The sequence below is a fragment of the Spirosoma fluviale genome, from assembly GCF_900230225.1.
Classification (GTDB): domain Bacteria; phylum Bacteroidota; class Bacteroidia; order Cytophagales; family Spirosomataceae; genus Spirosoma; species Spirosoma fluviale.
On the sequence record NZ_OCNH01000002.1, the window covers coordinates 422,858 to 653,543 of the forward strand.

Annotated in this window: 180 protein-coding genes (2 of these 180 cut by a window edge); 62 read left to right on the forward strand and 118 right to left on the reverse strand. The window is 51.9% G+C overall.

Annotated elements, in window-relative coordinates:
- The 5 genes from uxuA to CRO74_RS12575 form a co-directional block, all read left to right on the forward strand.
- Window positions 1–41, forward strand: the 3' portion of a protein-coding gene (gene uxuA, locus CRO74_RS12555) for a mannonate dehydratase (protein WP_097126401.1). The gene continues 1,159 nt to the left of window position 1, outside the view; only the last 41 of its 1,200 coding nucleotides appear in the window; its start codon lies beyond the left edge, outside the window; its stop codon occupies window positions 39–41.
- Window positions 42–207: 166 nt separating this feature from the next.
- Window positions 208–2,331, forward strand: a complete 2,124-nt coding sequence (locus tag CRO74_RS12560) for an alpha-glucuronidase family glycosyl hydrolase (protein ID WP_097126402.1) — start codon at window positions 208–210, stop codon at window positions 2,329–2,331.
- A complete protein-coding gene (locus CRO74_RS12565; RefSeq protein WP_097126403.1) occupies window positions 2,331–3,131 on the forward strand; it encodes an SDR family NAD(P)-dependent oxidoreductase in 801 nt (266 codons plus the stop codon). The genes CRO74_RS12560 and CRO74_RS12565 overlap by 1 nt, the downstream gene beginning before the upstream one ends.
- Before the next feature lie 117 nt (window positions 3,132–3,248).
- Window positions 3,249–3,770, forward strand: a complete 522-nt coding sequence (locus tag CRO74_RS12570) for a GNAT family N-acetyltransferase (protein WP_097126404.1) — start codon at window positions 3,249–3,251, stop codon at window positions 3,768–3,770.
- A gap of 93 nt (window positions 3,771–3,863) precedes the next feature.
- On the forward strand, window positions 3,864–5,105 hold the full coding sequence (locus tag CRO74_RS12575) for an alkaline phosphatase family protein (protein ID WP_097126405.1): 1,242 nt from the start codon (window positions 3,864–3,866) through the stop codon (window positions 5,103–5,105).
- 89 nt (window positions 5,106–5,194) lie between these two features.
- On the opposite strand, the gene CRO74_RS12580 is transcribed toward CRO74_RS12575, so the two are convergent.
- Both CRO74_RS12580 and CRO74_RS12585 read right to left on the reverse strand, forming a co-directional pair.
- Window positions 5,195–5,641, reverse strand: coding sequence for a DUF2147 domain-containing protein (locus CRO74_RS12580; protein WP_097126406.1), 447 nt, complete (start codon window positions 5,639–5,641; stop codon window positions 5,195–5,197).
- 189 nt (window positions 5,642–5,830) lie between these two features.
- Window positions 5,831–6,277, reverse strand: coding sequence for a hypothetical protein (locus CRO74_RS12585; RefSeq protein ID WP_097126407.1), 447 nt, complete (start codon window positions 6,275–6,277; stop codon window positions 5,831–5,833).
- Between the two features lie 128 nt (window positions 6,278–6,405).
- Between CRO74_RS12585 and CRO74_RS12590 the strand changes: the two genes are divergently transcribed.
- From CRO74_RS12590 to treZ, 4 genes are all read left to right on the forward strand, one after another.
- Window positions 6,406–6,702 (forward strand): SCP2 sterol-binding domain-containing protein, encoded by a 297-nt coding sequence (locus tag CRO74_RS12590; RefSeq protein WP_097126408.1) that lies wholly within the window; start codon window positions 6,406–6,408, stop codon window positions 6,700–6,702.
- A gap of 157 nt (window positions 6,703–6,859) precedes the next feature.
- Window positions 6,860–8,290, forward strand: a complete 1,431-nt coding sequence (locus CRO74_RS12595) for a Gfo/Idh/MocA family protein (RefSeq protein ID WP_097126409.1) — start codon at window positions 6,860–6,862, stop codon at window positions 8,288–8,290.
- A gap of 99 nt (window positions 8,291–8,389) precedes the next feature.
- Entirely contained in the window at window positions 8,390–10,363 is a 1,974-nt protein-coding gene (locus CRO74_RS12600; RefSeq protein ID WP_097126410.1) for a sensor histidine kinase, read from the forward strand.
- A gap of 115 nt (window positions 10,364–10,478) precedes the next feature.
- Complete coding sequence (treZ, locus tag CRO74_RS12605; RefSeq protein WP_097126411.1) at window positions 10,479–12,341, forward strand: malto-oligosyltrehalose trehalohydrolase; 1,863 nt, start codon at window positions 10,479–10,481, stop codon at window positions 12,339–12,341.
- Between the two features lie 20 nt (window positions 12,342–12,361).
- Here treZ and CRO74_RS12610 read toward each other — a convergent pair whose 3' ends face one another.
- Together CRO74_RS12610 and CRO74_RS12615 are read right to left on the reverse strand one after the other, a co-directional pair.
- A complete protein-coding gene (locus tag CRO74_RS12610) occupies window positions 12,362–13,018 on the reverse strand; it encodes a class I SAM-dependent methyltransferase (RefSeq protein ID WP_097126412.1) in 657 nt (218 codons plus the stop codon).
- Window positions 13,019–13,164: 146 nt separating this feature from the next.
- Window positions 13,165–13,926 carry a DUF8737 domain-containing protein gene (locus CRO74_RS12615; RefSeq protein ID WP_097126413.1) on the reverse strand — a complete coding sequence of 254 codons (762 nt, stop codon included), beginning with the start codon at window positions 13,924–13,926 and terminating at the stop codon, window positions 13,165–13,167.
- Between the two features lie 288 nt (window positions 13,927–14,214).
- Here CRO74_RS12615 and CRO74_RS12620 point away from each other — a divergent pair, with 288 nt between their 5' ends.
- From CRO74_RS12620 to CRO74_RS12635, 4 genes are all read left to right on the forward strand, one after another.
- Window positions 14,215–17,640, forward strand: a complete 3,426-nt coding sequence (locus tag CRO74_RS12620) for a DUF7133 domain-containing protein (RefSeq protein ID WP_097126414.1) — start codon at window positions 14,215–14,217, stop codon at window positions 17,638–17,640.
- Window positions 17,641–17,813: 173 nt separating this feature from the next.
- The gene (locus tag CRO74_RS12625; protein ID WP_097126415.1) at window positions 17,814–20,255 is read left to right on the forward strand and encodes a glycoside hydrolase family 20 protein; all 2,442 of its coding nucleotides are present in this window, start codon (window positions 17,814–17,816) and stop codon (window positions 20,253–20,255) included.
- Window positions 20,256–20,391: 136 nt separating this feature from the next.
- Complete coding sequence (locus CRO74_RS12630; protein ID WP_097126416.1) at window positions 20,392–21,879, forward strand: APC family permease; 1,488 nt, start codon at window positions 20,392–20,394, stop codon at window positions 21,877–21,879.
- Window positions 21,880–22,047: 168 nt separating this feature from the next.
- Window positions 22,048–22,329 (forward strand): hypothetical protein, encoded by a 282-nt coding sequence (locus CRO74_RS12635; protein WP_097126417.1) that lies wholly within the window; start codon window positions 22,048–22,050, stop codon window positions 22,327–22,329.
- Window positions 22,330–23,005: 676 nt separating this feature from the next.
- Here CRO74_RS12635 and CRO74_RS31955 read toward each other — a convergent pair.
- From CRO74_RS31955 to CRO74_RS12655, 5 genes are all read right to left on the reverse strand, one after another.
- Window positions 23,006–23,335, reverse strand: a complete 330-nt coding sequence (locus CRO74_RS31955) for a transposase (protein WP_245877834.1) — start codon at window positions 23,333–23,335, stop codon at window positions 23,006–23,008.
- A complete protein-coding gene (locus CRO74_RS31960) occupies window positions 23,256–23,546 on the reverse strand; it encodes a transposase (RefSeq protein WP_245877870.1) in 291 nt (96 codons plus the stop codon). The genes CRO74_RS31955 and CRO74_RS31960 overlap by 80 nt, the downstream gene beginning before the upstream one ends.
- Window positions 23,501–24,082 carry a helix-turn-helix domain-containing protein gene (locus CRO74_RS31965; RefSeq protein WP_245877835.1) on the reverse strand — a complete coding sequence of 194 codons (582 nt, stop codon included), beginning with the start codon at window positions 24,080–24,082 and terminating at the stop codon, window positions 23,501–23,503. The genes CRO74_RS31960 and CRO74_RS31965 overlap by 46 nt, the downstream gene beginning before the upstream one ends.
- Window positions 24,083–24,203: 121 nt before the next feature.
- The gene (locus tag CRO74_RS12650; protein WP_097126418.1) at window positions 24,204–25,115 is read right to left on the reverse strand and encodes a hypothetical protein; all 912 of its coding nucleotides are present in this window, start codon (window positions 25,113–25,115) and stop codon (window positions 24,204–24,206) included.
- 3 nt (window positions 25,116–25,118) lie between these two features.
- Window positions 25,119–26,564, reverse strand: coding sequence for an MBOAT family O-acyltransferase (locus tag CRO74_RS12655; RefSeq protein WP_097126419.1), 1,446 nt, complete (start codon window positions 26,562–26,564; stop codon window positions 25,119–25,121).
- 736 nt (window positions 26,565–27,300) lie between these two features.
- Between CRO74_RS12655 and CRO74_RS12660 the strand changes: the two genes are divergently transcribed.
- Entirely contained in the window at window positions 27,301–28,641 is a 1,341-nt protein-coding gene (locus CRO74_RS12660) for a peptidoglycan DD-metalloendopeptidase family protein (RefSeq protein ID WP_097126420.1), read from the forward strand.
- A 389-nt stretch (window positions 28,642–29,030) separates the two neighbouring features.
- Here CRO74_RS12660 and CRO74_RS12665 read toward each other — a convergent pair whose 3' ends face one another.
- The 4 genes from CRO74_RS12665 to CRO74_RS12680 all read right to left on the reverse strand — a co-directional run bounded on the left by CRO74_RS12665 (window position 29,031) and on the right by CRO74_RS12680 (window position 32,291).
- A complete protein-coding gene (locus tag CRO74_RS12665) occupies window positions 29,031–29,486 on the reverse strand; it encodes a ferritin-like domain-containing protein (RefSeq protein ID WP_097126421.1) in 456 nt (151 codons plus the stop codon).
- Between the two features lie 132 nt (window positions 29,487–29,618).
- Window positions 29,619–30,527: a helix-turn-helix domain-containing protein gene (locus CRO74_RS12670; protein ID WP_097126422.1), complete on the reverse strand. Its 909-nt coding sequence runs from the start codon at window positions 30,525–30,527 to the stop codon at window positions 29,619–29,621.
- A gap of 37 nt (window positions 30,528–30,564) precedes the next feature.
- Window positions 30,565–31,998 carry a hypothetical protein gene (locus tag CRO74_RS12675; protein WP_097126423.1) on the reverse strand — a complete coding sequence of 478 codons (1,434 nt, stop codon included), beginning with the start codon at window positions 31,996–31,998 and terminating at the stop codon, window positions 30,565–30,567.
- 98 nt (window positions 31,999–32,096) lie between these two features.
- Complete coding sequence (locus CRO74_RS12680) at window positions 32,097–32,291, reverse strand: hypothetical protein (RefSeq protein ID WP_097126424.1); 195 nt, start codon at window positions 32,289–32,291, stop codon at window positions 32,097–32,099.
- Between the two features lie 14 nt (window positions 32,292–32,305).
- Here CRO74_RS12680 and carB point away from each other — a divergent pair, with 14 nt between their 5' ends.
- The 3 genes from carB to CRO74_RS12695 all read left to right on the forward strand — a co-directional run bounded on the left by carB (window position 32,306) and on the right by CRO74_RS12695 (window position 36,237).
- Complete coding sequence (gene carB, locus CRO74_RS12685; protein WP_097126425.1) at window positions 32,306–35,182, forward strand: carbamoyl-phosphate synthase large subunit; 2,877 nt, start codon at window positions 32,306–32,308, stop codon at window positions 35,180–35,182.
- Window positions 35,183–35,517: 335 nt separating this feature from the next.
- Window positions 35,518–35,733 carry an antitoxin gene (locus tag CRO74_RS12690; RefSeq protein ID WP_097126426.1) on the forward strand — a complete coding sequence of 72 codons (216 nt, stop codon included), beginning with the start codon at window positions 35,518–35,520 and terminating at the stop codon, window positions 35,731–35,733.
- A 78-nt stretch (window positions 35,734–35,811) separates the two neighbouring features.
- Entirely contained in the window at window positions 35,812–36,237 is a 426-nt protein-coding gene (locus CRO74_RS12695) for a putative toxin-antitoxin system toxin component, PIN family (protein WP_097126427.1), read from the forward strand.
- Window positions 36,238–36,373: 136 nt separating this feature from the next.
- Here the strand turns inward: CRO74_RS12695 and CRO74_RS12700 are convergent, their stop codons facing one another.
- The 10 genes from CRO74_RS12700 to CRO74_RS12750 all read right to left on the reverse strand — a co-directional run bounded on the left by CRO74_RS12700 (window position 36,374) and on the right by CRO74_RS12750 (window position 53,099).
- Entirely contained in the window at window positions 36,374–37,336 is a 963-nt protein-coding gene (locus CRO74_RS12700; protein WP_097126428.1) for a phytanoyl-CoA dioxygenase family protein, read from the reverse strand.
- Between the two features lie 460 nt (window positions 37,337–37,796).
- Complete coding sequence (locus tag CRO74_RS12705) at window positions 37,797–38,381, reverse strand: RNA polymerase sigma-70 factor (RefSeq protein ID WP_097127092.1); 585 nt, start codon at window positions 38,379–38,381, stop codon at window positions 37,797–37,799.
- 538 nt (window positions 38,382–38,919) lie between these two features.
- A complete protein-coding gene (locus CRO74_RS12715) occupies window positions 38,920–39,465 on the reverse strand; it encodes an SDR family NAD(P)-dependent oxidoreductase (protein WP_245877836.1) in 546 nt (181 codons plus the stop codon).
- Window positions 39,466–39,627: 162 nt separating this feature from the next.
- Window positions 39,628–43,107, reverse strand: coding sequence for a PVC-type heme-binding CxxCH protein (locus CRO74_RS12720; RefSeq protein ID WP_179830185.1), 3,480 nt, complete (start codon window positions 43,105–43,107; stop codon window positions 39,628–39,630).
- 8 nt (window positions 43,108–43,115) lie between these two features.
- A complete protein-coding gene (locus tag CRO74_RS12725; protein ID WP_097126430.1) occupies window positions 43,116–44,357 on the reverse strand; it encodes a GDSL-type esterase/lipase family protein in 1,242 nt (413 codons plus the stop codon).
- A 151-nt stretch (window positions 44,358–44,508) separates the two neighbouring features.
- Window positions 44,509–46,062, reverse strand: coding sequence for a carboxylesterase family protein (locus CRO74_RS12730; RefSeq protein WP_097126431.1), 1,554 nt, complete (start codon window positions 46,060–46,062; stop codon window positions 44,509–44,511).
- A gap of 101 nt (window positions 46,063–46,163) precedes the next feature.
- Window positions 46,164–47,813 (reverse strand): RagB/SusD family nutrient uptake outer membrane protein, encoded by a 1,650-nt coding sequence (locus CRO74_RS12735; protein ID WP_097126432.1) that lies wholly within the window; start codon window positions 47,811–47,813, stop codon window positions 46,164–46,166.
- 24 nt (window positions 47,814–47,837) lie between these two features.
- Window positions 47,838–51,080, reverse strand: coding sequence for a SusC/RagA family TonB-linked outer membrane protein (locus CRO74_RS12740; RefSeq protein ID WP_179830186.1), 3,243 nt, complete (start codon window positions 51,078–51,080; stop codon window positions 47,838–47,840).
- 163 nt (window positions 51,081–51,243) lie between these two features.
- Window positions 51,244–52,362, reverse strand: a complete 1,119-nt coding sequence (locus tag CRO74_RS12745; protein ID WP_097126434.1) for a FecR family protein — start codon at window positions 52,360–52,362, stop codon at window positions 51,244–51,246.
- On the reverse strand, window positions 52,359–53,099 hold the full coding sequence (locus CRO74_RS12750) for an RNA polymerase sigma factor (protein WP_245877837.1): 741 nt from the start codon (window positions 53,097–53,099) through the stop codon (window positions 52,359–52,361). Before CRO74_RS12750 ends, CRO74_RS12745 begins: the two co-directional genes overlap by 4 nt.
- Before the next feature lie 158 nt (window positions 53,100–53,257).
- On the opposite strand from CRO74_RS12750, the gene CRO74_RS12755 reads away from it, so the two are divergent.
- Window positions 53,258–54,394, forward strand: a complete 1,137-nt coding sequence (locus CRO74_RS12755) for a TlpA disulfide reductase family protein (protein WP_097126436.1) — start codon at window positions 53,258–53,260, stop codon at window positions 54,392–54,394.
- Window positions 54,395–54,482: 88 nt separating this feature from the next.
- Window positions 54,483–55,550 carry a PLP-dependent cysteine synthase family protein gene (locus CRO74_RS12760; RefSeq protein WP_097126437.1) on the forward strand — a complete coding sequence of 356 codons (1,068 nt, stop codon included), beginning with the start codon at window positions 54,483–54,485 and terminating at the stop codon, window positions 55,548–55,550.
- A gap of 174 nt (window positions 55,551–55,724) precedes the next feature.
- Here the strand turns inward: CRO74_RS12760 and CRO74_RS12765 are convergent, their stop codons facing one another.
- The 3 genes from CRO74_RS12765 to CRO74_RS12775 all read right to left on the reverse strand — a co-directional run bounded on the left by CRO74_RS12765 (window position 55,725) and on the right by CRO74_RS12775 (window position 60,330).
- The gene (locus tag CRO74_RS12765) at window positions 55,725–56,123 is read right to left on the reverse strand and encodes a T9SS type A sorting domain-containing protein (RefSeq protein ID WP_097126438.1); all 399 of its coding nucleotides are present in this window, start codon (window positions 56,121–56,123) and stop codon (window positions 55,725–55,727) included.
- A 292-nt stretch (window positions 56,124–56,415) separates the two neighbouring features.
- Window positions 56,416–58,428 (reverse strand): c-type cytochrome, encoded by a 2,013-nt coding sequence (locus CRO74_RS12770; protein WP_097126439.1) that lies wholly within the window; start codon window positions 58,426–58,428, stop codon window positions 56,416–56,418.
- A gap of 15 nt (window positions 58,429–58,443) precedes the next feature.
- Window positions 58,444–60,330: a 3-keto-alpha-glucoside-1,2-lyase-like domain-containing protein gene (locus tag CRO74_RS12775; RefSeq protein WP_097127093.1), complete on the reverse strand. Its 1,887-nt coding sequence runs from the start codon at window positions 60,328–60,330 to the stop codon at window positions 58,444–58,446.
- A gap of 123 nt (window positions 60,331–60,453) precedes the next feature.
- On the opposite strand from CRO74_RS12775, the gene CRO74_RS12780 reads away from it, so the two are divergent.
- Together CRO74_RS12780 and CRO74_RS12785 are read left to right on the forward strand one after the other, a co-directional pair.
- Window positions 60,454–61,260 (forward strand): 3-keto-disaccharide hydrolase, encoded by an 807-nt coding sequence (locus CRO74_RS12780; RefSeq protein ID WP_097126440.1) that lies wholly within the window; start codon window positions 60,454–60,456, stop codon window positions 61,258–61,260.
- A gap of 191 nt (window positions 61,261–61,451) precedes the next feature.
- Entirely contained in the window at window positions 61,452–61,958 is a 507-nt protein-coding gene (locus CRO74_RS12785; RefSeq protein WP_097126441.1) for a SixA phosphatase family protein, read from the forward strand.
- A gap of 48 nt (window positions 61,959–62,006) precedes the next feature.
- Here the strand turns inward: CRO74_RS12785 and CRO74_RS12790 are convergent, their stop codons facing one another.
- The 3 genes from CRO74_RS12790 to CRO74_RS12800 all read right to left on the reverse strand — a co-directional run bounded on the left by CRO74_RS12790 (window position 62,007) and on the right by CRO74_RS12800 (window position 64,420).
- Entirely contained in the window at window positions 62,007–62,414 is a 408-nt protein-coding gene (locus tag CRO74_RS12790) for a Dabb family protein (protein WP_097126442.1), read from the reverse strand.
- A gap of 196 nt (window positions 62,415–62,610) precedes the next feature.
- Window positions 62,611–63,828, reverse strand: coding sequence for an NADP-dependent isocitrate dehydrogenase (locus CRO74_RS12795; protein WP_097126443.1), 1,218 nt, complete (start codon window positions 63,826–63,828; stop codon window positions 62,611–62,613).
- A gap of 175 nt (window positions 63,829–64,003) precedes the next feature.
- Window positions 64,004–64,420 carry a hypothetical protein gene (locus CRO74_RS12800; RefSeq protein ID WP_097126444.1) on the reverse strand — a complete coding sequence of 139 codons (417 nt, stop codon included), beginning with the start codon at window positions 64,418–64,420 and terminating at the stop codon, window positions 64,004–64,006.
- Window positions 64,421–64,741: 321 nt separating this feature from the next.
- On the opposite strand from CRO74_RS12800, the gene CRO74_RS12805 reads away from it, so the two are divergent.
- The gene (locus CRO74_RS12805; RefSeq protein WP_097126445.1) at window positions 64,742–66,442 is read left to right on the forward strand and encodes an amidohydrolase; all 1,701 of its coding nucleotides are present in this window, start codon (window positions 64,742–64,744) and stop codon (window positions 66,440–66,442) included.
- Window positions 66,443–66,698: 256 nt separating this feature from the next.
- Here the strand turns inward: CRO74_RS12805 and CRO74_RS12810 are convergent, their stop codons facing one another.
- Both CRO74_RS12810 and CRO74_RS12815 read right to left on the reverse strand, forming a co-directional pair.
- Entirely contained in the window at window positions 66,699–67,541 is an 843-nt protein-coding gene (locus CRO74_RS12810) for an endonuclease/exonuclease/phosphatase family protein (RefSeq protein ID WP_097126446.1), read from the reverse strand.
- A gap of 193 nt (window positions 67,542–67,734) precedes the next feature.
- Entirely contained in the window at window positions 67,735–67,986 is a 252-nt protein-coding gene (locus CRO74_RS12815) for a hypothetical protein (RefSeq protein WP_144035908.1), read from the reverse strand.
- Window positions 67,987–68,451: 465 nt separating this feature from the next.
- Between CRO74_RS12815 and ffh the strand changes: the two genes are divergently transcribed.
- Window positions 68,452–69,771, forward strand: coding sequence for a signal recognition particle protein (gene ffh / locus CRO74_RS12820; protein ID WP_097126448.1), 1,320 nt, complete (start codon window positions 68,452–68,454; stop codon window positions 69,769–69,771).
- A gap of 90 nt (window positions 69,772–69,861) precedes the next feature.
- Here ffh and CRO74_RS12825 read toward each other — a convergent pair whose 3' ends face one another.
- The 24 genes from CRO74_RS12825 to CRO74_RS12945 form a co-directional block, all read right to left on the reverse strand.
- Entirely contained in the window at window positions 69,862–70,566 is a 705-nt protein-coding gene (locus tag CRO74_RS12825) for a DNA alkylation repair protein (RefSeq protein ID WP_097126449.1), read from the reverse strand.
- Window positions 70,567–70,638: 72 nt separating this feature from the next.
- The gene (gene ftsZ, locus CRO74_RS12830) at window positions 70,639–72,075 is read right to left on the reverse strand and encodes a cell division protein FtsZ (protein WP_097126450.1); all 1,437 of its coding nucleotides are present in this window, start codon (window positions 72,073–72,075) and stop codon (window positions 70,639–70,641) included.
- 82 nt (window positions 72,076–72,157) lie between these two features.
- The gene (gene ftsA, locus CRO74_RS12835) at window positions 72,158–73,555 is read right to left on the reverse strand and encodes a cell division protein FtsA (protein WP_179830187.1); all 1,398 of its coding nucleotides are present in this window, start codon (window positions 73,553–73,555) and stop codon (window positions 72,158–72,160) included.
- On the reverse strand, window positions 73,552–74,325 hold the full coding sequence (locus CRO74_RS12840) for a cell division protein FtsQ/DivIB (RefSeq protein ID WP_097126451.1): 774 nt from the start codon (window positions 74,323–74,325) through the stop codon (window positions 73,552–73,554). Before CRO74_RS12840 ends, ftsA begins: the two co-directional genes overlap by 4 nt.
- A 37-nt stretch (window positions 74,326–74,362) precedes the next feature.
- Window positions 74,363–75,748, reverse strand: a complete 1,386-nt coding sequence (murC, locus tag CRO74_RS12845; RefSeq protein ID WP_097126452.1) for a UDP-N-acetylmuramate--L-alanine ligase — start codon at window positions 75,746–75,748, stop codon at window positions 74,363–74,365.
- Between the two features lie 32 nt (window positions 75,749–75,780).
- Window positions 75,781–76,875 carry an undecaprenyldiphospho-muramoylpentapeptide beta-N-acetylglucosaminyltransferase gene (gene murG, locus CRO74_RS12850; RefSeq protein ID WP_097126453.1) on the reverse strand — a complete coding sequence of 365 codons (1,095 nt, stop codon included), beginning with the start codon at window positions 76,873–76,875 and terminating at the stop codon, window positions 75,781–75,783.
- Between the two features lie 28 nt (window positions 76,876–76,903).
- A complete protein-coding gene (locus CRO74_RS12855; protein ID WP_097126454.1) occupies window positions 76,904–78,025 on the reverse strand; it encodes an FtsW/RodA/SpoVE family cell cycle protein in 1,122 nt (373 codons plus the stop codon).
- Window positions 78,026–78,108: 83 nt separating this feature from the next.
- Window positions 78,109–79,458 (reverse strand): UDP-N-acetylmuramoyl-L-alanine--D-glutamate ligase, encoded by a 1,350-nt coding sequence (murD, locus tag CRO74_RS12860; RefSeq protein WP_097126455.1) that lies wholly within the window; start codon window positions 79,456–79,458, stop codon window positions 78,109–78,111.
- Between the two features lie 90 nt (window positions 79,459–79,548).
- Entirely contained in the window at window positions 79,549–79,881 is a 333-nt protein-coding gene (gene mscL, locus CRO74_RS12865; protein ID WP_097126456.1) for a large-conductance mechanosensitive channel protein MscL, read from the reverse strand.
- Between the two features lie 72 nt (window positions 79,882–79,953).
- The gene (locus tag CRO74_RS12870; RefSeq protein ID WP_097126457.1) at window positions 79,954–80,910 is read right to left on the reverse strand and encodes a DUF3078 domain-containing protein; all 957 of its coding nucleotides are present in this window, start codon (window positions 80,908–80,910) and stop codon (window positions 79,954–79,956) included.
- Window positions 80,911–81,024: 114 nt separating this feature from the next.
- On the reverse strand, window positions 81,025–81,852 hold the full coding sequence (locus tag CRO74_RS12875; protein ID WP_097126458.1) for a mechanosensitive ion channel family protein: 828 nt from the start codon (window positions 81,850–81,852) through the stop codon (window positions 81,025–81,027).
- Window positions 81,849–82,055, reverse strand: a complete 207-nt coding sequence (locus CRO74_RS12880) for a hypothetical protein (RefSeq protein WP_097126459.1) — start codon at window positions 82,053–82,055, stop codon at window positions 81,849–81,851. Before CRO74_RS12880 ends, CRO74_RS12875 begins: the two co-directional genes overlap by 4 nt.
- Before the next feature lie 6 nt (window positions 82,056–82,061).
- Window positions 82,062–82,670 (reverse strand): RNA polymerase sigma factor, encoded by a 609-nt coding sequence (locus CRO74_RS12885; protein ID WP_097126460.1) that lies wholly within the window; start codon window positions 82,668–82,670, stop codon window positions 82,062–82,064.
- 194 nt (window positions 82,671–82,864) lie between these two features.
- Window positions 82,865–83,698 (reverse strand): translation elongation factor Ts, encoded by an 834-nt coding sequence (gene tsf, locus CRO74_RS12895; protein ID WP_097126462.1) that lies wholly within the window; start codon window positions 83,696–83,698, stop codon window positions 82,865–82,867.
- A 206-nt stretch (window positions 83,699–83,904) separates the two neighbouring features.
- Window positions 83,905–84,738: a 30S ribosomal protein S2 gene (gene rpsB / locus CRO74_RS12900; protein WP_097126463.1), complete on the reverse strand. Its 834-nt coding sequence runs from the start codon at window positions 84,736–84,738 to the stop codon at window positions 83,905–83,907.
- A 163-nt stretch (window positions 84,739–84,901) separates the two neighbouring features.
- A complete protein-coding gene (gene rpsI, locus CRO74_RS12905) occupies window positions 84,902–85,288 on the reverse strand; it encodes a 30S ribosomal protein S9 (protein WP_012929223.1) in 387 nt (128 codons plus the stop codon).
- A gap of 6 nt (window positions 85,289–85,294) precedes the next feature.
- A complete protein-coding gene (rplM, locus tag CRO74_RS12910; protein ID WP_097126464.1) occupies window positions 85,295–85,738 on the reverse strand; it encodes a 50S ribosomal protein L13 in 444 nt (147 codons plus the stop codon).
- Between the two features lie 126 nt (window positions 85,739–85,864).
- A complete protein-coding gene (gene mraY, locus CRO74_RS12915; protein WP_097126465.1) occupies window positions 85,865–87,073 on the reverse strand; it encodes a phospho-N-acetylmuramoyl-pentapeptide-transferase in 1,209 nt (402 codons plus the stop codon).
- Window positions 87,074–87,187: 114 nt separating this feature from the next.
- Window positions 87,188–88,657 carry a UDP-N-acetylmuramoyl-L-alanyl-D-glutamate--2,6-diaminopimelate ligase gene (locus CRO74_RS12920; RefSeq protein ID WP_097126466.1) on the reverse strand — a complete coding sequence of 490 codons (1,470 nt, stop codon included), beginning with the start codon at window positions 88,655–88,657 and terminating at the stop codon, window positions 87,188–87,190.
- Between the two features lie 92 nt (window positions 88,658–88,749).
- A complete protein-coding gene (locus CRO74_RS12925) occupies window positions 88,750–89,346 on the reverse strand; it encodes a hypothetical protein (protein WP_097126467.1) in 597 nt (198 codons plus the stop codon).
- 57 nt (window positions 89,347–89,403) lie between these two features.
- Window positions 89,404–91,533, reverse strand: a complete 2,130-nt coding sequence (locus CRO74_RS12930) for a PASTA domain-containing penicillin-binding protein (protein ID WP_097126468.1) — start codon at window positions 91,531–91,533, stop codon at window positions 89,404–89,406.
- Complete coding sequence (locus CRO74_RS12935; protein WP_097126469.1) at window positions 91,523–91,921, reverse strand: FtsL-like putative cell division protein; 399 nt, start codon at window positions 91,919–91,921, stop codon at window positions 91,523–91,525. The genes CRO74_RS12930 and CRO74_RS12935 overlap by 11 nt, the downstream gene beginning before the upstream one ends.
- Window positions 91,922–92,014: 93 nt before the next feature.
- Complete coding sequence (locus CRO74_RS12940; protein ID WP_097127095.1) at window positions 92,015–93,508, reverse strand: M20/M25/M40 family metallo-hydrolase; 1,494 nt, start codon at window positions 93,506–93,508, stop codon at window positions 92,015–92,017.
- A 202-nt stretch (window positions 93,509–93,710) separates the two neighbouring features.
- The gene (locus CRO74_RS12945; RefSeq protein ID WP_097126470.1) at window positions 93,711–94,388 is read right to left on the reverse strand and encodes a DUF3431 domain-containing protein; all 678 of its coding nucleotides are present in this window, start codon (window positions 94,386–94,388) and stop codon (window positions 93,711–93,713) included.
- A 156-nt stretch (window positions 94,389–94,544) separates the two neighbouring features.
- On the opposite strand from CRO74_RS12945, the gene CRO74_RS12950 reads away from it, so the two are divergent.
- Both CRO74_RS12950 and CRO74_RS12955 read left to right on the forward strand, forming a co-directional pair.
- The gene (locus tag CRO74_RS12950; RefSeq protein ID WP_097126471.1) at window positions 94,545–96,704 is read left to right on the forward strand and encodes a S9 family peptidase; all 2,160 of its coding nucleotides are present in this window, start codon (window positions 94,545–94,547) and stop codon (window positions 96,702–96,704) included.
- Window positions 96,705–96,797: 93 nt separating this feature from the next.
- On the forward strand, window positions 96,798–98,318 hold the full coding sequence (locus tag CRO74_RS12955) for an FG-GAP repeat domain-containing protein (protein WP_097126472.1): 1,521 nt from the start codon (window positions 96,798–96,800) through the stop codon (window positions 98,316–98,318).
- Between the two features lie 100 nt (window positions 98,319–98,418).
- Here CRO74_RS12955 and CRO74_RS12960 read toward each other — a convergent pair whose 3' ends face one another.
- The 13 genes from CRO74_RS12960 to CRO74_RS13020 form a co-directional block, all read right to left on the reverse strand.
- The gene (locus tag CRO74_RS12960) at window positions 98,419–99,702 is read right to left on the reverse strand and encodes a Gfo/Idh/MocA family protein (protein ID WP_097126473.1); all 1,284 of its coding nucleotides are present in this window, start codon (window positions 99,700–99,702) and stop codon (window positions 98,419–98,421) included.
- Between the two features lie 127 nt (window positions 99,703–99,829).
- Window positions 99,830–100,312 (reverse strand): hypothetical protein, encoded by a 483-nt coding sequence (locus tag CRO74_RS12965; protein ID WP_097126474.1) that lies wholly within the window; start codon window positions 100,310–100,312, stop codon window positions 99,830–99,832.
- A 78-nt stretch (window positions 100,313–100,390) separates the two neighbouring features.
- Complete coding sequence (locus tag CRO74_RS12970) at window positions 100,391–101,092, reverse strand: CPBP family glutamic-type intramembrane protease (RefSeq protein ID WP_097126475.1); 702 nt, start codon at window positions 101,090–101,092, stop codon at window positions 100,391–100,393.
- Window positions 101,086–101,619, reverse strand: coding sequence for a hypothetical protein (locus CRO74_RS12975; RefSeq protein WP_097126476.1), 534 nt, complete (start codon window positions 101,617–101,619; stop codon window positions 101,086–101,088). The genes CRO74_RS12970 and CRO74_RS12975 overlap by 7 nt, the downstream gene beginning before the upstream one ends.
- A 159-nt stretch (window positions 101,620–101,778) precedes the next feature.
- On the reverse strand, window positions 101,779–103,308 hold the full coding sequence (locus CRO74_RS12980) for a carboxypeptidase regulatory-like domain-containing protein (RefSeq protein ID WP_097126477.1): 1,530 nt from the start codon (window positions 103,306–103,308) through the stop codon (window positions 101,779–101,781).
- A 3-nt stretch (window positions 103,309–103,311) separates the two neighbouring features.
- On the reverse strand, window positions 103,312–104,745 hold the full coding sequence (locus CRO74_RS12985) for a CsgG/HfaB family protein (RefSeq protein ID WP_097126478.1): 1,434 nt from the start codon (window positions 104,743–104,745) through the stop codon (window positions 103,312–103,314).
- A gap of 47 nt (window positions 104,746–104,792) precedes the next feature.
- A complete protein-coding gene (locus CRO74_RS12990) occupies window positions 104,793–105,218 on the reverse strand; it encodes a curli assembly protein CsgF (RefSeq protein ID WP_245877838.1) in 426 nt (141 codons plus the stop codon).
- A gap of 6 nt (window positions 105,219–105,224) precedes the next feature.
- The gene (locus tag CRO74_RS12995) at window positions 105,225–105,746 is read right to left on the reverse strand and encodes a CsgE family curli-type amyloid fiber assembly protein (RefSeq protein WP_097127096.1); all 522 of its coding nucleotides are present in this window, start codon (window positions 105,744–105,746) and stop codon (window positions 105,225–105,227) included.
- Window positions 105,747–105,763: 17 nt separating this feature from the next.
- Window positions 105,764–106,294, reverse strand: coding sequence for a hypothetical protein (locus CRO74_RS13000; protein WP_097126480.1), 531 nt, complete (start codon window positions 106,292–106,294; stop codon window positions 105,764–105,766).
- 126 nt (window positions 106,295–106,420) lie between these two features.
- Window positions 106,421–107,635 (reverse strand): hypothetical protein, encoded by a 1,215-nt coding sequence (locus CRO74_RS13005; protein ID WP_179830188.1) that lies wholly within the window; start codon window positions 107,633–107,635, stop codon window positions 106,421–106,423.
- A gap of 349 nt (window positions 107,636–107,984) precedes the next feature.
- Entirely contained in the window at window positions 107,985–109,217 is a 1,233-nt protein-coding gene (locus tag CRO74_RS13010) for a hypothetical protein (protein WP_097126482.1), read from the reverse strand.
- Between the two features lie 307 nt (window positions 109,218–109,524).
- The gene (locus tag CRO74_RS13015; protein WP_179830189.1) at window positions 109,525–110,757 is read right to left on the reverse strand and encodes a hypothetical protein; all 1,233 of its coding nucleotides are present in this window, start codon (window positions 110,755–110,757) and stop codon (window positions 109,525–109,527) included.
- A 50-nt stretch (window positions 110,758–110,807) separates the two neighbouring features.
- Entirely contained in the window at window positions 110,808–111,203 is a 396-nt protein-coding gene (locus CRO74_RS13020) for a hypothetical protein (protein ID WP_144035909.1), read from the reverse strand.
- Window positions 111,204–111,683: 480 nt separating this feature from the next.
- On the opposite strand from CRO74_RS13020, the gene CRO74_RS13025 reads away from it, so the two are divergent.
- The gene (locus tag CRO74_RS13025) at window positions 111,684–113,651 is read left to right on the forward strand and encodes a glycoside hydrolase family 127 protein (RefSeq protein ID WP_097126485.1); all 1,968 of its coding nucleotides are present in this window, start codon (window positions 111,684–111,686) and stop codon (window positions 113,649–113,651) included.
- Between the two features lie 104 nt (window positions 113,652–113,755).
- On the opposite strand, the gene CRO74_RS13030 is transcribed toward CRO74_RS13025, so the two are convergent.
- The gene (locus CRO74_RS13030; RefSeq protein WP_097126486.1) at window positions 113,756–114,748 is read right to left on the reverse strand and encodes an aldo/keto reductase; all 993 of its coding nucleotides are present in this window, start codon (window positions 114,746–114,748) and stop codon (window positions 113,756–113,758) included.
- A 326-nt stretch (window positions 114,749–115,074) separates the two neighbouring features.
- Window positions 115,075–116,421 (reverse strand): Gfo/Idh/MocA family protein, encoded by a 1,347-nt coding sequence (locus CRO74_RS13035; protein ID WP_097126487.1) that lies wholly within the window; start codon window positions 116,419–116,421, stop codon window positions 115,075–115,077.
- A gap of 139 nt (window positions 116,422–116,560) precedes the next feature.
- Between CRO74_RS13035 and CRO74_RS13040 the strand changes: the two genes are divergently transcribed.
- The 6 genes from CRO74_RS13040 (at window position 116,561) to CRO74_RS31560 (ending at window position 121,894) form a co-directional block, all read left to right on the forward strand.
- The gene (locus CRO74_RS13040; protein WP_097126488.1) at window positions 116,561–118,747 is read left to right on the forward strand and encodes a CehA/McbA family metallohydrolase domain-containing protein; all 2,187 of its coding nucleotides are present in this window, start codon (window positions 116,561–116,563) and stop codon (window positions 118,745–118,747) included.
- A complete protein-coding gene (locus CRO74_RS13045; protein ID WP_097126489.1) occupies window positions 118,744–119,928 on the forward strand; it encodes an alginate lyase family protein in 1,185 nt (394 codons plus the stop codon). Before CRO74_RS13040 ends, CRO74_RS13045 begins: the two co-directional genes overlap by 4 nt.
- Before the next feature lie 15 nt (window positions 119,929–119,943).
- A complete protein-coding gene (locus tag CRO74_RS13050) occupies window positions 119,944–120,429 on the forward strand; it encodes a GNAT family N-acetyltransferase (RefSeq protein ID WP_097126490.1) in 486 nt (161 codons plus the stop codon).
- Window positions 120,430–120,556: 127 nt separating this feature from the next.
- On the forward strand, window positions 120,557–121,144 hold the full coding sequence (locus CRO74_RS31290; protein ID WP_144035910.1) for a PorT family protein: 588 nt from the start codon (window positions 120,557–120,559) through the stop codon (window positions 121,142–121,144).
- 18 nt (window positions 121,145–121,162) lie between these two features.
- Entirely contained in the window at window positions 121,163–121,555 is a 393-nt protein-coding gene (locus tag CRO74_RS13060; RefSeq protein WP_097126492.1) for a hypothetical protein, read from the forward strand.
- 189 nt (window positions 121,556–121,744) lie between these two features.
- On the forward strand, window positions 121,745–121,894 hold the full coding sequence (locus CRO74_RS31560) for a hypothetical protein (RefSeq protein ID WP_179830190.1): 150 nt from the start codon (window positions 121,745–121,747) through the stop codon (window positions 121,892–121,894).
- A gap of 80 nt (window positions 121,895–121,974) precedes the next feature.
- On the opposite strand, the gene CRO74_RS13065 is transcribed toward CRO74_RS31560, so the two are convergent.
- On the reverse strand, window positions 121,975–122,466 hold the full coding sequence (locus tag CRO74_RS13065; RefSeq protein WP_097126493.1) for a hypothetical protein: 492 nt from the start codon (window positions 122,464–122,466) through the stop codon (window positions 121,975–121,977).
- Window positions 122,467–122,792: 326 nt separating this feature from the next.
- On the opposite strand from CRO74_RS13065, the gene CRO74_RS13070 reads away from it, so the two are divergent.
- The gene (locus tag CRO74_RS13070; protein WP_144035911.1) at window positions 122,793–123,401 is read left to right on the forward strand and encodes a hypothetical protein; all 609 of its coding nucleotides are present in this window, start codon (window positions 122,793–122,795) and stop codon (window positions 123,399–123,401) included.
- A gap of 107 nt (window positions 123,402–123,508) precedes the next feature.
- On the opposite strand, the gene CRO74_RS13075 is transcribed toward CRO74_RS13070, so the two are convergent.
- From CRO74_RS13075 to CRO74_RS13110, 8 genes are all read right to left on the reverse strand, one after another.
- On the reverse strand, window positions 123,509–123,802 hold the full coding sequence (locus CRO74_RS13075; protein WP_097126495.1) for a hypothetical protein: 294 nt from the start codon (window positions 123,800–123,802) through the stop codon (window positions 123,509–123,511).
- A 114-nt stretch (window positions 123,803–123,916) separates the two neighbouring features.
- Entirely contained in the window at window positions 123,917–125,929 is a 2,013-nt protein-coding gene (locus CRO74_RS13080; RefSeq protein ID WP_097126496.1) for an alpha/beta hydrolase domain-containing protein, read from the reverse strand.
- A gap of 84 nt (window positions 125,930–126,013) precedes the next feature.
- Window positions 126,014–126,970: a D-2-hydroxyacid dehydrogenase gene (locus tag CRO74_RS13085; RefSeq protein ID WP_097126497.1), complete on the reverse strand. Its 957-nt coding sequence runs from the start codon at window positions 126,968–126,970 to the stop codon at window positions 126,014–126,016.
- 241 nt (window positions 126,971–127,211) lie between these two features.
- On the reverse strand, window positions 127,212–128,981 hold the full coding sequence (locus tag CRO74_RS13090) for an L-lactate permease (protein ID WP_097126498.1): 1,770 nt from the start codon (window positions 128,979–128,981) through the stop codon (window positions 127,212–127,214).
- Window positions 128,982–129,156: 175 nt separating this feature from the next.
- Window positions 129,157–131,322, reverse strand: a complete 2,166-nt coding sequence (locus CRO74_RS13095) for an alpha-amylase family protein (protein WP_097126499.1) — start codon at window positions 131,320–131,322, stop codon at window positions 129,157–129,159.
- A gap of 152 nt (window positions 131,323–131,474) precedes the next feature.
- Window positions 131,475–132,446, reverse strand: coding sequence for an NAD(P)/FAD-dependent oxidoreductase (locus CRO74_RS13100; protein WP_097126500.1), 972 nt, complete (start codon window positions 132,444–132,446; stop codon window positions 131,475–131,477).
- 193 nt (window positions 132,447–132,639) lie between these two features.
- A complete protein-coding gene (locus tag CRO74_RS13105) occupies window positions 132,640–134,349 on the reverse strand; it encodes a GMC oxidoreductase (RefSeq protein WP_097126501.1) in 1,710 nt (569 codons plus the stop codon).
- Window positions 134,350–134,378: 29 nt separating this feature from the next.
- Window positions 134,379–134,936 (reverse strand): gluconate 2-dehydrogenase subunit 3 family protein, encoded by a 558-nt coding sequence (locus CRO74_RS13110; protein ID WP_097126502.1) that lies wholly within the window; start codon window positions 134,934–134,936, stop codon window positions 134,379–134,381.
- Between the two features lie 495 nt (window positions 134,937–135,431).
- On the opposite strand from CRO74_RS13110, the gene dndC reads away from it, so the two are divergent.
- The 6 genes from dndC to CRO74_RS13140 all read left to right on the forward strand — a co-directional run bounded on the left by dndC (window position 135,432) and on the right by CRO74_RS13140 (window position 142,524).
- Window positions 135,432–136,772: a DNA phosphorothioation system sulfurtransferase DndC gene (dndC, locus tag CRO74_RS13115; RefSeq protein ID WP_097126503.1), complete on the forward strand. Its 1,341-nt coding sequence runs from the start codon at window positions 135,432–135,434 to the stop codon at window positions 136,770–136,772.
- On the forward strand, window positions 136,765–137,748 hold the full coding sequence (locus CRO74_RS13120; RefSeq protein ID WP_097126504.1) for an HNH endonuclease: 984 nt from the start codon (window positions 136,765–136,767) through the stop codon (window positions 137,746–137,748). The genes dndC and CRO74_RS13120 overlap by 8 nt, the downstream gene beginning before the upstream one ends.
- A gap of 8 nt (window positions 137,749–137,756) precedes the next feature.
- Complete coding sequence (locus CRO74_RS13125) at window positions 137,757–138,974, forward strand: AAA family ATPase (RefSeq protein ID WP_097126505.1); 1,218 nt, start codon at window positions 137,757–137,759, stop codon at window positions 138,972–138,974.
- A complete protein-coding gene (locus CRO74_RS13130; RefSeq protein ID WP_097126506.1) occupies window positions 138,964–140,553 on the forward strand; it encodes a DndE family protein in 1,590 nt (529 codons plus the stop codon). The genes CRO74_RS13125 and CRO74_RS13130 overlap by 11 nt, the downstream gene beginning before the upstream one ends.
- Before the next feature lie 70 nt (window positions 140,554–140,623).
- Window positions 140,624–141,199, forward strand: a complete 576-nt coding sequence (locus CRO74_RS13135; RefSeq protein WP_097126507.1) for a hypothetical protein — start codon at window positions 140,624–140,626, stop codon at window positions 141,197–141,199.
- Window positions 141,200–141,201: 2 nt separating this feature from the next.
- Window positions 141,202–142,524 carry a DGQHR domain-containing protein gene (locus CRO74_RS13140; protein ID WP_097126508.1) on the forward strand — a complete coding sequence of 441 codons (1,323 nt, stop codon included), beginning with the start codon at window positions 141,202–141,204 and terminating at the stop codon, window positions 142,522–142,524.
- 669 nt (window positions 142,525–143,193) lie between these two features.
- Here the strand turns inward: CRO74_RS13140 and tnpA are convergent.
- The 3 genes from tnpA to CRO74_RS13155 all read right to left on the reverse strand — a co-directional run bounded on the left by tnpA (window position 143,194) and on the right by CRO74_RS13155 (window position 145,395).
- Entirely contained in the window at window positions 143,194–143,655 is a 462-nt protein-coding gene (gene tnpA, locus CRO74_RS13145) for an IS200/IS605 family transposase (RefSeq protein WP_097126509.1), read from the reverse strand.
- A gap of 224 nt (window positions 143,656–143,879) precedes the next feature.
- A complete protein-coding gene (locus CRO74_RS13150) occupies window positions 143,880–144,143 on the reverse strand; it encodes a DUF2442 domain-containing protein (protein ID WP_097126510.1) in 264 nt (87 codons plus the stop codon).
- 19 nt (window positions 144,144–144,162) lie between these two features.
- Window positions 144,163–145,395 carry a cysteine desulfurase family protein gene (locus CRO74_RS13155; RefSeq protein ID WP_097126511.1) on the reverse strand — a complete coding sequence of 411 codons (1,233 nt, stop codon included), beginning with the start codon at window positions 145,393–145,395 and terminating at the stop codon, window positions 144,163–144,165.
- A 195-nt stretch (window positions 145,396–145,590) separates the two neighbouring features.
- Between CRO74_RS13155 and CRO74_RS13160 the strand changes: the two genes are divergently transcribed.
- A complete protein-coding gene (locus CRO74_RS13160; protein WP_097126512.1) occupies window positions 145,591–146,814 on the forward strand; it encodes a S8 family serine peptidase in 1,224 nt (407 codons plus the stop codon).
- Window positions 146,815–146,888: 74 nt separating this feature from the next.
- Here CRO74_RS13160 and CRO74_RS13165 read toward each other — a convergent pair whose 3' ends face one another.
- Complete coding sequence (locus CRO74_RS13165; RefSeq protein ID WP_144035912.1) at window positions 146,889–148,067, reverse strand: hypothetical protein; 1,179 nt, start codon at window positions 148,065–148,067, stop codon at window positions 146,889–146,891.
- Between the two features lie 579 nt (window positions 148,068–148,646).
- Between CRO74_RS13165 and CRO74_RS13170 the strand changes: the two genes are divergently transcribed.
- A complete protein-coding gene (locus CRO74_RS13170; RefSeq protein WP_097126514.1) occupies window positions 148,647–149,591 on the forward strand; it encodes a polysaccharide deacetylase family protein in 945 nt (314 codons plus the stop codon).
- A 185-nt stretch (window positions 149,592–149,776) separates the two neighbouring features.
- A complete protein-coding gene (locus CRO74_RS13175; RefSeq protein WP_097126515.1) occupies window positions 149,777–150,634 on the forward strand; it encodes a polysaccharide deacetylase family protein in 858 nt (285 codons plus the stop codon).
- Window positions 150,635–150,729: 95 nt separating this feature from the next.
- Here CRO74_RS13175 and CRO74_RS13180 read toward each other — a convergent pair whose 3' ends face one another.
- From CRO74_RS13180 to CRO74_RS13190, 3 genes are all read right to left on the reverse strand, one after another.
- A complete protein-coding gene (locus CRO74_RS13180; RefSeq protein WP_097126516.1) occupies window positions 150,730–151,569 on the reverse strand; it encodes a ThuA domain-containing protein in 840 nt (279 codons plus the stop codon).
- Between the two features lie 110 nt (window positions 151,570–151,679).
- The gene (locus tag CRO74_RS13185; RefSeq protein WP_097126517.1) at window positions 151,680–152,705 is read right to left on the reverse strand and encodes a sugar phosphate isomerase/epimerase family protein; all 1,026 of its coding nucleotides are present in this window, start codon (window positions 152,703–152,705) and stop codon (window positions 151,680–151,682) included.
- An 18-nt stretch (window positions 152,706–152,723) separates the two neighbouring features.
- Window positions 152,724–155,504: a PQQ-dependent sugar dehydrogenase gene (locus tag CRO74_RS13190; protein ID WP_245877839.1), complete on the reverse strand. Its 2,781-nt coding sequence runs from the start codon at window positions 155,502–155,504 to the stop codon at window positions 152,724–152,726.
- An 87-nt stretch (window positions 155,505–155,591) separates the two neighbouring features.
- Here CRO74_RS13190 and CRO74_RS13195 point away from each other — a divergent pair, with 87 nt between their 5' ends.
- Together CRO74_RS13195 and CRO74_RS13200 are read left to right on the forward strand one after the other, a co-directional pair.
- Window positions 155,592–156,365 (forward strand): NUDIX hydrolase, encoded by a 774-nt coding sequence (locus CRO74_RS13195; protein WP_097126519.1) that lies wholly within the window; start codon window positions 155,592–155,594, stop codon window positions 156,363–156,365.
- 238 nt (window positions 156,366–156,603) lie between these two features.
- Window positions 156,604–157,560: an ABC transporter substrate-binding protein gene (locus CRO74_RS13200; RefSeq protein ID WP_097126520.1), complete on the forward strand. Its 957-nt coding sequence runs from the start codon at window positions 156,604–156,606 to the stop codon at window positions 157,558–157,560.
- A gap of 21 nt (window positions 157,561–157,581) precedes the next feature.
- Here CRO74_RS13200 and moaA read toward each other — a convergent pair whose 3' ends face one another.
- Window positions 157,582–158,562, reverse strand: coding sequence for a GTP 3',8-cyclase MoaA (gene moaA / locus CRO74_RS13205; RefSeq protein ID WP_097126521.1), 981 nt, complete (start codon window positions 158,560–158,562; stop codon window positions 157,582–157,584).
- A 195-nt stretch (window positions 158,563–158,757) separates the two neighbouring features.
- Here moaA and CRO74_RS13210 point away from each other — a divergent pair, with 195 nt between their 5' ends.
- The 15 genes from CRO74_RS13210 to CRO74_RS13280 all read left to right on the forward strand — a co-directional run bounded on the left by CRO74_RS13210 (window position 158,758) and on the right by CRO74_RS13280 (window position 178,240).
- Entirely contained in the window at window positions 158,758–159,540 is a 783-nt protein-coding gene (locus CRO74_RS13210) for a DUF2490 domain-containing protein (protein ID WP_097126522.1), read from the forward strand.
- A 220-nt stretch (window positions 159,541–159,760) separates the two neighbouring features.
- A complete protein-coding gene (locus CRO74_RS13215) occupies window positions 159,761–160,300 on the forward strand; it encodes a hypothetical protein (RefSeq protein WP_097126523.1) in 540 nt (179 codons plus the stop codon).
- 328 nt (window positions 160,301–160,628) lie between these two features.
- The gene (locus tag CRO74_RS13220) at window positions 160,629–161,744 is read left to right on the forward strand and encodes a hypothetical protein (protein ID WP_097126524.1); all 1,116 of its coding nucleotides are present in this window, start codon (window positions 160,629–160,631) and stop codon (window positions 161,742–161,744) included.
- 118 nt (window positions 161,745–161,862) lie between these two features.
- Window positions 161,863–164,082: a TonB-dependent receptor family protein gene (locus tag CRO74_RS13225; protein WP_097126525.1), complete on the forward strand. Its 2,220-nt coding sequence runs from the start codon at window positions 161,863–161,865 to the stop codon at window positions 164,080–164,082.
- A gap of 120 nt (window positions 164,083–164,202) precedes the next feature.
- Window positions 164,203–165,099, forward strand: coding sequence for a hypothetical protein (locus CRO74_RS13230; protein WP_097126526.1), 897 nt, complete (start codon window positions 164,203–164,205; stop codon window positions 165,097–165,099).
- A gap of 27 nt (window positions 165,100–165,126) precedes the next feature.
- On the forward strand, window positions 165,127–166,674 hold the full coding sequence (locus tag CRO74_RS13235) for a vanadium-dependent haloperoxidase (RefSeq protein ID WP_097126527.1): 1,548 nt from the start codon (window positions 165,127–165,129) through the stop codon (window positions 166,672–166,674).
- A gap of 181 nt (window positions 166,675–166,855) precedes the next feature.
- Entirely contained in the window at window positions 166,856–167,395 is a 540-nt protein-coding gene (locus CRO74_RS13240) for an ester cyclase (RefSeq protein WP_097126528.1), read from the forward strand.
- 8 nt (window positions 167,396–167,403) lie between these two features.
- Entirely contained in the window at window positions 167,404–167,964 is a 561-nt protein-coding gene (locus tag CRO74_RS13245; RefSeq protein WP_097126529.1) for a carboxymuconolactone decarboxylase family protein, read from the forward strand.
- Between the two features lie 164 nt (window positions 167,965–168,128).
- Entirely contained in the window at window positions 168,129–170,921 is a 2,793-nt protein-coding gene (locus CRO74_RS13250) for a TonB-dependent receptor (RefSeq protein ID WP_097126530.1), read from the forward strand.
- Between the two features lie 33 nt (window positions 170,922–170,954).
- Window positions 170,955–172,175, forward strand: a complete 1,221-nt coding sequence (locus tag CRO74_RS13255; protein ID WP_097126531.1) for an MFS transporter — start codon at window positions 170,955–170,957, stop codon at window positions 172,173–172,175.
- A gap of 50 nt (window positions 172,176–172,225) precedes the next feature.
- Complete coding sequence (locus CRO74_RS13260) at window positions 172,226–172,804, forward strand: carboxymuconolactone decarboxylase family protein (protein WP_097126532.1); 579 nt, start codon at window positions 172,226–172,228, stop codon at window positions 172,802–172,804.
- A 108-nt stretch (window positions 172,805–172,912) separates the two neighbouring features.
- Entirely contained in the window at window positions 172,913–173,500 is a 588-nt protein-coding gene (locus CRO74_RS13265; protein WP_097126533.1) for a carboxymuconolactone decarboxylase family protein, read from the forward strand.
- A gap of 8 nt (window positions 173,501–173,508) precedes the next feature.
- Window positions 173,509–174,738 (forward strand): DUF3179 domain-containing (seleno)protein, encoded by a 1,230-nt coding sequence (locus tag CRO74_RS13270; RefSeq protein WP_097126534.1) that lies wholly within the window; start codon window positions 173,509–173,511, stop codon window positions 174,736–174,738.
- A gap of 209 nt (window positions 174,739–174,947) precedes the next feature.
- A complete protein-coding gene (locus CRO74_RS13275) occupies window positions 174,948–176,120 on the forward strand; it encodes a glycosyltransferase family 87 protein (RefSeq protein ID WP_097126535.1) in 1,173 nt (390 codons plus the stop codon).
- Window positions 176,121–176,200: 80 nt separating this feature from the next.
- Entirely contained in the window at window positions 176,201–178,240 is a 2,040-nt protein-coding gene (locus tag CRO74_RS13280) for an alpha-1,4-glucan--maltose-1-phosphate maltosyltransferase (RefSeq protein ID WP_097126536.1), read from the forward strand.
- 201 nt (window positions 178,241–178,441) lie between these two features.
- Here CRO74_RS13280 and CRO74_RS13285 read toward each other — a convergent pair whose 3' ends face one another.
- The 5 genes from CRO74_RS13285 to CRO74_RS13305 all read right to left on the reverse strand — a co-directional run bounded on the left by CRO74_RS13285 (window position 178,442) and on the right by CRO74_RS13305 (window position 183,553).
- Window positions 178,442–179,311, reverse strand: a complete 870-nt coding sequence (locus CRO74_RS13285; protein WP_097126537.1) for a transglutaminase family protein — start codon at window positions 179,309–179,311, stop codon at window positions 178,442–178,444.
- 29 nt (window positions 179,312–179,340) lie between these two features.
- Window positions 179,341–180,246, reverse strand: coding sequence for an SAM-dependent methyltransferase (locus tag CRO74_RS13290; protein ID WP_097126538.1), 906 nt, complete (start codon window positions 180,244–180,246; stop codon window positions 179,341–179,343).
- A gap of 54 nt (window positions 180,247–180,300) precedes the next feature.
- A complete protein-coding gene (locus CRO74_RS13295; protein WP_097126539.1) occupies window positions 180,301–181,446 on the reverse strand; it encodes a fatty acid desaturase family protein in 1,146 nt (381 codons plus the stop codon).
- Window positions 181,447–181,453: 7 nt separating this feature from the next.
- Entirely contained in the window at window positions 181,454–181,786 is a 333-nt protein-coding gene (locus CRO74_RS13300) for a winged helix-turn-helix transcriptional regulator (RefSeq protein WP_097126540.1), read from the reverse strand.
- A 525-nt stretch (window positions 181,787–182,311) separates the two neighbouring features.
- Complete coding sequence (locus CRO74_RS13305) at window positions 182,312–183,553, reverse strand: ABC transporter permease (RefSeq protein WP_097127097.1); 1,242 nt, start codon at window positions 183,551–183,553, stop codon at window positions 182,312–182,314.
- Window positions 183,554–183,769: 216 nt separating this feature from the next.
- Between CRO74_RS13305 and ggt the strand changes: the two genes are divergently transcribed.
- Window positions 183,770–185,578 (forward strand): gamma-glutamyltransferase, encoded by a 1,809-nt coding sequence (gene ggt, locus CRO74_RS13310; protein ID WP_097126541.1) that lies wholly within the window; start codon window positions 183,770–183,772, stop codon window positions 185,576–185,578.
- 107 nt (window positions 185,579–185,685) lie between these two features.
- On the opposite strand, the gene CRO74_RS13315 is transcribed toward ggt, so the two are convergent.
- The 16 genes from CRO74_RS13315 to CRO74_RS13385 all read right to left on the reverse strand — a co-directional run bounded on the left by CRO74_RS13315 (window position 185,686) and on the right by CRO74_RS13385 (window position 207,213).
- Window positions 185,686–186,366, reverse strand: a complete 681-nt coding sequence (locus tag CRO74_RS13315) for a 3-keto-disaccharide hydrolase (RefSeq protein ID WP_097126542.1) — start codon at window positions 186,364–186,366, stop codon at window positions 185,686–185,688.
- Window positions 186,367–186,487: 121 nt separating this feature from the next.
- Window positions 186,488–187,495 carry a hypothetical protein gene (locus CRO74_RS13320; protein WP_097126543.1) on the reverse strand — a complete coding sequence of 336 codons (1,008 nt, stop codon included), beginning with the start codon at window positions 187,493–187,495 and terminating at the stop codon, window positions 186,488–186,490.
- A 153-nt stretch (window positions 187,496–187,648) separates the two neighbouring features.
- A complete protein-coding gene (locus tag CRO74_RS13325; protein ID WP_097126544.1) occupies window positions 187,649–190,753 on the reverse strand; it encodes an FAD-binding and (Fe-S)-binding domain-containing protein in 3,105 nt (1,034 codons plus the stop codon).
- Between the two features lie 348 nt (window positions 190,754–191,101).
- Window positions 191,102–191,365, reverse strand: coding sequence for a hypothetical protein (locus CRO74_RS13330; RefSeq protein WP_097126545.1), 264 nt, complete (start codon window positions 191,363–191,365; stop codon window positions 191,102–191,104).
- Between the two features lie 47 nt (window positions 191,366–191,412).
- A complete protein-coding gene (locus CRO74_RS13335; RefSeq protein ID WP_097126546.1) occupies window positions 191,413–191,763 on the reverse strand; it encodes a hypothetical protein in 351 nt (116 codons plus the stop codon).
- 72 nt (window positions 191,764–191,835) lie between these two features.
- Window positions 191,836–192,891, reverse strand: coding sequence for a DUF4097 family beta strand repeat-containing protein (locus tag CRO74_RS13340; protein WP_097126547.1), 1,056 nt, complete (start codon window positions 192,889–192,891; stop codon window positions 191,836–191,838).
- A 70-nt stretch (window positions 192,892–192,961) separates the two neighbouring features.
- Window positions 192,962–194,335 carry a hypothetical protein gene (locus CRO74_RS13345; RefSeq protein WP_144035914.1) on the reverse strand — a complete coding sequence of 458 codons (1,374 nt, stop codon included), beginning with the start codon at window positions 194,333–194,335 and terminating at the stop codon, window positions 192,962–192,964.
- 114 nt (window positions 194,336–194,449) lie between these two features.
- A complete protein-coding gene (locus CRO74_RS31565; protein ID WP_179830192.1) occupies window positions 194,450–194,611 on the reverse strand; it encodes a hypothetical protein in 162 nt (53 codons plus the stop codon).
- A gap of 23 nt (window positions 194,612–194,634) precedes the next feature.
- On the reverse strand, window positions 194,635–195,093 hold the full coding sequence (locus CRO74_RS13350) for a hypothetical protein (RefSeq protein ID WP_097126549.1): 459 nt from the start codon (window positions 195,091–195,093) through the stop codon (window positions 194,635–194,637).
- Window positions 195,093–199,259 carry a glycohydrolase toxin TNT-related protein gene (locus CRO74_RS13355; RefSeq protein WP_097126550.1) on the reverse strand — a complete coding sequence of 1,389 codons (4,167 nt, stop codon included), beginning with the start codon at window positions 199,257–199,259 and terminating at the stop codon, window positions 195,093–195,095. Before CRO74_RS13355 ends, CRO74_RS13350 begins: the two co-directional genes overlap by 1 nt.
- Window positions 199,260–199,395: 136 nt before the next feature.
- Entirely contained in the window at window positions 199,396–200,481 is a 1,086-nt protein-coding gene (locus CRO74_RS13360; protein WP_097126551.1) for an OmpA family protein, read from the reverse strand.
- 80 nt (window positions 200,482–200,561) lie between these two features.
- Window positions 200,562–202,967 carry an ABC transporter permease gene (locus CRO74_RS13365; protein WP_097126552.1) on the reverse strand — a complete coding sequence of 802 codons (2,406 nt, stop codon included), beginning with the start codon at window positions 202,965–202,967 and terminating at the stop codon, window positions 200,562–200,564.
- A 162-nt stretch (window positions 202,968–203,129) separates the two neighbouring features.
- Window positions 203,130–203,429, reverse strand: a complete 300-nt coding sequence (locus tag CRO74_RS13370) for a hypothetical protein (RefSeq protein ID WP_097126553.1) — start codon at window positions 203,427–203,429, stop codon at window positions 203,130–203,132.
- A 27-nt stretch (window positions 203,430–203,456) separates the two neighbouring features.
- Window positions 203,457–205,832, reverse strand: a complete 2,376-nt coding sequence (locus CRO74_RS13375) for an ABC transporter permease (RefSeq protein ID WP_097126554.1) — start codon at window positions 205,830–205,832, stop codon at window positions 203,457–203,459.
- A 314-nt stretch (window positions 205,833–206,146) separates the two neighbouring features.
- Entirely contained in the window at window positions 206,147–206,722 is a 576-nt protein-coding gene (locus CRO74_RS13380; protein WP_097126555.1) for a hypothetical protein, read from the reverse strand.
- An 80-nt stretch (window positions 206,723–206,802) separates the two neighbouring features.
- Window positions 206,803–207,213, reverse strand: coding sequence for an ABC transporter permease (locus CRO74_RS13385; RefSeq protein WP_179830193.1), 411 nt, complete (start codon window positions 207,211–207,213; stop codon window positions 206,803–206,805).
- 387 nt (window positions 207,214–207,600) lie between these two features.
- Between CRO74_RS13385 and CRO74_RS13390 the strand changes: the two genes are divergently transcribed.
- Window positions 207,601–208,413, forward strand: a complete 813-nt coding sequence (locus CRO74_RS13390; protein ID WP_097127098.1) for a class I SAM-dependent methyltransferase — start codon at window positions 207,601–207,603, stop codon at window positions 208,411–208,413.
- Window positions 208,414–208,467: 54 nt separating this feature from the next.
- Here the strand turns inward: CRO74_RS13390 and CRO74_RS13395 are convergent, their stop codons facing one another.
- On the reverse strand, window positions 208,468–210,903 hold the full coding sequence (locus tag CRO74_RS13395; RefSeq protein WP_097126556.1) for an ABC transporter permease: 2,436 nt from the start codon (window positions 210,901–210,903) through the stop codon (window positions 208,468–208,470).
- 59 nt (window positions 210,904–210,962) lie between these two features.
- Here CRO74_RS13395 and CRO74_RS13400 point away from each other — a divergent pair, with 59 nt between their 5' ends.
- Window positions 210,963–211,406, forward strand: a complete 444-nt coding sequence (locus CRO74_RS13400) for a hypothetical protein (protein ID WP_097126557.1) — start codon at window positions 210,963–210,965, stop codon at window positions 211,404–211,406.
- Between the two features lie 54 nt (window positions 211,407–211,460).
- Here CRO74_RS13400 and CRO74_RS13405 read toward each other — a convergent pair whose 3' ends face one another.
- The 9 genes from CRO74_RS13405 to CRO74_RS13445 form a co-directional block, all read right to left on the reverse strand.
- Window positions 211,461–213,887: an ABC transporter permease gene (locus CRO74_RS13405; RefSeq protein ID WP_097126558.1), complete on the reverse strand. Its 2,427-nt coding sequence runs from the start codon at window positions 213,885–213,887 to the stop codon at window positions 211,461–211,463.
- 108 nt (window positions 213,888–213,995) lie between these two features.
- The gene (locus CRO74_RS13410; RefSeq protein ID WP_097126559.1) at window positions 213,996–216,395 is read right to left on the reverse strand and encodes an ABC transporter permease; all 2,400 of its coding nucleotides are present in this window, start codon (window positions 216,393–216,395) and stop codon (window positions 213,996–213,998) included.
- 230 nt (window positions 216,396–216,625) lie between these two features.
- Window positions 216,626–219,247 (reverse strand): ABC transporter permease, encoded by a 2,622-nt coding sequence (locus tag CRO74_RS13415; protein WP_218840216.1) that lies wholly within the window; start codon window positions 219,245–219,247, stop codon window positions 216,626–216,628.
- Complete coding sequence (locus tag CRO74_RS13420) at window positions 219,244–219,582, reverse strand: PadR family transcriptional regulator (protein WP_097126560.1); 339 nt, start codon at window positions 219,580–219,582, stop codon at window positions 219,244–219,246. The genes CRO74_RS13415 and CRO74_RS13420 overlap by 4 nt, the downstream gene beginning before the upstream one ends.
- Window positions 219,583–219,789: 207 nt before the next feature.
- Window positions 219,790–222,240 carry an ABC transporter permease gene (locus CRO74_RS13425; RefSeq protein ID WP_097126561.1) on the reverse strand — a complete coding sequence of 817 codons (2,451 nt, stop codon included), beginning with the start codon at window positions 222,238–222,240 and terminating at the stop codon, window positions 219,790–219,792.
- A 167-nt stretch (window positions 222,241–222,407) separates the two neighbouring features.
- Window positions 222,408–224,786, reverse strand: coding sequence for an ABC transporter permease (locus CRO74_RS13430; protein WP_097126562.1), 2,379 nt, complete (start codon window positions 224,784–224,786; stop codon window positions 222,408–222,410).
- Window positions 224,787–224,888: 102 nt separating this feature from the next.
- Window positions 224,889–227,309 carry an ABC transporter permease gene (locus CRO74_RS13435; RefSeq protein WP_097127100.1) on the reverse strand — a complete coding sequence of 807 codons (2,421 nt, stop codon included), beginning with the start codon at window positions 227,307–227,309 and terminating at the stop codon, window positions 224,889–224,891.
- Window positions 227,310–227,416: 107 nt separating this feature from the next.
- Window positions 227,417–229,855, reverse strand: a complete 2,439-nt coding sequence (locus CRO74_RS13440) for an ABC transporter permease (protein WP_097126563.1) — start codon at window positions 229,853–229,855, stop codon at window positions 227,417–227,419.
- A gap of 96 nt (window positions 229,856–229,951) precedes the next feature.
- A protein-coding gene (locus CRO74_RS13445; RefSeq protein ID WP_097126564.1) for an ABC transporter permease crosses the window boundary here: on the reverse strand, window positions 229,952–230,686 show its final stretch. 1,671 nt of this gene lie beyond the right edge of the window; only the last 735 of its 2,406 coding nucleotides appear in the window; the start codon falls outside the window, past its right edge; its stop codon occupies window positions 229,952–229,954.

The following is a 230,686-nucleotide window of genomic DNA, read 5'->3' on the forward strand; positions in this document are numbered from 1 at the left end:
AGTTGAGGGGGCTGGAAATGGGTATTGAACGGAGTTTATGAAGGATTTTGCCACAGAGAGCCACGGAGAAGGCACAGAGATACACAGAGGCTGATGCTGGCGCGGGCATTTGCCCGTGCCTTTTATGAAGTCAGTATTCACTGACGCAAGCGAATGCTTGCTCTATAAACAGGCACGGGTTCAAACCCGCGCCAGAAAACTGAAAAAATGAAACGAATACTAGTTTGCTTATTACTGATCAGCCACCTGGCCTTCCCCGACGATGGCTACCGCCTTTGGCTGAAATACGATCTGATTAAAGACGCGCCGAAACGGGAAGCGTATGCCCGGTCGGCGCAGTTTATTGCCCTGAATGGCACCAGTCCGATTCTAAAATCAGCCGCCGACGAACTCCAGATGGGCTTGCAGGGCTTACTCGGCAGAACGGTGCCCATCATTGCCAATGCCGGAAGCCGGACGGGGGGCATTGTGCTGTCGGTGGCGAGTGCGCCCAATGTCGGGGCACAGTCACTTGCTGCGGATGGATACCAGATCGTCGCCCGTAAGGCGGGCAATATTACTATTTTCGGTAAGAACGATTCGGGCGTATTGTACGGCGCATTTGCCTTACTCCGGCAACTGCAAACCGGGCAGCAGGTAGAGAACCTATCGCTGACCAGCAACCCGAAAATCCAGTATCGGATGCTGAACCACTGGGATAATACCAACGGCACCATTGAGCGGGGCTATGCCGGTGAGTCGCTCTGGAAATGGTACGAACTACCCAACACCGTCGACCCGCGCTACCGCGATTATGCCCGTGCCAATGCCTCGCTGGGAATCAACGGAACGGTTGTTAATAACGTCAATGCCAGTGCCCGTTTCATGACGGCCGAGTACATTGAAAAAGTGGCGGCTCTGGCCAACGTGTTTCGGCCCTATGGCATCCGAATTTATCTGTCGATCTATTTCCCAGCTCCCAAAACCATTGGTGGCCTGAAAACCGCCGACCCGCTCGACCCCGAGGTGCGGAAATGGTGGGCCGATAAAACCAAAGAGATTTACAAGGTCATCCCCGATTTCGGCGGCTTTTTGGTTAAAGCCAACTCCGAAGGTGAACCCGGTCCGCAGGATTACGGTCGTACCCATGCCGACGGTGCCAACATGCTGGCCGATGCCCTCAGACCCTATGACGGAATCGTGATGTGGCGGGCATTCGTCTACAAAGCCGACCCTAAAGCGGATCGCTTTAAAGCCGCTCACGAAGAGTTTACGCCCCTGGACGGTAAATTCGACAAGAAGGTAATTGTACAGGTAAAGAACGGCCCTATTGATTTTCAGCCGCGCGAACCGTTCTCGCCCCTGTTCGGAAACATGCCCAAAACGCCCTTGTCCGTGGAGTTTCAGATCACGCAGGAATACCTTGGCTTTGCTACCCACTGGGTGTACGAAGCCCCGCTTTTCAAGGAGTGTCTGGATACCGATACGTATGTAAAAGGCAAAGGCTCACCGTCCGGTGGAGCAACGGTGGCTAAGGTGATTGACGGCAGCGTACATCAGTACGCCATGACGGCCATTGCGGGTGTCGCTAACACGGGCTCTGACCGCAACTGGACCGGCAACCCGATGGCACAAGCCAATTGGTACGCCTATGGTCGGCTGGCGTGGGATCACTCCCTGTCGTCGGAAGGTATTGCGGATGAATGGGTGAAGATGACGCTCACCCACGAGCCGAAAGCCGTGAAAACCATTACCGACTTGATGCTCAAGTCGCGGGAAATTTACGTCGATTACAACACACCCTTGGGCCTGTCGCGTCCGTGGTCGGGCGTTCACTTCGCCCCCGAGCCATGGCAGGAGAAAAGCGTTCGTCCCGACTGGACCGCCATTTATTATCACCGGGCGGATTCCATCGGGTTGGGCTTCGACCGGACCGCCACGGGCAGCAATGCGCTGGCGCAGTACCGGCCCGAAGTGCAGCAGCAATGGAGTAACCCCGAAACCTGTCCGCTGCCGTATCTGCTCTGGTTTCATCATGTACCCTGGACAAAGAAACTGAGCACGGGCCGTACGCTCTGGGATGAACTCTGTACCCGTTTTTATACCGGTGCCGACTCGGTCGTGTGGATGCAGAAACAATGGGCGCAGGTGAAACCCGCCGTTGACCCCGCTATCTTTGCCGATGTAACAGGTCGATTGATAACCCAACGGAAGGAGGCCATCTGGTGGCGCGATTCGTGGGTGTTGTATCTGCAGACCTATTCGAAACAACCCATTCCGGCTTCACTCCCCAAACCCGAACGGACGCTGGAGGATGTCAAAGCCTTATCCGAAATTTATAAATTACGCTAGTGGAACAAGAACAACGTACGCAGACCAACAGCCAATCGGCTACTTTATCCCCTTTTTCGCTCGATGGTAAACTCGCCCTGATTACGGGTGGCGGCAGTGGTATCGGCTTCGATATTGCCCGCTGCATGGTGCAGGCCGGTGGCACCGTTGTCATTACTGGTCGGCGGGAGCAGCCGTTGCAGGAAGCTGTTGCTACCCTGGGCGACCGGGCGCATTATATGGTCAATGACGTGACCGACCGGCCCTTGCTGGATGATCTTGTCGAACGCATCGAAGCTATATACGGCCCCATTGATACGCTGGTCAACAACGCCGGTATCAATATGAAAAAACCAGCGCTGGAAGTCACCGACGAAGATTTTGACCGGATTGTTCATACAAACCTGAACTCCGTTTTCAGCCTCACGCGAGCCTGTGCGAAGCGTATGATGGCGCGTCAGAGCGGGTCGATCATCATGATTTCGTCCATGGCCGCTTACTATGGTATCGACCGGGTGGCGGCTTATGCCGCGTCTAAATCGGGCGTGGAAGGCATGGTAAAAGTTCTGGCGTCGGAGTTTTCGGGTAATGGCGTTCGGGTCAATGCCATTGCGCCTGGCTTCATCGAAACGGCCATGAGCAAAACCGCGATGGGGGGCGACCCCGACCGTTTCGCCCGCGCCATGCGCCGGACCCCGATGGGCAAGTTCGGCCAGCCCGAAGACATTGGCTGGGCCGCCGTTTTCCTCGCGTCCGAAGCGGCCAAGTATATTACGGGTGCCTCGCTGCCCGTCGATGGTGGTAATTCGATTGGGTTTTGACCCGGGCTGCGGACCCCTGCCCCCTGCCCCCGGATTGCATCCGGGGTTAATCATAGTCAAGTCCTTCGGACTTGTTGGAGTCAATGTAGAGAGTTAGTGTGGTTAACGATTACGGCTATGTTTATTGACTGTGGTGTGTGCATCATTCGTTCCTGGCAGCGTGGAGATGAAGAAACCCTGCCGCTATATGCTAATGACAGAGACATCTGGCTTAACCTGCGGGACCGCTTTCCGTATCCTTATACGAAAGAAGATGCTAAACAGTGGGTTGAGTTTATGATAAACGCTCGCCCGGAAACCGGCTTTGCTATAACGGTTGACGGTGAAGCCGTAGGGACAATTGGTTTTCTGCTTCACGACGATATTGAACGCTGTTCCGCCGAGGTAGGGTATTGGTTAGGTCGCCAGTACTGGGGGCGAGGCATCATTACCGCTGCTTTAAAAGCCATCACCCGCTATGCCTTTAGCGAGTTTGAACTCACCCGACTGTATGCCGTTCCTTTTGTGCGGAACCCGGCGTCGATGAAAGTGCTTGAAAATGCGGGCTACCAGCGCGAAGGAATCATGCAACGCAGCGCGATCAAAGATGGTCAGGTGCTGGATCAGGCTTTGTATGCGTATACGGTAGATAAGGAATAAGGACGGCGCTGTTGTTAAATTGTAAAGTTTCGGCGGGTTGTTTCACTAACCCTTCGGTTGCACTTACTTTGGGGTATATTCTGCCTTCATTGTATGAAACTGATGTTGAAATACCTATTAGCGTTGGGTTGTGGCTTGTGGCTGTCTGCTGTGTGTCAGGCGCAGAGCAAAGCCCGAAAAGCCCTGTTCGTTATTGTCGATGGGATTCCGTCAGATGTGATCGAAAAGCAGCCCACGCCTAATCTGGACGCCATTGCTAAGGTTGGCGGCTATGCACGAGCGTATGTAGGCGGGCAAAAGGGCACGTATTCGCAAACGCCGACGATCTCGGCGGTGGGGTATAATAGCCTGCTTACCAGCACCTGGGTCAACAAGCACAACGTCTGGGATAACGGCATCAAAGCCCCAAACTACCAGTACTGGAGCATCTTCCGCTTCTTCGAAAGCCAGTATCCGCAGAAGAAGACGGCTATTTTTTCCACCTGGCTCGACAACCGGACTAAGCTTGTTGGCGAGAACCTGCCGCAAACCGGAAACCTCCGGCTTGATTATTCCTTCGATGGGTTCGAACTCGACACGCTCCATTTTCGGCACGATAAACAGTCGGAATACATTCACCAGATCGACGAGAAAGTGGTTGACGAAGCCAGCCGCTACATCCGCGATGAAAGTCCCGATCTGTCGTGGGTTTATCTGGAATATACCGACGATATGGGGCACAAATACGGGGATAGCGAGCAGTTCTACAAAGCCGTCAGTATCATGGATGATCAGATGGGCCGACTCTGGAAAGCCATTCAGTACCGCCAGAAAACATTTGGCGAAGACTGGCAACTCTTTATCACCACCGACCACGGGCGCAGTGCCGACACGGGCAAAAATCACGGTGGGCAGTCGGATCGGGAGCGGGCTACCTGGATCGTTACAAACGCCAAAGGCCTGAACGTTCAGTTTAAGAAGAACACACCCGCTATTGTGGACATTATGCCGACCATGGCCCGTCATCTGCAACTCACGATTCCGAAAGAACAGGCTTTTGAACTGGACGGTGTTCCCCTCACCGGGAAACTGTCTGTGACGGAGCCGACGGCCAAAAAAGAAGGCGGTACCATTACGCTGACGTGGAAAGCCGTTGAACTGGAAGAAACCCTGAAAGTCTGGCTCGCCACAACGAATCATTTCGAAGAAGGCAAACGGGATAATTACCTGCTGATGGCCGAAGTACCAGCCAAAGCCGAAACGACCACCATTGATGTGTCGGCACTACCCAAAGGGTTTTATAAGATCGTACTGGAAGGGCGGTATAACACTCTGTCGAGGTGGATTGTGAAGTAGCACCGACCGTGTAGCGCCGACCGTCCCGGTCGGGTGTGAATATGATATTTTGTCTGCTACACATCCGACCGGGACGGTTGGCGCTACACTTACTTCACCCGCGTCCAGATCTTTGATTTCCCCAAGAAGCTGAGACCCATTACGTAGCCGCGCAGGTCAATGGAATTGGGGTCTTTGAGGGTTACTTCGCAGTTGTACGTTTTGCCATCTTCGGGGTTGTAAATCTCCCCATCGCCCCAAACGTTGTTGCCTTTGTAAGTCAGATTTGTGACTAAGACCATGTGCATGAGCGGGCGGCTTCGCAGTTTCTCGTCGGGATTTGCCTTGTCGACTTTAGGTTTGCCGGTGCCCGGTTCAGTAGGTTCGAGCATCCATACGAGTTTGCCGAAATATTTGTTGCCTTGTCTATAAATCTGAACCTGATTCCGCTTCTTCGAACTGAGCCACCGACCAACCAGCGCATCCGGGTCATCAGCAAACGACGGAAGTGAGAGGCAGACGAGCAGGAAGAGTAAAGTCAGGCGTGATGCATTCATACGTGAAGGTTTTGCTACATAAACGCAGGAGAACGTGTTTTGTCGATTCAACTACGATTAAATTTATAGTAAGCAGGCTATTTCCAAGGTAAAGCAGCGTGTTTGTTATTCTTTGATAGGATTAATGGACCATTGTTTAATCCGAGTTGAAAAATAATGTAGTGCCGAGCGTCGGCCCGGCGACCCAACTCACTTCATCTCTTTAATCGAGAGCCAATAGAGCCCGGCGAAGATTATGCTGAAAAAAGCACCGAAGGAGGTGTTCAACGCCCCAACGCCCGCCAGTGCAATGGGCAGTACCAGACCAACGACAATCCCGGCTACATAAATCCAGAAGCCGAGTTTACGCAACCGAAACATCAGGATAGCCCCAATGAGCGTCAGCAGGGAGTATGCAAACTGAGCAATGGCGAGCGACTTGATCTCGTCCGGGTCGCCGGGGGCGGGGGCGTCCGAGGAGCGGTCTTCAAAATATTGTTTGGGCCCTTCTTTCTTTCCCGGGTCTGGCTTGGATTCGACGTATTTTGTTTCGGCTACGGCATCGGCTTGTACAAACGAGACAGTCGAATCGATCAGTCCCCAGCCGCAGCTAAGGAAGGTGAGAATGCACAGGAGGGTTAACAGTTGGGAACGCATGGGTAGGGGAGAATACGGTACCGTAATGGATACCACTTTAGGTTGGTGAAAAAGACGAGGTGCTCCCGCGCTGTAAAAAACCTTATTTTCGCGGCTGAGTTTCCTAATGACAACAAAATCCAAATCAGATGACTCTGCAAGAACTAACCGAGCAAATTCGGTCCAAAGTTACACATGCCGACAACATTAACGCTACGGTTAAGATTGTCACTGATCAGGGTCCCATCTTTATCGATGCGACTAAGTCACCCGCTACGGTGTCTAATGAAGACAAGCCCGCCGATTGCGATTTGCAGGTAAGCATCGACAACCTCGTTAAAATGGGTACTGGTGATCTTAATCCCATGATGGCGGTAATGTCCGGTAAACTCAAAATAAAAGGTGACATGGGCATTGCCATGAAAATGGGCCAGGTGATGGGGTAAGTTAAATGATGAATGAGTGAGTGATTCAATGAGTGAATAAACGTGGTTAATGGTGCAGTAAATCAGTAGTACAGGTAGCATGAAGACTTACTACAATTTATGACACTATTCCCTTGATTATTCACTCATTCGCTCATTCATAATTCACTCATTGACTATGCCTTCTCGTCGTAAGTTTCTGGAAAACAGTGCACTGGCTGCGGCTGGTTTTTATATAGTGCCCCGGCATGTGCTGGGTGGAAAAGCATCGGATGGTGCCCGGATCATTGCGCCTTCCGACAAACTCAATATTGCCGCCGTAGGCTGTGGCGGTAAGGCCGATGTTAACGTTCGGTTAGCGTACAACAGCGGCTCCGATAATTTTGTGGCCCTCTGCGATGTCGACGACCGGCAGGCAAAGAAATTCCGTGGTCAGTTTCCCAACGCACCTTACTTTCAGGATTACCGGGAGATGTTCGATAAGGCAGGTAAAACCTTCGACGCCGTTATTGTGAGCACTCCCGACCATATGCACGCGCCCATCGCTATGGCCGCTATGCAGATGGGTAAACACGTGTACGTCGAGAAACCGCTGACGCATGACATTTACGAAGCCCGGATGCTGACCCAGGCGGCTGCGAAATATAAAGTCGTGACCCAGATGGGCAATCAGGGGAGTTCGGGCGATGCCACGCGCATCATCGAGACGGCTATCCAGAAAAACATCATCGGCCACGTTCATACCGTGTATTGCTGGACCAACCGCCCGGTCTGGCCGCAGGGCGTTAAGTCGCCGAAGGAGCGAGGGGAGTCGCAGCCGGTGCCCTCGGAGGTAAACTGGCCGCTCTGGCTGGGTACTGCCCCCATGCGGCCGTATCACGAAGCCTACATGCCCACCCGCTGGCGGGGTTATTGGGATTTTGGCACGGGAGCCCTCGGCGATATGGGCTGCCACTTCATGGACGTTCCTTTCCGCGCCCTCAAGCTTAAATACCCTACGTCCGTTGAGTGTAGCGTGGGTTCGGTTTATGCCGACTTCTTCGAAGAAGCATTTTACGACGACAGTTGTCCGCTCTCGTCGGCCATTCACCTCACGTTCCCATCCAACGATAAGAAAATAAAAGAGATCAAGTTTTCGTGGTTCGATGGCGGTATTCGGCCCCAGCTGCCCGAAGGCGTAGACTACAATGATGTATTTCGGGACATCGACGGCGGGATGCTGTTTATCGGCACCAAAGGCATGCTGACGGGCGGTCTGTTCGGCAATGACCCTAAATTATTACCAGCGGATAAATTTAGCGGGAAAGAGCTGCCTGCTCCCGAAAAGCCGTTGGTCGAAGGCAAAACGGAAGGCCACCAGCAGCAATGGGTGAAAGCCTGCAAGCAGGGCTATGGTGCGTATACATCCTCATCGTTCGACCAGTCCGGCCCCCTCACCGAAACGGTGTTGATGGGTAATCTGGCCACGCGCTCTTACCTGGCCCGCGAAGACGGGAAGTTTACGGGCCGCAAAAAACTCTTCTGGGACGGCGACAATATGAAAATCACCAACTACGATTACGCCAACCAGTTTGTGAAACGGCAGTATAATGGGGGGTATACATTGTAGGTGTTTAGTACCAGACAGCATCCTGCTGTCTGGTACTAAACCCTAACTGCTTGCTTATTAGCTAGTCTCCATTTACATTAGTGGTGACTTCATTCGCTAATGATACGATTGCGCCCACTTGTCCTTTTACTTTTCATTGGTTCGTTACTGGTGCTGAGGGTATCGGCGCAATCGCTGGGCAATCAGCCTGTGGTGGTGCTGCCGCCCGATCGCGATAGCCAGTCGTTAGAGGGCAACATGGCGTTTTTGGAGGACTCGTCGCGTAACAGAACGATTGATGATGTTATTCGGCTGGGGAATACCCCCGCCTTTCAACCGATCACCTCTCCTGTACCTAATTTTGGGATCATCACGGGTTTAAAAACCGCGACTCCCCACTGGCTTCGATTTCGGTTAAAAAATTCGGATGCCAGGCCGCAGTCATGGCTGGCTGAAATAGATTTCTGGTGCTTCGACGAACTTCAGCTATTTGTGGTCGATGCGCAAAACAGGGTTTTGTCAACCTCGCCGACCATTGGCTGGAAAACGCCCGCTCCCCAGCGCATAAAGAACAATCGCCATTTCTGGTTTCCCTTTACAGCACCTGTCGGTCAGGTCATAACCGTGTATTTGCGGGTGGTTAAACACCGGGGCACCCAGATCGTTCCAGTCGAACTCGTTCGCGCTTCGGCCTATGAATCGGTGGTGCAGGAAAGTTACCTGTTTTGGGGCGGGGTGCTGTTTACGCTGCTGTTCATGGCCGTGATGAGCCTGATTTTTTTCCTGACCACCCTCGATCACATCTATTCACGCTATGTTTTCTGCCTCCTGGGTCTTGTCGGTTTTTTCGTCATCAACGATGGGTTTTTGAACCAGTTTGGCTTTGCGGCCCAGTTCTGGATGCCCCGGCAAAACGTTTACTTTTTGTTCCCGCTGGTGTTGTTCTATTCGCAGCTAACCTTTGTCCGGCGGTTTCTTAGTTTATGGCGTACGCCTTCACATCACTGGCATGCCATTGGTACGGGGGTTCTCTGGAGCGGTTTTTTATGCCTTGTTGCCCTAACGGCCGAGTGGTTTACGCCCCTCACACCCACAATGGAGCTGGTGCTGATCCGGCTGTTTGCGGCACTTTACTGGTTACCGTTGCCGGTTATTATCGCCTATATTATCGTCAGCATCCGACGCCGATACCATGTGCAGGAAGCCTGGCTGTATCTGGTGGGTATCCTGCCTTTCTATACCCTTAACCTTGGGCTGGTTTTTGCTAATTTTGGGCTTCTGCCAACGTACAGGCCCGTATCCTGTTTTGCCTATTATGCACCGGCGGCTTTGTTTGAAGTGCTGGCGTTGATGGTCGGTTTGGCCTATCGCTATAAAATTGACCGCGATAAAACGGAACGGCTCATAAAGGAGCATACGGTCAATCAACAGCGAATGTATGAAGCCGACGTGCAGACACTGGCTCTTCAAAATAGCCTGCTGGTTGAAAAAGAGCGAATAGCCCGCGACCTGCACGATAATGTAGGTGCGCACCTGGCCTTCGTTGTGACTAACCTGACGCACATCAGCGCTCAGGCGGAGAAGAAACCCATTACGGACGGACAGCGTCTGGCGAGTCAGCTTCGTACGATCGTGACCCACACCCGCGAGGCCGTCAAACTCCTGCGCGAAACCATCTGGGCGATTCATCAGGAAAGTTTTACGGTCGAGGAGTTTGCCGAGCGACTCAATCAATACATCAATCGGTACGTGCACGAAACCGACGGTCTCCACGTCGATGTGCAGGTGTCTGGCTCACAGTCGTATAAGCTGAGTTCATCGCAGGTGCTCAATCTGTTCCGGATTGTGCAGGAAGCGCTCAACAATGTGATCAAACATGCCCAGGCTACCCAGGCCATCGTCCAGTTGTTTGTTGAGGACGATGGGCATATAAACTTACGCATCCACGACAACGGCCAGGGCTTTAGCTGGACCGACGAAGCGTTGGCTCCACATCACTACGGCCTGCGAAATATGGAAACGCGCGCTCAGGAGCTAGGCGGTACGTTCCGGATTTTTGAAGAGGAAGGAACAACCGTAGAAGTGGCGGTATAGTCGTGTTTTTTCAGCGCCTATCGCGCCATGATTTGTCATTCAGCCTGTTTTTGCCAACACATACCGGAGTTAGCGGGTTGTTTACGTAACCGCTTACTAAAAAGTAACTCAACGTATGAATCAGGCATTACTCAACCACCGACTGCTGGGCGTTACCTTCGGTCCCGATGGTGCCACCGTTCGTGTCTGGGCTCCCTTTGCGCAAAATGTCGTGCTTCGCCGATGCAACCGGCCGCTCGACATTCCGCTTCAAAACGATGGCGCTTACTGGTATACGACAACGGCCCAACTGCAACCCGGCGATACCTACAAGCTCATTCTCAACGACAGCTTCGAACGGCCCGACCCCGCTTCGCTGGCTCAGCCCGAAGGGGTTCATGGGCCGTCGGGCGCGGTAGATACCCGAACGTTTGTCTGGACCGATGCCGACTGGCCTAACTTCCCACTCGACGATTACCTGATCTATGAGCTTCACACGGGCACGTTCTCGCCCGAAGGCACGTTTGCGGGTATCGAAAACCGGCTGGATTATCTGGTTGAACTGGGCATCAACGCCATTGAAATTATGCCCGTTGCGCAGTTTCCCGGCTCCCGAAACTGGGGGTACGACGGGGTGCTGCCTTTTGCTGTACAAAACTCCTATGGCGGGGCCGAGGGCTTGCAGAAACTGGTCGATGCCTGCCACAAACGGGGGCTGGCTGTGGTGCTCGATGTGGTGTATAACCACATTGGACCGGAAGGAAATTACCTCGAAGATTTTGGGCCGTATTTTACGTCCAAACACCTCACGCCCTGGGGTAACGCCATCAACTTCGACGATGATTACAGCGATAGCGTTCGGCGGTATTTTATTGAAAACGTGCTGATGTGGTTCCGCGATTTTCACATTGACGCCCTTCGGCTGGATGCCGTTCATGCTATCTGCGATGCAGGCGAGACGCATATCCTGCGCGAAATCAAACAGTATGTCGACGTCCTGATGGCACAAACTGGTCGGCAGCACTACCTCATTGTTGAGCTGGACCAAAACGAAACGCAGTTTATTCAGCCGCTGGCCGTCAATGGGTATGGTATGGACGCCCAGTGGAACGATGAATTCCACCACGCCCTGCGCGTAACGGCCGGTGGCGAACGCAACGGCTACTACGCCGACTACGATGGCATTCATCACCTGGCCAAATCTTACAAGGATGCCTACGTGTACGACGGCACGTACATGCCCCGACGCGCCCGGATTGTAGGAAAGTCGACGGCGGGTCATGCAGGGCGGCAGTTTGTGGTGTTTTCGCAGAATCACGACCAGATTGGTAACCGGATGCTGGGCGAGCGACCCAGCCAGTTGGTCAGTCTGGAAATGCAGAAACTCATGGCTGGGGCCGTCATGAGTAGTCCGTATCTGCCTATGCTGTTCATGGGTGAGGAGTGGGGCGAGCTGAATCCCTTTCTGTATTTCGTAAGCCATTCGGACCCCAATCTGGTAGAGGCTGTTCGGCAGGGGCGCAAGAAAGAATTCGCTGATTTTCAGTCGGATTTCGAAGCGCCCGACCCGCAGGACGAGCGTACCTTCGAGCGGTCTAAACTTCAGTGGGGACGACTCACGCAGGAGCCACACCGAACCCTCTTTCGGTATTACCAGACGTTGCTGGCCTTGCGAAAATCATCGTCGTTACGTCACCCGGATCGTGAATCGGTAGCCGTTGTCGTGGACGAAGTTCGCCAGACGCTAACCCTCTTTCGCCAGCATAAAAAGGAAGAAGGCAGCACTTCGGATACATCGGAAACGGTCGTTTGCCTGATGAATTTCTCCAAAGAGGGTACATCGCTGACGGTGCCGGCCCATGAGGGGCAGTGGCGCAAGCTGCTCGACTCCGCCGACCCCCAATGGCACGGCCCGATGGTGGCTCCGGTTCATGTGGCGGGCAATGCGGCTGTTGTTCTTCAGCCCGAGTCTATTCTGATTTATACAAATTGTGAGTAAGTGGAATTTCAGTGGTGGCTTCAGTATTTGCGGGCCACCACTCGGCTTTGGACATACTGAGGCACGCGTAAAAAGCCATACAGTCGGCAACTAAGGTCAAATACTGCCCGGCCGAGTTTGGCAAATAGCTTATAGAAGGGAGGCCATCGGTGAATTAATGCTTTTGCTGTAATTACTTCAAATCCAGATTGTTGGAATAGATTTCCTAAACACATGGGACTCCATGTGTAGAGGTGATGATCTGGGTTTTTGGGGTTATATGGATTGAAGGCTCCTTCGGACGGAACGATAAACACAATTAGCCCACCGGGGCGAAGCTTTTCTTTGAGCAACATAACCTCATCTAGGGGGCGTGATGTATGCTCAAGAGCATGGCTGGAAATGATTACGTCGGCCCAATTGTCAGCAATATCATTGGTAGATAGAACCGTTTTAATGCCGTTGTTAGTGGCAACCCGGCGCGCCTGTTCATTTATTTCAATCCCGATTTTCTCTTTGCAGTGTATCTGTTTTAGAAGATACCCTCCTCCGCAACCGAAGTCGATCACCTTGTCAGAGGGTTTTATATACGGCTGGAAGAATGGGCTGTTTGCCCAACCACCGAACTCTCCCATTTCACGTTGGTAGTCAAAGTAAACTTTATCGTACAGCGTAACTGCGGCTATTTCATCATTCATGCTAGTGTTGGCTCTTTCAGAGCTGGAGATAGAGTGTAGCTACGTTCATAATATGCTCTAAATCATGACTGGCTGGAGCACTGGTAACTTTCTGGACTTTGACTGTTTTTTTTTGCGGAAGTAACCCGGCTGTCAACTTTGCTTCTTTATTCTGCCCGAGTCTTGTCTGATTTATACGAATTGTGCGTAGGCTGATTCACGCTTAACAACTGAAAAATAGCTACTCCGTGGCTAAAGAGTACCGAGGGAACAATGAAGCCGGGCAACCAGATGTAAGGCAGTTTCAGCACACCTACGTTGGGTTGCTCGAAGGCGAGTTGCTGAAACGGCAGGGGTGCCGACAATACGGCTAGGATGACGATGTTCAGCACCAGCCCCAGGGCCACTACATTCCAGACGAGCAGCCAGCGCGGAGCTATCTGCCGTTTTCGGAAGGTATAATACGCAACAATGGGTGCCGTCAGTCCCGAAAGTATGTCATAGTTACCTCCTTCGAACGTCATTAACTGTGGTACTTGATGATACAAATAAAGGCCGTACAACGTCAGTTCGACCGGGATGCGGACGATGTGCAAATAGGTCAGATTGGACAGAGGTAACCGGCTGAGCCAGCTCCGGCTTTTCGCCGTGCTGAACAAGCCGATAATGACCAGTAAAGGCGGGCCAATGGCTACAATGAAATGAGGAGGTGTTGTGTCGAGCCGCTGGAAAAAATTGGTAAATGCCAGTAGGCCCAAACCTGCCAGCCATACGCTGATAAGACCGACAAGAGACGAGACCGCCTGTGTGGGCAAAGTCCGCCGAACCGCCAGGATTAGCATGACGAACGTCGCCAGGGTCGTAGCGGCAAAAAAGAGATCAAGCCAGACGGGCGTGGGCGTGTAGAGGTAGCGTAAATCGTACTGCATAATCGTGTGTATAGATGGGTGTCCTGGTCTGTAGCGTTGAAAATACACCAGCCAAAACATATTCGATAAAATAAAGTAGCGTTTGGTCGAAAATGGCTTTCAACTATTGGCTGGAACACTGAATTTTACTATCATTCTACCCCACCCCAACCCCTCCCCTTGAAAAAAGGTGAGGGGCTAAAAAAGAGTAGCCCGTTACTGAGCCCCTCACCTTTTTTCAAGGGGAGGGGTTGGGGTGGGGTAATTTCTCACGAATCAGCCTTACATGTATTATACTCCTGATTTATAATGAAAAAAAGCAACGTTAGCCCGACCGGTAAAAAGCTCCTCTGGCTCGGGGCGCTGGTCCCCACACTTTGTTTGCTGGGCTACCAGGTTGAAAAAGACCCGATCGATCGCCGGATCAAGCGGATGGACCCGGCCAAAGCGGCTCAATTAGCCAAATCCATCGAAGCCACCGTAACTCCCGAACTGGCCCAGGGCCTTAGCCTGAGCTTATGGGGCGTCGATTCGCTGGTGGCCGATCCCATCGGTATCGACATTGACGACAACGGACGGCTATTTTACAACCGAACCAACCGGCAGAAAAACTCCGAGTTCGATATTCGGGGGCACCAGGACTGGGAAATTGAATCCAACCGCCTGCAAACTGTTGAGGACAAACGGGCCTTTCTGCACCGGGTATTATCGCCCGAAAACAGCAAGAAAAACGAATGGCTGAAAGATGTTAACGGCGATGGGTCCCACGACTGGCGCGACATGACGGTGGAGAAAGAAAACATCTTCCGGATTGAAGATACAGATGGCGATGGCGTGGCCGATATGACACAACTGGTCGTCGATGATTTCCACGACGAAGTGACCGACGTTGCCGGGGGCGTAATGGCCCATGGCAATGACTTATACGTGGCTGTGGCTCCCGATCTGTGGCGGATGCAGGACAAAGACGGTGACGGTATTGCCGAAACAAAAACCTCGATCTCGCACGGCTATGGCGTTCACGTGGGCTTTAGCGGTCACGGTATGTCGGGTATCGAGATGGGACCCGATGGAAAAATATACTGGCAGATTGGCGACATTGGCTTCAATGGCAAAGGGCCGGACGGCAAGAAATGGGAGCACCCGAACAGTGGCGTGGTGGTGCGTTCCAATCCCGATGGCAGCGACTTTGAAGTGTTCGCTCATGGCGTTCGGAACATCCACGAGTTTGTTTTCGATGAGTACGGCAACCTAATCAGCGAAGATAACGACGGCGACCATCCCGGCGAAAAAGAGCGTCTGGTCTACATCGTGAACGGGTCTGATACGGGCTGGCGCAGCAACTGGCAGTACGGTAAATACCGCGACCCCAGAAACAATACCTACAAAGTGTGGATGGACGAGCAGATGTATAAACCCCGCTTCGAAGGGCAGGCAGCTTACATTACGCCAACCATCACCAACTACGTAAGCGGCCCCGCCGGTATGAAATACAACCCCGGCACGGCGCTGAGTCCGGCTTACAGAAACATGTTCTTCGTCGCCGAATTCGTTGGCAACCCGGCTAAATCGGGTATTCATGCGTTCAAGCTGAAGCCAAAAGGTGCTTCGTTTGAACTGGGCGAAGAGAAGCGGGTGCTGGGCAACGTGCTGGCTACCGGCATCGACTTCGGTCCCGACGGTGCTCTGTACGTTGCCGACTGGATCAACGGCTGGGATACCAAAGATTACGGCCGCATCTGGAAACTGGACGATAAAGCCGGTGCCGGTTCCGCCGAGCGGAAGCTAACGAAAACGTTGCTGGCCGAAAAATTCGCGGGTCGTTCGGAAGCGTCATTGGGCGAACTGCTGAAGAACCTAGATATGCGTGTTCGGCAGAAAGCCCAGTTCGAACTGGTGAAACGCGGTGCCAAAGGTGTCGAGATATTGACCGCATCGACCAAACAAATGGGCAATCAACTGGCGCGTGTGCATGGCATTTGGGGCATTAGCCAACTGGCCCGTCAGGATAAACAGTATGGTCAGTTGCTGATGCCGCTGCTTCAGGACAGCGACGCCGAAATTCGGGCGCAGGCCGCTAAATGGCTGGGCGATGTTCGCTACAAAGAAGCCGGTGCGGCCCTGATTCCGCTACTAAAAGACAGCAACAGCCGGGCGCGGTTCTTTGCCGCCGAAGCTCTGGGGCGTATCGCCTACGAACCGGCCATTCAGCCCATCATCAAACTGCTGGAGGCCAACAACGACGAAGACGCCTACATCCGCCACGCGGGTAGCCTCGCGCTGGCCCGAATCGGAAAGGCCGAACCGGTTATTGCGCTGGCAAGCAGTCCATCGCGGGCCGTACGCATTGCTGCGGTGGTGGCGCTGCGCCGGATGGCAAATCCGGGCATTGCCAGCTTCCTGGCTGATAAAGACGAGTTTATCGTAACCGAAGCCGCTCGGGGTATTAACGACGACCTGTCTATTCCGGCCGCTTTGCCCGCGCTGGGTAAAGTGCTGCAAACGACGAGTTTTACCAACGAACCCCTCATTCGCCGGGTCATCAATGCCAACCTGCGGGTAGGTACGCCAGAGGCTATGCAAACGCTGATGACGTATGCACAGAAAGAAGGTAGCCCGGTAGCCATGCGGGCCGAAGCAATGGACGCGCTCAGCACCTGGGCCTCGCCATCGGTGCTGGATCGGGTCGATGGTCGGTACCGGGGCGTAGTTAATCGCGACGCGGCCGCTTTGAAAGCCAAAACGGGCGATGCTTTTATCAAGCTGGTGTCAAGCGCTGACCAAACCCTGCGGCTCAGCGCGATCAAATCCATTGAGCGAATGGGCCTGAAAGAAGCCGGTACGGCCTTGTTTAGCCGGTTGACGGAGGATAAAGACGCGGCCATCCGCATTGCCGCTTTGCGGGCACTGGCTTCGTTAAATGACGCCCAACAAAGCAAAGCCATTGAGGTGGCGATGGCCGATAAGGAGAAAAGTGTGCGGGTGGCAGGTCTGGACTTGTTGAGCAAAACCAACATGGACAAAGACCGGATGGTAACGCTCCTCTCCGACGTGATCGCCAACCGGACGACCGAAGAAAAACAAGCGGCTCTGCTCACACTGGGTAAGTTGCCGATCAAAAATTCGCAGAAAGCATTCGATCCGTTGCTGACCAAACTACAGGCTGGGGCGCTACCCGCTGAACTGCAACTGGAGTTGGGTGAGGCCATTGAGAGTAGCAAATCGCCCCAGTTGGCGGCCCGCTACAAAGCGATCAACGACAAAATGTCGCCCGATGCGCTGGCCGCTTCGTTCAAGGGTAGTTTGATGGGGGGCGAGCCGGATTTAGGCCGTCGGATTTTCTTCCGTCATCAGACGGCGCAGTGTATCCGGTGTCATTCCTACGATGATCTGGGTGGAAACGCCGGTCCGCGCCTGAACGGTGTTGCCAGTCGACTTACCCGCGAGCAGTTGCTGGAAGCCCTCATTAACCCAAGTGCCCGACTGGCACCCGGTTTTGGAACCGTCACGCTGAAGCTTAAGAACGGCAAAACCGTCAGCGGTATCCTCCAGGGCGAAACTAATACCGACGTGTCGGTAAAGGTGGGCGACCAGCCGGACGTTGCCATTAAGAAAGATCAGATTGCCAAGCGCACCAACTCGCCGTCGAGTATGCCCGAAATGAAATACCTGCTCACGAAACGCGAAATCCGAGACGTGGTGAGCTTTCTGGCAACGCTGAAGGAGAACAACTAATCCGTATACGTGGCATTAGGGTTGAACACAAAGGCACGGAGGATATGGAGATCAATAGCTCTGTGTTCTCCGTGCTTTTGTGTTCAACCCTATTTTTTGAAAATACCCGCAAACGTTATACGGTTTTAAACGATTTAGCTGTTGACGTATAAACGTAACTTTCCGCTCAACGTATGGCCTTTCGCTTTGTTCTTCTTGCCGCTTTTAGTCTCTGTGTTCACGCAACTTTTGCTCAGGTAACGGATCGTTTTGCCATTATTCCCAAACCCGCTCAGCTTGAAGCGGGTACCGGTCAATTTACTCTTGACAACGCCACAACGATTACCGTACCCGCCGGGCAACCCGACCTGAAAGCCATTGCCGATACGCTCGCGAATAAGCTGAATCGTACTTCCGGGCTGGGTATCCTCGTTCAGACGGCCCCCGGTTCAACGACAACCGGAAAGACAATTCAATTCCTGCCCACGACCGATGCGACACTGGGCAACGAAGGTTACCGCATCAATGTAACCGAAAAACGAGTAACGCTCGAATCAGGTACGCCACGCGGCTTTTTCTACGCTGTTCAGACACTATACCAACTTCTTCCGCCTTCGGTGATGGGCATTGGGCATTGGGCGCGGGGCATAGGGAAAGACAAAAGCGCCCCATCTCCTTTGCCCCCTGCCCCATCCCCTCTGCCCTCTGCCCTAACCCTGCCCGTTTGCCGGATTCAGGATCGGCCGCGCTACCCGTATCGCGGGATGAATCTGGATGTGAGTCGGCATTTCTTTTCGGTGGAGTACATCAAAAGATACCTCGACTTGATGGCCCTCCATAAATTCAATAACTTTCACTGGCACCTGACCGACGATCAGGGGTGGCGAATTGAGATCAAAAAATACCCCAAACTGACGGAGGTTGGTGCCCAACGGCGCGAAACCATTGTTGGACACTACGACGACGCCGACCCGCAGGTGTTCGATGGAAAACCCTATGGCGGTTATTACACCCAGGACGACATTCGGGAAGTGGTGCGCTATGCGGCTACCAAATACATTAACATCGTGCCCGAAATTGAACTGCCTGGCCATGCACTGGCCGCACTGGCATCGTATCCCGAACTGGGCTGCTCGCCAATCGGGCTCGATGGACGACCGTATCAGGTAGCCACCAAATGGGGCGTATTTGAGGATGTGTTCTGCCCGACGGAGAAGACGTTCTCGTTTCTCGAAGACGTGCTGACGGAAGTGATGAGCCTGTTTCCGGGTAAATACATTCACATCGGCGGGGACGAGTGCCCGAAGGCCGCCTGGCGAAAAAGCGCGTTTTGTCAGCAGTTGATTCGGCAGAAAGGGCTGAAAAACGAGTTTGGGTTACAGCGGTATTTCGTGAACCGGATTGATAAGTTCGTCACATCGAAGGGCCGACGAATCATTGGCTGGGACGAGATTCTGGAAGGTAACGGAACATCGCTCCGGCTGTCGCCCAACGCGACCGTCATGAGCTGGCGCGGAACGAAATACGGTCTCGAAGCGGCTCGCAAGCAGCACGACGTGATCATGACGCCCGGTCAGTTCTGTTATCTCGACCATTTTCAGGGCGATCCGGCGACCCAGCCAACGGGCTTTGGCGGGTCGTTGCCGCTGTCGATGGTGTATTCGTACAACCCGACGCCCACGAGTTTGTCACCCGCCGAAGCGTCGCATATTCTGGGCGTTCAGGGCAACCTCTGGACCGAGTACATCGACACCCCCGATCAGGTCGAGTACATGCTCTGGCCCCGCGCTGCCGCCCTGGCCGAAATAGCCTGGAGCCCGTTGGAGCAGAAAAAATACGAAGACTTCACCCGCCGACTGATAACCCACTTCGACCGGCTCACGGCGCTGAACGTCAACTTCGCCCGGACGTTTTTCGATGCCAAACCATTGGCCAGACCAACCAGCGATGGAAAGGTCGTCGTAATGGTATCGCCGAGTAAGGAGTCGATGGTTGTTACGGCCACTGTCGTTCGGTACACGCTGGATGGCAGCCTTCCATCGGGCGAATCGCCCCGGTATGCGCAGCCGCTGGTCCTCGATAAATCGGCTACGGTTCGGGTGGCAACGTTTTCGGGTACCCGGCCGCTGAGCCAGTTGGCGAACGTACAGGCTGAGTACATTGTGTCGAAGGCAACGGGTAAATCGTACACGCTTTTGTATGCCCCAACCACCGGCCGCCCCGACCGAAACTTCAGCCTCACCGATGGCACCACCGGCAGCATGGGCGGTTACGAAGTGGCGGGTGTGGTTTCGTTTGTCAGTGATTTTGGTGCTGTGCTCGACCTCGGACAGTCGCAGTCGGTGAATAGCGTTCGGGTGGGGTTCCTGAAATACACCGCCCGGAATATCTGTCTGCCAAAAGAGGTTGAGATTGCCGTTTCTGAAGACGGGACGACGTTTACACCGGTGCTGACGGCGAAAACGAACGCGGCTGAAAACGGGAAACGGGGCATTGCCCGGCTTCCGTTCGACTTTGCGCCAACGACGACTCGCTATGTTCGAATCATTGCCCGGAATGTTAGGCAGGTTCCGGCGGGGCTTCGCAATCCCGGCAAAACAGCGCAACTGGCCGTGGACGAGATTGAGGTATTCTGACCGTGTAAATCGACCGTCTGCTACTGGTCGTTCAGATGAAAACACGCCTGTAAATCAGCTTTAGCCGACGATTATTAAGCTAAATGGTTGTTTTTCCGACAAAACGCTTGCTTCTTGTAGCTATATCTTACGTTTCATGTCAGAAAACCTACCCAACTCCCTTTCCCCGGCCGATGTGTCCAACGAGCCGACAGAATTTAAACGCTCGCTAAGCCTGCTCGACTCCACGCTGATCGTTTCCGGTTCCATGATTGGTTCCGGCGTTTTCATCGTTACCGCCGATATGGCCCGCAACCTGGGGTCGTCGGGCTGGTTGCTGATGCTCTGGGTGCTGACGGGCGTACTGACCGTGGCGGCTGCGCTGAGCTACGGCGAACTCGCGGGCATGATGCCCAAAGCGGGGGGGCAGTACATTTACATTCAACGGGCCTACGGCCACCTGACGGGATTCGTCTATGGCTGGACGGTCTTCACCGTTATCCAGACGGGCACCATCGCGGCCGTTGCCGTTGCCTTTACCAAATATACGGCGGTCTTCATCCCGGCCCTCGGCCCCGACAACGTCCTGCTCGCCCTCGGGCCGATAAAGGTCACGCTGGGGTCACTCTTTGCTATCTCAAGTTTAGTGCTGCTCACCTGGCTCAATAGCCGGGGCGTACAGAGTGGTAAACTCATTCAGAATGTGTTCACCTCGGCCAAGCTAATCGCGCTACTAGGGCTGATCATCGTGGGTATCACCATCGGCCTGAGTACGGGCCTGCTGTCGACCAACCTGACCAATGCCTGGGCGGCCAGTACGGTTACGACCACGGGCGAGGTGTTGCCGCTGGCGGGTATTGCGCTGGTGCTGGCCTTCGGTACGTCGATGATCGGATCGCTGTTTTCCGCCGATGCGTGGAATAACGTCACCTTCATTGCGGGCGAAATCAAGAATCCCCGCCGGAACATCCCGCTGGCGCTTTTCTTCGGAACGCTCATCGTCACGACGATCTACTTTCTGGCCAACGTCTCGTACTTATCGCTGCTGCCGCTGAAAGGCCTACCAACGGCTACGGATATTATGGGGCGTGGTATTCAGTTTGCCGATGCCGACCGGGTGGCCACTGCCGCCGTCGAAACGGTATTCGGGAATGTGGCCGTGACCATTATGGCGATTCTGATCATGGTATCGACGTTTGGCTGTAACAATGGCCTGATTCTGGCCGGGGCGCGTTTGTATTACGCCATGGCCAAAGACGGTCTGTTCATCAAACAGGCATCGCACCTGAACAAAAATGCGGTGCCGGGCCGGGCGTTGTGGCTGCAATGCATCTGGGCCTCGCTGCTGTGCCTGTCGGGTAAATACGGCGACCTGCTCGATTACTGCACCTTTGCCTCGCTGCTGTTCTACATTGTTACCATCACGGGGCTGTTCCGACTGCGCCGGACGGAACCGGATGCAGAGCGGCCTTACCGGGCCTTCGGGTATCCGCTCGTACCGGCCCTGTACATCGTTGCGGGCCTGACCATCTGCGGGATTCTGCTGTACACCAAAACCTTCAATACCGGCATGGGCCTGCTCATTGCTGGTCTGGGCATCCCGGTTTATTTCTTCACCACGCGTAACCAAAGCGCGGAAGCTTAATGCATTGGTTACGTTAGGTTGCGGTTTACAGAGCCGAACAAATCGGTCATGCGTAGATAAGCATGACCGGTAAAACCACGTAGCAAACCAGCAAACGGCGAAGGGGTAGGGGATGTGGGCTCGCAAGAGAACCAGAACAGGATAAAATAGAGAAGCGTTATATTAGCGTTGAATCAAGCTCTGACAAACAGTACAAAGATCACGGATGGAAAGGGCATACAGGAAGTTGATATGACACATACAATCACTATAGAAACTACAAATCCAACTGATTTTGAGCTGATAAAGGGGCTCGCTCAAAGGCTTGGACTTCCTATAGTTGAAAAACATGAAGACACCGGCACTAGCCATGCTGCTCAGGAGTTCATGGAGTTGCAAAAGAAATACCCGCCCAGGAAAATTTCTAAAGAGGTAGACCTTAACGCTATCATTGACGAAGTTAATCTGTAGAAAATTGTGCTTTCCAAGTATGGTTCAACGTTTGGGGAGCGTCATAGGAAGTCCACCTGCCAGATACTGCGGTTATTGAACAGGCTGCTAGCCGAATGCGAAGACCGCTGATCAAGCGATTCAGAACTTGGAGAAGACGGCGCAGCGGATTCCGCGTCGTGTACAGGTCACAGGTGACATCTACGGGTTTACTATCTGGAATGCCGCTTTAATATCTAGAGTCGTTTTGATATTGGTAGTTTTTGGTGTCTGGTCACTGTGTGATTATTACCGGGAGCAGGTCCAAGAAACCGTTATTTATAAGCAAGCTCAAGCGGTGATTCGGGAACATGATAATTACTATAACCAAATTCAGAATTACAAACGTAACAACCCCAAATACACTCGACCATTCCCAGCCTATGACGACACAAAGGGTTTTGGGATCAGTTCAATAAATGATAGAATAACGATAAGCTCAAGAGTTGTATTACAAGAGCCGATATGAACGAAGCTAACAAAGGAGTTCTCCGCCTATTTTTCTAGTGAAAAGTCTTTTGTCTCTAATCACAAAGCCAGTATTTTTCCTACGAACAAATAGAATTTGGTCTATAGCCTGTATTTGTAAAATACCCAAGTGTTCTAAGAGTTAGAATACTTGGGTATTTAATTAATTATACAATTATTGATACGTGCATTAGTCTGTAATAAAGGCAATCTCCTTTTTGCTAAAGAAGGCCTGCACTAGCTTTGGATTGCTTTCTAAACGTTTGACTTGATTAAGAACCGCTACGGTTAGCTCTTCTAGGTTCGTAAAAACTTGGTTCTTTAAACAACGTTTCAACTGGCTCCAGACTAGCTCGACGGGGTTGAGTTGGGGGCTGTATGCCGGTAAACGTTCCAGATGAATCCGTCCTGGACGCTCTTTCAAAAAGGCTTTTACCACCTCACTGCGATGGATGGCTGCTCCATCCGCACAGGCGGCCCTGCCAGATAATAAGCATGTTCCGTTTGCGATAACGACCACACAACTTGGTAAGAAACCACACGATGGCCTCACTAGTAAAGGAATGGTCTTGCCCCGCTACATAAATCTGGCCGTTAGGAGCAATGGCGGCAATCAAGCTCAAGTGAGTACGCCCCGCTTGCTCAATGAGTACTGGTGTCTGTCCACAAGGCGCCCAAGTGTGGGCTAATAAGGGTAATAAATAACACGCCGACTCATCGACATATAAAATAACCCGACCTTCATCTTTGGCTTTTTTTGAGTTCGGGTATGCGCTCTTCTCGCCATTGAGTCATAGCCTGAGGGTCCTGCTGGCGGGCTTTCCGCTGTGGCTTCTGTCGATCGCTCCGGCGCCCCGGTCCAGCCGACCTTTTTTAGAATACGACCTATTTGAGAAGGATCATAACTAACGCCAAAGAGCCTTTTAACCACCTCATTGACCCGGGGGCGTGTCCAGACGGTCCCACTAAAACCATGATGTTCAGCACCTTTATGGAGTTCACTTACTAGTTGGTTGAGCTGTTCAACCGATAAACGGGTTGGTGCTCCTGTTCGTTTACCTTCCTGTAGGGCTGTCACTCCTTGCTGGCGGTATTTCTTTAAGGTTCGGCTTACCCAGGGTTGGGTTAAGCCAAACGCCTGAGCAATTGCTAACTGCTGCCAACCGGCCTGACTAAGTTCAACGCAGCGTCGTCTTAGCGCTTCGTAATCGGATTGCTTGTAGGTCGCCATACTAGAAAAAGCATCCCACATGACAGACTTACTCACACGTCAATAATTAAAAGTTACACATTTGGCATAAATCAATTAACCGGTAGATAATGGATTGCGAAAAATTAAGCATGGCAATTATTATCCCCCATTTTATTTTTTATCCTGTTGGTCTTTTTTATCTAAGAAGTATACTGCCATTACTCATCTCAATAAGTTTCCTATTAAATAATTCTACTCCTTTTTGATTAAGATGATGACCGTCATAAAAGTGTAAAGAGTCATCCAGAAATATTATATTGTTAAAGTTATAGTATGGTAGTCGAGTTGAACGCATCAGGTTGTCGAATTCGAGATTATTTTTATATGAGTTATATAAGTCCCGCGTAATGGGCGCCTGTACTAAGACAACGGACACTCCTTTATTTTGTATGTAAGCTAAGGTTTCGGTAAAATATTTTACCTGTTCCTTTTTAATCAACCATCGCTGAGAATTATACGTTTTGTGGTGAAAATAGGACATTTTTCGCTCAACAAATCCCCCTTTAATATAGGTGTTTACACCTCTATAAGGCTTCTGAACGGAATTAAGGTGGAAAGCTTGCCTGAGCCAACTGTTAAAAAGAGTATTATATGCTTTAAGGTTAAAAAGCCCAGCTACCATAAATACGATTGATGGAGTAATCGTATCATTAGCAGTCAATTCCATTGCAGATTCGACACCATCTAAAGAAAATATTAGTGGATTTACTTCGAAGATAACTTTCTTAGGATTCAGTTGTGTTAAATACCTATTTACTAAAATCTGAGTTTGCATAGGAGTCTGGGCACTAGATCCTAGGTTAATACTGGATATACCAGCTGACTTAAATATTCTTGGATCGAAACTACGATAAGTATGTGATGATCCTAAGAACAGCAAATCTATACCTTGGGTTAATTTAGCCTCTTTTAATGTAAAATAGAAATGGCTATTTCCACTCTGGTGCACATTCCGTTTTAAGAATGAAGGAAAAGCTAGTAAACCAACTGCATAAAAAGCAAGCGCAAACAAGACGAACAGAGTCAACTCAGTGAGAAAGGCCTTCATCAGTTAGAATTGGAAATAAATAAAAGGAGATTCTGTAGTTTTCATGAACATCCCTATGAAAAAAATTATACTAGAATAAATCAGCCACCTCACAGGTTTGTATTGAAAAACGCCTACCTTTTCGATTGCATATTTATTCTCACGTCCTATCCATTCGATTGCCATAAAAATCAGAATATTTGCTAAAAGATACTTATCCAAAGTACCTTTATTGGGAAGTTTAAAAATAGACGAGGAGAAAATGCCTGATATGTAGGTAAAGGCCTTTGACAGGCTCTCGGACCGAAAGAAGATCCAAGCAAAGCTAACCAAGCCAAACGTAAATAGGATTTGAGAAAATTCCCAAACTGTTGGCATCCACCTACCCGCAGCCACAATACTTAAATTCCTCCGGTTAGTGTTAAAGATGATGGATGGAACAATAAACAAGGCATGTAAAAGCCCCCAAATGATAAATGTCCAGTTAGCTCCGTGCCAAAAACCGCTAACTAGAAAAATAATAAACGTATTACGGATTCGCGTCCAAGTACCCCCCTTACTACCACCAAGTGGTATATATAAATAATCTTTAAACCAAGAGGACAGCGAAATATGCCAACGTCGCCAGAATTCGGCAACGTCTCTGGAAAAATAGGGAAACTTAAAATTCTGCAACAACTCGAAGCCAAATAGTCGCGCAACACCCAAAGCAATATCAGAATAGCCTGAAAAGTCCCCGTATATCTGAAAGGAAAAGAGAACCGCCCCTAATATCAAGCTACTGCTTGTGTATTCTGAAGAATTATCAAAGATCTTGTTAACCGCCATAGCACACCCATCTGCAATGACAACTTTTTTAAAGAGCCCCCACAGGATCTGTCGCAAACCGTCAGCCGCCTTGTTGGCATCAAACTTACGAGGGACTTGCACTTGAGGCAGCAGATGTGTAGCCCGTTCAATGGGTCCGGCTACTAGTAGAGGAAAGAAACTAACGAATAAACTGTAGTCAACGTAATTAGTTGTGGGCCTAACTCGGCCATAATAGATATCAATGACGTAAGAAAGCCCATGAAATGTATAAAAGGAAATACCAATCGGTAGAATAATTGTGAGAGGTATGTATGAGTAACCGAGGCCAAACTGGTGTAACAGATTAGCAAAGGATTCAATAAAAAAATTATAGTATTTAAAGTAACCTAAAAAGCCTAAGTTAATCCCGATACTTGTAAATAACCAAATCTTCCGGTGCTTTTTTGAGTCTGACTGAAAAATCCTTAAACCAGTGTAATAATCTAAGAACGTAGAGAAAATCAGTAGGAACAAGAACCGCCAATCCCAAAAACTGTAAAATAGATAACTAACGAGAATTAAGAATAGGTTTTGTTGTTTTAACTTTTTGTTAAAAACAAACCAATATAGTAAAAAAACAGTAGGAAGAAAAAGAGCAAACTCTAACGAATTAAAAAGCATACATGTATGTATTATATATAATAAATAGTCGATATATGAAAAACGTTGACTTATTTAATGAGGTAAAGGTTCAAAGATCATTCGTTTCTTAAAAAACAACTTATAAAGTCGTTTTTTAAGAAACGAATGATCTGTTAGGCATATATGGACAAATAGGAGCGAACTTTCAATGGCATTCTGCAAAGAACCCGTACATCATCATTGACTAAGATAAAAGTGGGTATATGGCTGACTATCATCCTATCGAATTGATGGGTAATAAATTTCGAGTACAAATTCGACTATTTACGTATAGCATGGGAAGAATAAGCTTATAGTGAAAGAAAAAGACCTCTAAACAAATAAATGAAGTGAGATGGACAAGTATTAAAATGAGCAAAAAACAAGAAGCGAATAGCTTTTTTGACCTAATTTAGATGAGTTCGGAAAGAGAGTATCAAAACTGGAAAAGTACAATGCCTGGCTACATTTTAAAATGTAGCCAGGCATTGTACTTTTCCAGTTTTGATATACAGTGATTGTTATCTTGTGTGATTATAGTTAGAAAGCGGTCACTACTAAAGAGTGCTCGCTTTCTTTGAATAATATAACGGATCGTCACTATGCTGCTTTTACGGAAATTTCTGACATAGTAGTAAGGATGCAGAAAGGCGCTGCTGAAAGTTTGATCAGGGTCGGTTGTCTATCACGGCTGAAACATCACCGCGAAATAGTCGTTTAATTCAGTAGGATAACTATGAAATTAAACGACTTACTCCGTTCGCTTCAGGTTGGGTTTCTGGTTGGGGCCGTCAGCGCCTGTACCGGAATTGGCCCAACGGCCAGTATTTTCCGCCCAACGTCGCCCCACGACCAGTACGGGCAGTCACTTAAACAGGCCAAACTCGATCAGACGGCCCTCGGCACCGACTGGCTCTCAGCAGGAGAACGTGCCCTTCAGGACTCGCTCAAAATCACGATTCCGTACCGCGAAAGTGGCTATTTCTCCGCCAACAAAGCCTTTGCGGTGGGCTACCGGCTCGATGCTCAGCGGGGCGACCGGCTACTGGTAAAGGTCGAAACGCAGGGCCAGAAAGAAGCGCAGGTATTCATTGATGTATTCGCGCTGGAAGACCGGGTCAAAACCAGTCTGGTGGCGGCCTCTAAAGCCGATACCAACGTGCTCGCCTGGGAACCCCGCCGAACACAAACGTACCTCATTCGTATTCAACCCGAACTATTGCGGACGGGTAGTTACACGATCTCCATCACCCGTGAGCCCGTCCTGAGCTTTCCCGTGAAAGGGCGCGACAGCCGTCAGATCAGCAGTTTCTTCGGCGTGGCGCGGGACGGAGGGCGTCGGCGGCACGAAGGCGTCGATATTTTTGCGCCCAGAGGTACACCCGCACTGGCTTCGGTCGATGGCGTTATTTCGGGTGTTGGCACCAGTCCATTGGGCGGCAACGTGGCCTTTCTGACGGATAACGACCGAAACATCCGCCTGTATTACGCTCACCTCGACCGCTGGAACGTCACCAACGGCCAGCGGGTGTCCATTGGCGATACGGTTGGGTTTGTTGGCAATACCGGCAACGCCCGTACCACGGGGCCGCACCTGCATTTTGGTATTTATGGTTTTACGGATGGAGCCACCGATCCCCTGCCGTTCATTCGGCTTGGGCGCGGTCCGGCAAAGCAATCGTTGCTGTCGGCTAACCGGCTGGGCGACTCCGTGCGGGTATCAGCGGCCCGGTCTGTCGTTCGGCTGTCGCCCGGTAGTGAGGGGGTTGCGCTTCGCGAAGTGCTCAAATCAACGGCGCTGACGATCATTGGCGGTACAGAATCCTGGCTCCGGGTCGAGTTGCCGGATGGCCTGACGGGCTATGTGGCGAGCAGCGCTACCGAAGCCGAAAAGCGCCCGCTCCGGCGTTTGGTATTGCCCGCGTCGAGGCCACTTCTTGACGCTGCCAATGCACAGGCCGCCACCATCACCACCTTACCGACGGGTGCCGCCGTTGAGGTGCTGGCCACGGCCAACGCCTTTCAACTGGTGCGTAGTCCGGATGGGCAAACGGGCTGGGTGATGGTGGGGCCGTGAGGTTTTTACCACCCCCAACCCCCTCCTTGAAAAAAGGAGGGGGCTAAAAAAAGCACCCTTCGGCAGAGCCTCCGTTACGGCCCCCCGTTGGGCATAGTCACAGACTATGCTCTGGCGTTATCCGGTCTCTGACCGGCGTTTCATTCCTTGCCAGCCCACCGGTCAGAGACCGGATAACACTCGGACCTAGTCTGTGACTATGCCCAACGGCTCAGCCTGAAATTCGCGGTAATGACGGGGCCGTAACGGGGTACCCTTTTTAGCCCCTCCCCTTTTTTTAGGGGAGGGGTTGGGGTGGGGTCAGCCGCTGCTGTGGGGTAGAATGTTGCAAAACAAACAAGAGCCCGTCCAATTTCTTGAACGGGCTCTTGCCATAGGTAGTTAACTCCTTAGGCCGCTTGCTTCAAACCCTGTACCTTGGTCAGCGCTTCTTGCAGTTGGGTAAGCTGCTTTTGCAGGTCTTCTTTGATATAAGCCGGAATGTGATCTTTCTCGATAGCGTCTTTGTATGACTCGACAGCCGCGCTCTCGCCAAACTCCACCGAACTCAATACCGTTTCTTTATCTTTTCCCGTGATGGCGGCTTTAATGTCGATCCAGGCACGGTGAATTTTGCTTGATATATCGGTAGAGGTTGCGTCAGATACTGCCGTTCCGTCGATACGAACGATGTGTTCAGCCAGTTGGCTGCGGAAATTCTGGCTCTGGATAACGTAGTGCCGGAACAGGTCGTCTAACTGCGCGTCCTGTGTGTCTTCAATCGCTTTTTCGTACCCCTGAATGCGGTCATTATTGATTTTGACCAACTCATTGAGATCGTCAACAATTTCTTTATTCGTAATCATAACAGTCGTTTTCTATAGTTGTGAACTTCATCTACAACTACAACCGCGACTGATTGTTTATACGGTAATACCGCTTTCATGGAAAGATAATCAGCGGACGCCGTATCGGACAAATGGACTACACACCAGTATTCACGTTGTTCCATCACCAGCTCCGTTCCCCACGAGCGACTGCCGAAATTCGGCGGGTGTCTGGCCGGTTTGTTTTTTGAAAAAGCGAACGAAATACGACGGGTCGTTGAATCCCAGTTGAAAGCCTATTTCCTTAACCGATTGAGCCGTGTGGGTCAGTAACCGCTGCGTCTCGATCAGCAATCGTTCCTGCCAGAGTTGGCTGGCTGTTTTACCAACCACGAGCCGACAGATGTGATTGAGGTAGTTGGGCGTCAGGTTCATCTGGTCGGCGTAGGCGCTTACTTCCCGAACCGTCAAAAACTGCTTTTCGAGCAGCTCTTCGTACTGCCGAACGCGGTCGTACAAATGGGTGTCCGGGCCGATCTGCTGTTCGTGATAGAGTCGGCTGGCGGTTTCCAGCACGATATGGACGAATGACAGAAACACGTCCGACCGATTGAGCTGATGGTCTTCGTATTCCTGATATGCATACGCCAGCAGATCGGCGAACAACGCCGGTTGCGGAATAGCCGACAGTAGCGGCTGGTGCTGGTGCGAATGAAAAAAAGGATACTGGTAGAGCCGGTTGCCAAACCGCCCTTTGAAAAAGTTAGCGTCGAAAAATAAATTGAATCCCTGCGTATCGGCCGACAGCGACCAGCTATGCACTTGCCCCGGTGTTAGAAAATAAAGCTGATTGGGTTCAATAGCGTACGTTTTGAAGTCGATGGTGTGCGTGCCGCTGCCCCGGCTGATCCACATAGCCAGATAAAAGGTGTGCGTGTGTGACTTATCGATTCCCCGGAACTCCTGCACCAGCTGCTCCAGCCGGATCATGTAAAATGGCTTGTCGGGTTCATGTCGGGGAAATGACTGAAGTTGATAAACCGGGACGGACGAATCGGACGCGGGTTGTTTATTTTTCATAGATCCCGGTTGCCCGGCAGGTTCACCGATTTTCGCCTTATAGTTGTTTGGTGGATGTAACACTGCGGATACGCACCCTGGCCCCCTGCTCCCGGTTACTCTGGCTGGCGGAGTTGGTCAGCGATATTTGCGAAATAACCCCTTTCCAGCCCGGAAGCTGGCTTGTGTTGATTTCATACGTTCGAAACTGCCCATCGCCCACAATCGGGAAATCGGTGTACCGATCCTGAAAGGGCATAAAGTCATATTCATCCGGCTTACGCCAGGAGAGCCGCGCTGTTGAGCCCTGCGTTTGGAAAGCTGCCTGAATATAAATTTTAGAGACATTCTCCGCGTACCAGAACGTTAGGGGTGCGCAAATTCGGAAATCTTCCGGGTTGGTCTCGTTGCGGGACCACTTCACGTTCAACTCATTCTGAATCGGCCAGCCTTTATCCGTTGTATTCACATAATACCACCCCTGCCGGTCTTTTACAAAGGTATAATCCGGACCCGAAGGCGGGCGGGGCTGGCTGTACACATACTGCCGGATATCGGTCAGCGTACCCACAATAAGCGTGTATTCGAAGTCATAAACGCCGTTATGATCGACTACCAGAAAATCTTCGCTATTGATGTAACCCGCCGACACATCGAACTCACCGCCAACGTGCGGAATACCAAACCCGGCCGTTCTGAACCGCACCTCGCGGGCTTTGAACAGACCGACCCCCCGGCCTTTTTCGTTGAGCAGTGCCGCCCAGTGTTCAGTGCCGTAGCGGTTGATCACGTTCCGATCCGTGAATTCGGAGACGGCATCGTTGGTGAAGGGTTTCAGGCCCGTGTAACAAAACATGCGGTCGTAAGGGCCATTCAGGTAAACGCAGGGCGTTTCCTGGGTGCGGGCGTCATACTGCGTAGTATCGGCCCGGCTGACCGTTACCCGGCAGCGCACATTCACCCGGTTTTCTTTAATGTCGTACCAATGCTCAAATGTACATTCGGCGGGTTCGTTGAATAACGGCCAGATATGCGGTATCGTCTTGACATAGATCAGGTTATCCGTCTGCTGGTAGCTAACGATACGGGCCGGGTGGAGGAAGTAATCACCCGCCTGTACGGGGTTCCAGCCGAGCAATTTCCAGGCTTCCACGGGGTCTTTGCCGTTCTGGCTGTATGGATACGGACCGGCATAAATGGCCGTCTGTATCTGGCGACCCAAATCGGGGTTGTTGACCATGTTTTCGCTGCTGCCCGCTTCGGCCAGGTACGTAATGGCCCCACCCATGTTAAGGTCGATGCCAAACCTGATTTTATCATTAGTCAGAAAAAGCCGTTTCTGGGCTGATGGTTGTTGCTGACCCGGCAAACCGCCCGGCGGGGGAGTGGCTACCGGCGGGGCATACGGTGCAGTGGACGGGTAATCACGAACACAGGTAACGGCCAGGCAACTGATCAGTACATAAAGAAACAGAACGTAAGGTCGTACCATAAGTAGTGAAGTGAGAAAGTCGAGTTACCAAAATTAAAATACGACTCCCCCTTTTGCAACAATGGCTATCCAGTGGTACCACCGAGTCAGGTTATGGATTACTTTTTCGTTAAAAGCGTAAAAAAATGCTGAATAGTCTGTTCCTTTCCCCGGTATGCGCTACTTTTGCAGGATTTTTGGGTATCCGCCAGCGGTCCACCAACAATCGTTGTCTTGTTCACTAAAGAATAAAAAGCCAGTGTTCCTGTAGGATCGCCCGAGTACCGGGTAACCGGAATGTCGACGTGGTCCATTCTCCCACTGAAAAATGCCAAAAAATTCCAACATTCGTTCCGTTCTGATCATTGGCTCAGGTCCCATTGTGATCGGCCAGGCTTGTGAATTTGATTACGCCGGTTCGCAGGCTGCCCGTTCCATCCGCGACGAAGGCATCGAAGTATCGCTGATCAACTCCAATCCGGCCACGATCATGACCGATCCGATCAACGCCGATTACGTGTACCTGCTGCCGCTGGAGAAAAAGTCCATTGTCGACATCCTGAAAAAACACCAGGAGATGGGCAAACCCATTGATGCGGTATTACCAACAATGGGTGGACAAACGGCATTGAACCTGGCCATCGACTGCGATAAGGCGGGCATCTGGAAAAAATACGATGTTCAGATTATCGGGGTTGACATCAAAGCCATTGAAACGACCGAAGACCGGGAGAAATTCCGGTTGCTGATGCTGCAACTGGGCGCGGGTGTTTGCAAAGGCCGTACGGCCCGTTCCTTCCTCGAAGGGAAAGAAATTGCGCAGGAAATTGGCTTCCCGCTCGTGATCCGGCCATCGTTTACGCTCGGCGGAACGGGGGGCGGCTTCGTCAATCGTCCCGAAGATTTCGATAAGGCACTCACCGCCGGTTTGCACGCATCGCCCGTTCATGAGGTGCTGGTCGAACAAAGCGTGATGGGCTGGAAAGAATATGAGCTGGAGCTGCTGCGCGATAACAACGGCAACTTTATTATCATCTGCTCCATCGAGAACTTCGACCCGATGGGTATTCATACCGGCGACAGTATTACGGTGGCCCCGGCCATGACCCTGCCCGACACACTGTACCAGAAAATGCGCGATCTGGCTATTACGGTTATGAGCGGCATCGGGCAGTTTGCCGGCGGCTGTAACATCCAGTTCTCGGTCAATCCGCAAACGGACGATATCATCGTTATTGAAGTAAACCCACGGGTGAGCCGGTCGTCGGCGCTGGCGTCTAAAGCAACGGGGTATCCGATTGCGAAGATTGCCGCCAAAATGGCCATCGGCTACAACCTCGATGAGCTGATGAACCCCATCACGGGAACGACATCGGCCTTTTTCGAGCCCGCCATCGACTACGTGATCGTGAAGGTGCCACGCTGGAACTTCGATAAGTTTCCGGGTGCCGACCGCTCGCTGGGCCTGCAAATGAAATCCGTTGGCGAAGCGATGGGCATTGGCCGGAACTTCCAGGAAGCCTTGCAAAAAGCCTGTCAGTCGCTCGAAATCCGGCGCAACGGGCTTGGTGCCGACGGCCACGAACTCACCGACCGCAACGCCCTGACCGAAAGTCTGCAACATCCAAGCTGGAACCGGCTCTTCCATATCTACGATGCCTTTAAGGCGGGTATGTCGTTCCGGACCATCCAGCAACTGACCAAAATTGACCCCTGGTTCCTACACCAGATCGAGGAGTTGATCGAGCTGGAGCGCGAAATCCAGCAGTACGATCTGGACGATATCCCGCCCGAACTGCTGCGCATCGCCAAGCAGAAAGGGTATGCCGACCGTCAGCTGGCGCACCTGTTGCAGGTGAAAGAAAGTAAAATCTATCAATACCGCCAGGCGCACAACATTCGCCGGGTATATAAATGCGTGGACACCTGCGCGGCCGAGTTCGAGGCCAAAACGCCGTACTATTACTCGACGTTTAACAACCAGGTGCCCATCACGACGGATCATGCCGAACCGGTTTCCGACCTGCCCGGTAACGAATCAATCCGGAGCAATCGTAAAAAAATCGTTGTGCTGGGTTCCGGTCCCAACCGTATTGGGCAGGGCATCGAATTCGACTACTCCTGCGTACACGGCGTATTGGCGGCCAAAGAGGCCGGTTACGAAACCATCATGATTAACTGTAATCCTGAAACCGTTTCGACCGACCCCGATATTGCCGATAAACTATATTTCGAACCCGTCTTCTGGGAGCACGTTCACGCCATCATCATGCACGAGCAGCCGGAGGGCGTAATTGTGCAGCTGGGTGGTCAGACGGCCCTTAAAATGGCCGAGAAACTGACGCGCTACGGCATTAAAATCATTGGTACCAGTTGGGAGGCCCTCGACCTAGCCGAAGACCGGGGTCAGTTTTCGAGTCTGCTGCGCGACCTTGAGATTCCTTACCCGAAATTTGGAACGGTACGGGAAGCGGAAGGGGCGCTGGAACTCTCCCGCGAGTTAGGTTTCCCGCTGCTGGTTCGCCCAAGCTACGTGCTGGGTGGTCAGAACATGAAGATCGTGATCAATGAGAACGAACTGGAGCAGCATGTCATGAAGATCCTTCAGGATATTCCGGACAACAACATCCTGCTCGATCACTTTCTCGAAAACGCCATCGAAGCCGAAGCCGACGCCATCTGCGATGGAGAAGATGTGTACATCATCGGGATCATGGAGCACATCGAACCGGCGGGTATCCACTCCGGTGATTCGTATGCCGTGCTGCCTACGTTCGACCTGAGCGAGAACGTAATCCGGCAGATTGAAGAGCACACGAAGAAGATTGCTATTGCGCTCAGGACGGTCGGACTGATCAACATTCAGTTTGCCATCAAGAACGAGGTGGTCTACATTATTGAAGCCAACCCTCGCGCCAGCCGCACGGTGCCGTTCATCTGCAAAGCCTACCAGGAGCCGTACGTGAACTATGCCACCAAGGTGATGCTGGGTGATAAAAAGGTAAAAGATTTCGATTTCAAACCCGTTAAAAAGGGTTACGCCATCAAGATTCCCGTGTTCTCGTTCAGCAAGTTCCCGAACGTAAACAAGGAACTCGGCCCCGAAATGAAATCCACGGGAGAAGGTATCTATTTCATCGACGACCTAACGGACGATTACTTCCAGAAGGTCTACTCCGAGCGGAACCTGTACCTGAGCCGGTAGAAGGGTCGTTTAAGGTGTTCTCGTTCAGCAAGTTCCCGAACGTAAACAAGGAACTCGGTCGCAACGGCGCACCGCCCGAAATGTAATCCACGGGAGAAGGTATCTACTGGTGCGCTAGCCCGGTTCATCGACGACCTAACGGACGATTACTTTCAGAAGGTCTACTCCGAGCGGAATCTGTACCTGAGCCGGTAGGGGATAAAACCTATTTATAGGAATATTAATTGAGCCATATCTACGCAGATGTGGCTCAACTGCTTCAGAGACTTCCGGTTTTGTTGTGATTCGCGTTTATAAAACGGATATTTACGATGTACTCTTAGAGCGGATAAGTTATGACAGTTGTATCTGTTGAGTTAGATGATAAATTGGCTGGTGAGTTGAAGCAGATATCTGAGTCACTACAGACCAGTGAAGTTGACCTAATAAAAAAAGCGGTTGATAATTTTCTGCGTCAGCAGCGAATGGATCGGATTCGGGCAGAAATAAAGCCCTATGCTGAAGCGGCTGGCTTTTTAACGGAAGAAGATATTTATAGAGAAATCTCGTAATCTTCAATTAGTTTATGCGTTTCCTGAATTTATTAATGAAGTACAGAAAGGTGAAGGTTGCCCTAGCTGCTTGAAATTATGGCGACTAGTTTACGATCTTCTACTAAAGTACTATTCGATACAAACGTTCTTCTTTCCGCTTTTATATTCAAGAAGACTCCCGCCGAGGTATACCAATATTGTGCTGAGCGATATACGCTGTACACATCCGAATGGCTCCTGAATGAGTTAGCAGAAATACTAAAAAGAGAAAAATTCAAACTGCCATTATCGTTGCAGGTCGCTATTCTACAGCAGGTCAGAATAGACGCACAACTTGTTAATCCAACTAACAACTTGCCAACAGACTCTCGTGACCCCGATGACAACAACGTATTGCAAGTAGCACTGTTTGTGAAAGCAGACTTTATCATAACAGGAGATCGTGATTTGCTGGATTTAAAGCAAGTCATCGATACAGTCATGATCAGTCCCGCCACTTTTTATGAGCGCTACATTGGCTAACGGACGATTACTTTCAGAAGGTCTACTCCGAGCGGGACCTGTACCTGAGTCGGTAGGAGAGAAGTATAAAAACGAATAAGGGTCGCTCATAAAGCGACCCTTATTCGTTTCTAACGTAGGTGATCGGAAGAGACGTTTAAAACGGCTTTTTACCGATTAGCTTTTTCACCAGTTCCTTGGCGAGTACAGGTAAGGTGAAGTTGTGGCTCACGGCGTATCGGAAGTTGCCGGTATTGATCGTTTCGATGGGTTTACCGTTTTCGCTGTGCTGGACCACTTTTCCGGTAGCAATATTGATCACGTGCCGCAGGTTGAAGTTCTTGGAGAACATATCCGAGAAGCGGGGCGAGTAATACATGCAACCCTCAAAATAATAATGCGTCACCTGCGACCAGCGCGTTACGTTGCCCCCCGTAATGGGCATCCCGCCATGAATCAAGTTCGACGACCAGATCAGAACATCGCCTTTCTTCATGTGTATTTCCTGACGCTCATAGCCCTTGGCGGCCATAAACTCTTCTACGAAATCCTCATAGTTGGGATACTCCTCGTAATTGCCGCGGGCTTCTATGCCCAGATCGAAATAGTTGAACTCCTCCTGCCGGTGCGAGCGGGGATAGTAGAACAAAGGGCCATTTGTAGCCGATGTTTCTTCCAGCGCAACCCAAACGCCACACATGAAGCGGGCGGGGGTACAACTAAAGTGAATGCTGTCCGAGTGTGCGCGTTGCTGGGTGCCAAATTTGAAGTTGAGCGTTTGAAAGGGAATGGGCTCGCGGTCGTAAAGCATACGCAACACGTCGAAAATGGCTGGCTGAGAGGCCAACTCGCGAACCGTGCCGTACTTCTTCCAGATATCCTGGTGTCGGGAAGGCTCTTCACCAACATTGTCCGGGTACTCCCCTTTAATCTCCTGGAGTGTCCGGTCGATCAGTTCATGGCTCACTTGCTGAGACAATACGACAAATCCTTCCCGGTTGTAATGCGTAGCCAGTTCACGTTGTTCGGGAGTGAGCTCGTGCTTTTGGAGAAGATCGTTAAAAAACGGCGATTCAACCCAGGGCAGGTTCATTCGCTGGGCGACGGAAATGTTTTTCATTGTTTTTAGTGAGGGATTAATAGATAGCGTATATCAAACTGCCAAACGGTTTAGACAAGTCAGGGTGCATCTGTACACTTCATGCATAACCCAGTATTGTGCCAGCCGATCTTGGTTTAACGGTATGGTTAACCGTATACCTGTTGATAGTGAGCAGTTATCGGGATGAATCTATCGAAAATATTTATAAACTGTCATGAATTAGCTCCGATACTTATTATTCGTATCATTCATAGATAGATTCATCTATTTAACGATAATTATGCTCAATTGCAAAATTAGTACACTAACGCGCATGTATATAGGTTTCGACTGTTTATTTCCGGCTATTTCGTTGTTGACGGGTGCTAATTAGCCTGACTATTCTGTGTGAGTAGTCGTTTGGACTGGTAAAAGAGGAGATAAATTGCTCATAGCCCGACGGCTGAACGGCAGGATGCCGTTTGGTGCATACACCCGCTCAACAATCCATAAACAGCATCGTCAATAAGCCGGTCAGGAGGTAATCGCGAAGGTAGACGCGGAGGGATTTAAGGGCTTGACTGATGTGGTACTCGACCGTTCGTTCGGGGACTTTAAGATGGGTCGAAATTTCTTTTACGGATTGATACTCCAGTCGGTTCAGGCGGAAGATCTGGCGGGTTTTCTCGGGGAGGTCGTTCAGTTGCTGCTCTACGGCGCCCATCAACTCGTCCAGATCAAGTTGTTCATCGGTGGTATACGACGCGTCGTTGTAGTGGGCGTAGGCGTAATCGACGTACTTCTCCCGGACTAGGGTTGACTTGAGGTGGTTGATGCAGGCATAACGGACGGCGGTGAAAAGATAGGCGTCTAACCGATCAATTTGTAAGGAGTCCCGGCGTTCCCAAAGGCGGAGAAAGATGTCCTGAACCAATTCTTCGACGGCATCCAGCGCTTGTATTTTTTGCCGGGCAACGCTAAATAATTTCTTCCAGTATCGCAGATAAATTTCCCGGAAAGCATTTTCATCTCCAGTCCGTAGATACAACAGCAATAGTTCGTCTGGAAGTGATTTGTAATTCACGGTATCAATAGAGAAGTATAGGCTCAAACTTATTGTGTGGTTTGGCTAAGAGAGATAGAACGAAATTTGTACTTTTCTGCTAAAAGCTGAAGTAGGTGCCTACTTGTCTCTTTTTCTTTCTTCTATTAATCTCCTTTCATTTATTAATTATTGCAACTATTTACTAGATTATTTCTATGCAATCGTTGCCGGGAACGATGCCAATAAGAGATACTACAGTCTTTTCGGGGAAGAAAATACGGAGGCCCGTCCGGATGGGCGTTGAGAAGACTATTTTTTGCCGCAGAGTAGTTTTGAATTTTTCCGTTGTTGAAGCATAACCAACAAACGCCCGTTCTTAATCTGGGATGATAAATACACCTTGCGTTGTACTTCTGGCTCGGCATAGTCTGTGACTATGCCCAACGACCACGGCATGCTCTATTACACCTTCGAGGGAGCCACGCCGTACGTTTTCTTGAAGGCGAACAAAAAGTGCGACAAGTCTTCAAAACTTAGGTCCGATACACCTCCGACGGAGCTTTGCCTTTCTCTTTGATCAGGTAATACGCTTCGTCGTGGTCGGTGGAGACCGTGATGGGGAGCCACTTATCGAACTCGGCTTTTCGGGCAATCCACTTAACCCAAATTTAGCCGCCTGATAGACGGAAACACTCGCCCGGCCAACGCGTCCGCCTATCGAACTGATCTGTAGAATCCGCCCCGACCGTTGCTGCCGCATATAGGGCAACACGGCGCGGGTTATTTCAATAGACGCATACAGGTTCGTTTCCAGCTGACTGCGTACCTGCTCGTCTGTGAAGGCTTCTGCCGCGCCGGTTATGCCAAACCCGGCGTTATTGACTAGCACATCGATGCGCCCGAAGTAGGCTATTGTCTGTTCTACCGCAGCGTTGATCTGCGCCTTATCCGTCACGTTGAGCTGAATAGGATAAAGCTGATCCGGGTATCGGGCCGCTAAATCGGCCAGCTGGTTCGGGTTGCGGGCGGTGGCGGCTACAGCATCGCCTTTTGCCAGAAGCGCTTCAGTAAGATTCCGTCCCAGACCTCTGGAACTGCCGGTGATAAACCAAATTTTGTTCATTGTCGTTGATTTTTTGTTCGACAAAATTCGGTGTTATCTAACCGGCTCACTTTGTTGAGCCGCTCAAAGTTGCTTTGTTGAAAGGCTCATCATTCCCCTGATTCTATCAACGGGGAATGATGAGCCTTCGGCTGTACGGGCTAAAGACCCGTGCTACATTGGTTACCGTCCCATTACCAGTCGTGTCTGGGCGGGGGTATTCTCCGCATCCACCAACTGAACCCTGAGCGGGCCATCTTTATAAACGCTTCGGTCAATGGCCAGCGTGATCGTGTGCATCCCCTGCGAGAGATCGGTAAGCAGGCCCCGGTCGGTTAGTTTGCCGGGTTTCTGGTCTACCCAGGCGGTGATACCGGCGGTGTTGTTCAGGGCCAGATTCACGTTCCCTTTGCTCACGACTTCCAGATCGAACCGGACGAGGCTGTAGGGCTTGTTGCCATTTGTGATGATGGGTAATTCCTCAATCGGCAACTCCCCGGATACTTTACTATACGCCGATTGCAGGGCCAGTTTGGCACTTTCCTTCACTACATAGCCTAGACCGTCCTCCCGGAGTTTTTTGGCGAGATCCTTACTGCTGGAAACGGCGTTCCAGCGACGCACAAACCGCTCCGTAGGCACCCGGAACTTGCCCGATTCGCCCATCTTCGAGAGGAAACCCACCAGATCAATAAACTCCTGCTTATCCAGACTAGCCGTCAGACCGGCGGGCATCAGCGAGCCCGGCACTTTCTCGATCACGCTCACCTGACTTTTAGGAACCGACACTTCCTGCCCCGATACGTCGCGGATGACCAGCTCGGCGGTGCCGTTACTGACCAGATAGCCCATGAGTTCGCTGCCGTCTTTTTTGGCGATGCGCTGTAGTTCGTACCCTTCCTTGATGGACTGGTTCGGGTAGAGGATAGACCGGGTGATGGTTTCGATGGGCGAACTGGTGCCCAGACTGCTCAGATCCGGCCCAATGCGGCCCCCGGCTCCACCAATGGCATGGCAGGTCTGGCACGACAGATTGCTTTTGCGGAAAATCATTTCACCCTTTACCGGGTCGGCGGTTTCTTTGACAACGCTCGCCAGACTGGTGATTTCCTGTGCCGACAGTTCCTGCGGCATCTTCTCGGCGGGCAAAACCCCACCAGATGCTTCAAATGCCTTTGCGAGTAGCTTGACGTCCTCGTCGCTGCGCCGGTTATAGGGAACGCCCCGCTGCATGAGCTGCCGACCAATCATGGCACGCTTCTGCGGTATTTTGTGGGCGGTCAATTCATCGGATAGGGCTTTGGTGCCTGGTTTGCTGCGTAAAAACGCCTGAAATAGGTCGTCTACGTCGGTTTGCTCGGGGAGTGTGCGTAAGAGATCGGCGCTAATCCGGGCGGCTTCGCTGGCATTGACCGACACAAGTTGAGCGGCTGCGGCCAGTCGCAGATCGGCCGGGCTTTTGGCGCTAGTCAGGTCGATCAGCGATTTCCAGGCGTTGTTTTTATCCGTAACAGCCAGCGCACCGAGGGCGGCTTTCCGTTGGTTTTTGTCGCTCTTCCGGGCAATATTGACCAGCGTTCCGTTCAGTTCGGTTAGCTGCCAAAGGCCAATCAGCCGGATCGCACTGGTCGCAATCGCGTCGTCGTCACTGTCGATAAAGTCGGTGATCCGGTCCAGGTTCACGGCTGGTTTAACGCCCCGACTGGCAGCTTCTTCCAGTGTACCGAGCACCATAGCAACTTCGCTGGCCGGACTACCTTTAACCTGTATCTCTTTTTCGAACAGACCGGTCAGGTCGGCCGCACTGCCAAACTTCGCAATCGACCCGAGTACGTCTTTCCGGTACTCTTCCGGCACTTTACCCTGCTGGTACAGCTGCCTTAACTGCGTAACGGCCTCCGCACTACTGGCCGATTTCAGGGCAAAAACAGTTTTCCGGGCATCGCCCAGAAAAGTGGGGTCTTTCTTCAGGCGGGGTGCCCAGAGGGGTTCTGCTTCGCGAACGGTTTGCCAGAGGGCATAATCCAGAAATTCATCCATCGGATTGTCCAGTACGGACAGGGCCGTGCGGGCGGCTTCGGGCGTTTTTACGTTTCGGAGAGCAATGACGGCTTCCATGCGGACCTGCGGATGTTTGTCGGCCACCGCTTTCGTGAGCAGGGCGGGCACATTGGCCACTTTCGTGTGCCACAGTTCCATAGCCCGCAGGGCAGCCGCCCGCGCTTTGTGGTTTTGGGCATTCAGCAAACGCAGCAGAAGCGGCTCGTTGACCACCTCAAGGGTTTGGTAGGTCCAGAGGGCTTCGAGCAGATAGTGTTCGTATTCGGTATCCGTTTTGTCCAGATTCTGCACCCATTTTTCAAGAGCCGGTATCACTTCAGCGGCACCACGCGCTTTCAGCTGCTGTTTGGCCTGCGAGCGGGTCCAGTCTTCGGGTAATTTCAGAGCCTCCAGCAGTTCGCTTACGGAGGCTTTCGACAATTGCGGACGTTTGACCAGCGGCCGGTTCTTCGCGACAATGCGCCAGATACGACCGTGTTGCTGATCCCGGCGCGGATCGTGGAAATCGACCTCGCCATGCTGAATGATGGGGTTATACCAGTCGGCTACGTAAATCGCCCCGTCCGGTCCAACAGAAATATCGACGGGCCGGAAGGCGACATTATCGGTCCATAGCAAATCTTCAACCTGTTTGGAAGCATAGCCGCTGCCCTGTTCCTCCAGCCGGAACCGGTTGATGCGGTTGGCCCGGAAGTCGTTGGTAATAACGCTGCCCTGCCACGATTCGGGCAGGTGCCGCCCCGAAATCACTTCCAGTCCGCTGTGTTTGGGCTGCCCCGGATTGAGTCCGCGCAGGATGCGGGCGGCTCCCGGTGAGGTGAGAAACGTAGCCCCCGGAAAAGCGTAGTTGATGCCTTCGCCCCCGGCACCGTCGGTTAGGAAGGACTGCCCCCAGCGGTCGAACTGCAACCCCCAGGGGTTTACCAGCCCTTTGGCATACACATCCAGTTCGAGGTGTTTGGGGTTAAGCTGCCAGACACCACCGCCCTCCAGCCGTTTGATACCCGAGGGAGTTTCGACGTGGCTGTAGATGTAAATGGACTGGTTGAAGTACAACAGCCCCTCGGGACCCCAGCGAAAAGTATGGATGAGGTGGTGCGTATCGGCGGTGCCGAATCCGTTCAGAATCCGGCGCTTTTTATCCGCTTTGCCATCGCCGTCCGTATCCATAAAATGCAGGATTTCGGTGGAGTTGGCGACGTACACACCGCCATCGCCGGGGAGAATGCCGGTGGGCGTGAGCAGCCCTTCGGCAAAAATGGTCGATTTGTCGGCTTTGCCATCGCCGTCGGTATCTTCTACGACAAAGATCTTGTCGTTGGCCTGTTCGCCTGTTTTCAGGTGCGGGTAAGCTGTGCTGCTAACTATCCACAGGCGTCCGTCGGCGTCCCAGTTCATCTGAATGGGTTTGGCCACCAGCGGTTCGGCGGCAAACAGCGTTACTTCAAATCCGTCGGCAACTTTGAACGATTCCAGTTCGCGTTTGGGGTCGGGGTCCGGATTGTCGCTGTGGTTATCCGGGTTGACGGCCGAGGTGATCAGCAGCACCGCCGAGACCGTGAAGAATGTATAGAGAAAGCGCAGAGGGCGGGCAGTTTTCATGACGTTCATTACTTTAACGGGCTAAGTTGGTACACGCTGGCAGCGGGTTTGCGGCTCAGGGCAATCTGTCCTTCCAGCCATTTGATGAGAATACTTTGCTCTCCGAGCCCCTTCACATGCCGTCCCTGTTCGTAGGAGCGAAAACCCAGGATATAGGTGGTGTTGAGCGGTCGGTACTGGAAGAAAAACAGATCGTTTTTCTTTAAAATCATCTGTCTCAGTTCGCGAACCTGTTCATACGAGTGTCCCTGCCGGAGTTCGATGCCGTTGGCCCAGTCGCTGGCCGAGGCCGTTATCAACGTTTCCTTATCGGCCGTGAGGGTATAAAAACCTTTCTTTAACCCCGTTATTTTCAGCACCGGGCCGTTGTTGGTGATGCCCCGGTCGATGGCGGGGAGGGGGAGCGGCAATCGTGTTTCGTCGAGGGAGAAGGTCAGGGTAGCGGGGCTGTTTTCCGCGTTCAGGAGTTTGGCCGTTCCGGTCGTTACTGCTGCATTTTTGCCGGCCGCAATTGTAACGGAGGTAAAGCGGGGCGGCAAGCCCAGGCTTTTTTCGAGAGCTGTAGCCAGGTAGTAATAGCCGGTTTCGTTGAGGTGGATGCCGTTGTCGGTAATGGTCGTTTGCTGGCCAATTGCCTGAACGGGTTTGAACAGGTCGAGGTACCGTTTGCCGCGTTGGGAAGCCAGCCGGGCAATGGCAGCCGCGTAGGTTTCGAGCATGGCATTCCGACCGGCCACGTTTTGGGTCAGATCGGTGGTCAGCACCGGAATTGGGGAGAGGAGAATGGCGTTGGCCCCCAACTGGTCGACCTTATCGAGCAATTTGGTCAGCCCTTCGATGAATGTTGCTAAACCGGCCTCCCCGTCCTGCGCTTCGACCCCGCCATAGCCCAGAAAAACCAGCGTGGGTTTGGCTTTGGTGAGGCTTTCCATCAGCAGATCGTAGCCTGTGGGCGGGTTGGTGATCGTGCTTCGGGCAATGCCGTAGACGTTGTCGCCGGTCCAGCCGAGGTTGCGGAAGGTAATGTCGCGGTCGGGCCAGCGCGTGCTCAGCGCCAGTTCCAGGTAGCCGTACTGAAAATCATTTTCGAAGAGTGAATTTCCCAGGAAAACCACTCGTTCGCCGTTCTTCAGTTCGAAGGGCGAATTGGGCGATTGGGAGGCATTCTGCGCAATGGCCAGTCTACAGGTGAAAAAAAGGAGCATTACCAGCGCAAACCCTGGTATAGCCGACACCTTACATGTTCTCATGCATTTTCTGATTAACGTGAATAAGCCCGTGTCCTGATGCTTCGTAGGCTCGGATGAGCGTCCGGCAAATGACCATTGATCACCGGATGGGTATACCTACGAAAGTTTCAACAAAACCTGATTTACTCAACGAAAAGAAATGCAGATGGTCTTACTTAAGCGTCATCAGACTTTTCCTGATAATAACCGCCCAGCGCTTGTAGCCCGCTTCGTTCAAATGAAGCGTGTCGGCGTCGTACAGCGACGGGATGGGCTTGCCGTCGGCACCGAGGAAGGTGAAGTCCGTTTCGATGTAATGCAGGTTGGGCGTTTGCGCACAATACTGCTCAATGAGCCGGTTAGCCTCACTTGTCTGGTCCCAAACCGCCCATCGTTTGGGGTTTGGCGACACCTGAATCCAGAAAATCGGCAGGTCAGGGTGTTTGGTCCGAATTTGCTGAGTCACGTTTTTGACCAGATTCAGCACCTGCAACGGAGTCTTGTCGATCGGTAGGCCAACGATGTCATTACCGACATAAAAAACGGCCGCTCGGGGCCGGTGAGCGGCCATGATCTGATTGATGAAGTAGGCAAAATCGTTGAGTTTCGCCCCGCCATACCCCCGATGAATGATCGGGAAAGGAGCCAGATCACGCCCGATGGTGGTCCAGCGCCGGATGTAGGAACTCCCCGAAAACAGGATGGCGTTTTGGGGGTCTTTCGTCGTGGAATCGAGGTGGCGTAACTGCGCTATATCCGTTGTCCACTTAAATACTTCCGGTCCGGTTTTGGGTTCGTGCTGCACCAACTGCGTAACGAGCCAGTGACTGATCTCCTCCAGTGCCGCCCGTTGTTTTTCCTTGTCATTATCGAGCGTGTGTCCGGTTTTCTCAAAAAGCTGCAAGCCGGTCGGGATGCCCAGTTTCAGGGCGTGGTCGTACAGAATGGTGCTGCCGTGCCGAAACCCGTGGTAGCTGAACGACGAATCAAAGGCCACTGTCACGTCGGCCATGCCGTGAACATTGAAAATAGGCGCATCGCTCGCTTGTATCCAGCGGTAGTTGATCATGGCACCCCAGCAGTTAATGACGCCCCGCACTTTTGATGAATAGCCGGGGTTACCACTGCTGCCTTCCAGGGTGCCCAGCCGTTTGGTGTTGACCCAGGCGGGTACTTCGACCTGATCCAGGTAGGCCAGGTGCATGGCCGTTTTCGCCCCCGCCGAACTGCCCATCACAAAAATCTGGTCGGGGTCGATGCCGTAGGTTTGAGCGTTTTTCCGGAAGAACCGCACGGCGGCTTTGGCGTCCTGCACGGCGCGGTACATAGCCTCGAAATAGGTCGTGTCGCTTTTGGACTTGTCGATGCCGAGTCGGTAGTTGATGGAGCTGGCCACGTAGCCACGCCGGGCCATACTGCCGCAGACCATCGTGCTGAACGCACCGACCTTATCGTTGTTCTGGAAACCGCCCCCGTGAATGAAAATCAGCAGGGGGCGCTTGCGGAGGGTATCGCTTTTTTCTGGCAGAAAAATATCCAGTTTCAGCGTTTCCAGCTCGCCTTTCAGGTTGACAGCCTGCCCGTAGGTCAGGTTGTTCAGCGTATCGAAGCGGGGGAAAACCTCATCCGAAAACCGGCGGAGCGAACCCGTGGACTGCGCCGTTACTGTTATGGTCAGACCCAGTTCGGCTATAAGGCATACCAAGTAAAGAAGATACCTGTTCATGTAAGTTTATGGTCGAAAAGTTAATGGGCTTGTGGAATTGTTTTGTGGCAAAGTACCCCACGGCCGCTGCTGTGGGGTAGATCACTATGAAATCCACTCCCCTAATACCCCGGATTCTGCGCCATTTTCCGGGTCAGGTTTGCGTCGATGACCGATTGGGGGATGGGCAGCAACTGGTCGCGTTCGGTGATTTTATTGCCTGCCAGGGCGTTGTATTTTTTCGTACGCTCCAGCCATTTGCCCGTTCGGATCAGGGTGTACCGCCGATGTTCTTCCGTAATTAGCTCCCTGGATCGTTCATCGAGAATGAAATCCAGCGACAAGTCCGCGGCTGTAATGAGTTTGGCTTTGGCGCGTGTTCGTAAAGTATTTATAGTCACTGCGGCATTGTCTGTTTCGCCTAACTTTAACTGTGCTTCGGCCAGCAGCAGGTATGTTTCGCCTAAACGCAAATACATCTGATCGTTGTAGGTAGACGATTGCTGCACATCTTCGGCTACGGCCGGTGCCCAGTCCCACTTGCGGGTGTTGGGCCAGTTCTGGTTATTCAGCGATTCCAGACCGGTTTGCGCCGTCCGGACGGTGTCGCCCAGCTTGGCTCCGGTGGGTAGCGAAGCCGCGTTGTTCATGAGCCAGAATAACCGAAGGGCATGGTACGAACCCCGTTCATCGCCCGTACCATACAGACTCAGGCCGAAGCGGGTAATCCCGAATCGGCCAATGCCCCGGCCGCCGTTATCAACCGAAAAGGTAACGGGCGTTTTGCCCCCCACCGAAATACGGTCGTAGCGGTTCACCCACCAGCGACGCAGGATGTTGTTTTCCCCACCCGCCGACAGATACTCGTTCTGGACCACCCAGAGTGCTTCGGTATTGCCCTGGCTTCGGTTGGTGTTTCCGTCGATAAACATATCGGTGAAAGCCGTACCGGGTAACGCTTTGCGGACACCGTAACGCGCCGTGACCAGTTTATACAGGGGATTGCTGATGAGCGATTGCGCTTTTGCTTTGGCGCTGGCGTTGTCGCCGGTCGTCAGGTACAGTTCGGCCAAATAGTGCGTCGCTACGGCGCGGGGCATACGGCCTTCGAGCGGGGCCAGTTCGGCCATGTTTGTTTCGGCAAACAGCAGGTCGGCCTCCATCTGTTTGCGAACATCGGCAACCGGCGTCCGCTCCCAGTCGGTACGGATGGTAGCCCCGGTCGATTCCCTGATGTTCAGCGGCACATCGCCGTACAGAAACGTCAGGTGGCGGTAGGCCCAGGCACGAATCAGCCGGGCTTCGCCCACGATCTGGGCTTTTTCGGTGGCCGACCAGTTGATGGCGGGATTCCCGGACCGGTCGATGATGGTGTTGGCGGCATTGATAACCTGATACAGCCACTCCCAAACACTCCGCACGTAGGGATTCGTAGAGTTGAGTAAAATCCCGAACTCATTAAACACCTGTTCGGGCGCTCCACTGGCCGGAAACAGGCTAAATGCATTATCAACGCCCACCATTGCTGCCGTACTGGCAAGGTCGTTGGAGAGGTCGATCGAACCCGACGAGGTGCTGCCGATACCCGCCCGTTCGCGCCGGACCAGGCCATAGAGACCGTACAGACCCGCTTCAAAGCCTGCCTTGTTGACGTACAGATTGTCGGGCGCAATGATGTTCAGGGGTTGCTCGGTCAGGTAACTGTCTTTGCAACTGCTCGTCGTCAGACCAGCGAAAAGCAGGGTAAGTAAATAAAGTTTATATCGTTTCATGGTAGTTGCTACAGGAATGAAGGGTTATAAGCCGATGTTGACACCAAACAGCAGTTCGTGCTGCAACGGAATGTCCAGCTGATTGACAATCTCGGGGTCCAGCCCTTTGTACTTCGTGAAGGTGGCCAGATTCCGGCCCGATACGTAGAACTTCAGATTGGTCATGTTCAGCCGTTTCAGGAGCGTAGACGGTACCTGATACGCCAGCGATACGTCTTTCAATCGGGCAAAGCTGGTGCTCTCGTAGACGCTGATGTTCAGCAGGTTGGCGTTGGCATCGTTGGCCCAGTGGGTGGCATTGGGGTTCTGCGGTGTCCACCAGTCCTTGCGGGTGGTATTCCGCCGAACATCGATAAAGACGCCGTCCTGCACCAGCGGATTTTCTTTCGTGGAACCGGCCACACCCTGAATGAACACCATCAGCGAAAACCCTTTGTAACTAACCATATTGGTTAAGCCATAGAGGTAATACGGGTCCTGGTTGCCCAGAAACGTACGGTCTGCCGCGTCGATCTTGCCATCGCCATTCACGTCTTTTATTCGAACATACCCCGCCTGAGCTGTCTTTTGTGGCGAAGCCGCTACTTCATCCGTCGACCGGAAAATACCGTCGTACTGGTAGTCGTAAATTGTGCGAACCGCGCGGTTCAGGAACCAGCCATTCGCCAGATCGTCATTTCCATCGCCGTACAGATCAACGATCTTGTTGACGTTATACGACCCATTGGCGCTGGTCGTCCACATAAACCCATTGTGATTGACGTTGGTGGACGTGATGCCGATCTCGATGCCTTTATTAGCCGTCTTGCCAATATTCTGAATCACTTTATTGAAGCCCTGCACCGACGAAATGATCCGGTTCAGCAGCAGGTCTTTCGTTTGTTTCGAATACACATCGATGCTGCCCTGTATGCGGTTGCCGAACAGCCCAAAATCAAGGCCAATGTTGGTCGATTTGGTCGATTCCCAGCCCAGTTGTTCATTGGCCAGCCGCGAGGGGACGTAGCCGGGCAGTACCGTTGTGCCGCTCAGATACGAGCGGGTTGTGAGCGTTGCCAGCGATTGATAGGGCGATACGGCCTGGTTGCCGTTGAGCCCGTAAGAGGCCCGCAGCTTGAGGGTTGTGAGGGCATTAACCCCGCTCATGAATCCTTCGCGGGCAATATTCCAGCCCACCGCTACGGATGGGAACGTGCCGTACTTCCGGTCGAAGCCAAAGCCCGAGTAGCCATCCCGACGAGTGGTCAGGGTCAGCAAATAACGGCTGTCGTAGTTGTAATTGACCCGGATCATCTGCGACACCAGATTCTGCTTCGAGTAATTCGAAGTAGGCGTGAGCAGCGTAGCCGTGTTCATCTGGTAGTTGGTCAGCACATCGTTGGGGAAGCCGACGCCCGTAATTTGCTGCTCTTCGAGGTCGGCGCTCTGACTGCTGTAGAGCCCTGTCAGATTCACACTATGTTTGCCAAAACTGCGGCCGTAGGTCAGTATATTTTCGACCGTGTAGTTGCGCTGCTGCCCGTTGACATTGGTAGCCTGCCCTTTGTTTTCGTAGCCCGTTCGGGTATCCCGTCCGTAATAGGTCCGGCGTACATCGGTCTGGTATTCAACCCCCGTGTTGATTTTATAGGACAGGCCCGGCACAAACGGCAGGTCGACTTTCAGCGAGTTGGTTGTAAAAATCCGGTACACATTATTCACACTTCGCGCCAGCGTCGCCCCCAGCGGATTAGCCGCCAGATTGTATTCCGGCCAGGCATAGACCGTCAGGGTACCGTCGGTATTGTAAGGCGTGGTGAGCGGGTTCATGAAATTGGCACCCTGCTGCCCCGAAAAGTCGGCCGACAGGCCGCTTCGGTCCTGAAACGATAATTGCGAGGCTGAGGAGAAGGTAAGCCAGGGCGTCACTTTTACATCCAGGTTGGGACGGAGGGTATACCGTTTATACTGATCGTTGATGGCCACGCCACCCACGTTGAGGTAGGTTGCCCCGATATAGAATGCGGCTTTGTCTGAGCCACCCGACACGTTCAGGCTGTGCTGCGACCGCCAGCCCTGCCGGGTTGCCAGCGAATACCAGTCGGCAAATTGCCCGGACTGATACACGGCTTCTTCGGAGGGTGTCATGGACGTGCTGGGCGTATTGGCGCGGCTCTTCTTGAAGGCGTAAAACTCCGCTCCCGACAACAAATTGGGTTTGTTGGCAATTTGCTGAATGCCGTAAAAACCATCGTACGAAATGGACAGCTTGCCTTTCTGACCCTGTTTGCTCGTTACCAGAATAACGCCGTTCGAGCCGCGTGAGCCGTAGATGGCCGCTGCCGACGCATCTTTCAGCACGTCGATAGCGGCAATGTCGGAGGGGTTGATGTCGGAAATGCCGCCCGTGTAGGGAATTCCGTCGAGAATGATCAGGGGCGCATTACTGGCGCTGATGGAGCTACGGCCCCGCACCACAATGGAGACGTCGTTTTGTTCGGCTCCGCCCCCGTTGGTGTTGATCTGGATACCCGGAATGGACCCCTGCAAGGCCTGGGCAATGTTGGTGTTAGGCAGTTGGGTTAGTCGTTCTTTACTGATGGCTACCACAGATCCGGTCAAATCGCTTTTTTTCTGGGTGCCGTAACCCACCACAATCACCTCATCGAGGGACCTCTTGTCGACCTCCATCGTCAGGTTCAGTACGGTCAAATTTCCAATGGCTTTATCCTGGGATATATAGCCGACATAGCTGAAAACCAGTACAGCATTGCGCTCATCCGGGATACTCAGTCGAAAATCACCTTTGGCATCGGTCGTTGTGCCTTTCTGCGTGCCTTTGAGGGTTACGCTTACGCCGGGCAGCGTTTCGCCTTTTTCATCCCTAACGGTTCCGGTGATGATCTGATCGGTGCTTTCGGCCGATGGAGATGTGAATGACTTTGTAACGGCAGCATCATCACCGGGAGTAAAAGAAGTACGAACAAGGGCCACTTGATTGCCGGTAACGACATAACCAATCTGCAAAGGCCTCAGAAACTGGTCGAGCAGTGCGCCCAGCCGCTCGTTAGTTGCCGAGACCGTTATCTTCTGGTCGGCTTTAACCACTTCGCGACTGTAAACAAATTTGATGTGCGCTGTTTTTTCCAGCGTCGAAAGCACTTGTCGAACGGTGGTATTTTCCTGCCGGATCGTTACCCGCTGCTCCAGTAGTTCCTGGGCATGAGACGCCAATGCTGTATTCATCAGCAAGCCGGTTAGTATAAGCTGCATGAGCGAAACCTTCATGAGAAAAACCGCGGTTTCGTGGTTTAAAATTTTAAACATACTTTTAACTGGGTTTACTTGTTTCTGGACACAGGAATAGTACCCCGATCAGTTTAGGTCCCAAGCTGTACCTGATCGGTCATTATGTCCCGGCCTGTTCGCAGCAGGTCGGGATTTTCCTTTTTTACGACAAACAGCCCTTCCCGCTGACCACAATGTGCGTATCGACCACTTCGTAAGTAGCACCAATCGATGCGCAAATAAGCTTGAGCTGGTCATGCAGCGGAACCCCCGCCAGCGACGCCGTAACGGTACAGGGACGAAAAACGGATGCATCGTAGGTTATCGAAATGCCATAGCTTTTTTCGAGCCGACTGAAAACATCCGCTACCGGGCTATCCTGAAAATCAAATTGTTCGGCGGGTTCAGACGGGTTGATCAGACTTGGTTTGGTAACTAGTTCTTTCTGATAAGCACCCTGTTCGGCCCGATAAACAACCTGCTGATTGGCCGTCAGAACAACGCCCGGCACATCCGGCACATGCCGACGGTGGGCATTGGCCAGATCCCGCTGGCTATAGACCGATACCTTGCCACTTTGTACGCTCACCGTAATCTGTGGGTCGTCGGGCATGGCCCGCACCCGAAAACGAGTCCCGAGCACGCGGGTAATTAAGGGGCCGCTGACAACCAGAAATGGGCGGCTACTATCATGAACAACGGCAAAGACGGCTTCGCCCCGGAGCTGCACCTGTCGCTGGGTCTGGCTAAACGTTCGCGGATAACTAGCCTGACTATGCGGAGCCAGCGTCAGGCGGCTTCCGTCGGGCAACTGGATGGCTACAGGCTGAGATGTTTCATTCAACTGGTTTACCCAATCTGCGCCCGGACCTGGGCGTGATTGTCGGGCCGTGAACAGCTTGTTTGGCGCGGTCGTACCCGAAAATTTCCAGAACACCCAGCTACCGGCAACGAGGATAACGACCGTTGCCGCGATCGGCCAGAACGAACGGGTACGAATAAACGAAAAAGGCCTCCTGACTTCAAGGGTTGGCAACCGGCGGGTCAGCCGGGTGATTTGGGTAACCTCCAGCTGAACTTGCTCGTCCGTCAGGCTGATTGGCCGATTCTTCAACGCTTCGGCCATGTCCTTGGCTAATAGCAACGTAGCCCGCTGAGCCGGGTATTGCTGTTGCCAGTTTTCCCAAAACTGCCGGGCTTCCGGCTGGCCGTGCTTCACCCAGGCCAGAAACCAGGAATCGAGCAGGAAGTCTTCGGTCGTGTAGGTTTCGTAGTTATTCATAGTTGCAACAAGGAGAGCAGCCGATGGATACACCAAATACCGATAACCGACAAGAGCGAAGGCCAGTCATCGCGCAGGCGGCTCAATCCCCTATGCAGAAGATTGGCCACCGATTGTTTATTGACACTCAGGATGTCGGCAATTTCTTCGTTACTCAACTCAGCGTAGAATTTTAAGTGAATGGCTTCCCGCTGCCGGGCCGACAGGCGTTCGAGTAATTTATTCAGCCGGGTCGACTGGTATTCAGATAGTTCGGTCTGAATCAGCGTGTGTTCGGCGGTGGGGTCGCTGGTGCTCACTTCGTCGAACGGCAGGGTGTCGTCCGAGATATGATTGGCCTGGCGGGTAACCTCGCGGTAAATTTTCCGGCGAAGCGATTTATACAGATACGGCCTAATGTAATCCGTGTCCATCACCTTGTGTCGGTAGACCCATAAATCGACAAAAAGGTCCTGTAGACAGTCCTTCAACAAATCGGTATCGGGCGTGAACCGACTTCCGTAGAAATGAAGATCACGGTAGAAGTAGTTTGTCAATTTCTCAAAAGCCAACTCACTGCCCTGCCTGAACTGTTGCCAAAGTTGGGTTTCAGCTTCGTGATGCGCATACACTTTCTGAGTAGTGCCAACCTGTGGGCTCAACATAATGCGGTAAACGTAGAGACTGAAGTGTACAGAACGCTGTGATCGATTTCGTTCTTTAGCACCAATAGACGATGAAATGGATATGATACTCACATATATTCAATTTTTTCACGATTTATTTAAAGATTGCCGAATTCACTTTAACAAATCAGGCTCATCCAGCCGAAAACCGTGTGCCCTGTTTTTGTGAGAGGTGGGGCATAACTGCCCTTTTTCCGCTATTTTTAAGCCTTACACTAAATCAGGCAACTATGAAACGCTTTTTCGTGACTGCACTGCTTCTGAGTCCGTCGATGCTTTGGGCACAGATTGGAACCTATACACTCAATGGAAAGCTGGCCGGTGTCAAAGCCCCTGCCAAAGCCTATCTGCGCTATATGGAGAGCGGTACGGCCAGGATGGACTCCGCCCAGATTCAGAATGGGACGTTTTCTTTCAACGGAAAAGTCGCTACGCCCATGCAGGCAACGCTTTTTGTCGATAAACTCGGAACGGGTTTTAGCCGAAACCGCCCCATTACCGCTGCGGCCGTTTACCTCGAACCGGGTACCATTGCCGTAACCAGCCCCGACTCATTGGAAAACGCAGTCATCAGCGGTACACCCCTGAACGCCGATAACCAGAAGCTGATGGCCCTGCTTAAACCGGCTTCGACCAAAATGGCGCAGTTGATGAAAGAATACCGGTCGGCCAGCCCGGAGCAGAAGAAGTCCAGGGAGTTTGAAGAAACCTTGGATAAACGCTACGAAGCCATCGAAGCCGAACAGAAGAAGGCCAAAAAGCAGTTTATTCTCGCAAATCCGAATTCGCTGGTGAGCCTGAATACGTTACAGCAGTACGATTACATACCGGACTATACCGAAGTTGGACCGATGTTCGATGGCCTGACTGAGTCACTCAAGACGAGTGAGACCGGGAAAGCATACGCCAAAACCCTCGCCATTGCTAAAGCTACGTCGGTGGGGGCGATGGCCCCCGAATTTACGCAGGCTGATACGTTGGGAAAAGCCGTGTCGTTGAGCAGTTTCCAGGGCAAATATGTGCTGGTCGATTTCTGGGCGAGCTGGTGCGGCCCCTGTCGGCAGGAGAACCCGAACGTGGTAAAGAACTTTCATCAGTATAAAGACAAAAACTTCACCGTGCTGGGCGTTTCCCTCGACCGGCCAACGGCGAAAGAGGCCTGGCTGAAAGCCATTCATAAAGATGGGCTGGATTGGACGCAGGTGTCGGACCTCAAATTCTGGGATAATGAAGTCGCCAAACAGTACGGCGTGCGGTCTATTCCGCAAAACTTTCTGATTGGCCCTGACGGTCGAATTGTCGCTAAAAATGTTCGGGGCGAAGCGTTGGGGAAGAAGCTGGAAGAAATTCTGGTCGCAAAACCTTAGAGGCTGATTAAGTTAGCGTTGTCCTTTATCAATTCCTTACATTACCCGCACTGGTTGACACACCCGGCGGGTAACTTTTTTATACCCCATGATTTCACCGATCGAAACCACCATTAAACCGGCCATTCAGGAGAAATTTGAACACCTCTGGCACCTGGTTGGCAACACGCCGATGCTGGAGTTGTTTTATACCTACCAGAGCCAGCCCCGGTCGCTCTACGTCAAGTGCGAACATTACAACCTGACGGGCAGCATGAAAGACCGGATGGCGCTGCACGTGCTTCATCAGGCGTATCGGGAGGGTAATATCAAACCCGGCGATCGGATTGTGGAAGCCACCAGCGGCAGTTCAGGCATTGCGTTTTCGGCAGTAGGGCGGGCGCTGGGTCATCCCGTTACCATTATCATGCCCGCCGGTATCAGTCAGGAACGGATCGACATCATCCGGAGCCTTGGTGCCGACATTGTGCTGTTTACCAAAGAAGAGGGCGGGTTTATGGGAGCCATTCGCCGGTCGGAGGAGTTGGCCGCCAGCGATCCGAACGTTTTTTTACCACGGCAATTCGCCAATAAATACAATGCCGACGCCCACCGACTGACGACGGGTAAGGAGATCTGGCTGCAACTCCAGAGCGTAGACATTACGCCCGATGCCTTTGTGGCTGGGGTAGGCACCGGCGGCACGGTAATGGGCGTAGGGCGTTACCTCAAATCTCGCAAACCCGACATCCGTATCCACCCACTCGAACCCGCCGAGTCACCAACGTTGTCGGTGGGGCATAAGACCGGAACACACCGGATTCAGGGCTTTTTCGACGAGTTTATTCCTGATATTCTGAAACTGAACGAACTGGACCATATCGTACAGGCCAACGACGGCGATTCTATTCTGGTGGCGCAGAAACTAGCGGTGCAGCTTGGTGTGGCGGTGGGCATTTCGTCCGGGGCCAACCTGATCGGGGCCATCAACCTGCAAAATGAAATGGGTCCCGATGCCCGCGTGGTCACGATCCTCTGCGACAGTAACAAGAAATACCTGAGTACGGATCTGGTTCGGGAAGAACCCATCAAGCCGGGTTACGTTGCTCCCCACATTGAGTTCACCGACTATCGGCCCATCAGCCGTTTATTGGTTGGACGGCCGGGTGTTTTTTGATTAGGGTGAGAGGTAGTCGTTGGGTATGGTCATAGACTTACTGTGATGTCAGGTTGAAGAACCCGCCACCACGGCAGAGAACCGTCATCACCACAAGAAATATATATCGCCAAAACAAAACCTCGCCCGTTCAGCACAGGCGAGGTTTTTAGATTTAAGAGGAAGGTTTGTTGTTTACTTGACGGCAATCTGGCGAGCCGGTGCCTGGGGTTGTTGCGTGGAGATGGTGATGTTTTGTGATTTCGTTTCAACACCGTTCGTGATTTCGACCTGATAAACGCCATCGGGCAATTCGCTCAGGTTCAGCCGTGTCCGGAACTTGCTTTCATTTTTGCCGACGCGCTGAGTGAACAATACTTTACCATCAGCGCCTTTCAGGTTAATATTAACGGTACCGCCGGTTTGTTTGTCGAGAGCAATGTTCAGTTTGCCATCTACCGACGTATACATGGCCGACTGATAAGAAGCAACGTGCGATGGACGGCCAATTGGTTTAGCTTCGCTAAAGGTGGCAGCAGAAGTAACAACAGCTAAAGAAAGAGCTAAGGCGAAAGATTTGATGAGCGTTTTCATGATTTTATGTTTTAGTGTTTTGAGTTAAAAGCGAGTCGGGTTATTCCCGATTGGTGAAACAAAGATATAGGCTACAGCTGGTACTATGTAATGCAAACTACTGGAGCGGTTGTTCTACTGGATGAGTGGACGAAATATTATTTGCCTGAGGGAATGGTGTAATATCAACCGTCGATGCGTCGAACCGTCCCTGTCGGTTTTGGTAAGCCGTACAGGCAGGTATATCCGGTGGTATTACAAAAAAATAAGGGCCCTCACGAGCCCTTATCTGTCTAAATTGTTTCGAAGCCAATTAAGGCTTTGGTGCGCCGGGCGATTCGCTGCCGCTGCTGGCCGACAGGGAGTTGATCCAGGCGGCAATTTTCAGCGCGTCGTTTTTAGGGACCTGCGGCATAGGCGGCATTTCGGTAGCGTATTCGGGCCAGTGCTGGGGCTTGGGGTTGTAGATCAAGTCCACAATCTGGTCGTTGGTGTATTTACGTTTGGCAACATCGGCGAAAGCCGGACCAACCTGCCGCTTGTTGGCCTGATGGCAGGCCGAACAGGTGTGGCGGGTAAGCAAGCCTTTTACCTGGTCGTAAGTAGGTGCTTTGGCCATCGTTACCGCCTGGCCCTCTACGAGCTTTGGTTTGGCTCCTGTGGTGGTTTTGGCACCTTTCGCGGGCATGGCTTTTTTGTCCGTTGCGGCTGGTGCTGCTGGTGCGGTAGCTGGTACAGCGGCTGAGTTTTTCGTACTCACCTCGCTCATAGCCAGTTTCTCGCCCGTTGGAATGTTGTTCAGTGTATAATACGCAATCGGGTGAACGAGTGAATATGACCCTTCGACCCCGCGAACACCGTCCAGTGTTAACTGGTGGATGTAGAATTTCCGCATGTCGCCAACGATCAAACGGGCTTTCATACCATCGGCCGATACCTTCACGCCTTTGAGGGGCAGGGCTTCTTTGTTGATGGTTGGGCTACCGTAAACGGCATGGTATTTATACAGGAAACTCTCGACCCGGTACGACGCCAGATCTTCGGCCGATTTCCGATCGACGGGTTTTGTGAACTCGATCTCGAACCCATCGGGCATGGCTTTCACGGTACGCATCTCGAAGGGCATGGCACCATTCCAGGCTACACGCTGTAACCCATCATTCGCTTCCCCGGCCGAACCCCAGCCCCGGTTGGTTTCGCCAACGAACAGCGAGCCATCTTTAGCAAACGCCATCCGCAGCACACCCGAACGGAATCCGTTCCGGAATTCAATGGCACCACCCTGGTACTCGCCGTTCACTTTTTCCATAAATACGCGCGAGATTTTGCTCATACCCTGATCGCCCACCAGCAGTTGTCCCGAAAACGGGCCAAATGCACCGTCCGGGATTTGCAGAATTTCGGAGTTCGAGATACCCAGAATGCCGTGAGGTAACCAAACGGCAGGCGTCTGAACGTCTACGCTCGGGAACATGTCTTTCAGGCCATACAGCAGGGTAGGCGTTTCATTGACTACGTTTTCGGGTTTGATAGCCCGGCCGTTTTCATCCCGCCGACGCCGTTCGTCAATCTTGGCGACGAACTGTTCGGTGGTGAGTTTAACGGGCGAGTTGGCCATGCCGGTCCAGCGCAAACCCGCCGGGTGCCCCGTAAACGAGCCATTCTTAACGTGGAAAATACCGCCGGAGCCCATCCATTCGCCCTGATTGTCGCTGTAGAAGAGTTCACCTTCGTAGATGCCCAGTCCGCAGGGCGAGCGCATGCCGGTAGCCCAGGGCTGCATTGTGCCGTCTTCACCGATTTTCATTGTCCAGCCGCGCCAAGGGACACGACTTTCACCCCGCCACCACTCTTCGTCGCCGAAGGCCACGTTGCCCGTTACGAAGAACTTGCCATCGGGTGCAATCTTCGGCCCGAAGCTGTATTCGTGGTAGTGCCCCGACAAAGGCCAAGCGTAAACCGTCTCGAAAATATCGGCTTTCCCGTTTTTATCTGAGTCGATCAGTTTGGTAAGCTCTCCGCGCTGTGCGCAAAAAAGAGCACCGTCCTTGTAGGTCAGGCCGAGAATTTCGTGCAATCCCGAGGCAAACTTGCGGAAAAAGGGTTTGCGGCTGGTTGGGTTTTCAATGATCCAGACATCACCCCGACGGGTGGCAACGCCCACACTACCATCGGGCAGCGTCGTTAAGCCGCCCACTTCGAGGAGTGTACCCTCTGGGGCGGTTACTTTCAGAATCTTGAAGAAATCCTCTTCCTTCGGCGATTCCTGGGCCATGGCTACCGTGAAGGAAGCCGCAGCGAGCAGAGATATAAATAGCTTTTTCATCAGCGTTCCTATCGATTAGAACAAGATTGAGTAAATGACTTTGCCTTTGACTGGTACGATCAACTCCTGCCGACCGTTGGCATCGCGAATGGTTGGTTTGGCACCGGCTGCGTCGTCGATGCGGAGGTACTCCTGCCCGTCAATGAGATACATGCCGTTTTCGACGGGCGTAATACTGGCCCCGCTGATCAGCCGTGCGTAAAGGTCGCCCGCCGGGTTCGTGATAGTCACTTCTCGCTGAACGCCTTTCCCGCCGGCCAACACCCGGATTTTGTCATCGACCGACGAACCGTAGCTTTGGTAGCGGAACGTGGGCCGATCGCTTTCATCCAGCACATACCCTTTGGGGCGGTAGCCGGAGCCGGTTGTATCGGCCGTCCAGGCGGCTTGTGGGGAAGCCAGTTTGCTCAGGAAAAGTACGGGGGCACCCAGCCGCTGTACCATACCCATTGGCCGGGAGGAGCCATCGCCCCGGTCGTGCCACATGGGCGTAGCGTCCAGAAACATACCCCGCCAAACCTGTACCAGTGCGCCTTTATCCAGATCGTAGGTATAATGTACCTGCTCAGGGCTGCCCACCGAAATAGCATGCACGACACGGAGCGTGCGTCCTTGTGTGTTTCTCTCACCGGGCATATCCATAAAGCTACGGAGAACGGTGTTGTTGGGCGCGTCGATAATAATCGGGTCGACCTCCTCGCCGTTGCTGCCCGCACCTTCGCTGATCACGAATTCACGAACACCCGGCCCGGCTACGGTTAGACCAAGCGCAGGCTGGGCCCAATCCATGAATTTAGAGTAGAACAGTTCGAAAGGAAGGTCGCCTTTAGCCAGTGTTACTTTTCCGTTACCATTTCGGCCACCGGGCGCAACTACCACCTGGTTGTTGATCTTAAGCATGCCACCGCCCCCCGGAGCACCCAGGTTGAAGCGGTACTCGCCGGGTTCCGATACGCGCAGGGTACCGGTATAGCGAATCAAAAATTCGTTCGGAATACGGTTTACCGAGGCCGTAAGTACTTTAGTGGCCCCTTCCGATTCGGGTGCTGTTTTATCGTAGTCAGGTTCTTTTTCGTATTTCCCTTTATAGACGGCGTACTTTAAATTCAGCAGTTCGGGCCGGGGTTTGTCGTAGGATACGTACCGGATGTTACGGAGGGCCACCGCGCCATGATCGCCCTGGATGCGGAGCGGACCGAGGGGTTTTTCATCGGCAAAGAGCGAACCGCGCGTTGGGCCGGTCAACTCAACGTCGTCCTGAATGGGAACACCGTTCAGCTCGATCCGAATCACACGGCCATTTTCGGTCTTCTGCCCGTTAGCGTTAAAGCGGGGGGCCTGGAACGAGATCTTCATGTGCTGCCATAAGCCGGGGGCACGGCTGGCATTCTGACGAGCGGCATGGCCTTCGTAGCCTTTCTGCCCTTCGGGGCGTTTGTCGTCCCAACGTTCGTAAACGCCCCCGTTGTCATGCACGTTGGGGGTACGAATGTCCCAGCTATCGCGTAGCTGAATCTCGTAGCGACCCTGTAAATACACGCCTGAGTTGGACTGCGACGCCATCATGTAATCGAATTCCAAATCTATATCCCCATGTTGCAGGGTCGTGAGCAGATCGTATTTGTACGGTACCTTAGGGTCGTCGGGCATCTTTGCCAGCGGAATATTGGCCAGAACACCCGTGCCTTTGTCGGTTGTCAGGGTATTGGGTTTATTAAGGTCGGCACGAACGGTGCCAACGATACGCCAGTTGGGTGCTGGCGACGAAAAGGCACTCAAATCGTTGAGCGGAAGCGAGATGCCGGGAGCAGGTGCGGGTTGGGCCATTGCCAATCCGAGACCAAAGGCCCAGCCAGCGCTCAGCAGCCAGGTAAAGCGGGCTGTAAGAGGTGGGGTTACCATGAGACTAAGAAAAGAAGTTTTGAAGGTCGAAATTACATTTTTTCCGTGTAAAAGACTGCTAATTGACATTTACCCTATCTTTGAACGTTTATTATGCAAAGGCATTAACCCGAAACATTTTCCATGAAAAACGTACATTTATCGCTGGCGGTCTGCGTCGGTATCGTTAGTCTTGCTTTGTCAAATCAAGCTCAGGCTCAGCCTGAACCTTCCAAACAAACACCACAGTCTACCGAAATATGGGAGCCCGTACCTCCCGTTGTTACACCCGGTACAGTTACCGCCAACACCAGCGGCATTACGCCCCCATCCGACGCGATTGTGCTGTTCGATGGCAAAAACGCCGACGAGTGGGTAGCTATCAAAGGCTATGCACCGTCTAGCTGGGAAAAAACCAATGAAGGCCCGCTGAAATGGCCGGTTACCGACGGTGTCCTGTACTCGACCAAAGGGTTCTCGGCCCGCTCGAAAAAGGAATTCAATGATTTCCAGCTTCACCTGGAGTTTAAAACTCCCGAAAAAGTTGAAGGAAATGGGCAGGGCCGGGGCAACAGCGGTATCTTTTTGCAGGGCCGGTATGAGTTGCAGGTGCTTGACAACTACAACAACCCAACCTACGTAGATGGTATGGTGGGCTCAATCTACAAGCAGACGATTCCTCTGGCTAACCCGAGCCGTAAACCGGGCGAATGGCAGTCTTATGATATCATTTATCAGGCTCCCCGCTTCAACAAAGCCGGTTTGATGACCGATTATGCTTACGTAACCGTATTGCTCAATGGCATTCTGGTACAGAACCATGCGGCCATTCGCGGTACGACCGAGTACATCGGTTATCCTAAAGTGCAGCCACACGGAGCCGGTCCAATTCTGTTGCAGGACCACGGCAACCCGGTTGGTTTCCGTAACATCTGGATTCGCGAATTGTAAGCGAAAACACCCAAATTGACTGACCAGTCAGTAAGAGCCCCCGGTAATGCCGGGGGCTTTTTTGTATTATTGTTTGTCGTACCTACGGGCTTTAACCCGTATTAAGGTGACTATTAGGCTAAAAATCTCTATTATTTACCTCATAATACGGGTTGAAACCCGTAGGTACGTTTTATAAATAAACACACACTATGCGCTTACTTACGCTTTTTATTTTTCTGATTATCATCTCAACAGCCTGTTCAACCACAACGGTTTACATCGTTCGTCATGCCGAAAAGGTGAACGAGACGGATACCACCGACCTTACGCCCGCCGGTTATGTACGAGCGGCTGCACTGGCTGAGACGTTGGGCAAGGCGGGCATCGACTCCATCTTTTCCACACCCTATTACCGTACGCGTCAAACGGCTCAGGCGCTTGCCAAACACATTGGTGTTCCCGTTGTCGATTACGCACCTAAACCAACCGAAGCCATCGTTAACCGGGTCAAAACGATACGCGGAAAAAAAGTACTGGTTGTTGGGCACAGCAACACCATTCTGGAAATTGCCCGTGGCCTCGGCGCAAAACCGACACTTGCCAAAATTGAGTCGGGAGATTTTGATAACCTCTTTCGGGTAACCAGGCACCACGGGCCGTTCCGCAGGTCGGTCACGTTCGTGGCCACAACCTACGGCCAGCAGACGGCACCGTAAGGTAATAGAAACCAGACAGCAGAATGCTGTTTGGTACAAGGTAGAATCTTACTTCGCCTGATCCGTAAAATCAACTACGGTCACATCGGCTAGCCAAGCACCAACGATGCCGCCAAACGCTTTGTGAGCGGGGTGGGGCAGGTAGGCATCCCGGTCTTTCTCGTTATCGAAAGTCAGGATGAACGCGTGCGTCAAGCCTTTGTTGAGGTTCTCGGGGCTGTTGTTTGTACCCCATTTGAATCCTTTGATTTCCTTGATCTGCGACGGCAACGCTTCGAAAGCGGCTACGATCTCTTTCACTTTAGCCGCTGTTGTTTCGGGCTTGAACTTAAAGAGCACAATGTGCTGAACAGAAGAGCTTTTCATTTTTTTGACAGGAGGTTCCTCGGTTGGCGTATGCGCGTACGTTGTCAGCGTGAACAACGACAGCATGGCGATAGTCAGAATGTATTTCATAAAGTGATTACAGGTTTAGAGGCAAAAGGTAAAAAAAGTGCCGCCCTACTATGGGGCGGCACGTATCTGAACCGGGATTTATTTGATTTTTCTGATTGCCATGATTTTTTAGATGCTTCGCATCTGCGTTACCAAATCTCTTGTTTGGTTATCAGAATCATGGCAATCAGAAAAATCAAATAAATCCCGGTTCGGATTAAGCTAGTTTCGCCTGCAGGTTCGTGTCCAGCGCGTCGAGGAAATCTTCGGTGTTCATGTAATGCTCACCAGCCGTTAGCTTCGTGCCTACGGGATAGGCCGACAGGGCCAGATCTTTCGTCATTTTGCCGCTTTCAACGGTTTCTACGCAAACAGCTTCGAGCGCGTTAGCGAAGTCGATCAGGGGCTGGTTACCGTCTAGTTGACCACGGAAGGCAAGACCACGCGTCCAGGCGTAGATCGACGCGATTGGGTTGGTCGAGGTTTTGTTGCCTTTCTGGTATTCGCGATAGTGACGCGTAACCGTACCGTGAGCGGCTTCGGCTTCCATCGTCTTGCCATCGGGCGTAACCAGTACCGAGGTCATCAGCCCCAGCGAACCAAAGCCCTGCGCTACGGTATCCGACTGAACGTCGCCATCGTAGTTTTTGCAGGCCCATACGAAGTTACCTTCCCATTTCAGGGCCGAGGCAACCATGTCGTCGATCAGGCGGTGTTCGTAATGCACTTTACCGGTAAATTCGGCGTCGTAGATTTCCTGGAAAATATCCTTGAAACGACCGTCGTATTTTTTCAGGATCGTGTTTTTGGTCGAGAGGTACAGTGGCCAGTTTTTTTGCATAGCCATGTTGAAACAGGCTTTGGCAAAACCCCGGATCGAGTCGTCCAGATTGTACATACCCATAGCAACACCCGCGCCGGGGAAGTTGAATACGTCGTATTCGAGTACGGTACCGTCTTCACCTTCGAATTTCATGGTCAGCTTTCCTTTGCCGGGTACTAAGAAATCCGTTGCCCGATACTGATCACCAAAGGCATGCCGACCCACAATGATGGGGTATTTCCAGTTGGTTACCAGACGGGGTACGTTGTTCATCACGATAGGCTCACGGAACACCGTACCGTCCAGAATATTGCGGATTGTACCGTTAGGCGACTTCCACATCTGCTTGAGGTTGAACTCTTTAACGCGATCTTCGTCGGGAGTGATGGTAGCACATTTGATACCAACACCGTATTCTTTAATGGCATTAGCCGCATCAATCGTTACCTGGTCATTGGTTTCGTCGCGGTACTCGATACCCAGATCATAGTACTTGATGTCAAGGTCAAGGTAGGGCAGAATCAGCTTGTCTTTAATGAATTTCCAGATGATACGGGTCATTTCGTCGCCATCCAGTTCGACAACCGGATTTGCCACTTTAATTTTTTCCATTTGACTTGATTATAAACGATTGAAAACGATACAAAACTTCCCGCAAAAGTAGTGAATCTAGCCTAAACATGGGTACTTCCTATCCACTGGCTTTGTGAATGGCCTTGCTTGCCAGATTAAAAAACACGTAGTTAGAAGCAATTACGTTACGCACCCGAAAGGGCAACCTGCTCCTCTACCGCCAGGCTTTAATTTCCACGACACCCGCACCGGTCTCCGTGACCGTTTTTATCGAGATAGCTTTGGGCGAAATGGTCCCCAGCTTCACCCTATTCTCATAGAGAAAAAAGGACATACCGTGGCCGGGTCTTAGTTCTACCGTTTGTGGGTCCGATGTTTCGTCTATGGTCTTGCCGTTGCCATGTGCTTTAATCGAAAAGGTCATGTCGAGGTGGGTATTATCTCGTTTGGTCATCCGAACAGAGCCCGAAAAGCCGGGTTCCGGCATACGGGCTATATCGCCGTTCCAATTCATATAGGTCATGGTATACACCCCCGTAAGGGTTTCGGTGTAATCCGGCGAGTGCTGAACCCAACCGGTAAAAGCCATAAATGCCAACAGAGGAAGACAGGGAAAAGGAATAGATTTCATGGGTGTGTAAAAATAGGTGTGGATAGAAATCGCTATTGGGGCGGGTTTTCAGGATAAAGCTAGTTAGGAAAAGTAGCTGTGAGCCGGTCAGTTCACGAACGGTAAGTCTAAGTTTACATGCGGTATCTTTTTCGCTTACCTGTAGACATTCATGATGGAAGCTAAGTCAAGTTGGTTGCTGTCCATATTTATGCTGTACGTTGGGCTAATGTTAAAAAAATAGAGGTTTGAAATTGAAAATTGATGTTCGTAGAAATAGATGCATTTCCTTATTTTTATAAAATAATACCCTTTAATACCTCATAAAATTTTGTGTTATCTATGAAATACTGTACAAATCTTCTATTCGCCGTGTTGCTGCTGCCGACGCTGGTCTTCGGGCAGGGAAAAAAAGCAACAAAGGGCGTAGATAAAATAGACAAACTTAAAGCCGAAGCGGTGGCCGCTGTAGAGGCCAACGCCGTACAGGCTCAGCAAATCAACGACATGCTCTTCAGCTTTGCTGAACTGGGTTTTCAGGAAGAAGAGTCGTTCAAGTACCTGACAACCCTACTGGAAAAAGAAGGCTTCACTGTCAAGAAAGGCATTGCCGGTATTCCTACCGCCTGGATCGCTACCTGGGGATCGGGCAAACCCCTGATTGCGGTGGGCTCCGATATTGACTGTATTCCGAAAGCCAGCCAGAAACCCGGCGTGGCTTACAAAGAACCCATTGTAGAAGGGGCACCGGGCCACGGCGAAGGCCACAACTCGGGACAGGCCTTGAACATCGTGGCCGTTCTGGCGGTGAAGAAGCTGATGGAGCGGGAGAAGATTCCCGGTACGCTCATGCTCTGGCCGGGGGTTGCCGAAGAACTCGTTGGCACCAAAGCATTCTATGTGCGGGATGGATATTTTAAAGATGTAGACGCCTGTATCTTCACCCACGTGGGTAATAACCTCGCCGTTTCCTGGGGCGATAATGGCAACAACGGACTCGTTTCTGTACGCTTCAACTTCGAAGGGCAGGCGGCCCACGCGGCTGGTGCCCCCTGGCGCGGTCGTTCCGCTCTGGATGCCGTCGAGTTGATGAACATCGGCTGGAACTTCCGGCGCGAGCACCTGGAGCTAACCCAACGCTCACACTACGTCATTTCGGATGGGGGCGATCAGCCCAACGTGGTGCCGTCCAAAGCCGCCGTCTGGTACTACTTTCGCGAGCGGACTTATCCGAAAATTAAGAAGCTGTTCGAAACGGGGGTGAAAATTGCCGAAGGGGCAGCCCTGATGACCGATACCAAGTTCACGTACGAAATTCTTGGGTCGGCCTGGCCGGTGCATACTAACCGGGTTATTGCAGCTGCGGCCTATGACAACATCAAAAAGGTAGGCTTACCCACCTGGTCGGAGGAGGATCAACTGTTGGCCCGCGCTTCCCAGCTTGAACTACAGGCCCCGAAGATGGAAGGTCTGGCTACGAATCTGGACTCAATGGGGATGCCTACTTCGTCGGCCCCGGTGGTCATGATGGGTGGTCAGGCGATGACGCCAATGGGGGGCGGTTCCGATGATATTGCCGACATTTCCTGGTCGCTGCCGACCATTGTACTGCGTTACCCCAGCAATATTCCCGGTCTGCCGGGCCACCACTGGGCCAATGCTATTTCGATGGCCACGCCCATTGCGCACAAAGGAATCGTGTATGGTGCCAAAGCGGAGGCCATGACCTTACTGGATCTGTTACTGAAGCCAGAGGTCCTGAAAGAGGCATGGGCGTATTACAAAGACGAGCAGACAAAAGATATAAAGTACGAACCGCTGATTTCGCCCAAGGAGCAACCGGCCATTTATCTCAACAAAAAGATTATGGCCGAGTTTAAGCCCAAACTGGAACCGTTCTACTACAATCCGGCCAAATTCAAGACGTACCTGGAGCAGTTGGGCATCAAGTATCCAACCGTGCGGGACGACCAACGCGAAGCCGTGAAGAAAGCCATTGAAAAGTCAAATGCGGCTAAGGCAGGTTCATCAAGGTCGGAGTAGGTTATTGGCCATTACAACAAAAAAGCGACGAGCTGACTCGGCGCTTTTTTGTTATGTGTTGGTGGTGTCGTTACGGCTTGCTCAATAATTAAACAAAACTCAATTTTGTCATCCCGACGCAGGAGGGATCTTCGGTCGAGAGTGATCATTCTATCTTACCGAAGATCCCTCCTGCGTCGGGATAACAAAAATTGATCCAACTAATTAATTGATATTCAGACATTTGCTTCTGGGGCTGGCCATTGTTTACTAAAATTTACTTCAACATAACTTTCGCCACTACCGGCTGGTGATCGGAGGGGTAGCGTTGTTCTTTGGCGTCGGTCAGAACACCGTATTTCAGGACATCGAATTGCTTACTGACGAAGATGTAGTCGATGCGATTGTCCATTGGCGCATCGAACTTGAAGCTGTTAAAGGTGCCTTCTGGACCATAGGGGGGCATTTTTGTTACATTATGCGTATCGTTCAGTAAAGTTTGAATGGTTTTCACCTGCTCGGTTTCCGGCGTTGAATTTAAGTCGCCCACAAGAATGACCGGCGTGTTCTTTGCAATCTCCTTAATCTTCTCAACCATCAGTTTACCCGACTGCTGACGGGCTTCGACACCCTGGTGATCGAAATGAACGCTAAAAAAGTAGAAGTCTTTCTTCGTTTTCAAGTCGTTCAGTTTCGCCCATGAGCAAATTCGGTTGCAGCAGGTGGCGTCCCAGCCCTTACCGGGCTTGTCGGGTGTTTCGCTGAGCCAGAAGTTGCCGGACTGCAAAGGCTTGAACCGATCTTTTCTGTAGAAGATAGCGGAGTGTTCACCCGCTTCTTTACCATCATCCCGACCGGCTCCCAAAAAAGCGAATTCAGTGAGTTCGGCTACATCATTTAACTGATCACGCAGGGCTTCCTGCGTGCCGAACAGATCGAACTCATGAAATCGGATAAGAGCTTTCACATTTTCCTTTCGATTTGGCCAGGCGTTAATGCCGTCGCCTTTATTGTTGTAGCGGAGGTTATAGGTCGCCACGTTGATAGGTGTGTCTTTTTGAGCAAAGGTGGTCTGTGTAAGCAAAAAGCTACACAGGAAGGAAAAAATCAGTACGCGCATTTCAGTCGAGTTTAAACAGATTGGTAATCTTGATAGATGAGGTAAAGAGTACTGGTAAGGGAACGCCTTACCCTATAAATCAAAAATGAATTTAATTCTACCAGTCGGGCGATCTTCAGAATACCTGTCATAAAGCGAAAATGCCCCTCAGACGGTTCAGACTGAGGGGCATTCTGGTGTTAATGGACGGATGTTATTTTTTGCTGTTCGTATGGGCGTGTCGTATTTCGCGAGCCATATTCATCAGCCGTTTCCAGCACCGACTGATCGTCTTTTTTTCTTCGGTCTTTTTGGGTGCCGTTGCGGGGGCTACGGGTTCAGCTTTATTCGGGACATTGCGCACCAGCACAGCGTCTTTCTCCAGCTTAGCGGGTCGAGCCTGGGTATCAATCAAGGGTGCATTCGCGTTTATTGACGCAGCAGTAAATGCGTTTCGAGACGGCATTGCTGTAGTTTGTGATGAAATAAACGGGCAGGCTGCAACTAGAAAGAGAGCTAAAACGCCTGATTTTATTGTCGTTAAGTAAGTTTTCATGAGGCAATAGGTTAGGAATTAGTAGAGTACCTTATTCGTAATCCCTGCAAATGATAATGCATTCATTACAAATATATAGAATAGTATTATTGCATCATATAGTTGTATTCAATGGTTTTAAAATAAGTGCTCTTTTTTAGTTTGTTCGAATCAGATTCCAACTTTTTGAAACCTTATCCGCTAGTTGGCCAACTATTATTTTGTCGATTGAATAAACAGGTTGATCTTCTACACTACTGACCCTTTTTCATGCTTACATGAACACTATAACAAATTGGCTTCCAGAAAATAACGCATAAGTAGGGCTTGCTAGTATTTCTCTGTAAAAACGCCCACCAGAAACTGTTATCTTTGTATCGTTGTTTGTCATAGACTATGTTTGAGAATCTTCAGGATAAGCTAAATAAGGCTATCAAAACCCTCAAAGGGCAGGGCCGCATTACAGAAATTAACGTTGCTGCGACGATTAAAGAAGTGCGTCGCGCCCTCACCGATGCCGACGTTAACTACAAAGTAGCAAAAGAGATCACGGATCGTATCCGAGATAAAGCCCTTGATCGGAAGGTGCTTATTTCAGTTGAGCCCGGCCAGCTGTTTGTCAAGATCGTTCAGGAAGAACTGACGGAACTGATGGGGGGCGAAGCGCAGGGAATCAACATCAAAGGCGACCCGGCCGTTATGCTGATTGCTGGCTTGCAAGGGTCCGGTAAAACGACGTTCTCAGGCAAATTGGCTGCCTATTTGAAAAAGCAGGGCCGAAGTGTGTTGCTGGTTGCTGCCGACATTTATCGTCCGGCCGCTATCGACCAGTTGAAAGTGCTGGGTGAGCAGGTTGGGGTAGAGGTATACGCCGAGCCGGAAAATAAAAACGCTGTCGAGATTGCCCAGAACGGGATTGCTCTGGCGCGTAAGACCGGTAAAAAAATCGTTATCGTGGACACCGCCGGACGTTTGGCTGTCGACGAAGCGATGATGCAGGAAATTGAAGCCCTCAAACGCGCTATTGCACCAACGGAAACGCTGTTTGTGGTCGATTCCATGACCGGGCAGGATGCGGTCAATACGGCGAAGACGTTCAACGAGCGCCTGAATTTCGACGGTGTTGTCTTGACCAAACTGGATGGCGACGCCCGCGGTGGAGCGGCTCTTTCCATCAAAACGGTGGTTAACAAGCCGATCAAGTTTATCAGTACGGGCGAAAAGATGGAAGCACTCGACGTGTTCTATCCCGACCGTATGGCCAGCCGTATTTTAGGCATGGGCGATGTGATTTCCTTGGTTGAACGGGCGCAGCAAGCCTTTGACGAAGACGAATCCAAGCGCATTAATGCCAAGATGCGCAAGAATCAGTTCGACTTCGACGATTTCCTGTCGCAGTTGCAGCAGATCAAGAAGATGGGTAACGTTAAAGACCTGCTGGGAATGATTCCCGGTATGGGCAAGATGATTAAAGACCTGGATATTGATAACGATTCGTTCAAGCCAATCGAAGCGATAATCAGCTCCATGACGCCCAAAGAACGCAGCCGTCCCGACATCATTGACGGCAGCCGTAAAAAGCGTATTGCCAACGGTAGTGGTACCAGCATCACGCAGGTGAACAATTTGCTAAAGCAGTTTGACGAAATGCGCAAGATGATGAAGAAAATGAACACCATGCAGTCGTCAGGTAAGCTAAATAAAATGATGCGGTAAGGAATTAGCCGGTCAGTAAAAGAGTCAGGTATTGTCACGAGTAATCAGGTTGTTTGCAACCCGCTCGTGACAATACCTGACTCTTTGTTTTTACAAGTTCAGGTAATAACGCCGTCGTGCCGGGTCAAATCGTTCGATGGCGTAGCGGAGGGTGGTTCGAGGTAGTTGCCGGACGTGGTCGTGCAGGAACTCTTCCAGCGCATTCGGGCTACGCTTCCCTACTTCCCGGAGCATCCAGCCAATGGCTTTATGAATAAGGTCATGTTTGTGCGCTAAAAGTAGCTCAGCAATGGCGAAAGTGTCGGCAAATTGCCCCCGTCTAATGAGCGATAAGGTCGACACAATGGCTATCCGCTGGCTCCACAAATGGTCTTCATTGGCCAGATCATACAAAAGGGAGCGGTCACCTTGCATCAGATGCGGCCCAAGAATATGCGGGCAGGTCACATCGACCAGATCCCAATTGTTAACATAGCGTCGGTTGGCCAGATACCGTTCCAGTATAATTTCCTGCTGTACCAATGTCGCCCTACGATTCTGGTTAACCCAGATTAGCAGCCCAACCATTCGACACTCATGAAACGAATCGTGTACCAATAGCTCTGTTTCGGTAAAAGACAGATGCAGATATTGCCTGGCAATGGTATGTTGCTGCGGCATTGACAGACCCATAAACTGATCGCCCTCGCCGTATTGTCCCGGTCCGGTTTTAAAAAAACGAGCAACCTGCACGGCGCGTTCGGGGTTGGCAAGGGAGAGAAGTTCGTTTTTTACGTCGGTACAGGTCGACTCCATAGGCGTAAAAGAAAAGGCAGAGACTCCGTTGAGCCTCTGCCGTGTTACTATACTTCGCTAAATAATAGTCAACTAATCATTCAGTTTCGATCGTACAAACTCCTGCTCCGATAACATGGGTAAGGTGTATAGCATGGTCTTATTACGTTCGAAGGTAGGTCGGTCAAGATCAGCGGCCAGGTACTGCCCCTTCACGAACGCGTCAACCATTCGCTTAATCATGTCGGCGTCATTTGGTCGTTCTTCATCATCGAGCAGCAGTACATCCGAATCGCCCTGAGGAAGCGGACGAATGATGCCTGAAGTTTCAGGACGAATAATCGTAGTTCCGTTGTAGCCAGTCGGTGTTTGTTTGTCGTCGGTTTTAGCACTTAAGCTGACGGGATTAGGGTCGATTTCCTCGCCATCGTCGGCAACCAGGACTAATTCATTAACGGGCTCCACCAGGGCAACCGGCTCTTCAATCGCAGGTTCCGGTTCGGGGTCAGGCGCAACCGGCGTGTTCTGAACCGACGTATCCTTAAGCTGTTCCATTAACGTGGTTGTTCCGTCAAAACCAGCGGCAATGATGGTAACCCGCAGACTTTCGCCCAGAGCATCGTCTGTAATGGCGCCAAACTTAAACATTTTGGCTTCGTTCTGAATCTTCTTCGCCACGTGTTCCGAAATAGCCATTTGCTCTTTCAGGCGCATGGCATGTTCTTTACTCGACGAAATAGTAAGCAGAATTCGTTTCGCACCCCGAATATCGTGGTCGTTCAGCAAAGGGGAGTTAAGAGCCGCTTCGATAGCCCGTATTGCCCGATCTTCGCCCGATACTTCTGCCGAGCCCATAACCGACTGACCCGCCTGTTCGAGTACCTTCTTTACGTCGGCAAAGTCAGCGTTGATATCTCCCTGGGTGGTAATGATTTCAGCAATACTTTTCACGGCATTGGCCAGTACATCATCCGCATGTGCATAGGCCTCTGTCCAGGTCAGTTCACTGTATAGCTCAGCCAGTTTATCGTTGAGAACGACGAGAACGGTGTCGCAGCTCTTTTTTAATTTTTCGATACCTTCGCGAGCCTGCTCTTTCTTATCGGTACCTTCATACCAGTAAGGAGCAGTCACCACGGCCACGGTTAGTAAGCCCATTTCTCTGGCTACTTCCGCTACGACCGGCGCGGCTCCGGTACCGGTACCACCACCCATACCCGCCGTAATGAAGACCATTTTGGTGGGAGGAGCCAGCAGGTTACGAATTTCTTCGAGACTGGCACGGGCCGCATCTTCACCTGCTTTAGCCTCAGTACCTGCTCCCAGACCATCGCCTAACTGCAATTTTGTGGGCACAGGATTACTCATAAGAGCCTGACGATCCGTATTGCATACCGCAAAACTCACATCCTGCATCTTCAGTTTGTGCATGTGCTTGACGGCATTTCCGCCCATGCCGCCCACGCCGACAACCTTAATTATGATTGGGTTGTCATCTGGGAGTTCGAATCTATAGCCCTGACTATTCATCGTGTCGGTCTGTGGTGTCTGTTCGTTGTAAAATAGTCCCTTTTTGCGATCAAACCGGCATAAGGCCGGTTCGTTACGGTCATCAGTACGTATCGGTCTCGTTTCCTCGCGTTGGCTGAAGTGCCTCCTTAAGTTTATCGAACCAGCTTTTCTTAGGCTCCGGTTCGGGTTGCTTAACACCCACCGGCGGTTTGCTTGTACTGCTTCCGGATGAATACGCTGGACGAGTTGGCCCCATAGGCTGATCCTCTTCCTTGTATGCCCGGTTAGGGTCGCTGATGAACGAGATTCGGTTATCAATGGTTTTGTACCCTGCCCATACCAGGCCAACGGCTGTTGCATACGCTGGGTCGCCAACGAGGTCGGCGCGACCATTGGGTTCTAAATGTTCGGGATAACCCACCCGAACTTCTTCGACGCCGGTTACCCGCCCAAAAATAAGCTCAACACCCGGAATGAGGGCTGAACCACCCGTCAAAACAATGCCGCCCAATAGTTTGCCATCGTACCCCGAGCGAATGATTTCAGCCTGTACAAGGGCCGCAATTTCACGGAGTCGATCTTCGATAATAACCGCTACATTTTTCAGGAGTACATCTTTCGGCTTACGATTGCTCAATCCCGGCACGGCTACTACCTCATTGAGGTTGTATTCGTTCGGGTTTGCGCTGCCAAATTTTTTCTTGAGTAATTCTGCCTGATTCGGAAGGATTTTGCAGCCTGCCTGAATATCCGAGGTCAGGCTGTTACCAGCCCAGGGGAAAACAGCCACATGACGCAGGACATTTCGGTAATAAATGGCCATTTCTGTAGTGCCTCCACCAATATCCACAAGGGCAACGCCCGCATATTTCTCTTCATCCGTCAGTACTGCCAGCCCCGATGCCAGTGCCGACAGCATCATTGTATCCTGAGCCAGATTGTTGCGCACGATACACTTACGAATATTGCGGGCAGCATTGGCTTGAGCTGTGATAAGTTGAAAATCAGCGCCCAGTTTTACGCCATTTCGGCCAACGGGTTGGTTAACACTGGTTTCGTTATCGACCACAAAATCCATTGGCAGCACGTGGATAATTTCCTTATCGGCTGGTATGGAGGTGCGGTACATATCATTGAGCAGGTGATCAATGTCTTCCGTTTGTACTTCATCGCCCGACGACGAGCGGGTAATACTACCACTCGACTTGATCGACGTGACATGGGAGCCACTGAAACTGACGTTCACCAGGTGAATGTTCAGATTCGATTGGTTCGATGCGTCAGATACAGCACGCCTGATGGCATTCACTGTATTGTTGACATTAACGACAGAACCTTTCGCTACACCATCGGTCAAATTCGTTTCGCCCACACCCAGCACTTCGAGTGTTTCCTGATCTTTATTATTCCGAATTAATCGGCCGGCTACGGCGCAAACTTTGGTACTGCCAATGTCCAGACCAACTACTATTTTCTCGTCCATGCCCGTTGATGTCATTCGCAAACTATTTGATTTCGATACTGAACGCTCACCCGGTTGTAGCGATTCCAGCCTTTGGCCGGTAAAACGTCCGTATACACTAACTTTAACTTCTTAAACTTTGCATCCAGTTCTGTAGGCGGACCAAACTCGATCCGATGACTACCCAGTTGTGGCCACATCGTTACTTCACCTCGCTCGTCTACCGATATTTCGGTGATTTGTGCCCGCCAAAACGGATCATCGTGTACGCGCTTTAACAATTCCAACAGTGGTTGGTTTCGTTTGTTCACTAACGAACGGTTGTGAGCGAAAAAACTCCCCGTCAAAACCGGTACCCGCGCCGAGTAATTCATCGAAATCGGAAAAAAATGGCCCTCTTCGCTTACGTACTGTCCCGATACACTCCTAATTCCATCGCCAATGGGCATTAGCCGCGCCAGAGGGTGAGGTTGCTCTATGTTGACGAGTAAATCACCATTTAAGTCACGGGAAACCTGACAACTTTTTATTAAACCGTGTTGCCGTAGCCTCACTTCCAACCGTCGGAGGTCAACCGCATCGTAATGTTCCCCGACTACAGGGTCCGCTCCTTCGTTGGTAAGATAGCCAATTACATCCCGACGAGTCAGAAAACGATGACCATCAACCTCATCCAGTCTGACAACAACCGATTTAACGCGTTTTTGTCCATGCCGAACTTCCGTAAAAGCAATAAGCCCAAACAGGGTAAAAATACCTCCTGCTGAGAGAAACCACTTTTTGGATGATTTAAAGGTAGAAAACATCTGTAAATAAGCTGGGTTGTTTTTTAGATATATTTATCTATTGGTCTTGTAGGAGGTTTTTTATTGTTTCTAACTGTTGATCGATATCCCCCGCACCGATGGTGACAAGTAATGTAGGCTTCATTTCCCGCAGAACGTTAACTAATTCGGCTTTGGTGCATTTTCTTTTCGTTTTCGAGTGTACGTTCCGAAAAATCAACTCAGAAGTGACGCCTTCCATCGGCAACTCACGCGCCGGGTAAATATCTAGTAAAATAACGTGATCCGCCAGGGAAAGGCTTTCGGCAAAACCATCGGCAAAGTCACGCGTGCGGCTGAACAAATGAGGCTGGAAAATAGCCGTCACTTCGCGGTCGGGATAAAGTGCTTTTACCGACGACAAAAAGGCCTCTACCTCTGCCGGATGGTGTGCGTAATCATCAATGAAGACGGTCGATTCGGTCTTTAAAATATACTCGAAACGACGGCGAACCCCCCGGTAACTTATCAGCGCCGATCGAATGGCCTCCGGCGATACGCCAACTTCCAGCGCCACCGCCCCCGCTGCCACTGCATTTTCTACATTGTGAAAACCGGGAACCAGTAACTCAATATCAGTAATGACACCACCCGGATAAACCAGATCAAAGACGAAGGTGGCATTCTCAATTCGTAGGTTCTGGCCGTAATAGTCGCCCTCTTTCAACGAATAAGGGCGAACAGTGGCCTGGGTCTTATCCGTCAATGAGAGCCCTTGCTTCATAAACAACACACCATCGGGCTCAATCTGGCTGACAAACTTGCCAAACGATTCGAGTACGGCGTCGTGCGCCCCGTAAATATCCAGGTGATCGGCATCCGTGGAGGTGACGATGGCGTATTTCGGAAAGAGCGTCAGGAAAGAACGGTCAAACTCATCCGCTTCAACCACGCAAACCACCGATTTGAGGTCGTCGGCGGGTTCGTTGAGCAGGAAGTTCGTGCCGTAATTATTAGTAATGCCGCCCAGGAAAGCCGCGCAGTTAACCCCCGAATCCCGCAGGATATGCGCAACCATCGACGAGGTCGTGGTTTTCCCATGCGTACCCGCTACGCCAATGGTTGTCATCTGGCCGGCCAACAATCCCAAAACCTGCGACCGTTTCTGAAGCGTAAAGCCCTGTTCGGTCAGGTACATGTATTCGGCATGTGTTTTTGGAACAGCGGGCGTGTAAATAACCAGCGTTTCAGTTGGGTTAGCTCGAAATTCGGCCGGAATCTGATCGACGTCTTCCGTAAAGTGAATGACCATCCCTTCCGACTCAAGCACATTCGTCAGGGCGGTGGGCGTTTTATCGTATCCGGCTACGGCGTAGCCGTTTACCTGAAACCAGCGGGCCAGAGCACTCATACCGATGCCGCCGATTCCGAGAAAATAAATGTATTTGAATTGATCTAGTGTCATTGTTGATTTTTGGCCGTAACAGGCTCCGGCTGTTACGGCCTTGTTAGTTTAATTACTTCATTGGCAATATCGCGGGCGGCATTGGGTTTGCCCAGCGTTTTTATCTGCTGACTTAACTGCTGCTGTTGAGCGGGGTTAGCCAGTAAATTCAGGGCCGCCGTAACCAGTTCTTCACGGGCGGTCCGGTCGTTGACGAGCAGGGCTGCGTTATGTTCTACCAGACTCATCGCATTTTTGGTCTGGTGATCTTCGGCCGCTGTGGGCAGGGGAACCAGAATTGCCGGACGACCTACTAAACACAACTCCGACACCGATAACGCCCCCGCCCGCGACACAACCGAGTCGGCAACGGCATAGGCTTTGTCCATGTCATAAATAAAGTCATATGCTTTGATGAGCGACGAGCCGGTTGCCGCCACGGCAGCTTTAGCCCGCTCGATGAAAGCTGGCCCTGTCTGCCAGATGACCTGAATGCCGGTGTCGACAAACCGTTGCAGTCCGCCTTCAATGCTTTCATTGATGGTACGAGCCCCCTGGCTGCCCCCAATAATCAGCAACGTTGGGTGATTTCCATCAAGACCAAATAATGTTCGCCCTGCCTCAACTTGCTGGCTGGCAAACTGGATATCACTACGAACGGGGTTTCCCGTCAGTTTAATCTTGTCGGCCGCAAAAAACGCGTCCATGCCGGGATAGGCTACACAAATACGCTTTGCCCACCGAGCCAAGACTTTATTGGTTAAGCCGGCATAGGAGTTCTGCTCCTGGATAAGCGTAGGTATACCTTTTAGGGAGGCCGCCAAAAGTAATGGTCCGCTGGCATAGCCACCTACCCCCACGGCAGCATCGGGTTTGAACTCGCGTACAATCTGTTGCGCTCGTAGTAAACTTCGACCCAGCTTAACTGGAAAGGCCAGATTTGACAGGGTCAGCTCCCGTTTGATTCCTACAACGGGTAAACCCACGATGGTATAACCAGCGCGGGGCACCTTTTCCATCTCCATCTTTCCCTCAGCGCCCACAAACAGAATTTCCGTTGTGGAGTCTATGGCCTTGAGTTCATTGGCAATGGCGATAGCGGGGTAAATATGCCCTCCCGTACCGCCACCGCTGATAATTATCTTCATTCAGATTATGGTTTAGAAGCTGGTTGAGTCAAATTTTACTCTCGTCGGCTTCGTCACGACTTACGCTTAATACAATGCCAATGGCTAAGCCAGTAAATATCAGCGATGTACCACCCATACTTAGTAACGGCAGCGGCTGACCGGTTACGGGAGCCAGACCAATGGCTACGCAAATACTGGCAAATGCCTGAAAAACAATGCTGAACGTTAAACCCGCCGATAACAGTCCTCCAAAAGGGCGGGTGGCCTTTTGGAGGGTTTTCATGCCTCGCCACAAAAACCAAAGATAGGCCAGTATAACCGGAATGCCACCCAGCAATAAACCGTACTCTTCGACGATGATGGCGTAGATAAAGTCGGAGAATGGGTTTGGTAGGGTATTCCGCTGGTGACTGTTGCCCGGCCCCTGTCCCGTCAGCCCCCCATTTGCCAGCGCGATGTACGACTGCTCGACCTGATAGAAGATGGTGTCTGAACTCATGAAGTTCTTCACCCGGTTGGAGGCTGTTCCAAAGCGTTGTCCGGCTGCTAAAGCTATGCCGCCAAATACTACACAAACGGCAATCATGTAGCCCAGATAGCGAACCGGCACCCGACCAATGTACATCAGCAAGAAGCAGGTGGCTCCCAACAGCAGTGCTGTTGAGGTATTGGACAGGATAATGAGCGAGCAAATGACACCAATCCAGAGAATCAGGTTGAACAGAACGATGGGGTCGCTCATGAAGCGCTGTCGTTTCGCCAGCATGGCCGCCAGGTTGGAAATGAGTGCCAGCTTGGCCAGATCGGAGGGTTGAAACGTCTGGTTGATAATGGGAATTGTTACCCAGCGTGAGGCATCGTTCAGGGTCGAGCCTTTAAAAAAGGCCCAAAGCAAGAGCGGAATGGAAAGCCACAAGCCAAATTTCGACAGCCGGGCGTAATACACGTAATTGATCTTATGGGCAAAATAGGTGCAGGCCAGCCCGATCAGCAGCAGGGAGCCGTGCTTGAGCAAGAAGATTTCGGTGTTCCCGTCGAGCTCACGAAAGGCCTTCGTGCCCGTCGCGCTGTACACGACCAGAACGCTCATAATGGACAGATAAAGGACAATCCACCAAATCTGGCGATCTCCTTTAAGGTGTGTACGAATCCAGTCGCGAAGGAACATGTCTTTTGATGTATGATGTATGATGTAGGATATATGGTGTAGGATGTATGATGTAGCTGGCCGCAAAAGCAATACATCCTACATCATACATCATACATCTTTCTTACGGCTGCTTTAAATTGATTGCCGCGGTCTTCGTAGTTTTTAAACAGGTCGAAGCTGGCGCAGGCAGGGGATAGCAGGACAACATCGCCGGGTTGCCCCAACTCAAGGCTTTTAGCAATGGCATCCGTTATATCCTGTGTTTCGTAAATCAATGGAATTTTGCTGCCGAAATAATCGACCAGTTTATGGTTATCGACACCGAGGCAAATCAGGGCTTTCACCTTTTGGCTCACCAGTTCGTCTAACTGGCTGTAATCATTGCCTTTGTCCTGACCACCAGCTATCCAGATTGTGGGCGCATCCATGCTGGACAGCGCGTAAAACACAGAATCGACGTTGGTGGCTTTCGAGTCGTTAATAAACTGTATCCCGTTGATCGTACCCGCAGGTTCGAGTCGGTGAGCGGCATTCTCAAACGTTTTTAAGCCAGCTTCAATGGCCTCACTGGTAGCCCCTAGAGACTGAGCCGCCAAGATAGCCGCGAGCATGTTGAGGGCGTTGTGAGGGCCACGCAATGGTGTTTCGCTCTGCGGGATGGAAAAAGAGTTCGTTTGAGTCTTCGCCGTTAACTGACCGTTGGCCAGGTATCCTCCCGGCGATGGAGTGGACTGGAGGGAAATCGGCAGCTTCTGCACATCAGGCTGACGCTTTTCCAATTCGTTCAAAATGGGCGCGCTTTCCGCGAAATAGACGAAATGGTCGGAAGGGCGGGCGTTCTGTAAAATACGGAACTTTGACGCTACGTAGTTCTGGAACTCGTAGTTGTAGCGGTCCAAATGGTCGGGCGTAATGTTCAGCAGCACCATTACATCGAGCTGCGTTTGGTACATGTCATCGAGCTGAAAACTGCTCAACTCCAGTACATAATAGTCGTAGGTATCGGCAATGACCTGTTCGGCAAAACTATCACCGATATTTCCAGCCAGGCCAACGTTAAACCCGGCGGTTTTAAGCAGGTGGTAGGTAAGCAGTGTGGTCGTCGTTTTGCCATTACTGCCAGTTATGCCAATAAGCCTGGCTTTTGTATACCGGGCCGCGAACTCAATTTCAGAAATAACGGGCGTACCCTGTGCAATGAGCTTTTGTACCAGCGGAACGGTTGATGGAATACCGGGGCTTTTAACGACTTCCGTAGCGGATAAAATCTCGTTTTCGCTGTGCTGGCCCTCTTCAAACGGGATACCGGCTGTTTGGAGTGTGGTTCGGTAACTTTCTTTGAGGGTGCCTCTATCGGACAGGAAAACGGTAAACCCTTTGGCCTGCGCCAGTAGGGCAGCACCTACGCCACTTTCACCCCCGCCAAGAATAACTATCTTTTCAACTGCCATAAGTAAACAATACAACTAGCAAAATAACGCATAAAAAAAGAGCCCCGACCATAGGTCAGGGCTCTTTGCGTAAATTTTTCGGGTAAAGGGCTACTCTTTAGGAGCCAAAGAGCTGGATAAGCGAGCACGGTTGGCCACTTTAACGATCATAAAAATGACCCAGGCAATAAGCAGGAATTGAATGAAGGTGTTTAAAAAGTTACCATATCGAATAGCGACTTCCGGAACCTCACCGACCGCTTCTTTCAAAACAATTTTTAATTGGCTGAAATCAGTGCCGCCCATTACCAACCCCAGTATTGGATTGATAATGTCTTCCACGAATGAGTTTACGATTTTACCAAAAGCAGCGCCAATGATGACACCAACGGCCAGGTCTACTACATTTCCCTGCGCAATGAACGTACGGAACTCACTTAACATAAGCGTAAATTAGTTTAGGGTAGAAAATGAATTTGGGCTGAGATTACGGGGTTGAGCAATATGTATATCTCCCTACTTCTTGCGGAAAGAACTCAGGTTATAGGAGAGGCCAATGGCCAGCGTTTGCTGAATCTGTAGTTCACTACTAAAATCTTTGTTATAGAGTGCAATCAGACCAAACGTGGTATTCAGGTACCGGCTTATTTTAGCCGTTAGAATAAGATCGAGCCGGTGATTGATATTGTCTAGCCGTGCATATTCCGTGAAAAGCTGATACCGGGCGTTTATCGATACGTTTTCGCTGAGGGGTTTAGTCAGAGCGGCTTGCAACTGAAAGGCCAGCCATTCGGTACGACTGCTTTTTCCGGGTTCAACGCCATACGCCTTTTGGCTGGGGTCTCTAACATACAGGCCTGTTGTGGCATCTTGCCGTACACGAACACTCTGGTCGGCCAGGAAGGTGAATCGGGGAGCTAACGGGCTAATCCGCAAGGCAAACCAGTCGTTGGGCTTGTAGGCTAAACCGGTAGAAAATGTCAGCTGAGCCGGGGCAAAAAAATTGGATACCTTCAGGCTGGTTTGATCGGTAGGGAGTTTATCGTAGCGATAACCGGCTGTGAAAAATGTATTGAAGGTTCCAGAGACAAACAAATCCCACTTAGGCGCTATCTTATGACCCAGTACCGAGATGATAATGATCTGATCGGCTGCTTTGCGGGTATTTCCTAACTGTGTCACGTACCCTAACTGAAGATCAGCGGTGTTGTCCCACGATGTTTTGCCTTTTTCGTAGAAAGCCCGGGCCGCTACGACGCCACCAACGGCAATGGAGTTGACCCCACCCCCTGACCAGTTACTGAACGAAGCCTGGTTAAAGTTAACTCCACCACTAAAGGAGCGCTGCCAATAGGAGGTGTCTGGTTTAACGGCTACCGTATCCTTGAAATTTGTTGTGACCCGGCTGGAATCTTGTGCTTTTGCCGACTGTATCCAGATCGTGGCGGTCAAACAAAGTAAAATTTGCTTCATTGATTGTATAAGTTGAATTTAAGCAGATTAGTGAAGGGTATTGGTCACTAGGTTACTGGTTATTGGTTGATAGTCAATAACTAATAACTCAATAACCATTAACCAGGTCCCGGTTTAATCGAATACCTCTACATTTTTAGACTGGAGCGTCTGGAGCGGTACAATGGTTGTTGTATCGCCGGTACGCAGTGTGATCGACAACGTATCAATTTTTACTATTTCTCCCTTCACATCGTCGATCTGAACCAGTTGCCCTTCCTTGTATTTGTTTTTCGTATAGAAGGACGACAGCACATTCGCCATTATGTCGCGCGAGGCAATGCCGTACCCGATGGCAAAGGCGAAAATGACCCCGCCTATGATGAGATTAAAACTCGATTCGAGTAGCTCTGTGTTGATACCTGCCTGACCCAGTGCGCTGATGATGGTGACAATCAGAAAAAAGACAAAAACAATCATACTCAGCAACCGACCGGCGGCAATATTGAACGACTGGCATAAGTTTACCACTGCTCCGCGCAACGTATCGGCCAGTAACACGCCCACCTGCAGCATGATGGCGGCAGCCAGGAGCTTGGGGATGAAGTTCACCAGCGAGGATACCATCTCGGTAATAGCCGCTACGCCCAAGGTCTCGGTCGCGGCCATAATAAACACCAGAAGAATGAAGTAATAAAGAACCTTAGCGATGATTTCGCTGAGCTTAATTTCGGTATTCAGCTGTTTAATGACGCTGATTTGATTAAGCCGGTCGCCAATTTTGTCGAACCCCACCCGGCCTAAAACCCGCTGAACAACAAAAGCTGCCAGTCGGGCAACGCCAATACCGATCAGGAGAATGACAAATGCGCCTATAATTCGTGGAACAAAGTCAATAAATTGGTCGATAAGTGTTTGAAAGGTGTTGCGTAAAATTTCAGCCAAATTTGGGAGCTTCTTCATTCTAGTGGATCGGATGTATCGTTGGTAGTCAGATGAGGTGGGTTTACCAGTACGGAAGCCAGGCTAAATAAATCGCCGATATAGATCTCTATAACCGTAATCGTATTTCGAATAAGGTCAATTTCAGTAACCAGTTCGTTTTGCAGATGAGGTGGGCAGATGCCATCCGGTTCAAGTTCTTTAAAGGGATTTGTTGTTTCCATAACGTGTTAGTAACGAAAGGGCCAGCGGATGTAGAGTGCCAGTTTAGCCGCTACCAGTAGCCAGAAGACAGCCCCTTCAAGGTAATATTTACGTAGTTTATCACGCGATCGCTTAAGCCGCATTTTCACGGCACTCTCTGTGATGCCCGCGAAGTTGGCAATCTCCCGGATGCTGATGTCATCCTGATACTTCATCAGAAGCATGGTTTGTTCTTCGGGCGGGAGCTGATGCAAAGCCTTTTCCAACTGCTGGGCTTCCATTTCTGCGATTTCGCCAAGTCCATCATCCATATCGGTCTCCAGCCGATCCCAACTATCATCTATGTATACTTCTTTTCGAAGATTATGGGCTCTCAACTGGTCTGTGCAATAATTGTATGTTATTGAGTACAGCCAGGTGGAGAACTTTGCCTGCTCGCGAAAGCTGCTGAGTTTAACGACTAATTTTAAAAAAACGTCGTGGGTCAGATCTTCTGCGCGAACCGGGTCTTTCGTGAATGACAGACATTTTCGGTACACCTTATTAGAATAGCGTTCATATAGACGCTCAAAATAGATGTTCCGCTGTGTTGTAATATACAGGCGAACCAACTCCTCATCAGAAATATGTTCCATTTTGTACAGTGGTGGTTAATGAGACATAAATCCGGGCTAAAAGTAACGCTGCCAACAGGCTTCCGGCTGCTGTATGGGGTAATAGAAGGTTACGTTGAGGTGATTTTTGAGCCAGTTGGTTACGAGCCGATTTGCCAAAAAAAAATACCCGGCTTCTCAGCCGGGTATTTTTAACTAAAATATATTCGTTGCAATTAGCCGATAGCTACCCGCTTGAACGCCGATACCGTCAGGCCTTTGCTGGTTTTTTCCAGTAATTGGCTAATCGTTAAAGAAGTATCTTTCACAAATTCCTGGTTCAACAACGTGTTGTCTTTGTAGAATTTGTTCAGTTTACCCATCGCGATTTTTTCGAGCATCGCTTCGGGCTTGCCTTCCTGGCGAGCCTGCTCTTTCCCGATTTCGATTTCGCGCTGAACAATGGTTGCGTCAACACCATCTTTATCGAGTGCCACCGGTTTCATAGCAGCAATCTGCATGGCGATGTCTTTACCCACCTCGGTTACGTCGGTACCGTTAGTGTTGTTCAGACCTACCAGTACGCCCAATTTGCCATTCGAGTGAATGTAGGATACAACTTTATCGGCTGATACCGTTTCAAACGAAGCTACGTCGAGTTTTTCACCGATTTTACCCATCAGGTCCGTAATGTGTTCCTGAAGAGCCCGGCCGTCCGCTTGTGGCGTAGCCAGTAAAGTTGCTTTGTCCGTAGCGTCTGAAGTAACAGCGGTGCTCATGATGGCCATTGCCAGATTCTGGAAATCAGCAACTTTCGATACAGGCTCCGTTTCACAGGCCAGAGCGATTACTTTACCCGTTGTGCCATCCGGGCTAACGTGTGCCAGTACAATACCTTCGGCAGTTGCGTTATCAGCCCGTTTGTCGGCTATTTTCTGACCCTGCTTGCGCAGGATCTCTTTTGCTTTTTCAAAATCGCCATCGGCTTCGGTGAGGGCTTTTTTACAGTCCATCATGCCAGCTCCAGTCTCTTGCCGAAGTTTGTTTACGTCAGCAGCGGTAATTGCCATAGTAATAGGTGATTATCGATTTAAATTGCCAAAAAATGTTTGGTACTCAATAAGTTGTATCCTGAAATGGAATAGCCCATAGCGGCTGGCTACGGGCTATTTCTACGAAGTTATAAAGTTGATAAGTTACAAGATTAGTTGGTCATCCAGGATAGAAGGACTCTACAGCCTGTCAAACGCAATAAGGTAATAACTTACTAACTATATTAGGCTTCCTGCTCGTCTTCAGCAACAGCGGCTGGGGCAGAAGCGGCTTCCGGCATCGACTCGCCTTCGGCTTTGGCCTGGGCAAGATCTTCAGAACGCTTGGCTTCTTCTTCTTCCTGAACACGCTGATCGTCTTTATCCTGTTTCCGCTCCATCAGACCTTCTTCGATGGCCTTACCGATGGCGAGCGTAATCAGCGAAATCGACTTATAGGCATCATCATTGGCCGGGATAGCGAAGTCTACCTCTTCGGGGTTCGAGTTCGTATCGCACATGGCAAATACGGGGATACCCAGACGGTGAGCTTCAGCAACGGCAATGTGCTCACGCTTTACGTCAACAACGAACAGAGCAGCTGGCAGGCGAGTCAGGTCGGCAATACCGCCTAATACGCGCTCCAGTTTTTCTTTATCGCGGCTGCGGGTCAAACGCTCACGCTTGGCAATACTCTTGACGGTCTCCTCGTCTTTCAGCATTTTGTCCAGCGTTTGCATTTTCTTCAGCGATTTCCGGATCGTAGCGAAGTTCGTTAACATACCGCCCTGCCAGCGATCGGTAACGTACGGCATTTTCAGGCGACGCGCTTCTTCCGAAACGATTTCCTGAGCCTGCTTCTTCGTAGCGACGAACATCACTTTCCGGCCCGAGCGTACAATCCCTTTGATGGCATTGCAGGCTTCGTCCAGTGCCGCAACCGTTTTGTTTAAGTCAATAATGTGGATGCCGTTTTTCTCCATGAAGATATACGGAGCCATCCGGGGGTCCCACTTACGCGTAAGGTGGCCAAAGTGCACACCAGCGTCGAGGAGGTCTTTATATTCAATTTGTGCCATTTCAGACTTTGAAAATGAATGTTGTTAAAAAATACGCAGCACCACCCGTCGGCATCATCTAAGGGTAGTCTGGACTTTAGATTGAATGAATAATGATTAATGCAAAATGTACAATGAAAACACGTTCATTATCCATTTTTCATTGTGCATTATACACTGATTATTAACGTTTCGAGAACTGGAACCGACGACGAGCTTTCCGACGACCGTATTTTTTCCGTTCTACCATACGCGAATCCCGTGTCAGGAATCCTTCTTTTTTCAGGGCCGGACGGAACTCAGCGTTCATCTCGACCAGTGCCCGGGCAATAGCCATACGCGTAGCTTCGGCTTGTCCAGCCACACCACCACCGCGAACGTTCACTTTTACGTCGTAGCCACCAACACCGTTAACGGTTGCAAAGGGTTGGTTCAGAATGATTTGCAGTACTTCGGTAGGAAAATATTGTTTGTAATCTTTTCCGTTCACCGAGATGGCTCCGCTGCCCGCCGACATGTAGATGCGGGAGATGGCAGTTTTACGGCGGCCAATGGTATTAATACGATCCATTATGACTTAAAATTTAACTGCGGTTGGTTGCTGAGCCTCGTGCGGGTGTTGACCACCGGCGTAAACGTACAGGTTGGTATACAACCGCCGACCGAGCCGGTTTTTCGGCAACATACCTTTTACGGCGTGCTCGATGATGCGCTCTGGGTGCTTCTCAAGCAGCAACCGGGGCGATGCGAACCGTTGACCGCCGGGGTAACCCGTATGGCGGACGTAGACTTTATCGGTCATCTTGGCACCGGTCAGGCGAACCTTATCGGCATTGATGACAATCACGTTGTCTCCGCAGTCAACGTGTGGCGTGAAGTTGGTTTTGTGTTTGCCGCGAATCAGACGTGCGATGTTGCTGGCCAGCCGACCAAGCACCTCACCCTGAGCGTCAACCACAATCCATTCCTTCTGCACCGTTTCTTTGTTGGCAGAGATGGTTTTGTAACTGAGCGTATTCACTATTAAGGAGACTAATTGTTTGATTTATAAACACTTACCTGCGTAAAAAACAGGCCCGTCCTGAAACGGGAGTGCAAATATAGGAGATAGTAGGCTGAAAAACAAGGGGATAATGAGAAATCATACCTACCGCAACTTCAGCGTAGCCAAGGCCAGCACCGCCAGGATAATACCAACGATCCAGAAGCGGGTTACCAGCTTGGCTTCGTGGTAACCTTTCTTCTGAAAATGGTGGTGCAGGGGCGACATCAGAAAGATTCGCCTGCCCTCCCCGTACTTTCGTTTGGTGTACTTAAAGTAGCTGACCTGCATAATTACCGAGACCAGCTCGACCAGAAAAATACCGCAGATGATCGGAATCATCAGTTCCTTTCGAATGGCCAGAAACAGTACGGCAATGACTCCGCCTAGCATCAAACTGCCCGTATCGCCCATGAATACCTGCGCCGGGTACGAATTGTACCAGAGAAATCCGACGCAGGCTCCCACAAAAGCTGCACAGAAAATCACCAGCTCTCCGGCGTTGGGGATGTACATGATGTTCAGGTACTGCGAGAAAACCTTGTTACCTGATAAGTAAGCCAGTACCCCAATGGTGAGTCCGATAATGACAGATGTTCCGGCTGCCAGTCCGTCGATACCATCGGTAATGTTGGCCCCGTTGGAAACGGCGGTTATGATGAAAATGCAGATCAGCACATACACAATCCAGGTATAACTGTCTGGCAAAAAGCCGAAGAGCAGTGAACTGTAATCGAATTCGTTGTTCTTGACGAAAGGAACCGTAGTAAGCGTCGATTTTATATCGGTATACACGTCAGGCACATTCGATGTGCTAAACAAACGGGGGGCGTACTTCCTGATTTTTACGTAGTCGTTGAAAGACAGTGTCAGCCCAACAATCAGACCCAGGCCAACCTGGCCAACTACTTTAAATTTGCCTTCCAGTCCCTCTTTGTTCTTCTTGAATACTTTGATGTAATCGTCCAGAAAACCAATCATGCCCGTCCAGACGGTAGATACCAGGGCCAGTACAACGTATACGTTCGTTAGTTTGGCAAAGAGCAGCGCCGGAATCAGCAGGGAGGCCAGAATAATAAAGCCGCCCATAGTGGGGGTTCCTCGTTTCTGCATTTGCCCTTCCAGCCCTAAATCACGGATCGACTCGCCAATCTGAAGATTACGCAGGGTGTCGATAATGCGTCGGCCAAAAATGGCTGCGATGAGTAATGACGTGATTACGGCACCCAACGCCCGGAAGGAAATGTACTGAAAAACCCCCGCGCCGGGAAAGTTGTAGCGTTCGTCAAGAAACTGGAAGAGGTAATAGAGCATAATAGCGAATGATAGAATGAGTGAATGATAGAATGAGTGAATAAATCAGGGCAGTTATTCACTCATTCTATCATTCACTCATTCAAAATTGTATATGGTTCAAAGTTACTGATTTCAACGGTTTGCGAAAGCGTCACGCAGGACGACCCTATCGTCGAAGTCGTATTTGATTCCTTTTATCTCCTGATAGGTCTCGTGTCCTTTGCCCGCTACCAGAATTATGTCGTGTGGCCGGGCGAGTTCAACGGCTTTGCGGATGGCTTCGTGCCGGTCTTCGATGGTGATCGTTTTTTTGAAATCAACCGGCGAAACACCCGCCTGCATCTGTTCCAGAATGTCCATCGGGTCCTCGTTCCGGGGGTTATCGGAGGTCAGAATAACCCGGTTGCTCAGTCGGCAGGCTATATCGGCCATAATAGGGCGTTTAGACGTGTCGCGGTTGCCGCCACAGCCCACAATCGTAATGATTTGGGGCATGTAATCCTGCTCATCCGTATTGCGGAGTTCGTTGATGGTTTCCAGTACGTTTTGCAGCGCATCGGGCGTGTGGGCATAGTCGACAATTCCCACAATCTTATCGTCGGAAACTACCTGCTCGAACCGGCCGGGTGGGGGCGTAATGCCCGACAGCATCGTCAGGGTTTCGGTTGGGTCTTCGCCCAGCAGAATAGCTGTACCGTACACGCTCAGAAGGTTATAGGCGTTGAAGCGGCCTATGAGTTTGAACCACACCTCGCGCTCGTCGATGAGCATGTTCAGACCAAACAGGCTGTCGGCCAGGAGTTTTCCTTTAAAAGAGGCCAGCGTCTGGAGCGAGTAGGTTTCCTTACGGGCGGCTGTATTCTGAAGCATCACCAGCCCTCGTTTGTCGTCGACATTCGTCAGGGCAAAGGCCGATGCCGGGAGCTGATCGAAGAATCCCTTTTTTGCCCGAATATAGTTATCGAACGTACCGTGGAAGTCGAGGTGGTCGTGAGTGATGTTCGTAAAAATGCCGCCCACGAACGTTAATCCCGCAATCCGTTCCTGCACCACTGCGTGCGAACTGACCTCCATGAACACGTGCGTACAGCCGTGCGCCAGCATTTTGGTCAGCAACTGATTGGTCGTAATCACGTCGGGCGTGGTGTGAGTGGCGGGAATCACGTCATCGTCGATCTGATTCTGAACGGTCGACAGTAATCCGCAGCGGTAACCCAGAGCGCGGAACAATCGAAAGAGCAAAGTGGCTACCGATGTCTTGCCGTTGGTGCCCGTTACACCAACGAGTTTGAGCTTTTTGGAAGGCTGCTCGTAGAAGTTAGCCGCCACCAGCCCCATTGTCCGGGCCGAATTCAGGACCCGGATATAGGCTACGGCGGGGTTGGTTTCGGTCGGAATTTCTTCGCACAGAATGGCGGTCGCCCCCTGCCGAATGGCCGTTTCGATGTACGAATGGCCGTCCGTAAGGGTGCCGCGAACGGCGATGAACAGGCTACCCGGACCCGCTTTGCGCGAGTCCATCGTCAGGCTTGTAACATCGGTATTCATGCTGCCGGAAGTAGCCAGCAGCGGAATTTTATAGAAAAGATCTTTTAGTTGCATCCGTAAGCGCAGTGAACATAGCGTTCGATTGTCGGCTGCAAAAAAAAGGATTAGGGGCGGCTTTCGCTAATTATACGGAAGAAGTTTGTCGTTTACAGTAAATCAATTACGCCCCGTCGCTGCAGTAGCTCCTGTAAGCTAAAATGGCAATCAGGAGCAAACTCGACAACAGATTCCCAGGTAGTTACCCGCCAGTCCTGGCCTGCTTTGGCAATCAGAATTTTGCGAGGGCCTTCAGTGGTTACCCAGATTACAGTACCAACACCAAAGTCGAGCATCGTCTGAGTTTTATGAAAAATATAGTCTTCCGGGTTGCTGTAGTCGGTCAAATCAATGTCGATCTTAACATCAACTTCAACTACATACTCGGGAGGTGTTGAGAAGTATTTTTTTGTAAATCGTTCAATCTGACTAAGCTGGAAAATGGCAATATCATTCGCTACGTTTGAGTTATGAGCGAGGTGTAAACCTGGTTCACTAATAAAGGTTATGTATTTTTCCTGTAGTAGCTTACTGAGTTCACCATAAATCATAGAAACCAACAAGGCTTGCAACGAACTACTACCTATAATTTCTTTTATCGTTTTGGCACCCGTCAGTACGTCATGATAGCCTTTCCGGTACAGAAATTTACCGTCCAGTTCCTCGTAACGCAGAGCAGCAGGTATATCAGCAGTTACCGTTGTCATTGCGTGCTGGTTTTTTGCTCAATCTACAAAAGTTTGAGATGAATCTCAACCCAAAGGTTACCCCAGCGTGAGCGTAATGACTTTGCCCGGCGCTTTTTCAATTCCGGTTCCCGGTTCAACGGACTGCTCTTTTACTTTGCCACGTCCTTCGACCATAACCCGAAAGCCCCGGTTTTCGAGTAGGTAAAGTGCATCGCGGAGGGTCAGACCGCGTACATTGGGAACACGGTCACTGCGGGTAGGGCGGGCTTTCCAGCTTCCACGTGGTGTGGCTTCCACCCAGCCTTCGGTCGAAGGTTCGTTTCGCATATTCAGCGTGGACCCAATAACGTGTAGATCATCTGCATAACCGGCCACTACATCCGTTGTCGATTCAGGGCGGGAAGCCTTGACCCGTATGGGTGCGTGCATCTGGTAATCATAGGCCACGATGCGGTCGGCTACCGCCTTGAACACGGGAGCCGCTACGGCACCGGCATACAGCATATCAATATTGTCGCCCTCGGGGTTGTCAACAACCGTAATCATGCTGTACTTAGGGTTGTTGGCCGGGAAATACCCGATAAACGACGTGTAATAGCGACCGACCTGGTATTTGCCGTTGATCACTTTCTGGGCGGTTCCGGTTTTCCCCGCAATCGCATAGAACGGGTTATTGATGTGTTTGGCCGTTCCGTGCTCCACTACCCCCCGCAGCAACTCCTGGGCTTTACGGGCGGTTTCTTTCGAACAGATAGGTTCCGGGGCTACATACGGTTTATTGTCTTCAATAAGCTCGTCGGCCAGTTTGATCTGCTTCACGAGTACCGGGCGTACCCATCGTCCGCCATTGGCGACGGCGTTATAAAAGGCCAGCATCTGGAGGGGCGTGATCTGCATTTCGTACCCGTATGACATGGATGTCAGCGATACTTTGCTCCAGCCCTTCATGTCGGGATTGCGCACCACGGGAATGGCTTCGCCTTTCATGTGAATGCCCGTTGGCTGAGTCAGGTGAAATTTGCGCAGGTACTGGCAGTACAGGTCGGGACGCCTATAGAAATAACTGCGCATCAGCATGTGGATACCCACATTGGACGATTTCTCGAAAACCTGCCGGGCCGTAATTGTTCCTTTGCCCGTTCGGCTGGCGTCGCGAATATCAATTCCGTTATAACGGGTCGAGCCATCGCCCGTTGCCACAAGTTGATTGAGCGATATGGCTTTTTCTTCCATCAGGGCCATCATGGTGGCCAGCTTGAAGGTCGAACCGGGGTCGGTGCGGCCGGCCAGGGCGTGGTTGAAGTTCTCGACGTACCGGTTTGGGCCTGTGGGACTGCTAACGCGGGAGAGGTTGGCCATCGCGCGAATTTCGCCGGTGGCTACTTCCATCACGACGACGCACCCTTTAGCAGCATTGTATTTTTCGAGCGTCGAACGCAGCGCCGACTCGGCCATGTCCTGGTAGTTGACATCAATGGTCGTATACAGATCCATGCCCGGCTCCGGCTTCATCTCGGGGCCATCATCGACGGGTTTACGCACCCCGCCCGACAGCACCTCAACCAGACCAACGGCGTTTTTACCCGCCAGTGCGGGCTGGAAACTTGCTTCGAGACCAATGAGTCCCCGGCCGGTCTTTGCGTCCAGGTTCCCAATCGTTCGTTCGGCCATCTGGCCATAGGGGTGATAGCGTTCGTAGTAGGGGCGAAGCACACCGCCCCGGGCGGCCACTTTGGGCGATGACCGGAAAAAGGGCCAGGTAAGCATTTTCTGCCGCTCCTGAAACGTCACCCGGCGTCGGTTGAGCAACACATACCGGCGTTTCCGTTTGCGGGCATCAACAATCATATCCGTATAATCCTGCCGCGAGCGATCCCGGTAAAGCTGAGAGAGCAGCAGCCCGAGCGAGTCTACTTTCCTGTTAAAATACTCTGGTTTGGCCATAGTGGGGTCCAAACCAACGACATAGGTGGGCAGCGAGGTCGCCAGCAGGTAACCGTCGTGGGCGTAAATATTTCCCCGCATGGCCCGGATGGTGTCCCGCTGGATGAGCGTTGCCGCTACGCGCTCCCGCCAGAATCGACCTTTTAGATCTTTCTTGAAATACTGCACCGACACAAGCCGAACCACGACGCAGACTGCCAGGAAGATGACAACGTAAAAGACGTGATTAGCCCGCTGAATGATGTCCTGCTTAATGTTCATCGGTCTTGACAACGATTTTATGAGGTGGGGTTTGGCTATCGGCGAGGCCCAAAGCCGCTACCCGTTTGCTGATTTCGGATTGTTTGCCGCTTTTGTTGAAGTCGGCCTGAAGAACGGTAAACTGCGACCGAAGTTCATCGACCTGTGCTTTGGCCCGCTGTGTCCGCCGGACCAGTCGTTCGGCGTTGTGATTCAGTCCAATGTACAGGATGAGGAGAAACGTAACCCAAAGAATGCGGTCGATGTGCTGAATGGGCCAGGCATTATCTTCGCCAAACAGACGATCCAGGCCAATAAAGTCGTTGAGCCAGGACGCCAGCCGAAGCTTACGGCGTTGTTTGTTCTGTTTGGCTATACGCTCGGGTTGCCGGAAGGTATTTTTAGCCATGATGGGTTAGGCGATGATCGTTCTACAAAGAAACAAAATCCTCGTCACGGGTTTTGCCCGATAGCTGCTAATTTTCGAAAAACCGAGTTTGTCTCATTCTTTCCAGCGCCATTCGTTGGCAATCTGCAAAGGGGTGCGCAATCCCTGCGCCGTCAGATAATCGCGGGTTTGGTTGTCGGTCTGGCGCTGGGTCGGAATGGCATCGGCATCGGCGAGGGCATACAGCAGCATAGTCGAATAACGGACGGTGTTTTTCAACTGACCGGCATCCACCAGGTTCATGCGGTCGCAGTTGGCGTGGTAGCAGTCAAGCACCTCGCGGGCGAGGTGACCATTCATACCCGCCACCGGAACACCTTCCAGCATAAACGGCTGATGGTCTGAGTGGAGACCGGCCTGATTCTCCATCTGGTTGGCAAAAGCCGGTTCAACTTCTTTCATCGTCTCGCCAACCATGTTCAGGAAAGGAACCATGTCGCTGCGGCCAAAGGCATTCAGGCCGGATGGGTCGTTGGTCATGTCGAGGTTTACCATGTACCGAACCTTGTCCAATTCGCCCGCTTTTCTGAGCTTGTCGACCATAGCTTTTGACCCCAGCAATCCCTGTTCTTCGCCCATAAAGAGAACAAACTCGATGGTTCGTTTGGGTTTCAGCTTCAGGGCTTTGAACGTGCGGGCAATGTCCATGACGGCAAATGAGCCAATGCCATTGTCGATAGCGCCGGTGGCCAGATCCCAGGAATCCAGGTGGCCACCCACAATGATTTTTTCGTCGGGAAACTGGGAGCCTTTCAGCGTGGCAACCACATTGCGAGCTTTTATTTTTCGGCTCGTATTGGTCATGTTGATCTGGGCGTAGAGTTTTTCGTGCTCGTCCTGCATCCAGGCCCGCAATGCCTGACCACTTTCCAGTGAAATACATACCGACGGAATGGGGATTAACTTACCCGTTACCGAAGCCGTACCCGTGAGCAGCACATTGCCCGGCACGAGGTTGACCATAATGACGCCTTTAGCCCCGTATTGAATGGCCAGCGCCGTTTTTTCGGAGCGGTGGAGATTGCGGGCGCCTTTGGTAGGCGCGGCCAAACCGATGTTGACGAGGGCTACTTTGCCTTTCAGCTTGTCTTTGAACGCTGCAAAATCACCTTCCAGACCGTTCCCCACGTCCACGATTTCGCCGTTTACGTGGGCTTCAACGGGCGAGTGAGCCAGTGCTACCACCGGCACATCCCGGAAATTGTCGCTTTTATGGGGGACAATGGCGAGTGTAACCGTGTCACGCATCCAGGCTTCTACTTCGAATGGCTCGAAGCGAACGTCTTTATAGCCATAAGACGACAGTAAATTGAAGGCATAGGTTTCGGCATGAGCACCGTTTGGGCTGCCCGTCAGGCGGTGTCCTACCCGTTGCGATGCGTCGGCAAGTGTTTCGTAAGCGCGGCTGTGGGCACTTACCTCGTTATTGATACGGGCAAATGCCTTTCGAAAAGAAAGTTTGTCGGGGTAAAAAGCAGTTAACGTACCGGCTGTACCGATACAGAACAGCACGAGCCGAAAACGAGGCACGTAAAATGTGCGGGCCATGAGAAAATGGATGGTAGAATTCTTGGATAAAGATACGAAAATAACTGCTGATTTCAGGCGCTGAATGATTAGACGCAAACGGCTGGCAAAGCGTTCGCCTAAATTGGCCACGTATTGAATTATTTATTTAAAGTATCGTCTTTTGTGATTTATTTATCAATAAAGTTCAATTTTCCGCTCTCAGAACCGGGGGCTGATTTCGTTAACTGGCGGGCTGATGCTTCATTGGTTTTAACTGAACCGTCAGCCTGTTGGCCAGCCAGTCGGGATCAATGCCAACAACCCCTAAAACACGATCCCAACTGCGCTCAAAACAGTGAGCTGCGTCGGGAAAAGAAGTCGATACTTCGAGCGCATGGGTGTAAAAAGATAAGGGCCGTTGATGCAAAATGTTTCGATGAACGGCAAATTGAGCGCCCAGGACGAATGTATACAGGTCTGGTCCATCGGTGTTGAACAAAGCGCGGTGGAAACCCCGCAGATCGAGGCCGCGCCCATCCTCGTTTTTGCTCCAGGGTCGGAAAAGCCGATTCCCCTGATCATCATCGGTATCGATCAGGTGCCCCAACCATTGAAATCCGGTCGGGCTAAAGGTAGTGGTCGGTTCATTCACAAAACGGAGCAACGTCTTCTTAAAATCAAAGGCATGGTCGAAGGGTTTTCCCTGGCAGAAAACCGTCCACTCGGCCAGTGAATCGTATCGGCTTACAATATGGTGCAAATACGTGTGCGCTTCCCGACCGACGTTAGGCAGGGGAATGGCGGGCTGCTCGGTTACAGGTTCAAAACCTTTGGTATACACCGTTTTTTGTATGCCAGCGGGGACATTTCGCAACCAGTTCAGGTTTTCGGTATAATGAGCAACAACGAGTTCGGGCATTTCATTTTAAACGCAAAGGCGCAGGGGAAAGCGCAAAGGTCGCGAAGAATTAAATGACCTCTTTACCACCTTTGCGCTTTCCCCCGCGTCTTTTCGTTTAGATAACCATTAATTTTACGAATATTCTTCTGAAACAAACTGAATCAATGTCCTCTTATGAAACGGACTTGTCAACTGTTCATTTTTTCTTTCACGCTCTACAGCATGACCCAGGCACAACCGATAACCCCGCCCAAAGCGGCTATCAAACCCAAAGAATTAATTACCAACGGTCATAAACGGATCGACAAGTACTACTACCTAAACGAACGCGAAAACCCGGAGGTGATCAAGTATCTGACCGAAGAAAATGCGTATGTCGATCAGGTGCTGGCTCCCGTGAAAGACCTTCAGACCAAGTTGTTTGAGGAGATGAAAGGGCGCATCAAGCAGCAGGACGAATCGGTGCCCTACAAAGAAGGTAACTATTACTATTACACCCGGTACATTACCGGGGGCGAATACCCGATCTACTGCCGTAAAAAAGGCTCGCTGCAAGGTGCCGAGGAGATCATGTTTGATGGCAATACCATGGCAAAAGGCCATAACTACTACCAACTCGGTGGTTTTGAAGTATCAGACAATGACGAACTGGCCATTTTTGCCGAAGATACCGTCAGCCGTCGGCTCTATACCCTCCGGGTGAAAAACCTGAAAACGGGCAAGCTCTACACCGAAGCCATCCCCAACACAGAAGGAGGCAGCTTTGCGTGGGCAACGGATAATAAGACGCTGTTCTACATCAAAAAAGACCCTCAGACCTTACTTGGCTATCAGGTCTACCGGCACGCACTGGGTGCCGATCCGAAGACCGATGTGCTGGTTTATGAGGAGAAAGACAACCAGTTTTACATGGGGCTGGGCCGGTCGAAATCAAAGAAATACATCACCATCGGCTCCGACCACAACGGCGTTGCCACCGAATACCGGTTACTGGAAGCCAGCAAACCACTGGGCGAGTTCGTTACCTTTCTGCCGCGCCAGAAAGGACATGAGTACGACATCGTACATTACAAAGACAAATTCTACGTTCGCACGAACTGGAAAGCCGAGAACTTCCGCCTGATGGAAGTACCGGATAATTACCCCACCTCCGACTCTTCCCCTAAAACAAAGGTAGGAGTGTCAATGACCGATCGTGCTGCCTGGAAAGAGGTGATTCCCCATCGGTCGGATGTGTACCTGGAGAACATGGACATCTTTGCCAATCACCTCGTACTGGGCGAACGCAAAGCCGGGCTGACCAACATCCGGGTTATCAATCAAATAACAAAGGCCGACGAGTACTTGGACTTCGGCGAACCGGCTTACGTAGCGGGCATCGGCTACAATCCAGATTTCAATACCAATGTGCTGCGGTATGGCTACTCATCGCTGACAACACCTGGCTCTACCTTCGACTACAACATGGATACGAAGGCGAAAACACTCATGAAGCAACAGGAAGTGCTGGGCGGATTCGATAAAAACGACTACGTATCGGAGCGGTTTTTTGCCACCGCCCGCGATGGCGTGAAGGTGCCCGTTTCGCTGGTGTACCGCAAGGGCACGAAGAAAGATGGCTCGGCACCGCTGCTTCAGTATTCCTATGGTTCGTACGGTTATTCCACCGATCCCGGCTTTAGCTCGACCCGCCTGAGCCTGCTCGACCGGGGCTTTATCTTCGCCATTGCCCACATTCGGGGCGGGCAGGAAATGGGGCGGCACTGGTACGAAGACGGTAAGATGCTCAAGAAGAAAAACACCTTCAATGACTTCGTCGACGTGTCGGAACACCTCGTTAAAAACAAATACACCAGTCCGGATAAGCTTTTCGCCATGGGCGGCAGTGCGGGCGGGTTGCTGATGGGTGCTGTAATTAACCAGGCTCCGCAACTGTACCGGGGCGTTGTGGCGGCCGTGCCCTTTGTGGATGTGGTAACGACTATGCTCGACGAAAGCATTCCGCTCACCACGGGTGAGTTCGAAGAGTGGGGCAACCCGAAAAACAAAGAGTATTACGACTACATGCTGTCATACTCGCCCTACGACAACGTAGAGAAGAAAGCATATCCAAATTTACTGGTCACTACGGGCTTGCATGATTCGCAGGTGCAGTACTGGGAGCCTGCCAAATGGGTGGCTAAACTTCGGGAAATGAAGACGGACAAAAATCAACTCCTGTTGCATACGAATATGGAAGCGGGTCACGGCGGTGCCTCGGGCCGGTTCCAGGCGTTGAAAGAAATCGCACTGGAGTACGCGTTTATGCTGAATTTAGTTGGGGAGCGGCAGTAAGTTTCGTATGGGCCAATCTCCAGATTGGCCCTATCAGTAACAAAAGCGGGCCAATCTGGAGATTGGCCCATACCGTGAGTGCACGCACGTATAATGACTTCCCTTTCTCACTACTACACCTCATTTCTGGCCATTTCCGCTCTTGCTCTACTCATTGGCAGTTGCCAGTCAGGGCAAGAAAACGACCCGCTCATTGCGGAGGGGAAACGACTGGCGGAGCAACATTGCGGCAGTTGCCACCTCGTGCCCGCGCCTGAGTTGCTGGATAAAGAGAGCTGGACGAAGCACGTGTTGCCCGCAATGGCGTCAAATCTGGGGCTGGAAGTGTATCCGGATGGACTATATTATGCCGGTCCGAAAGCCGCTATTTCGTTCGATAACTGGCAGAAACTGATAGCCTATTACCAGACGCTGGCACCGGAAACGCTTAAGCCTGCCAATAAGCCGGAACCCATTGTGGATAACTGGGCTATGTTTTCGCTCGAAAAGCCACAGCCGGATACGACGAAAACGGCCATGACGACGCTGGTGGTAATGGATACAATCGGTCACCAGCTTTACACCAGCGATGCCCTCCGGAGTGACGTCACCCGCTGGAACGAACACCTCAAACCAACCTTGTTTCGGCAGTTTAACTCGGCGGCTGTCGATGCGCAGTTTTTTCGCGACAACACCGGAAAGGAGCGGAGCCTGTTCACAACGCTGGGCACGATGCAGGCGGCCGATATTGCCAGGGGAGAACTGGTTTCACTGTCCATGAGTGGAACGAGCGGAATGGATTCATCGACGGTCGCAAAGCAACTGCCCCGTCCGCTGAAGTCATTGCCTGTTGATGTGAATAAAGATGGGCTGGCGGACTGGGTCGTTTGTGGGTTCGGGCACACAACGGGCGGTCTGTACTGGATGAAACAGCAGCCGAACCATCAATTTGCCAAACAACCGATCAAAGAAGTCCCCGGCGCGAGTCAGGCCGTCGCGGGTGATTTTAACAGCGATGGCTGGCCGGATTTGATGGTTTTATTCGCCCACGCTGACGAAGGAATCTGGTTGTTTCTGAATGATAAAAAGGGTGGGTTTACGGAGAGAAATCTGCTCCGGTTTCCGTCGGTGTACGGCTCCACGAGTTTCCAACTGGTCGATTTTAACAACGATGGGCGGCTGGATATTCTGTACACCTGTGGCGACAACAGCGACTATTCCAAAGTACTAAAGCCCTACCACGGGCTGTATATTTACCTGAACCAGGGCAACTTTGCCTACAAGCAGGCCTATTTTTATCCCATCAACGGCTGCACCAAAGCCATCGCCACCGACTTCGACAAAGACGGCGATCTGGACATTGTCACCATCGCGTTCTTCGCTGATTTCAAAAGCAATTCCGCTGAAGAATTCCTGTTTTTCGAGCAGCAGAAACCCCTGCAATTCCACCCCCATGCCGTACCCGTCAGTGCCTATGGTCGCTGGATCTGCATGGATGTGAACGACATTGACCACGACGGCGATTCGGATATTGTGCTGGGCAATTTCGCAAAAACGTTTATCATTCAGGAAGGGCTAAAACCCACCTGGGATATGCACCTGCCGTTTGTTGTGCTGAAGAACAAGACGCGGTAATAGAAATGAAGAAAACGGTCGAAACCGTTTGCGAAATTGATTGACAAATAGCAGCCCACGGTTTAAACCGTGGGCTAAATTTTCCCTGTTGCTTACCACATCATACCAAATCCCACTCCTTCCGATACTCCCTCGATAACATGGCATTGGCATCGGCGTTGTGGCGGAATTTCTCTTTTTTTGCGTTCCATTCCAGCGGCTGGCCGAGTCGATAGGAGATCAGGCCGAGGTGCATGGGCATGGTCATCATGCGGGCGTAGGCCAGATTTGATTCCGGTTGCTGGCGCGATTTGACTGCATCAACAAAGTTCTGCTGATGCCCCGGCGACCGTTGTAACGTAATGGGAATCTCGGGAATATCATTCATGAACACGCCGTTGATGGTTAGCTCGCGGGTGCTGTAGTCGCAGAGTAGCGTCCCCTTGTCGCCTTCGAAATACGCGCCGATGCCCCGTTTTTCGGCACCGGGCACGTTGGGCGGGGTGCTGGTCCAGTGGAGGTTCAGCCCCTCAAATTCGTAGTCGATGTCGATCCATTTGGGCGCATCGCCGATGCCTTCGGGAGCTTCCCCTTTTGCACTCACGCGTTTTAGTCCGGTTGGGTTGATGGCCCACCAAACCACATCGGCAATGTGGCACCAGAAATCCTGGAATACGCCCCCCGAATAATCCAGGAAATAGCGGTAGGTAAAATGGCATCGCTCGGGCGTATACAGCGAAACCGGCGCGGGTCCCTGCCACATGTCCCAGTTGAGCGTCGATGGGGGTGTTTGGTACTGAGCGGGACCAAGAACTGGTGGAAAGCCGGTTTTCCAAAGCCGCACGGTATGTACCTTGCCGATAGCCCCCGACTTAATCAGTTCGACAACCCGGTGGTAATTGTCGCCCGCGTGAATCTGGGTGCCGAGTTGAAAGATACGGTCGTAGCGTTTCTGGGCTTTCAGCATTTGCTGCCCTTCCCGCACGTTGTACGACAGCGGTTTTTCGCCGTATACATCCTTTCCTGCCTGAAACGCCATGATGGCTACCTGCGCATGCCAGTGGTCGGGGGTGGCGCAGGTGATGGCGTCGATGTCCTTGCGGTCTAGGAGGTAGCGAAAATCGGAGTAGGTTTTCGCGGTGGTAGTAGGGTGAATCTTTTGTAGTGTGTTTTGTGCTTTGTCGAGGTGGGTCTGGTCCAGGTCGCAGAGGCCCACCACGTCGACTTCGGGCAGGTTGGCAAACCAGTTGAGGTGGTTGGTGCCCATGCCGTTCACGCCAATGTGAGCTACCCGGAGCTTGTCGCTGGGGGCTACTCTGCGTTTGAAACTCGGAAACAGGGCTAAACTTAAGGCAGCCGCGCTACCTTGTTTGATAAAATCACGGCGGTTCGAGTGGAGCGTCATGGCAGTAAAAGCAGAATGGTTAACAGGCTTGTATCCTCTAATGCCAAGAGGGTGCTTTATCTACTCTGTATGAGTGCTTTAATTCTGATGGGCTTCTGTCTGATTATTGATACTGTCTCTCCAGCGTTTAGAAGGTAGATTTATTTGTTGTTTTTGTATGGTAAGTTCCTTGCAGGAAAGTGAAACCAGGTGGTGCACTCTCATTCAATCCGACTTCCTGAATCGTAATGGCAAGGTGGCCCTTATTTGAATGACCCACGTAACTAAATCGAGAAGGTCCCAGATCATTCTCAAAAAAATAAGTTTTGGCGATTCCTTTGTGGATGAGCCTCTTCGAGGAAGTACTAGTTGTTTTTACTTTTTTGGTATTGAAAAAAGTAAATGATTGGCTGCTCGTATTGTCGAACGTTATGTAGCCAGAAGCGTCTAAATTAGACTCTAGGGTAACTAGGAGCTTCGCTTCAGATTTAAGTGGATTAAAGTATGACGGGTATAACCATGAAGTATCTTTCGAGACATCTATGACTAAGGTTTTTGGTGTTTCATTAATACAGCCCGTCAATAAGGCGAGCATCCATACAAATAAATTTAGCTGATAGGTGTGTTTCATAAAGTACGATTCTTTAGCTGTTTTTGGCCAATCTACGGTTTTCCAACCCGGACATACTAATTGTCGCTCTACGGCTATTCAAGTTGATGACAACCGCTTTACCTCAATTTTATGCCACATCAGGTAGGCGGCCAACACAAGAATGTAGAAAGCCAACATGCTGTAGCTATTGCTCACTTTGCCAATGTAGTGCAGCACCGTTGGTAGCAAAACGGCCTGGGTTCGTAGTACTACATCGCTGGCTAATTTCGAGAACAACGTCAGCAAGCCTACGAATACAGGGACGCCGATATAAAAAGGGAGAGGCTGCCCGTTCAGCATGGTTGTTGGGTCAGGTAAGATGGCATAATGCCAGAAAAACCATATCGTCCCGATTATTAACGCCTGCTGCCATTTGTTAAATGTTGCTACGGCGTTTTGCAAATAATGCCGCCAGCCAAACTCCTCACCCAGCGTATACGTAAATTGAGCTAACACAAGACCTATGGCAGCTAACGGATTCGGCTGCTTGCTTAGTAAAACAGGCACCAATAGGCTCAAAAAAGTAATGCCATAGACAACAATCGGTTTGCTGCCCGCTAAAGATAGTTTGAACGTGTTAGGCGTCTTAAAAAGCCTGTAACAAAGTAAGCCCGACAGCGCAGGACCGCAACCCGTCAGCACTTCTTTACCGTCAATGGTAAGCCATGTAAGCGCTGGTAAATACTGGTTTATGGCCCATGAAAATGCAAAGGCCAAACCGGCAAATACGATGATTGGTAGAACAATCCGGGTTACCATAACGAATAAAGTATACATCCAATGATGAATGGCCCCCACCAAACCAGTAAACTTAGGCTTGCCCAGACAAAATAGCTACGGTTTACGGTGTCGGCTTGAGTTCGGTAAAGGTGACTGGTCAACTGGTCAACCTGTAAAGAGTACATGGCTTGTTTGGATAACCCACTGGTAAACGCACTCCGCATTCTCAAGCCAGCCTGAAAGGCGTTATAACTGTGCGTGGGGTAGAACATCACGCCTACCGCCATGCCCCAAAGGGTTAGCCACCAGGCAAAATATATGTTGCCCCAACCACCCGTGGCTATCTCCCAACTGGTGACCGAACTTTCGCCTTTCCAGCTTGTATCATACCCTGTTACAAGGTGGTTGATGTCGTGTAAAAAGATGTTTCTTCGTCGGGATTCCAGGTTGGGCAATGGAAGCGCAATGGGACCAAACTTAATCATGTCCCATTTTTTGTTGATACCACCTTCCTCACCGTAGCCGTGCTGACGGTAAAAGTCGTTTAAAGCGTGTTCAACGTTCATTTGATAAAACAGTAGGGTATGAATTATCAGACCGTTTGCTTTGCCGCAGGTAACGATGAATTGAGCTAAAAATATACCTCACAAGCCTTTATTCCGGGGGTATCTTGCCCTAATAGACCGGTTAGCCAGTGTAAGCATCATTCGATCAACAGACAATAACTATTGCCAGTAAGGCATTTCACCCACTGAAAACAAAACGGTTCGGCCTGTTCCGTCTAATGCCATCGTCATAATCGAACTGGTCCCCTGGTCGGTATTCTCGCTGTTGATAAAAATGATTTTGCCTCCCGTCGGCGAATATCGGGGGTCGAGATCATTCGTACCCGTTGGCTTATTCGTGTTAAGCAGATTACCAGAATCAAGTGACAGATCGCTTACGACGCCCGTAGCAACATTAAGCCGATGAATTCTGGAGTCCAGCTGACGGCCTTTGGCATTCTGAAAAATACTGGCATCCATCGCAAAAAGCGCCTGCGTTCCGTCAAGCGAGAAGACAGGGTTGCCTATCCGGTTGGCGGGCCTGGCAAGCAGGAGTTTCTGGGTAGTACCCGACGCCGAAATCAGGATCAACTCATTGTTGTACAGATTGCCACTAGTGGTGCGGGCAATGAGTTGATTGCTCTGGCTGCTCCAGTCACATCCTGCAAAAAGCCGCCCGTTGGGTGCCTTAGCTATAGTTCGTAACCCGGTGCCGTCTGTCCGAACGGCGTACAGGTGCTCGTAAGACGGATACACCAGTTCGGTGCCGTCTGGCGACCAGCAAAATGATAAATCAGTTCCAGAGAGCCCCCCAATAGGTACATCGGTTACTTGCCGGACATGGCTTCCATCCTGGTCCATAAGGTAGAGGTGAGGTTCAGAATCGCGGTTCGATATAAAGGCAATCTGTTGGCGGTTGGGGCTTACAATAGGACGCCAGTTGCTGCCTTCCGTTGTGAGTTGCTGAACCGGCTGTTTGTTGCCATTGCCGGAAAACAATTGGTACATACCCGACACCCGTCGGCAAAAGACATAGCTATACGCAGAGAAAGGCATTGTTCTAAATGACCAGACCGGGCCATTGGTCGTACTAACTCCATCACTGACGGTAATATGCCAATAGTAGGTTGTGTTGTAAGCCAGACTGGATAGCGCCAGCGAGTCGGCGGTGAGTCCTGTAAAGGACAGCACATTGGTAATGTCGCCGGCTTTGTACAGCTTGACCTGATACGTTAATGTATCCCGGTTAGGGTCGGTAGCGGCCCATTTGAGCGTAACGGTTGTCGTGACCGTAGTGCTACCAGGGGCTGGACTCACGACCGTTGGAGCAGTGGGGGGGCTATTCTGCGATTTATCATCCCGCATCAGTATCGTGAGCACAGACACGTAACTGACGGTAGCATCGACGGTTGCTAACTCAGTAGCATACCGTTCTTTCGTCACTGTAACGGTATACCGGGTGGGAGGTAAGCTATCGAAACGAAATCGGCCATCTGCATCGGTTTCTATTAGCTGGCCGGATGGGCTTAGTCGGACCAACGCCTTTTGTACTGGCTGACGGGTTGTACCAAGCAATACCTGACCGCGTACCGAACCAAATGTCTGGACGTCGACAAAAGTCGTTTCTGTGCAACTCCCAAGTAAAGAAACAATTGCTAGCAGATTCAGCCAGCCTACTAGACGGCGTACAAAAAAATAAGGGTTATTCATGGCTTACTTACTCTTTACTCGTTTTGTTAGAGCTGTTGGCTGGCCCTGGCGTAAGCGTCCAAATGAAAGGGTTACCCCAAAAGATGCCTGCAGAACAAAATCGTTGAATTGCCCCGCCCGCAGTCCGTCAACCTGATCGTTTAACGACTGTTGGTAGTTGAGCATAGACCGGAACCCCCAGATGCCGTTGGGCGAATATTGGCATCCGATACCGGCATTGATGGTCGCATGTAGCAGGCCTGAAACTCGAAATACCTCATTGGCGCTGCGGTTGGACAGGATCCCTCCTCCTAAAGTGAAAATGGGCGATAAACGTTGGGTGGGTAAACTGCGCCAGACAAGGCTGCCGTTCAGCATAGTGAAGTTCCCCGAAAACCTCTGGCCGCAGGCCAGCGTACCGTTTCCGGCATTTACCTGAAGCCCCCAGGCTGGTTTCAGGTACAGATCAGCGGTCACGCCATACGCAGGCCGGATCATGCTACCAGCATAATCGCCGGAAAAGCGCCACAAAGATGCATATGGCTGAATCGTGAATCGGGGCGTTTTAATTTGGGGTAATTGCATGCCATACACGTCCGTCTGGCTCATAGTTACCTTTTCGGCATCGTAGCGCTCCAGCTCACTTTTCGCCTGTATAACGTCCTGATCGGACACTGCCCAAAGTCCATCATGGATACCTTCCAGTACTAAGGCCTGAACGGCTTTTTCAATCGCTTCCGTAACGGCCATCTGCGAGGGCTCGTTTGTCGAAAAGCCAGTTTCAGCTTCCAGGAGTTTTTTGAAGGTTACGTACCGAAAAATACCGGCATCGACCGACTGGGAAAGAATCGTTTTGGAGGTATAAACCGTTTTCAGGATTTTGCCCGACCGGGTGGCTACCGCCCGTAAGTAGACCGTTACCCGGTCCTGACGGTATTGGGTCGACCCACCCGTGGCAAAATACCGTAAACCGGCCCCGCCCGTAATGATATTGGCATCGTAAGACACAATTCCCCCTTCCAGAATAACCCCGGCAAAAAGCAGAGGTGGAAGGTTCTCCCCCTCTTTGTACTGAGCAACACTGGAGCGGATAATTTTCCGTTCATTCAACAGGTTACTGACGTTCTCCCGCTCGATGGTGGTGAACCAGCCGCTCTCTTCAAGGGCCTTGAGCAAGATGTTGGTGGTGCCCTGCGATACCACGGTTGAGAAGGTGGAGCCCGTTTCCGATAACTTATATTGGCCCGTCTGATCTCGGAACTTATAGACGGCAACGACTACTTTCTCTTTGGCCTTGGGTAGGTTTCGCAAGGCGGCTGTGGTGGTGGTTTCCTCACCCAGCCGCGCTCGTTGTAAACCCGTGGGCTGGTGGAGGTAGGCAGCACAGCCTGATAAAACCCACAGGTAACTAAGGGTTGCAATTCGGGAATAGGTAAGTACTGATCGGTAGAATTTCATGCATCGATGGAATGATCGCTGGTAGGGCGCAGGTTGTTTGGCGGCCATCAGAAATAAGGAACCTGAATAGACGTTTCCCCTCCCTGATTGTCGACAATACGGATGTAGATACCGTCATACTCATTCTGAATCGTTACGGTAAAATCGCCGTATTTGTAGGTTCCCTGCTTAAGCGAGCTGTTCTCGCCAAACTGGTTTTTTAGCAAGTCGCTGGTAATCCGGCTGAGCAGCTGGCGTTGAATACTGGTGGATAAGTCGCTGAGCTGGTTGTTGGTTTTGGTCGTGGTAGTCGTCGTTTTTTTTAAGGTTGGATCGGTGAGTCGGTCTTGGGCCTGGGCCGAACTAAGCATCCACTGGTAGTTAAAGGTATTTCCGCCAAAAGCCGGATTATTGGGGTGGTACACTAAGGCCTGGGCCTGAGTACTGCCAACTGAAATAAGCAGCAGCCCCATGAGTCTAATTACTGTTGCCATGGTCGGTTAATGAATTCCTGTGCCTTTCTGATCTTCCGTCTGGAGTTGTTGTTGCGTTTGCTCATACGAGATAATGTACTGGCGAAGCGTTTCAACGGCATTGAGCGCATATTCTTCGATCAAGTCTATTCGAGCCTGCACAAATTGCTGCCATATTAACTCGTCGTTGATCGATACTGAAATGATATTGCTGGTGGCCGATGTGGAGGGTAGTTCTTCAATGGTGATGACCCAACTGTCTGTTTCCAAATCCTGTGGTTTTTTACTCAACTGGCTGGAGTCGGCTGGCATGGTGGGTGCCGGAAGGACAAATGCCCGAAAGAAGCTGTCGTAAAATTCACGGCCAATTTTGGTTCGGGAGTTATCCAGAATCAGGGTTTGGGGGCCTTGTTCAGAGAGTCGTTCTTCAACCGCTAGGCTCTCCGCATCTTCCTCCGAAGCCGGATCCTGGGCAAAGGCCAGGCAGCCGCAGAGAAGCATCAACACGACAGTGAACAAATAGTGGGTAGGGTTAAGCCAATAGCGCATGGCTGTGAATTGCTGGTTCAATTGGGCGGAAGCAGTTGTATTTTCATGCCACCGGTCTGGTGAATGATCACATGGGACGACGTTGTGATCAGGTTGGCCAGACTACTGATGTGATTGCCATTGCCTTCCTGGATTACCTCTAGTTGTGCATTGCTGGTGGTTGCGTTAGGCAGTTGAAACACGTTATTACTACCGTCCTGAGTTAGTTGATAGCTGTTATTATCACCCGTTAGCTGTAGCTCTATTTGATTATCACTTCCGGTAGCATTTTTTTGCAGAGCCTGAAGCTGGTTGCCCATGCCGGTGCTCTGCATGACTACGGTGTTGTTGTTTCCTGCCTGTTGACTGATCAGCTCGTTACCTCCGCTCGCATTGAATGAAGCCGACAAGGCCGTGCCCGTTAGCGAATGATAAGCCGGGTTTAAATTATTCGTACCGGTTGAAATGAGGTTTGTTAACTGGGTAACAAAGGCTTCTGAAGTCGTTTGGCAGGCCGCGGCCTGCGCAATAAGAAACAGGCCGAAAAGTAGGAGAATGCACGGGCGCATGAGCAGTAGGATGGCAGGAGAAGAGTAGAGATGGGAATAGGTCAGCCTTCGTGTTTTCCTCATTCACTAGTACGGGAAGATGAGGAAAATACGAAGGCTACCGAATAGATTGGGGATTAGCGGCTACTATCTGACTACCTGTGTAATTGTAGCTGTATTACCCGTACCAACCTGACTAACCATGGCTAGGTTGCCAGAGTACCACTCAGGCCAGTAATTGCCCCAGAAGCCCCAGGCTTCGTTGGATTGGGATAAGGTTAGGGTATTCCCGGTACCGGATTGAGTAGCGAAGGAATCTGATATACCATCAAGCCCCGACAACCTATTTTCAGGACCGTTTTGTGAAATGGTAGCCGCCTGATTTATGCCGGTTTGTTTTAAGCCTGCATAGTTATGAAAGCCGTTTTGGGTCACGATGGCTACCGAGTTAGCAACCGCATTATCCTCCGTACCTTGTGTAACCTTTGTATAATTGGCATAGCCATTTTGGGTAACGTCGACTGAACTGCCACTTTCTTCCGAATTAAACTGTTTGATCTGTGCATTATTCCAACTACCTACCTGTGTAACGCCAGCAGTGAGATTGTCACCTGTTTGACTAATGCTAATAGTCCCAATCCCATTATACCCATTATCGGTAGACGTAGCCGTAGCTAAGTTGTTATTTCCTGTTTGGGAGATGGTAATAAAGTTTTTAGCATAATTTACTTGTGATACCTTAACATCGTTACTATTCCCCGTCTGCATTACATCTAAAGTGCCCTCAGAGCTTTGCGTTTGTGTTAAGGTGGAGCTGTTATTATCACCCACCTGCGTTAAGTTCACTATGTTACTACTTACATTGGTTTGTGTAATAACTCCCGTGTTGTCAGAGCCCGTCTGTGCAACAGAAACTTTGTTGCCACCACTCTCGTTGCCCGATTGCTCAACGGTGATGGCATTGCTTTGTCCTGACTGAACGACATCAACGGCCATTCCCCCTATACTTACGGCATCAGATGCATTGGTAGGGGTAGCAGCGGTCGAGTTGGAATAACCAACACCTGATTGAGTCACCGTCGCTGTGTTGCCGAAAATATTATCCGAAGATGTAGTTGACGATTGATTGATGTTAATGAAGCTGTTTTTAGTACCCTCTGTTTGATTAAGGGTGGCCGATTGTTGGCCGGATGACTGCGTTATGCCACCGTAGTTATTCGCATTTGCGGTACCTGTTTGAATTAATTTGGCATTTTGGCCAAATCCATTCTGATTAATAACTGCTTCCTGACCTACTCCTATCTGGTTCAGGGTGGATACATTCGATTGAGCGTATGACATAACGCTCAGGGAAACCAGCAAACTGCTGGTCATAAGTACTGTTTTCATGTGTGAAACAAAAGTGGATATATGAATAATGAATCGGGAAATGCCTGTAACGGCTACCTTTGGCCTATGGGGCGGCTCCGGCCTCTGGCCTTATTACCTACTGCCGCAGGTGTGTGATGAATATCGATCACCTGTGGCCCCGGACCCTGCTGGCTGATTGCGGTTTAAGGAACAGGCCGAAAAGGAGGGCAATGCACGGGCGCATGAGCAGTAGGGTGACAGCAAAGGAGTAGAGATGTGAATTGGTTAGCCTTCGTGTTTTTCTTAGTTGCTTTATCAAAAACCAAGAAAAACACGAAGGCGGCCGGACATTTAGGGGATACTATTGAGCTCTTTGAGTAATTGTAGCAGCGTTGGCATCGCCCTGTTGATTAACAAAAGCCTGATTGCCAATGCCGCTCGTTTCGCTGTTTTGCGTAAGCGTTAAGGTATTGTAGGTACCCGATTGAGACGCGAAAGACGTTTCACCTTCTACACCCAATAAGCGGTTCCCATTACCGGTTTGAGAGATTTTAGCACCTTGTCTGTAACCTGTCTGGGACAACTTGATCGAGTTGTCATCGCCGGTTTGGGTCACATTGGCCACTGCGTTATCAACTGAGCGCTCATCCGTACCTTGTATAACATTTGTCAAGTTGCGGTTACCATTCTGCAACACGACGACTGAACTGCCCTCTACGCCCGAATTTCGCTGATCGATCACAGCGACATTATCACTATTTTGGGTAACAGTAGCACTCAAACGGTCGCCTGTCTGCGTAATGGAGGTAGTTGCCCCGTCTGCTGGAGTTTGATTGACCGTGGCCGAATTATCATTCCCCGTCTGCGTAATTGTTGCGCTGAGCCTCTCACCAGATTGACTAACCGTACCACTGTTGTTATTCCCAACCTGCGTTACGTATATATTGTCTCCCCCGCCCACTACTTGAGTTAAGGCAGCGGTATTATTATCTCCAGTTTGCCCTAGATACACGCTGTTATTTCCTCTACCATAAAAATGATCCGCTATACTGGTCTGGGTAATATCGCCCACATTTCCGTTGCCGATCTGCTCAACAGTAATCGGTGAAGTAACAGTTTCTCTTCCGAACTGCGAAATAGTGATCGAATTGCTCTTTCCTGACTGAACTACATCAACCACTCCCCCAGGCCCCCTGAGCGCTTCTTCTTTAGTGCGATAGGGCTCATGAACCCAAGTATTAGACCAAATATCCCAGGCCGTCGCCAAACCAGACTGGGTTACCGTAGCCGTATTGGCTGAACTTTGATCGGAAGCGGCTTCGCCTGCCTGACGAATACTAACGTAGCTGTTTATGGTACCCCCTATTTGATTGATCGTGGCGGTTTGAGGGCCGCCCGACTGCGTAACAACACCATAGTTGTGGGCATTCCGGTCGCCCGTTTGGTTGATGGCGGCATTCAGCCCCGATCCCTTCTGGTTGATGGCTGCTTCCTGACCTACTCCTATCTGATTCAGGGTGGATACATTTGACTGAGCGTATGACATAACGCTCAGGGAAACCAGCAAACAGCTGGTCATAAGTACTGTTCTCATGTGTGAAAAAGTGGATATATGAATAACGAATTGGGGAATGCTTGTGAGGTCTACTTGTGGCCTACGGGGCGACTCCGGCGTCTGGCCTTACTGCCTACTGCCGCAGGTGTGTGGTGAATATCGATCACCTGTGGCCCCGGACCCTGCTGGCTGATTGCGGTTTAAGGAACAGGCTGAAAAGGAGGGCAATGCACGGGCGCGTGAGCAGTAGGGTGACAGGAAAGGCGTAGAGATGTGAATAGGGCAGCCTTCGCGTTTTTCTTATTGGCTTTACCAACAACGAAGAAAAACACGAAGGCTGCCGATACTATTGAGCTCTTTGCGTAATTGTAGCAGCGTTGGCAATGCCCTGTTGATTAACAAAAGCCTGATTGCCAGGGCCACCAATTTCATTCGTTTGCGTAAGCGTTAGTGTATTACCGTCACCTGATTGAGACGCGAAAGATGTTTCACCTTCTACACCTAATAAGCGGTTCCCATTGCCGGTTTGAGAAATGGTAGCTGCCTGATTCATACCGGTCTGGCTCAATTTGATCGAGTTGTCATCGCCCGTTTGGGTCACGTTGGCAACTGCTCGATCAACGAAGAGTTCGTCTGTGCCTTGTATGATATTTGTTACGTTGCGGTTACCATCCTGCAACACGTCGACGGAATTGCTATTCCATGCCGAATGTCGCTGGTCGATCACCGCGGTATTATCACTGTTTTGAGTGACAGTAGCACTGAAGGAGTCGCCTGTCTGCGTAATGGAGGTAGTTGCTCCGTCTGCTGGAGTTTGATTGACCGTGGCTGAATTGAAAGACCCCGTCTGTATAACAGTTGCGCTGAGCCTCTCACCAGATTGACTAACCGTACTACTGTTGTTATTCCCCGTCTGCGTTACGTAGATATTATTGTCTCCGCCCACTACTTGAGTTAACGTAGCGGTATTATTATCTCCAGTTTGCCCTAGATTCACGCTGTTATTTCCTCTACCATAAAAATGATCCGCTATACTGGTTTGAGTGATATTCCCCTGATTCCCATTACCGATCTGATTAACTTTAACTAGCTCACCAATGGTTTGAACACCGGACTGCGAAACGGTGATGGAATTACTTTTTCCTGACTGAACTACATCAACCGCTCCGCCATGGTTCCAGAGCACAGCCTCAACAGTGCGACGTGCCTCATGAACCCAGTAGTCAGACCAAGTTTCCCAGGCCGTTGCCAAACCTGATTGGGTTACCGTAGCCGTATTGGCTGAACTTTGATCGGAAGCGGCTTCGCCTGCCTGACGAATACTAACGTAGCTGTTTATGGTACCCCCTATTTGATTGATCGTGGCGGTTTGAGGGCCGCCCGACTGCGTAACAACACCATAGTTGTGGGCATTCCGGTCGCCCGTTTGGTTGATGGCGGCATTCAGCCCCGATCCCTTCTGGTTGATGGCTGCTTCCTGACCTACTCCTATCTGGTTCAGGGTGGATACATTTGACTGAGCGTATGACATAACGCTCAGGGAAACCAGCAAACAGCTGGTCATAAGTACTGTTCTCATGTGTGAAAAAGTGGACATATGAATAACGAATTGGGGAATGCTTGTGAGGTCTACTTGTGGCCTACGGGGCGACTCCGGCGTCTGGCCTTACTGCCTACTGCCGCAGGTGTGTGGTGAATATCGATCACCTGCGGCCCCGGACCCTGCTGGCTGATTGCGGTTTGGGTGCCTGCCTCAACGGTCAGGCTAATTTGATTGCCGGGCATCCCGATCTGTTGTGCCCCTGTTGCAGGGTCACTTTGCTGGTGGATCTCGATGAAGCCCATGCCCTGCTGTAGAATGACAACCCGATTGTTGCTTCCCTGCTGGCTGATGTGAACCGATGATGAGTTAGCTAGTGTGGATTGACCCACGGGCAGCGAATCGGTAGCCGTACTGGAGGGGGGCTGCTGGGCGACTGCTTGTAGCGTAAGAAAAAGTAAACCAAAAAACATAAAAACTTGCATGGTGGGTATAGCTGGCAGAAGCCGGTTTGAGGGGATCAAGTCCATTCACGTTCTCTACAGGTGATGTGTTTTCTTAGAACACACGAGCAATAGAAATCGCGATAGTCATTGAACGTCAGTCAAAAAGCTTGTTTTAAATGCCAGTAGAGGTAGACAAATATGCTTGTAAGAGAATATTGATTGTAAGTATTGAGCTAACAATGCAAACTATTGAACCTATACGCTTACGTAATACGCTGAACTAGCCGTTACTAACCAGGTACACTGCCCAAAATTCCCCCAAAAAAGACGGTAGGTTTTGCCGCAAAACTGCTTCAAGTCTATGATCGGGCTACAGGTTGGTTTACCTTCATTTGCCTGGGATCTAGTTGGTTTAGTAGTCAATTGTTCATCTTGCATACTGCCTGATGTGGGTGGTACGCAAGATGAAAGTCTGAACCAGGTAAGCCGCATTTCTCCCATCCCGCTACCTTATCTCTTATGACAAAACGAACGGTTTATGCGCTGGTATTAAGTCTGTTAGCCGCCGTTGCCAGCGCGCAGGATTATCCCATTGTTCCGGTTCCGTTTACCAGCGTTGCTATCAATGGCGGCTTCTGGCAATCCCGGCTCGCTACCAACCGCACCGTTACCATTCCCTTCGATTTCAGGAAGTGCGAGGAGACGGGGCGCATCGCCAACTTCGCCGTGGCCGGTGGACTGGCCAAAGGAACGTTTAAAGGAAAACGGTACGATGATTCCGATGTGTTTAAAGTCGTGGAAGGAGCGTCCTATTCGCTCCAGACCCACTATGACCCCAAACTGGATCACTACCTGGATAGCCTCATTACCCTCTTTGCGGCAGCTCAGGAACCGGACGGATATCTCTATACGATACGGTCTATTCTGAAAGACAGCGCCAACATCAAAGACGATCAGGCGGGGCCGACGCGGTTTTCGTACGTGGCGGGTAGCCACGAATTGTACAACGTCGGACATATGTACGAGGCCGCCGTGGCTCATTTTCAGGCTACCGGCAAACGGTCTTTCCTGAACGTAGCCTTGAAAAACGCCGATTACCTGATGCGAACCATTGGCCCCGATAAGCTGATCGTGGTGCCGGGGCATCAGGAAATTGAAATCGGTCTGGTAAAGCTGTACCGCGTCACAAAGGATAAACGCTACCTCGATTTTGCCCGTTTCCTGCTCGACATGCGCGGCCGCGCCGATAAACGCCCACTCTTTCCGGACCCCGCCAAAACGGGTCAGGGGGCGAGTTACTTGCAGGATCATATTCCCGTGACGCAGCAGAAAACGGCCGTTGGGCATTCGGTTCGGGCGGGGTATATGTATGCCGCCATGAGCGATATTGCCGCTATTCAGAACGATAAAGCGTACATGGATGCGTTGCTGGCGATCTGGAACGATGTGGTGGAGCGGAAGCAGTACCTCACCGGTGGGCTGGGTGCGCGTGGGCACGGGGAAGCCTTCGGCGAAGCTTACGAACTGCCCAACGATGTAGCTTATGCCGAAACCTGCGCGGCTGTCGCCAATATGCTCTGGAATCACCGGATGTTTTTGCTGACGGGCGATGCCAAATACATGGACGTGTTTGAGCGGGTGCTGTATAACGGATTCCTCGCCGGTGTCTCGCTCGAAGGCGACTCGTTCTTCTACGTCAATCCGCTGGCTTCCGATGGAAAGCGCAAATTTAACGTGGGGCAGGCGGCCACACGGGCACCCTGGTTCGGAACCTCCTGCTGCCCAACCAATGTCGTGCGTTTTCTGCCGTCGCTGCCCGGTTATGTATACGCCACAAAGGGCAATGATGTGTTCATCAACCTGTTCCTGACCAATCAGTCGACGGTATCGGTAAACGGAAAACCAGTGCAGATCAGGCAGGAAACAAATTACCCGTGGGATGGAAAGGTATCCGTAACAGTACAGCCGAAGCAACCGCAGGCGTTTACCATGCAACTTCGATTGCCCGGTTGGGCGTCGGGCAAACCCATGCCGGGATATTTGTATGAATACGTGAATACAACGGCCAAAGCACCTGTCTTACTGGTAAACGGGAAGTCGGTGTCGTACGAGACGGAGAACGGATACGCCCGCGTCAGCCGTACCTGGAGACCCGGCGACCGGCTGGAGTGGACGCTCGATATGCCCGTGCGGGAGGTCAAAGCCAACGAACAGGTGACCGACGACCGCCATAAGGTGGCCATTGAACGGGGTCCGGTTGTGTACTGTGCCGAAGGTGTTGATAATGGCGGACAGGCGCTGTCGCTGGTCGTTCCGGCGGGTACCGCGTTCCGACCACAGATGCAGCCCGACAAATTGGGCGGTATTCTGTCGCTGTCGGCTCAGGAGGCCGGTAAGAACGTGACGCTGATTCCGTACTATGCCTGGTCGCACCGGGGGCCAAACGAAATGTCGGTCTGGTTCGGGCAGGTAAAACCGACGAAGTAATACACGTCACCCAACTGTAACCTGTAGTACCGACCGTCGACGCGTCGAACCGTCCCGGTCGGGTGTTAATGCAAATAGTTAACACCCGACCGGGACGGTTGGTATTACACCAGCGCCACTTCCTCCAACTGCTCATTGATGAACTCGATCTCATCGGCAGTTAGTTGGATATCAATAGCCTTCGCATTTTGTATAGCCTGTTCGGCGTTGCGGGCACCTACCAGTGCGACCGTAATGCCCGGCCGCTCAATGGTCCAGCGAATGACCAGTTGGCTCAGGCTGGCGTTTTTGCTGTCGGCCAGAGGTTTGATCTTCTGGAGAAGATCATCTGTTTTTTTGATATTCTCTTCCTTGAAAAACCGATAACCTGCCCGGTGATCGCCGGGGGCGAATTGATGGCCGGGCTTAATTTTACCCGTCAACAGGCCGCGTTCCATGGGGCTGTAAGCCAGAATGGCTTTTTTGTTTTCGAGGCAATACGGCACGACTTCCCCCTCAATGCCCCGGTTAATCATGCTGAACGGTACCTGATTGGACGCCAGTTTCAGCACCGTTTCGGCCCGTTTCATCTGCTCGACGTTGTAGTTGCTGACACCTGCCTGACGAACCTTTCCCTGCTCGATCAACCGCAGAACGGCCTCCATGCTTTCTTCGATGGGCGTCGTTACGTCGGGCCAGTGCATCTGGTAAAGGTCGATGTAATCCGTTCCAAGTCGTTTCAGGCTGTCTTCGCACTCTTTGATAATGCTCTCCTTGCCCGAGTATTTATAAACGTCGATGGGGTTGCCATCGTTATCCTGACTTTTGAAGCCAAAGTCGCCCTTCTTTAAGTCCCAGCGCATACCGTACTTAGTGAGGATCTGGACTTTTTCGCGGGAGATTCCTTTGATAGCTTCGCCCACGATTTCTTCACTGGTGCCCTGTCCGTAAACGGGCGCCGTGTCGATAGACGTGACGCCCAGATCGTAGGAGGCTCGGATGGCCTCAATGGCCCCCTTTCGTTCGGTACCGCCCCACATCCAGCCGCCAGCGGCCCATGCGCCAAAGGTGATAACTGATACGCTTAAATCTGATTCGCCAAGTGTTCTGTATTCCATGTGTATATCTCCGGATGTTGTTACATCCCCGGATGTCATCCGGGGTTATCTATAGTCAACCCCTTCGGGGTTGGTGTTGTTACATCCCCCGGATGACATCCGGGGATATCCACAATCAACCCCTTCAGGGTTGGGTTATGTTGATTGCAAAGTCGAACCAACTTGTGTATCATCAATGCTGTATAACCCCGAAGGGGTTGACTGTGGATATCCCCGGACGTCAGTCCGGGGTTGGTCCGGACGTCAGTTCGGGGTCAGTCCGGGGTCAGTCCGGGGTTGGTCCAGACGTCAGTTCGGGGTTGGTCCAGACGTTAGTCCGGGGTTGGTCAAACGACGGGTAGTTTCCAGCCGTTGTGGTAGTGGGCGGCTATGAGGGCGTTGGCTTGCGGGTCGTTTTTGAAGCCTTTGGCGGCTGTATCCCAGTACACTTTGCGGCCGGTTTTATAGGCAATGTTGCCCATATGCGCGTTGATGGCCGCAATACTGCCCGTTTCAATGCCGCATTTGAGCAGTTTCGGATTATTGGCTTTCACGGCCTGCACGAAATTTTTCGTGTGTTCGTTCAGGTATTCGCCATTGCGGGTCTGGTCCGGTATATCCTCTACTTTGTAGACCTTGATTCCGTTCTTCGTTTCCGTTTCGGGCAGGATGGACCAGCCGTCGCGGTTGAGGACCAGCGTGGCGTTGTTGCCGATAAATGCGATCCCTTCCGTCCGGCCGTAGTTGCCGCCGTCGATCCCCGTAGCGTGTTCCCAGAGCATGTTAAAGCCATCGTATTCATAAACTGCCTGCAAGGTATCGGGTGTTTCGGAGGCATCATCCGGGTAGGCCAGCTTGCCACCCGACGCCATGACGGATTTGGGCGCTTTGGCGTTCATGGCATAGAGCGCAATGTCGATTTCGTGAACACCCCAGTCGGTCATGAGCCCACCGGCATAATCCCAGAACCACCGAAAATTAAAGTGAAAACGGTTCGGGTTGAACGGGCGTTTGGGCGCAGGACCCAGCCACATGTCATAATCGACGCCCGCCGGGGGCGCACTGTCGGGCCGGACGGGAACGGGGTTCATCCAGCCCTGATACGCCCAGACTTTCACCAGCCGGATGTTGCCCAGCTTGCCCGACCGGATGTACTCGATGGCTTTTTCGTAATGCGAGCCGCTGCGCTGCCATTGGCCCACCTGCACGATCTTGTTGTATTTTTTGGCCGCAGCCAGCATCAGATTACATTCTTCAATGCTGTTGGCGAGGGGTTTCTCCACGTAAACATGCTTCCCGGCAGCTACCGAGTCGATCATGGCCATGCAGTGCCAGTGGTCGGGCGTGCCGATGATGACGGCGTCGATGTCCTTATTTTCGAGCAGCTTGCGGTAGTCTTTGTAAAGCTGTGGTTTGGTGTGCTGCATGGCTTCGACATCGGCCGAACGTTTGTCGAGCACGCTCTGATCCACATCGGCCAGCGCCACACACTGCACATCGCTTTGTAACAGATGCGAACGGAGGTCCGACCAGCCCATGCCATTGCAGCCAATCAGGCCAACCTGTAGTTTGTCGTTGGGAGAAATGCGTTTCCGCTGACTGGCAATGGCCTCCAGAGTGGGCAAACTAATCAGGCCCGCTCCCGTAGCGGCCAGGGCCGACTGGCGTAAGAAATGTCTGCGTGTTGGTTTCATAGGTGTTTAGAGTTTAAGTTGTAGTACCGACCGGGACGGTTCGACGCATCGACGGTCGGTACTACACGCTTTTCGGGTAGATTTTCGCTGTCGTGCTGTTACGTATGTACTGCCAATTGTCTTTGTCGTATTGTCGCTTATGAAAGAACGTCTGCTCCTTGTATTACTCATAATCAGTGCCCTGACGTATGGGCAAACACCCGTCGATCTGTCTGGTTTTCAGAAGTCAAGCGGAGCAACGGCCGTTAGTCAAGGCAATACGCTTATTGTTAGCTGGCCCGCCAATCTGAAGGAAACGGGTAAGCTGGTTATCGACCTCGCCAGTGGCAAACCGCTGTTCAGTAATATGCAGTTGTCCCAAAAGGGGACTTTTAAAGAAATTGCCAAAGCTCTCGACCCGGCCTTTGTGCTGACGGTCGGCAAGCGGGATCTGGTGTCGCAGAACGGCTGGAACATCTTTTTCGACAAGACCAACAAAATGCCCCACAAATCCTACGCCGTTGAACTCGATAAACGAACGGCCAGTGTACGTAGCGAGGGTTCCCGAACCATTGTCCGGGTGTCGGATGTGCGGGCGGCTACCTTCACCGGCGCTATCGAAATCACGGTGTACAGCGGTAGTCCGCTGATCAATATAGCCGCTGTCATGGCGACCGAAGTCGATTCGACGGCCATTCTCTACGATGCGGGTCTGACGAGCAAACTCCCGGTCTGGAACACCATTGCCTGGTCGGACACCGATGGGAAGATGCAGCACGTACCGGCGGAGTTAAAACAACCGAACAAAGCGCAGGGCGTAAAATACCGGACCATCATTGGCTCAGGGGCTACCGGTAGTCTTGCCGTTTTTCCGGCACCACACCAGTATTTTTATCCGCTGGACGAAGCCTTTAATCTGGACTTTACCTGGTATGGCCGTGGTTACCGAAGTCTGGTGCCGGACTTTGGTATCGGTATCCGGCAGGATCTGATGGGCGACAAACGCTGGGTGCCCTGGGTCAATGCCCCTCCGAAAACCCAGCAGCGACTTAACTTTTTCTGTCTGCTCAGTACCGACACGCCCGATAAAGCGCTGGACGAGGTGAAGAAATTCACCCATAACGACAAATACCCGGCGTTGCCCGGCTACAAGACCATGTCGAGCCACTTTCATAATGAATATGTGATGAAAGTCCTGCTTGCGGGGAAACCGGTCGCCGAGAAGTCGGTCGCCGAGAAGTCGGTCGCCGTGAATTCGGTCGCCGTGAATTCGGTCGCCGTGAATTCGGTTCCGGAGGTGCCGAACTTCGTCAGGGTGTTCAAGAACACGGGCGTCGACATTGTGCATCTGGCCGAGTTTCACTACACGGCTCACCCCAAAGGGCCCGACGACCAGCGGCTGCTGGAACTGAAAACGCTGCACGACATGTGCAAACGCTGGTCGGATAAGGAATTGTTGTTGCTACCCGGCGAAGAACCCAATGAATTTTTTGGCGGGCACTGGCTGGATTTCTTTCCGAAGCCGGTGTACTGGATCATGTCGCGCAAACCGGATATGCCGTTTGTGACGAACGACCCAATCTATGGTAAGGTCTACCGCATTGCCGATAAAACAGACATGCTCAAGCTGTTAAAAGCAGAAAACGGGCTGGCCTGGACCGCCCACGCCCGTACAAAAGGCTCGACCGGCTTTCCGGATAAGTATAAAGATGAAGAGTTTTATAAATCAGACCGTTTTTTTGGTGCGGCCTGGAAGAATATCCCCGCCGATCTATCCGAGCCGCGTCTGAGCCGACGGGTGCTGGATTTGATGGATGATATGGCCAACTGGGGCCTCAAAAAGCACGTCATTGCCGAAGCCGATCTGTTTACCATTGAGCCGGAAAATGAAATGTACGCCCACCTCAATGTGAACTACCTTCAACTCGACAAACTGCCCGACTACAAGCAGGGCTGGCAACCGGTTCTGGACGCCATGCAGCAGGGTAAGTTCTTCGTCTCGACCGGCGAGGTGCTGTTGCCCACCTTTACCGTAAATGGCAAAGGCGCGGGCGATTCGCTCGCGTTGAAACCGGATGGTAAAGCCAGACTTGCGGTCGAGATGGACTGGACGTTCCCGTTAACCTTTGCCGAAATCATCTCCGGCGATGGCAAACAGGTGTTCCGCGAGCGCATCGATCTGACGAATACGCGGCCCTTCGGCAAACAGAAATTTACGTTCAACACCAACCTGAAAGGCCGGAAATGGGTGCGGCTGGAAGTGTGGGATGCCGCCGTCAACGGTGCGTTTACCCAACAGGTGTGGCTTACTAACTCCCGGCCGGGGACTATCCAATTATCAAAATGATAAAAAGAATAACTTCGGTATGGCTGGTTGTTCTGTTGACGCCGTTTGCAGGATGGGTGAACGGACAGACGGATAAAGCCGCCGTCAGGAAGGCCGTGAATCAGACGTTACGCCCGCAGGTGCTCAGGCAGGCCGACTGGGCCATGATGCAGGAACCCATTACCGTAACGACCCAGACTAGCCCACGGTCGGCGGGGAACAGGCACGACTTTTTCTCGGAGGGTGATTACTGGTGGCCCGACACCACTAATCCGCAGGGGCCCTATGTCCAGCGCGACGGCCTGACCAATCCGGATAATTTTGTGGCGCACCGGCAGGCCATGATTCGCTTCAGCCGGATTGTTGGGGCGTTGGCATCGGCCTATAAACTTACCGGCAATGAAGCCTATGTACGGCAGGCGTTCCGGCATGTAAACGCCTGGTTTGTGGATAGCACGTCCCGCATGAATCCGTCGCTGCACTATGCACAGGCTATTTGGGGACGGTCTACCGGGCGGGGTATCGGCATCATCGACACGGTTCATTTTATGGAAGTGGCGCAGGGAATCCGGGTGATGGAACGGGCCAAATCGGCCGATAAACAAGTGCTGGCGGGGGCTAGAATGTGGTTCGCGCAGTATCTTAACTGGATGCTCACCCATCCGTACAGCAACGACGAAAAAGAAGCCAAAAATAATCACGGCACCTGCTGGGTGATGCAGGTAGCTTCTTTTGCCCGGCTAACCGGTAATGAGGAAATCCTGAACGCCTGCCGGGAGCGTTACAAAACGGTTTTGCTGCCCGGCCAGATGGCCGCAGACGGGAGTTTTCCGCTGGAGTTACGCCGGACAAAACCCTACGGTTACTCGATCTTCAACCTCGATGCGATGGTGATGATTTGCCAGATACTCTCCGACAAAGACCATGATTTGTGGACGTATCAAACCCCCGACGGGCGTAGCATTGAGAAGGGCATCACTTACCTGTATCCTTACGTTGCGGATAAATCCAAATGGCCGCTAGAGCCCGATGTGATGTACTGGAACGACTGGCCGATTGCACAGCCATTTCTGGTGTTCGGCGCGGCTGCTTTCGACAAGGCCAACTGGCTGGCCACCTGGAAAACCCTCGATCACAATCCGCAAGTGGAAGAAGTACTCCGTAACCTGCCCGTCCGAAATCCGCTGATATGGCTGGATTAATCACTGACAACCAAAATGACCGAAATTCGTAGAGCCACTGCCGATGATCAGGAAGCGATCTGGCAAATCATCAGAACTGTAATTGCCACAGGCGACACCTATTGCTTTGCACCGGATTCGTCGAGAGAGAAGATGCTTGAGTATTGGTGCCATGCCGATAAGCATACGTACGTCGCTACAGTTGAGGGAAAGGTTGCTGGCACATTCATCATTAAGGATAATCAGATCGACCTTGGCTCACATATCGCCAACGCGTCGTATATGGTTTCTGCCGGGTATGAGGGGCAGGGAATAGGTAAGCTAATGGGTGAGTGTTCTATTGAGGAAGCCAGGGGGTTAGGCTACAGAGCAATGCAATTCAACATCGTCGTAAAGAGCAACGAGCGGGCGGTTCGACTCTGGCAGAAACTCGGCTTTACTATCATTGGCGAAATTCCCGATGCGTTTAACCATATGCAGAATGGCTATACGAATGCCTATATTATGTATCGGAAGCTTTAGCCTACCGCTGACGATTATGTACTACAAGTCACAGATACCGGTGACGTTGTTAAAATCATAGCAAAAGACGAAACCTCTCCAACCATTTTTGTGTCTTCGGAGTCATCATAAGTAATCGACTATTGATATGAGATATAGCTTCCTGGCAATTGTATTGATTATGTTTAGTAGTTCACAGCTACGAGCCCAAAAAGAGAACTCATTCACTATTCGAGCGGGCTATTTACATTCAAGTACACACGTTGAGATAGCCAATTCTCTGCTTATTGGTATTGCACTGGTAAAGGCAAAGCCAGGATTCTACATAGGGTTGGCGTATGAACATCTGCTGTCTACTCTATTGACCAGCCAGATTGAGCTAAACTTCCAGCAAAAAGGCCAGCGACTTGGGAATTATGCGGGAGACATGCCCATTAACCTCAACTACAATTACATCGGTTTGACGCCTACCATTGGTATTCAGCCTATGTCAAACCTGAGTTTTTGGGTTGGTCCCGAGGTAAACTTGCTGGTTGGTAAGTCAAGTTCCTGGCCGCATAGTAATTCCATTGAAGTAGGTTTAGTAGGCCGTGTTCGTTATCAGTTCAGGCGAATGGGTATAACCGGTGGTTATTTTAAGGGACTAACCGTTCATGATCGCTCTACGACTAAAACGTACGCTTTTACCAATAGAAATTGGCAGGTAGGTTTGTCCTATTTGATTAGTAAACTGTAAAGCCCTGCGAACGCGGAGATGACATTTCGAAAGCCCTACCTGATTAGCTGGCTGGCTATGCCCGTACTTATTTTGATGGGCCTTGTGTTTCGTCAGCACACGGTAGATGTACAGCTTTACGATACGTATTTCGTAATTGCCAATAGCCACGTTGCCCTGATGGGATCAGCTTTCTTACTGGTCGTTGGACTTGGGTACTGGCTCATTTGTTTGACCGGCAAAACCCCGAATATCGCCCTGACGACCATTCATCTCTTGCCAACAATAATCGTGTTGATGCTGCTGGTGATGCCTTTGTTCAGGAATGGCCCGTTCGCTAATGCCGAATGGCTTTCCCTGGGCATACTCGCTTTTCTGCTAGGCCAGTGTGCGTATGTTATCGTTATTATGCTGACGCTGTTGCGGAAGTAAGTTAAGGTTGATTTCTGTCATTCCGACGCAAGGAGGAATCTTCGGGTGATACTGTTTTTTTGGTTTGCCGAAGATCCTTCCTTGCGTCGGAATGACAAAAATGGCCTACGCTGTCAGCTGACTATCAGGTATTTATTCCTAATATTGCCCAGTATTTAAATTAAATCCAGAGTTTAAACCACTAAGAAAATGGCAACAGCATGGTTTTTATGGAGTATTGTATTAGCCTGGTATGTCTTCAGGGCTGTTCGAGTTAATCCTGATAAGCCCAATTGGAACAAAGCGATTGCGGCCGCTGCTTTATGGCCGTTTTCGCTGTTCATGAATCGGTACAAATAGCCTGTTTAGTAGTAGGCCGGTACTGTGAAAATGCAAACAGGGTTGATCGTCAACTTAACTGTAACACTTAAGCAGCTCTGTCACAAACTGGAAAGAGGCATTAGGGCAATGCGGAACCGGGTGGCACCCGTTGAATCGTCGAGAGTCGTTGCGCCAAATAAATAGGCTGTTTTACCGTCGGTATAACCTAATGAATAAAGGCTGGACTGGCTCTTTAACGATGGTAAAACCCGGTAGGAGGCTTGCGCACGGGTTTTGATGCCCAGGTAAGTATCGCGGTCATACGTAGCGAACCAGATCGTCCGGCTACGATTGCCATCGTTGATTAGTTCTGGCAGGCTCACTCGCTGTGCCTCGTTGGCATAGTCAATCACTCGCCGGCACCGGTGGTATACAATTGAATTATCCGATTTGGCTAAAGGCAGGGCAAACCCTTCTGCAAAAATGCGGTTTGGCCTGTTGGAGGCCTTGTAAACTTGTTTAAGCGCGGCCAGGGTCAGTGGTTGGCAATCCTGAGCGGAAGCACTTCCCGCAATCATCAAGGCGATTTGAATGAGAAGGGCGCGTATCATAGTGAAGTCCGCTGAAGAGTTTACCCTAAGTTAAGCTAATCGTATTCATATTGTCAAGTGTCACAGGTACTTATGTGCTCTAAAGGGTTGGTCAAATGCTAAGATATGGTTTACTGGCAACCGCCTTGCTCCTGTTTGCCTGCTCATGGGTATGCGCTCAGCAGAAGAACTGGGTGGGAGATTTACAGTCAACTCAGCAAGACAGCCTGTCAATACAATTCAAAAGCAAGTCAAATTTCTACTACGTCAGACCGTTGCTGGGTTTACACTGGTCTTACTCAAGATATAATGGGAATTCCCATGTTCGCGATTCACATCCTCATAGTTTGCAGAACCCATCTTATGGGTTGATCATCGGCTATCAAACCGCACGATTCAGTGTAGAAACAGGCATGGTAAGGTTTCCTGTTTACACGGGTTTTCGTTTTATAAATGACGATCAGTCTATAGTTGGATTAGCCTTACGGGTTAATTATTGGCAGTTTCCCATAACGGGTCAGTATATTTTTTGGGAACCAGTCAAACACTTAACGCTGGGCGTATTGGCCGGGGTAGCTATCAACGCTGACTTCGATGAGAATTTAATGGCATCCCGGTCAACCTTGACTTTCGTAAGTAGCAGGCCAGATGGAACGACAAGTATAACTAAAGCCATTAAAGAAACGAATTCCACAAGTCCCTTTCTATCAGCCACGCTTGGCCTCAGGCTGGGCTATCAACTGCTAAAAGACGTCGATATAAGCGTACAACTAAATCGACTCGTTAGTAATCATTGTGTTGTTACGCAGGCCGTCCAGTTACAGCAAAACAGCGATCCGACGGTATATCAGGTCAATACGCAGGCCGGAGCGGGTGGCCTAAGTTTATTAATAGGGCTATCTTACCGATTCCGTCAGATGAAAACCTACAACCTTATTGACGAGGTAAGCTTTTAATCGGAAATAGCCTAAGCCTGAATTCAATCGCTGCCGGAAAGCCATTTTTCGTCTACACTGGATTTCAACGTGCTGTCAATTAAGCTTAGGCACTTCAGAAACGCCGTTTACCGCTGATTGCTCCGCGAACTCCGCTTTACCTTACGAGTGGCTCGTTCCTGACTTTTGACAGACGATGCCTGCGCCGTTGTGCTGGATGGAATGGCCATCGGTCGGCCGCTTTGTCCACTGGCTCCGTCGTTGGTGGCACCGGCATTGGATGCACTGTCAATGACGACTGTGGTGGACGTGGTACCTCTGGCAGATTTTGGTTTACTCGTTTTTGTGCTTCCTGACTGGGCCTGAGCGGTAAAGGTCAAGGTCGCCAACACCAGTATATGTACGATTAGTTGCTTGTTCATTTCTGTAGTTGATCAATTGTTATGATAGTAACTACATATAACAGCGATGAGCTATCAAAAGCTGGGATATTTAGTGTGCGGGTGTAGTGCCGACCGCCGACACGTCGGACCGCCCTACAACTTGCTCTCCTGAGCCGCTTTGATGTACATTTCGGCATCTTCTGCCAGTAAAAACCGTTGTTCGATCAGCTTCCGCACCGACTGTCGAACGGCTTCTACGTAACCCTCGTGCGTTCGATAACGCTCTTGTACCGACAAACGAGGGTCATTGGCGGCTAGGCGTTCGGCTTTGGTGGCTTTAAACGGGATGTTTTGCCCCGCGCCCTCACAACCGTCATTTTCGCCGTATTCTGTCCGGCGCAAGGCCCAGCCGGTTGTCGTAGCAATGGGTACGGCCACCGGCGGCAACCGAATCCCCGCTACTTCGTTGCCGTCCTGATCGACTTTCGATACGAAACTCGCATAGGATGGTCGGCCCGATACCGTTGTTGGAAAAGTGGATACAATGCCCTGATTAAACGACGGACCGAAGTCGAGCAGGTAGCGGGTGGTAATAAGCCCCGTGTAGGTTACGCCCGGAATCGTGGGCCAGCCGAGGGCGGCTTGAGGGACTAGTCCGGTTTGAGAGCCGGGCTGCGGGATGGCAACAACCGCCGTTCCATCTGATTTTTTTGGGATTTTGCTAGCCGGTGGGGCAACGCCCTTGGTTACCCAGGCATCAAGCGCCATGAAGAGCGCCCGTAGGGTTGGTTCGCCGTTGGTTGGGTTCTGAAATTGCTGACAAGTGCCCCGACTAGTCTCATTCCCGGTACCATGTTGCGCCCCGGATACCAGATAAAACCGGACGTTAGCGGGGGCGGGGAGGTCATTGCCCCGGCTGTCGGTATGCAGCAGCGACGCGGCTTTCACCCAATACTCGTTGGCGGAGTTGATCTCGAAGACCTTCGGGCAGGTGTTGCTCGCGGTGCATCGGGCCAGCCGTCCGGCGGTTTTCCCCGTCAGCGGGTCGGTCAGGACGGGATAGGCAAAGGGGAAAATACCTTCGGGATACAAGTGATTCTGGCGGTTGCGCTCCGTGCGTGACGGTTGGGCGAAGCGGTAGTTGAGGGCAATGCCACTGGCCCCGCCGAGCCAGTTTTCGATACCGTCCAGCACCCGCCGGTTCTGTTCATCGGCATTGAAACCCAGCGTCTGGAAATCATTGACGTAGCGGGCGGGCTGCGAAAGCGAATACGAAAACGTGTACTGGATGTCGTTTGCCAGCGGGTTCAGATTACCGAAGTCATCGGCGGTGGCATAGCGCAAAAACGAAACAAAATCGCGCGTAGCCGCAAAGCCGATACCGGCCACAACGGGGTCTTTGGCTGTATAGTTGAACTCATAAATGGCACTTTGCCGGAAGGGTGTCCCGGCGGGCAACAGCCGGATGGTTTTATCGCTGGCGTACTCCCAGCCATCGGCCGGAATAACAGTGAGGGGGTCGCCAAGATGATCGCGTACGGTGAGTGTCGCCTTTGCTTTTTCCAGCGTGGCGACCGGATAAGCAAGCGCATACGTCAACGAAGTTGCATTGTCGAACGAGATGTATTCGTAGGACGGCCCCGTAATGGATGAGCCATCGGCATTATGGGCAATGGGTACGCTGATGGTCAGATTGTTATTGGTTGGTGGGGCCGAGCAGTCCCAGCCATTCCAGGCCAGCGTATAGCCCATATTCATCAGAAAGCCATCGCCAGCCTGAGCGGCCGTGGTCGGGTCATTGCCATTACTGCTTTTGTTGAACCCACCGAAGAGCTTTCCACCCCGGTTGTTGATTTCCAAAAAGAGCTTGTGGTTACCTCGGCTGAGGTCGATGGGTTTAAGAATATAAATATCTATGACGTATTCCACCATGCCTTTTGCATTACGGGGAGCCAGGATAATGTCCGTAATCAGCGCATTTTGCGGGCTATTCGGGTCGAGTTCGCCATAGGCTTTACCCCGCAGTTTCTCGTAAGTACCCACCCGCCCGAATGCTTTCCCTTCGAAGGTAGGCGATTGAACGCTGGTGATCTCGATGCGGATGATGCGCGCCTGCGCCGTGAAGGCGATCAGTAGACTTAGCAAAAAGAGCAAACGAGCAAGCATATGGCTGTGTCTGGGCCAAGCTCCAGCTTGGCCGTTGAAATTAGACTACAACGGCCAAGCTGGAGCTTGGCCCAGACATGCTACTTAATTCACCACATTTACCGGCTTGCCGTTTAGGAACGCGGCCAGATTCTCAACGGTGATAGCCATCAGCCGGGCGCGGGCTTCGGTGGTGGCCCAGGCGATGTGGGGCGTAATCAGGCAGTTTTTGGCGGTAAATAACGGGTTGTCGGGCAGGGGCGGTTCTTTGGACAATACGTCGATACCCGCACCGGCAATGACGCCATTGTTCAGCGCATCGGCCAGGTCTTGATCCACGATGATCGGCCCGCGCGAGGTGTTGAGCAGAAAGGCCGAGGGCTTCATGAGCGTCAGATTTTCTTTGTTGATCAGTCCCTGTGTTTCGGGCACCAACGGCGTGTGGATGCTCACCACATCCGACTCGGCCAGCAGTTCGGGCGTCTCCGCCCACTTGAAGTTAGTCCGGTGCGACTGGTCGGTGCGGTTCCGTTTGGAGCCAATGATGTTCATGCCGAAAGCCGTGGCGACATCGGCCACTTTTTCGCCAATACTTCCGAACCCAAGGATGCCCATCGTTTTGCCCGCCAGCTCGATCAACGGGTAATCCCAGAAGCAGAAATCCACCGACCGCGCCCACTTGCCATCCCGTACCGAATCGCTGTGTCGTTGCACATGGAGGGTTAATTCGAGCAACAATGCAAAGGTCAACTGAACAACGGAGGGCGTACCATAGCCGGGGACATTACTCACCACAACGCCGTTCTTTTTGGCGGTGGCGATGTCGACAATGTTGAATCCCGTAGCGAGTACGCTGATGAATTTCAGGTTGGGTAATTGGTTGAGCGTTGCCTCGTCGAGGGGCGTTTTGTTGGTGAAAATAATGTCGGCGTCCTGCGCCCGTTCCACGATTTTGTCAGCGGGCGTCCGGTCATAGACCGTTACGTCGGCCAGTTTTTCAACGCCTTCCCAGGATAAATCACCCGGATTCAGGGTGTAACCATCTAATACGACAATCTTCATTATAGGTTGTTTCTTGGTTGTATTGTTGATAAACGGTCCATTAATAGACCGAATTTTGTATCAGCCCACGGCTTCAGCCGTGGGTTTTGTGGGTGCGGTGGGTTATCAAATTGAAACCCGATAATATTGAACCGTTTCAACGGTTTTTATAGACGCCAAACCGTTGAAACGGTTAGATTGAATGGTAGATTTTCGTTGGAACCCCACGGAACCCACGGCTAAAGCCATGGGCTGAAAAAGATCAATTAACCAATTTTGGTATCTGTTTATTTTTTCTCGTCACGGCCATAATTGCAGTCACAATTACCGCCAAAACCACGGTCAATATACCCAGATACAAATACCCTTTTGTCAGATCTGGCAGAACGGCGGCTTTTTTGCCGTCGAGCATTTCGTAGACCGGAATCATCCATTTCAGTACGTAAGCCTGCGCCAGCGTCAGAAAACAGATGAAGATCAGCATGAAAAAACTGTGCTTGACCGTAAAACGGAACAACTGCGACTCCTGGCCGACCAGATTACCGGCTGCGGCCGCTACGGCAATGGACTGGGGCGAAATCATCTTGCCCACCACGCCCCCCGACACATTGGCCGCCACCGTCACCACCGGGTCTACACCGATAGACTGGGCCGTAGCGTACTGAAGTTTGCTGAACAACGCATTGGCCGATGTATCGGAACCCGTAATGAAAACACCCAGCCAGCCCAGCACGGGGGCGAAAAAGGGAAACAAAAGACCCGTACTCGCAAGCACAGCGGCCAGCGTTAGCGTAATGCCGGAGTCGTTTAGAATGTACGCGAACGCCAGTACCGAGGCCACCGACAGAATCGGGAACCGCAATTGCTTCAGTGTCTCCCCAAACACAGTCAACCCCGTTCTGTACGTCAGCCCCACCAGCGGAATGGCGATGAGCGCTGCCAATAAAATAGCGGTTCCGGCCGCCGAGAGGTAGTTGACCTTAAAGAGCTTGGGTATTGGGTTGCCATCGTTGCCCAGAATGGCGTTGTGCAGACCGGGAAACTCGAATTGTGTCAGTCCCTTCGCATTCAAAACGTCTTTGATGGGTTGCACACCCCAGGATATAATGATAATTGTCAGGACAATAAACGGCGACCACGCCCGAATCACCTGCCCGGCGGTGTAGCTGATACTGGTATCGACCGTGGCGGCTGGTTCGTTATCAAAACGCCAGATGGTTTTCGGCTTCCAGACTCGCAGAAAGGCCATCAGGCAGATGATTGACCCCAGTCCGGCGATAACATCGGGCAACGCAGGCCCTAAAAAATTGGATGAGAGATACTGCAGTAACGCAAACGAAACCCCCGATACCAACACCGCTGGCCAAATCTCCTGCGCTTTTCGGAACCCGGCAATGATGCTCACCAGATAAAACGGAAGCATGACAGAGAGAATCGGCAGTGTCCGGCCTACCATCTGCGAGATGGGCAGCTCCGGAATCCCCGACACCTGCGAGGCCACCGTAATGGGAATACCGATGGAGCCAAACGCCACTGGGGCGGTGTTGGCAATCAGGCAAATGCCCGACGCATAAAGCGGATTGAACCCCAGCCCCACCAGCATTGCTGCCGTAATGGCCACCGGAGCGCCAAACCCAGCAGTACCCTCCAGAAAGGAGCCAAAGGAGAAGGCGATCAGCAAAGCCTGCAATCGCCGGTCGGCGGTGATGCCCCCCATCACGTGTTTAATGATTTCGAACTGCCCACTTTTGACGGTGAGGTTGAACAGAAAAACGGCCATGATCACCAGCCAGCAAATGGGAAACAAGCCATACAAGGCCCCATGTGCCGCCGACAGCAGAGCCAACCCAACGGGCATCCCATACACCAGCGTGGCGATCAGCATAGCCAGACCCGTAGCGATCAAACTGGCCTGATAGCCTTTCATCTTCCGAATAATCAGCGCCCAGAAAATGAATAGGATGGGTATCAGCGCGACCAGAACGGATAACGCGATGTTGTTGAATGGGTCAATAACTTGTTTCCAGGCCATAGGGGGTGGGTGGTTATTGGGTAAGACGTATTTTAATAATTTACTGTGATGTTGTGAGCTGGCTGAATGTACAACGGAGTGGTACTCCGTTGAAGCCGTCAGGCTAACCGCTAACTGATAAATTAGCCGCTACGCGGCTTCAACGGAGTACCACTCCGTTGTACACTCAGCCAGTTCACGCCAGATCCAGCGCCACAATCTCGTGATCAAGAACCTTTGGCACATTGACCATTACCTGACCATTTTTGACCTCAAATTTTGGCGTTTGGCCGCTCATGAGCAGTTTTACGCCCGTCACCTTGGCCCCCGCCGGAACCTGAACGGATACCTGGGCGTCGACCGGAATTAGCTCCCGGAACGGGCCTTTCATCATCATGGGATTCGTCAGGTTGACCAGGTGGACGGTCATGGAGCTGGCCTGCCGCCAGACGTTCACGTCAATCACGCCCGGCCCCGTTACGGTAGTAATGGGTTGTTCATCGAGCGCCCAGTGAATGACGTTGCTGAGTAACTGGCCGTGGTCCACATTCAGCAGTTGCCAGAACGAGCGGTCCAGATCGCCGGGGATGTACGCGACGCGGCCTTTGCCCACTTGCCGCAGGTAGATTTCCCGCGTATCGGTTTCGGCCACGCGCGGGTACACATCTTCCATCGGCAAATCGGGATAGGTCGGGATGAGCGTAACCGGGCTGGGGAAGGTTGCCGTGGGTTTCACGTCGACTTTATAAATGGCGTTGATGATGCGGGGCGTACCGTCAAGGCCTTTCAAAATAGTCTGGCTTTGGCTGTTTTTGGCATCGTGGCGGAGGTGCAGGTAACTGTTTCGCATCGGCCCTTCTACCTTCTGATTGTACGACACCCCCAGCAAACTGGCCAGACCGAAATCCGGGCGCTGGTTGCCTTCCTCGTCGTAAAGCGACGTTTCGAAGGTCGCCACCAGACTGCCTCCCCCGTTGACAAACGCCTGTAATTGCTGGCACTGGCTGTCGGAAAGGGCGGCAATGTTGGGGAGAATCAGTAGCTTGAACCGCTTCAGATTGTCGGGGGTGAGCAGGCGGTCGTTCACCATATCAAACGGAACCCGGCTCTCGACCAGCGTTTGGTAGATGCCGTCGAGGTGGTCGCTGCTTTTCTGCTGCCAGGGTTTGCCGCCGTAATTGCGGTCCGTCTGCTCGGAATACACCACACCCACGCGGGCCATCGACGCGGTATTGCGGAGGTATTTTTCGTTTTTGTGGTAGCCTTCGTAGACCTTCGCTACGGCCTCCATCCAGCGTTTGTCGTAGATGTCGCCCCCGAATTTGACGAAGCACGGGCGCATTCCATTGGCGGTTCCTTCGGCTACCCAGATTCGGATTTCGGCGTCGCTCTGCACGGAGTCTTTCCAGCGGTATTCTTCTTCGATGCCCACGCTGAAAATCCCGATCAGGGGTTTCATGCCCAGTGTCGAGCGCAGTTCTTTGGCCCCTTTCCCATTCGACCACGGAGCCATGAGCCCACGCCGGGCCTGCTGGTCGGCGAAGAAAAGATCGGCTTCTTTACCCGTTACAATTTTGTCGGGAAAGCCGTTGGGAATAAACCGGGAGGCTGGTCGTTGCTGCCGAATGCCCGCATCCCATAAGGCCCAGACTTCCCGCAGGCGTTTCATTCGCCAGTCGGCCCATTTGCGGTAGGTCGGGTCGAGTCGTTCTATTTTTTTCGGCAGTTCGAGACCCGTTGCCGTTTTGAAATTTCGGGTACAGTGTTCGCAGTAGCAAACGTCGTGACCGGCCCAGCGGTTAGAGAAAATGCCTTCGGGCTGAAATCGCTCCATGATCTCTTTATTCACCTGGGGCATAAATTCGAAGTTGTACGGCCCGAGCGAGCAGGTGACCCATAACTCCGGGTTAGCCCAGTGCCGGCGTTTGCTGCCGTCGACGTTGACCGCAATCCAGTCGGGGTGAGCGTCGTACACGTTTTGACGGGCGGCATGGGGATCGGTCCTGAGCATGATCTTTATGCCCTGCTTCTTACAGCCTTCTACCAGATAGCCCAGCGTGTCGGAGTTGCCCAGGTAATCGCTTCGGTGGTGGAGGGGAATGTTGGTCGGGTAAAAAGCCACCACGCCACCGGCACTGAGTAACGCCCCATCGGCATGAATCCGTTTGAAGTAACTGAGCCAAAAATCGGGGTCGTAATGGCCGGGGTCGCGTTCCACAAACGCCAGTTGCGCCCACCGCATCGGCCCGTCGAGCCAGCGTGTTTCCGTCGGCGACACGACATTGGCAACCAGCGGATGACTAGCCAGTGCGTAGGCACCACCGATCAGACCGGTGGTCTTAATAAACTCTCTTCGTTCCATGAGGTAAGGGCCGGGGTGAACACGACAGGTTCTTCAAAAAGCAGAGTTTATTTTGGTCGTATTCTACTCTGATTACGTACCGCGGCTCTTTAGTCCGCGTAGCCATCAGACTAAAAATTCCAGGTCTTATTTTAGCCTGACGGCTGCACGGACTAAAGAGCCGTGGTACGACCAGCCATCTGAAAGCCCGACGTAAATGCTCCTTCCACGTTGCCATCGCCGAAGCCATCGCCACCGAAAAGCAGTGGGAGCGGGGCTTCTACAGCCAAAAACGGGGCCGGGTGCCGCTGGTCGGCCAGGCTGTAGCGCCAGCGGTGTACCTGAATCGTGCTGATGCTGTCAGATGGAATCAGGTTCGCTAGCTGATCGGCAAGTTGACGACCAATTGCGTTGAGGTCATCGTCGAAATGAGTTTGGCTGAAGTCGGCGCTGGCGTGTATGGTGACCGACGGTTGAGCAGGAGAGATGCCTTTTTGCCCGTTGTCCACAACCCAGGCAATATCGCCGGTTTCGTAGCGAATGGCACCGGGGGCGGGGAGTCGGCTGGGCTTGTTTAGCGCTACCATCACCGCAATGCAGGGTTGGTAAGAAATAGTCGAGAGGGCTGATTTATCCGCCGTTGTTATTGGAAATCCGCTTTTCTCAACCAGTGCCAAGGCCTGCGGAGCCGGGATGGTGATCAGCAACGCATCGGCCCGGTAGTGCCCGCCCGATTCCGTTTCCACGAGCCATTGGCTACCGTCAACGCGAAAGGAAATGACCGTTTCGGTCGTGTGTACGATCAGGTCTTGGGCCAGGGCTTTCGCTACGGCGTTCATGCCATCCACCCCAACGTAATGCGGTTTTTCAATGGCATGATCAGCCGGGCTGTCTGCTTCGGGTTCCCATTGGGTAATGACCTTTTCGGTCAATAAATCCTGAACGACTCGTTGAAATTCGGGCGTCGTGGCCGAGAAGTACTGGGCACCATGATCGGCGCGGGCCTGTTCGATGCGCCGGGTCGCCATGCGTCCGCCAATGCCCCGGCCTTTATCCAGAACGACAACGTCCCAACCTTGTAAACGTAATTCGCGGGCAGCGGTCAGACCGGCCATACCCGCACCAATAATTAAAGAAGATGGCATTTAGTTGAAATTTGTATCAGACAGCATCTTGCTGTCTGGCCGTAAGGCAAAAAACGTTTCTTCCTGCGGCCCAGAGCCGTAAACTGCGTTGATCGCCCGCTTACTTAACCTAAGTAAGTAAACTTGGTTTGGTGACTTTATTGCCTGACGGCCAGACAGCAGGCCGGGTGGCCGGAGCCATGCTGTCTGATACTCACAAACTCTTCGCTTTCAGCTGCGCTACGGCATAGCTGGCGGCTCGGGCGGTGAGGGCCATGTAGGTCAGCGAGGGGTTGACGTTTGAAGCCGACGCCATGGCCGAGCCATCCGTGACAAATACGTTTTTGCAGGTGTGTACCTGGTTGTACTTGTTGAGCACCGACGTTTTGGGGTCTTTGCCCATGCGGGCGGTTCCCATTTCGTGAATGCCCAGGCCCATGTGTGCCGCCGGGTTATCGTACGGAACCACGTTTTTGAAACCGGCGGCTTCCAGCATTTCGGCTCCGTCGTTCATAATGTCTTTCCGCATGGCCCGGTCGTTGGCGCTGAAATCGGCGTCGAAAACGACCTGTGGCAGACCCCATTTGTCGGTTTTGTCGGGGCTGAGGTAGAACCGGTTATTCGGGTCGGGCAGCACTTCGCCAAAGCCGGTCAGGCTCATTTTCCAGGGACCGGGCTGCGTCATTTTCTTCTTGAAATCGGCCCCGAAACCCGGTTCTGTACCACCCCTCGACCAGTCGGCGCGGGCGGCTCCGCCCTGATACCCGAACCCACGCAGGTAATCGCGTTTATCCTTGCCCCAGTTCCGGAAACGCGGGATGTACAGACTGCCCGGACGCGCCCCGAAATAGTGATCGTCTTCAAAACCGGGAATGTCGGCTCTGGCACCAACGGCCAGGTGGTGGTCCATCAGGTTGCGGCCCAACTGATCGCTGTCGTTGCCGAGTCCGTTGGGGAAGCGGGCTGATTTTGAGTTCATCAGGATCGATGTGGAGCCAATGGTTCCCGCATTCAGGAACAGCACTTTGGCGTAGAAATCCCGCACCTCCATCGTATTCTGGTCAATGACCCGCACGCCTTTGGCTTTCTGGGCGTGATCGTCCAGAATAATCTCCTGCACGATGGCATTGTGAATGATCGTCAGCCGGTTGGTGCTCCGGGCGGCTGGCAGCGTGGCCGCCAGTGAGCTGAAATATGCCCCGAACGGACAGCCCCGCGTGCAGCGGTTCCGAAACTGACAACTCGCCCGCCCCACCGCCGTATGCCAGGGCTGCGGCTTGGTGAGGTGCGCTACCCGACCCATCGTTATGGGGCGATTTAATTTCTGCGCGACGGATTTTTTGAAATGTGCTTCCGGGGCGGTCATCGCCATAGGCGGTAGAAAGGTGCTGTCCGGCAAAACGGCCAACCCTTCGGCCTGACCGCTGATGCCCACGAATTTTTCGACGTAGGTGTACCAGGGCACCAAGTCTTCGTAGCGAATGGGCCAGTCGATACCGAGTCCCTCTTTGGCATTCGCCATGAAATCTTCCCGATTCCAGCGGTAGGTATGTTTGCCCCAGATCAGCGATTTACCGCCCGTATGGTAGCCCCGAATCCAGTTGAACGGCCGCTTCTGGATGTACGGATGCTCTTTATCGTTGGTGAAATTAAGCTGGCTACCCTCTTTGGCCGAGAAGAACATGCTGGCATAATGCTCTTCGGCGGCTACCGTCGTGATCTTGCCCCGGTGCTCGAACTCCCAGGGGTCCAGCATGGCCGTTTTGTAATCTTCAACGTGCTTGATTTCGTAGCCGCGCTCCAGCACGAGCACGTTCAACCCTTTTTCGGTCAGTTCTTTGGCGGCCCAGCCCCCCGTCATGCCGGAACCCACCACGATGGCGTCGAAGGTTTGGGCTTTTTGTGCGTTTATATTCAGGTTCATAGAATGAATGATCGACGTAGTGAATGAGGTTAAACCTGGTTGCCGTACATGAAATCTTTCTGACCCGGCTTGATCTTGATGGCCTCGAATTTCCCCGGATTCGGCTGGTAGTCGAACGATGCCTTAACACCCGCTTCCGATGTAAAATACCCCCAGACGGTCAGTTCTTTGATCAATTGCCAGAACGACACCGAACCGGCTTTGGCGTTGGCTATCGCCTGGGCTTCGACCTGTTTCAGGAGCGTTGTTTGCTGATCGGCCGAGCCTGTCAGGAAACGGTTGCCCGCCAGATCGCTGAGCCCTGCCAGAAATACATCCTGCGCGGGTTTGGCGTAGCAGTCGCGCAGCATGATCTCAATAAAATCCGGTACGCCCGCATCGACGGCACCGGGCGTATCTGTCTTCGGAATGATAAGTTCGGTTACCCGCGCCATAATTTCACGCTGCTCTTCGGTCAGCATCGACGCGCCGTTTATCCGGTTTTGTGGGGCCGTCTGGTTCCAGCGGTCGAAGGCCAGCAATGTCGGGGCCGAGAGGGTTCCGCCCAGCATCAGGCTAACCCGTGATAATGCTTCCCGTCTGTTCATCCGTTGTAGTGAAGTAAAGTGTATTAAGTAAAGGCGATTGAGGGTAAATAATACCGCGTTGGGGGGTGAATTTTAGTATAGGAAGATGGAGGGTAATAGGGTATTGTTACCAACGAGCCGTCCCGTAGGGACATGATAGCGTAGCGTCGGTAGAAAAAGCACCATGCGTAAGATACGTTTGCCGTAGGTACACAACCCTTCTGTTGCGTACCTACGGCACGCCGAGAACGTGGATAATCCCTGAATTTCTACCGACGCTGCGCTGTTAGGGCCCTATGGGCCATCCCATAGGAAATTACCATCAACCCTAAAATAAATTCACCGGGTAACTTTTTGTCAGTTAATGACTTTGGGTATTAGGATAGAATTCGTCTAAAGAGAGACATCGTGAATCGGATTGCAAGCCGTATATTTCTGCATTTTTTGCAACCTTCTGTTTGCGCTAAGTCTATATTATCAATTAATAGTTTTACTTTCGTCAAGCCCACCATCGTTATGTCGCTCAAACTCCCATTTATAGAAGCCGAAATTACAGACCAGTATCTCTACGACGAAAACCCTCGTCCGTGGATTATTGGGTTTAGTGGTGGTAAAGACTCTACCATGCTGTTGCAAGTGGTTTGGCGAGCCCTGATGAAGATTCCGGCCGAGCTACGGAAACGCGATATTTACGTTGTTTGTAATGATACGTTGGTCGAGAATCCCAAAATCGTCTCGTTCATAAATCGGACACTGAAGTTGCTACAGAAATCGGCAACGCAGCAGGGATTACCCATCAGCGTACACCGCACGACACCCCGGCTTGAAGATACGTTTTGGGTCAACCTGATTGGTAAAGGCTATCCGGCTCCCACTAACTCGTTCCGGTGGTGTACCGAACGGCTCAAAATAAACCCGACTACGCGCTTTATTCAGGAAAAAATCAGCGAAGCGGGGGAGGCCATTATCCTGCTGGGTACACGCTCCGACGAAAGCCAAAGCCGCGCCCGATCCATGAAACGGCACGAACTGAAAGGGCAACGGTTGCGTAAACACATACTCCCTAATGCGTTTGTGTATGCGCCCATCCGGGATATTGAAACCGGCGAACTCTGGCAATACATGATGCAGGTGTCGCCACCCTGGGGCGGTACGCACAAGGAATTGGTGACGCTGTATCGAAACGCCAACTCTGGCGACTGCCCGCTCGTGATTGACGAAACAACGCCCTCTTGCGGCAATAGCCGGTTCGGTTGCTGGGTTTGTACGGTGGTGAGCCGCGATAAAAGCATGGAAGGGCTCATTGGCAACGGCGACGACTGGATGGAGCCGCTCATGGAACTGCGTAACAAGATTCTGGTGGAGCGCTCAAACCGCGATTCCCGCGAAAAACGCCGACGTACCGAAAGTGCCTACAAAGAAGACGATGATAATACCTGGGGACCGTATACGCCCAAAATCCGGGCTGAGTTTCTGACTATGCTACTGGAAGCCCAAAAAGAAATTCAGGACTCGCAAGGCGATATGATGGAACTGATTACCCATCAGGAACTAGTTGCCATTCAGTTAACCTGGTTCCGTGATAGTGTATTTACGCCCAAAGTAGCCGATATTTATAACCGCATCTATAACACCAACCTTGCTATGCCACGGCATGTTGAGAAGCTTTACCGCGAAGAGGAATTACTACGTGAAGCCTGCGCCGACCAACCCGAACACGTTGAACTGATTCAAGAGATGCTACTTCTTCAAAGGAATAGAACTTTGCTACGGAATAAGCGTGGCCTTCAACAAGACCTGGAAAAGCACTTGGAGAGTTTTTTGGTCAGACGTATAAAGGGTACCGTTCATGCCTGATAAAATACTTGATTACTATATTTATGCATTCACCAACCTGAATACTGGCGGAGGGAAGATTAAAGAAAGTGCGCCCCACAAGCCACTTATATTGCTTTCTGTTATTCAAGGGTACGGAAGCAACCTACTAACGGACAATACTATTCCCATCACCCCTGAACTCACAAGTATTTTCAAGTCAAACTGGAATAATCTAGTCACTACGGGTCACACGTTGAGCTTTGCCATGCCGTTTTTTCGATTGAAAAATGAAGACGGAAACTGGTGGCAGTTAGCGGCTAATCCGGGTTGTGAGCTTTGGGTACAAACAGGAGATCTGTCCAACTTCTCCAGTTTAAGTAATGCCGTTTCCTACGCCGAAATTGACCCTAATCTAGCCCAACTCCTTCTGAATGATAATACCCGGACAATTCTGCGTCAAGCACTATTAGATAAGTACTTTCCAGGTAAATCAATTACAATAGCTTCTGATGGTAATGCAACGCTGAACGAAATCAAACGCGAAATGCTTGAAGAAACGCCGATAGAATATAGTGACCGGATAAAGCGTTTGAAGAAACGGCTAAATGCTGAAACGTATGAGATTGAAATACATTCCAGAGAGACATTCTTTCGTCGTGAAGTTGTAAAGCTTTACGATGACAGGTGTTGCATCACCGGCGTTCGTGTATCGGCCCCTTATTCTTTCTCAATGGTCGACGCTTGCCATATTGTACCATTTTATAAAACATTCAACAATCATCCGACTAACGGTATTGCGCTTTGCCCAAACCTGCACCGGGCGTTCGATAAAGGAGTAATTTCGATTGACGACGATTACAGCGTTATAGTTTCTCCTACGTTCGTGGAAAATGACGCCAGCATTTATTCGTTGAAAGCGCTAGCTGGACAGAAAATTGAACTGCCTAGAAGTAAGGATTATCTTCCTGATGTAGAGGCATTGGAATGGCATCGGAAGAATACGTTTAAGCGTTAAAAGCTTCTTTGCTTCAGAACGACTTTCGGGATTCATTCGAAAAGATTCCGTTCGCCATTGCTGGGGGGCGTATGTTGGAGGTTGTACAACAGGTAGAAGACGAAACCAGCTATAAAACTACACTAAGCACACAGGAAAATGTTAGTCAGCGGTCTGACCTACTGCTAACCGATTTACTATCGGAAGAACGCAAGTTAAAGGAGGTTGTACCCGCTTCGGTGCATCGTTTTTATCACGACACCGTAAAAAATCTAATCAAAAAACATTTCTTCGCTGATACGCCTGATTTACCCAGCGACTTTCAGTTGCTACATGATTTCTCAACATCCGAAACGCAGCTACTCAATAGCTTTCTGACTGATCTTAAACAGGATTTTCGTGTCTCGTTTCGGCGGCTCAATGAGCGTCGGACGCAGTTGCAGAACCAATTAACCCATGCCCGCAAACGGTTGGCTGCTGCTGACTCGAATCAGGAAGACCCAATTCTTGCCGCCGACCGCCGACGCCGTGACGAGCTAAACCTCAAGGTCGTTAAAAATGACGAACAGATTGGCGAACACTACAAAACCATTGGTAAATGCGAAGATCGTAAAGCCAACGCTGAAAAGCAGATCAGCGAGATTACGCGGAAACTCACCGTGTCGGAACAATACCGGGCAAAAGATGAGGAAACCGAGATACTGATTGCAGGGTTACAACGCTTTATCGTTCAATTCAAACAGGACAAGAAACAATCGCTCGAAACGCAGATTTTGTATGGCCTGACTCAGTTGATGCACAAAAAAGAGTTCATCAAACGAGTTGAAGTCAATATTTACGGCGAAGACATTGAGATTGATCTCTACAACAAAGAAGGTTTAAAAATTCGGAAAGATTCGCTCTCGAAGGGCGAACAGCAGATGTACGCTACCGCTTTGCTGCGTGGTTTGGTCGAGGAATCGCAGATTGAGTTCCCGGTATTTATCGACTCGCCTATGCAGAAGTTCGATGAAGAACACGCGGAAAACATCATCAAATTCTTTTACCCAAACATTGCCGATCAGGTTATTCTGTTCCCGCTCATCAACAAGGAAATGACCAAACGGGAATACAAAATGTTGCTGCCCCGTGTGGCACAGACCTTCCTGATTCATAACCTGAACCCCGACCGTCCGGAGTTCCGCGCCTGTGCTCCCAACGCACTCATCGACACCTATACGCAACTCTACGCCAGCAATGCAGATTAATATTAAAACGTCGGAGGCCAACCGGCAACGCGTTACCGACCTAACCGGTCGAATTGGCGGTTCTACGCGTTTAAGTGAGAACGTGGTAGCCCGCATTGCTCTTGCCTACTCGTTGTCGCGCGGGAACCGGCTCAACATCGAGACCGATGTGCAGGACAGCAAAGGCAAAGAATATACCGATCAGATTTTATTGGGTAAAAACCGGTCGCTTTATATTGCGTTGGTATGCCAGCACTACCAGATACCGAATACGGATGGGAATCTGGCCAAGTACATCAAAATGCATTTGGACGATGGCCTGGAACTGATGGCCAAACTGTTTGAGCAGAACAAAACGTACACCGGGCTGGATTTTCTGTTCGAGGAAGTTGAGCGGGGAATTGAAGCCCTCGAAGATGCCGATGTGCCGTTAACACCGGTTACCAACCACAACCAGACCATCCGGAAAGGGTATTTTGCCGGCCCATTGCGGGTCAACATTGGCTACGATATAGAGTCGGGCGAACAGCAAACGGCCATGCTCAACTACATCGACCTGCACAGCAACGCCCACATTGCGGTAGCGGGTGAGTCAGGCAGCGGCAAAACGCAGTTTGCATTGAGTTTTCTGGAACAGGTCACGGCGGTATCTGGCGGGGCAATCAACTTCATCTACCTGGATTTTAAGGGTATGCAACCCGGCGACCTTCCCCGGCGGCAACCGTTTTTCGATGCTACCGGCGCTAAGTATCTGGATGTGCCGCAAACGCCTTTCCCGTTCAATCCTCTGTCATTTATTGACAATATCAACGAGAAGAACAAGATACAGGGCATCAATAAGTTTGTAGACATTATTATGAAGTATGCGGCCCGGATGGGACCGGTACAGCAGCAGCAACTTAAAGAAGCCACCCGAGCTGCTTTCGACGCCAAAAAGAATGGCGCGTATCCATCACTGGTCGATGTGAATGAGGAGTTGAAAACCATAACGGGCGGCAAACCCGGCACCCTCTCGCAGATTATGGATAGCCTGAGCGAGCTGGAACTGTTTGCCCCCGCTACCGACGTAAAAGACAGCTTCCTGAACCGCAATTATTATGTCAGTTTGGGGGCTCATCTGGAAACGTCGGTTCGGTTTACGGCTACGTTCCTGATGATTAATTACATCTACAACACCTTTGCCATGATGGACGATGCCCCGGTCGAAACCGACAGTATGGGCAACCCCATGCAGGCGATCCGTTACGTATTCCTGATTGACGAAGCGCACAACATATTTAAAGAACCCAAATCCCGCGCCCTGCTGGATACCATGTTGCGCGAACTCCGCTCGAAGGGTGTCATAATTGCGTTAGTGTCGCAGCAAATCGAAGAGTTCATTCAGTCCGACATGGATTTCTCGGCCAACTGCGCCAACGTTTTCCTGCTCAACATCAAGAACCGAAACCTGAAACTCATGAGCCGTTTCCTGGGCTACAGCGAGAAAGAAGGTTTAGTATTAGCCCGCAGCATGGAGAAAATCGAAAACGGACAAGCCGTAACGAGTTTGAAGGAATTTAAACGAGGGGAGTTGGTGAAATTGGAACGGTTTAATAAGTAACAAAGCCTCCACTTTAATTTATATATTTTAGTAAGAAAATTTAAAAATCATTAATTGAGTGTTCAATAATATGATACCATTTCTTTTTGATGATAAAGAAAATAAATTGCTCTCTAAAATAGAGAAAGCGAATAGCTCTGAATTAATGTACTGGAAATTGCCAAACATCGTTTATCCAATGTTTGTCATATTTTTATCTTTAGTATGCTATTTTGTTTTTAAGCCGAATGACAAGTTTACATGGATAGCATGGGTAAATATTATATTTAATGGGAGTTTGCCAATGATAGCTTTGAACAGAATTGGATCAATGGGTATCAATCTTTTTAAATACGACAAATCAAAAGAAAAGGTATTTGAAACTGATACTGGACTTTTGAGAGTTAAAATAGATGAATATTCTAAAATACTACTTATTGTCATAGCTTTGTTTTATATTTTTCAAGTTATTAAAGGCCCTTTTGAGTTTTCCTGGTATCTTATTGTACAGATAATAATATCTGTACTACTTATAAAATTTGCATTAAAATTTTCAAAATGTGCATATTTATTGCAAGATCGTTTGTTAGAAAGGTCATTAGGAGATGAGATTAGAGATGATGCAAAAGAGGTTAAAAAAGGTTTGTCTCAAAAATACGGCGAATAGAAATGATTAAGGATAATATAATCACAGCCCAAAGGGTTAAGCAAAATAATCAAGAATTTTTGATTAGTATTTTCACTATTGGTCAAATCTTAACTTTTACTCGCTATACAGAAAGACTTATCGTATATTATGACGAAAATAATATACCTGAATATAATCCGCAGATTCAAAGAAAAGTTGAAAACATACGCGTAGAAAAGATTGCAGACTTTCTAATAGAGGATTCAGATGCTCTTTTCCCCACAAATATTGTGTTGTCTATACCTAGTCCGGTTATAGAGTCAATTGAAAACATAGATGAGTCTACTGTAAAGGTTATTTTAGATAGATCTGTTTTTTCTGAAGTTAAAAAAGTAAATGGAGATATATATCTTACGATAATTGATGGACAACATAGGATAAGAGGAATTGAGCGAGCCATAGAGAGAATTAGTCAAGAGATTGCTGAATTACAAAAAAAATATGAAGTATCACTTAAAATAGATATTGAAAAAGCACTAGAAAGAAAGAAATTGCAATTGATGAATCTTTTAAATATTAATTTGTTGGTTTCTTTTTTTATTGATCCTACCCTAGAGTTTCAAGCAATGATTTTTTCAACTATTAACAGAACTCAAAAAACTGTTCCTGCTGGATTAGTATCAAGCCTTTTTGGATTAACAGACAAGGACACTCCTCAAAAAACATCACTTGAAATTGTATTGGCCTTAAATAGTTTTAAAAGTTCTCCCTTTTATAATAGAATAAAACTTTATGGAGGAAGATATGAGAGGAATCAAAGTCCTCCATTGACTCAAGCAGCAATGGTAAAATCCTTAATTGAACTAATATGTACAAGTATCCGAGAATCAGAACGAGATAGGTTTAGAGATAGAAAAGAGCTTTCTATTAATGTTAATCCTAGCTTACCCTTTCGCTTTTATTACGCAACAAATAATGACCAATTTATTACTGATATTTTATTTTCTTTTTTCTCAGCAGTGAGAAATACGTTTCTGCGAAATGGGGTTATATTGTGGAATTTTGAAGATAATACTAAACCGCAAAATATATTGCAAACAACTGTTGGTTATCAAGCATTACTAAGTTTGCTAGTAGATATTTTAGCTGTTGAAAAATTAGATAATAGAAGAGATAAAATTAGTACATACGAAGAGTATCTTGGAAAATGTGTAAGTGTAGATTTTGCTGATCAACAGCGTTATCCTTTTACGAGTAGATCTGCTAAAGTTTTTTACTATGACTTGAGTTTGTTAATATGGCCGCCTAAAAGTAGTTCTGATGACAGAGTGAAAAGATTAAGAGAACTGTTGGATAAAAACTAAAGGTTGATCACAAGTAAGTCGATCGTTTATAACACTCGCTTTTTCTCTTGAGTTTTATGAATCTGTGATCAAAATTGAGCTGTACCTATTATTCTGGTTGATGGCCCAATGCCTGTTTATTTCAGTGCTATGCATCGAGTTTTGACGGAGGATATTTAGTAATTCAATACATCGCATGCCCCACATACCCCTGATGCAATTGCGCCACGGGGAAAATCAAGTCCCAGTGGCTGTCTCAGGCTACGTTGCCACGCTCGATGCGAAAGTGCTTGACGTTATGTCCCTACGGGACAGCAGATTTGAGGAAAATGGCTTCTGTCTCTTCCGTAACGACGGCCCGGTGACGCTACGCTGTTTTGCCCCTACGGGGCAATGGCTTTGTGGGGGAATGACGGTGTTTCTACCTACGCCTTTGGCTGTTGTGTCCCTACGGGACAGCGAATTTGAGGGTAATTGTTTCTATTTCTACCGACGCTGGCGCTGTTATGTCCCTATGGGACGGGTGTTAAATGGGGTACGTGTGTTTGTTTCTACCGATGCTATGCTTTTAGTGGCCTATTTGCCAGCACTTTTATGTAAACATGTCGTCCCGTAGGGACATAATAGCCAAGGGCGTCGGTAGCCAAGGAAAAAAGCCTCTGCTAGCCTTCGTCCCGTAGGGACGAGACATTATTCCAGCGGTTTGAATAGATATTGCTCGTCGTACTCAATGCCGAAAACATCTAAAAACCGGCGGTATTCGTCTAAAAATGTGCGCGTTCGGTGATGCTCTTCCTGATTCTCAATGTAGTTGATAACGGCTTGTAATTGGCTTTTACCATACGAAAAGGCACCGTATCCCTCTTGCCAGGAAAATCGGCTGCCAGTCAGTTTTTTGTCATTAATCCATTTGGATGAGTCTTGTTTAAGTTGTTGCATCAGATCGGAAAGTGATTGGGTAGGGCGCATACCGATCAGGATATGCACGTGGTCTGGCATACCATTAATAGCGATCAGTTTATGGTTATGATTATGTATAATGCCTGTTATATAGTTGTAGAGATCATATTTCCAGGTGGAAGAAATGACGGCAGTGCGGTGTTTGACGGCAAACACGAGTTGGAGATGAATTTGGGTGTAGGTGTTTGGCATTTTAGTGAGTCAGGAAATGAAGCAATTTGACGTAAGTGTTTTCGCTACGTCAACTCGATTTCTGACTATCTTTTTAGAAGAGGTTACACCAGCGCCCTCAACTCCTCCCCGCTGTACAGGCCGAACCATTGGAAACGGCAATGCCCTTTACCTTTTTTAACCAAAGTCATTAGCGATCTGAGTGGACTACTGGGTGGTGTTAATAGGGTAGACTTCATCCCCATTCAATACACTGCCGGAGCCACATACCCCTGATACAATTGCGCAACTGGGAAAATAAAATCCCAATCTTTCCCCCAAACGACGTTGCCGCGTTCAATCTTAAATCGTTTAAAGTTGGCTAATCGACGGTATTTATTGTGCTGTGGATGTGGGTAATTTAGCAAAAATGGTCCGAAGTCAACCACTTGCGATGTGCCATCTGAAAAGTGTATTCGTAAGCGATGTTCACCAACATATTCAGCTTCTGTCACGGTTAACGTTCTCATTGATTTTTAGTTAGATAGTTCATCCTACCAACGCCCTCAATTCCTCCACAACACCTTTAATCGCGGCAACTGTCGCCACTACGTCAGCTTCGGTGTTGAACCGGCCCAGGCTGAAGCGCAGGCAGCAAAAGGCTTCGGTTTCGCTCAGGCCCATCGCCAGCAGTACGTGCGAGGGGTCAATGGAAGCCGCTGTACAGGCCGAGCCATTGGAAACGGCGATGCCTTCCAAACCCATAATCAGCGCGTCGGAGTCGCAGTTTTCGAAATAGATGTTGGTGGTATTGTAAAGCCGGTGTTCTCGATTACCATTTACCCGTGTACCCGGAATAGTAAGTAGAGCCGTTTCAAGTAGAGATGCAATACGTTGCGTCTCATATGCGCCAGCCCGTTTCGATTGCGTCTCTTTCGCGCCAGCCATTTCCAGCCTTGCCAATTCAGCGGCTTTTCCCATCCCGACTATTCCCGGCACATTAAGCGTACCGCTACGTAACCCACGTTCATGACCGCCACCGTGCAACAAAGCTTCCAATTTTACTTTACTCGGCAATCCAGCCCGGTATCCTCCACCCTGTAGCCGTCGCTGCCGGACAAACAGACCACCCACACCTTTAGGGCCGTAGAACTTATGCCCGGAAAAAGCTAGTAAATCAATCAAAGAGGTATCCACATTGATCGGCAGTTTACCCACCGCCTGGGTGGCGTCGGTCATAAATAAGGCACCGGCTTCGTGGGCGATCCGGGCAATTTCCTCAATGGGTTGAATAACGCCCGTTTCGTTATTCACCAGCATGACCGATACCAGAATGGTGTCGGGCCGGAGCGCATCTTTTAATACGGACAAATCCAATAACCCCGCGCCGGCGCTCCGGGCTGGCTGAACTGGCAAATACGTGACGTCATGACCCCGTTTTTCCAGATAGGCGCACACATCCAGCACGGCTTTGTGCTCGGTCTGAACCGTGATGATGTGTCCGGGACCCCGGCTGGCCCCCTGATTCCGATATGTTTCGGCAACACCCTTAATGGCCAGATTGATGGCTTCCGTAGCGCCCGATGTAAAAACCAGCTCGTGCGTTTCGCAAACCAGCAGCTCGGCAAGTTGCTGGCGAGCCTGCTTGACTGCTTCACTCGCGCCAACGCCAAACGGGTGCGTACTGGCCGCATTGGCAAAATTGTCGGTCAGAAACGGCATCATGGCGTCCAGCGCACGCGGGTCCAGCCTGGTGGTGGCGTTGTTGTCGAGGTAAATCATACGTAAAGATACACAGCCCTGAGAAAGAAGGGAAGACGACTAGCTTGCTACTGCCTGATCCCTCCCAACATACCGTTAGATATTATTTAACTCTATCGATATAATCTTCTTGTGCTATTTTGAGCTAATGTATAACTTGGCGAAGTATGCTTATTTCTTCACATATTAGTTTCACTTTTCTAATCTCCAGTCAGTATGTTCAATCATTCCCTGAGAAAAGCCCTATGGTCGGCAATTGTGCCAGCCTTGCTAACGGCCTGCCAGCCTGCAGACAACTTCCAGCGTCAGCCGGATGATGTGGTTCGTTACGGTAGCCAGGCATCGTCGGCACGGGCCGCTGCCGATGTACAGAAATACATTATCACCTTTAAGGCCGATCCACTCATTACCCGTTCGTTGCCCGACAATGCCGGTACGTATGATGCACGGGTGCAACAGATGCAAGGGCTGATTGCCCGATTGGTGGGGACCGATATTGCCGGGAAGACCCAGGAAGTCTACACAACGGCCATCCGTGGATTTGCCGCCGAACTGACTACCGCCGAGCTAGCCCGCTTGCAACGGCTGCCTTTCATTGCCAGCATTGTACCCGATCAGGTCGTTTCACTGGCCGTACCAACAGGTATCGACATAACGATAGGCGCTCAGACTGTACCCTGGGGTATCGAACGGGTGGGGGGTAGTCGGCTCTATACGGGACCTAACAAGGCCTGGATTCTGGATACGGGAATTGATTTCGATCACCCCGACCTGAACGTTGATCTGCCGTTGTGTCGTAATTTCAATAACCCACGGCGCAACGCCGATGACGACAACGGACACGGTTCGCACGTGGCCGGTACCATTGGGGCTAAAGACAACAACTTTGGTGTAGTGGGTGTTGCAGCGGGTGTGAAGGTAATTGCCGTGAAAGTACTGGCTGCGTCGGGGAGTGGTTCCTACGCCGGCGTGATTGCCGGTATCGACTACGTAGCCACGGCGGGTGCACCGGGCGATGTAGCGAACATGAGCCTGGGAGGGGGCATTTACGCGCCGGTTGATGAAGCAGTAAAAGGGGCCGCCAATAAAGGAATCCTGTTTGCGCTGGCGGCAGGCAACGAGTCGCAGAATGCAAATAACTCATCTCCAGGCCGTACCAACCACCCAAACGTCTATACCGTTTCGGCGCATGACTACGACGATAAATTTGCGTCGTTCTCCAACTTCGGAAATCCACCCATCGACTGGTGTGCGCCCGGTGTTAGTGTTTTGTCGACCTGGCGTTCGGGCGGGTACCGAACCATTAGCGGCACCTCAATGGCAACCCCCCACGTAGCGGGTATCCTGCTGTATGGCACGCCTGCTTCACGCGGACCTGTAATCGGCGACCGGGACAGCAACCCGGATCAGATGGCCAAACTGCCGTCTGTAACTCCATAAGTCAGGGAAGCCTGATACCAATGCAAAAGGCCGGAAGAGATTCCGGCCTTTTGCATTTTAAAGAAACACCTGACTTACGGAGTTACAACTCCTGATGTTTGGTTAATGATGCTGGTGTTTCCATTGCCCATTTGCTGAATCTGCAACAGGTTGCCAACACCGGTCTGGGTAACTATGAGGGAGTTGTTGTCACCCTGCTGCATGACAAAATCCGTTGATGTCGGATTAAGGATAGCGTTACCTGTGCCGATCTGCTGAAAAACAGCCTGGTTTCCATTACCAGTCTGAATAACGCCCGATACGTTAAAATCGCCTGATTGGGTAATCTGCGCACTATTGGAGTAGCTTATAGTTTGTCCGGCCTTACCCTGACCAATATAAGCCCGGTTTTCATCCCCGGTTTGGGTGATGCTAGCCTGTCCGCCGATAGCTGCAAATTGCTCAATAGTGGCCTCGTTGAAAAGGCCAATCTGCGCCGTACTAGCCGTGCTGCTGATTGTCGCGAAGTCAGACTGGTCAATGTAACTGACGTTGCCATAACCCGACTGGAACGTAGTCGCATTATTGTCCGGTCCAGCTCCGTTTTCCTGATAGATTTCGGCCAGGTTCTGATCGCCTTCCTGGGTGATTTGGGCGGTTTGTGCAAACGTACTGGTCTGATTAATGTAGGCTTCGTTACCACCAATTAAGTAAATGGTCCCATTCTGATTAATCGTAGCCGTTTGGTTTTCGCCATTCTGCCGAATTTCGGCGGCATCGAGGTAGCTCAGGTTGGTTTGTGTAATGGTAGCGGTGTTGCCGGAGCCGGCTCCGGTTTGCTCAATACCTGCCGAACTACCAACGGCGGCAAGCTGATTGACCGTTGCTCTTTGGTTGATACCGGATTGATTTATTGACACTTCGCTGCCGTAGGTGAAAAAGTCTGACTGATTGGCCAGGGCCTCGTTGTTGGTGCCATTCTGTAAAATCTGGATAAACGTGCCGGGGCCGGAGCCATCATCCTGGGTAGCAACGGCTTTGTTGCCTGTGCCAGTTTGCGTAATGTTAATTTCCTGGGCGTAGGTGCTGGTTTGGGAAGTTGTTAGTTGGTTGTTGGTTCCGTTCTGTACCGCAAGCACTTCCTGACCCTGCCCCTCCTGGGCAAGCGTGGCTTTGTTGTCGATACCGGTCTGGCTCAGTGTGGTAACGTTTGATTGGGCATATGCAGTAGCCATGGTCAGTAGCATAGACCATGTAAGTAATAGGTTTTTCATAATTTAAAGGGTAGATTGAAAAATAAAAGAAACTGTTGAGTCACGAATAAATCATCTTCCGTAAAGTCTGGATGAATCAGGCAAATAGCCCGGCCGACCCTATTACGAAGCTCACGGTAACACCCATCATGCGATCAGTGTATTACGGGCAGAGGTGTGGATAAACGTCTCAAAATGAACCGGCAGGATAGTAATTGAATGGAAATGATTGCATGGGTTTTCTTCGTCCTTTTCAGGAATTTCATCCGGGGGGCCGTTTCCCTTTCACGAAATACAGGGGCAGTTACTGTTCAGTCTATATAAACCATGTGCTAAATGTATGTTGTTAGCACGTAAGACTAGCGCCGTTAACTAAGTTAAGCCGGTTAGTTGCTAAAAATCCGCAAAGTTTTAGGTCTGTATTTGCATAGGCTGCTGGCGTATGTGGCCGGGAGTTTGATCGTGGTATGTACTAGCGGGTACATACTGCGTTGATTGTCAGTAGACTTTTGTCTCCAATACGCCTAATCCTATTTCGTTCGCTAAGTTTCTGTTGGTGACAGCCGGGTTTTGAGTATGTTTGAGTCATATTCATTAATTATGTTCAGTCGTAAAATTATTTCGTTTGCTACGGCCATTGGCCTGTATGTTTTACTAACCAACGGCTTATCGAGCTGCCAGTCGAAGGGTTCAGCAACGGCCGAAACCACCACCAATTCTGTAGCGGTCCCATCCGGTAACTCATCAACCGCGGAGAAATCAGCTGACAAAAGTGCTACAGTTCCCAGCGTAACTGCTCCCGATCCGTCGAGCATTCCAGCCAGTAAAATCGCCGATGCCGCTACCATTCTGGCCCGTCCGCAGGTGCCTGTTTTGTGCTATCATCAGATTCGCGACTGGCGGGCCAGCGACTCCAAATCGGCGAAGGATTACATCATTCCCGTTGCTGCTTTCCGCGAACAGATGAAAATGCTGGCCGATAGCGGTTACCATACCATCCTGCCCGATCAACTCTACGCTTACCTGGCAACGGGCGCACCGCTGCCGCCCAAACCCATTATGCTGACCTTCGATGATGGTGACCTCGACCAATACACCGTGGCTGCTCCCGAACTCGAAAAACACGGTTTCAAAGGTGCGTTCTTTATTATGACCGTGGCCATTGGCCGTCATGGCAAGCAGCCCTATATGGATAAGGCGCAGATTAAGGACCTGTCGGATCGGGGGCATGCCATTGGCGCCCACACCTGGGATCACCATAATGTGAAGAAATACCAGGGTGATGATTGGAAAATTCAACTGGAAGAACCGAAAGCCAAACTGGAAACGATCATTGGAAAGCCTATTCATTATTTTGCCTATCCATTCGGTTTGTGGAACAAACAGGCGCTGCCCGAATTACAGAAACGGGGCTATGTAGCTGCGTTCACTCTGGCCGACAAGCGGGACGACAGTATGCCGCTCTATACCGTTCGCCGGATCATTGCCGGGGGGCAGTGGAAAGCCACGACCATGTACCGGAACATGATCCAAAGCTTCGACTGAGTCGGCATGTAGCCTGGACGGCCACGTCCGGGCAAAGAAGGTCTATACCCGGACGTGGCCGTTCAGGCTACATCCGACAGATTTCTCTCCAAAGTGAAATCCTAAACAGATTTTTAGTAATAAAAGCGGCAAGAGCCGCTTTTATTGTGTAGTGCCGACGGTCGGCACTACAAACCTACCCTCACATGAAAACCAGCATTTTCCTCGCTTTAGTTGGTTTATTTTCTGTATTACATTCGGTCACGGCACAACCGAAACCGCCCCGACTGCTTGTCCGGGGCGATGACATGGGCTATTCACATGCCGGCAACGAAGCCATTGTAAAATGCTACACAGATGGGATTGAGAAGTCGATCGAAGTGCTGGTGCCCTCGCCCTGGTTTCCCGAAGCGGTTGAAATGCTGAAGCAGATCCCAACGGCCGATGTCGGTATTCACCTGACCCTAACCAGCGAATGGGATAACGTGAAATGGCGCCCTCTCTCGGATTGTCCGAGTTTGCGGGATGCCGATGGCTATTTCTTCCCGATGGTTCGCCCGAACAAGGATTACCCTAAACGTTCGGTAGTCGAAAACGACTGGAAACTAGCCGACATTGAAAAGGAATTCAGGGCTCAGATTGAACTGGCGATGCGAAAGATTCCCCGCATAAGCCACATTTCCGGCCATATGGGTTGTACGACTCTTACCGACGAGGTGCAGGCACTCATTAACAAGCTGGCGCAGGAGTATCATCTCCTCAATCCCGGCAACTCCGACCTTGGCCGGGCGGGTTATGTTGGTCCGCATACCACCTCCGCAGAAAAACTTCAGGGCTTCATGAAAATGCTCGAAAGCCTTGAAGCCGGAAAAACGTATTTATTCGTCGATCACCCCGGACTCGACACGCCCGAAATACAGGCTATTCACCATATTGGCTATGAGAACGTTGCCACCGACCGGCAGGGGGTAACGGATGTCTGGACGAACGTACAGGTGAAGGAGTTGATCAAAAAGAAAGGCATTCAGCTGATCGGATACAGTGATTTGGGTTTAAGTAAATAGTCAATTGAGGTAATTAAGTAACGGAAGGATTTCTACCTTAATCACGAGTTATCACCTTAATTGACCATTTGCCTCAATTAACTATTTACTAGTTTTTAAAACCGTCCGGCCCATTCAATACCGGCTACAATATGCGGCATAGCATTTTTGTCCGTAAAGGTTTCATTAGTATGGCCCATGCCGGTATAAAACACGCGCCCTTTCCCGATCACGTTCGTCCATGAAATTGGGTGGTCGCCCCCCATCGCTTTGGGAAAGGTTGCTTTGTAGGTAGCTTCATTTAAGGTTAGCAACACCTGAATGCTGTCTTTTCCCCGAACGCTCTGTTTGAAATTATACCACTCGTCGGCCTTGTGCCATTTGGCCGGAAGATGCTGGGTTGTGGGGTGATTAGGCGTATCGGTAATGATCTCGGCATCGGGCGTATGCTCAGGGTAAAGCGGGTGGTCGCGGAAGTGGGTCCCTAATGCATGATCGTACCAGTCCCAGTCGTATTCGGTGTCCGATGCGGCATGGATGCCCACGTAGCCACCGCCGTTCTCAATAAATTTCTCAAAGGCTCTTTCCTGTTCCGGGGTCAGTACATCGCCCGTGGTCGACAGGAAGACCACCGTTTTAAACCGGCGGAGGAAATCGTCGTTAAAAAAGGCCCCGTTTTCGGTTGTTCTGACGTCCCAGCCTTTTTGGGTACCCACTTTTTTGAGGGCCTCGATCCCCGGCTCAATGGACTCGTGACGGAAGCCGTTGGTTTTGGAAAATATCAACACGCCTTTCGGCCCAACCTGTCCGGGGTCGGCGGGGCGGGTAGTGTCAAAAACCGGCTTCTGCCAGGGTAGTTTGCGCGTTACATACATACCAAACGTAACAAAGCCGCCAATCAATAGGGCAAAAACAAGGACAAGGCCGAGAAGAATTTTTAGAAGTTTACGGAGCATGGAGAAATTGGGGTTTAGGGGGTTTAATTAATTTTAAAGGGTTGAATGGGTAAGACAAACGCCATACGTTGAAAATATGGCGTTTGTCTTACCCATTCAACCCTTTAAGATCAGGCCAGTTCGGCGCGTACCCGTTCGAGCAGGGTCTTGGTGGCCTTAATCCCGTCGTTGGCCGGTAGGTAACCACCCGTTGGGTTGTACATGCTCATGATACCGCCTTCGTATTCGACACCGACGTATCCGTTGAAGCCCGCATCTTTAATGATCTTGAACATTTTCCGGAAATCGGTTTCGGTCTCGTTGCCTTTCGCGTCGAACTTGTGGGTCTTGGCACTAATCCCTTTAGCATACGGCATCATTTTCTTTACGCCCTCATACCGGTCATATTCCTTAATACATTTGGTGCCCATAATGCCTTTGATGTCGTTAGTTTCGGGCTTGCTGCGCTGCCGACAGAAGTTGCCAAAGTCGGGCAGCAAACCCGCGTTGGGCATGTTTACTTGTTTGATAACGCCCACCAGCCAGTCGATGTCCGTCGAGTTGCCGAAGTGGTTTTCCACGATCACGTTCATCTTCGATTTGGCGGCATACTCCAGCAGCTTGTGGTACCCGTCGGCGGCTGTTTTGGCGGCTTCGTTGGCCGGGTCGTCTGCAGCACCCGATATGGCGCGGGAGGTGTCGCCGAGGTTTACCCGGATGGCAGTACACCCCAGAAACTTGGCTGCATCGACCCAGGCATGGTGCGACTCGACGGCCTGCTGACGTTTGGTCTTATCCAGATCGGCAATGTTGGCTCCATCAACCATAATGAGGTTGTTCTTCATGCCCAGGTCGTCGCAGCGCTGTTTGAGTTCCTTCAAATACGCCGGATCGGTATGCTTGTTATTGAAAAACATGGATACGTATTCGAGTACGTTGATACCGAAATCGTTTTTGGCTTTGGCCGGAAACTCCATGTTGGTCATCTTGCCCGACATAAGCTCACCCGCAAAGGAGAACTCGGCCAGCGAGATGTCGAATCCAAACTTTGGGGCACTTATTTCGGCAAACAGTTGATTGGGTAGGGCGGATGCCAGGCCGACGCCAGCGGTTGTCAGACCGAGTTGATGGAGGAAATTACGACGGGATTGTGTCATGGCAGGGTTTGGATCAGATTAGTTAGAAAATTGAACAGTAGCCGGTACGAACAAGGGAGCTTTTCCCGCTTTTTCGTTTTTGAAAACGAAGTACAGATCGTGCTGGCCGGTTATTGGGATAATGGCCGCTTTAACCATATTGGGGGTGAACATAGCGGCCGGGTCTTTACTTTCATTGACCGGAATATCGCCGGTTTGCCCCAGCAGCTGACCCGTTGGCGAGTCGATTCGAACCTCAATGCGGCCACCCATAGCGTTCAACTGCGCTTTAGGCGCGGCTACGGCAAACTCCATGGAGCGAATGCCCGTCAGGTCGAGCTGGTCGAATTTAACGTAGGTGTCGGAACCCATCACAATCACAAGCGGGTAGGGCTGCGTGCCCATTTTGAAGAGCGTGATGCCTTTAGACTGGCTGTTGGACTGGCCCAGCGCAACCAGCGGATTCCGCAAAACAATAGCCTGCTCGGTCAGTTGAGCGGGCAGACCGTTGGCTCCTCTATCTTTATAAGACGCCTGTAAAACCAGATTGCCTTTGTCGTCCTTACCCGGCGTATACGTGCCTTTCGTCGGGAGCAACGGGGCCGTCACTTTCTTATCGGCCAGGGTGAGAATATACTTGACAATTTCGCTCGCGTCGGGTTGGGTGATTTGCGGGTGAGCGGTCATGATAGCATCGCCCCAAACGCCACCACCGCCTTTGATGATCTTGTTCGACAAACTTGCTACGGCGTTGGCGTCGCTTTTGTACCGTTTTGCCACCTCGATGAAGGCCGGACCCACCGATTTTTTGTCGGTAAAATGACAGGCTTTGCAGTCACTTTTTTCCATAAGCGTTTGCCCGGCACCCAGGTAAGCAGCCTCGGAGAATTTATGGCCGGTGCCGCTTACACTTGCCGCCTGTGCGTTGGCGTCATCCTGATACGTAGCCCGAACCATCACCTGTTTAGGCAGAATGCGCCCGCTGGCCAGACTGCCATCTTCTTTATCGGTCACGTTTACCTGATAAGCAATCGACTGGCCGGGGAAATAAAAGCTCTTATTCCCGTTGGTCACGTTTAGGGCCACCTGCGGAGGCTGGTTACCCGCTACAATATCGACCTCGCGGGTGTCTTTCAGGCCCTTCGCATCGGTCACGGTCAATATCGCTTTGTACTGGCCCGGTTTTTGAAACGTGAACGTTGGGTTCGGCTCGTTCAGAATCATTGGCTGGGCACCCGTCCGGTTTACGATCTTCCATTGATACGTCAGTACATCGCCGTCAAAATCTTTGGTACCTTCGGAGGATAAGGCCACTTTCAGCGGAACAGCCCCTGCTTTGGTACTGGCCGCTACCTGCACACTGGGCTTGCGGTTACCGGCGTTGAACTCAATCCGTACCAGCCGTGAATCGTCATTTTTGAGGAACCAGCTGGTGCCGTATTCCAGCACGTATAAATCACCATTTGGCCCGAACGCCATATCGATGGGATGACTGAATCCCATGTTCGGCAGAAAACGCTCCATGCTGGTCATGCCGCCTTTATCGTCGCAACTAACGGCCATAATCATGTCGCGCATCCACTCATAGAGGAATACCTTGCCGTTATAATAGTCCGGGAAAGGTCGTTTGGCGTTTTTAAAGTCGTCTTTGTAATAGGTGGGACCGGCCATGGCACTACGACCACCACTCCCCATAATCGGGAACTTTTTGCTCTCGGCGGCCGGATAGGAAATCAGCGCAGGTTGAGCAGGAGGGAGGTCGCGCAGGCCCGTGTTATTGGGCGATTCGTTGATTGGGTGCGCCGGATCGAATTTGGTACCTCCTTTCCCGGTGGTAAAATCTTTGTCGTAATACGCTTTGTTATCGCCCACAAAATACGGCCAGCCAAAATTGCCCGGCTTCCGCGCCTGGTTGTATTCATCTTCGGCCGTGGGGCCAACGCCAACCGAATCTTCGCCCGCGTCGGGCCCAACATCGCCCCAGTAAACAGCGCCCGTATGCCTGTCGACCGAAATACGGTAGGGATTGCGGTGGCCCATCGTATAAATTTCGGGGCGTGTTCTTTCGGTTCCTTTCGGAAACAGGTTGCCTTCGGGAATGGTGTAGGTACCGTCGGCTTCGGGGTGGATACGCAGAATTTTGCCGCGCAGGTCGTTGGTATTTCCCGACGATTTCTGCGCATCCCAGGGACCCCGACCGGGTCGTTCGTCAATGGGTGCGTAAAGTGTGGCGCGGGGGCTGGTATTGTCGCCGGTCGAGAGGTAGAGATTGCCGTCGCGGTCCCAATCAATGGAGCCGCCGGTATGGCAGCATTGCTCGCGCTGCACGGGCACATCCAGCAACACTTTTTTAGAGGAAAGTACCAGTTCGTCGCCCCGCAGTTCGTAGCGGGTCAGGCTATTTTTGGATTCGCTGCCTGCTGGCGAGTAGTATAGGTAGACCCAGTGGTTTTTCTCGAAGTTGGGATCGATGTTAATGCCCAGCAAACCATCTTCAGCTTCGGTTTCGTGTCCCTCAACGTCTTTGTATTTCGTGCTGACCGGAATGGTCGCAATCGTTTTTACCTGTTTTGTAACCGGCGAATACAATTGAACCTGGCCATGCCGTTCGATAAACAGCACGCGTTCATCGGGTAGAATGGCCATCTCGAGCGGCTCATTTAGTTTTTCGGCCAGTACTACCTTTGTGAACCGATTTTCGTCGGGTTTGTCGCCGGGTGCGGTGAACGACCTCGTTGAGTAGGCCCACAACCCAATGGCACCTGCACCGAGCAGCGCCATTGTTCGGAATGATTGACGAGTATAACGTTTATATGTCATTTTTAATGCGTAGTTTCAACACAATGATACGGATATTTCTTTCATTGTGTATGAAAAACACACTATAAATAATTGAAGTTTTTCAGGATGGAGTACAAAAAGCAGATTGAGCAGCTAATCGTCGACTTCAGAACCAATTACCTTTCTTCCGTATCCATTGACTTTGTCATATTTGGGTTTCATGACGGACAGTTAAAAGTGCTTTTGTTGCGCTGGAAAGAGACCGACAAGTGGTGCCTGCCGGGTGGTCGGGTTCGGCATGAAGAAAATCTGGAAACCGCTGCTTATCGAAGTTTACAGGAGCGGACGGGTTTGAGTGAAATTTTCCTTGAACAGTTTCACACCTTTGGCGATGTGCTGCGGTACACGCATTTTAGTAAAGAGGAAACCATGGGCACACTGGGGTTACCACAGGATGTACTGGATGGTTTTCCAGGCCGTGATGTGTCGGTAGGTTATTATGCGCTGGTCGAATTTGCCAGGGTGACGCCCACCCCCGATCTGTTTACGGACGAATGCCAGTGGTGGGACATCGACCAAATCCCGCTTTTACTCTTCGATCATAATGCCATGATCACGCTGGCCCTGAAAACCCTGCGTCGGCAGTTAAGCTACCAGCCCATAGGCTATAATTTGTTGCCAGAGAAGTTTACCATGCCCGATTTGCAGCAGTTGTATGAAACAATTTTGGGGCAAACGCTCGACCGGCGTAATTTTCAGAAGCGAATTTTAGGGTACGATATATTGGATCGGCTGGACGAACGCAAGACCGGAGGGGCGCACAAAGCGCCGTACTTATACCGTTTTAATAAGGAGAAATACGAGAAAGCGCTGAAAGGTGAGGTTCTTTTTGTCGGATAGTAGCATTTACTTGGACATTTCTTACTTGTTTGCCGGTCAATCACATCTGCTAAAACCTTAATTGACCTTAATTGTTAAGTATTGGCGCTACCGTAAGTCGCAGCCATTCAGCACAATTAAAGTTGTTGGTAGTTGATTAACGCCTTTATTAACAGTTAATTAGCGTACTATTTGAACAACCTGAACTGAAATTAATAGTCGATCTGTCTCGTTAGAGGCCGTAATAGTATCGTACAGTATGAGCACTCGTATTCGTTTAGCCCTCGATCGGACGCCAAACACCAACCACACAGGATTTTATGTTGCTCTGGCCAAAGGGGCTTATGCACAGGCCGATCTCGATGTTGAACTCATTGCTCCTGACCAGGACGATTACCAGACAATGCCCGCCCGTCGTGTTTCGCAAGGGAATGCCGAACTAGCCATCACACCTTCCGAAAGTGTTATAAGTTATCAAACCAATGGGGTTCCCCTGATTGCCGTAGCCGCCGTTCTGGCCCGCGACATCAGTGCGATCGTAACGCTGAAAGAGAGCGGTATCAGTCGCCCCAGAGAACTGGATGGAAAAGTATATGGCTCGTATGGAGCTCGGTATGAAGATGATATGATCCGGCAACTGATTCAGAATGACGATGGCCGTGGTCAGTTTATTTCGCATAAAATGGGGTGGTCGGGTATCTGGCGGGCTCTGTTAACCCGAGAAATCGATGCCGCCTGGTGTTGGTTAACCTGGGAGGGCGTGCAGGCCGATATTCAGGGCGTTGATCTGAACCAGTTTTTGTTCGACGAATACGAAATTCCTTACGGGTACAACCCTGTTCTGACGGCCCAAAGCGAATGGACAGAACAGAATGGCGATGCGTTGCGTCGGTTTTTGGAAGCGACAGCCGCTGGCTACCGGTTTGCCATCAAAAACCCGGATGAGGCCGTGCGGCTTATGATGAAAACGGCCAATCACCCAACCCTAACCAAACGCAATTTTCTGGAGCAGAGCCAGCAACTGGTGTCAGGTTATTACCTGGATGGCGAAGGCCACTGGGGCTTTATGCACCGGAATGTTTGGGTATCGTTCACGAACTGGATGATCCGCAACCACCTGCTCACCGATAAAAACGGCGAACTGATTCAACGGATGGACGTCGAAACCTTATTTACCAACAAATTTCTGGAAGGTGTTCCCGCCATGATGCGGTAAAAGGGGCTGGTCCGCGCCAGCTTACCCACCAATAGTCGACATGGATTCGGTAACCGTGTCGCGTTGCTGTTCGGCTTCGAAGCCGTTGGCGGGGCGATGGGAAAAGGCTTTCAGGAAAGCGGTTGTGAGTTCATCATCGGAGGCACCACTGCGGAGCAAGGCCCGAACATCCAACACACCGTTATCGTACAGGCAGGTTTTAAGTGTGCCCTGCGCGGTCATACGAATGCGGTTGCAAGTGCCGCAGAACGTCCGGCTGAAGGCGGCAATGACACCAATCGTTCCGGCATGACCCGGAATCTGGTAGTTGGCCGAGGTCGAGAACGGCGGATCGGGAAGCTTTTGTAAGTCGGGGAAGTGCGACCGGATTTCGTCGATGATACGGCGGTGCGTCCAGTGCAGAACAGGGTAGTGGCTCCCTTCGCCGTTAAACGGCATTTCTTCAATAAACCGCACATCGACGGGCATGGTGCGTGTCATCTCCGTAAGCGGCACCAGGTCCTGGGTATTTTGTCCGTCCATGACAACGGCGTTGATCTTGGTTTGAATACCCGCTTCCAGCAGCGCATTGAGGGTTTTCAAGACGGCGGGTAGCTCATCGCGCCGGGTAATTTTATGGAATCGATCCCGGTCCAGCGTATCCAAACTTAAATTGACAGACTTGACGCCCAATGCCGCCAGTGCCGGTATGTGCGGTGCTGTCAGCACGCCGTTTGTGGTCAGCGAAATATCGTTGAGTCCGTCAATTTCGGCCAATCGGTGCAGAAAATCCATCAGCCCCGCCCGAACGAACGGCTCTCCGCCTGTGATTCGCACTTTCTGTACACCCAGCCGGGCCAACACCCGTACCAGCCGCTCCATCTCTTCATACGTCAGCACCTGATGTTTGGGCAGGTACTTGATCCCTTCTTCGGGCATGCAGTAAAAACACCGCAAATTACAGCGGTCCGTTACGGCCAGCCGAAGGTAGGTGATGGGGCGATTGTGGTTGTCGTAAATCATGCAGTACCCTATTAACACAAATCTACGGGTTTTGATTGCAGTGGCCAACCCAAATTCTGCCTGTATCTATTGTACGAAACGGGTCTGCTACCCCTCACTAGTCGAGCCAAAATTGAGTTTTGACTGAAAAATAAGTTGGCATACTATTTGGTAAACGTCCAATGTACCCCCTTTCTCCTCATATTCTGTTCCTCAATGAGATACCTATACATGTTATGCCTGCTGGTAAGCAGTTCAGCTGGCTTTGCCCAGGACTGGACGTTTTACGGTTTTTTCCCGACCATCTCCCAGTCGGGAAATCTGAGCAAAAAACTCCAGTATAATCTGTTTCTGTCGTCGACCATTGATGCATTTCACCAAACTGTCGAAACGAAAGAGTTTCCCGCAACGGCGCTTCAGTATTATCTACAACCGAGTATAGCGTATAAAATTTCACCAAATGTTCAGGCTGGCATAGGGTATGCGTATGTCAAGCATAATCTGTTTGGCCTGCACGTCAACGAAAATCGGCTTTGGGCGCAGGTAGTGGCCAGTCATAATGTGCCTCTACTGGGCCGTACAAGGCTAGCGCATCGGTTGCGGTACGAAGAACGATACCCGCTCAATGTGAAAACAGACCAATGGTCGTATGCTACCTTATTTCGGTATCAGTTGGGGGCTACCATTCCGTTGTATGATCCAAAAGTCAAATCGAAAGGGTTTTATGCATCGGCTTCCAATGAGGTATTTCTTTGTATGTCGGGGGCCATAAATAGCCCTATCAGCGCAAAGAATGCCTTTTATGGCGAAAACTGGCTCTATGGCGGCATTGGTTATAATACCGGAAAAATGGGTAAGATTGAACTAGGTTTTATGCATCAGAACCTAATTCGAAACCCGCAGCAGGACCGCCGTTACTTAAATCTGTTACAGGTCACCTGGGCTACTAATTTTGATCTGTCGAATGTGGGTGTCTGGTTTTATACACCAACAAACTAATACTAAGCACCGATTGGCCTGATTCTTGTTTAAGAAGTAGTGTTTGATTGACAGTTTGTAGCTGTAATAGCAAAGTACAAAGTAGGGTGGCACACATTGAGCTTAAGCGTTTGGTATCTCACAGGCATAACCTGATTAAAAAATAGTGGATAACTAGACTGTCTTGATTTTGTTGAGAAATTAGTATTATTTTTGAGAAAACTTTCACTGATCATACCTCGTGAAGAAAGCAGTTTCCATCGGTCTCTTTGGCTTGTTCCTCTACCACACGCTGGCGTATGTGCTGGTGTTTGTGGGTACGTGGTGGCAGGCAGAGCACGACCTGACGGAACGGCTTCAGGTATACCGATCGGTGGATAGCATTGTTGAGTTTCAGATTCCGTTAAAAGATTCTCCCGATGCCAGTGCCATTACCCGTACAACATCGGACGGGTTCAGCTACCGCGGGCAGTATTACAGCGTGGTCAGTCTGGAAATCAAAGGCGACACCCTGAACATTGCCGGGTTGCAGTCGGAGAGCCACTCGTTCTGGCAAAGCGATCTGCTGTCGTTTTTGAACGACCATATCAGCGGTGCCACCGATTCCCACAAAAAGGCGAATCAACTGCTGAAATTTCTGTTGAAAGAATACTCGCCCAATCCGCGGGCTGTGTTTGATTTTCTCTCGCCCAACTGGCGCGAATCTGTCCGAATTCCAAACGTTTTGTTTGTAGTTGCGGCCCGCGCCCTGCCCGTTCATTCGCCCCCTCCCGAAGTCTAAGGTGAATTCCTGATCGCGTTTCCGGATCAAGTTGACGTAGCATTTTGCTGGTTGTTTGCCTATACGTTTTTGTATAGACAACGGTATTCATTCGATACCTCATGGGATCGTTAGAACGAATACGTACGTGATTGCTATCAATTGACCATTCCATTCTGTAGCCTGAAGCTCCGGCGTTTTGGCTCCGCGATCATACGGATGTTGATCATGCTGATGGACTGATCAGACCTGTTGGTTTGTGTTTACACAACTCATGGGCTGAATCGGCTTCTGTCATCGTGAGTCATTCCGTGGCTATTCATTTTTCCATCTCAGACATTTTTTTTCCATGAAGTCGATTTATACGATCGTTCTGGCTTTTGCCTATATAGTACTTTTTAACGTATCCGCGTCGGCACAGGGGTGCGTGGCCGTTCGTCACATGAGTTGCGCGGCTCCGGCGGGTTCGGCCGATTATTTCAAACAACGCAACGGCCACTGGCAGGTGTCGGCAGGGTATCGGTTCTTCCGTTCCTACAAGCATTTCGTGGGCGCTGAAGAACAGACGCAGCGTGTTGAGCAGGGCACGAATGTGATCAACGTATCGCACGCACTCGATTTAGGACTTACGTATCTGGTCAACCAGCGCCTTTCGTTCTCGGTCAATCTGCCGCTTCAGAACAATGACCGCTCGTCGCTTTACGAACATTACGGCAACGCTGTCGCGCAAAATCCGCAGCAGAAACGCTTCCATACGGGCTCGCAGGGTATTGGCGATCTGCGTCTTTCGGGAAGCTACTGGCTCGTGAACCCCGTTAAGCTTCCCAAAGCCAATCTGGCCGTAGGGCTGGGTGTAAAACTGCCAACGGGCAACTATCAAGCAACGGATGATTTTCATAAACTGACCAAAGAAGGGGTGGATTACACCATTAATAAGCCGGTCGATCAGTCGATTCAGCTAGGCGATGGTGGCGTTGGCGTTAGCGTTGAACTCCAGGGGTATGTGTCTCTTACCAAAACGTTAACGGCCTACGCCAATGGTTTTTATCTCTTCAACCCCCGCGAAACCAATGGCGTTATCCGTAGCCCGGAAGCGACGACTATCGACCTCGTAACCGGCTCGTTCTCCGTTGCCGATCAGTTTGCCGCTCGTGTTGGTCTGAGCCAGTCGATCAAGGCTGTTCCGGGGCTGGCCATTATGCTGGGTGGTCGGGTAGAAGGTGTTCCGGCTATCGACGCCTTTGGCGGTAGCTCAGGTTTCCGCCGTCCGGGATACATCGTGTCTGTAGAGCCGGGCGTGTCGTACATGCGTCACAAAACATCCATCGCGGCTACTGTGCCGGTTGCTGTGTACCGAAACCGCATCACCAGCTACGCCGACCGGCTCGACCCACTGGGCCTGAAACATGGTGATGCCGCCTTCGCTGATTATCTGGTATCGATCAACGTATCGCGCTGGTTTTAAGTAATAGTTATTGGTTAATGGTTATTGGCTATTGCTTGACAGTCACTCTGTTAATCAATAACTAATAACTACTACCTAATACTTGCCATTTTCCCCAGATTAATCCTGCAATCTGATTATGAAAAGCAAGATGTCACAGCTATGGGTGGCCGTTCTGAGTGCGTGCTTATCCGGCAGCGCGTCAGCCCAGTTGGTCAGTCAACGAGTGGCTTCTCAGCCCCAAATGACGGATTCGCTGCCCACCCGAACCCTGAACCAGGTGACGGTAAAAGGGAATCGTTCGACATTTGTGGAGTCGTTGCCTAATATACAGGGTACGTATTTGATGGGTGGGAAGAAAAGTGAGGTAATTCGGTTATCGGAAATCGACGCGAACGTAGCCGAAAAAACGCCCCGTCAGCTCTTTGCCCGGATTCCCGGTGTATTTGTCTATGATATGGATGGTACGGGGAATCAGATCAACATTGCCACCCGAGGTCTTGATCCGCACCGTTCCTGGGAGAATAATATTCGTCAGAATGGTGTCATTACCAACTCCGACATGTACGGTTATCCAGCCAGTCATTACTCACCACCGATGGAAAGTATCAACCGGATCGAACTCGTTCGCGGTACGGCTTCGCTTCAATACGGGGCACAGTTTGGGGGTATGCTCAATTACGTAACCAAAGGGGCCGATACGACCCGCCGGTTCGGATTTGAAACCGTCAATTCGCTGGGTACTTACGGCTTGCGGAGTTCATATAACGCCATTGGCGGTCGGGTGGGTAAATGGACGTATTACGCTTATTACTACCGCCGTCATTCGGATGGGTATCGGCAGAACAGCCAGTCCAATGCCGAAGCCCAGTTCGGGCGGGTGCAGTTTCAGGCAAGCCGGACATTGAGCCTGACGGCGGAGTTTGGCCGGTCGACGTACACCTACCAGATTCCCGGTCCGCTGACGGATGCCATGTTTGCCCAGGACCCGCGCCAGTCGACCCGGAGCCGCAACTATTTTAACCCGGACATCTACATCCCGTCGGTAAAAGCCGACTGGCAATTGTCGGACCGAACGCGGCTTTCGTGGACCGTTTCGGCAGTGTTGGGTGCCCGGAATAGCGTTCAACTGAATGCGTTTGCGACCGTTCCCGACACGATTAGTCGGGTGACGGGGCAATACAGACCCCGGCAGGTAGATGTCGACAACTTCAATAGCTACACCTCCGAAACGCGGTTGCTGCATCGCTACAAACTCGGTGGGATTGGCGCTACACTGGCGACGGGTGTCCAGTTGATTAGCACGGATCTGCACCGGCGACAACTGGGCGTTGGCACAACCGCCAGCGATTTCGACCTGACGCTAACCAGCCCGTTCAAACGTGATTTACACTTTCGAACCAACAACATCGCCATGTTTGCCGAAAATCAGTTTTACCTCACCAACCGACTAACGGTCTCGCCGGGTATTCGTATCGAACAGGGCAAAACGGAGATGCGGGGCTCTATTACGTATTACGATCCGGGTAATCTGCCCACCGATATCTGCCACAAATTTGCCTTGCTGGGCGTCAATGGGGAGTACCGGATCAACGATATCGTGAAAGTGTACGGAGGCTGGTCGCAGGCGTATCGCCCGGTTATTTTTAAGGACATTATCCCCACGTCGGTTTACGAACGCATCGACAAGAGTCTGAAAGATGCCTACGGGTATAACGCTGAAATCGGGGTCGATGGCCGCTGGCAGGGGCTGCATATGAATATCACGGTTTTTGATCTGCTCTACCGGAATCGCCTGGGTACCCTGCTGTTGACCAATACCGATGGCTCGAACTATGTGTTTCGCACCAACATTGGCGACAGCCGGAGCACGGGTTTCGAAGCGCTGATCGAAGGGCAACTTGTTCAGGCGGGCAAGGTAACGATCAATGGGTTCACCTCGACAGCCTTCAACAACGCCCGCTACCTCAACGGTCGGGTTGCGGCCGGTGGTGAGAATCGGACGATAGCGGGTAATGAGGTGGAATCGGCTCCGCGCTGGACCAGCCGCAATGGATTGTCGGCCCGATACGGAACCGCCAGTTTGACGCTGCAATACAGCTACGTCAGCCAGACCTTCTCCGACGCGCTCAATACGGCTGTTCCTTCGGCCAATGGCGCGGTGGGACCAGTGCCTGCCTACAGCCTGTGGGACCTGAATGGTACCTGGCACATCCGGCCTTCGCTCACCGTGCGGGGCAGTGTCAGTAACCTGCTAAACAAACAATATTTCACCAAACGCCCAACTTTCTATCCAGGGCCGGGCGTCTGGTCGTCGGATGGCCGCAGTGCAGTACTAACCGTTGGCCTCACGATTTAGATAGTGGTTAATGGTTACTGAGTTACTTGTTAATGTGCTGACTGTTAACCAATAATCAATAACTAATAACTATTAATCAACAACTGGATAATCCATCGTATTCTAAAATAGAACCAACCAATGAAAAGAAATTTAAAATGCCTGATCCTTGCTGCGCTACTGACGCCCTTCGCGGCTCAGGCTCAGATGCCGCAGGATGCGATTTACATGAACAAACGGCAAATCTGCGTAGCGGGTATGTACGGCTACAGCTCCTGGAACCAGTACTGGGAAAATACCCTCAAACGTGAGAATTTCAACATCGGCACGCACACTACCCAGAGCTTTATGCTGATGCCTGTTATCGGGATTACCAAGCGGGTCAATGTTATCCTGAGTCTGCCGTATGTCTGGACGAGCACCAGTGCGGGCAACCTGATGGGTCAGCGGGGCATTCAGGACGCGTCGGCCTGGCTGAAAGTGAAAGCCGTACAGGTCGGAGGGTTTTCGGTCAATGCGGTTGTTGGCGGCTCCATTCCGCTGGGTAGTTATGTGCCGAGTTTCCTGCCCATGTCCATTGGTCTGCAATGCCGGACGTTCACGGGACGCCTGTTGCTGAACTACAAGGAACCCAAAACGGGCCTTTATCTGACAGCGCACGGCAGCTATGGCTGGCGGAGTAACATGCGTATCGACCAGGATGCTTATCAGGCCAACGAACGGGTGTACAATACCAACGAGGTGCAGGTGCCCAATACCTATGATGCAGCTGTTCGGCTCGGTGTACAGCGGAAGGGCTGGCAAACGGAATTCTGGGCGGAGCGCTCGGCCTGCCTCAACGGAGACAACATCCGCCGGAACGACATGCCGTTTCCGACCAACAACATGCAGGCGACATCGGTGGGCTGGTATGCTAAAGTACAGCCGCATAACATCGGGGTCAACGCCCGTGTGGGGTATGTGGTCGACGGGTTAAATGTAGGCCAGAGCACCAGCTACATGCTGGGGCTATTGTATCAGATCAATTTTAAGAAATAATTCGACTCCTGAAGCGTCTGTAACGCCATGAAAAAATATAGTAAACTACTGACAATAAGCTGCGTACTGGTCGGTCTGTCGGCCGCCGTTATCTCTTGTGATAAAAGCATTACCGAGCCATTGCGGGTAGGGTATACGCCCACCAGTGTCGACGACAAGGCCGGTACCTGGAAAACCTACGTGCTCACCGCACCTACCGATGTAACGGTGGCTACGCCAACAGCGGTAACCTCGTCTGAATACTTAGCTGAAGTCGCAGACCTTAAAAGCAAATCGGCGAGTTTAACCCAGGAACAACAGGAAGCGGTTGTCTATTGGGGAGCCGGAGCGGTTTATCGCTGGAATGAAATTGCCCGCGAACTGGCTGCGAGATACAACGTGCCACCAGCCTCCACCCCCGACGGGAAGTACCCCGTTCCGGATGCGGCTAACCCGCTGGCCGATCCCCGGTTCCCGTTTGCCAACCCACCCTATACGGCCCGGGCGTTTGCCTATCTGAGCGTAGCGCAATACGATGCACTGGTGGCTGCCTGGAACTTTAAGTACAAATTCAAACGGTCGGCTCCTTCGAAAGCGGATGCCAGCGTTCGGGTTGCGTTACCAAGTTCGGCCTTGCCTTCGTATCCATCGGAAGATGCGGTGGTGGCAGCGGCTTCGTACACGGTGCTGAAAGCGATGTTTCCGGGCGAAGTGCCCTTTCTGGATGCCAAGCTGGCCGAACACCGCAACAGCCGCCTGTGGGCCGGTATGAACGTCATGAGTGACCTGAACGCTGGGGGTAATTTAGGCAGTCAGGTAGCGGCTAAAGTGATGGCTCGCGCCAGAGCCGATGGTATGAGTGCCGCCAACAACCAGACGCTCACGGCAGCTATGATCACCGATGCCAAAGCCCGGGGGTTGAGTGAGGTTTGGGTCAGCCAGGAGACACCAGCCCGTCCGCCAATGCTGCCCAACTACGGAGCGGTGATGAACTGGAATTTCGACGCGGCTACCAAAGTGAAACTGCGCCCCGGTCCACCGCCAGCCCTTGGTAGTGCGGAGTTTACAACGGCGCTGAATGAGCTGAAGGCGATCAACAAAAACCAGACCCGCGAACAGGCCCGGATTGCCAACTATTGGGCCGATGGAGCGGGAACGTACACGCCCCCCGGCCACTGGATGCGAACAGCAGCCAATGCAGCCCACGACGCGAAGTACAGCGAAGTGCGCATGGCCCGTACGCTGGCGCTGGTGGCTACCGCTCTGATGGACGCCGGCGTTTGCTGCTGGGATACTAAAATGTTCTATTACTACCCCCGTCCGCAGCAGTTTGGCGTGAAAACGTCCGTGGGTCTTCCAAATTTTCCGTCCTACACGTCGGGGCATTCGACCTTCTCGGCGGCTGCGGCTGTCGTGCTGGCCAGCATCTTTCCCGATCAGGCCGACGACTTCTGGAAGAAAGCGCAGGAAGCTTCTGATTCACGGGTGTATGGCATGATCCATTACCGGTTCGACTGTACGGCTGGATTAGCCTGTGGTAAGAACATTGGCGCTTATGCCGTAGAACGCGGTAAAGCAGACGGGTCTGGACTGTAAAGAATACTTATTTACCACCCCCAACCGAAGCGTCGGCCCGGCCCCCTCCTAAAACAGGAGGGGGCTTAAACAAGGATAACCTTCTGCATAGCCCCCTCCTGTTTTAGGAGGGGGCCGGGCCGACGCTTCGGTTGGGGGTGTTAACATTAACCATCATCACAAATTTCTCCCTCCATCACTCATGAAGTCAAGTAAATACATACTGGTCGCCATTCTCTTACTGGCTGGTTCGATTGCGGTTCAGGCGCAATATATCGCGATGAATACGGGCGTAGCCCAGAAGAACGAGGCTCTAATTAAGAAAAACAACGCACTAACGGTAAGTACTGCCAATGGTAGAACCGTTGTCGCTTTCTTTAATGCACTACTGAATGCCCGCGACGTAGCATTCCTGAAAACCGTCATTACGCCGGATATTCATTTTCGGAATTCGCTGGGCGCAACCGTGGAAGGCATTGATGGTCTGGTCCAGATGATGGGTAAAATGGATAACAACTTTGCCGGTTTTCGAATCGACATAACCGAGGTGGTCAGCGAGGGTGATGCCGTATTCCTGAAAGCTAACTTTTCGGGCACGCACAGCAGTGCGTTTCTGGCTCCTGCTGCAACGGGTAAACCGTTTACGGTACCCGGTTTCGCACGTTTTACGCTGCGGGATGGTAAAGTGGCGGAGGGGTTCGCGGTGGCTGACTTTTACCAGATCACGAAACAAATTCAATAACTCAACGTATGCCTCATATACCACTGCCTGAGCAACTCCCCGGCATTACGGGACTGCTCGAATATCGTTTGGACACGGCTCAGCCCATTCGTGAGCTCACGCAGATTTTACTGCGGGGTGAATCAACGTTGTCGCCGGGGGAGCGTGAGCTGATTGCCGCGCTGGTCTCGTCGCGAAACTGCACGAATTTCTGTGAAGCAGCCCATACCAAAGCCGCCGACCTGCTGCTGGGCGACGATGAAACGGCCCTGGCCGTGAAACAGGATATCGAAACGGCACCTGTCAGCGGGAAAATGAAAGCCTTGCTTCAGATCGCGGCCCTCGCTCAAAGGAGTGGTAAAGCCGTCACGGCCGAAGCCGTAGCCCGCGCCCGCGAAGCCGGTGCCACCGACCGCGAGATTCACGATACGGTGCTGATTACAGCCCTGTTCTCGTTGTACAACAAGTACGTGGATGGCATGGCCACAGTCGCCCCGGCCGACCCCGCGTATTACCAGATGCTTGGTGAGCGGATCACCAGCCGGGGCTATGTTCGGCCACCGGGGGGGTATCCTGTACAAACACACTAACTGGTTGGTAGGGCGCTTGCCCATATGTCGTGCGGTATAGATAACCGCACGGCGAACCTGAAAACAAACCGATTTTCTCATTTACTGGACGTTCATTCACCGACCGGAAACTACCCGTTTCTGGTCGGCATACCCCCTCATTTGCTTTTTTTACTCAAATAGACATGAAAACGAGAATATTTATTGCCGTGCTGGCAATGCTCTATATTTTTTCCTCAACCGCCTGGGCGCAGTCGCGCCGGGTGTCGGGTACGGTACTGGATGCCGATAATAACCAGCCCATGGCGGGTGCCAGTGTGGCTGTCAGAGGGCAGCAAACCGGTGCCGTTGCCGATGCCGCCGGACATTTTGCGCTGACGGTCAATCAACGTGGCCCGTTAACGCTAAAGATTTCGATGGTTGGCTACCAAAGCCGGACGGTTGCCGTGGCCGATGGAGAGCAGGCTGTTTCGGTAACGCTTCAACCCGCTACGAATGCGTTGCAGGATGTGGTAGTGGCCGCGTCTCGGGTAGAAGAGAGTTTATTGCTGGCCCCCGTAACGGTCGAGAAAATGGACGTTCGGGCCATTCGGGAAACGCCTTCGGCTACCTTTTACGAAGGCATCAACAACCTGAAAGGGGTCGATATGGTCACGAGTGGGCTGACCTATAAGCAAATCAACACGCGCGGGTTTGCCAGCACCGGAAACAGCCGGTTTCTGCAACTCATCGACGGGGTCGATAACCAACCGGCTGGTTTTGGTTTCTCGGTTGGCAACATGTTCGGGTTGAGCGATCTGGATGCCGAGAGTGTTGAACTGGTGCCGGGAGCGGCTTCGGCTTTGTACGGCCCGGCGGCTTTTAATGGGGCGTTGCTCATGACCAGCAAGAACCCATTCAAATACCAGGGATTGAGCGTGCAGACGAAAGTTGGCGTCAACCACATCAATGATCCCAATACAGGTGCCGCTATCTATCAGGACTACGGCCTTCGCTATGCCAAAGCCTTTAACAACCGGCTGGCCATAAAGCTGGTGGGTTCGTACATGAAGGGCCTCGACTGGTTTGCTACCGATTATACCGATGTGGATGCTACTACATCGCCCGAAAAACGGGGGCTCAGCAACCCGGCTTACAACGGACTGAATGTGTATGGCGACGAGGTGAACCGCACCATTACGGGCATCGGCAAAGTAGCCCGCACGGGTTATCTGGAAAAAAACCTGACCGATTACCATGTCTATAGCCTGAAATTGAATGGGGCGGTTCACTACCGCATTACCCCAAAGCTGGAGGCCATTTATTCGTTCAACTACGCAAAAGGAACGGCTAATTATACGGGTAGTAATCGCTTTTCGGTGAATGGCTTTTCGCTGCTTCAGCACCGGATTGAGTTGCGGGGAGCGAATTTCCTGGTGCGCGGCTACACCAATCAGGAAGATTCGCACGATTCGTATAACACGCGTTCGCTGGGGCAACAGATTGACCGGACGTGGGTGCGCGACCTCAACGGTAACGTGGTGGCCCCGAACGTGGCGGACCAAACCTGGTTTGACCGCTATACGGCTGCGTACCAGGGAAAAGTTCAGGGCGTAACGGGTAACGACAATACGAGTGCCCGTTCGTTTGCCGATCAGGGGCGTTTGCTTCCCGGTTCTGCCGAGTTTGAACAACAAAAGGCGCGGCTCATTGGTATTCAGGGACTGGCCGGAGCGGGCATCCTGAGCCAGACGAACATGTACCATGCCGATGCACAGTACAACTTCACGCCTGTTCTGAAATCGGCGGGGCTAATAGGGACGGATTTTCTGGTTGGTGGTAATTTCCGGCAGTTCAGCCTGTTCACGAACGGAACGCTGTTTGACGATAAAGGCGGTCGGATTTTGTATAGTGAGGTCGGCGCGTTTGCCCAATTGAGCAAGTCGATGCTGGCCGATAAGCTGAAACTGACGCTATCGGGTCGGTACGACAAAAACCAGAACTTCGCAGGTTACTTTACACCCCGTGCCTCGGCGGTATTCTCCCCCAGCGACCGGCACCATTTCCGGGCATCGTTCCAGACGGGCTATCGCAATCCAACCCCCAGCGATCAGTTCATCAAACTCAATGTTGGCCCCATCACGATTCTGGGCGGGGCACCGAGCAACAGTTCGGGCATGAACGTGTACGAAAACTCGTTCAACTCAACCAGCATCGGCGGCTTTGTGAACGGTTTTCTGGGTCAGGTCAATAGCGTTGGCGCGCAACAGGCAGTGCTGAACAACAAAAACAAGCTGGTCAAGTCGAATGTGCCATACATTGCTCCTGAGCGGGTGCAGAGTTTCGAAGTGGGCTATCGGGCCTTGCTAACGAGCCGGATATCGCTCGACGCGAATTACTACTTCGGGGCCTATCGGAATTTCATTCTGAACACTGTTGTCATTCGGCCCAACAGTCCCGTGCTGGCGGCTGATGGCAGCATCAATCCGGCGGCAGCGCAGGACATTCTGAATTCTGCCTATCAGGCGTTTCAGTTGTATACCAACGCGCCCGACCGCGTAACGGCACAGGGAGCCACCCTTGGTTTGAACTACGCCACCGCCAGCGGTTACACCCTGACGGGCAACGGCACCTGGTCGGCTTTTAACCTGCAAAACGCCGACCCGAACAACATTCCGGCGTTCAACACGCCCCGCTACAAAACCAATGTAACATTCGGGCATCGGAACATTTTGCCTAATGTAGGATTCAATGTAGCCTGGCACTGGCAGGATGCGTTCGATTGGGTGGGTTCGTTCAACGACCTGCGCCCCGGCCGGATTCAGGCCTACAACCTGATCGATGCGCAGGTGACGCTCAAACTGCCGAGCTACAAGGCATTGCTCAAAATCGGCGCGTCGAACCTGACCAACCAGTACGTCGTGCAGGCCTATGGTTCTCCGGCCGTGGGTGGTTTGTATTACCTGTCATTGACGTTCGATCAGGGTATGTTGCGGTAGGTATTGAAATCATCAGACTTCTAAAATCAACTTATGGAAACAATTCAACTACCTGTTAATCAAGAACAACGCGTCAAATTGCCCTGGGGTAGTTTCGCCCTCTGTCTGGTAGCCTACCTGTTCGGGGGCACGGCCAGTACACTGATGGCCACGTATTTGCCGGTAGCCCTGCCGCAACTCCTCGACCCGTCCACATCGGCGGAGCAACTAGCGGAGGTGGGTGCCTGGGTTAGTGCGGCTTTTTTGTACGGCTGGATGACGGGTGGGCTGCTCTTTGGTCCATTGGCCGATCGGCTGGGGCGTGTTCGGGCGTTAGCACTGGCAACGGGGCTATGCGGTGGCGCGATGCTGGCAACGGTTTTTGTGCCGAATGAATATGTCCTGTTTCTACTCCGCGCCTTAACGGGGGCCGGTGTGGGAGGTATTTTACTGATCTCGACCGTCTATCTGTCGGAGGTTTGGCCGGTGCAGTCTCGACCCATTGCGCTGGGCGTGCTGGCAACGGCTTTTCCGGTGGGTATTGTGGCAACGGGTGGTCTGGTAAGCGGGTTCAGCGACTGGCGACTGGCTTTTTGCATTGGTATCCTGCCGCTCACGGTCGCGTTTCTGGTTTGGATATTCCTGCCCGAATCGGCCCTCTGGCAGCAGGGACGCAGCGAACTGTCTAGCAACAAACCCAATCTGTTTAGTGCCGAAAATAAGCCCAACCTGATCAGCGGAGCCATTATTTTCGGCTCAGTCCTGATTGGCCTTTGGGGTATTTTCTCATGGATACCGACTTGGGTGCAGTCGTTGTTGCCTGCGGGCCAGACCGGCCAGACCGAGCGTGGCATTACCATGATGCTGCTGGGAATGGGCGGTATTCTGGGTGGTGTGGCATCGGGGTTTCTGGTTGCCCGGCTTGGACCGCGTCCTACGCTGCTTCTGACATTTTCGGGCTGTATACTGGCCTGCGGACTGCTCTTCCTCACCAACCATGTCTTCTCGACCGTAGTTTATGGTGAAGTGGCCCTGCTGTCGCTGTTCTTCGGGATCAGTCAGGGTTCCTTGTCGAGTTACGTGCCAACCTTGTTTTCGCCGTCGATACGGGCCACAGCTACGGGTTTCTGTTTCAACGTGGGTCGGTTGTTTACAGCCACGGCGGTGCTGTTTGTCGGTAGTCTGACCACGGCATTAGGCGGTATTGGCAATGCGCTGGTCGTCTTCTCAGCCGCCTTCCTGATCGCCTTCGGCGCCATCTGGATACGAAAATAAACGAACCGTTGTCATTCAAACATTCTCTTAGTCAAAATTCTACATTGATCATGCCCCATATTCCACTTCCAGACGGCGTTCCGGGTATCCGGAGTCTTGTCATGTACCGGCCCGATACGGGTCAACACCTGTATGCACTGGCGCAGGCACTGTTGCGGGCCGGTTCGCCCGATAGCACCCTGACGAGTGCGGAACGCGAACTGATTGCGGCCTTCGTGTCGAAGCAGAACCAGACCGATTTCTGCATGAAGAGTCATGCTGCGGCATCGCGTCACCTCTACGCCGACCAGCGCGACCTGGTCGACCAGACGTTGGCTGACACGGAAACAGCGCCAATCTCGGCCAAATTGAAAGCGCTCCTGGCCATTGCCGACCACGTTCAGGCCGATGCGCGTACTGTTTCCGATGAACTGGTTGCTGCGGCTCGCGAAGAAGGAGCCACCGATGGCGATATTCATGACACGGTGCTGATTGCCGCTTCCTTCTGCATGTACAATCGGTACGTTGATGGTCTTGCTACCCTAACCCCCACTGACCCGGCCGCGTATGAGGCCATGGGTGAGCGGATGGGAACCGTGGGCTACCAATTGCCAGCACCGCAGGCCAGTCCTGCTACTCATTTATCATAGGTTAGGTTAATAGTCCCCGGCTGCTCTGTGGCCGGGGCACTTTTGTGCATGCGCTTTCCGCTACTCATCCACAAGGACATACTCAATTGATTGATAACGTATACAATTATGCCTCATATCGAACTACCCGCCGGATTGCCCGGCATTCGTGGACCCATGGCATTTAGTCCTGAAACCGCCCGTCCGCTCAACGATCTGGTCAATGTGTTACTACGAGCAAACGCGCACCGGCCGGAATCAGGCCTTAGTGAAGGCGAGCGCGAACTGATCGCAACCTATGTTTCGTCGCTGAACGACTGTTTTTTCTGCCAGACGATTCACGGAGCGGTGGCCAGTCAGCACCTCGGCGATGACGACTGGTCGCTGGTGAAGTCCGTCAAAGGTGATTATCAGCGGGCGGCCATCTCCCCCAAAATGAAAGCGTTACTGACCATTGCCGGGAGTGTGCAACAGGGTGGTAAATCGGTAAGCCCGGCGCAGGTCGAAGCGGCCCGCGCCGAGGGCGCTACTGACCACGATGTTCACGACACCGTGTTAATTGCGGCTGCTTTTTGTATGTTTAACCGATATGTCGACGGGCTGGCTACCTGGGCACCCCAAGACCCGACCCTGTATAGATACCGGGCTCAGAAAGTAGCTGAATATGGTTACACGCACGAAGATCACTACATGCCGACCACCGACTCACCAACTTAGCCTTTTCGATGAAGCGTTCCTTTCTGTTTTTTCTGGTACTGATTTTTCTGCTGATTATCCTTGAGGTGTTGAGTGTCTATTTCATCATGCCTTTTCCCGGCAGTCAGCTTGGTCTCGGCGAATCCGATTCGGCCAATACGTCATTGGGTCGGGTTGAACTAGCTTACTGGCTACACCGGAATATTGGCTGGTTACGGGCCGTTGGGTGGCTGCTGCTGGCCTACCCGGCGTTTCGGGTCATGGCGAAACCGCGCCGGGCGTGGCACCGATATGTGGCGGGTGCCCTGGTGTTGCTCTATGGCATCGTGTTTTATGAAGTGAATCAGGAAATGATGGCCGACCAGATGTTCAAGCAGCCCACCAATAAGCGGGTGGTGCCCATAAGTCAGAACAAAATTCCGCTCAACAAACTGGTGCTGGGGTTTACGGCTATGGGTCAGGCAACAGCCTACCCGATTCAACTGATTGGTTACCATCATCAGGTACGCGACACGGTGGGCGGCCAGCCGGTTATGGTTACGTATTGTACCGTTTGCCGGACCGGACGCGTGTTTAGCCCGATCATTAAAGGCCAGGCGGATGAATTTCGGCTGGTGGGTATGGATCATTTTAATGCCATGTTTGAGGACAAACGGACGGGTTCCTGGTGGCGGCAAGCCACGGGAGAGGCTATTCTGGGACCACTTAAAGGAACCAGCCTGTCTGAGCTGGCGGGCCAGCACATGACCCTGGGCGAGTGGGCCGCCGACCACCCCAACACGCGCGTGTTGCAGGCTGATTCGGCTTTTACCGAGGAGTTTGATGGTATGAAAAACTACGAAAGGGGCCTGTCGAAAGGGAAGCTCACCCGGCGAGACTCGGCTTCGTGGCAACCCAAGTCTTGGGTGATCGGTGTGGAAAAGGCTGATTTTTCGAAGGCGTACGACTGGAATAAACTGGTAAAGAAACGTATTCTGAGCGATGTAGTGGGGGGCGAACCCGTGCTGCTGGCTATGGCCCCCGACAGTGTATCGTTCGGAGCCTGGAGTCGGCGGGTAGGGGTCCAGACGCTTACTTTCCACTACGCCAACCGGCGGCTCACCGATCAGGAAACGCAGTCCGTCTGGACCTGGCGGGGGCATTGCGTGGCCGGGCCGATGCTTGGCAAACGACTCGATGCCATCCCGAACGCGTATCAGGAGTTCTGGCATTCGTGGCGCAGTTTCCATCCCGATACGGAGCGGGATAATGCGCGCTGACACCAGAGAGCCGGGCCGAACGTCCGGCTTTTTTGTTTGAACAACCGGGTTGTCTACCCGCCTGAGAACATCTTCTATTTACTGGTATACGATTGCCGGGCGTGTGTAGAGCTATAGTTGCAAAGCACAGAATGGGGATAATTCCTTACCTCACCAGCGGCAGTATGTTCATGAAGCCTGCTTAATTTTGCGGCTCATTTTACTGTTTTATGGCTTTCCAACGATTTCTGCAGTATTGGACCTTACCCCGTTTACTGCGATTATACATAGGCCTTTTCTGTTTTGCCGCTGTTAATCAATACCTTTTTCTGCATCAGTATAATAATTACCTGATGTTTGCGCGGCCCTTTCACAACCTTTTGCTGGATGAAAGTATATACGGCCTGCACCCTGAACTGTACGACGATAACTATAAATACAGCCCAACCTTCGCCTGGTTGATGGGCCCCTTTTATTATACGCCCGACTGGCTGGGAACGCTCCTCTGGAACTTACTAAATACTGTGGTGCTGCTGCTGGGCGTTTGGCTATATCTGTCCAACGAAAAAGACCCTACCCGGCAACGGCGGGTGGCGTTGCTCATTATTGTTCTGGAGGCTTTGATCACGGCGCAGAATTTACAGAGTAATAACCTCATTGTAGGATCTATGCTGCTGGGACTGTATTTCTTGCGAAACGAGCGGGTTTGGCAGGCCGCTTTTTTCTTTGTGCTGTGTGGCTTTATTAAGTTCTATGGTATGGCCGCTGCGGGCTTCTTTTTATTCTATCCCAAAAAGCCCCAGTTTATTCTGGCGATGATCGGCTGGATTGTGCTGCTGGGTATAGCGCCCGCCACCATTATCCCCTTCGATCATCTCATTGCCGAGTACCAGGAGTGGTTTCGGGTAGTTGTCGTCAGTAAATTGGGTTTACAGGTATCCACCATGGGTATTGCCGAGTCGTGGTTTGGTATGGCTAAAACGGATGCCAACTATCGGATTATTGAGATGGCTGGCGCCACCCTGTTTCTGCTGCCGTTTCTGCGGTTTAGTCTTTGGAAGAACGAACTGTTTCAACGGCGGATGATCGCCTATTTCTTTCTGTTTATCATTGTATTCAACAAGATGGCGGAGTCGCCCACGTACGTAATGGCGGTAACGGGCGTAGCACTCTGGTGGCTAACCCTCTCCGAACCAACCCGGCTGGATAAAATCTTGCTGGCACTGGTAATCATCTTTACGTCATTGTCGCCAACGGATATTTTTCCGCAGGTGGTGCAGAAACAGTTCTTTCAGCCTTACAACATCAAAGCCGTGGGTTGTTTGCTGGTGTGGGCGAGGGTCCAATACCAACTCTGGACCCAGCCAACAGAGGAAGATCTGCGGGTAGTGACTGCGTTCTGATACTACATTAATGAAGTCGAACCGGCTTTTTTTGTAACATTGCCCAAGCGTTTACGATTAATAAATCAAACGATTGAGTGATGAGTCTACCTAATTCTCTTGCTGGTCAGCCAGACTTTGGCCAATCCCGCGTAGTTATCGAACGTGTAAGCCCCGAACTAGACGGTGGGCAGTTTCCTATAAAAGCTATTCCCGGCGATGTGATCGCGGTTGAAGCCGACATTTTTGCCGATGGACACGATTACCTGACGGCCGTTCTGCTGTATAAGCACATCGCCGATGCCACCTGGACGGAACTGGGTATGGCTCCCTCCTGGAATGATCGCTGGGGGGCTTCATTTGTTGTCGAGAAGCAGGGGCGTTACCTGTACACCTTCGAAGGGTGGGTTAACCATCCGGCTTCCTGGCAGCACGAGGTACACCTGAAAGTAGCCGATGGCCAGCGAATTACAAGTGAGTTACTGGCCGGTGCCAAGTACATCGATGGCATGTTAGCGCGGGCGGGTGGTCAGCCCATCTCCATTCCTGCAAAGGGGAAAAAGAAAACTGAGCCAGTCGAAGAGTCGGCCGATGTGCGGGCACTGCGCGAAATGGCCGCCCTCTTCCGCGATGAAAGCCGGTACGACGAAGCTGTGTCCGTTGCCGAAAGCGATCAGTTTACGTTCTACGCAAACCGCTATCCCGAACGCCAGTATCCAACCCGTTATGCTCACGAACTCGGCGTTGAGGTCGACCGGGCGCGGGCGGGTTTCAGCACCTGGTATTGTCTCTTTCCACGGTCGGCTTCCCGTGAGCTGGCGGGTGGCGCACCCGTTCATGGCACCTTCAGGGATGTAGAGGCCCTGCTGCCGCGTATCTCGAACATGGGTTTCGACGTGCTGTATCTGCCGCCTATTCACCCCATTGGCACAGCGCATCGCAAGGGGAAAAATAATTCCGTCATCTGCCAGCCGGGCGAGCCGGGTGTTCCCTACGGCATCGGCTCCGAAGAAGGCGGCCACGATGCCATTCACGCCGAGCTGGGCACGGTGGAGGACTTCAAACACCTGATTGCCATTGCCAAAAACTACGGCATGGAAGTCGCCATGGACCTGGCCATTCAGTGTTCGCCCGACCATCCGTGGGCTAAAGAACACCCGGAGTGGTTCAAAAAACGGCCCGACGGTACCATTCAGTACGCCGAAAATCCGCCCAAAAAGTACCAGGACATTTACCCCGTTTATTTCGAAACGGAAGATTGGCAAAACCTCTGGGAAGAGCTAAAACGGGTGCTGCTGGTCTGGTGTTCGTGGGGTGTTCGCATCATTCGGGTCGATAATCCGCACACCAAACCGTTCGTTTTCTGGGAGTGGATCATTGCGGAGGTCAAGAAGGAATATCCGGATATGATTTTCCTGTCGGAAGCGTTCACGAAGCCTCGGGTTATGCAGGAGTTAGCCAAACGCGGGTTTGCCCATTCGTACACCTACTACACCTGGCGCAACACCAAAGCCGAGCTGGAGGAGTACATGACCGAACTGACGCAGGGCGAAATGAAGCATTATTTCCGTCCCAATTTCTGGCCCACCACGCACGATATCAATCCGTATAGCCTACAGTCGGGTCACGAGCCTCAGTTTCTGATTCGCTATTTCATGGCGGCTACGCTGTCGAGCAATTATGGTATTTATGGACCGTCGTTTGAGTTGATGGAACACGTTCCGTTCCCGAACAAAGAAGAGTATCTGAACTCCGAGAAGTACGAGATTCGGCATTGGGACTGGGATAAGACGAACAAGCTAACGTATCTGATCACGCTCGTCAACCGCATCCGGCACGAAAACGCGGCTCTGCAAAAGACCAACAACATCACCTTCTGCGCCGTTAGTGACGACGCCATCATGGCTTACCTGAAAGTGTCGGGTACGAACCGTCTGCTTATTGTGGTCAATACCGATGCTTACCAGCGCCGGGCGGGTATGGTACAGGTACCCATCTGGCAACTGGGTATCGGGCCTGATCAGCCCTACAAAGTTCGCGATTTGCTTACCGAAGCTTATTATACCTGGAAGGGCGAATCCAATTACGTAGAACTTGACCCCTACGTGCTGCCCATGCACCTGTTTAAGATTGAGGTGTAGGGTTAGGTATTGGTCAGGAGATGGTTAGGTAATTGTCAGGAAATAGTCAGGAGGTGGTCAGGAAATAGTCAAAAAGTAGTCAAAAAGTGGTCAGGAAATGGCTAAGGCGTTGTATAGTTTCGTTAGCCGCTCGCTACTTCCTGACCACCTCTTGACTATTTCCTGACCACCCTTGACCACTACATGACCATCTCTTGACCTCTAAAGAACCTCTAGTGTATTCTCGTACGAAAAAGTTGTTTCGTTGACGTCTGTGGTGCCCGTTACGGGGGCGGCATCATCGGGGTCGGGGGTGCAGGCGAGTGGAATATGCCCTTCGGTGGCCAACATGCCTGAGGTAGGGTCAAGGCCAATCCAGCCAGCACCCGGTATGAACACTTCAGCCCAGGCGTGCAAGGCTAGTGAATGCTCTTTGGTAGGGTCGTTTTGTTTGGTCTCCGCCGTTATGACCTGTGCCAGATAACCTGAAACAAAGCGGGCCGCCAGACCAACGTGCCGAAGCGCCTGCACGAGCAACCAACCCGAATCGCGGCAGGAGCCAATGGCGAGCTCAAGCGTTTCGTCGGGCGTTTGGACGCCGGGCTCCATACGGGTGGTGTAGGCAATATCCTGAACTACCTTTTGATTCAGTTTGATCAGAAAATCGATCGTTCCCTGCGTGCTGCGGTCAATGCTTTGTAGCCACTGACTAAACTGAGTGCCGGGTTCGCCGACATCCATATACGGCAAAAGCCCCTTTCTTAGCTGCGCATCGTAGGTAAACGGGAATGACTGGGCGTAGGTATCCAGGAAAAAATCGAACGGATTAACGGGTTCCAGCCGGGCCGTAATGTCCACATCAATCGACATCATCGACATGGGCTCCCAAAAATCGACCCGGGCTATGAAGTTCCCAAACGGGTCCTGCTGCCAGTGAATAACATGATTGGCCGGTTGGATGGTTAACGTATAGGATTCAATGATGGCCTTGCTGTGTGCCACCGGCCGTAGCCTAATCAGGTGGGGCGACAAAAAAACTACCCGATCGTAATCATATCGGGTATGGTGGTGAATGGCGACACGGACAGACATGGCTGATGATGAGGTGGATGCTTCCTGAACTATACTTTTTCAAAGACCAACCGGTAATGCTCCATGGTTTCCCGCTGAAAGCACACCCGGTTCGGGCTTTTCCGGAATACGGCAATCAAATCCTGAAAGGGTTTATTCGTCAGCAGTTTGGGAAGCAGAGAAGCATAAAGTGCATACTTTTTCAGGTTAAAGGCCCGGAATCGTTTACGCCACTGACCAATGGTTTCGATATAGTCGAGCCGACCGCTACTTTGAGAAATGAGTTTGAACCGCGGCTGTGCATTGCGGATCACCTGCTCCGGTCCGTACGGAAGCCACGAACCCGGAAACTGGGCAATCATCAGCGCCAGCATGTACGAATCCGAATCTTTGGGCGCGTCGAGGCTAATTTCCTCATAAGGAATCATGTTTTTCCCGAACACCATAGTCTGCATATAAAACCGGCCGCCTACGGGCAGTAGCTCGTACAGATTCTTAAAGAAATCGGCGTAAACTTTGTCCTGATCGCCGGCCAGATACTGCTCAATGGAACAGAAATGCTCCATGCCGCCAATGCAGCTAACGGCATCGAAAGTGCCATAATCTTTGGGAGTGATCAGGCGGCAGTCCTTAATATCAACATCTAATCCGTTAGCCCGGCAGGCTTCTGCCTGACCTTTGGATAGCGTAACCCCTTTACCAATTGCTCCCCGTTTTTTGGTGGCGTACGTCAGATACGGCCCCCAGCCGCAGCCCATATCGAGTATTTTAGACCCGGCCTTTACGTTCAGGCTGTCGGCAATAAACTTGTGCTTCTGTTCCTGCGCCTGTTCCAGCGTCAGGGAGAAATCACCATTGTACATGGCACCGCTGTAGTCGCCGGTTTCACCCATACTCAGGCGGAAAACTTTGTCAATCGTTGTGTACGTGAAATCAAGATCCTGCTGCGAAGCCATGAGTTATCGGGAAAGTTTAGGGTGAGTTACGTACGCAGTGTTGAACAGCTTTCTCTACACGAAAGGGACCGGCTCCTGTTGATTGGCCAAAATGGGGGAAGGCATTACCAGTTTGACCGGTTGGGTACGACCCAAAGTCCGTAAGAGTCTGAAGTGGGACAAAAGTGCCGAGCCAAAAGTCCGATTTTCGAGGTATGGTAATCCGAACTCATGGGCGGTATCTTTCACAATCTTGGAAATCGCCGGATAGTGAATGTGGCACACTTTCGGAAATAAATGGTGCTCGATCTGCCGGTTCAGGCCACCGCAGAAAAACGCGGCTGTTGCCGAATCGGGCGCAAAGTTCGCCGTGGTACGCAACTGGTGAACGGCCCAGGCCTCCTGTATGTCGCCCCGCTCGTCGGGCATCGGGAAATCGGTGCCTTCTACGGCGTGCGCCAGTTGAAAAACGAGTCCCAGTACCAGTCCTTCGGCAACGTGCATCATGAGGAAGCCCACCGCCAGCTGCCACCACGTCAGGTCCAGCACGATAACGGGCAGAATCAGGAAGAAGAAGTAATAAATGGCTTTAGAGACAAACAGCTTTACGTATTCCTCCCGGGGGTGCGACGAGTTGTCATGATGACCAATTTGATTTTTGAAGAATTTCACAAAGTCTTTACGGAATACCCACGACAGGGAAGCCAGTGCATAGAGCGGAAAAGTGTACCATTGCTGAAAACGGTGCCAGGGCTTGAGGTCCTCCTGGGGGTCCAGCCGCACCAGGCCCGGAGCCAGTTCGATGTCTTCGTCGTGCCCCGGTATGTTGGTGTACGTATGGTGAACGATGTTGTGTGTCACTTTCCAGATATACGGATTGGCCCCCAGCAGGTAAAAGCTGTTGCCCATAAGCTGGTTTACCCAGCCCTTCGACGAAAAAGAGCCGTGCAGACCATCGTGCGAGACGTTGAAGCCAATGAAGGCGGCAAACATACCCAGCACAATGGCCATGCCGAACATGGCCCATAAGCTAAACTGGTTCGATAGAATCAGGCCGTAAAGCGTTGCGTAACCGATCAGGAAAAAACTGGATTTGCGCCACATAGCCGCGTTAGCATTAGACGAAATCCCCTTCTCAACGAAGTAAGCATCGACTCGTTTGCGGACCGTTGAAAAGAATTGTGAGCGGGTTTTGTCTTTGAATTTTAATTGCGTTGACATCAAGGAATTAGTTAAAAATTTGGCCGATCTCCTGTATCTGCCGTAAAATGGGTAGGGTTAACCGACCTCGTTCGGTAAGTGTATACTCGACTCGTGGTGGAATTTCTGCGTAAGCTTCCCGACTAAGGACGCCCAGGGCAACTAATGCTTTTAATTCGCTGGCCAGTATTTTTTGACTGATTTCTGGTAACCTGTCGCTTAACTGGCTATAGCGGAGTGTTTGCTCACTCAGGGTCAAAATAATATAAATACGCCATTTTCCGGAAATGATGACCAGAGAATTATTGATTAGTAGTAAATCAGGTTTAAACGGCAACTCGGTTTGGTTACTTCCTGTCATTAGTGGTTAACGATTAGTCGAACCGAAACAAGGGCATAACCCAGGTTGAGGCTACCGTATATTGAGTTCTATTCAGTATACCCGAATCGATCTGCTGAGCCGGGGGTAAGGGTGGATAGGTAGTGTTGAAATACGAAAGAACTCAGGTTTACCTTAAAAATGTTGAATAAAATTTTCAGTAAAGAGTGATGAACGCAACAATCAGAATAAGGAGTATACTAATTGAATAGAGCGTTTGCTGAGTAGAAAAGCACTGAAAAGAAAAGCAAGAATAAGAAGAAATCAGCAAACAATTGGCAAGCGTATGTGATGCGACTAGTAAATAAGTGGAAGGTAGGTAATCAGATACTTGCTTTCGTATAGGTAACTTAATTACAAAGGAGTAAGTTTCTTACTTATTCAGAAAGATAAACAAACAGTAAAGGCGCTGTAGTCACTAAAAGAACTACAGCGCCTTTAATTTACTGGTATAGATACGTATTCAGGATGAGTCCGGACTTCTCTGAGCTGGACATTCAAGTAAAATTATTTCGCCCGGATGGCAATAACGGGGTCGAGACGGGCGGCTGAGAATGCCGGAACGATACCGGATATAATCCCGATGGCACTCGAAACCCCCAGGCCAAGGGCAACGTTACTGGCCGAGAGAACCAGCTCCAGGCTGCCTAAACTCATGAACGACAACAAGTAAACGAGAAAAATACCGGCCAGCCCACCAACAAGGCTCAGCAGAACGGCCTCGAAAAGAAACTGGAACAGAATAACGTAATTCTTCGCGCCCAGTGACTTCTGGATACCAATAATATTAGTGCGCTCTTTTACACTGACGAACATAATGTTGGCAATACCGAAGCCACCAATTAAAATCGAAAAACCACCGATTACCCAGCCAGCGACTGTCAATACCGCAAAAATTCCCCCGATGGCCTGAGCAGCCGCTTCGGGTCGGTTGATGGCAAAATTGTCGTCCTGTGCAGGCCGCAAGCCCCGTCGGGTACGCATTAGCCCCCGAATTTCGCTCTCCAGTTCAAGAAGTCCTTCGTCCGTATCGTACCCTTTAACGGTGATGGTGAGGTTGGGGTTGATGGAGTTAAACATTTTGGCGAAGGCACCGTAAGGAATCAGGCATTTGATGTCGGGGTTTCCTCCGACGTTGAGCAGGCTTTCGCCCTTTTTGCGCTGTACACCAATGACCGTAAAGTTGAGGCCGCTGATCTTGAAGGTTTTTCCGACGGGGTCTTCGCCGGGGAACAGGTTTTCGGCTACGTCGGAGCCAACGATGGCCACGTTTCGGGCTACATCAATTTCCTGCTGCGTAAAATAACGGCCATTATCGATCGGCACATCCGAGATAATGTTATAATCCAGCGTTGTTCCCTGAATCAGGGATGACATGCTGTTGTTTTCCCGTTTGACCGTAACGCGCCCTTTGAAACTCATGGCCACTACGGCCTGGGCATTTTCCAGCCGTTCACTCATGAATTTATATTCGGAATATTTTGGCTCAGGCCGCTGAAAGAATTTCCACCATTGGTATTCTCCTCCAAAAGACCAGGGCATCTTCTGCACATAGACCACCTTGTCGCCAATGAACGACAGGCTGGTACGGATGCTTCCTTCCAGCGAATCGACCAGGGTGAAAACAGCAATAATGGCAAAAATGCCAATGGTTACGCCCAGCAGCGAAAGCAGCGTACGCAGCAGATTCGACCGCAGCGCCTGCCATGCGAACCGAAAACTTTCAAAAGTCTGACGAAGGAACTTCACCTGATGTAAAGAGCGAAAGAGTGAACGAGTAACGGGCGTTTTACCGAACTGATTTTTTGCCAGTACAACTCCAGCTATGAAAGTACGATAATGATGCAGCTTCCCCAAACCATTTTGGACAAGTGTGAGGTTCGGGCGGATAAGTGGTGGATTTGGGTATCGTTGGGATAACGTTATTTTTGTAAATTAACACGATACAACCGCAATAGAATCCCTATGAGTATACGTCTCGTTCCTTATTACTGCCTGCTTGGTTTTGCCCTGGCGGTCGCTTCCTGCAAGACCCAGTCGCCCACAACCACAACCGCCGATACGAAAGTTAAGCAGAGCCAGGGTGTTTATCAATACCGCGATGAAGACCCAACGATCAAGCCCTTCTTCTCCGATCGGGTTGGCGTAACCGGGCGAAACGGTATGGTGGCATCGGCGCATCCGGAGGCTTCGCAGGTGGGACTGGCTATTCTGAAAGCGGGTGGCAATGCGGTCGATGCGGCTGTAGCGGTTCAGTTTGCGCTGGCAGTGGTGTATCCGGGCGCGGGGAATATTGGCGGTGGCGGATTCATGGTGTATCGGGATAATGCCGGGAAAGCCTACTCACTCGATTACCGGGAAAAAGCCCCCGGACGCGCGACTCAGAATATGTACCTCGATTCGCTGGGGAATGTCCGGCCGGGCCTGAGCATCAGCGGGCATCTGGCCAGTGGCGTACCCGGTTCGGTCGATGGGATGGTCGAAGCCCACAAACGGTTCGGCAAGCTGACCTGGGCGCAGGTCCTGCAACCCGCCATCGACCTCGCCAGCAAAGGTTTTCCGCTAACGGAACGGGATGCCCTTGGGCTCAGCCGGATCAAAACGGACCTGAACACGATTAACCCCGGCAAAGTGTATTTTCTGAAAAGTGCGGTACCGACCGATACCGTATCCTGGCACAAAGGTGATCTGCTGATACAGACCGATCTGGCTAAAACGCTTCAGCGCATTCAGGCGCAGGGGCGGGCAGGCTTTTATGAGGGAGAAACGGCGCGTTTGCTGGCCGAAGAAATGGTACGCGGCAAAGGACTGATTACCGAAGAAGACCTGAAAAATTACCACTCCATCTGGCGCGATCCCATTCTGGCAGCTTATAAAAACTACAACGTCATTACCATGCCGCCCACCTCAAGCGGGGGCATCGCGCTGGTGCAGATGATGCGTTTTACAGAGCCCTATCCATTGCGCAAGTGGGGCTGGAATCGGGACAGTACCGTGCAGGTTATGATCGAAGCTGAACGCCGGGTCTATGCCGACCGGGCCAAGTTTCTGGGCGACCCCGATTTCGTGAAAGTGCCCGCCACGCAGCTGATGAGCCCTGAGTACCTGCGTACCCGCTGGACTGATTTCTCCTGGGCCAAAGCAACCGATAGCCGGGCCGTTCGGGGCGGCACCATTCCGGGTTACGAGAGTTTGGAAACGACCCACTTTTCGGTAGTGGACAAAGAAGGCAATGCCGTGAGTATTACCACCACCCTCAACGGGGGGTACGGCAGCCGGGTCGTAATTGGTGGTGCCGGATTCTTCATGAATAACGAAATGGACGATTTTAGCATAAAGCCCGGATCGCCCAACATGTACGGACTGATTGGCAACCAGGCAAACGCCATTGCGCCCCACAAACGTATGTTGTCGTCCATGACACCCACAATCCTCGAAAAAGACGGGAAATTGTTCATGGTAGTGGGTACGCCGGGCGGATCGACGATCATGACATCGGTTTACCAGACGATTCTGAACGTTATTGAACATGGCATGACCATGCAGCAGTCGGTCAACGCGCTGAAGTTTCACCACCAGTGGCTGCCCGACAAAACGATTTTCGAAAACGGGGCCTTCTCCAGCACCACCATCGAAACCTTGAAAAGCCGTGGCTATATTTTGGAACAGCTCAGCAACACCCTCGGCCGTATGGACTGCGTGCTGGTTCGCCCCGATGGTTCCTACGAAGGCGCATCCGATCCCCGAGCGGACAATACCGCACGGGGTTATTGATGGTTGCACATCGGCTAAATGCCGATCCAGTCAACTCATTGTTCATGGTAAGCAAAAAGGCCCTACTCTGATTAACAGAGTAGGGCCTTTTCATTTTAAGCGTACGTTTACAATTCCCGAATCTTTACATTCCGGTACCATACCCGCTCTTTGGGGCTGTGGTTTTGCAGGGCTATTTTGCCTTTTGCGTGGGGCGTTGCATACGGCCAGCTGGCGAATTTGCTCTTGGCGACCAGCGCTTTCCACTCGTCGGAACCATATTGGTAATCGACCAGCTTTTTGCCGTTCAGGAAATGCTCTACGTGGTTACTGTTGACCACAATGCGGCCCTTGTTCCACTCGCCGGGGGCTTTGGTAACCGTGAAATCCGAGGGAGGGATCATGTCGTAGTTAGCCCCGGTCATCTGGGTATCTTTCAGCTTGTAGGGCTTGCCATCGCCATCCAGATAGCCTTTGTCGTCGATTACCTGGTATTCCGGTCCCGACATGTACGTTGACTTAATATCCGGGCTATCGATGATTTTGTAGACAACACCGCTGTTGCTGCCTGCGGGAATTTTGAACTCGAACTCCAGCTCGAAGTTCTCGTATTCTTTGTCGGTTACGAGGTCGCCACCGGTACCGTCGGGCGTTAGGGCGCCGTCTTCGATCGACCAGCCGACTACGCCATCTTTATGATAGCTATGCCATCCTTTAATGGTCTTGCCGTCGAACAACATTGTCCACTTTGGAGGTGCTGTAAACGCGAAGGCACCGAGCAAAAGGCAGGGAATAAGTAGCTTTTTCATGTAGTTTGGAATTTTAGGCTAAATGTATAAAAAAGTAACGCGGCTGGGAAGCCGCGCCTGAAATGATTATGACACCATGCTCAGGCGCGGCTTCCCAGCCGCGTTACGTTCATTTTATTCACTAACTCGCCATGTCGCGGGCGGCTTGTGGGTCGTTGTATTTGCGGTCCAGCCCTTCCGTCGATTTTTGGTCGGAGCGGTCCGGGCCGGAGATCATATCCTGAGCCGTAACACTGCTTTCGTCGGCCAGTTCGCGGGGTAGGTTCTGGGCTTCCTTCGCTTCCTCAGGGCGTTCGGCCGGCTGATTTTGGTGCGTGTCTTTTGCATTGACATCGTACGGACGGGCCGATTCACCCGTGTCGGGTTTGTCTTCCATACCCGTATCGTCCGGGCCGGCGGCATTACCCTGGTAAGCCGTTCCGGCAACGGGTTCGCTGGTTTCCAGGTCATCCGGTGGCATTACGCTTGGTAAGCCCGACGTAAACGTGCTCAACGTTCCCGCATTAATTTCGTGCGAGCGGTCGGGTTGATCGGGTTCCTGAATCTCGGGCCTGGTTGGGTTTGGCGAACCGGGTAAGTCTGGAATTTCCGGACCCGGAACCGGTGGAGCCGGTGGTGTCTCGGGAATGCCCGGAACGGGTTGCATGGGGTCGGGGGTGCCGGGCGTTGGCGGAATCATATCGGCAGAAGGGTAATTGCCACCGATGAAATTCCAGCCGTTGAATGAATTTGTTTTGGTTTCGTTCGTATCCGGTGCGTCCTCAGACGGCAAGCCTGTGTTGACAGTCGAACCGGCGTCCGGATTGCCGGTAATGTCGCCAACGGCAATAGGGTCGTCCGGCATTACGGAAGGGTCGAATAGGGTGCCTGCACGCAGGGCCGCATCCGAGTTCTCGTATTTCTTTTTATCGTCGCCGATCAGGGCTCGCTCTTCGTCGCTGCCTAAGCGGATCCGAGGCATATCATCCGAGACATCATCTTCCGTATCGCCCATCGAGACCAGTTTGCCATCAACCAGCTTTACCATATTGGTTTCGGCCTGATCGGCACTGAACATCGTTTCGGCGTGTTCGCTGGAGACTGTGTCGGCCTGCCTGGCTCCATCGGAGAGATTTGCGTTGTTTTCCATGACAATGTGAATGTTTAAGGTCTATGGAGAACCGCTGGAAAGGCAAAAGGTTTATTTGCGGGACTGTATCCCGGGCGTCACGTCTGGGTAGCCGAAGGCTAAACGAGTATATAACAATTAGCCTTCGACTACCCCCGGTTAGCTGGGATACAGTTACACCAATGCATCGAACAGAATTTCGGCGGGGTGTTGAGCTTTGCGACCGGTACCGTCTTTAATCTGGTGCCGACAACTGGTGCCTGCCGCCGAAATAATAGCCGTTTCTGCCTGCCGCACAGCCGGGAAAAGCACCATCTCGCCAATCTGCATCGACAGTTCATAATGTTCGGCTTCGTACCCGAACGAGCCCGCCATGCCGCAGCAACCCGACGGAATTAACTGAACCGTGTAGTTTTTGGGCAGCGAAAGCACCTTCTTGACCGGAATCATGGATGACAGGGCTTTCTGATGACAATGTCCGTGCACCTTCACCAGTTGGGTATCCGTCGTGAACAGATTCCGGTCTACGCGTCCGGCGTCGGCTTCGCGGGCGAGCCACTCTTCGAACAGAAAAACGTTTTTGGCGATGCGTTCGGCGTCTTCTTTGAGTTCGGACGGAACGAGGAGCGGGTATTCGTCGCGGAAGGTGAGAATGGCGGAAGGTTCGAGGCCGACCAGTGGTTTATCATCCGTAACGAGGTCTTTGAGCAAGGTCACGTTACGAATGGCAATGGCCTTGGCGTCGTCCACCAATCCCTTCGACAAATACGTGCGGCCACTTTCCACATGCTCGGGAATGGTGACGGAATAACCCAGACGCTGCATTAACAGAATGGCTTTCTGCCCGACTTCTACATCGTTGTAATTCGTGAATTCATCGATGAAAAGCAGGAGCGAGGAGTTAGGTGTGATGGGCGAGGAGGGTTTGGCATGCAGCGATGGCCAGTAATTCTTCCGGGTTTCTCGGCCGATCCGTTCGTTTTCCTCTTTTTTCTGTTCCCACCACCATTTAGTTAAGGTCGTCTTCGCCAACTCCGGCATGGTGCGGTCGGGATGAAAACCGACGGCACGGTTGGCTGCCTTCCGGAGTGTTGGGTTGCTATAAATGGCGTTGTACGTCCAGGGGACTTTGCTGGCTATTGACATGAGCCTGGTGAAGTTGCCAACCAGCCGCGCCCGTAGCGGGATGCCTTTTTCGCGGTAGTGCTGCTGAGTGAACTCGGCCTTCATCCGGGTCATGTCCACACTCGACGGACATTCGGCTTTGCAGGCTTTGCACGAGAGGCATAAGTCGAGTACGTCTTTAACGGCTTCGTAGTCGCTCTCAACGGGTTTTTCGGTACTACTGTAAAAATGCCGCAGGATGTTGGCCCGTGCGCGGGTGGTGTCGTGTTCGCGCCGGGTAGCCATGTAACTGGGGCACATCGTTCCGCCGGAGATTTCAGTTTTGCGGCAGTCGCCGGAGCCGGAGCATTTCTCGGCCAGTTCCAGCAAGCCGCCGTCTTTCGAGAAATCGAACACGGTTTTGGGTTGCGGAATCACTACATCCGCTTCCGAACGCAGCGACTCGTTCATGGGGGGCGTGTTGACAACCTTGCCGGGGTTGAAGGTATTCTGCGGGTCCCAGAGTTCTTTGACGTCCTTGCATAATTGAAAGTTTTCCGGACCGAGCATAAACGCGATGCACTCGCCCCGTAGTCGCCCGTCGCCATGCTCACCGGAGAGTGAGCCGCCGTATTTTTTGACCAGTTGCGCCGTATCCATCAGCAACGCCCGAAATTTGGCGCGTCCTTCCGACGATTTGAGGTTGATGAGCGGCAACACGTGAATCTCACCCGCTCCGGCATGGGCCGAATATTCGAGTTTCAGGCCGTGATTTTCCCAGGCCATTCTATCCAGTTCGTCGATGTAGTCCGGTAAGTCGTGAACATCGACGGCCGTGTCTTCAATAACATTCGCCGGTTTATCGTCGCCGGGAATGTTGTACATAATGCTCAGTCCGGCTTTGCGTAACGCCCAGGGCTTTTGGGTGTCGGTATCGAATAGGATCGGATAGGTATATCCCAACCCTTTCTCCTGTAGCGCATCCACAAAATTCTGCGCTTTCTGGCCTACACCCGCTACGGTTTCGTCAAAAAACTCGACCATTAGAATGGCCTTCGGGTCGCCTTGAACAAACGTCCGGTTTTTGGCCTGATCGATGTTAGTTTTGGTAAGTTGCAGGATGTAATCATCCACCAGCTCCGAAGCCGAACAGTTGTGCGCCAGGGCCACCAGATTAGCTTCCAGCGATTGACGAATGGTATCGAAATGCGCACACACCAGCGCCGACTCTTTAGGCGGCAACGGCAGTAAATTCAGCTTGGCTTCCGTAATGAAACAAAGCGTCCCCTCCGAACCGGCAATGAGGTGAGCGAAGTTGAAGGTGGGGGCAGGGGGCAGAGGGGTCGGGGCATGGGGTAGAGGGGTAAGCCCGGATTTGGCTTCTTCTCCCTTACCCTCTGCCCTTACCCCCATGCCCTCTGCCCAAAATGTTGCCATCGCATCCAGCGCGTAGCCCGTGTTTCTTCGTTTGACGGTAGGCTTTGGAAACCCTTCGCGAATGTGTTTCTGAACGTCAGGTTTTGACAGCCAGTCGCGGAATTGAACGTACAGCCGCTGTTCGAGCGGACTGACCACGTTTTCGCCCCGGCATTTGGCATCGAACTGCTCCTGATTGAGTGGGCCGAAGGTCACTTCCGCTCCGTCGCTGAGTACAGCTTTGACTTCGAGGAGATGGTCGCGGGTGGTGCCCCAGATGATGGAGTGCAGACCGCAGGAATTATTGCCAATCATCCCGCCAATCATGGCGCGACTGGCGGTGGAGGTTTCGGGGCCGAAAAGCAGCTCGTGTGGTTTCAGGAAGGCGTTTAGATCATCGCGGATAACGCCCGGCTGGACCCGCACCCACCGTTCGGCCGCGTTGATGCCCACAATGCTGCCAAAGTGTTTCGAGATGTCGACAACGATGCCGCTGCCCACCACTTGCCCGGCCAGCGATGTACCGGCTGCTCGTGGAATCAACCCCAATTTATGCTGCTGAGCGAAACGAAGGAGTTTCTTTATATCGGCAACGGATTTCGGCAGGGCTACCGCAATCGGCATTTCCTGATACACGGAGGCATCGGTGGCGTACAGAATCCGTTGGGCGGTATGCTCGGGCGATTCATCGAAATAGAGTTCACCTTCGAACGAAGGCAACAGGCTGGCAAAAGCGGGGTTTTGGGAAAGGCGAAACATAGCGGCAAAAGCGTCAAACGTCCTGTAAAGATACTAAAACGACGGGCGTTTGTGGAAAATGTTGCTTCTGGACATCCACTGGCTAAAGTCCCCATCTACCATGAAAACGCGCCAAACATATACCCCGATTCGAATTGATATGACACCCTTTGTGTCGATTGCGCTGTTGCTGATTGTCTTTTTTGTTTGGCAAAAAGCATTGAAAAGACCCGCCATTCTGGGCGTTACCATTCCTGCGGATTGCCATAAATACGAGTCACCCGAGTATCCCCGTAAAGTAATATGTCTGTATTTGCTCGATAAAGATCAGGTGGGTATCATGCAGTACTGGCCTCGCGCCATCTGCCCTCATTGCGTTTCCATAAATTTTTTCACTTCCGCCATGACGTCTACAGGCTCGTTACGATCGAGCGCATTGGCAATACGGACGATGTCGTCGTAAGGAAGTGCGTAATCGGGTTCGGTAACTTCGTCCTGAGCGACCTTGTCGGCTACTACCTCTTCCGCTTTTACAATGATCTGCACCCGACGGTTACCAAAATACGCTTTGATACTATCGACGAGGTCCTGACCGGCTTTGTCGGCATCGATATGAAAGACAATAGAATCCATAGGCTGCTTTTTAGGTAAGATAACCAAATCAGGTCGTCAAAGTTTTCTTACCCCCGGTCCAGCGCCCGTTTCAGGAGGCCGCCGATAAAACTGCCGATGAAGGTCAGGATCATGGACCCGTACAGCCCGAAGTTCTCAATATCCCGGTCGGCGGGGCCGTCGGGGGTGGGTACGATGAGCATGTATCCCAGCCAGATAATGATCACCTGCACCACTGCCAGAAACCAGCCCCTGCGCGATTCCAGAAATCCGAGCCCGGTAGCCAGCGCCGTAGCCACGAAATACGGGAGGTGGATAGAGGGTGTTAGTTTAATACAAACCAGAATGATGCTGCTGCTTAGCAGGGTAAGGCCAAGATTTAAAAACAGCCGACGGTCGAAGAATGAGGATGTAGTCATACTAAAACAAGACCCGCCGGTTAGCTGGGCGGGTCTTGTTTGGTAAACAAAAATGACGTGAAAAGGTGCTGATCAATTGATAGAAACACTGCCGGCACTGGCCGCAATCTCAACCGGGATACCACCGCCGTTGAGTTTTCCACGAACGCGATCCTTTTCGATGTCGCCTTCAAACCGCGACAGGTTTTCGGGCAGGCTAACCCGGTTGCCGCGCAGATTCAGGTCCATGCCCTTGTTGAGGGGCATTCGTACGTGAATGCTTCCGGCGCTGGTGTTCAGTCGGACATAATCGCCCACTTTCGTCAGGCTCACATCCACACTACCGGCGCTGGTGCTGGCGTCCAGACTACCGGCTACGTTGGCGAGCCGAACACCTCCGCCCGATGTACCGGCTTTGATGTCGCCCTCAATACCCTCGCCCTGAATGCTGCCTCCGCTGGTGCGGGCGTCAATATCGCCTTTGAGGTCGTTGAGCCGGATGCTGCCGCCCGACGTTACCAGACGCATGCGGCCCGTCGACGATCGGGCTTCGATCGAACCACCCGATGTCTGGAGGTCGATGTTCGTGTTGGTCGAGCTGTTGCGGCAACGGTCCATGTGGATAGAGCCGCCCGATGTTTGTCCGTTTATATCACCCTGTACATCGCTCACGTTGAGGCTTCCTCCGCTGGTGCGGAATTTCTGAGAGCCATTAAGCGCTGTAAGCTGAATACTACCGCCCGAGGTGCGCAGATCGGTAGTGACGTTGCGGGGCGTGAAGAATTTGAAACTGATGCTCAGGGAGTTTTTCCAGTTCATGCCGGAGCCCCTGCGTTTGGCCGTTGCTACGATCGTGCTGCCTTCCTGCGCAATGGTGATGTCGTAATCGCGGAGCCGCTCTTCGATTTCGGATTTGTCGAGCCGGTCGTTCCAGTTGTTGGCCCGCACGTACATCTCGACCTTGGCATTCATGTCGGTGCCGCCTTCGATAGTCAGGCTACCGCCCGATGTTTCGGCCCGTACAGCTTTGATATTTCCGGAAAAAGCTTTGGTCTGGTACGGAGTGTCGTTGTTGCGATTCTGAGCCAGAGAGGTTAGCGATAGTGCGCTTACGCTAAGCAGGGTTAGTAGAAACTGGGTGCGTTTCATGGAGTTAGTCTGTTTATAGGGTAAAGATGTTATTTTGTAAAAGAAGGTTGCACGGGGTTGCAAATTTGTATCAGGTCAAACGCCATATCTCAAAGAGACGTTGTTGCAACACCCAGACCGACCCATCGTTGCCCACAAACGAATCGACCGGGTGGGTACCGTTGTAGAAGTGCCAGCCGATGCGTTCGCCCCCGTTGACGCTGCCTTCCGCCTTCGAGCGGTCGTAAAGTTCGCTCTCCGACATACTGGACAGCAGGGTGGCCTGGGCCTGGTTATCCGGCCCGCTGCGGGTGATGGCCCAGCTCTCGTAAACGGGTTTGAGTAGTTTCTGCCCGTTCAGACTGTGCAGCAGCAGGCGGTTCTGCTGTCGCAGGGCGTAGATCGGGACAAGCGCCCGGGGGCTGCTGCCTCCGGCCGTCAGCTCTATCTGGCTCCAGATGCCGCCCTGCTCGTCGGTGATGACGACCGAAAAGCGATTTTCCTGCGGGTCGCGGGCGTCTTTTTTGCCCGGCCCGTCGGTGAACACACTGAGGCTCCCCACCACGTGCCCCGCTTCATCGCAGACCGGGATACGCATGGAAAGCTGCCGGTTGTAGGCGAACGGCACGGGCTGGTCGCGCAGGAGTGTGCCATCGGCCGCGAAGGTGAGCAGATTCACCTGCCGGGCCGATGCGTTCTTGTCGCCCTCCACAAAGCGGGTGGCCAACCCCTCGTAGCGACCGGGGTTGGTGGCCGTAGGCGATAAGGCAATAACCCGGCCCGATTCCTCGGGTAGGCTGCCCGCCACGGCCAGGTATGCCCCGGTTTTGGCTTCGGTAGCCGCCTGTTGGGGAGCCTGCACATCGGCCCGGCTGCGGAGCTGGCCGCTTTGGGGATCCGTTTCGCGGGTAACGACCCGGAAGCGGGGGGAGAGCCGGTAGGTGGCGAAGTTCTGGCCCTGACCGCTGCTCACCAGCCATACTTTTTGAATGGTGGGCTCGGTTTGGGTAAGCTTCGGGTAGTCGCGGCTCATCTCCCGGGGCGTTCCCCCCAGGGGCAGGCGCATCGGGCCATCGGCGGCCTGGGTGCCGAAGACGGCAAAGTCGGCGGGGCTGGCCGAAGGCAGTGCCTGCGCAAAGACCTTACCACTGACCGGGGCGGTGGGTTGCCCCTGGGTATTCAGGGTCTGCTGGCAGACGTAGACCGCCGAGGGGTCAAAGATGGCTCCTCTGGGTTTAGGCGTTTCGCTGATGGGCAGGGGCCGCCCGGCAATGGGCATCCGGGTGAGCAGGCTAAGCTGCCCCGCCTGAACCTCCAGCCGGACTACCTCGACGGGAAAAGGGGGCACGGCAAACTCCGTCAGGTTTACGGGAGTGCTTGTCTCGGTTTTTTGGGCGAGTGCTTTTTGGGTGAATGTGGCAAGCAAAACACTCAATAGTACGAAGTGAATGGTGGGTTGTTTCATCGGTAAACGCATATGGATGGTGGGCTGATGTTCAACAGGTTGTCTTATGTGTAGCTGGTTTTAACGAGTGTGTAACCAGGTCAGTAGGTCATGGTATGCCATCATCTGAGCGGCTTAATCACCGGTCTTACCGTCAGCAGGTGGCATTACCGAGGGGGAAGTAGCCCCTGTCAGTAATGCTTTCCGACCAACTAGTAGCCAGGCAAACACCCCCGCCCGGCGACGACGGGGCCGTTGGGTGAGGTGGGGGCGGTATGAGGGGGTACAGGAGAACATGGTTAGTATTAGTCTAGTAGTGTTCAGTAGAAAATTGCCCGGAGCCTGGCATCTGCTTTCACGGTAGATACTTTGTAAATAAGGCCGGTCATTGGCGTTCGGCCTTTATCGCCCGTGTAACTGTAACAGACCAACAGATCGGTGTCGGTCATAAAGTCCTCTAAGAGGTAAGCGCTTGCTCCATAGTTAATATTCTCAAAGTTAAAATCGTGAGCAAAGCCGATATTATCAGGTATTTCCCATCGCCGAAGATCCCAATGGGTAGCAAGTGCCAAGACAACATTTTTTTTAAATTCGTCTGCCGGGTAGAGTATCACTAAAGCCAACCGCTTCCCATGATCAACTGAAAGGACATTCCTTTTGGGGCTTCCGGGTTCGCTAAAGGAGAGGGTGTACGCTGCTTCCAAGTCGAAAAGTAGTGGTAAGTTAACCTTGACATCGTTTAGCCAGATGTCTGGTGCGTAGGTGCTAAGTGCTTCCATTATTGAAACGGTCTGAGTGGTTGAAAATCAAATATCTCAATGTCGCCATTTTCGATAAGTTTATTAATTCCTATGGCTTTGTTGGTGGCTGGATCGATGAACTTGTACTGGATTCCTTTACCTTGCTTTCCGAACCAGGGTGTTATTGGGCTTTCTTCAACCACAATGCTACGACCCGGTTTTACTCTAAGCTTATAGTAGGCATACGAACCTGGCGGAAGTGCCCGCTCATCAAATGTAAACGGATTACCTGCCAACGGCGACACGAATTCACTCTTTGAAAGATACACATCTTCCAATTGGTTAGCACCAAAATGGAACCGATCCATAACGGCCCCTTCCCGTATCACCTTTCTGACAATTGGCCCAATCGCCCCGTCCAAGGGTGGCCAAACAATCCCCGTCTTGATGTGTTGCGTCATCAACTGATACAAGGCTTCCCACCGCTCGGCTGACCACAATTTGAACGCCTGCTGACTGACTTCTATGGGGGCGTTTTTTATCAGGGTAGGTGTTCGCTTCATGAACTCATCGAAGCTAACGCCCCTCGCCGACGGTAAGACAGAGTTACCTAGAAACTCCCAGAAAACATTACCCGAGCCGTCTTTGCTGAGCTGAATGATGCCTCGTTTGACGCTACCCGTTTCAGTAGCAACAGGGGCATCCAGTATCCGATAGATCGCAACCGTGTTGACCAGACCTCTTTTATAAGACGTGTTCAGGCGGAACAGTCTTGCATTAACCGAATACCGGAATATCTCCTTGTTCAGGTTGGTCAGCAAAGCCCATTCTGCTGGTGTTGCTTTAATTAACCGAAGGCCATAACGACCAACCACCTTAGTCAGGCCCTTGAGCGCACCACCCGTAGACGGCGACAGATCGGGCGAATACGTCATCCAGAACGTAGCCAGCGTTCGGTTGCGTCGGTGACCACCGGCTGCAACGTCCGAGACGGCTTCAGCTAGGCCGGTACTCACCATCCTGGCAATAAAACCGGGAATACTGCCGCCAGTCTCGGCATACTGACCATAACTGGCTTTGAGTTTTGACCAGCCGCTACCTACCGACAGGTCGATGACTGGCGCGACACTTGCTATGCCAAAATTCAGCAGGTCGTAATACCAGGGGAAGTCGAAGTCCCGGTTTTGTTTGTCAACATAATTTTTCTTCTCCTCGCTCCAAATATAAATGTTGTTACTTCCCCGGTCGGAAAACTGAACGCATATCAACCCATCCTTCACCTGTTGGTCGCCCGTATAGAGTAACACGGCATCCTTCCCTCTCAGAGGTACCCATTCTCCTAATGGGCTGACTGCATCAACTTCGGGATAATCAGTGACAAACAAAAAGTCGCCAGGCTCGATGTACTTTGGCAGGAGTATCTCAGGTCTGGCGAGTGTGCTTTCCAGCCTGTTTAGGCCCTTCTCAAATTCGCTGATACTACAATCGCCAGCAGTGGAGCTAAGGCGAGCACCTGCTCTGGCCGAATTACAACTTTTGAGCGTATTCCAGGCGGTCAACAAACTATCATACTGAACGGATGCTTTTGCTCTTAGGTCGTTACTCAGATAGGTCATCTGATCGAGCGCACCTTTCAGACTCGTTAAGTTATCATCTATCTTCCGTGTAGCGTTTTTGTAATCGGCCAGTATGCTCTTAATATCGGAGAAAATAACATCAAGCTGTTTCAGACCTGTATTGGTCTGCACCACCCCTCCCCAACTCGGATCATATGCCGACTGTACCGTGCCCCCCCCCGTGTACTCGTAGCAGTCGTTGACGCTGGCTTGCTTGAACTCGACGGCAATGCGGTCGTTCTGCATATAGGGAATGACCGTATAGCCCACCCCCGTCCAGACGCCGTTACTGCCACCCTGCACCTCCGTTACCACCAGGTCAAAGTCGCCCGTGCGGATGGTGTCGCCGGGAGCCAGGCTACTCAGTCCCAACCCGCCTGTGTCCGAGACGGGTATGGCGGGCCTTGTGCCGCACTGGTAGGTCTGGGCTATGGTGCGGCAGGGTTTGGCCCGCAGGGTGGTGTAAGCCACCAGCGTGTCGGTGCCGCTCACCAGCGTTACTTTGTAGTTGCCAATGCGTCGGCTGGTCAGGGTGGTGGAGGTGGCCGTCGTAGCTACGGCACTCGTGCTGGTGGGCTCACTCCAGCGGTAGGTGTAGCCCGCTAAGCTTTGCCCGTCCAACTCCTCCACCGACAGGTTCAGCGACCCCAGCCCACCGCCCAGGCGGGGGATCAGGTCGGTCTCAGTCTGCGAATTCACCGATTTGATGCGGATATTGAGCGGAGACTGGTTGCAGCGCAGGGTGGCCGTCAGGCTGGTTTGGCCGCCCAGGCTGGCCCAGCAGGTGTCCGCGCCGGTGAGCACATAGGCCCGCAGGCGGTAGGTGCCATCGGCCAGCCCCGTGAAGCGGACCGAGGTGCCGGTAGCGGTCGCACTCAGGGCAAAGCTCGCTACGCCGTTCACGACGGTCGTCTGGCGGAACAGACTCAGCCGGGGGATGGTACCCGGGGGCACGCTAGCCAGTTGCACCGTCAGCCCCCCCGTGATCGTGGTGCTGACCACCGTACCGCTGAGGTACGTGGTCGAGATGCAGGTTGTAGCCATCGGCCCACTGAAGACCAGCGTACAGAGGTGCGGCTCTCCGACTGGTGAAAGCGAAACACTGGTCTGCGCCGTAGCCGTACAGCCGCCCGGGGTGGTCACCCGAACCGTGTAAGTGCCGCTGCTGGCCGTGGTGGTTGTCGGTAGCGTGGGGTTAGCCACCGTACTGCTAAAATTAGCGGGGCCGGTCCACAGGTACGTCGCTCCGGTCAGGTTCTGCCCGTTGACACTCAGACTCACCGCACCGCCCACCGCCGTTTGGCCCGATGGGCTGCTGTTGGTCGCGGTTAGGGACGGCGCACTGGAAACGGTCAGCGAGGTGGGACTTTGTACACCAATGGTCAGCGGGTTGCTGGCCACCACCCGCAGCCGATACTCGCCCGCCGACAGGCTGGCGGGCAGCGTCACCGACAGCGCACCGCCCGCAGGGCTGGCCGTCAGGGCAGTGACGCCCGCCGTAAAACTGCCCCCCGGTGCCGAAAGCTGCACCGAAAAGACGTTGCCGATTCCGAAGTTACCCGACGCGCTGAAAGGTACGCTCAGTGCCCCACCGAGGCAGGCCACCGACCGCTCCGGACTACCGGTCAGGATACCCGTCACCGACACCGGGGCCGACTGCGTTACCGAGCAGGTGGGGCTGATGCGGGCCGTTACGGTATAGATACCGCTTTGCCCCAGATTCGCCCCCAGCCGCTGCAGCACGGCACCCGTGCTGCTGTAGCTGTCCGGCCCGCTCCATGTATAGGTCACGCTGCCCGCCGGGGTGACCGTGGCCGTCAGGGAGATGGTTTGGCCGAGGGTATAACTGGTCGCGCCCGCAATACTGACCGCACCCGCTACCCAGATGTCGATGGCCAGCGAGGGTTCACTGACCACTTCTCCGCTCACGCAGAAAGCCCGGTACGTGGTTGGCACCGTGGGCGAGACCACCAGCACCGCCCCGGTTTGCCCGGTCGACCAGCGCACGGTCTGTTCGGCTCCGCAGCCGTTGGTGACCAGCGTCGTCGATTGACCAGCGCAGAGACTACCCGGTCCCTGCCGTAAAACCTGGGGCGTATTTGGGCTGAGAAACGTAGCCGTAGTGGCCGCCGGGAAACTCTGACACCCGGCCGGCGACTGACAGCGGGCTTCGTAGGTTCCCGTTTGGGTAAAGGCGTTGATCAACCAGGTGGCGCCCGTAGCACTGGTACTGGTCGGGCCGCTCCAGCGCACCGTATGGCCCGCATCACAGCCAGTGGCCGTCAGCGTCAGACTCTGGGTCGTCGCCGTGCCCGCCACCCGCGCCGAAACGGTGGGCTGGGCAGGCTGCGGCAACTGCCCGACCGTAACGCTGGTTAACGCAGAACAGCCCGTCGCATGGGTCACCACGACCGTGTAGGTACCAACTGTTGTGACCGTCAGCGCGGCCGTATTAGCCGTCAGTGATCCTGGTCCGCTCCAGCGATAGGCCGCAGCACCGGCGGGTGTAGCCGTCAGCACCGTGCTGGTGCTGGCGCAGTAACTCAGACTGCCCGTAATTGCCACCGTGGGCAGGGCATTGACCGTCACGGCGGTGGTGCTGGTGGCCGAACAGCCACTGGTGTTGGCGACGACGACCGTGTAGGTGCCCCCCTGCGTAGGATTGATGGTAGCCGTGCTGGCTGCAAACCCTCCTTAAGATATGGCGTTTGACCTGATGTAAATTTTACCGAATTGTAATTTCGACGCGCCGGTTTTTCGCTCGTTCGCCTTCGGTGGTATTATCACCGATGGGGCGGGTGCCGCCGTAGCCGGTGGTGGTGATGCGGTCTTCGGCAATACCCCGGCGTTTCAGGTAACTCGCCACCACTTTCGCGCGGTTTTCGGACAGGGCCAGGTTCAGGCGCGGGTCGCCAACGTTGTCGGTATGACCGGAAACTTCAATAGCCCGAGCCGGATTTTCCTTCATCGCTCGCACCAGTTTGTCCAGCTCGGCCGACGATTCGGGTACTAAGATGTAGCTGCTCTGCTCGAACTGTACATGGTGTAAAGTGAACGTTGTACCCGCGTTAAAGTCAGGTTTGTTAACAGGGGGGCTGGTTGCTGCGACCTGCGGTGTATCCAATGCAATTGTAGGAAGAACAACCGCCTTTTGGGGTGCTGGTGGCTTGATGACCGGTTTCCTCACTACAACTTTGGCCTCTTTCGGGGGAATGGTTTTGGGCGCAGTCGACGCGATGACCGGGGGCGTTGGCGCCGGCTTCTCGGGTGTTTTGGCCAGCGTTACCCGATTGGGGACGGCTTTTTGAAAAAAATGCTGTCCTGTGATCAACGTGCCGGATTCCGAGAATGGGTTGAGTGTATGTTGAGCATCGGGCCGTTGCCAGAAGAGTTGAATTTCGCCCTCCAGCATATCGTTGAAAAAATCGACCCGCAGATCATAGTATTTCCCGGCTTCCAGGATCACACGGCCGCCAAAACTTTCCGAGTCGTTGAGCTGCCAGGAATCCATCACTTTCTTGTTGCCCACCCACACCCGAATCCCGTCATCTACCTTAGCGTAAAACCGGTATTCGCCCGATGCCGGTGCCAGTAGTTTACCCGTCCAGCGGATAGAATAGTAGGATTCGGGCATACCCGGACCAGGGCTTCGGCCCCGCCAGTTGAAGTTAAGTTGCGGGTCGATCCGGGTGAAAACTTTCCGCTCGAAATTCGTCCCTTCATAATAATCTCCTTTCAGGCCCTGCTGGGCCAGTGCCTGGCTTGCCACAAGCCAGGATATGATTCCGTTGAGTAGTCCGATCGCCTTCATTGCTGCGCCATCTTCTGGTAAACATGACTAGTTTAGTCATCAATTCCGATCTGATAACCAGGAAAATGATGTATGGTCAATCACTCATTTTGAAGGCTTTTTGCCGGGTTCATGCGGGCGGCTTTCAGCGACTCGTACCCAACTGTCAGGGCTGTGATCAAACTAGCTACAAGGAGCGTTCCGGCCAGTATCCATCCGCTGAAATTGATGCGGTAGGCATACCCCTGCAACCAGCCGTTCATCAGAAACCAGCCCAGCGGAGCCGCCAGCGCAAAGCCGATCAGAAGGAGTCGGCTGAACTCACGGCCAAATAACCACAACAGTTGAGCGGCTGTAGCACCCAGCACTTTCCGAACGCCAATTTCTTTCGTCTTCGCTTCGGCCATGAACGCCACCAGACCGTACAGACCCAGGCAACCGATCAATACAGCAATGAGCGAGAATACTTCCGCCAGCCCCAGCAGGATTTGCTCCGTCATGTAAAAATTGCTCAGCAGGTCGTCCACAAAATCGGCTTTGAACACATGCTCCGGATATAGCTCATTCCAGGTTTGTTCAACGGCCTTCAGCGTTGCCGGAATGGATGCCGGGTCGAGTTTGAGGGAAGCCAGTTGATTCTCGCGGTAGTAGTTCAGCAGGGTGGCGGGTGGAATGTGCTGGGGTAGTCCGCTCAGGTGAAAATCACGTACGACGCCAACAATGGTTTTGTCGCCACCCCATAGATTGATGCGTTTACCGATTACGTTACCAGGTGAGCGCAGACCTAATTCCCGCACCATCGTTTCGTTCACGAGCGCTTCGTTGTTCGTTGTATCGTTGTTGCGGAAGTTGCGCCCGGCTACCAGTTTGATGCCGTAAACCGATACGTAGTTCTTATCGCCAACTTTAACCACCATGGGGAATTTCTCGGGCTGCGTATGGGTGTCATACGTGAACGGCACGGGCAGTCGCCGGTAAGCTGCGGGCGGGTCAGCACCCAGCGACACGGCTTCGACGCCCGCTATCTGTCCCATCCGGGCACGAACCACATCCTGCTTTAGTACATTGCCAGCGGGCACGGGCACCATCAAAATTGCTTCTTTCCGAAAACCCAAATCGGCTTTTTGCATGTGCCGCACCTGCGCCAGCATAACTAGTACGCCAATGATGAACAGTTGCGTGATGAAAAACTGCGTGACGATCAGCCCCCGCCGAACGAACACCCCGCCAACCTGCTGCGTCGTAAGTCGGCCGCGTAAAGCCGCCACCGGATTAAAGCGAGCCAGCACCAGCGACGGGTACAGACCCGCCAGCAGAATAACGCCGACAATCAGAGCGACAAACCAGCGGAGCGAATCGGGCTGAAACAACCTCCCGATGGAAATGTCGGTGTTCATGATAGACAGGGCGCTGTTGAGCATAGGCAGGCAGAAGTAAGCCAGTGGTATTGCCAGTGCAACAGCCGCCAGCGTCACCAGCGTTGTCTCGACCATGAACTGCCCGATGAGTTGCCAGCGGGAACTGCCCACCGCTTTGCGGACCCCCACTTCTTTGGCCCGTTTGAGGGCGTGGGCGGTGGCAATATTGATAAAATTGATACAGGCCGCCAGCACCAGAAACAGCCCGACAATAACGAGGGCGTACAAAATCAACTTCGGTGTCCGGCCGCCGTATTGGGGCATATGATCCAGATCCGGGAGAGGGATGGCATGAAAGTCCAGTTTCTTCGCTTCGGGCGTGGTCAGGTATTTCTTCCGAAGAATTGGAAATGCATCGAGCAGTCGTGCTACGGGCGTGCCTTCGCGGAGGGTAACGAAGCAAACGGTAAACACGTGAGTCCAGTCCTGCATGGCCTGTTTGCTCCCTTCGCCCATGAGCGTGGGCAGGGTCGCGTAGGAAATAAAAGCGTCGTACCGAAGCTTGGTATTGGACGGCAGGTTTTTAATAAGGCCCGTAACGGTCAGGTTCGTCTGGTTATCGAAGCGTAGTACCTTTCCCATCGGATTGGCCGCACCAAAGTATTTCTGAGCATACCGTTCAGAGAGGACAACCGTGTTTGGTGCGGCCAACGCGGTTTTCGGATTGCCGCTTATCCATTTCGTATCAAAAATGTCGAAGTACTGTGGTTCAGTGAAACACAGGTTGCGTGATTCGTCAAACTTGGTCAAAAAACCGCCTTTACCATCGGGCACAGCCATTATGCGCCGGGAGACGTTTTCGAGCCGGGCCGCCGTTTCCACAAAGGGGAGTTCCTGCCGCAGCACATCACCCATTGGTCGGGGCGTGGCATCTGTTGGGACAATGTTTTCCTGCCGAATGTCGGTAACTACCCAAAACGTTCGGTCAGCTTTGGCGTGGTACCGGTCGAAGCTGAACATGTAGCTGACCAGCAGAAACAGTACAAGGCCGCAGGCCAGCCCTATGGAAAGACCGACGATACTAATTGTGCTCACCTTCCGGTTTCGCCAGAGGTTGCGCAGGGAGATTTTGAGGTAGTTGCGAAGCATGAGGATTGAGAGTTGATTGAGCATTGGGCTTAGATTGGCGCAGGTATCTATAGCTGGCGCGAGCATATAGAAACAAATATATATAATTTTCTTATATATGAAAGGCCAAATAAAGCGTGATACGTACGTCTGTGTATCACGCTTTAATCAGGGGTTGAAAAATCAGTTTCGCGACGATCTCAATAACGTCCGTTGTTTGACCAGGTCTTCTTTTCTAACAAAGGTGATGGGCACAAATTCGTCGGTGGGGGAGCCGATGTAGTAGAGTGTCCAGTCCTGGTCGTACTCGGCCAGGAGCTGCCGGATGCACTCGACCCGGTCGAAGGTGGGTACGCGGCAGTCGCCCCAGTAAAATAACTCGACCCGATAGTGCAGAGCCTGCTTTTGCCCGTTGATGGTTACGTCGATTTCGATGTCCTGCTTACCGGGCAGCGAAGAGATGGGTATAGCGATGTACGACATAGTTTTAGGGGAAGGATTTAATGGACTTTATTCATTTCGAAGACTAGTCACCGGGTTTGTCAGCGCCGTACGGTACGTTCGCCAGCCAATGGTGAGGCCACCCAGCAGGAGCATCGTTCCAAAGCAACCACTTAACAGGCCAATGCCGACGGTGATGTGATGCGCAAACGTCATCAGGAAAAAGCTACTCGCCAGATACCCCAGCGGGAGAGCGATGGCTCCGGCAATGAGCAGCAACCGCATAAAATCCCACGACAGCAGCCACACAACCTGGCCCACGTTAGCACCCATCACTTTACGGACGCCCACCTCTTTGATGCGCAGGGCGGTGGTGTAAGTAACCATACCCAATAGGCCCAGGCAGGCAATCGACACGGCCAGGCCAAGGAGTAGGCCCATGAAATTCAGATCGTCGGTATGGCTGTGCCGATTATACAGAAAGTCGTCGTACCACTGCCCGGCGAAGGGTTCGTAGGGATTGAGTCGTTTCCAGATGCGGGCAATGTCGGCTTTGACGGCCTCGGGGTTTCCACCCGTAACTTTCACCGTCAGGTACCGGAAGTCGTTGGGTTGATAGCGGAGAATGAGCGGATGAATTTTCCAGACCAGCGTAGTAGACTGAAAGTCTTTCACAACACCGGCCACCTGAACATCCGTGCTATCGTTGAGCCAGAGCGTTTGTCCAACGGCCGCTTTTGGTTCGCCCAGTTTGAAGGCCCGCACCGCTTCTTCATTGATCAACACCAGCCGCGAGGCCGAATCCGACACGGATACCGGCAGGTTCTGACCCGCCAGCAGCGTTAACCCCGTTGTTGCAATCAGATTGGCATCGGCCGCGAAAACATCCGTGGCTGAGGAGTCGCCCCCGGCTTTCTGCCGATAGACCATCTGCCCGTTACCGCCATGATCACCAAACAGGGCTACCGTTGCCGATACGCGCTCTACACCCGCCAGTTGGCTAATGTCGGCCGAAAGCCGGGCCGGAGGGAAGCCGTTCAGGGGAATGGTCAGCAAACCGTCCCGCTTAAATCCGTAATCGGTCGTGGCCATAAAGTGTTGCTGCCGGGCCATGGCCAGCAGGGAGATCATGGCCAGCAGGGAAATGGAAAACTGGGCCACGATCAGTGATTTACGCAGGGTTATTCCCCTAAATACGTTTAGTCCCGTCTGGCTCCGAAGTACCTGTGCCGGTTGAAAGCCCGACAGGACGCGGGCCGGAAGTAGTCCCGCCAGTAAGCCCGTTACGACGCTGAACGCCACAAAAACCATCCATAACGTGCCGTTATTTTCCCATTGAACATCACCAATAAGCCATTGCTGCACAAAGGGCATGGGTTTTACCAGTTGCAGCATTCCGTACGCCAGCCCAAGCCCCAGCACCGACAGAATGACGGATTCGGCCATGAATTGTCCCATCAATTGCCAGCGCAATGCCCCCGCAACTTTCCGGATGCCCACTTCGCGGGCGCGGCTCAACGACCGGGCCAGCGTGAGGTTGATGTAATTGAAAGCGGCCAGGAGTAGCGTCAGCAGGCCGACGCCCAGTTCGGCTTCCAGTTTTCCGATGGTGGGTTCATACGTGGAATGCATCAGGTCTTCACGCGAGGGCGACAGTTTGGTCAGCGCCTGGCTTCGGAAGGTGTAGCCCTTCTCGGCGGCAAACCGGATGCCCTTTGTTACCCGACTGGCTAGTCCGGGTAATGAAGCCTCCAGCGTTTCTATGGGTATACCCGCCTTGAGTCGGATATACGTATACCCCTGGGCGTACTGCTTCCAGTCGGTGAGTGCCCGTTGCCAGGCGGGAGTCGATAAGGTTGTCGTAGATACCACCATATCGAAATTAAGATGCGTTCGGGCCGGATGTTTAGTGAAAACACCCGAAATCGTCAGGGGACCGAATTCGGAATGGTCCATGACTTTGCCAACCGGGTTAGCGGTGCCGAAAAAGCGTTCAGCGGTCTGTTGCGTCAGGACAACCGTTTTGGGGGCAATGGCCGCCTGACCGGCTGCCAGTTTGAACCCAAAGATGTCGAAGAATCCCGAATCTACGGCGCTACACACTACCGGCAGTTGTTTCCGGTTGGCGGTGACTTCGCCATAAATTCGAACAACCCGCGTTACGGTCTCGACAAACGGGTAGTTACGAGCCAGGTCCTGGGCAAGGGGTAGGGGCGTGGTGGCGAATCCCTGCTCATCGTTTGTTTTATCGGTTACATCCGTTAGAATACGGTACGTCCGGTCGCGGTTGGGATGAAACGAATCATAGTCGAAGGCTCCTTTAATGTCGATCATGGCCAGCAGACAAACCAGCATACCCGATGCCAGACCAAAGACATTGATGAAGGAAAACAGCTTGTGTTTCCATAATGTACGCAGGGCCGTTTTGAGGTAGTTTCGCAGCATGGGCGTTTGTGTAGAGACGCAACACTTTGCGTCTTTTTCCATCGAATAGCAAAAAGACGCAAAGTGTTGCGTCTCTACAGAAGCCCAAATGTTGTACCAGTATTGTAAGTTATTGTGCGTCAATGGTATACGTGTAATTTTGAACGTCCGCTGTCCGGTATCGGACAGCGGACGTTCAGGAACGGACAGGGGAGTTTACAGTTGGCCCGGCCATCGCGCTATAACAAAACAGGCCACCCAGTAGGTGGCCTGTGTACAAAGAGGAAGATATAAACGGTGAAAAGAAACCAGAGTGAACAGGTAATCAGCCTCATTTACTGATTTCCGGTTTTAATGCCGAAACTCCGTTCGGTGTCTTTGATGATGGCCTGTTTTTCGCGCTCGGTTTTACCAACCACATTGGCCGTCCGCTCGATGACCAACTCTTCGCCATCTTTCTGAAACGTGTACTGCATCCAGAGTCGTCCGTTTTCCTTGTCTTCTTTGACTAATACCGACGAGGGTGCTATATCACTCGGCGACAAGCTCGACGATGCGTGGGCTTCCATGCGAGCCGCCCGGTTGTCTGAATCAGACGTGTAAATAATTGTATTCTCTTCTTTTTTCGTGCTCCGGCTACCACGCCTGGGTTCCGTTGCCACCACCAGAGAGCCCTCCGAGGAAACCCGGTCGAGGGAGTCGATGATGTGATTTTCGAGGGCTTTTACGGCTTTATCGTCCATATCCGTTACGTCGAACGAGCGACGGTAATGGATGGAGCGATCAGGCTGCTCTATGTCAATGCGGATACGAAGTTGCCGACCATCGGTCGTGACGTGTTTGCTGGACGACCGTTGTGCGAACGCGCTGAAACCAACCGTAAGCAGTAACAGGGTAAATAGCGTTTTCATAAAATCGGCAAAAATAGAGAGAAGATTAGGTAAGCATTTATATATTATCCATGATCATGCCAGCTATATATCTTGTTGATTTATAGTCTGTTATTGGTTGTTATGTATGTTCTGTGTCCGCTATCGGACAAATTTTGTACGACAGCGGACAGGCCCGTTTCTATTCCGATCGTAACGATTTTACCGGGTTCATCAGGGCGGCTTTTACGCTCGCGGCAGAACTCGGTTACTTCCGGAAATTCCCTTTTGGTGAGTGTGCCTATTGCCGGAGCCATGTCCGACCAGATGTCGCCCTCTTTGGTTTGCGTGAGCATTCGGTAGAGGGTTGGCAGGTTTTTGTGGAATGTATTTACCGACCGCTCGTAGGCAACATATTCCAGAATGAAAGCAAAGGTGGCAATACCCAACGCCAGCCCGGCCATGTTAATGAGCGAGAAGACCCGGCTTTTCCGGAGTGTACGCAGAGCAATTTTCAGGTAGTTAAGAAACATAGGGCAGGTAGTTGGTGCGTAAACGGCTAAGTAAACGGGGCGGTTGATAACTGCTGTTCAACTCCTGTGCCACATCGTAAAATGACCGATTTCAGTCAACGAGGCCGCATTCGTGAGTAACCTATGTCCGTAAATGGACAAGAACTGTCCGTTAATGAAAGCACATCGGCCGTCTGCCTGATGCTGCCAGCGGATAGGTTATATTTTATTGATTACTACCCGGTTACTAAAATTAAGTAATATCAGGATTGGAGCTATGGTACCTTTAGAAAACAGCCACTTGCTGCTAAACTACACCGCATCGTTGCCGAACCGTAGCCAGCGAACGCCATAAAGTCGCACTCATTCGGGTAATAGTTTACTTCACCAGTCAAAAAAAGAAAGATGATGAATCCAAATCAAGCCTTGTGGGAGAAAGGAGACTTCACTCAAATTGCCGCAACCATGCGCGAAAGCGGGGCTGCATTGGTGGCCCAGCTAGGTATTACCGAGGGTCTTACCGTACTTGACCTCGGTTGCGGTGATGGTACCACGGCCATACCCGAAGCAAAACTTGGGGCTACCGTGTTGGGCGTCGACATTGCCCGGAATCTGGTTGAAGCAGGCAATAGGCGAGCCAATGCAGAAAGGCTGACAAACTGTACGTTTCAGGAAGGTGACGCCTGCAATTTATCCGATCTGAACGATCATTCATTTGATCTGGTCGTGAGCATCTTTGGGGCCATGTTCGCGCCAAAGCCCTTTGATGTCGCAAAAGAAATGGTTCGGGTTACGCGTCCGGGTGGACGAGTTGTGATGGGAAACTGGATTCCGGGCGATCCCACGTTGGTTGCCCAGGTACTAAAGATCAGCTCGGCTTATACACCGCCACCGCCGGAGGGTTTCCTGAGCCCTATGCTGTGGGGCATGGAAAACCATGTTATCGACCGGTTTAAACAAGCCGGTATCGCCAAAGAAAATATCACGTTCCTCCGCGATACGTTTACGTTCAACGCGCCTTATTCACCCTCTGAGTTCTTCAACACCTTCAAAAATTATTACGGGCCTACCATGAACGCGTTTGATGCCGCCGAAAAAAACGGCAAGGCAGCAGAACTGGATCAGGCGTTAGATGCCTTGTTCAACAGCCAGAACAAAAGCCCCGACACCACCACGACATCCATACCAGCCACGTTTTTACGCGTAACGGTTCAATGTTAATGAGATAAATCCAACGTAGAGACAACGCATGCGTTGTCTCTACACCCCGTATCCCTATTCCGACCGTAACGATTTCACAGGGTTCATCAGGGCGGCTCGTATACTCTGGAAACTCACCGTGAGCAGGGCGACACTCAGCACCGAGAGGCCAACCAGACCGAAGAGCCAGCCGGTCAACTCCATGCGATAGACGAAGGTATCGAGCCAGTGGCGGGCCGCGTACCAGCCGATGGGCGTGGCGATCAGAAAGGCGATCAATACTAACTTCAGGAAGTTGAGAGACAGCAACCGGGCTACCTCCAGCGTGCTGGCACCCAGTACTTTGCGAATGCCGATTTCTTTGGTGCGCTGTTCGATCATGAGCGATACCAGACCAAACAAACCCAGTCCCGCAATCAGCACAGCCAGCAGGGCGGCATCGGTAACGAGTTCCTTCCAGCGGGCATCGTCGGCGTAGCTTTCCAGTCGGTCGTCTTCCATAAAGTGATAGCTGAAAGGCTGGTACGGAATCAGTTTTCGGAACGTACCCTCGACGGTTTGCAGCCCCGCCGATGTCTGGTTCGGGTCGAGTTTGACGTACAACTGGTTCATCTGCTCGGGTTTGCCCAGTTGCAGCAGAACGGGTTCGGGCTTGTCGCGGAGGGAGCGATACTGGTAATCCCGCACCACACCCACCACCGTCAGGTTGTGCCGGGCGTTATTTTCCTCGCGCTGTACCACTTGCCCAAGGGCGGGCCGGTCGGCTGAAAGAAACTGCTTAACGAAGGTTTCGTTGACCAGAATGTTGGAAATGCTGTCTGTCGGGTTGACGTGGCTCAGGCCCCGCCCGGCCAGAACCGGCACATTGACGAAGGATAGGTACTGGTCATCAATATACTCATTGGCCGATTTGACGGGTTTGTTCTGAATGTAAAACGTGCCGGAGCGATGCCCGCCGGATTTTCGGGCCACAGCCTCGACGCCGGGTTGACCCCGCAGGGCTTGCTTCACGAGTTCGCCCTGTTTTTCCCGTCCCCACGGAACGTAAATTCTCGCCCGGTTGGCGCGTTCGTACCCCACATCGGCGGTTTGAATATACTTGAATTGCCCATGCAACACCGCCGTTCCGATCAGCAGCACAATGGCGATCACGAACTGTAGAATTAGCAATGATTTGCCGACGTTGTTGCGCCCGGCCAGTTGTACCCGACCATATAGTACCTGCGTTGGGTTAAAACCCGACAGGACAAGTGCCGGATAGAAACCCGCCAGCAGCGTAACGAGAATGACCAGGCCACCAAACAGGCCGAGAGTTTGTGGATTAAGCAGAAACGCTAGTTGCAGAGCCTTGTTGGCGAGAGTCGAGAACTGGGGTAGCAGCGCGTAAACAAGGGCTATTGCCGGTGCGAACGCCAGCAACGTTAGCAGAAAAGTTTCACCCACAAACTGCCCAACGAGTTGAGCGCGGGTGCTGCCCGTTGCCTTCCGGATGCCGATCTCTTTCGTTCGGCGTAAGGACCGGGCCAGCGTCAGGTTGATGAAGTTGATACAGGCCAGCAGCAGGATCAGTCCGGCAATACCACTCAATACATAAGAATACACCGATGAGGAGCCTCGCATCAGTCCGTTACCCAACTCGTAGCGGTCGTTGAGGTGCATGTCGGTGAACGGCTGCAGGTGATAGGTCGAGCTAAAGGAGCCGTATTCGCTTTTGAGTTTAGCCAGTTGCTCACTGGCGCGACGGGTAAATACATCGGCCATTTTACGGTCAACCGTAGCCGGGTTGGCCGATACGCCGTTCCGGTCGGCGCGCAACAGCACGAATGTATTCAGGAAGCCATCCGACCAGTCGTTCTCGTTCCAGTCTTTGCGATCTGGTGGCAACGACGCCACGAACGGGCGCAGCACATCGAAGCGGATACTCGAATTCATGGGGGGCGCTTTCACCACGCCCGTGATGCGGTAGTTTTCGAAACTGCCACCCGCGTCGATGGTCATGAACCGATTCAGAACATCGGTCGTACCGAAATACTTGCGGGCGATCTCATCCGTAACCACCACATTGCCCGGTTCATTCAGCAACGTGCGGGCATCTGGTCCGGCACTCCGGCCCGCCAATAACTCAAAACTAAATAATTGAAGAAACGATGGGTCTACGTACAGGACCTGCTGATAGATACCCTCGTCTTTGTGGCGAAACAGCATTTCGTACCCCTGCATCCGGCAAAAATCGGCCACTTCGGGCAGGTCGGCTTTGAACGCTGGCCCTTGTGGCAGGCCCGTTGCACCGGTCGAGACTTCAGCCCCGGCCGGGTTTGTCGTGTTCAGCACCACCCGGTACAGTTGGTCGCCCTGCTGGTGAAAGCGGTCGAACGAAAACTCGTCCTGTACGAACAGCATAATGAACATGACGGCCGCCAGCCCCGCACTCAGACCAACGATATTGATCGTGCTGAGCGACCAGTTGCGAACCAGATTCCGCCAGGCAATTTTGAGGTAGTTAAGGAGCATGCGTGTCTATTCTTTTTGGTTATCTTTGATTAGTAATTGCATACAAAATCAGGCAGGCAATGAATTACTCTATTCCGGTTCACCAAAAGTCCCTTTTCAATGACGATGGCGTAAATGCCCCACTTTACCATCAGCAAATTATTTCTCGTCTCCATGTTGAATTAGGAATTCTTTACTATAAACAGCACAGTATTCCCTACGAGCCACTCCCCGAAACTATGCTTACCGAAGGTTACGGCAATCCAGTTCCTGATATTTTGCTCTACGACCACGAAGCTGAAAAAACACGGGTCATCATCGAGGTTTGTCAGACGAGCGGAGAGAAAAGCGACCTTAGAAAGGTTATTCGATTGATTGAAGACGAAGACTATGGGATTCTGGAAGGCTTTGTCTTCAATTACAAAACCCAAACATGGGTACGGTATGGCAAAGGCGATGGAAATGTGGCGACAAATTCATCATTTTCAGAGGTGTTAAATCTTGACTTAAGTCCTTTTATCTGATACTCGATGGCGCTAGGCCAGAGCCAACGTGGCCCGGCCTCGCGCCATCGAGAGTTATTCCGATCGCAAACTCTTCACCGGGTTCATCAGCGCAGCTTTGATGCTTTGAAAACTCACCGTTGCGAGGGCGATAAAGATGGCCGATAGTCCAACGCCGATGAAGACCCATGGGCTGATGTCGATGCGGTAGGAATAATTATTCAGCCAGGTTTGCATGCCAAACCACGCCAACGGCACGGCGATGCAGAGCGCAATCAGCACCAGTTTGACAAAGCCACGCGAGAGCATCAGGACGATGCCGGGAATGCTGGCCCCCATTACTTTTCGGATGCCGATCTCCTTGGTGCGCTGTTCGACCATGAGCAGGGCGATGGCAAACAAACCGATACACGACAGCAAAATAGCTACGCTCGACGCCAGACTCAATATCTGCGAAAGCTGCTCCTCGTTCTGATACCAGGCGTCCACATTCTCATCCAGAAACGAACCCATGAACTCCGATTGAGGAGCGACTTCGGTCCACACCTTTTGAAGTTTCTCCATGGCTCCACCCAGACTTTGCGGGGATACCCGGACAAAAACGTAGTGAACAGGTTCGGTAGCCGACAGGTACATGGTGATTGGATTGGCGTTGTCGGCGACGGAATACAAGCGGAAATCGGGTACGACGCCGATGATCTGGGATTTGGTGCCGGTCGTGTCGTCGTCATCGCCAAGTAACATACCAACCGGGTTGGCCACGCCCATCATTTTGGCCATACTCTGCGTAACGATAACCCGATTGACCGAATCGCTGGCGTAGGCCCGGTTAAAATCACGCCCGGCCAACAGCTTTATTTTGAGTGTTTTGAGGTAGTCATAGTCGATCATCAAAATGTCGGTGGAGATTTTTCGCCCCTTATTCGTGTACCCGACCGTCGATCGCGAACTAACGCGGTCTTTGCCTTTGCCGAGGTTCGTACTGGTGCCTGCCAGGGCGAGTACGGTTGGGTCATTGGCCAGTTTATTCCGCAGCCGCTGCAACACCTGCCGACCATCGACCTGCGTACCCACCGGAATACTGATCACCTGCTCTTTGTCGAAACCAAGCGGGCTCTGGCGCAGATGCCCCACCTGCTGGAAAGCAATGACGGTACAGCAAACCAGCAAACAGGACAATGTAAACTGGGTAACGATAAGCGCATTGCGCAACACCCCCGGCCGTTTGGTCGTCACTTTGCCTTTTAGCACATCGACTGTATTGAACTTCGCCATTTGCCAGGCCGGATAGCCGCCCGCCACCAGCGTAACCAGCGCGATAACGAATCCGCACATGGCTATAAATCCGGGCTGGAGCGCATAGGCCAGTTGGAGTTTAGCGCCAAACTGGGCGTTGAAGGCGGGCATAAGCAGGTAAGCCAGCACGGCTCCGAACAGGAAACCCACGACGCAAATCAAGCCCGATTCGCTCCATATCTGGACGAACAAACTGCTTTTGAACGCCCCCAGCGACTTCCGAACGCCAATTTCCCGCGCCCGGGTGAACGACCGGGCAATGCTCAGGTTGATGAAATTGATACAGGCAATAGCCAGAATAAAAAAGGCCATGCCCATCAGCACGTAGATCACCGCTACGGGCGTGCCTTTGCTGTCGCTTAAGTCCCGGTTGAAATGGATGTTGGCGAGCTTTTGTAATCGTATGGCAAACAGATCACCGCGTGCATCGGGTTGGGCCTTTTTCTTTTTGAGTTCCTCGATAGTGCCTTGGTAATACTTTTGCGCAAAGGGTTTCAGCCGATCTTCAAACGCGGCCTGATCGACCTGTGCCGGTAATTTGACGAATACACTATGCGAATTAGCGTCCCATTTGTCTTTGCTGTCCTGATAATTCGGGGCGTTTTCAATACGCGCCAGGGCATCGAATCTAACGGATGAATTATCGGGTACATCGGCCACAATGCCCGTCACGACATAGTCTTTCTGACGGCCGTCATTTCCCATTCGCAGGCGCTTTCCCACAGCGTTTGTCGTGCCAAACAGGTCTTTCGCCATGTTCTCGCTAATTACGATGCTACTCAACTCGCGCAGGACCGTTGCCCGATTGCCGGCAAGGAGTGGAAAGGAGAAGATGTTCAGGAACGATGGGTCCGTGAAGTTGATCAGCTTGTCGAAATACTTGCCGTTGGCTTCGACCAGACTTTTCCGTCCGGTCATAATGCGGGTGGCTTCCAGTTCGGGGAAATCGGCGTGGAGGGCGGGGGCAAGGGGCAAAGGCATGTTTCCGCTTTTCGTCGGCTTTTCGGGGTCGTTGCTAAAGAGGTACGACTGGAAAATCCGGTCGCCATCCTGATGGAAGGAGTCAAACGTGAGATGCAGGTAGGCCGTCAGCAACAGAAAGGTGCAGATGCAGAAAGCCACACCCAGACCAACGACGTTGATAGCCGCATACCCCCGGTTTCTCCAGAGATTACGAAAAGCGATTTTGAGGTAGTTGGTTAGCATATGTTTGTCTTTTGTAGAGACGCGACCCTTCGCGTCTCAGCACCCGGATGGTTTTGTTGGCGCTAAAATTGCTGACGCACAGGAGACGCGAAGGGTCGCGTCTCTACATTATTCTGATCGCAATGACCTTACCGGATTCATCAGGGCAGCTTTTACACTCTGGAAACTCACGGTTAGCAAGGCAATGCCGATGGCCAGCAAACCGGCCAGCGCGAAGACCCACCAGGCCATGTCGACCTTGTAGGCGAAATCCTGTAGCCATCTGTCCATAGCATACCAGGCCAGCGGTGAGGCAATGACAATGGCGATAATCACCAGCTTTAGAAAGTCTTTGGAGAGTAGCGCAACAATACTCGTGACCGATGCCCCAAGTACTTTCCGGACGCCAATTTCTTTCGTGCGCTGCTCAGCCGTGAACGTCGCCAGCCCGAACAGACCCAGACAGGCGATAAAAATGGCCATGCTCGAAAAAGCCAGAAACAAGTTGCCTTTTCGCTCGTCGGCGCGGTACTGGTCGGCGAACGTCTGGTCCAGAAACGTGTAGTCAAAAGGCTGATTCGGGTTTATTGTTTTGTAAGTAGTCTCGACGGAAGCCAGTGCGGCCGCTACGTTCTGCGGCTTTACGCGAATTAGCAGTTTGTCGCCCCGATCTTCGTGTAGCACCAGAACTAAAGGCTCAATTTTATTCCGCAGAGAACGTAAATGAAAATCGCGGATGACGCCCGCAATGGGTATCCGCTTTTCGTTAAACTCCACCAAACCGGCCGTCCGATTTTTCCAGCCAAGCCGGTCAAGCATGGCTTCATTAACGAGCACTGCCCCTATCGAATCGCTCGCCAGATCGGGCGAGAAGTTGCGCCCCTCTTTTAGGCGGATCTGTAGGACGGCCAGAAAATCATGATCCACGGAGAAATACTCGGTACTGACGGACTGTTCTTTGCCGCTTGCCGTGTAAAAACTAAAGGTGGTTTTGTCATTCATGTCGCCACCAACCGACCCATTCGTCAGGCTAACCCGTTCAATGGCGGGGTTTTGTTGCAATTTCTCTTTCAGAACACCGACCGACCGCTGAACATCAGGAGATTTGAGCGATAGCGCAATAACCTGTTCCTGATTAAAGCCTAGCTGTGTATGCCGCATATACTGCAACTGCCGATAGACGACGAGTGTACCCACGATCATGATGATCGATATCGTGAACTGCAAAACAACCAGCGACTTTCGCAGTAAAAGCCCGCTACTGCTCGTAGAAAAGGCTCCTTTCAGCACCGTTACCGGATTGAATCGAGCTAGGAAAAAGGCGGGGTAAAGGCCACTAATCAGGCCGATCAGCAAACCGAAACCAAGGAGCAAACCAATAACTTGCGGCTGCCACAGGTCAATAGACAACGATTTGGCGGCCAGCGAATTGAAGAACGGCAGGATTGCCTGCATCAGTAGCAGACTAACGAGGAGAGCCAGCATCGTCAGCAGGGTCGATTCGGCGAGAAACTGTCCAATCAACTGCCAGCGTAATGAACCAACTGCTTTCCGAATGCCGATTTCCCGGGCTCGCCCCGCCGACCGGGCCGTTGCCAGATTTACGTAATTGACAATAGCGATCAGCAGAATAAACAGACCAATAACTGAGAACGTATACACGTAGGCGATGTTTCCGCCGTTTCCTGCGCCCACCCCCATTAAGTGCGACGAGTGCAAATGCATGGCTGACAGGGGTTGAAACGTCATCAGGAATGTAACCCCTTTACCCGTGTCATCACCGATGGCCCGGGCAATGTACTTTTTGTAGAAAGCGGGCATCTTGCCTTCTAACTGGCGGGCATTGCTGTTGGGATGAAGCTGGACGTAAGTAGCTGATCCAAAATTATCCCACTTATCGATGTTGATCCTGTTGAGCCGCGTATTGCTGTAGGGTAGAATAGCCTCGAAGCTCAGGTGATGATTGGCCGGTACGTCGTCGAGCACACCAGCCACCGTTAGGAATTGTTCGTCTTTTACGCGGACCGGTTTACCAAGCAGCCCTGTGGTTCGACCAAAAAGAGCCATTGCCAGTTTACGGGTTAGCACGACACTATTGGGTGTCAATGTCGTGGTATGTGGACTACCCTCGATGAATGAATAGTCAAAAAAGGAGAATAGGGTTGAATCGGCATAGATGACGCTATTGGCATACAGGGCTTTGTTGCCTGTACGCAAGAGTAATCCATTATCCGTTTTGACCCGTAGTACGTTCCTGATCTCGGGGTATTCCTGCCGAAGCGTCGGCCCCATTGGCGCTGAACCAATGGCCATATTCATGTCATTGCCTTCCCATTTGACATTCACATTTAACCGGTAAATGTTGGCCGCGTTGGCGTGGTATTGGTCGAACGTTAGCTCGTCATAGACATAAAGCCCCAGCAGTAAAGCACAGGTCATGCCACTAGCCAGCCCCAATAGGGTAAGGGCGCTGTAGGTCTTGTTGCGAATAATATTTCGCCAGGCGATTTTAATGTAACTGGTTAGCATATTTGCCTTTGTTGAGTTTTGGAAGCCTGCGAAAATTGGTTGCCGTTCTATACATCGGAGCTACATAAGCCTGTTTCTTCTATCGCAATGTGTCAAATGCTTTGCCAAACTATGAAAATAGCCCATCCGGTCTGGAATGGGCTATTTTTGAGAAAAGACGAATTTGCTTTGTCCAGAATCGGACAGGGTTTGTACGTTCGTGGACAGGGTTATCCGTCGTATTTTCTCCCTTACTCCGACCGCAAACTTTTCACAGGGTCCGTCAACGCGGCTCTTACACTCTGGAAACTGACCGTAAGCAACGTAAGCAATAACGTACCTGCACCCGTCAGGGCAAAGACCCACCACGCAATGGTGGTGCGATAGGTGTAATGCTGTAGCCAGTTGTTCAAAAGGTACCAGGCAATGGGCGTAGCAATGCCAATCGAAATCAGGACCAGCACGATAAAATCTCTGGAAAGCAGTCCCCATAGGTTCATCACCGAGGCTCCCAGCACTTTGCGGACACCGATCTCTTTGGTACGCTGCTCGGCTATAAAGGAAGCCAAACCGAAAATGCCAAGGCAGGAAATAAAGATAGCGAAGGCCGCAAAGATCATGGCCAGATTGCCGATACGGGTTTCTTTGCCAAATTTTTTGCCGTATTCATCATCCACAAACGTATACTCGAACGGAGCCGCCGGGTTGTATTGCTTGAACACCTCCGCCACTTTCTCAAGGGCCTGACTGGTTGCTACTTGTGGCGCTAGCTTAAGGGTGATGATGTTCACATTCCTGTAGTCTATTACGAAAAACGAAGGCTGTATCGCTTCAAACGGGTTGCCGTTGATAATGTCTTTCACGATGCCAATAACCCGGTATTCGCGGCCGCTTTGCTTGATCAACGTGCCGAGTGGCCGGGTCAGACCCATTAACTTCAGGGCCGATTCGTTCAGTATCATCGCCGATGAATCGGTGGTATACGCCCTTGAGAAATCGCGCCCGGCTGTCAGTTGCCAGTCTATGGTTTTGCCAAAATCGTGCGTAACCAGATTGGAAATAATCAAGGGGTGCATGTCGGGCGTTTTGCCCGGCCATGAAATATCGGTTGTGCCGCCGTAGTCCGCCGTTAACGACTTATCCGATTCCGACATGTTGGCAACGGCGCCCGTGTTTAGTAAATCGGTTCGCAACGGATTGTATCGGCCAACTAATTCGGGGGTATTTATCCTGACCTCAATGAGTCTGTTGCGGCTGTACCCAACCGGCCGATCTTTGGCAAACTCAATCTGGCGCAACACGATAATGGTGCCGATGATGAGTGTAATGGACACGGCAAACTGAAAAACGACCAGCACTTTACGGGGAATAGCCGCCAAACGCCCCATTCTGATGGTTCCTTTCAGGACTTTTATGGGCTGGAAAGACGACAGGTACAACGCCGGATAACTGGCCGCAATCAGCCCGGTGAGCAGCGTAAATCCCAGGCCGATCAACCAGAATATCGGGCTGAACCATAAAATCTGTACGTGTTTATCCGCAATGGTGTTAAACAGCGGCAGCGACAGCTGAACCAGCACCAGGGCCAGTACAAACGCTAGTCCCGTCACCAAAAGCGACTCGGCAAAAAACTGGCTGATGAGCTGTCCCCGTAGCGAACCAACGGCCTTGCGGATACCCACTTCTTTGGCGCGTTTCTCGCTTCGGGCCGTGCTCAGATTCATAAAGTTGATGCAGGCCAGCAGCAAGACGAACACCCCAATAATCCCAAACAGCCACACAAACTGAATGAGTCCACCCGTATTGACCCCGTTTTTGAAATCGGAGTACAAATGCCACTTCGCCATTGGGTGCAGAAAAAATTCGGGCTTGTAGGGCGGTGGATTTTCCCGTTTCATCCGAATATCCTTGATTCTGGCCGAAGCCTGATCGGCCGAAACCCCGTTCTTGAGTTGTACATAAATCGGGAACCCATTACTGTCCCATTGATCTTGCTGGCCTTTCGCATTCTCGTTAATCGCCATCAACAGACGCCAGGGAGCCAGAAAAAGCGTGGCTTTAAAGCTGCTGTTCTGCGGGAAATCTTCGTAGATTCCCGTTACCCGAACGTTTACCTTGTTGTCGAGTTTGATGAGCTTGTTGAGTGGATCAGCCGTACCGAATAAGGTTTTAGCGGTAGATGCCGATAGTAAAATGCTGTTGACATCCGTTAAGCCCCTGTAAGTACCGACCAGCATCTTCACCGACATCATCGGTAAGAAATCAGACTCCACATAGTTGCCCGTTTTAGTGAATCGGTTTTCGCCCGAAGCCAGCACCGCCGTACGATCGAATGAGGCCAGACTGACCAGGTCGAAATCGGGGTATTTGCTGCGAAGTTCCTGGGCTAGCGGGATGGGTAACGAATTGTATGATGTCTTCTCGACATCGAACGTCACAAACTGCCAAAGCTGGGCAATGCGGTCGTAGTGTTTGGTTTGTCGGTCAAAAGACAGTTCGTCGTAAACCCACAGGCCAATCATGATCGTTACGGCCATGCCCGTTGCCAGTCCGCTAATGTTGATGAAGGAATAAATTTTGTTCTTGGTGAGGTTTCGCCAGGCGATTTTGAGATAGTTGCGGATCATAGCGGGATGCAGGGGAGAATAGTGTTCGTATTGTTGTTTCGCTTGTTTTCGTCGTCGCACAAAAGGTGGTAGTACCGATACCACGTTGAGCACATACCGGAGCGTGGCCTGGGTCTTGCCCGCGCGGGTATGCCAGTGCGCATAGAGTTCGTCCAGATCGCCGGCCACTTCTTCGAGGGTATTCTCGGGGTGCAGTTGCCGGAGCAACCAGTGCACCCAGCGCGGTGGGGTAGGGTTGGATTTCATACCCCGCCGAGTTGGAGTGAGTGGGGTGGAACCAGCTGCCACAACTCCTGCCGAAGCTGCTGAATCTCCTGCAACGCCCGGCTACCCAAGGCCGTAACCCGGAACAGCCGCTTGCGCCGACCACCCCGTTCGGCGGTGGCTCCGCCCAGTTCAGAGTTCACAAAGCCTTTCTCTTCCAGCCTGATGAGGGTGTTGTGGACGGTCCCGAAAGTAACCACCCGGCCCGTGTGCTCTTCCAATGCCTGACTGACCGTAACGCCGTAGCCTTCGCCATCCAGAATGGCTACCATCAGCAGTACCACTTCTTCAAACTCGCCTAAATAGGTTCGACGCATTGCCTCATCTGATTAGTTTATATTTTATCGTACAAATCAGTTGCCAAAGCCAAAAAAGGGCTATTCCGTTGAGAAATAGCCCTTTTAGGTAGTAGCTGTTGTCCGTTTTTGGACAGTTTTTGTACGATCCTGGACAGACCATTTGTGTTGAGCAGGGCGTCAACGCGTGGTAGAGACAAGGCATGCCCTGTCTCTACGTATGCATGATCATTCCGACCGCAACGATTTCACCGGATTCATCAGAGCTGCTTTGATACTCTGGAAACTCACGGTCAATAACGCGATGCCCACGGCCAGCAAACCTGCCAGCGCGAACATCCACCATTCGATGTCAATTTTATAGGTGAATTTTTGCAGCCATTTATCCATGACGTACCAGGCCACCGGCGAACTGATCACGAGAGCAATCAGCACGAGCCGGACGAAATCGAGGGAAAATAGGCCGAAGATGTGGGCCGTTGAAGCACCCAGCACTTTGCGTACACCTACTTCTTTGGTTCGGGTTTCGGCCATGAATGCCACGACGCCGTACAGACCTAAACAGCCGATAAACAGGGCAATCCCCGCCAGCAGCTGGAACAACGAATACACCTGTTCTTCGCTTTTGTAAAAGTTTGCCAGCGTTTCGTCCAGAAATTCGTAGCTGAAAACAAATTCGGGGAAGGTGGCTGTCCAGGCGGTTTCGACCTGTTTCATGAGTTGACTGATAGCTGCTGTACCGCCCTGCCGGGTCGATAGCTTGAGGGCGATGGTGCGGTAGTTGCCAAGCTGGGTGGTCAGGACGCTTGGCTCGACCCGATCCCGCAACGAAAACATGTTGAAATCCTTCACCACACCCACAATAGGCTTTTTCACGTTCTCGCCCGCTACCGTCATCAGCTTGCCAATCACCTGTTCGGGTTTCTGAAAGCCCAGTCGTTTCATGAATGTCTCGTTGATGACCAGTTCGCGGATGGAGTCGGCGGGTTGGTACATGCGTCCGGCCAGGAGTTTCAGGCCATAGGTACGCACATAGGCGGTGTCGCCGGGGCGCATCAGTATGCCGAAGCCGGGGTCTTTGTCGTCGTTGCCGAAGCGGAATCCCGTAGTCCAGTTGCTAGTCGAGGAAGGGCTGGTCATGCCGAAGCTAATCGACTGTATGCCCGGCAAACCCGTAAGTTTGGCCCGTAAATTGGCGATCTTTCCCGCATCATTGTCGGGTAAGGGCATCGTCAGGACGGCGTCTTTGTCGTAGCCCAGATCTGCGGAGCGGAAATAGCTCATCTGATTATAGGCGATGATGGTGCCGATGATTAATAGCTGGGAAATAGCAAACTGGCCCACAATGAGTCCCCGTCGGAGCGTCAGGTACCGACCCGTTCCGGTTTCCCGAATTTTGCCTTTGAGGGCCAGAATGGGCTGATAGCCCGACAGCACCATCGCCGGATAAAAGCCCGCCAGTACGGTCGTCAGTACGCCTAACGCCAGCAAGAACCCAAGCACAGCCGGGCTGAATAAGGTCACGGAGCCCGGCTTGATGTTAAGGAGTTCACCGACATAAGGCAACGAAGCTTGGGCAACCAGCAACGCCAGAACAACCGCTACGCCGGTCAGTACGCTGGTTTCGCCCAGAAACTGCCGCACCAGTTGCTCCCGTGTGCTACCCAGCACTTTCCGAACGCCCACTTCCCGCGACCGGCGAATGGCCTGCGCCGTGGCCAGATTGATGAAGTTGATACAAGCCGTTCCCAAAATGAAGAGGCCGATGAGTACCATCGCCCAGATCATTTCGATACTAATGCTTCGCTGGGCATAATTCGAAATGTTGGTGGCGAAATGGATTTTCGTCAGCGGCTGTAACACGTACGCTAATGTTTTGGCATCCTCTGGATCGTGGTATTTGTTGACAAAACCCACCAACTGACGTTCCATCCGGGCCGCTGGTGTTTCTGTTCCAGCCTGGGCCGGGGGCAGCATCATGTAAATCTGAGCCCCGCCATAGCTCGATTTCCAATCGTCGGGGGGTGAGGTGCTGCCATAGGCCAACACGGACGCGTGCGATAGGAACACATCGAACGGCATGCTGCTCGTCGGGAGCGGGTCCTGAATAACGCCCGTTACCACAAAGTCCATCCGGTTCTCCATCCGAATGGTTTTGCCCATTGGGTTGGCATCCCCGAAGTATTTATGGGCGATTCGCTCCGAAAGAACCACCGTATTTGGGTTGATAAGCGCCGTTTGCGGGCTCCCTTTTCTCCAGGTGTAATCGAAAAGAGTAAAGTACTCCGGTTCGGCAAACGCGATCACGCCATCCGTTTCCTGAAATCGCTTTGTCTCGGTAGTCGCCTTGCCCGGTACCGCCACCACTGCGGCTTTGATCCGGGTAACTAGCGTGAGCTGGTGTTTCAACTCCGGAAAATCGTTGCGGAGCGCGGCCAGCGCCGGAAACGTGATGCCCGTATTCGGCTTGCCGTCGGGCTCCGTTTTGTTCGCGCCGAGCATACGGAAGATGCGGTCGGCGTTGGCATTGTGCTTGTCGAAGCTCAGTTCATAGCGAACGGCCACGAATAACAGCAGGCAACAGGCCAGACCCAGTGTCAGACCCAGCACATTGATGGTGGAGTAACTCCAGTTGCGCTTCAACGCGCGGATGGCGGTAGTGAGATAGCTTTTTATCATAAGTGTATGTAGAGCCGCAACCCTTTGCGGCTCCTGTGCGTCAGCAATTTTAGCGTCTACAAAGACCATCCGGTGTAAGAACCATCTGGATAGAACCATCTGGACAAAACCATCCGGTGTAAAAACCATCCGGTTGCCGAGACGCAAAGTATTGCGTCTCTACATACCTATTCGCTCCGTAACGATTTCACCGGGTTCATCAATGCGGCTTTTACACTCTGGAAACTCACGGTTAACAGTGCGATTGCCACTGCCAGCAGGCCTACCACCGCAAAGACCCACCACGACAGGTCGACGCGGTACGCAAAATCCTGCAGCCACTGGTGCATCACATACCAGGCAATGGGGCTGGCAATGAGAATGGCAATGCCTACCGGTTTCAGAAAATCGCCGGAGAGCAGGCTGACGATACTGCCCACCGAGGCTCCCAACACTTTCCGGACGCCAATTTCTTTGGTACGCTGCTGGGCCGAAAAAGAGGCCAGACCAAACAAACCCATACAGGCGATGAAAATGGCTAAACCGGCAAAAACACGCATGATCGTTTGCTGACGCAGATCTGCCTGGTACATCTGGTCGAACTTCTGGTCTAAAAAGTGGTACTCGAACGGATAGGCCGGTCGTGTTTGAGCGTATAATCGCTGGATGGTTTCGACCGTAGCGGGCAGGTTGCCGGGTTTCAGCCTGATCAGAGCCGCCCGTCGGTCGTCGTTGGGCGCAATCACCAATGGCTCGATGGCTTCTTTGAGAGAAAGAAAATTGAAATCCTCGACTACGCCAATGACCGTGCGGTTTGTGCTGTCACGTAAGGTGTTCTTCAGCCACTTGCCGATGGCGGCTTCCGGCGTCCAGCCTAGTCGGGCAGCCGCCGTTCGATTGATCAGGGCCGCCTGCGTCGTGTCGGAGGGGTACTGGGACGAGAAATCCCGGCCGGCAATGATTTTCAGCCCCAGGGTTTTTACATAATCGAAATCGGCAAACTCTGTCCGGGATTTCCATCGGTTAGGATGCGCTTCGACATCGAACATAAGCCCATCGAAAAAACCACCCGGCTCACCCGACATCATCGACACGGCCTCCACCCGGCTCTGGGCCAGCAGTTCCGGTTTGTGTGTTAAGAAGAAATTATAGATGTCGTCATTATCGATGGGGACAACCAGGGTTTGCTCTTTGTTGTAGCCAAGCTGTTTGCTTTTGAGGTAACTCATTTGCCGGGTGCCGATGGCTGTTCCGAGCATGAGTAATATCGAAATGCTGAACTGCACCACCACCAGCACCTGCCTTAACGACGTACCGCCTTTCCCCAGCCGTAATTTACTTTTCAAGGCCTGGATGGGCGAAAAAGCGGCCAGCACAAAGGCCGGATAACTCCCCGACAGGAAACCCACCACCCCGATAATTCCGATGAGGAACAGCACGATCGGCCCGGCATAGACGGACAGGTTCAGGGGGTAACCCAGCAACTGTTTGTAGAAGGGAAACACCAGGGCCAGCAAGCCCAGCGAGAGCACGCACGAGAGGGTTGTCAGCAGGAGCGATTCGCCAATGAACTGCCACACCAGGTGCGCTTTATAAGCCCCCAGCACTTTCCGGACACCAATTTCTTTCGACCGCTCCACCGCCCGAACCGTCGACAGATTCATAAAATTGATGCAGGCCACCAGTAGAATGAGGATGGCAATCGACAGAAAGATATAGACGACTTTTTTGTCGCCGTGCTTTACGCTGTCAAAGGCTGACTGTTCAAAATAAATTTCCCGCAATGGCGTGAGCGATAGCGTAAAATGGTAGCCAGCCTGCTTCATGAGTTGCCCCATGTGTTTATCCATGAAGCGGGGAAAACTTCGCTCAACCTGCTCTTCGCTGACCGTTGGGGCCAACTGCACATAGGTGTAGAGGCCGTTGTTGATCCAGACGTTCATCCAGCTCCGGTCTTTGTAGTTTTCCAGCGGTATCACCAGGTCAAAATCCAGGTGCGAATTGGCGGGCACATCCTGCGCAATACCCGTAACTTTTAGCGGCAGGTTTTTGTCGACTTTAACGATTTTACCCATCGCATCGTCGATGCTGCCGAAATACTTTTTGGCCGTCGATTCGGTGAGTACGACGCTTGCAGGCTCTGTCAGTACCGTTGCCGGATCACCTTTCAGTAGCGGAAAAGTGAAAAACGTGAAGAAAGCAGAGTCGGCATTGATGATTTTTCGTTCATGGAACGACTTGTCCTGAGTAGTTACCAGCGCATCGGTCGAGTTTACGCGGACAGCCTGGGTGATTTGCCCCTTGAAATCAGTCAGTAGCGCCGGTGCATACGGCCCCGACAGGTAGGAGACTGAAATCTCTTTGCCTTCATTCTCTATACCCCGCATAACGCGGTAGATGCTTTTTCCATTCTTGTGGAAATTGTCCACGCTGAACTCATTGCTGATAAACAGGAAGATCAGCAGGCATACGGTGATGCCGGTAGACAAGCCGAGCAGATTGATGACCGAAAAAACCTTATTTCGGGTCAGGTTGCGGAAGGCGATTTTGATGTAGTTGGTTAGCATATGTGTAGAGCCGCAATACCTTGCGGCTGTTTTTGGCGATACCTTGCGGCAATAAAAACCATCCGGATGCTGAGACGCAAGGTATTGCGTCTCTACTCGTCCCTATTCCGATTTCAACGATTTTACGGGGTTGACTAGCGCGGCTTTCACGCTTTGGAAACTGACCGTCAATAGGGCGATGCCGGTGGCCAGTACGCCCGCCAGGGCGAACATCCACCAGGCAATGTCAACTTTATAAGGGAAGTCGGCGAGCCACTGGCTCATCACATACCAGGCTATGGGCGAGGCAATGAGCAACGCGATAAAGACCAGCTTCACAAAATCCGCCGAAAACAGGCTCACGATATTACCGACCGACGCGCCCAGCACTTTGCGGATGCCCACCTCTTTGGTACGCGCTTCGGCCATAAACGCTACTACGCCGTAAAGCCCTAGACAGCCGATGAAAATGGCAATACCCGCCAGCAGCCGGAACAGCGCATACATACGCTCTTCGCTTCGGTAAAAATTGTCGAGCGTCTTGTCCAGAAACTCGTATTTGAATACGAAATCGGGGAAGGTGGCATTCCAGTTGCGCTCGACCTCGCCAATGAGTTGGCGGAGGGCTTCCGTGCCGCCCTGTTGGGTCGATAGTTTAATGCCGAGCGAATGATAGGCGTCCCGGCGCGTAGTGAGTACGCAGGGGTTGGTTTCCTGATGAAGCGAGAACGTATTGAAATCGCGGACGACGCCCACAATCTGCTTTTTAGGGCTATTCATGCCAATTTGGATGTGTTTGCCGAGAACCTGATTTGGATCGCGCAAGCCCATTTTCTTGACAAAGGACTCATTCACGACCATCTCCCGGGTGGTGTCGGACTGCTGATAAAGGCGTCCGGCAATCAGTTTCAGTCCGTAGGTGTTGATGTAGGCCGTATCGGCAAAGCGCATCACGATGCTGAAATCGGCGTCCTTGTCGGCATTTTCGTAGCGGAAGCCACTCCACCAGTTGCCATCCGACGACGGTACCGAAATACCGTAACTCAACGATTTTACCTTGGGCAGAGCCGCCAGATTCGCCTTGAGGGTTTCCAGTTGCCCCGGTTTCCGGTCGGGTATATTGACCGTCAGCACGGCCTCTTTGTCGTAGCCCAGATCGGCCGATCGGAAGTACTGCATCTGGCTGTAAGCGATAATGGTGCCGATCACGAGCATCTGCGAAATAGCAAACTGAAAAACGATCAGGCCCCGGCGGAGGGTTAGCTGATTACTGCCTGTCATGCGTATGTTGCCCCGCAACGCCAGCACCGGCTGATAACCCGACAATACTAGCGCCGGATAAAAACCCGCCAGCACCGTTGTCAGCAGGGCTAATCCGAGCAGAAACCCGATCACGACCGGATCGAGCAGCACCAGCGAACGAGGGTTGATGTCGAGCAATTGCGACACGTAGGGCAGGGATGAATTGGCCACAACGAACGCCAACACAATAGCTATACCCGTTAGCAAGCCGGTTTCGCTCAGAAACTGCCGGACCAGCTGCGCCCGCGAACTGCCGAGTACTTTCCGAACGCCTACTTCTTTGGCCCGCCGAATGGCCTGCGCCGTAGCCAGGTTGATGAAGTTGACACAGGCGGTTACCAGAATGAACAACCCGATCAGGGCCATCGCCCAGATCATCTGTTTGCTAACGGTGCGGTTGGCCGAGTTGCCCGTACGGGTGTCGAAATGGATATTGGTTAGTGGCTGTAACTCGTATTGGCGGTTTTTGGCATCTTCCGGACGAATGTATTTCTGAACGAAGGGCACGAGCTTTCGCTCCATCTGTGCCGATGTCACGTTTGCCGGTAAAGCCATGTAAATCTGTGCACCGCTATAGTCCGATCCCCAGTCGTCCCAATCGCCATTGGCTCCGTATTGTTTAAGCGACGCAAACGACAGCATGACCTCAAATGGCAGACTACTGGTGGTGGGTGGATTCTGAACGACGCCTGTCACGACAAAATCCATTTTGTTCTCAATGCGAATGGTTTTGCCCAGTGGGTTAACCTCGCCAAAGTACTTACGCGCCATCTGCTCCGACAGTACTGCCGTTTGCGGGTTAGTTACTGCCGTTTTGGGGTTGCCGCTGGTCCATTTGTAATCGAACAGCCGAAAATAGTCCGGCTCTACAAAAGCAATGACGCCACTCTCTTCCTGAAACTTGCTGGCTTTCCGGTCACGCACGCGCACCAGCCCGCCGTAAAGTTCATAGGCCATCGTTACCTGCGGCAACTCCGGGAAGTCGTTCCGCAGGGCCGCCAGTGCCGGTAAGGAAATGCCCGTATTGCGGCCGTCGCCCCCCGAGTTCCGATTGTAGGTGATGATTCGGTACGTTCGGTCGGCGTTGGCGTGGTGCCGGTCGTAACTCAGCTCGTAGCGGATCGCCAGAAACAGGACAAGACAGCACGCCAGGCCAAACGTCAGCCCGACAACGTTGATAACGGTATAATTCCAGTTGCGCTTCAGCGTGCGCAGGGCGGTGGTGAAATAGTTTTTTAACATGTGTTTATGTAGAGCCGCAATACCTTGCGGCTCCTGTGCGTCAGCAATTTTAGCGTCTACAAAAACCATCCGGTTGCCAAGACGCAAAGTATTGCGTCTCTACATACCTATTCCGATTTCAACGATTTTACGGGGTTCACCAGCGCGGCTTTTACGCTTTGGTAACTGACTGTCAGCAGGGTAATGGCAATGGCCAGCACGCCCGCTAAGGCGAACATCCACCAGGCTATGTCAATTTTATACGCGAAACCCTGTAGCCATTGGGTCATGACCCACCAGGATACGGGCACCGCCAGCAGCAGGGCAATACCCACGAGTTTCAGAAAATCTCTCGACAGTAACGACACAATACCAGCTACGGATGCGCCGAGGACTTTGCGCACGCCAATCTCTTTGGTGCGTTGCTCCGCCGTGAACATGGCCAGCCCAAACAGGCCCAGACAGGCGACAAAAATCGTCAGACCGGCAAAAATGCCCAGGATAAGCCCCGTTTTCTGTTCGGCGCGGTAGGTGGTGTTGAAGCGTTCGTCGAGGAAAGCATAATTGAACGGGGCATCGGTGGTGAACTGATTCCACTGGGTTTTCAACGAGGCCAGTAACCCGGAAATATCCTTGGCCTTGACCTTTATGATCACCGTGCCCCCCGTGTGGCCCAGCGTCATCACCAGCGGAGAGATGCGCTCATGCAGCGATTTGAAGTGGAAGTCTTTCACCACGCCAATGACCCGGTAGGTCATGACCTTGCCGTCCTGATTTGCCCGGCTTACAGTATGCCCCAGTGCATTTTTCGCCCAGCCCAACGTTCGGGCCGCCGTTTCGTTCAGAATGATCCCCGACGAGTCGGTACCGTATGTTTTGGCGAAATTACGCCCGGCCGCCAGTTGAATGCCCAGCGTTGGGATGTAGTCGTAATCGACATCGTACCGAAGTGTTTTGACGATCTGGGTTGTATTGGATTCCGGGTAAACGAAGAAATTGTTGTTATTGCCGGGACCAGCGGGCAGGTAACCCGACGTGCTGACGTTCACCACCCGCGAATCCTGCATGAGTTGATTCCGGAATGCCTCTTCGTTCTTACCCAGCAGCCAGGTTTCGGGCAGTACCAGCACCTGATCTTTGTCGTAGCCCAGTTTCTTGTTCTGGATGTAGCCAAGCTGCCGGTACACCACCGTCGTGCTGACCATGAGCGTGATGGAGATAAAAAACTGAACCACCACTAGCCCGCTCCGTAAGCTGAGGCTGTTGCGGCCACCCGTAAATCGGGTGCCTTTGAGTACCGATATGGGTTTGAACGACGAGAGGAAGAACGCCGGATAACTGCCCGCCAGCAGCCCAACCAGCAAGCCAAAGAGCAATAGACCCGGCACCAGCCAGGGCGACGCCGTAAAGTTCAGCGTCAGGTTTTTCTCCGCCAGTTCATTGAAGGCGGGGAGCGCCAGATAGACCAGACCAATAGCGAGCAGCAGCGAAATGGCCGTCAGCAAGAGGGATTCGACCAGGAATTGGACTGTCAGCGCTTGTTTTACCGACCCCAGCACTTTCCGGATACCCACCTCTTTGGCGCGTTTGGAAGCACCGGCCGTAGACAGGTTCATGAAATTGATGCACGCAATGAGCAGGATAAACAGCGCGATAGCGCCGGAAATGTAAACGTACTGGATATTCCCGCTCGGGCTCAGGTCGTAGGCAAAATCGGAACGCAGGTGAATATCCGTCAGCGGTTGCAGATACAAGCCAATATCATTGCCCTTCTGCCGGAACTGCGCCAGCGTCATGCCCATTGACTTCTGGAGTTGCGGCCCCATGTATTTCTCGACAACCTGCGGTAGTTTGGCTTCGAGTTGCTTGTAGTCGTAGCCTTTGGGTAATACCAGATAGGTGAAAAATTCCGATGTCATCCAGGAAGTGCTTTTGGCTTCCGGCAAGCTGGTCATAGACAGAAACAGGTCGAAATGAAAGTGCGAATTGGTGGGAACCTGATCGATGACCCCCGTTATCTGATACGTAGCATTCCAGCTTTTCAGGGTAATCACCTTCCCGATGGGGTCCTGATTGCCGAAATACTTGCTGGCCATTGCCTGCGTAATAACCGCCGTGTTGGGTCGGGTCAAAGCCGTTTTGGCGTTCGATCCGGCATCCTGACCCCTGAGCAGGGGTACCGTGAACACCTGGAAAAAGTTGGAGTCGACAAATGCCGTAGCCGCATCCCTGAACGTCCGGTTATTCACCGTTATGACCGGATTGCCCGCCAAACGCAGCCGGGTAGCTTCCTCTACTTCGGGGTAATCGGCTTTGAGGGTCTGGGCCGTGGGCGGCATCACGTGCGCTTCGTTCATCTTGCCCCCCGCCGACGAGCCCCGGAAAACCACCCGCACAATCCGGTCGGCCTTTTCGTTGAAGCGGTCGTAGCTCAGTTCGTCGAGCACGAACAGGCTGATGAGCAGGCACGTCGCCAGCCCAATGGCCAACCCCGCGATGTTGATCGCCGAGAAGGCTTTGTTGCGGATCAGATTCCGCCAGGCGATTTTGATGTAGTTTGTGAGCATATGTGTAGAGCCGCAATATCTTGCGGCTGTTTCTGGTCTATTGTCTGGTAAAAACCATCCGGGTGCTGAGACGCAAAGTATTGCGTCTCTACATGCCTATTCCGACCGTAACGATTTGACCGGATTCATCAGGGCTGCTTTCACGCTTTGAAAACTTACGGTTAATAAGGCTATAAAAATTGTCAGGCTACCGGCCAGCAGGAACACCCACCAATGGATATCGGTGCGGTAGGCGAAGTCGCTGAGCCAGGTATGCATGGCGTACCAGGCAACGGGCGAGGCAATGACCAGCGCTATCAAGACCAGTTTCATAAAATCCTGGGAGAACAGCGCTACCAGACTCGCTTCCGATGCGCCGAGTACTTTCCGAATCCCGATCTCCTTGGTGCGCTGCTCCGCCATGAACATCGACAGGCCAAACAAACCGAGGCACGAAATTAAGATAGCCACCCCTGCGAAGATGCTGAATAGCGTTTGCTGCGTTTGCTCGCGGGCGTAGAGCCGGTCGAAACGGGTATCCAGAAACTGGTAATCGAACGGACGTTGTGGGAAATAGCTTTTCCAGACCGATTCGACCTGTTGAATACCCGCTGTAACATTTCCTTTGAGCGGGATGGAAATCCAATTAAGTTGACGGGGCGTCAGAATCATAGCCAGTGCGGCTACCTGCTGGTGCAAAGACTCGAAGTGATAATCTTTCGTGACGCCGATGATCTGGCCTTTGGCGGGGCCATACTGAAACGGCTTGCCGATGGCCTGTTCGGGTGTCCAGCCCAACTGACGCGCGGCCGTCTCGTTCAGCACCACCATCGAGGTATCGGTGGAGTAATC

What these genes read in the sequence shown, in the direction of transcription:
- CRO74_RS13360 (WP_097126551.1), bottom strand. Translation starts at nt 200,481, where the DNA reads ATGAAGGCGATCGGACTACTCAACGGAATCATATCCTGGCTTGTGGCA.
- rpsI (WP_012929223.1), bottom strand. Translation starts at nt 85,288, where the DNA reads ATGGATCGTATTAATACCATTGGCCGCCGTAAAACTGCCATCTCCCGC.
- ggt (WP_097126541.1), top strand. Translation starts at nt 183,770, where the DNA reads ATGAGTATACGTCTCGTTCCTTATTACTGCCTGCTTGGTTTTGCCCTG.
- CRO74_RS13255 (WP_097126531.1), top strand. Translation starts at nt 170,955, where the DNA reads ATGGAAACAATTCAACTACCTGTTAATCAAGAACAACGCGTCAAATTG.
- CRO74_RS13245 (WP_097126529.1), top strand. Translation starts at nt 167,404, where the DNA reads ATGCCTCATATACCACTGCCTGAGCAACTCCCCGGCATTACGGGACTG.
- treZ (WP_097126411.1), top strand. Translation starts at nt 10,479, where the DNA reads ATGAATCAGGCATTACTCAACCACCGACTGCTGGGCGTTACCTTCGGT.
- CRO74_RS13015 (WP_179830189.1), bottom strand. Translation starts at nt 110,757, where the DNA reads ATGAGAACAGTACTTATGACCAGCTGTTTGCTGGTTTCCCTGAGCGTT.
- CRO74_RS12590 (WP_097126408.1), top strand. Translation starts at nt 6,406, where the DNA reads ATGACTCTGCAAGAACTAACCGAGCAAATTCGGTCCAAAGTTACACAT.
- CRO74_RS12970 (WP_097126475.1), bottom strand. Translation starts at nt 101,092, where the DNA reads ATGGTAACCCGGATTGTTCTACCAATCATCGTATTTGCCGGTTTGGCC.
- CRO74_RS13295 (WP_097126539.1), bottom strand. Translation starts at nt 181,446, where the DNA reads ATGTCAACGCAATTAAAATTCAAAGACAAAACCCGCTCACAATTCTTT.
- CRO74_RS13240 (WP_097126528.1), top strand. Translation starts at nt 166,856, where the DNA reads ATGAAGTCAAGTAAATACATACTGGTCGCCATTCTCTTACTGGCTGGT.
- CRO74_RS12695 (WP_097126427.1), top strand. Translation starts at nt 35,812, where the DNA reads ATGGCGACTAGTTTACGATCTTCTACTAAAGTACTATTCGATACAAAC.
- CRO74_RS12615 (WP_097126413.1), bottom strand. Translation starts at nt 13,926, where the DNA reads ATGCAGTACGATTTACGCTACCTCTACACGCCCACGCCCGTCTGGCTT.
- CRO74_RS13435 (WP_097127100.1), bottom strand. Translation starts at nt 227,309, where the DNA reads ATGTTAAAAAACTATTTCACCACCGCCCTGCGCACGCTGAAGCGCAAC.
- CRO74_RS13400 (WP_097126557.1), top strand. Translation starts at nt 210,963, where the DNA reads ATGAATTACTCTATTCCGGTTCACCAAAAGTCCCTTTTCAATGACGAT.
- CRO74_RS13095 (WP_097126499.1), bottom strand. Translation starts at nt 131,322, where the DNA reads ATGGAACGAAGAGAGTTTATTAAGACCACCGGTCTGATCGGTGGTGCC.
- mraY (WP_097126465.1), bottom strand. Translation starts at nt 87,073, where the DNA reads ATGCTCTATTACCTCTTCCAGTTTCTTGACGAACGCTACAACTTTCCC.
- CRO74_RS12995 (WP_097127096.1), bottom strand. Translation starts at nt 105,746, where the DNA reads ATGCGCTATTGGCTTAACCCTACCCACTATTTGTTCACTGTCGTGTTG.
- CRO74_RS13415 (WP_218840216.1), bottom strand. Translation starts at nt 219,247, where the DNA reads ATGAAATCCAACCCTACCCCACCGCGCTGGGTGCACTGGTTGCTCCGG.
- CRO74_RS12880 (WP_097126459.1), bottom strand. Translation starts at nt 82,055, where the DNA reads ATGGAAACAACAAATCCCTTTAAAGAACTTGAACCGGATGGCATCTGC.
- CRO74_RS12665 (WP_097126421.1), bottom strand. Translation starts at nt 29,486, where the DNA reads ATGATTACGAATAAAGAAATTGTTGACGATCTCAATGAGTTGGTCAAA.
- CRO74_RS13230 (WP_097126526.1), top strand. Translation starts at nt 164,203, where the DNA reads ATGAAAAGAAATTTAAAATGCCTGATCCTTGCTGCGCTACTGACGCCC.
- CRO74_RS13130 (WP_097126506.1), top strand. Translation starts at nt 138,964, where the DNA reads ATGCAGATTAATATTAAAACGTCGGAGGCCAACCGGCAACGCGTTACC.
- CRO74_RS13260 (WP_097126532.1), top strand. Translation starts at nt 172,226, where the DNA reads ATGCCCCATATTCCACTTCCAGACGGCGTTCCGGGTATCCGGAGTCTT.
- CRO74_RS12920 (WP_097126466.1), bottom strand. Translation starts at nt 88,657, where the DNA reads ATGCAACTAAAAGATCTTTTCTATAAAATTCCGCTGCTGGCTACTTCC.
- CRO74_RS13440 (WP_097126563.1), bottom strand. Translation starts at nt 229,855, where the DNA reads ATGCTCACAAACTACATCAAAATCGCCTGGCGGAATCTGATCCGCAAC.
- CRO74_RS12610 (WP_097126412.1), bottom strand. Translation starts at nt 13,018, where the DNA reads ATGAATGATGAAATAGCCGCAGTTACGCTGTACGATAAAGTTTACTTT.
- CRO74_RS13290 (WP_097126538.1), bottom strand. Translation starts at nt 180,246, where the DNA reads ATGGCTTCGCAGCAGGATCTTGATTTCACGTACACAACGATTGACAAA.
- CRO74_RS13020 (WP_144035909.1), bottom strand. Translation starts at nt 111,203, where the DNA reads ATGCAAGTTTTTATGTTTTTTGGTTTACTTTTTCTTACGCTACAAGCA.
- CRO74_RS13025 (WP_097126485.1), top strand. Translation starts at nt 111,684, where the DNA reads ATGACAAAACGAACGGTTTATGCGCTGGTATTAAGTCTGTTAGCCGCC.
- CRO74_RS13050 (WP_097126490.1), top strand. Translation starts at nt 119,944, where the DNA reads ATGACCGAAATTCGTAGAGCCACTGCCGATGATCAGGAAGCGATCTGG.
- CRO74_RS12760 (WP_097126437.1), top strand. Translation starts at nt 54,483, where the DNA reads ATGATTTCACCGATCGAAACCACCATTAAACCGGCCATTCAGGAGAAA.
- murG (WP_097126453.1), bottom strand. Translation starts at nt 76,875, where the DNA reads ATGAAGATAATTATCAGCGGTGGCGGTACGGGAGGGCATATTTACCCC.
- CRO74_RS12980 (WP_097126477.1), bottom strand. Translation starts at nt 103,308, where the DNA reads ATGAATAACCCTTATTTTTTTGTACGCCGTCTAGTAGGCTGGCTGAAT.
- CRO74_RS13420 (WP_097126560.1), bottom strand. Translation starts at nt 219,582, where the DNA reads ATGCGTCGAACCTATTTAGGCGAGTTTGAAGAAGTGGTACTGCTGATG.
- CRO74_RS13000 (WP_097126480.1), bottom strand. Translation starts at nt 106,294, where the DNA reads ATGCGCCCGTGCATTCTCCTACTTTTCGGCCTGTTTCTTATTGCGCAG.
- CRO74_RS12580 (WP_097126406.1), bottom strand. Translation starts at nt 5,641, where the DNA reads ATGAATGCATCACGCCTGACTTTACTCTTCCTGCTCGTCTGCCTCTCA.
- CRO74_RS13075 (WP_097126495.1), bottom strand. Translation starts at nt 123,802, where the DNA reads ATGAACAAGCAACTAATCGTACATATACTGGTGTTGGCGACCTTGACC.
- CRO74_RS13250 (WP_097126530.1), top strand. Translation starts at nt 168,129, where the DNA reads ATGAAAACGAGAATATTTATTGCCGTGCTGGCAATGCTCTATATTTTT.
- CRO74_RS12800 (WP_097126444.1), bottom strand. Translation starts at nt 64,420, where the DNA reads ATGAAATCTATTCCTTTTCCCTGTCTTCCTCTGTTGGCATTTATGGCT.
- CRO74_RS12675 (WP_097126423.1), bottom strand. Translation starts at nt 31,998, where the DNA reads ATGGTACGACCTTACGTTCTGTTTCTTTATGTACTGATCAGTTGCCTG.
- CRO74_RS12875 (WP_097126458.1), bottom strand. Translation starts at nt 81,852, where the DNA reads ATGAAGAAGCTCCCAAATTTGGCTGAAATTTTACGCAACACCTTTCAA.
- CRO74_RS13350 (WP_097126549.1), bottom strand. Translation starts at nt 195,093, where the DNA reads ATGGAAGCACTTAGCACCTACGCACCAGACATCTGGCTAAACGATGTC.
- CRO74_RS13220 (WP_097126524.1), top strand. Translation starts at nt 160,629, where the DNA reads ATGAAGTCGATTTATACGATCGTTCTGGCTTTTGCCTATATAGTACTT.
- CRO74_RS12945 (WP_097126470.1), bottom strand. Translation starts at nt 94,388, where the DNA reads ATGCCCGAACTCGTTGTTGCTCATTATACCGAAAACCTGAACTGGTTG.
- murD (WP_097126455.1), bottom strand. Translation starts at nt 79,458, where the DNA reads ATGGCAGTTGAAAAGATAGTTATTCTTGGCGGGGGTGAAAGTGGCGTA.
- tsf (WP_097126462.1), bottom strand. Translation starts at nt 83,698, where the DNA reads ATGGCAATTACCGCTGCTGACGTAAACAAACTTCGGCAAGAGACTGGA.
- CRO74_RS12840 (WP_097126451.1), bottom strand. Translation starts at nt 74,325, where the DNA reads ATGTTTTCTACCTTTAAATCATCCAAAAAGTGGTTTCTCTCAGCAGGA.
- CRO74_RS31290 (WP_144035910.1), top strand. Translation starts at nt 120,557, where the DNA reads ATGAGATATAGCTTCCTGGCAATTGTATTGATTATGTTTAGTAGTTCA.
- ftsA (WP_179830187.1), bottom strand. Translation starts at nt 73,555, where the DNA reads ATGACATCAACGGGCATGGACGAGAAAATAGTAGTTGGTCTGGACATT.
- CRO74_RS12660 (WP_097126420.1), top strand. Translation starts at nt 27,301, where the DNA reads ATGAAATTAAACGACTTACTCCGTTCGCTTCAGGTTGGGTTTCTGGTT.
- CRO74_RS13425 (WP_097126561.1), bottom strand. Translation starts at nt 222,240, where the DNA reads ATGATAAAAAGCTATCTCACTACCGCCATCCGCGCGTTGAAGCGCAAC.
- CRO74_RS13140 (WP_097126508.1), top strand. Translation starts at nt 141,202, where the DNA reads ATGATTAAGGATAATATAATCACAGCCCAAAGGGTTAAGCAAAATAAT.
- CRO74_RS12735 (WP_097126432.1), bottom strand. Translation starts at nt 47,813, where the DNA reads ATGAAACGATATAAACTTTATTTACTTACCCTGCTTTTCGCTGGTCTG.
- CRO74_RS12795 (WP_097126443.1), bottom strand. Translation starts at nt 63,828, where the DNA reads ATGGAAAAAATTAAAGTGGCAAATCCGGTTGTCGAACTGGATGGCGAC.
- CRO74_RS12560 (WP_097126402.1), top strand. Translation starts at nt 208, where the DNA reads ATGAAACGAATACTAGTTTGCTTATTACTGATCAGCCACCTGGCCTTC.
- CRO74_RS12955 (WP_097126472.1), top strand. Translation starts at nt 96,798, where the DNA reads ATGACTTCCCTTTCTCACTACTACACCTCATTTCTGGCCATTTCCGCT.
- CRO74_RS13185 (WP_097126517.1), bottom strand. Translation starts at nt 152,705, where the DNA reads ATGACACAATCCCGTCGTAATTTCCTCCATCAACTCGGTCTGACAACC.
- CRO74_RS12960 (WP_097126473.1), bottom strand. Translation starts at nt 99,702, where the DNA reads ATGACGCTCCACTCGAACCGCCGTGATTTTATCAAACAAGGTAGCGCG.
- CRO74_RS13340 (WP_097126547.1), bottom strand. Translation starts at nt 192,891, where the DNA reads ATGAAACGCACCCAGTTTCTACTAACCCTGCTTAGCGTAAGCGCACTA.
- CRO74_RS12625 (WP_097126415.1), top strand. Translation starts at nt 17,814, where the DNA reads ATGGCCTTTCGCTTTGTTCTTCTTGCCGCTTTTAGTCTCTGTGTTCAC.
- CRO74_RS13085 (WP_097126497.1), bottom strand. Translation starts at nt 126,970, where the DNA reads ATGAAGATTGTCGTATTAGATGGTTACACCCTGAATCCGGGTGATTTA.
- CRO74_RS13265 (WP_097126533.1), top strand. Translation starts at nt 172,913, where the DNA reads ATGCCTCATATCGAACTACCCGCCGGATTGCCCGGCATTCGTGGACCC.
- CRO74_RS13120 (WP_097126504.1), top strand. Translation starts at nt 136,765, where the DNA reads ATGCCTGATAAAATACTTGATTACTATATTTATGCATTCACCAACCTG.
- CRO74_RS12680 (WP_097126424.1), bottom strand. Translation starts at nt 32,291, where the DNA reads ATGGACCACGTCGACATTCCGGTTACCCGGTACTCGGGCGATCCTACA.
- CRO74_RS13030 (WP_097126486.1), bottom strand. Translation starts at nt 114,748, where the DNA reads ATGGAATACAGAACACTTGGCGAATCAGATTTAAGCGTATCAGTTATC.
- CRO74_RS12755 (WP_097126436.1), top strand. Translation starts at nt 53,258, where the DNA reads ATGAAACGCTTTTTCGTGACTGCACTGCTTCTGAGTCCGTCGATGCTT.
- CRO74_RS12780 (WP_097126440.1), top strand. Translation starts at nt 60,454, where the DNA reads ATGAAAAACGTACATTTATCGCTGGCGGTCTGCGTCGGTATCGTTAGT.
- CRO74_RS13165 (WP_144035912.1), bottom strand. Translation starts at nt 148,067, where the DNA reads ATGAAAAACCTATTACTTACATGGTCTATGCTACTGACCATGGCTACT.
- CRO74_RS13010 (WP_097126482.1), bottom strand. Translation starts at nt 109,217, where the DNA reads ATGAGAACAGTACTTATGACCAGCTGTTTGCTGGTTTCCCTGAGCGTT.
- CRO74_RS12940 (WP_097127095.1), bottom strand. Translation starts at nt 93,508, where the DNA reads ATGGCCCGCACATTTTACGTGCCTCGTTTTCGGCTCGTGCTGTTCTGT.
- CRO74_RS13395 (WP_097126556.1), bottom strand. Translation starts at nt 210,903, where the DNA reads ATGCTCCTTAACTACCTCAAAATTGCCTGGCGGAATCTGGTTCGCAAC.
- CRO74_RS12770 (WP_097126439.1), bottom strand. Translation starts at nt 58,428, where the DNA reads ATGAAAAAGCTATTTATATCTCTGCTCGCTGCGGCTTCCTTCACGGTA.
- CRO74_RS13210 (WP_097126522.1), top strand. Translation starts at nt 158,758, where the DNA reads ATGAGATACCTATACATGTTATGCCTGCTGGTAAGCAGTTCAGCTGGC.
- CRO74_RS12670 (WP_097126422.1), bottom strand. Translation starts at nt 30,527, where the DNA reads ATGAAAAATAAACAACCCGCGTCCGATTCGTCCGTCCCGGTTTATCAA.
- CRO74_RS13335 (WP_097126546.1), bottom strand. Translation starts at nt 191,763, where the DNA reads ATGACTACATCCTCATTCTTCGACCGTCGGCTGTTTTTAAATCTTGGC.
- CRO74_RS13235 (WP_097126527.1), top strand. Translation starts at nt 165,127, where the DNA reads ATGAAAAAATATAGTAAACTACTGACAATAAGCTGCGTACTGGTCGGT.
- CRO74_RS12985 (WP_097126478.1), bottom strand. Translation starts at nt 104,745, where the DNA reads ATGAAATTCTACCGATCAGTACTTACCTATTCCCGAATTGCAACCCTT.
- ffh (WP_097126448.1), top strand. Translation starts at nt 68,452, where the DNA reads ATGTTTGAGAATCTTCAGGATAAGCTAAATAAGGCTATCAAAACCCTC.
- CRO74_RS12690 (WP_097126426.1), top strand. Translation starts at nt 35,518, where the DNA reads ATGACAGTTGTATCTGTTGAGTTAGATGATAAATTGGCTGGTGAGTTG.
- dndC (WP_097126503.1), top strand. Translation starts at nt 135,432, where the DNA reads ATGTCGCTCAAACTCCCATTTATAGAAGCCGAAATTACAGACCAGTAT.
- ftsZ (WP_097126450.1), bottom strand. Translation starts at nt 72,075, where the DNA reads ATGAATAGTCAGGGCTATAGATTCGAACTCCCAGATGACAACCCAATC.
- tnpA (WP_097126509.1), bottom strand. Translation starts at nt 143,655, where the DNA reads ATGCCAAACACCTACACCCAAATTCATCTCCAACTCGTGTTTGCCGTC.
- CRO74_RS12655 (WP_097126419.1), bottom strand. Translation starts at nt 26,564, where the DNA reads ATGCTTTTTAATTCGTTAGAGTTTGCTCTTTTTCTTCCTACTGTTTTT.
- CRO74_RS12935 (WP_097126469.1), bottom strand. Translation starts at nt 91,921, where the DNA reads ATGGCTAAAAATACCTTCCGGCAACCCGAGCGTATAGCCAAACAGAAC.
- CRO74_RS12650 (WP_097126418.1), bottom strand. Translation starts at nt 25,115, where the DNA reads ATGAAGGCCTTTCTCACTGAGTTGACTCTGTTCGTCTTGTTTGCGCTT.
- CRO74_RS13160 (WP_097126512.1), top strand. Translation starts at nt 145,591, where the DNA reads ATGTTCAATCATTCCCTGAGAAAAGCCCTATGGTCGGCAATTGTGCCA.
- CRO74_RS12975 (WP_097126476.1), bottom strand. Translation starts at nt 101,619, where the DNA reads ATGAACGTTGAACACGCTTTAAACGACTTTTACCGTCAGCACGGCTAC.
- CRO74_RS13155 (WP_097126511.1), bottom strand. Translation starts at nt 145,395, where the DNA reads ATGATTTACCTCGACAACAACGCCACCACCAGGCTGGACCCGCGTGCG.
- CRO74_RS12570 (WP_097126404.1), top strand. Translation starts at nt 3,249, where the DNA reads ATGTTTATTGACTGTGGTGTGTGCATCATTCGTTCCTGGCAGCGTGGA.
- CRO74_RS31560 (WP_179830190.1), top strand. Translation starts at nt 121,745, where the DNA reads ATGGCAACAGCATGGTTTTTATGGAGTATTGTATTAGCCTGGTATGTC.
- CRO74_RS12720 (WP_179830185.1), bottom strand. Translation starts at nt 43,107, where the DNA reads ATGAAAACTGCCCGCCCTCTGCGCTTTCTCTATACATTCTTCACGGTC.
- CRO74_RS13390 (WP_097127098.1), top strand. Translation starts at nt 207,601, where the DNA reads ATGAATCCAAATCAAGCCTTGTGGGAGAAAGGAGACTTCACTCAAATT.
- CRO74_RS12600 (WP_097126410.1), top strand. Translation starts at nt 8,390, where the DNA reads ATGATACGATTGCGCCCACTTGTCCTTTTACTTTTCATTGGTTCGTTA.
- CRO74_RS13045 (WP_097126489.1), top strand. Translation starts at nt 118,744, where the DNA reads ATGATAAAAAGAATAACTTCGGTATGGCTGGTTGTTCTGTTGACGCCG.
- CRO74_RS13410 (WP_097126559.1), bottom strand. Translation starts at nt 216,395, where the DNA reads ATGCTAACCAGTTACATTAAAATCGCCTGGCGAAATATTATTCGCAAC.
- CRO74_RS13285 (WP_097126537.1), bottom strand. Translation starts at nt 179,311, where the DNA reads ATGTCTGTCCGTGTCGCCATTCACCACCATACCCGATATGATTACGAT.
- CRO74_RS12810 (WP_097126446.1), bottom strand. Translation starts at nt 67,541, where the DNA reads ATGCGCGTACTGATTTTTTCCTTCCTGTGTAGCTTTTTGCTTACACAG.
- CRO74_RS12700 (WP_097126428.1), bottom strand. Translation starts at nt 37,336, where the DNA reads ATGAAAAACATTTCCGTCGCCCAGCGAATGAACCTGCCCTGGGTTGAA.
- CRO74_RS13170 (WP_097126514.1), top strand. Translation starts at nt 148,647, where the DNA reads ATGTTCAGTCGTAAAATTATTTCGTTTGCTACGGCCATTGGCCTGTAT.
- CRO74_RS12630 (WP_097126416.1), top strand. Translation starts at nt 20,392, where the DNA reads ATGTCAGAAAACCTACCCAACTCCCTTTCCCCGGCCGATGTGTCCAAC.
- CRO74_RS13080 (WP_097126496.1), bottom strand. Translation starts at nt 125,929, where the DNA reads ATGCTTGCTCGTTTGCTCTTTTTGCTAAGTCTACTGATCGCCTTCACG.
- CRO74_RS12775 (WP_097127093.1), bottom strand. Translation starts at nt 60,330, where the DNA reads ATGGTAACCCCACCTCTTACAGCCCGCTTTACCTGGCTGCTGAGCGCT.
- CRO74_RS12965 (WP_097126474.1), bottom strand. Translation starts at nt 100,312, where the DNA reads ATGAAACACACCTATCAGCTAAATTTATTTGTATGGATGCTCGCCTTA.
- CRO74_RS13405 (WP_097126558.1), bottom strand. Translation starts at nt 213,887, where the DNA reads ATGCTAACCAACTACCTCAAAATCGCTTTTCGTAATCTCTGGAGAAAC.
- CRO74_RS13270 (WP_097126534.1), top strand. Translation starts at nt 173,509, where the DNA reads ATGAAGCGTTCCTTTCTGTTTTTTCTGGTACTGATTTTTCTGCTGATT.
- CRO74_RS12620 (WP_097126414.1), top strand. Translation starts at nt 14,215, where the DNA reads ATGAAAAAAAGCAACGTTAGCCCGACCGGTAAAAAGCTCCTCTGGCTC.
- CRO74_RS12930 (WP_097126468.1), bottom strand. Translation starts at nt 91,533, where the DNA reads ATGAACATTAAGCAGGACATCATTCAGCGGGCTAATCACGTCTTTTAC.
- CRO74_RS31565 (WP_179830192.1), bottom strand. Translation starts at nt 194,611, where the DNA reads ATGTTCTCCTGTACCCCCTCATACCGCCCCCACCTCACCCAACGGCCC.
- CRO74_RS12785 (WP_097126441.1), top strand. Translation starts at nt 61,452, where the DNA reads ATGCGCTTACTTACGCTTTTTATTTTTCTGATTATCATCTCAACAGCC.
- CRO74_RS13150 (WP_097126510.1), bottom strand. Translation starts at nt 144,143, where the DNA reads ATGAGAACGTTAACCGTGACAGAAGCTGAATATGTTGGTGAACATCGC.
- CRO74_RS12725 (WP_097126430.1), bottom strand. Translation starts at nt 44,357, where the DNA reads ATGAGAACATGTAAGGTGTCGGCTATACCAGGGTTTGCGCTGGTAATG.
- CRO74_RS13300 (WP_097126540.1), bottom strand. Translation starts at nt 181,786, where the DNA reads ATGACAGGAAGTAACCAAACCGAGTTGCCGTTTAAACCTGATTTACTA.
- CRO74_RS13330 (WP_097126545.1), bottom strand. Translation starts at nt 191,365, where the DNA reads ATGGATTCTATTGTCTTTCATATCGATGCCGACAAAGCCGGTCAGGAC.
- CRO74_RS13195 (WP_097126519.1), top strand. Translation starts at nt 155,592, where the DNA reads ATGGAGTACAAAAAGCAGATTGAGCAGCTAATCGTCGACTTCAGAACC.
- CRO74_RS13200 (WP_097126520.1), top strand. Translation starts at nt 156,604, where the DNA reads ATGAGCACTCGTATTCGTTTAGCCCTCGATCGGACGCCAAACACCAAC.
- moaA (WP_097126521.1), bottom strand. Translation starts at nt 158,562, where the DNA reads ATGATTTACGACAACCACAATCGCCCCATCACCTACCTTCGGCTGGCC.
- CRO74_RS13135 (WP_097126507.1), top strand. Translation starts at nt 140,624, where the DNA reads ATGATACCATTTCTTTTTGATGATAAAGAAAATAAATTGCTCTCTAAA.
- CRO74_RS13370 (WP_097126553.1), bottom strand. Translation starts at nt 203,429, where the DNA reads ATGTCGTACATCGCTATACCCATCTCTTCGCTGCCCGGTAAGCAGGAC.
- CRO74_RS13065 (WP_097126493.1), bottom strand. Translation starts at nt 122,466, where the DNA reads ATGATACGCGCCCTTCTCATTCAAATCGCCTTGATGATTGCGGGAAGT.
- CRO74_RS12990 (WP_245877838.1), bottom strand. Translation starts at nt 105,218, where the DNA reads ATGGCAACAGTAATTAGACTCATGGGGCTGCTGCTTATTTCAGTTGGC.
- CRO74_RS12745 (WP_097126434.1), bottom strand. Translation starts at nt 52,362, where the DNA reads ATGAATAACTACGAAACCTACACGACCGAAGACTTCCTGCTCGATTCC.
- CRO74_RS13090 (WP_097126498.1), bottom strand. Translation starts at nt 128,981, where the DNA reads ATGGCCTGGAAACAAGTTATTGACCCATTCAACAACATCGCGTTATCC.
- CRO74_RS13345 (WP_144035914.1), bottom strand. Translation starts at nt 194,335, where the DNA reads ATGAAACAACCCACCATTCACTTCGTACTATTGAGTGTTTTGCTTGCC.
- CRO74_RS13365 (WP_097126552.1), bottom strand. Translation starts at nt 202,967, where the DNA reads ATGCTTCGCAACTACCTCAAAATCTCCCTGCGCAACCTCTGGCGAAAC.
- CRO74_RS12790 (WP_097126442.1), bottom strand. Translation starts at nt 62,414, where the DNA reads ATGAAATACATTCTGACTATCGCCATGCTGTCGTTGTTCACGCTGACA.
- CRO74_RS13320 (WP_097126543.1), bottom strand. Translation starts at nt 187,495, where the DNA reads ATGGAAAACAACGCAAATCTCTCCGATGGAGCCAGGCAGGCCGACACA.
- CRO74_RS13430 (WP_097126562.1), bottom strand. Translation starts at nt 224,786, where the DNA reads ATGCTAACCAACTACATCAAAATCGCCTTCCGCAACCTGACCCGAAAT.
- CRO74_RS12815 (WP_144035908.1), bottom strand. Translation starts at nt 67,986, where the DNA reads ATGCCGTCTCGAAACGCATTTACTGCTGCGTCAATAAACGCGAATGCA.
- CRO74_RS13105 (WP_097126501.1), bottom strand. Translation starts at nt 134,349, where the DNA reads ATGAACCTGAATATAAACGCACAAAAAGCCCAAACCTTCGACGCCATC.
- CRO74_RS12575 (WP_097126405.1), top strand. Translation starts at nt 3,864, where the DNA reads ATGAAACTGATGTTGAAATACCTATTAGCGTTGGGTTGTGGCTTGTGG.
- CRO74_RS12855 (WP_097126454.1), bottom strand. Translation starts at nt 78,025, where the DNA reads ATGTTCCTTCGCGACTGGATTCGTACACACCTTAAAGGAGATCGCCAG.
- CRO74_RS12740 (WP_179830186.1), bottom strand. Translation starts at nt 51,080, where the DNA reads ATGAAGGTTTCGCTCATGCAGCTTATACTAACCGGCTTGCTGATGAAT.
- CRO74_RS12805 (WP_097126445.1), top strand. Translation starts at nt 64,742, where the DNA reads ATGAAATACTGTACAAATCTTCTATTCGCCGTGTTGCTGCTGCCGACG.
- CRO74_RS13280 (WP_097126536.1), top strand. Translation starts at nt 176,201, where the DNA reads ATGAGTCTACCTAATTCTCTTGCTGGTCAGCCAGACTTTGGCCAATCC.
- carB (WP_097126425.1), top strand. Translation starts at nt 32,306, where the DNA reads ATGCCAAAAAATTCCAACATTCGTTCCGTTCTGATCATTGGCTCAGGT.
- rpsB (WP_097126463.1), bottom strand. Translation starts at nt 84,738, where the DNA reads ATGGCACAAATTGAATATAAAGACCTCCTCGACGCTGGTGTGCACTTT.
- CRO74_RS13040 (WP_097126488.1), top strand. Translation starts at nt 116,561, where the DNA reads ATGAAAGAACGTCTGCTCCTTGTATTACTCATAATCAGTGCCCTGACG.
- mscL (WP_097126456.1), bottom strand. Translation starts at nt 79,881, where the DNA reads ATGTTAAGTGAGTTCCGTACGTTCATTGCGCAGGGAAATGTAGTAGAC.
- CRO74_RS13275 (WP_097126535.1), top strand. Translation starts at nt 174,948, where the DNA reads ATGGCTTTCCAACGATTTCTGCAGTATTGGACCTTACCCCGTTTACTG.
- CRO74_RS12715 (WP_245877836.1), bottom strand. Translation starts at nt 39,465, where the DNA reads ATGAACAAAATTTGGTTTATCACCGGCAGTTCCAGAGGTCTGGGACGG.
- CRO74_RS12825 (WP_097126449.1), bottom strand. Translation starts at nt 70,566, where the DNA reads ATGGAGTCGACCTGTACCGACGTAAAAAACGAACTTCTCTCCCTTGCC.
- CRO74_RS12950 (WP_097126471.1), top strand. Translation starts at nt 94,545, where the DNA reads ATGAAACGGACTTGTCAACTGTTCATTTTTTCTTTCACGCTCTACAGC.
- CRO74_RS12885 (WP_097126460.1), bottom strand. Translation starts at nt 82,670, where the DNA reads ATGGAACATATTTCTGATGAGGAGTTGGTTCGCCTGTATATTACAACA.
- CRO74_RS12870 (WP_097126457.1), bottom strand. Translation starts at nt 80,910, where the DNA reads ATGAAGCAAATTTTACTTTGTTTGACCGCCACGATCTGGATACAGTCG.
- CRO74_RS13110 (WP_097126502.1), bottom strand. Translation starts at nt 134,936, where the DNA reads ATGAACAGACGGGAAGCATTATCACGGGTTAGCCTGATGCTGGGCGGA.
- CRO74_RS13385 (WP_179830193.1), bottom strand. Translation starts at nt 207,213, where the DNA reads ATGTTTCTTAACTACCTGAAAATTGCTCTGCGTACACTCCGGAAAAGC.
- CRO74_RS13190 (WP_245877839.1), bottom strand. Translation starts at nt 155,504, where the DNA reads ATGACATATAAACGTTATACTCGTCAATCATTCCGAACAATGGCGCTG.
- CRO74_RS13175 (WP_097126515.1), top strand. Translation starts at nt 149,777, where the DNA reads ATGAAAACCAGCATTTTCCTCGCTTTAGTTGGTTTATTTTCTGTATTA.
- murC (WP_097126452.1), bottom strand. Translation starts at nt 75,748, where the DNA reads ATGACACTAGATCAATTCAAATACATTTATTTTCTCGGAATCGGCGGC.
- CRO74_RS13180 (WP_097126516.1), bottom strand. Translation starts at nt 151,569, where the DNA reads ATGCTCCGTAAACTTCTAAAAATTCTTCTCGGCCTTGTCCTTGTTTTT.
- CRO74_RS12595 (WP_097126409.1), top strand. Translation starts at nt 6,860, where the DNA reads ATGCCTTCTCGTCGTAAGTTTCTGGAAAACAGTGCACTGGCTGCGGCT.
- CRO74_RS12585 (WP_097126407.1), bottom strand. Translation starts at nt 6,277, where the DNA reads ATGCGTTCCCAACTGTTAACCCTCCTGTGCATTCTCACCTTCCTTAGC.
- CRO74_RS13225 (WP_097126525.1), top strand. Translation starts at nt 161,863, where the DNA reads ATGAAAAGCAAGATGTCACAGCTATGGGTGGCCGTTCTGAGTGCGTGC.
- CRO74_RS13315 (WP_097126542.1), bottom strand. Translation starts at nt 186,366, where the DNA reads ATGAAAAAGCTACTTATTCCCTGCCTTTTGCTCGGTGCCTTCGCGTTT.
- CRO74_RS13035 (WP_097126487.1), bottom strand. Translation starts at nt 116,421, where the DNA reads ATGAAACCAACACGCAGACATTTCTTACGCCAGTCGGCCCTGGCCGCT.
- CRO74_RS12925 (WP_097126467.1), bottom strand. Translation starts at nt 89,346, where the DNA reads ATGACAACGGTAACTGCTGATATACCTGCTGCTCTGCGTTACGAGGAA.
- CRO74_RS12765 (WP_097126438.1), bottom strand. Translation starts at nt 56,123, where the DNA reads ATGAAAACGCTCATCAAATCTTTCGCCTTAGCTCTTTCTTTAGCTGTT.
- CRO74_RS13380 (WP_097126555.1), bottom strand. Translation starts at nt 206,722, where the DNA reads ATGAAAACGCTATTTACCCTGTTACTGCTTACGGTTGGTTTCAGCGCG.
- CRO74_RS12730 (WP_097126431.1), bottom strand. Translation starts at nt 46,062, where the DNA reads ATGAACAGGTATCTTCTTTACTTGGTATGCCTTATAGCCGAACTGGGT.
- CRO74_RS13100 (WP_097126500.1), bottom strand. Translation starts at nt 132,446, where the DNA reads ATGCCATCTTCTTTAATTATTGGTGCGGGTATGGCCGGTCTGACCGCT.
- CRO74_RS13375 (WP_097126554.1), bottom strand. Translation starts at nt 205,832, where the DNA reads ATGCTGCGAAACTACCTCAAAACGGCCCTGCGTACATTATGGAAACAC.
- CRO74_RS13060 (WP_097126492.1), top strand. Translation starts at nt 121,163, where the DNA reads ATGACATTTCGAAAGCCCTACCTGATTAGCTGGCTGGCTATGCCCGTA.
- CRO74_RS13325 (WP_097126544.1), bottom strand. Translation starts at nt 190,753, where the DNA reads ATGTTTCGCCTTTCCCAAAACCCCGCTTTTGCCAGCCTGTTGCCTTCG.